General features: G+C 68.8%; 225 protein-coding genes, 3 tRNA genes and 3 pseudogenes (1 of these 231 cut by a window edge). 144 read left to right on the top strand and 87 right to left on the bottom strand.

Going from position 1 to position 202157, the window contains the following annotated elements; translation table 11 throughout:
• On the bottom strand, positions 1-190 hold the beginning of the coding sequence (gene rnd / locus ACTIEF_RS06380; RefSeq protein ID WP_439471279.1) for a ribonuclease D. Its footprint begins 959 nt before the window's first position; the window shows 190 of its 1149 coding nt (coding positions 1-190); the start codon lies at positions 188-190; the stop codon falls past the left edge of the window.
• 80 nt (positions 191-270) lie between these two features.
• On the opposite strand from rnd, the gene purM reads away from it, so the two are divergent.
• Positions 271-1308, top strand: coding sequence for a phosphoribosylformylglycinamidine cyclo-ligase (purM, locus tag ACTIEF_RS06385; RefSeq protein ID WP_439471280.1), 1038 nt, complete (start codon positions 271-273; stop codon positions 1306-1308).
• On the opposite strand, the gene ACTIEF_RS06390 is transcribed toward purM, so the two are convergent.
• On the bottom strand, positions 1305-1775 hold the full coding sequence (locus ACTIEF_RS06390; RefSeq protein WP_439471281.1) for a hypothetical protein: 471 nt from the start codon (positions 1773-1775) through the stop codon (positions 1305-1307). The genes purM and ACTIEF_RS06390 overlap by 4 nt on opposite strands.
• Before the next feature lie 126 nt (positions 1776-1901).
• On the opposite strand from ACTIEF_RS06390, the gene purN reads away from it, so the two are divergent.
• Both purN and ACTIEF_RS06400 read left to right on the top strand, forming a co-directional pair.
• Complete coding sequence (gene purN / locus ACTIEF_RS06395; RefSeq protein WP_439471282.1) at positions 1902-2498, top strand: phosphoribosylglycinamide formyltransferase; 597 nt, start codon at positions 1902-1904, stop codon at positions 2496-2498.
• Between the two features lie 80 nt (positions 2499-2578).
• A complete protein-coding gene (locus ACTIEF_RS06400; RefSeq protein WP_439471283.1) occupies positions 2579-4639 on the top strand; it encodes a M13 family metallopeptidase in 2061 nt (686 codons plus the stop codon).
• Between the two features lie 71 nt (positions 4640-4710).
• Here ACTIEF_RS06400 and ACTIEF_RS06405 read toward each other — a convergent pair whose 3' ends face one another.
• Complete coding sequence (locus tag ACTIEF_RS06405; protein ID WP_439471284.1) at positions 4711-4920, bottom strand: hypothetical protein; 210 nt, start codon at positions 4918-4920, stop codon at positions 4711-4713.
• A 108-nt stretch (positions 4921-5028) separates the two neighbouring features.
• Between ACTIEF_RS06405 and ACTIEF_RS06410 the strand changes: the two genes are divergently transcribed.
• Positions 5029-5520, top strand: a complete 492-nt coding sequence (locus ACTIEF_RS06410) for a hypothetical protein (protein ID WP_439471285.1) — start codon at positions 5029-5031, stop codon at positions 5518-5520.
• 61 nt (positions 5521-5581) lie between these two features.
• Here the strand turns inward: ACTIEF_RS06410 and ndk are convergent, their stop codons facing one another.
• From ndk to ACTIEF_RS06425, 3 genes are all read right to left on the bottom strand, one after another.
• A complete protein-coding gene (ndk, locus tag ACTIEF_RS06415; RefSeq protein ID WP_439471286.1) occupies positions 5582-6001 on the bottom strand; it encodes a nucleoside-diphosphate kinase in 420 nt (139 codons plus the stop codon).
• Between the two features lie 75 nt (positions 6002-6076).
• The gene (locus tag ACTIEF_RS06420) at positions 6077-6553 is read right to left on the bottom strand and encodes a type II toxin-antitoxin system VapC family toxin (protein WP_439471287.1); all 477 of its coding nucleotides are present in this window, start codon (positions 6551-6553) and stop codon (positions 6077-6079) included.
• Positions 6550-6840, bottom strand: a complete 291-nt coding sequence (locus ACTIEF_RS06425; RefSeq protein ID WP_439471288.1) for a type II toxin-antitoxin system Phd/YefM family antitoxin — start codon at positions 6838-6840, stop codon at positions 6550-6552. The genes ACTIEF_RS06420 and ACTIEF_RS06425 overlap by 4 nt, the downstream gene beginning before the upstream one ends.
• Before the next feature lie 46 nt (positions 6841-6886).
• On the opposite strand from ACTIEF_RS06425, the gene ACTIEF_RS06430 reads away from it, so the two are divergent.
• Both ACTIEF_RS06430 and ACTIEF_RS06435 read left to right on the top strand, forming a co-directional pair.
• A complete protein-coding gene (locus ACTIEF_RS06430) occupies positions 6887-8782 on the top strand; it encodes an ABC-F family ATP-binding cassette domain-containing protein (RefSeq protein ID WP_439471505.1) in 1896 nt (631 codons plus the stop codon).
• Complete coding sequence (locus tag ACTIEF_RS06435) at positions 8779-9039, top strand: DUF2164 domain-containing protein (RefSeq protein ID WP_439471289.1); 261 nt, start codon at positions 8779-8781, stop codon at positions 9037-9039. The genes ACTIEF_RS06430 and ACTIEF_RS06435 overlap by 4 nt, the downstream gene beginning before the upstream one ends.
• Positions 9040-9191: 152 nt before the next feature.
• On the opposite strand, the gene ACTIEF_RS06440 is transcribed toward ACTIEF_RS06435, so the two are convergent.
• The gene (locus tag ACTIEF_RS06440; RefSeq protein ID WP_439471290.1) at positions 9192-9890 is read right to left on the bottom strand and encodes an AIM24 family protein; all 699 of its coding nucleotides are present in this window, start codon (positions 9888-9890) and stop codon (positions 9192-9194) included.
• 113 nt (positions 9891-10003) lie between these two features.
• On the bottom strand, positions 10004-11581 hold the full coding sequence (locus ACTIEF_RS06445) for a cryptochrome/photolyase family protein (protein ID WP_439471506.1): 1578 nt from the start codon (positions 11579-11581) through the stop codon (positions 10004-10006).
• A gap of 93 nt (positions 11582-11674) precedes the next feature.
• On the opposite strand from ACTIEF_RS06445, the gene mutL reads away from it, so the two are divergent.
• Together mutL and ACTIEF_RS06455 are read left to right on the top strand one after the other, a co-directional pair.
• Entirely contained in the window at positions 11675-13567 is a 1893-nt protein-coding gene (mutL, locus tag ACTIEF_RS06450) for a DNA mismatch repair endonuclease MutL (RefSeq protein ID WP_439471291.1), read from the top strand.
• A 145-nt stretch (positions 13568-13712) separates the two neighbouring features.
• The gene (locus ACTIEF_RS06455) at positions 13713-15266 is read left to right on the top strand and encodes an AlbA family DNA-binding domain-containing protein (RefSeq protein WP_439471292.1); all 1554 of its coding nucleotides are present in this window, start codon (positions 13713-13715) and stop codon (positions 15264-15266) included.
• A gap of 62 nt (positions 15267-15328) precedes the next feature.
• Here the strand turns inward: ACTIEF_RS06455 and ACTIEF_RS06460 are convergent, their stop codons facing one another.
• A complete protein-coding gene (locus tag ACTIEF_RS06460; protein ID WP_439471293.1) occupies positions 15329-15859 on the bottom strand; it encodes a thioredoxin family protein in 531 nt (176 codons plus the stop codon).
• Positions 15860-16009: 150 nt separating this feature from the next.
• Between ACTIEF_RS06460 and ACTIEF_RS06465 the strand changes: the two genes are divergently transcribed.
• Together ACTIEF_RS06465 and ACTIEF_RS06470 are read left to right on the top strand one after the other, a co-directional pair.
• Complete coding sequence (locus ACTIEF_RS06465; protein WP_439471294.1) at positions 16010-16471, top strand: low molecular weight protein-tyrosine-phosphatase; 462 nt, start codon at positions 16010-16012, stop codon at positions 16469-16471.
• Between the two features lie 253 nt (positions 16472-16724).
• Positions 16725-17297, top strand: a complete 573-nt coding sequence (locus ACTIEF_RS06470; RefSeq protein ID WP_439471295.1) for a hypothetical protein — start codon at positions 16725-16727, stop codon at positions 17295-17297.
• A gap of 278 nt (positions 17298-17575) precedes the next feature.
• Here the strand turns inward: ACTIEF_RS06470 and ACTIEF_RS06475 are convergent, their stop codons facing one another.
• The 5 genes from ACTIEF_RS06475 to ACTIEF_RS06495 all read right to left on the bottom strand — a co-directional run bounded on the left by ACTIEF_RS06475 (position 17576) and on the right by ACTIEF_RS06495 (position 19491).
• Entirely contained in the window at positions 17576-17764 is a 189-nt protein-coding gene (locus ACTIEF_RS06475; protein ID WP_439471296.1) for a hypothetical protein, read from the bottom strand.
• Positions 17765-17799: 35 nt separating this feature from the next.
• Positions 17800-18084, bottom strand: coding sequence for a hypothetical protein (locus ACTIEF_RS06480; RefSeq protein ID WP_439471297.1), 285 nt, complete (start codon positions 18082-18084; stop codon positions 17800-17802).
• Positions 18085-18087: 3 nt separating this feature from the next.
• The gene (locus ACTIEF_RS06485; protein WP_439471298.1) at positions 18088-18312 is read right to left on the bottom strand and encodes a hypothetical protein; all 225 of its coding nucleotides are present in this window, start codon (positions 18310-18312) and stop codon (positions 18088-18090) included.
• Positions 18313-18379: 67 nt separating this feature from the next.
• A complete protein-coding gene (locus ACTIEF_RS06490) occupies positions 18380-18640 on the bottom strand; it encodes a hypothetical protein (RefSeq protein ID WP_439471299.1) in 261 nt (86 codons plus the stop codon).
• A 188-nt stretch (positions 18641-18828) separates the two neighbouring features.
• Complete coding sequence (locus ACTIEF_RS06495; protein ID WP_439471300.1) at positions 18829-19491, bottom strand: XRE family transcriptional regulator; 663 nt, start codon at positions 19489-19491, stop codon at positions 18829-18831.
• 63 nt (positions 19492-19554) lie between these two features.
• Between ACTIEF_RS06495 and ACTIEF_RS06500 the strand changes: the two genes are divergently transcribed.
• From ACTIEF_RS06500 to ACTIEF_RS06765, 54 genes and pseudogenes are all read left to right on the top strand, one after another.
• Entirely contained in the window at positions 19555-19848 is a 294-nt protein-coding gene (locus ACTIEF_RS06500) for a helix-turn-helix domain-containing protein (protein ID WP_439471301.1), read from the top strand.
• Positions 19849-19850: 2 nt separating this feature from the next.
• The gene (locus tag ACTIEF_RS06505; RefSeq protein WP_439471302.1) at positions 19851-20786 is read left to right on the top strand and encodes a ParB/RepB/Spo0J family partition protein; all 936 of its coding nucleotides are present in this window, start codon (positions 19851-19853) and stop codon (positions 20784-20786) included.
• Positions 20783-20998, top strand: coding sequence for a hypothetical protein (locus ACTIEF_RS06510; protein ID WP_439471303.1), 216 nt, complete (start codon positions 20783-20785; stop codon positions 20996-20998). Before ACTIEF_RS06505 ends, ACTIEF_RS06510 begins: the two co-directional genes overlap by 4 nt.
• Positions 20995-21471, top strand: coding sequence for a hypothetical protein (locus ACTIEF_RS06515; RefSeq protein ID WP_439471304.1), 477 nt, complete (start codon positions 20995-20997; stop codon positions 21469-21471). The genes ACTIEF_RS06510 and ACTIEF_RS06515 overlap by 4 nt, the downstream gene beginning before the upstream one ends.
• Positions 21468-23492: a transposase domain-containing protein gene (locus ACTIEF_RS06520; protein WP_439471305.1), complete on the top strand. Its 2025-nt coding sequence runs from the start codon at positions 21468-21470 to the stop codon at positions 23490-23492. The genes ACTIEF_RS06515 and ACTIEF_RS06520 overlap by 4 nt, the downstream gene beginning before the upstream one ends.
• 80 nt (positions 23493-23572) lie before the next feature.
• On the top strand, positions 23573-24580 hold the full coding sequence (locus ACTIEF_RS06525) for an AAA family ATPase (RefSeq protein ID WP_439471306.1): 1008 nt from the start codon (positions 23573-23575) through the stop codon (positions 24578-24580).
• Between the two features lie 11 nt (positions 24581-24591).
• On the top strand, positions 24592-24969 hold the full coding sequence (locus ACTIEF_RS06530; RefSeq protein ID WP_439471307.1) for a hypothetical protein: 378 nt from the start codon (positions 24592-24594) through the stop codon (positions 24967-24969).
• Entirely contained in the window at positions 24966-25094 is a 129-nt protein-coding gene (locus ACTIEF_RS06535) for a hypothetical protein (protein ID WP_439471308.1), read from the top strand. The genes ACTIEF_RS06530 and ACTIEF_RS06535 overlap by 4 nt, the downstream gene beginning before the upstream one ends.
• Positions 25087-25770, top strand: a complete 684-nt coding sequence (locus ACTIEF_RS06540; protein ID WP_439471309.1) for a DUF3164 family protein — start codon at positions 25087-25089, stop codon at positions 25768-25770. Before ACTIEF_RS06535 ends, ACTIEF_RS06540 begins: the two co-directional genes overlap by 8 nt.
• Positions 25767-25973: pseudogene (locus tag ACTIEF_RS06545) on the top strand (helix-turn-helix domain-containing protein); the annotation flags it as partial. The gene ACTIEF_RS06540 and the pseudogene ACTIEF_RS06545, both read left to right, overlap by 4 nt.
• Positions 25974-26149: 176 nt before the next feature.
• Positions 26150-26338, top strand: a complete 189-nt coding sequence (locus ACTIEF_RS06550) for a hypothetical protein (protein WP_439471310.1) — start codon at positions 26150-26152, stop codon at positions 26336-26338.
• The gene (locus ACTIEF_RS06555; RefSeq protein WP_439471311.1) at positions 26335-26667 is read left to right on the top strand and encodes a hypothetical protein; all 333 of its coding nucleotides are present in this window, start codon (positions 26335-26337) and stop codon (positions 26665-26667) included. The genes ACTIEF_RS06550 and ACTIEF_RS06555 overlap by 4 nt, the downstream gene beginning before the upstream one ends.
• A 1-nt stretch (position 26668) precedes the next feature.
• Complete coding sequence (locus ACTIEF_RS06560) at positions 26669-27352, top strand: hypothetical protein (protein WP_439471312.1); 684 nt, start codon at positions 26669-26671, stop codon at positions 27350-27352.
• The gene (locus ACTIEF_RS06565; RefSeq protein WP_439471313.1) at positions 27352-27642 is read left to right on the top strand and encodes a hypothetical protein; all 291 of its coding nucleotides are present in this window, start codon (positions 27352-27354) and stop codon (positions 27640-27642) included. Before ACTIEF_RS06560 ends, ACTIEF_RS06565 begins: the two co-directional genes overlap by 1 nt.
• The gene (locus tag ACTIEF_RS06570) at positions 27639-27950 is read left to right on the top strand and encodes a LexA family protein (protein ID WP_439471314.1); all 312 of its coding nucleotides are present in this window, start codon (positions 27639-27641) and stop codon (positions 27948-27950) included. Before ACTIEF_RS06565 ends, ACTIEF_RS06570 begins: the two co-directional genes overlap by 4 nt.
• A complete protein-coding gene (locus ACTIEF_RS06575) occupies positions 27947-28270 on the top strand; it encodes a hypothetical protein (protein ID WP_439471315.1) in 324 nt (107 codons plus the stop codon). The genes ACTIEF_RS06570 and ACTIEF_RS06575 overlap by 4 nt, the downstream gene beginning before the upstream one ends.
• A 196-nt stretch (positions 28271-28466) precedes the next feature.
• Positions 28467-29123 carry a gp16 family protein gene (locus ACTIEF_RS06580; protein WP_439471316.1) on the top strand — a complete coding sequence of 219 codons (657 nt, stop codon included), beginning with the start codon at positions 28467-28469 and terminating at the stop codon, positions 29121-29123.
• A gap of 3 nt (positions 29124-29126) precedes the next feature.
• The gene (locus ACTIEF_RS06585; protein ID WP_439471317.1) at positions 29127-29336 is read left to right on the top strand and encodes a hypothetical protein; all 210 of its coding nucleotides are present in this window, start codon (positions 29127-29129) and stop codon (positions 29334-29336) included.
• Position 29337: 1 nt separating this feature from the next.
• Positions 29338-29703, top strand: a complete 366-nt coding sequence (locus ACTIEF_RS06590; protein ID WP_439471318.1) for a helix-turn-helix domain-containing protein — start codon at positions 29338-29340, stop codon at positions 29701-29703.
• Positions 29704-29806: 103 nt separating this feature from the next.
• Complete coding sequence (locus tag ACTIEF_RS06595; RefSeq protein WP_439471319.1) at positions 29807-30421, top strand: hypothetical protein; 615 nt, start codon at positions 29807-29809, stop codon at positions 30419-30421.
• Complete coding sequence (locus tag ACTIEF_RS06600) at positions 30418-30726, top strand: hypothetical protein (protein WP_439471320.1); 309 nt, start codon at positions 30418-30420, stop codon at positions 30724-30726. Before ACTIEF_RS06595 ends, ACTIEF_RS06600 begins: the two co-directional genes overlap by 4 nt.
• Positions 30723-31256: a hypothetical protein gene (locus ACTIEF_RS06605; protein ID WP_439471321.1), complete on the top strand. Its 534-nt coding sequence runs from the start codon at positions 30723-30725 to the stop codon at positions 31254-31256. The genes ACTIEF_RS06600 and ACTIEF_RS06605 overlap by 4 nt, the downstream gene beginning before the upstream one ends.
• A gap of 43 nt (positions 31257-31299) precedes the next feature.
• A complete protein-coding gene (locus ACTIEF_RS06610) occupies positions 31300-31485 on the top strand; it encodes a hypothetical protein (RefSeq protein ID WP_439471322.1) in 186 nt (61 codons plus the stop codon).
• Positions 31485-31739, top strand: a complete 255-nt coding sequence (locus ACTIEF_RS06615) for a TraR/DksA C4-type zinc finger protein (protein ID WP_439471323.1) — start codon at positions 31485-31487, stop codon at positions 31737-31739. Before ACTIEF_RS06610 ends, ACTIEF_RS06615 begins: the two co-directional genes overlap by 1 nt.
• Positions 31736-32056 (top strand): hypothetical protein, encoded by a 321-nt coding sequence (locus ACTIEF_RS06620; RefSeq protein WP_439471324.1) that lies wholly within the window; start codon positions 31736-31738, stop codon positions 32054-32056. The genes ACTIEF_RS06615 and ACTIEF_RS06620 overlap by 4 nt, the downstream gene beginning before the upstream one ends.
• The gene (locus ACTIEF_RS06625) at positions 32053-32349 is read left to right on the top strand and encodes a VpaChn25_0724 family phage protein (RefSeq protein ID WP_439471325.1); all 297 of its coding nucleotides are present in this window, start codon (positions 32053-32055) and stop codon (positions 32347-32349) included. Before ACTIEF_RS06620 ends, ACTIEF_RS06625 begins: the two co-directional genes overlap by 4 nt.
• A gap of 1 nt (position 32350) precedes the next feature.
• The gene (locus ACTIEF_RS06630) at positions 32351-32911 is read left to right on the top strand and encodes a DUF3486 family protein (RefSeq protein ID WP_439471326.1); all 561 of its coding nucleotides are present in this window, start codon (positions 32351-32353) and stop codon (positions 32909-32911) included.
• Positions 32908-34569 (top strand): hypothetical protein, encoded by a 1662-nt coding sequence (locus ACTIEF_RS06635; RefSeq protein WP_439471327.1) that lies wholly within the window; start codon positions 32908-32910, stop codon positions 34567-34569. The genes ACTIEF_RS06630 and ACTIEF_RS06635 overlap by 4 nt, the downstream gene beginning before the upstream one ends.
• On the top strand, positions 34566-36230 hold the full coding sequence (locus ACTIEF_RS06640; RefSeq protein ID WP_439471328.1) for a DUF935 domain-containing protein: 1665 nt from the start codon (positions 34566-34568) through the stop codon (positions 36228-36230). Before ACTIEF_RS06635 ends, ACTIEF_RS06640 begins: the two co-directional genes overlap by 4 nt.
• Complete coding sequence (locus ACTIEF_RS06645; protein ID WP_439471329.1) at positions 36227-36721, top strand: hypothetical protein; 495 nt, start codon at positions 36227-36229, stop codon at positions 36719-36721. Before ACTIEF_RS06640 ends, ACTIEF_RS06645 begins: the two co-directional genes overlap by 4 nt.
• The gene (locus ACTIEF_RS06650; protein WP_439471330.1) at positions 36722-39697 is read left to right on the top strand and encodes a hypothetical protein; all 2976 of its coding nucleotides are present in this window, start codon (positions 36722-36724) and stop codon (positions 39695-39697) included.
• Positions 39698-39706: 9 nt separating this feature from the next.
• On the top strand, positions 39707-40951 hold the full coding sequence (locus ACTIEF_RS06655; RefSeq protein ID WP_439471331.1) for a phage minor head protein: 1245 nt from the start codon (positions 39707-39709) through the stop codon (positions 40949-40951).
• 108 nt (positions 40952-41059) lie between these two features.
• Entirely contained in the window at positions 41060-42118 is a 1059-nt protein-coding gene (locus ACTIEF_RS06660) for a phage protease (RefSeq protein WP_439471332.1), read from the top strand.
• Positions 42118-42576: a hypothetical protein gene (locus tag ACTIEF_RS06665; protein ID WP_439471333.1), complete on the top strand. Its 459-nt coding sequence runs from the start codon at positions 42118-42120 to the stop codon at positions 42574-42576. The genes ACTIEF_RS06660 and ACTIEF_RS06665 overlap by 1 nt, the downstream gene beginning before the upstream one ends.
• Before the next feature lie 12 nt (positions 42577-42588).
• Positions 42589-43470 (top strand): Mu-like prophage major head subunit gpT family protein, encoded by an 882-nt coding sequence (locus ACTIEF_RS06670; protein WP_439471334.1) that lies wholly within the window; start codon positions 42589-42591, stop codon positions 43468-43470.
• Positions 43471-43482: 12 nt separating this feature from the next.
• Positions 43483-44142, top strand: a complete 660-nt coding sequence (locus tag ACTIEF_RS06675; RefSeq protein WP_439471335.1) for a hypothetical protein — start codon at positions 43483-43485, stop codon at positions 44140-44142.
• Between the two features lie 65 nt (positions 44143-44207).
• The gene (locus tag ACTIEF_RS06680; protein WP_439471336.1) at positions 44208-44468 is read left to right on the top strand and encodes a hypothetical protein; all 261 of its coding nucleotides are present in this window, start codon (positions 44208-44210) and stop codon (positions 44466-44468) included.
• A gap of 128 nt (positions 44469-44596) precedes the next feature.
• Positions 44597-45031, top strand: coding sequence for a gp436 family protein (locus ACTIEF_RS06685; protein ID WP_439471337.1), 435 nt, complete (start codon positions 44597-44599; stop codon positions 45029-45031).
• Entirely contained in the window at positions 45031-45228 is a 198-nt protein-coding gene (locus ACTIEF_RS06690) for a hypothetical protein (protein ID WP_439471338.1), read from the top strand. The genes ACTIEF_RS06685 and ACTIEF_RS06690 overlap by 1 nt, the downstream gene beginning before the upstream one ends.
• Positions 45228-45719 carry a phage virion morphogenesis protein gene (locus tag ACTIEF_RS06695; RefSeq protein WP_439471339.1) on the top strand — a complete coding sequence of 164 codons (492 nt, stop codon included), beginning with the start codon at positions 45228-45230 and terminating at the stop codon, positions 45717-45719. The genes ACTIEF_RS06690 and ACTIEF_RS06695 overlap by 1 nt, the downstream gene beginning before the upstream one ends.
• Positions 45716-46360, top strand: a complete 645-nt coding sequence (locus ACTIEF_RS06700) for a phage protein Gp37 (protein WP_439471340.1) — start codon at positions 45716-45718, stop codon at positions 46358-46360. The genes ACTIEF_RS06695 and ACTIEF_RS06700 overlap by 4 nt, the downstream gene beginning before the upstream one ends.
• On the top strand, positions 46357-46536 hold the full coding sequence (locus tag ACTIEF_RS06705; RefSeq protein WP_439471341.1) for a DUF2635 domain-containing protein: 180 nt from the start codon (positions 46357-46359) through the stop codon (positions 46534-46536). Before ACTIEF_RS06700 ends, ACTIEF_RS06705 begins: the two co-directional genes overlap by 4 nt.
• Positions 46536-48002: a phage tail sheath subtilisin-like domain-containing protein gene (locus ACTIEF_RS06710; protein WP_439471342.1), complete on the top strand. Its 1467-nt coding sequence runs from the start codon at positions 46536-46538 to the stop codon at positions 48000-48002. Before ACTIEF_RS06705 ends, ACTIEF_RS06710 begins: the two co-directional genes overlap by 1 nt.
• A 14-nt stretch (positions 48003-48016) precedes the next feature.
• Entirely contained in the window at positions 48017-48379 is a 363-nt protein-coding gene (locus ACTIEF_RS06715) for a phage tail tube protein (protein ID WP_439471343.1), read from the top strand.
• On the top strand, positions 48379-48693 hold the full coding sequence (locus tag ACTIEF_RS06720) for a phage tail assembly protein (protein ID WP_439471344.1): 315 nt from the start codon (positions 48379-48381) through the stop codon (positions 48691-48693). The genes ACTIEF_RS06715 and ACTIEF_RS06720 overlap by 1 nt, the downstream gene beginning before the upstream one ends.
• A 93-nt stretch (positions 48694-48786) precedes the next feature.
• Positions 48787-50316 (top strand): tape measure protein, encoded by a 1530-nt coding sequence (locus ACTIEF_RS06725; RefSeq protein ID WP_439471345.1) that lies wholly within the window; start codon positions 48787-48789, stop codon positions 50314-50316.
• Complete coding sequence (locus tag ACTIEF_RS06730) at positions 50313-51512, top strand: DNA circularization protein (RefSeq protein WP_439471346.1); 1200 nt, start codon at positions 50313-50315, stop codon at positions 51510-51512. The genes ACTIEF_RS06725 and ACTIEF_RS06730 overlap by 4 nt, the downstream gene beginning before the upstream one ends.
• Positions 51505-52539 (top strand): phage baseplate assembly protein, encoded by a 1035-nt coding sequence (locus ACTIEF_RS06735; protein ID WP_439471347.1) that lies wholly within the window; start codon positions 51505-51507, stop codon positions 52537-52539. The genes ACTIEF_RS06730 and ACTIEF_RS06735 overlap by 8 nt, the downstream gene beginning before the upstream one ends.
• Positions 52536-53078 (top strand): phage baseplate assembly protein V, encoded by a 543-nt coding sequence (locus ACTIEF_RS06740; RefSeq protein ID WP_439471348.1) that lies wholly within the window; start codon positions 52536-52538, stop codon positions 53076-53078. The genes ACTIEF_RS06735 and ACTIEF_RS06740 overlap by 4 nt, the downstream gene beginning before the upstream one ends.
• Entirely contained in the window at positions 53075-53521 is a 447-nt protein-coding gene (locus ACTIEF_RS06745) for a phage GP46 family protein (protein ID WP_439471349.1), read from the top strand. The genes ACTIEF_RS06740 and ACTIEF_RS06745 overlap by 4 nt, the downstream gene beginning before the upstream one ends.
• Positions 53521-54579: a baseplate J/gp47 family protein gene (locus ACTIEF_RS06750; protein WP_439471350.1), complete on the top strand. Its 1059-nt coding sequence runs from the start codon at positions 53521-53523 to the stop codon at positions 54577-54579. Before ACTIEF_RS06745 ends, ACTIEF_RS06750 begins: the two co-directional genes overlap by 1 nt.
• Positions 54579-55172 (top strand): YmfQ family protein, encoded by a 594-nt coding sequence (locus ACTIEF_RS06755; protein ID WP_439471351.1) that lies wholly within the window; start codon positions 54579-54581, stop codon positions 55170-55172. Before ACTIEF_RS06750 ends, ACTIEF_RS06755 begins: the two co-directional genes overlap by 1 nt.
• 3 nt (positions 55173-55175) lie before the next feature.
• Positions 55176-55832 carry a phage tail protein gene (locus ACTIEF_RS06760; RefSeq protein WP_439471352.1) on the top strand — a complete coding sequence of 219 codons (657 nt, stop codon included), beginning with the start codon at positions 55176-55178 and terminating at the stop codon, positions 55830-55832.
• 64 nt (positions 55833-55896) lie between these two features.
• A complete protein-coding gene (locus ACTIEF_RS06765; RefSeq protein ID WP_439471353.1) occupies positions 55897-56424 on the top strand; it encodes a hypothetical protein in 528 nt (175 codons plus the stop codon).
• A 219-nt stretch (positions 56425-56643) separates the two neighbouring features.
• On the opposite strand, the gene rsmD is transcribed toward ACTIEF_RS06765, so the two are convergent.
• From rsmD to ACTIEF_RS06780, 3 genes are read right to left on the bottom strand one after another with little or no spacing between them, the layout of a single operon-like run.
• Entirely contained in the window at positions 56644-57222 is a 579-nt protein-coding gene (gene rsmD, locus ACTIEF_RS06770; protein WP_439471354.1) for a 16S rRNA (guanine(966)-N(2))-methyltransferase RsmD, read from the bottom strand.
• Entirely contained in the window at positions 57223-57636 is a 414-nt protein-coding gene (locus ACTIEF_RS06775; protein ID WP_439471355.1) for a GFA family protein, read from the bottom strand.
• Between the two features lie 3 nt (positions 57637-57639).
• Positions 57640-59160, bottom strand: coding sequence for a pseudouridine synthase (locus ACTIEF_RS06780; protein WP_439471356.1), 1521 nt, complete (start codon positions 59158-59160; stop codon positions 57640-57642).
• Here ACTIEF_RS06780 and tadA point away from each other — a divergent pair.
• Complete coding sequence (gene tadA / locus ACTIEF_RS06785) at positions 59149-59634, top strand: tRNA adenosine(34) deaminase TadA (protein ID WP_439471357.1); 486 nt, start codon at positions 59149-59151, stop codon at positions 59632-59634. The two genes, ACTIEF_RS06780 and tadA, sit on opposite strands and share 12 nt — an antisense overlap.
• Positions 59635-59669: 35 nt before the next feature.
• Complete coding sequence (locus tag ACTIEF_RS06790; RefSeq protein WP_439471358.1) at positions 59670-60074, top strand: MliC family protein; 405 nt, start codon at positions 59670-59672, stop codon at positions 60072-60074.
• 1 nt (position 60075) lies between these two features.
• Here the strand turns inward: ACTIEF_RS06790 and ACTIEF_RS06795 are convergent, their stop codons facing one another.
• Positions 60076-60348, bottom strand: coding sequence for a helix-turn-helix domain-containing protein (locus ACTIEF_RS06795; protein ID WP_439471507.1), 273 nt, complete (start codon positions 60346-60348; stop codon positions 60076-60078).
• Here ACTIEF_RS06795 and ACTIEF_RS06800 point away from each other — a divergent pair.
• A complete protein-coding gene (locus tag ACTIEF_RS06800; protein WP_439471514.1) occupies positions 60298-60465 on the top strand; it encodes a hypothetical protein in 168 nt (55 codons plus the stop codon). The two genes, ACTIEF_RS06795 and ACTIEF_RS06800, sit on opposite strands and share 51 nt — an antisense overlap.
• A gap of 1 nt (position 60466) precedes the next feature.
• Here ACTIEF_RS06800 and ACTIEF_RS06805 read toward each other — a convergent pair whose 3' ends face one another.
• On the bottom strand, positions 60467-61417 hold the full coding sequence (locus ACTIEF_RS06805) for a helix-turn-helix domain-containing protein (RefSeq protein WP_439471359.1): 951 nt from the start codon (positions 61415-61417) through the stop codon (positions 60467-60469).
• A gap of 156 nt (positions 61418-61573) precedes the next feature.
• On the opposite strand from ACTIEF_RS06805, the gene ACTIEF_RS06810 reads away from it, so the two are divergent.
• Complete coding sequence (locus ACTIEF_RS06810; RefSeq protein ID WP_439471360.1) at positions 61574-62380, top strand: DUF2306 domain-containing protein; 807 nt, start codon at positions 61574-61576, stop codon at positions 62378-62380.
• Positions 62381-62386: 6 nt separating this feature from the next.
• Here the strand turns inward: ACTIEF_RS06810 and aroB are convergent, their stop codons facing one another.
• Together aroB and ACTIEF_RS06820 are read right to left on the bottom strand one after the other, a co-directional pair.
• Complete coding sequence (gene aroB, locus ACTIEF_RS06815) at positions 62387-63502, bottom strand: 3-dehydroquinate synthase (RefSeq protein ID WP_439471361.1); 1116 nt, start codon at positions 63500-63502, stop codon at positions 62387-62389.
• Positions 63499-64056: a shikimate kinase gene (locus ACTIEF_RS06820; RefSeq protein ID WP_439471362.1), complete on the bottom strand. Its 558-nt coding sequence runs from the start codon at positions 64054-64056 to the stop codon at positions 63499-63501. Before ACTIEF_RS06820 ends, aroB begins: the two co-directional genes overlap by 4 nt.
• Before the next feature lie 110 nt (positions 64057-64166).
• Here ACTIEF_RS06820 and ACTIEF_RS06825 point away from each other — a divergent pair, with 110 nt between their 5' ends.
• From ACTIEF_RS06825 to ACTIEF_RS06840, 4 genes are all read left to right on the top strand, one after another.
• On the top strand, positions 64167-65066 hold the full coding sequence (locus ACTIEF_RS06825; protein WP_439471363.1) for a tyrosine recombinase: 900 nt from the start codon (positions 64167-64169) through the stop codon (positions 65064-65066).
• An 84-nt stretch (positions 65067-65150) separates the two neighbouring features.
• A complete protein-coding gene (locus ACTIEF_RS06830; protein ID WP_439471364.1) occupies positions 65151-66101 on the top strand; it encodes an acetyl-CoA carboxylase carboxyltransferase subunit alpha in 951 nt (316 codons plus the stop codon).
• A 90-nt stretch (positions 66102-66191) separates the two neighbouring features.
• Positions 66192-66770 (top strand): response regulator, encoded by a 579-nt coding sequence (locus ACTIEF_RS06835; RefSeq protein WP_439471365.1) that lies wholly within the window; start codon positions 66192-66194, stop codon positions 66768-66770.
• On the top strand, positions 66767-67237 hold the full coding sequence (locus tag ACTIEF_RS06840; RefSeq protein ID WP_439471366.1) for a chemotaxis protein CheE: 471 nt from the start codon (positions 66767-66769) through the stop codon (positions 67235-67237). The genes ACTIEF_RS06835 and ACTIEF_RS06840 overlap by 4 nt, the downstream gene beginning before the upstream one ends.
• A gap of 22 nt (positions 67238-67259) precedes the next feature.
• Here the strand turns inward: ACTIEF_RS06840 and ACTIEF_RS06845 are convergent, their stop codons facing one another.
• From ACTIEF_RS06845 to bla, 6 genes are all read right to left on the bottom strand, one after another.
• Entirely contained in the window at positions 67260-67532 is a 273-nt protein-coding gene (locus tag ACTIEF_RS06845) for a hypothetical protein (protein WP_439471367.1), read from the bottom strand.
• Between the two features lie 81 nt (positions 67533-67613).
• Positions 67614-69503: an ABCB family ABC transporter ATP-binding protein/permease gene (locus ACTIEF_RS06850; protein ID WP_439471508.1), complete on the bottom strand. Its 1890-nt coding sequence runs from the start codon at positions 69501-69503 to the stop codon at positions 67614-67616.
• A 44-nt stretch (positions 69504-69547) separates the two neighbouring features.
• Complete coding sequence (locus tag ACTIEF_RS06855; RefSeq protein WP_439471368.1) at positions 69548-70750, bottom strand: acyl-CoA dehydrogenase family protein; 1203 nt, start codon at positions 70748-70750, stop codon at positions 69548-69550.
• Between the two features lie 80 nt (positions 70751-70830).
• A complete protein-coding gene (locus ACTIEF_RS06860) occupies positions 70831-71136 on the bottom strand; it encodes an SCP2 sterol-binding domain-containing protein (protein ID WP_439471369.1) in 306 nt (101 codons plus the stop codon).
• 104 nt (positions 71137-71240) lie between these two features.
• Positions 71241-71804 (bottom strand): hypothetical protein, encoded by a 564-nt coding sequence (locus ACTIEF_RS06865; RefSeq protein ID WP_439471370.1) that lies wholly within the window; start codon positions 71802-71804, stop codon positions 71241-71243.
• Between the two features lie 68 nt (positions 71805-71872).
• Positions 71873-72826 (bottom strand): subclass B3 metallo-beta-lactamase, encoded by a 954-nt coding sequence (bla, locus tag ACTIEF_RS06870; protein ID WP_439471371.1) that lies wholly within the window; start codon positions 72824-72826, stop codon positions 71873-71875.
• Positions 72827-72932: 106 nt separating this feature from the next.
• Between bla and ACTIEF_RS06875 the strand changes: the two genes are divergently transcribed.
• Entirely contained in the window at positions 72933-73802 is an 870-nt protein-coding gene (locus tag ACTIEF_RS06875; protein WP_439471372.1) for a LysR substrate-binding domain-containing protein, read from the top strand.
• A gap of 116 nt (positions 73803-73918) precedes the next feature.
• Here ACTIEF_RS06875 and ACTIEF_RS06880 read toward each other — a convergent pair.
• A tRNA-Ser gene (locus tag ACTIEF_RS06880) sits at positions 73919-74010 on the bottom strand.
• A gap of 118 nt (positions 74011-74128) precedes the next feature.
• On the opposite strand from ACTIEF_RS06880, the gene ACTIEF_RS06885 reads away from it, so the two are divergent.
• Genes ACTIEF_RS06885 through ACTIEF_RS06900 form a run of 4 tightly spaced genes read left to right on the top strand, consistent with a single transcriptional unit; the run spans position 74129 to position 79024 of the window.
• Positions 74129-75694, top strand: a complete 1566-nt coding sequence (locus ACTIEF_RS06885; RefSeq protein ID WP_439471373.1) for an exopolysaccharide biosynthesis polyprenyl glycosylphosphotransferase — start codon at positions 74129-74131, stop codon at positions 75692-75694.
• The gene (locus ACTIEF_RS06890) at positions 75691-77151 is read left to right on the top strand and encodes a lipopolysaccharide biosynthesis protein (RefSeq protein WP_439471374.1); all 1461 of its coding nucleotides are present in this window, start codon (positions 75691-75693) and stop codon (positions 77149-77151) included. The genes ACTIEF_RS06885 and ACTIEF_RS06890 overlap by 4 nt, the downstream gene beginning before the upstream one ends.
• Positions 77148-78089 (top strand): glycosyltransferase family 2 protein, encoded by a 942-nt coding sequence (locus ACTIEF_RS06895; protein ID WP_439471375.1) that lies wholly within the window; start codon positions 77148-77150, stop codon positions 78087-78089. The genes ACTIEF_RS06890 and ACTIEF_RS06895 overlap by 4 nt, the downstream gene beginning before the upstream one ends.
• Positions 78089-79024, top strand: a complete 936-nt coding sequence (locus ACTIEF_RS06900; protein ID WP_439471376.1) for a glycosyltransferase family 2 protein — start codon at positions 78089-78091, stop codon at positions 79022-79024. Before ACTIEF_RS06895 ends, ACTIEF_RS06900 begins: the two co-directional genes overlap by 1 nt.
• On the opposite strand, the gene ACTIEF_RS06905 is transcribed toward ACTIEF_RS06900, so the two are convergent.
• Positions 79021-79722, bottom strand: a complete 702-nt coding sequence (locus tag ACTIEF_RS06905; RefSeq protein ID WP_439471377.1) for a hfsB — start codon at positions 79720-79722, stop codon at positions 79021-79023. The genes ACTIEF_RS06900 and ACTIEF_RS06905 overlap by 4 nt on opposite strands.
• Before the next feature lie 54 nt (positions 79723-79776).
• Complete coding sequence (locus tag ACTIEF_RS06910) at positions 79777-81222, bottom strand: GumC family protein (protein ID WP_439471378.1); 1446 nt, start codon at positions 81220-81222, stop codon at positions 79777-79779.
• Between the two features lie 122 nt (positions 81223-81344).
• Here ACTIEF_RS06910 and ACTIEF_RS06915 point away from each other — a divergent pair, with 122 nt between their 5' ends.
• Positions 81345-82109, top strand: a complete 765-nt coding sequence (locus tag ACTIEF_RS06915) for a polysaccharide biosynthesis/export family protein (RefSeq protein ID WP_439471379.1) — start codon at positions 81345-81347, stop codon at positions 82107-82109.
• Between the two features lie 267 nt (positions 82110-82376).
• On the opposite strand, the gene ACTIEF_RS06920 is transcribed toward ACTIEF_RS06915, so the two are convergent.
• The 5 genes from ACTIEF_RS06920 to ACTIEF_RS06940 form a co-directional block, all read right to left on the bottom strand.
• Entirely contained in the window at positions 82377-83042 is a 666-nt protein-coding gene (locus ACTIEF_RS06920; protein WP_439471380.1) for an OmpW/AlkL family protein, read from the bottom strand.
• 121 nt (positions 83043-83163) lie between these two features.
• Entirely contained in the window at positions 83164-84537 is a 1374-nt protein-coding gene (gene hemN, locus ACTIEF_RS06925; protein WP_439471381.1) for an oxygen-independent coproporphyrinogen III oxidase, read from the bottom strand.
• Complete coding sequence (gene cydX, locus ACTIEF_RS06930) at positions 84524-84670, bottom strand: cytochrome bd-I oxidase subunit CydX (protein WP_439471382.1); 147 nt, start codon at positions 84668-84670, stop codon at positions 84524-84526. Before cydX ends, hemN begins: the two co-directional genes overlap by 14 nt.
• Before the next feature lie 19 nt (positions 84671-84689).
• Entirely contained in the window at positions 84690-85838 is a 1149-nt protein-coding gene (gene cydB, locus ACTIEF_RS06935) for a cytochrome d ubiquinol oxidase subunit II (protein ID WP_439471383.1), read from the bottom strand.
• Between the two features lie 24 nt (positions 85839-85862).
• Positions 85863-87443 (bottom strand): cytochrome ubiquinol oxidase subunit I, encoded by a 1581-nt coding sequence (locus tag ACTIEF_RS06940; RefSeq protein WP_439471509.1) that lies wholly within the window; start codon positions 87441-87443, stop codon positions 85863-85865.
• A 201-nt stretch (positions 87444-87644) separates the two neighbouring features.
• On the opposite strand from ACTIEF_RS06940, the gene cydD reads away from it, so the two are divergent.
• Both cydD and ACTIEF_RS06950 read left to right on the top strand, forming a co-directional pair.
• Positions 87645-89249, top strand: coding sequence for a thiol reductant ABC exporter subunit CydD (gene cydD, locus ACTIEF_RS06945; RefSeq protein WP_439471384.1), 1605 nt, complete (start codon positions 87645-87647; stop codon positions 89247-89249).
• Positions 89246-90973, top strand: a complete 1728-nt coding sequence (locus ACTIEF_RS06950; RefSeq protein WP_439471385.1) for an ATP-binding cassette domain-containing protein — start codon at positions 89246-89248, stop codon at positions 90971-90973. Before cydD ends, ACTIEF_RS06950 begins: the two co-directional genes overlap by 4 nt.
• Here ACTIEF_RS06950 and ACTIEF_RS06955 read toward each other — a convergent pair.
• The 3 genes from ACTIEF_RS06955 to ACTIEF_RS06965 form a co-directional block, all read right to left on the bottom strand.
• Entirely contained in the window at positions 90887-91624 is a 738-nt protein-coding gene (locus ACTIEF_RS06955) for a cyclic nucleotide-binding domain-containing protein (RefSeq protein ID WP_439471386.1), read from the bottom strand. The genes ACTIEF_RS06950 and ACTIEF_RS06955 overlap by 87 nt on opposite strands.
• 102 nt (positions 91625-91726) lie before the next feature.
• Positions 91727-92032 (bottom strand): sel1 repeat family protein, encoded by a 306-nt coding sequence (locus ACTIEF_RS06960; protein WP_439471387.1) that lies wholly within the window; start codon positions 92030-92032, stop codon positions 91727-91729.
• 213 nt (positions 92033-92245) lie between these two features.
• Positions 92246-92968, bottom strand: a complete 723-nt coding sequence (locus ACTIEF_RS06965; protein ID WP_439471388.1) for a glutathione S-transferase family protein — start codon at positions 92966-92968, stop codon at positions 92246-92248.
• A gap of 160 nt (positions 92969-93128) precedes the next feature.
• Between ACTIEF_RS06965 and ACTIEF_RS06970 the strand changes: the two genes are divergently transcribed.
• The 5 genes from ACTIEF_RS06970 to ACTIEF_RS06990 all read left to right on the top strand — a co-directional run bounded on the left by ACTIEF_RS06970 (position 93129) and on the right by ACTIEF_RS06990 (position 99198).
• Positions 93129-93752 (top strand): RcnB family protein, encoded by a 624-nt coding sequence (locus ACTIEF_RS06970; RefSeq protein ID WP_439471389.1) that lies wholly within the window; start codon positions 93129-93131, stop codon positions 93750-93752.
• A gap of 167 nt (positions 93753-93919) precedes the next feature.
• On the top strand, positions 93920-94867 hold the full coding sequence (locus ACTIEF_RS06975) for an RcnB family protein (protein ID WP_439471390.1): 948 nt from the start codon (positions 93920-93922) through the stop codon (positions 94865-94867).
• Between the two features lie 123 nt (positions 94868-94990).
• Positions 94991-95374: a four helix bundle protein gene (locus ACTIEF_RS06980; RefSeq protein WP_439471391.1), complete on the top strand. Its 384-nt coding sequence runs from the start codon at positions 94991-94993 to the stop codon at positions 95372-95374.
• A 90-nt stretch (positions 95375-95464) separates the two neighbouring features.
• A complete protein-coding gene (locus tag ACTIEF_RS06985; protein WP_439471392.1) occupies positions 95465-97690 on the top strand; it encodes an RNA degradosome polyphosphate kinase in 2226 nt (741 codons plus the stop codon).
• Positions 97690-99198 (top strand): Ppx/GppA phosphatase family protein, encoded by a 1509-nt coding sequence (locus ACTIEF_RS06990; protein WP_439471393.1) that lies wholly within the window; start codon positions 97690-97692, stop codon positions 99196-99198. Before ACTIEF_RS06985 ends, ACTIEF_RS06990 begins: the two co-directional genes overlap by 1 nt.
• 7 nt (positions 99199-99205) lie before the next feature.
• Here ACTIEF_RS06990 and ACTIEF_RS06995 read toward each other — a convergent pair whose 3' ends face one another.
• A complete protein-coding gene (locus ACTIEF_RS06995; RefSeq protein WP_439471394.1) occupies positions 99206-99760 on the bottom strand; it encodes a hypothetical protein in 555 nt (184 codons plus the stop codon).
• 12 nt (positions 99761-99772) lie between these two features.
• On the bottom strand, positions 99773-100732 hold the full coding sequence (locus ACTIEF_RS07000; protein WP_439471395.1) for a M28 family peptidase: 960 nt from the start codon (positions 100730-100732) through the stop codon (positions 99773-99775).
• Between the two features lie 143 nt (positions 100733-100875).
• Between ACTIEF_RS07000 and ACTIEF_RS07005 the strand changes: the two genes are divergently transcribed.
• The 3 genes from ACTIEF_RS07005 to ACTIEF_RS07015 are packed head-to-tail and all read left to right on the top strand — an operon-like array spanning position 100876 to position 104317.
• Positions 100876-101481, top strand: coding sequence for a hypothetical protein (locus tag ACTIEF_RS07005; RefSeq protein ID WP_439471396.1), 606 nt, complete (start codon positions 100876-100878; stop codon positions 101479-101481).
• A gap of 56 nt (positions 101482-101537) precedes the next feature.
• Positions 101538-103877 (top strand): NAD-dependent DNA ligase LigA, encoded by a 2340-nt coding sequence (gene ligA, locus ACTIEF_RS07010; RefSeq protein ID WP_439471397.1) that lies wholly within the window; start codon positions 101538-101540, stop codon positions 103875-103877.
• 17 nt (positions 103878-103894) lie between these two features.
• Positions 103895-104317 (top strand): DUF2147 domain-containing protein, encoded by a 423-nt coding sequence (locus ACTIEF_RS07015; protein ID WP_439471398.1) that lies wholly within the window; start codon positions 103895-103897, stop codon positions 104315-104317.
• 46 nt (positions 104318-104363) lie between these two features.
• Here the strand turns inward: ACTIEF_RS07015 and ACTIEF_RS07020 are convergent, their stop codons facing one another.
• The 4 genes from ACTIEF_RS07020 to ACTIEF_RS07035 all read right to left on the bottom strand — a co-directional run bounded on the left by ACTIEF_RS07020 (position 104364) and on the right by ACTIEF_RS07035 (position 108684).
• Positions 104364-105353: an aldo/keto reductase gene (locus ACTIEF_RS07020; RefSeq protein ID WP_439471399.1), complete on the bottom strand. Its 990-nt coding sequence runs from the start codon at positions 105351-105353 to the stop codon at positions 104364-104366.
• Between the two features lie 75 nt (positions 105354-105428).
• The gene (locus tag ACTIEF_RS07025; protein ID WP_439471510.1) at positions 105429-107240 is read right to left on the bottom strand and encodes an aminopeptidase P family protein; all 1812 of its coding nucleotides are present in this window, start codon (positions 107238-107240) and stop codon (positions 105429-105431) included.
• Between the two features lie 34 nt (positions 107241-107274).
• Positions 107275-107757, bottom strand: a complete 483-nt coding sequence (locus ACTIEF_RS07030; protein ID WP_439471400.1) for a hypothetical protein — start codon at positions 107755-107757, stop codon at positions 107275-107277.
• Positions 107758-107814: 57 nt separating this feature from the next.
• Positions 107815-108684: a 50S ribosomal protein L11 methyltransferase gene (locus ACTIEF_RS07035; protein WP_439471401.1), complete on the bottom strand. Its 870-nt coding sequence runs from the start codon at positions 108682-108684 to the stop codon at positions 107815-107817.
• A 256-nt stretch (positions 108685-108940) separates the two neighbouring features.
• Here ACTIEF_RS07035 and ACTIEF_RS07040 point away from each other — a divergent pair, with 256 nt between their 5' ends.
• Positions 108941-109375 carry a hypothetical protein gene (locus tag ACTIEF_RS07040; RefSeq protein ID WP_439471402.1) on the top strand — a complete coding sequence of 145 codons (435 nt, stop codon included), beginning with the start codon at positions 108941-108943 and terminating at the stop codon, positions 109373-109375.
• A 68-nt stretch (positions 109376-109443) separates the two neighbouring features.
• On the opposite strand, the gene ACTIEF_RS07045 is transcribed toward ACTIEF_RS07040, so the two are convergent.
• The 3 genes from ACTIEF_RS07045 to ACTIEF_RS07055 all read right to left on the bottom strand — a co-directional run bounded on the left by ACTIEF_RS07045 (position 109444) and on the right by ACTIEF_RS07055 (position 111581).
• A complete protein-coding gene (locus ACTIEF_RS07045; RefSeq protein WP_439471403.1) occupies positions 109444-109653 on the bottom strand; it encodes a DUF3126 family protein in 210 nt (69 codons plus the stop codon).
• A gap of 433 nt (positions 109654-110086) precedes the next feature.
• A complete protein-coding gene (cysE, locus tag ACTIEF_RS07050; RefSeq protein ID WP_439471404.1) occupies positions 110087-110911 on the bottom strand; it encodes a serine O-acetyltransferase in 825 nt (274 codons plus the stop codon).
• Between the two features lie 19 nt (positions 110912-110930).
• Positions 110931-111581, bottom strand: coding sequence for an NUDIX domain-containing protein (locus ACTIEF_RS07055; RefSeq protein ID WP_439471405.1), 651 nt, complete (start codon positions 111579-111581; stop codon positions 110931-110933).
• Positions 111582-111626: 45 nt separating this feature from the next.
• Here ACTIEF_RS07055 and ACTIEF_RS07060 point away from each other — a divergent pair, with 45 nt between their 5' ends.
• A complete protein-coding gene (locus tag ACTIEF_RS07060; RefSeq protein ID WP_439471406.1) occupies positions 111627-112229 on the top strand; it encodes a nitroreductase family protein in 603 nt (200 codons plus the stop codon).
• Positions 112230-112360: 131 nt separating this feature from the next.
• Here the strand turns inward: ACTIEF_RS07060 and hutI are convergent, their stop codons facing one another.
• From hutI to ACTIEF_RS07075, 3 genes are read right to left on the bottom strand one after another with little or no spacing between them, the layout of a single operon-like run.
• Entirely contained in the window at positions 112361-113557 is a 1197-nt protein-coding gene (hutI, locus tag ACTIEF_RS07065) for an imidazolonepropionase (protein ID WP_439471407.1), read from the bottom strand.
• Positions 113554-114255: a histidine utilization repressor gene (gene hutC, locus ACTIEF_RS07070; protein ID WP_439471408.1), complete on the bottom strand. Its 702-nt coding sequence runs from the start codon at positions 114253-114255 to the stop codon at positions 113554-113556. Before hutC ends, hutI begins: the two co-directional genes overlap by 4 nt.
• Positions 114252-115625 (bottom strand): formimidoylglutamate deiminase, encoded by a 1374-nt coding sequence (locus ACTIEF_RS07075; RefSeq protein ID WP_439471409.1) that lies wholly within the window; start codon positions 115623-115625, stop codon positions 114252-114254. Before ACTIEF_RS07075 ends, hutC begins: the two co-directional genes overlap by 4 nt.
• A gap of 67 nt (positions 115626-115692) precedes the next feature.
• On the opposite strand from ACTIEF_RS07075, the gene hutG reads away from it, so the two are divergent.
• The 3 genes from hutG (at position 115693) to hutH (ending at position 119858) form a co-directional block, all read left to right on the top strand.
• A complete protein-coding gene (hutG, locus tag ACTIEF_RS07080) occupies positions 115693-116511 on the top strand; it encodes an N-formylglutamate deformylase (protein ID WP_439471410.1) in 819 nt (272 codons plus the stop codon).
• A gap of 2 nt (positions 116512-116513) precedes the next feature.
• Complete coding sequence (gene hutU, locus ACTIEF_RS07085; RefSeq protein ID WP_439471411.1) at positions 116514-118169, top strand: urocanate hydratase; 1656 nt, start codon at positions 116514-116516, stop codon at positions 118167-118169.
• A 159-nt stretch (positions 118170-118328) separates the two neighbouring features.
• Positions 118329-119858, top strand: a complete 1530-nt coding sequence (gene hutH / locus ACTIEF_RS07090) for a histidine ammonia-lyase (RefSeq protein WP_439471412.1) — start codon at positions 118329-118331, stop codon at positions 119856-119858.
• 593 nt (positions 119859-120451) lie between these two features.
• Here the strand turns inward: hutH and fni are convergent.
• Together fni and ACTIEF_RS07100 are read right to left on the bottom strand one after the other, a co-directional pair.
• Positions 120452-121474: a type 2 isopentenyl-diphosphate Delta-isomerase gene (fni, locus tag ACTIEF_RS07095; protein WP_439471413.1), complete on the bottom strand. Its 1023-nt coding sequence runs from the start codon at positions 121472-121474 to the stop codon at positions 120452-120454.
• Between the two features lie 17 nt (positions 121475-121491).
• The gene (locus ACTIEF_RS07100; RefSeq protein ID WP_439471414.1) at positions 121492-123333 is read right to left on the bottom strand and encodes a PPC domain-containing protein; all 1842 of its coding nucleotides are present in this window, start codon (positions 123331-123333) and stop codon (positions 121492-121494) included.
• Positions 123334-123433: 100 nt separating this feature from the next.
• Between ACTIEF_RS07100 and folD the strand changes: the two genes are divergently transcribed.
• The 5 genes from folD (at position 123434) to ACTIEF_RS07125 (ending at position 127386) form a co-directional block, all read left to right on the top strand.
• Complete coding sequence (gene folD / locus ACTIEF_RS07105; protein ID WP_439471415.1) at positions 123434-124357, top strand: bifunctional methylenetetrahydrofolate dehydrogenase/methenyltetrahydrofolate cyclohydrolase FolD; 924 nt, start codon at positions 123434-123436, stop codon at positions 124355-124357.
• 54 nt (positions 124358-124411) lie between these two features.
• Positions 124412-125074 carry a LemA family protein gene (locus tag ACTIEF_RS07110; RefSeq protein WP_439471416.1) on the top strand — a complete coding sequence of 221 codons (663 nt, stop codon included), beginning with the start codon at positions 124412-124414 and terminating at the stop codon, positions 125072-125074.
• On the top strand, positions 125071-125889 hold the full coding sequence (locus ACTIEF_RS07115; RefSeq protein WP_439471417.1) for a TPM domain-containing protein: 819 nt from the start codon (positions 125071-125073) through the stop codon (positions 125887-125889). Before ACTIEF_RS07110 ends, ACTIEF_RS07115 begins: the two co-directional genes overlap by 4 nt.
• Positions 125889-126575 (top strand): TPM domain-containing protein, encoded by a 687-nt coding sequence (locus ACTIEF_RS07120; protein ID WP_439471418.1) that lies wholly within the window; start codon positions 125889-125891, stop codon positions 126573-126575. The genes ACTIEF_RS07115 and ACTIEF_RS07120 overlap by 1 nt, the downstream gene beginning before the upstream one ends.
• 76 nt (positions 126576-126651) lie before the next feature.
• Entirely contained in the window at positions 126652-127386 is a 735-nt protein-coding gene (locus tag ACTIEF_RS07125) for an endonuclease/exonuclease/phosphatase family protein (protein ID WP_439471419.1), read from the top strand.
• Here the strand turns inward: ACTIEF_RS07125 and ACTIEF_RS07130 are convergent.
• Positions 127376-128824, bottom strand: coding sequence for a phospholipase D-like domain-containing protein (locus ACTIEF_RS07130; protein ID WP_439471420.1), 1449 nt, complete (start codon positions 128822-128824; stop codon positions 127376-127378). The genes ACTIEF_RS07125 and ACTIEF_RS07130 overlap by 11 nt on opposite strands.
• A 194-nt stretch (positions 128825-129018) precedes the next feature.
• On the opposite strand from ACTIEF_RS07130, the gene ACTIEF_RS07135 reads away from it, so the two are divergent.
• From ACTIEF_RS07135 to ACTIEF_RS07145, 3 genes are all read left to right on the top strand, one after another.
• Complete coding sequence (locus ACTIEF_RS07135; protein ID WP_439471421.1) at positions 129019-129207, top strand: hypothetical protein; 189 nt, start codon at positions 129019-129021, stop codon at positions 129205-129207.
• A 129-nt stretch (positions 129208-129336) separates the two neighbouring features.
• Entirely contained in the window at positions 129337-131892 is a 2556-nt protein-coding gene (locus ACTIEF_RS07140; protein ID WP_439471422.1) for a tipN, read from the top strand.
• 143 nt (positions 131893-132035) lie between these two features.
• Positions 132036-132611 (top strand): hypothetical protein, encoded by a 576-nt coding sequence (locus ACTIEF_RS07145; protein WP_439471423.1) that lies wholly within the window; start codon positions 132036-132038, stop codon positions 132609-132611.
• Positions 132612-132615: 4 nt separating this feature from the next.
• On the opposite strand, the gene ACTIEF_RS07150 is transcribed toward ACTIEF_RS07145, so the two are convergent.
• Positions 132616-133770 (bottom strand): MFS transporter, encoded by a 1155-nt coding sequence (locus ACTIEF_RS07150; protein WP_439471424.1) that lies wholly within the window; start codon positions 133768-133770, stop codon positions 132616-132618.
• 47 nt (positions 133771-133817) lie between these two features.
• Between ACTIEF_RS07150 and ACTIEF_RS07155 the strand changes: the two genes are divergently transcribed.
• Both ACTIEF_RS07155 and pip read left to right on the top strand, forming a co-directional pair.
• Positions 133818-134189 carry a DUF423 domain-containing protein gene (locus ACTIEF_RS07155; RefSeq protein WP_439471425.1) on the top strand — a complete coding sequence of 124 codons (372 nt, stop codon included), beginning with the start codon at positions 133818-133820 and terminating at the stop codon, positions 134187-134189.
• A gap of 30 nt (positions 134190-134219) precedes the next feature.
• The gene (gene pip, locus ACTIEF_RS07160; protein WP_439471426.1) at positions 134220-135194 is read left to right on the top strand and encodes a prolyl aminopeptidase; all 975 of its coding nucleotides are present in this window, start codon (positions 134220-134222) and stop codon (positions 135192-135194) included.
• 70 nt (positions 135195-135264) lie between these two features.
• Here the strand turns inward: pip and ACTIEF_RS07165 are convergent, their stop codons facing one another.
• From ACTIEF_RS07165 to ACTIEF_RS07200, 8 genes are all read right to left on the bottom strand, one after another.
• Positions 135265-135735, bottom strand: a complete 471-nt coding sequence (locus ACTIEF_RS07165; RefSeq protein ID WP_439471427.1) for a DUF6173 family protein — start codon at positions 135733-135735, stop codon at positions 135265-135267.
• 27 nt (positions 135736-135762) lie between these two features.
• Complete coding sequence (gene rodA / locus ACTIEF_RS07170; protein WP_439471428.1) at positions 135763-136926, bottom strand: rod shape-determining protein RodA; 1164 nt, start codon at positions 136924-136926, stop codon at positions 135763-135765.
• On the bottom strand, positions 136923-138944 hold the full coding sequence (mrdA, locus tag ACTIEF_RS07175; protein ID WP_439471429.1) for a penicillin-binding protein 2: 2022 nt from the start codon (positions 138942-138944) through the stop codon (positions 136923-136925). Before mrdA ends, rodA begins: the two co-directional genes overlap by 4 nt.
• Positions 138941-139459, bottom strand: coding sequence for a hypothetical protein (locus ACTIEF_RS07180; protein WP_439471430.1), 519 nt, complete (start codon positions 139457-139459; stop codon positions 138941-138943). The genes mrdA and ACTIEF_RS07180 overlap by 4 nt, the downstream gene beginning before the upstream one ends.
• Positions 139456-140577, bottom strand: a complete 1122-nt coding sequence (gene mreC / locus ACTIEF_RS07185) for a rod shape-determining protein MreC (RefSeq protein ID WP_439471431.1) — start codon at positions 140575-140577, stop codon at positions 139456-139458. Before mreC ends, ACTIEF_RS07180 begins: the two co-directional genes overlap by 4 nt.
• 137 nt (positions 140578-140714) lie before the next feature.
• The gene (locus tag ACTIEF_RS07190) at positions 140715-141755 is read right to left on the bottom strand and encodes a rod shape-determining protein (protein WP_439471432.1); all 1041 of its coding nucleotides are present in this window, start codon (positions 141753-141755) and stop codon (positions 140715-140717) included.
• A gap of 266 nt (positions 141756-142021) precedes the next feature.
• Positions 142022-142744 carry a TVP38/TMEM64 family protein gene (locus ACTIEF_RS07195; RefSeq protein ID WP_439471433.1) on the bottom strand — a complete coding sequence of 241 codons (723 nt, stop codon included), beginning with the start codon at positions 142742-142744 and terminating at the stop codon, positions 142022-142024.
• A gap of 41 nt (positions 142745-142785) precedes the next feature.
• Entirely contained in the window at positions 142786-145227 is a 2442-nt protein-coding gene (locus tag ACTIEF_RS07200; protein ID WP_439471434.1) for a GH92 family glycosyl hydrolase, read from the bottom strand.
• A gap of 156 nt (positions 145228-145383) precedes the next feature.
• On the opposite strand from ACTIEF_RS07200, the gene ACTIEF_RS07205 reads away from it, so the two are divergent.
• Positions 145384-146589, top strand: a complete 1206-nt coding sequence (locus ACTIEF_RS07205; protein WP_439471435.1) for a pyridoxal phosphate-dependent aminotransferase — start codon at positions 145384-145386, stop codon at positions 146587-146589.
• 33 nt (positions 146590-146622) lie between these two features.
• On the opposite strand, the gene fabG is transcribed toward ACTIEF_RS07205, so the two are convergent.
• Positions 146623-147363 carry a 3-oxoacyl-[acyl-carrier-protein] reductase gene (gene fabG, locus ACTIEF_RS07210; protein ID WP_439471436.1) on the bottom strand — a complete coding sequence of 247 codons (741 nt, stop codon included), beginning with the start codon at positions 147361-147363 and terminating at the stop codon, positions 146623-146625.
• Positions 147364-147433: 70 nt separating this feature from the next.
• Between fabG and ACTIEF_RS07215 the strand changes: the two genes are divergently transcribed.
• Positions 147434-148714, top strand: a complete 1281-nt coding sequence (locus tag ACTIEF_RS07215) for a serine hydrolase domain-containing protein (protein WP_439471437.1) — start codon at positions 147434-147436, stop codon at positions 148712-148714.
• 133 nt (positions 148715-148847) lie between these two features.
• Here ACTIEF_RS07215 and ACTIEF_RS07220 read toward each other — a convergent pair whose 3' ends face one another.
• From ACTIEF_RS07220 to ACTIEF_RS07250, 7 genes are all read right to left on the bottom strand, one after another.
• A complete protein-coding gene (locus tag ACTIEF_RS07220; protein ID WP_439471438.1) occupies positions 148848-149123 on the bottom strand; it encodes a hypothetical protein in 276 nt (91 codons plus the stop codon).
• Positions 149120-150064: an ACP S-malonyltransferase gene (gene fabD, locus ACTIEF_RS07225; RefSeq protein WP_376863412.1), complete on the bottom strand. Its 945-nt coding sequence runs from the start codon at positions 150062-150064 to the stop codon at positions 149120-149122. The genes ACTIEF_RS07220 and fabD overlap by 4 nt, the downstream gene beginning before the upstream one ends.
• A gap of 75 nt (positions 150065-150139) precedes the next feature.
• The gene (locus ACTIEF_RS07230; RefSeq protein ID WP_439471439.1) at positions 150140-150391 is read right to left on the bottom strand and encodes a hypothetical protein; all 252 of its coding nucleotides are present in this window, start codon (positions 150389-150391) and stop codon (positions 150140-150142) included.
• A gap of 145 nt (positions 150392-150536) precedes the next feature.
• A complete protein-coding gene (locus tag ACTIEF_RS07235; protein ID WP_439471440.1) occupies positions 150537-151967 on the bottom strand; it encodes a fibronectin type III domain-containing protein in 1431 nt (476 codons plus the stop codon).
• Between the two features lie 87 nt (positions 151968-152054).
• Positions 152055-153461: an FAD-binding oxidoreductase gene (locus ACTIEF_RS07240; RefSeq protein WP_439471441.1), complete on the bottom strand. Its 1407-nt coding sequence runs from the start codon at positions 153459-153461 to the stop codon at positions 152055-152057.
• 51 nt (positions 153462-153512) lie between these two features.
• On the bottom strand, positions 153513-154178 hold the full coding sequence (locus ACTIEF_RS07245; protein WP_439471442.1) for a hypothetical protein: 666 nt from the start codon (positions 154176-154178) through the stop codon (positions 153513-153515).
• Positions 154126-154338 (bottom strand): hypothetical protein, encoded by a 213-nt coding sequence (locus ACTIEF_RS07250; RefSeq protein ID WP_439471443.1) that lies wholly within the window; start codon positions 154336-154338, stop codon positions 154126-154128. The genes ACTIEF_RS07245 and ACTIEF_RS07250 overlap by 53 nt, the downstream gene beginning before the upstream one ends.
• A 46-nt stretch (positions 154339-154384) precedes the next feature.
• On the opposite strand from ACTIEF_RS07250, the gene ACTIEF_RS07255 reads away from it, so the two are divergent.
• The 4 genes from ACTIEF_RS07255 to ACTIEF_RS07270 all read left to right on the top strand — a co-directional run bounded on the left by ACTIEF_RS07255 (position 154385) and on the right by ACTIEF_RS07270 (position 156862).
• Positions 154385-154792 carry an NUDIX hydrolase gene (locus ACTIEF_RS07255; RefSeq protein WP_439471444.1) on the top strand — a complete coding sequence of 136 codons (408 nt, stop codon included), beginning with the start codon at positions 154385-154387 and terminating at the stop codon, positions 154790-154792.
• A 94-nt stretch (positions 154793-154886) separates the two neighbouring features.
• Entirely contained in the window at positions 154887-155888 is a 1002-nt protein-coding gene (locus ACTIEF_RS07260) for an SPFH domain-containing protein (RefSeq protein WP_439471445.1), read from the top strand.
• Positions 155889-155891: 3 nt separating this feature from the next.
• Positions 155892-156350: an NfeD family protein gene (locus ACTIEF_RS07265; protein WP_439471446.1), complete on the top strand. Its 459-nt coding sequence runs from the start codon at positions 155892-155894 to the stop codon at positions 156348-156350.
• Positions 156347-156862, top strand: a complete 516-nt coding sequence (locus ACTIEF_RS07270) for a hypothetical protein (protein ID WP_439471447.1) — start codon at positions 156347-156349, stop codon at positions 156860-156862. The genes ACTIEF_RS07265 and ACTIEF_RS07270 overlap by 4 nt, the downstream gene beginning before the upstream one ends.
• 5 nt (positions 156863-156867) lie before the next feature.
• Here the strand turns inward: ACTIEF_RS07270 and ACTIEF_RS07275 are convergent, their stop codons facing one another.
• Positions 156868-157098: an SDR family oxidoreductase gene (locus ACTIEF_RS07275; RefSeq protein WP_439471448.1), complete on the bottom strand. Its 231-nt coding sequence runs from the start codon at positions 157096-157098 to the stop codon at positions 156868-156870.
• Between the two features lie 37 nt (positions 157099-157135).
• A complete protein-coding gene (gene rnhA / locus ACTIEF_RS07280; RefSeq protein WP_439471449.1) occupies positions 157136-157582 on the bottom strand; it encodes a ribonuclease HI in 447 nt (148 codons plus the stop codon).
• A 106-nt stretch (positions 157583-157688) separates the two neighbouring features.
• Here rnhA and ACTIEF_RS07285 point away from each other — a divergent pair, with 106 nt between their 5' ends.
• The 4 genes from ACTIEF_RS07285 (at position 157689) to ACTIEF_RS07300 (ending at position 160449) form a co-directional block, all read left to right on the top strand.
• Positions 157689-157907: a twin-arginine translocase TatA/TatE family subunit gene (locus ACTIEF_RS07285; protein WP_439471450.1), complete on the top strand. Its 219-nt coding sequence runs from the start codon at positions 157689-157691 to the stop codon at positions 157905-157907.
• Between the two features lie 59 nt (positions 157908-157966).
• Positions 157967-158500, top strand: coding sequence for a Sec-independent protein translocase protein TatB (tatB, locus tag ACTIEF_RS07290; protein ID WP_439471451.1), 534 nt, complete (start codon positions 157967-157969; stop codon positions 158498-158500).
• Positions 158497-159390 carry a twin-arginine translocase subunit TatC gene (gene tatC, locus ACTIEF_RS07295; RefSeq protein ID WP_439471452.1) on the top strand — a complete coding sequence of 298 codons (894 nt, stop codon included), beginning with the start codon at positions 158497-158499 and terminating at the stop codon, positions 159388-159390. Before tatB ends, tatC begins: the two co-directional genes overlap by 4 nt.
• Positions 159391-159456: 66 nt before the next feature.
• On the top strand, positions 159457-160449 hold the full coding sequence (locus ACTIEF_RS07300) for a hypothetical protein (RefSeq protein WP_439471453.1): 993 nt from the start codon (positions 159457-159459) through the stop codon (positions 160447-160449).
• A gap of 24 nt (positions 160450-160473) precedes the next feature.
• Here the strand turns inward: ACTIEF_RS07300 and ACTIEF_RS07305 are convergent, their stop codons facing one another.
• From ACTIEF_RS07305 to ACTIEF_RS07315, 3 genes are all read right to left on the bottom strand, one after another.
• On the bottom strand, positions 160474-160821 hold the full coding sequence (locus ACTIEF_RS07305; protein WP_439471511.1) for a TonB family protein: 348 nt from the start codon (positions 160819-160821) through the stop codon (positions 160474-160476).
• Between the two features lie 117 nt (positions 160822-160938).
• Positions 160939-162348 carry a type I glutamate--ammonia ligase gene (gene glnA / locus ACTIEF_RS07310; protein ID WP_439471454.1) on the bottom strand — a complete coding sequence of 470 codons (1410 nt, stop codon included), beginning with the start codon at positions 162346-162348 and terminating at the stop codon, positions 160939-160941.
• A 76-nt stretch (positions 162349-162424) separates the two neighbouring features.
• Positions 162425-162763 (bottom strand): P-II family nitrogen regulator, encoded by a 339-nt coding sequence (locus ACTIEF_RS07315; RefSeq protein WP_141627033.1) that lies wholly within the window; start codon positions 162761-162763, stop codon positions 162425-162427.
• Positions 162764-162882: 119 nt separating this feature from the next.
• Here ACTIEF_RS07315 and ACTIEF_RS07320 point away from each other — a divergent pair, with 119 nt between their 5' ends.
• The 4 genes from ACTIEF_RS07320 (at position 162883) to ACTIEF_RS07335 (ending at position 166521) form a co-directional block, all read left to right on the top strand.
• Complete coding sequence (locus ACTIEF_RS07320; RefSeq protein ID WP_439471455.1) at positions 162883-163722, top strand: NAD(P)H-hydrate dehydratase; 840 nt, start codon at positions 162883-162885, stop codon at positions 163720-163722.
• A 54-nt stretch (positions 163723-163776) separates the two neighbouring features.
• Positions 163777-164547 (top strand): peroxide stress protein YaaA, encoded by a 771-nt coding sequence (yaaA, locus tag ACTIEF_RS07325; RefSeq protein ID WP_439471456.1) that lies wholly within the window; start codon positions 163777-163779, stop codon positions 164545-164547.
• Between the two features lie 65 nt (positions 164548-164612).
• On the top strand, positions 164613-165461 hold the full coding sequence (locus ACTIEF_RS07330; RefSeq protein WP_439471457.1) for a 3-hydroxybutyrate dehydrogenase: 849 nt from the start codon (positions 164613-164615) through the stop codon (positions 165459-165461).
• 19 nt (positions 165462-165480) lie between these two features.
• A complete protein-coding gene (locus ACTIEF_RS07335) occupies positions 165481-166521 on the top strand; it encodes a patatin-like phospholipase family protein (RefSeq protein ID WP_439471512.1) in 1041 nt (346 codons plus the stop codon).
• A 174-nt stretch (positions 166522-166695) separates the two neighbouring features.
• Here the strand turns inward: ACTIEF_RS07335 and ACTIEF_RS07340 are convergent, their stop codons facing one another.
• Positions 166696-167643, bottom strand: coding sequence for an L-threonylcarbamoyladenylate synthase (locus ACTIEF_RS07340; protein ID WP_439471458.1), 948 nt, complete (start codon positions 167641-167643; stop codon positions 166696-166698).
• Positions 167644-167847: 204 nt separating this feature from the next.
• Here ACTIEF_RS07340 and ACTIEF_RS07345 point away from each other — a divergent pair, with 204 nt between their 5' ends.
• A complete protein-coding gene (locus ACTIEF_RS07345) occupies positions 167848-169632 on the top strand; it encodes an acyl-CoA dehydrogenase (RefSeq protein WP_439471459.1) in 1785 nt (594 codons plus the stop codon).
• Between the two features lie 207 nt (positions 169633-169839).
• Complete coding sequence (locus ACTIEF_RS07350; RefSeq protein ID WP_439471460.1) at positions 169840-170550, top strand: hypothetical protein; 711 nt, start codon at positions 169840-169842, stop codon at positions 170548-170550.
• Positions 170551-170788: 238 nt separating this feature from the next.
• On the opposite strand, the gene ACTIEF_RS07355 is transcribed toward ACTIEF_RS07350, so the two are convergent.
• Positions 170789-171607 carry a trypsin-like serine peptidase gene (locus ACTIEF_RS07355; protein WP_439471461.1) on the bottom strand — a complete coding sequence of 273 codons (819 nt, stop codon included), beginning with the start codon at positions 171605-171607 and terminating at the stop codon, positions 170789-170791.
• Positions 171608-171693: 86 nt separating this feature from the next.
• Between ACTIEF_RS07355 and ACTIEF_RS07360 the strand changes: the two genes are divergently transcribed.
• Positions 171694-173880: a S9 family peptidase gene (locus ACTIEF_RS07360; protein ID WP_439471462.1), complete on the top strand. Its 2187-nt coding sequence runs from the start codon at positions 171694-171696 to the stop codon at positions 173878-173880.
• Between the two features lie 7 nt (positions 173881-173887).
• On the opposite strand, the gene ACTIEF_RS07365 is transcribed toward ACTIEF_RS07360, so the two are convergent.
• The gene (locus ACTIEF_RS07365; protein WP_439471463.1) at positions 173888-174355 is read right to left on the bottom strand and encodes a DUF1036 domain-containing protein; all 468 of its coding nucleotides are present in this window, start codon (positions 174353-174355) and stop codon (positions 173888-173890) included.
• Between the two features lie 75 nt (positions 174356-174430).
• Here ACTIEF_RS07365 and ACTIEF_RS07370 point away from each other — a divergent pair, with 75 nt between their 5' ends.
• The 3 genes from ACTIEF_RS07370 (at position 174431) to ACTIEF_RS07380 (ending at position 176765) form a co-directional block, all read left to right on the top strand.
• The gene (locus ACTIEF_RS07370) at positions 174431-174976 is read left to right on the top strand and encodes a GNAT family N-acetyltransferase (RefSeq protein WP_439471464.1); all 546 of its coding nucleotides are present in this window, start codon (positions 174431-174433) and stop codon (positions 174974-174976) included.
• A gap of 40 nt (positions 174977-175016) precedes the next feature.
• A complete protein-coding gene (locus ACTIEF_RS07375) occupies positions 175017-175343 on the top strand; it encodes a hypothetical protein (protein WP_439471465.1) in 327 nt (108 codons plus the stop codon).
• Between the two features lie 66 nt (positions 175344-175409).
• Positions 175410-176765, top strand: a complete 1356-nt coding sequence (locus tag ACTIEF_RS07380; RefSeq protein WP_439471466.1) for a hypothetical protein — start codon at positions 175410-175412, stop codon at positions 176763-176765.
• A gap of 47 nt (positions 176766-176812) precedes the next feature.
• On the opposite strand, the gene ACTIEF_RS07385 is transcribed toward ACTIEF_RS07380, so the two are convergent.
• A complete protein-coding gene (locus ACTIEF_RS07385; protein WP_439471467.1) occupies positions 176813-177268 on the bottom strand; it encodes a response regulator in 456 nt (151 codons plus the stop codon).
• 131 nt (positions 177269-177399) lie between these two features.
• Here ACTIEF_RS07385 and ACTIEF_RS07390 point away from each other — a divergent pair, with 131 nt between their 5' ends.
• Positions 177400-178002 (top strand): sensor histidine kinase, encoded by a 603-nt coding sequence (locus tag ACTIEF_RS07390; RefSeq protein ID WP_439471468.1) that lies wholly within the window; start codon positions 177400-177402, stop codon positions 178000-178002.
• Here ACTIEF_RS07390 and ACTIEF_RS07395 read toward each other — a convergent pair.
• The 5 genes from ACTIEF_RS07395 to ACTIEF_RS07415 form a co-directional block, all read right to left on the bottom strand.
• On the bottom strand, positions 177999-178271 hold the full coding sequence (locus tag ACTIEF_RS07395; RefSeq protein WP_439471469.1) for an NADAR domain-containing protein: 273 nt from the start codon (positions 178269-178271) through the stop codon (positions 177999-178001). The two genes, ACTIEF_RS07390 and ACTIEF_RS07395, sit on opposite strands and share 4 nt — an antisense overlap.
• A 330-nt stretch (positions 178272-178601) precedes the next feature.
• Entirely contained in the window at positions 178602-178994 is a 393-nt protein-coding gene (locus ACTIEF_RS07400; RefSeq protein WP_439471470.1) for a hypothetical protein, read from the bottom strand.
• 2 nt (positions 178995-178996) lie between these two features.
• A complete protein-coding gene (locus tag ACTIEF_RS07405) occupies positions 178997-179815 on the bottom strand; it encodes a TIGR02587 family membrane protein (protein WP_439471471.1) in 819 nt (272 codons plus the stop codon).
• Between the two features lie 2 nt (positions 179816-179817).
• On the bottom strand, positions 179818-181116 hold the full coding sequence (locus tag ACTIEF_RS07410; RefSeq protein WP_439471472.1) for a PQQ-dependent sugar dehydrogenase: 1299 nt from the start codon (positions 181114-181116) through the stop codon (positions 179818-179820).
• The gene (locus ACTIEF_RS07415; RefSeq protein WP_439471473.1) at positions 181113-181544 is read right to left on the bottom strand and encodes a DUF2231 domain-containing protein; all 432 of its coding nucleotides are present in this window, start codon (positions 181542-181544) and stop codon (positions 181113-181115) included. The genes ACTIEF_RS07410 and ACTIEF_RS07415 overlap by 4 nt, the downstream gene beginning before the upstream one ends.
• Positions 181545-181770: 226 nt before the next feature.
• On the opposite strand from ACTIEF_RS07415, the gene ACTIEF_RS07420 reads away from it, so the two are divergent.
• Positions 181771-182436, top strand: a complete 666-nt coding sequence (locus ACTIEF_RS07420) for a cytochrome c oxidase assembly protein (protein ID WP_439471474.1) — start codon at positions 181771-181773, stop codon at positions 182434-182436.
• Positions 182433-183143, top strand: a complete 711-nt coding sequence (locus tag ACTIEF_RS07425) for a cytochrome b (RefSeq protein ID WP_439471475.1) — start codon at positions 182433-182435, stop codon at positions 183141-183143. Before ACTIEF_RS07420 ends, ACTIEF_RS07425 begins: the two co-directional genes overlap by 4 nt.
• A 19-nt stretch (positions 183144-183162) precedes the next feature.
• Here ACTIEF_RS07425 and ACTIEF_RS07430 read toward each other — a convergent pair.
• A pseudogene (locus ACTIEF_RS07430) lies at positions 183163-183615 on the bottom strand (c-type cytochrome); the annotation flags it as partial.
• A 237-nt stretch (positions 183616-183852) separates the two neighbouring features.
• Between ACTIEF_RS07430 and ACTIEF_RS07435 the strand changes: the two are divergent.
• The 13 genes and pseudogenes from ACTIEF_RS07435 to ACTIEF_RS07495 all read left to right on the top strand — a co-directional run.
• Positions 183853-184203: a c-type cytochrome gene (locus tag ACTIEF_RS07435; RefSeq protein ID WP_439471476.1), complete on the top strand. Its 351-nt coding sequence runs from the start codon at positions 183853-183855 to the stop codon at positions 184201-184203.
• On the top strand, positions 184196-185152 hold the full coding sequence (gene coxB / locus ACTIEF_RS07440) for a cytochrome c oxidase subunit II (protein ID WP_439471477.1): 957 nt from the start codon (positions 184196-184198) through the stop codon (positions 185150-185152). The genes ACTIEF_RS07435 and coxB overlap by 8 nt, the downstream gene beginning before the upstream one ends.
• On the top strand, positions 185149-187701 hold the full coding sequence (locus tag ACTIEF_RS07445; protein ID WP_439471478.1) for a cbb3-type cytochrome c oxidase subunit I: 2553 nt from the start codon (positions 185149-185151) through the stop codon (positions 187699-187701). Before coxB ends, ACTIEF_RS07445 begins: the two co-directional genes overlap by 4 nt.
• Positions 187698-188003, top strand: coding sequence for a hypothetical protein (locus ACTIEF_RS07450; RefSeq protein ID WP_439471479.1), 306 nt, complete (start codon positions 187698-187700; stop codon positions 188001-188003). The genes ACTIEF_RS07445 and ACTIEF_RS07450 overlap by 4 nt, the downstream gene beginning before the upstream one ends.
• Positions 188004-188441: 438 nt before the next feature.
• Positions 188442-189332, top strand: a complete 891-nt coding sequence (locus ACTIEF_RS07455; RefSeq protein WP_439471480.1) for a hypothetical protein — start codon at positions 188442-188444, stop codon at positions 189330-189332.
• A 20-nt stretch (positions 189333-189352) separates the two neighbouring features.
• Positions 189353-190042 (top strand): hypothetical protein, encoded by a 690-nt coding sequence (locus ACTIEF_RS07460; RefSeq protein ID WP_439471481.1) that lies wholly within the window; start codon positions 189353-189355, stop codon positions 190040-190042.
• 25 nt (positions 190043-190067) lie between these two features.
• Positions 190068-191759, top strand: coding sequence for a hypothetical protein (locus ACTIEF_RS07465; protein WP_439471482.1), 1692 nt, complete (start codon positions 190068-190070; stop codon positions 191757-191759).
• A 50-nt stretch (positions 191760-191809) separates the two neighbouring features.
• Positions 191810-192991, top strand: coding sequence for an HlyD family secretion protein (locus ACTIEF_RS07470; protein ID WP_439471483.1), 1182 nt, complete (start codon positions 191810-191812; stop codon positions 192989-192991).
• Complete coding sequence (locus ACTIEF_RS07475; RefSeq protein WP_439471484.1) at positions 192988-195078, top strand: peptidase domain-containing ABC transporter; 2091 nt, start codon at positions 192988-192990, stop codon at positions 195076-195078. Before ACTIEF_RS07470 ends, ACTIEF_RS07475 begins: the two co-directional genes overlap by 4 nt.
• The gene (locus tag ACTIEF_RS07480; RefSeq protein ID WP_439471485.1) at positions 195071-195502 is read left to right on the top strand and encodes a toxin-activating lysine-acyltransferase; all 432 of its coding nucleotides are present in this window, start codon (positions 195071-195073) and stop codon (positions 195500-195502) included. Before ACTIEF_RS07475 ends, ACTIEF_RS07480 begins: the two co-directional genes overlap by 8 nt.
• Positions 195499-196947 (top strand): hypothetical protein, encoded by a 1449-nt coding sequence (locus ACTIEF_RS07485; protein ID WP_439471486.1) that lies wholly within the window; start codon positions 195499-195501, stop codon positions 196945-196947. Before ACTIEF_RS07480 ends, ACTIEF_RS07485 begins: the two co-directional genes overlap by 4 nt.
• Before the next feature lie 64 nt (positions 196948-197011).
• Positions 197012-197524 (top strand): hypothetical protein, encoded by a 513-nt coding sequence (locus ACTIEF_RS07490; RefSeq protein ID WP_439471487.1) that lies wholly within the window; start codon positions 197012-197014, stop codon positions 197522-197524.
• Positions 197525-197836: 312 nt separating this feature from the next.
• A pseudogene (locus ACTIEF_RS07495) lies at positions 197837-198007 on the top strand (hypothetical protein); the annotation flags it as partial.
• A gap of 181 nt (positions 198008-198188) precedes the next feature.
• On the opposite strand, the gene ACTIEF_RS07500 reads toward ACTIEF_RS07495, so the two are convergent.
• Positions 198189-198262, bottom strand: a tRNA-Gln gene (locus ACTIEF_RS07500).
• Between the two features lie 219 nt (positions 198263-198481).
• Between ACTIEF_RS07500 and ACTIEF_RS07505 the strand changes: the two genes are divergently transcribed.
• Positions 198482-198558, top strand: a tRNA-Pro gene (locus tag ACTIEF_RS07505).
• Between the two features lie 69 nt (positions 198559-198627).
• Here ACTIEF_RS07505 and ilvC read toward each other — a convergent pair.
• Positions 198628-199644 carry a ketol-acid reductoisomerase gene (gene ilvC, locus ACTIEF_RS07510; RefSeq protein ID WP_439471488.1) on the bottom strand — a complete coding sequence of 339 codons (1017 nt, stop codon included), beginning with the start codon at positions 199642-199644 and terminating at the stop codon, positions 198628-198630.
• Between ilvC and ACTIEF_RS07515 the strand changes: the two genes are divergently transcribed.
• From ACTIEF_RS07515 to ACTIEF_RS07530, 4 genes are all read left to right on the top strand, one after another.
• On the top strand, positions 199643-200185 hold the full coding sequence (locus ACTIEF_RS07515) for a DUF924 family protein (protein ID WP_439471489.1): 543 nt from the start codon (positions 199643-199645) through the stop codon (positions 200183-200185). The two genes, ilvC and ACTIEF_RS07515, sit on opposite strands and share 2 nt — an antisense overlap.
• 276 nt (positions 200186-200461) lie before the next feature.
• On the top strand, positions 200462-201307 hold the full coding sequence (locus ACTIEF_RS07520; protein WP_439471490.1) for a thymidylate synthase: 846 nt from the start codon (positions 200462-200464) through the stop codon (positions 201305-201307).
• On the top strand, positions 201304-201801 hold the full coding sequence (locus ACTIEF_RS07525) for a hypothetical protein (RefSeq protein WP_439471491.1): 498 nt from the start codon (positions 201304-201306) through the stop codon (positions 201799-201801). The genes ACTIEF_RS07520 and ACTIEF_RS07525 overlap by 4 nt, the downstream gene beginning before the upstream one ends.
• Positions 201798-202106: a phosphoribosyl-ATP pyrophosphohydrolase gene (locus tag ACTIEF_RS07530; RefSeq protein WP_439471492.1), complete on the top strand. Its 309-nt coding sequence runs from the start codon at positions 201798-201800 to the stop codon at positions 202104-202106. The genes ACTIEF_RS07525 and ACTIEF_RS07530 overlap by 4 nt, the downstream gene beginning before the upstream one ends.
• Positions 202107-202157: the final 51 nt, after the last annotated feature.

Here is a 202157-nt window from a genome sequence, read left to right on the forward strand (position 1 = left end):
GCTCCAGATCGAGCCCCTCGGCCAGAGGATCGATGATCGCGGCGTGCGTCGGCGAAGCGGCCTGGATCAGGCACAGCTTGGGCCAGTACGTCGTCTCCCGCATGAACTCGGTATCGACGGTGATAAACGGCTCGTTGGCCAGGCGCGCGCAAAATTCTTGCAGCGCCTCGGTGGTGGTGATCGGCGTCATTCGGATGCTATAGCCCCGCGCGCGCCCGTTGTGGCAAGAGCCGCGACATATTTCCGCCCACTGATTCAGGCCCGTGACCGATGAGCGACACTTCCGACAGCCTCAAGAACGGCCTGACCTACGCCGATGCGGGCGTCGATATCGACGCCGGCGAGATGCTGGTCGAGCATATCAAGCCCCTGGCCAAGTCCACCGCCCGCCCCGGTTCGGAGCCCTCGCTGGGCGGTTTCGGCGCCCTGTTCGACCTCAAGGCCGCCGGCTTTGAAGACCCGCTGATCGTCACCACCACGGATGGCGTCGGCACCAAGCTCAAGATCGCCATCGAGACCGGTCGCCACGACGGCGTCGGCGTCGATCTGGTCGCCATGTGCGTCAACGACCTGCTGGCCCAGGGCGCCGAGCCCCTGCTGTTCCTCGACTACTACGCCACAGGCAAGCTCGAGATCGACGCCGCCCGTCGCGTGGTCGCCGGCATCGCCGAAGGCTGCCGTCAGGCCGGTTGCGCCCTCGTCGGCGGCGAGACCGCTGAAATGCCGGGCATGTACACCGGCGGCGACTATGACCTCGCGGGCTTCAGCCTCGGCGCCGTCGAGCGCGGCCACGCCCTGCCCTACCTCGACCGCCAGCAGGCGGGCGACATCATCATCGGCATCGGCTCGTCCGGTCCGCACTCCAACGGCTATTCGCTGATCCGCAAGGTGGTCGAGAAGTCCGGCCTGTCGTGGGCCGACGACGCCCCCTTCGCCAAGGACCGCTCGCTGGCCCAGGCCCTGATGGAGCCGACCCGCATCTATGTGAAGCCGGTCCTGCCGCTGATGAAGGCCGGTCTGGTCAAGGGCGCAGCCCACATCACCGGCGGCGGCCTGATCGAAAACCCGCCGCGCTGCATCGCCGAAGGCCTGCAGGCCAACTTCGACTGGGACGCCTGGCCGGTGCCGCACGTCTTCCAGTGGCTGGGCGAGGTCGGCGGCATTTCGGATCACGAACTGCGCCGCACCTTCAACTGCGGCGTCGGCTTCATCCTGATCGTCTCGCCGGAAAACGCCGAGCCGGTTCTGGCCGCCCTGCTGAACGTCGGCGAAGTCGCCTTCGTCTGCGGCCAGCTCGAGGCTGCCTAAGCCCCTTCCGCGTCCAGGCTGGAATAGCTGACCCGCACGACGGCGGCGCGGCCCTGACTCTGACGCAGCGAGACCGTCACCCCCTGACGGCTCCAGATCAGCCGGTTCGAGCCCGCCACCGTCTCGGCGGTGAAGCCCGCCTGTTCCAGCGGCCGCTGGATCGCGCCCTTCACCGCGTCGAAGCCCGCGCCCCGGGCCTGCAGTTCGCAGGCGCGCAGCACTTCGCCGTCATCTTCGCCGTCATCGGCGGTCAGGCGCAGCAGATAGGCCTGCCGGTCGTCCGAACTGGCCAGATCGGTGACCGCCCCCTCCTCGCCCGTGACGGTGAAGCCCAGGAACTCGATGGCCGCCCGGTCGCTGTCGCCGTTCACGTACGGCAGGCAGAAGTCCATCACCACGTCGCGGGTCATCTGGTCGGACTGCATCGGCGCGGAGGCGAGCGCGGCGGCGATAAGGGCGGCGATCATCGTCAGTCTTTCCCCCGAAAACTCCGCCCACTCTTTCCGAGCGCGCGCGCCAACACAAGACGCCGCCTCGGTTGACCCGACTCTGGCGCGGCGGCAAAGGTCCGCCGTCTCCGCAAGGTCCCGCCCATGACCGCTTCCCCGCCCCGGCGCACCCGTGTCGCCGTCCTCATCTCCGGCGCCGGATCGAACATGGCCGCCCTGATCGAGGCCGCGCGCAAGCCGGACGCCCCCTTCGAAATCGCCCTGGTCCTGTCCAACCGTCCCACCGCGGGCGGCCTGGCCTTCGCCGAGCAGCAGGGCATCCCAACCGCCGTCGTCAATCACCGCCTGTTCGGCGACAATCGCGAGGCGCACGAACGCGCCATCGACGCCGTCCTGATGGAGCACAGCATCGATGTGGTGGCGCTGGCGGGATACATGCGGCTGCTGACGCCCTTCCTCGTGCGGCTCTGGGCGGCGCGGATGATCAACATCCACCCCAGCCTCCTGCCCAAATATCCGGGCCTCGACACCCATGCCCGCGCCATTGAAGCGGGTGACGCCGAGGCGGGCTGCACTGTCCATCTGGTCACAGAGGGCGTCGACGAAGGTCCCGTCCTCGACCAGGAGTTCGTGCCGGTCCTGCCCATGGACACCCCGGAAAGCCTGCAGAAGCGGGTTCTGGCCGCCGAGCACAAACTCTACCCGCGCGCCCTCACCGCCTTCTGCCGCGCCCTGCATTAGAATTTTGTAATCCGCGACAATTCAGCGCGACACCGGAGGGTGTTGGAGTCAGGTTGCCGCAGACTTCAACAGGGGCTCCCATGCTCAAGATCCGCCTCATGGCCTGCGCCGCCGGCGCCGTGCTCACCCTCGCCGCGACGGTCGCCTCCGCCCAGACCGCGCCGCCCATCGTCGAAATCCCGGCCCGCACCACGCCGCAGATCGGGACCTTCGGCCTCGACACCGCGGGCATGGACACCTCCGTCCGCCCCGGCGCGGACTTCAACCGGTACGCCAGCGGGACCTATCTGCGGAACACGCCGATCCCCGCCGACAAGACGTCCTACGGCGCCTTCCACATGCTGTACGACAACTCGCAGGAAGCCCTGCGCGGCCTGATCGAGGAAAGCGCCGCCAACCCGACCACCCCCGAGGCCCGTCAGGTCGGCGCCTTCTACGCCAGCTTCATGGACGAGGCGACGGTCAACCGGCTGGGCGCCACGCCGCTGCAGTCCGACCTCGCCGAGGTCCGCGCCGCCGACACCCACGCCAAGATGGCCGCCCTCATGGGCCGCACACAGTCCGGCTTCGGCTCCACCCTCTTCGGCATCTACATCGCCGAGGACCTCAAGGACCCGAACCAGAACAGCGCCTACATCGTCCAGAGCGGCATCGGCCTGCCTGACCGCGACTACTATCTGGAAGCCGGCTTCGCGCCCCAGCGCGCCGCCTACCAGACCTGGATCGTCAAGGCACTGACCCTGGCCGGCTGGGCCAATCCGGAACAGTCCGCCGCCGACATCATCGCCTTCGAGACCCGCATCGCCGAACAGCACTGGACGCAGGTCCAGAGCCGCGACATCGAGAAGGGCTATTCGCCCACCACCCTCGCCGACCTGAACCAGAACGCGCCCGGCTTCGACTGGACCGCCTGGGCCACGGCCGCGGGCATCCAGAACGCCCCGCGCATCGTCCGCTCGCAGGACAGCGCCTATCCGGGCATGGCCCGCGTCTTCGCCGAGACGCCCATCGCCACCCTGCAGGCGTGGGAAGCCTTCCACGTCATCGACCAGGCCGCGCCCTATCTGTCACAGGACTTCGTCGACGCCCGCTTCGACTTCTACGGCAAGGCCCTCAGCGGCCAACCCGAGAACCGTCCCCGCTGGAAGCGCGGCGTGTCGCTCGTTGACGGCTCGCTGGGCGAGGCGCTGGGCCGCGAATACGTCGCCCACTACTTCCCGGCGGAATCCAAGGCCCAGATGGAGGCGCTCGTCGCCAACCTGCGCGCGGCCATGACCGAACGTCTGCAACACCTCGACTGGATGAGCGACGCCACCCGCCAGCAAGCCCTCTACAAGATGAGCCGCTTCGGCGTGAAGATCGGCTACCCGGACCAGTGGCGCAGCTATGACGGCCTGCGTCTGGTCCCCGGCGACCTCTACGGCAACGTCGAGCGCTCCTCGGCCTTCGAATGGCAGTGGAGCCTCGGCAAGCTCACCCGCCCGGTCGATCCGCTGGAGTGGGGCATGACGCCCCAGACGGTGAACGCCTACTACAACCCGCCGCGCAACGAGATCGTCTTCCCGGCCGCCATCCTGCAGCCGCCCTTCTTCGATCCCAACGCCGATCCGGCGGTCAACTACGGCGGCATCGGCGCCGTCATCGGCCACGAGATCACCCACGGCTTCGACGACCAGGGCCGCAAGGTCGACGGCGACGGCGTGCTGCGCGACTGGTGGACCGCCGAGGACGCCGCCAAGTTCGAGGCCCGTGCGGCGGTTCTCGGCGCCCAGTACTCGGCCCTCGCTCCGCTGGTCGGCTCCAACGTCAACGGCGACCTGACCATGGGCGAGAACATCGCCGATCTGGGCGGCCTGCTGCTGGCGCTCGACGCCTATCACCGCAGCCTGAACGGCCAACCGGCCCCGGTCATCAACGGCCTGACCGGCGACCAGCGCGTCTTCCTCGGCTGGGCCCAGGTCTGGCGCGAGAACATCCGTGACGACGCCCTGCGTCAGCAGGTCACCATCGATCCGCACGCTCCGGCCCAGTACCGCGCCGCCGTGCCGCCGCGGAACATCGACGCCTGGTACGCCGCCTTCGGCGTCCAGCCCGGCGACGAACAGTACCTGGCCCCCGAGGCCCGCGCCCGCATCTGGTAAGGCGCATTCCAGACAGGACAACGGCCCCGGAGAGCGATCTCCGGGGCCGTTTCTGTTTCAGCCTTCAGGCTTTAGCGCGGACGACGCGGGGTCGTGGCCGCGCCCGCCGCGGCGCCGATGGCCGCGCCCGCGACCGTCGCGCCGGTGTTGCCGCCGATGGCCTGGCCGGCGACCGCGCCGCCGATGGCGCCGGTGGCCGCGCGTTGCTCCATGGTCGTGCCGCAGGCGGCCAGCATGGCCAGGGCGGCGACGGCGGGGGTCAGCTTCAGGATCGTTTTCATTGTTCTGTTCCTTTGGGGGAGAAAGACCCGGTGAAAACGGAGACCGCCCACGTCCGGTTCCGGACAGGGCTCAATCGACTGTTAGGCTTGGCCCTCCAGACTGGCGGCATGCCCCTGCGACCCCCCGACTTCCCTTTCTGGGCGCCCCTTGTCGGCGCGGCTGCCGGCGTCGCCTGGCTGGTCCCGCCCTATTGCGTGCTCACCATGATCGAGGGCTGGACGGCGGCCGAGCGGTCCGGGCAGATCGGCTGGGCGATCCTGAGCGTCCCCCTCACCCCGATCCTGTCCCTGTTCATCTGGAGCGGCCTGCTTCCCGCCATCGCCGTCCTGATGCTGCTCTGGGCGGCGGGCATGCTGGTCGGAAATCTGCTATTCGGCCACACCGACCGTCGGCTCGCCGGCGCGGCGCAGGGCGTGACGTTCGGCCTCCCGGCGATCATCGCCGCGGCGACCTACGGCGCCAAACTCAGCCCGGGCCTGATTTCAGAGCTGCCCCTGGGGTCTCCCCCCATCGCCTTCGCCGCCCTGACCATCTTCGCCGGCGCCATGGGCGGGTCGACGGTGGCGTCGATCGTCGCCGGCCGCCGAAAAGCGGCCTGAAACGAAAAACGGCCGGACCCCGAGGGATCCGGCCGCTTCCATCAACACCGAGGTGTCGAACTTAGCCGACGATCTGGTCGTCGGTGAAGAACTGGGCGATCTCGATCGCGGCGTTCTCCTGGCTGTCCGAGCCGTGGACCGAGTTTTCACCGATCGACAGGGCGAATTGCTTGCGGATGGTGCCTTCGGCGGCCTGTTCCGGGTTGGTGGCGCCCATGACTTCACGGTAGGCGGCGACGGCGTTCGGGCCTTCCAGCACCTGAACGACGACCGGCTCGGCGGTCATTTGCTCGACCAACTCACCGTAGAACGGGCGCTCGGCGTGCACTTCGTAGAATTTCTTGGCTTGGTCGGTCGACAGCTTGACGCGGCGTTGGGCCACGATGCGCAGGCCGGCGCCTTCGATCACGGCGTTGATCGCGCCGGTCAGGTTGCGGCGGGTGGCGTCCGGCTTGATGATCGAGAAGGTGCGTTCGGTCATGGGATGACTTCTGGTTTGGGAGATTGAAGGTCGCGGGCTTATAGACGCGCGCTCCCCGGTTTCCAACCCGCTCCCTCAGCAGGCGATCGCCTGCACATGTCCAAGGGCGGCGTAGTCCAGGATCGCCCTGTCCCGCGTGATGATCGGCACACTGAGCGCTCTGGCCGCGGCGATGATCAGGCGATCCGCGGGGTCTCCATGGATCGGTTCCGGCAGACGCCACGCGGCCAGCGCCATGTCCGACGTTATCTGGGCCAGTCTGACCCCGTGCATCCCCATCACACGGTCCAGCCAGGTATCGAGATCGGGCGCGAAGATCCGGCCCGTCGGACTGGTGCGATTCCGGGCCAGAAGGCCCAGCTCCCAGACCGAAACTATGGAGATCATCAGGCCCAGTTCGGCTTGGGCCCGCTCAATGGCCGCCACGGCCTCCGGCGTCAGCCTATGGCCCAGTTGCGCCCGGATGATGGCGTTCGTGTCCAGCAGGACCGCCCCGTCAGGCCGCCAGATCTGCTGGAGCTCCCGCAACCCGGAGCGGGCGCTGGCGCTCACAGCAGGCCGCGCGCCGGATCACAGCGCCCGTCACGCTGCGGATCATAGATCGGGCCGTCGATATCGACATCGGGCGGCAGGTTCACGCTGTCAGGTTGGGCGCCGATGAAACTGACGATGGCGGGCGGTTGCTCCGGGCCTTCCAGCACCGCGACCGCCTTGCCCCGTTTGGTGATGTGAACGCGCCGCAGATCGCCCGAATGCACCCGGTCCAGAAGCTCCAGGCACTTGGCCTTGAACTCCGTCGCCGTTATGACGACCTCGCCGCTCTCATGGTCATACGTCATGACTGGTCATCTTGAGATGACCAGTTCGAAAGTCAATCCTCCCCCCATGCTGCAGATCAACCGCCTGACCCTCAACGCCTGGGGCCGTTCGTTCCTCGACGACGCCTCCGTCAGCCTGCCGCCGGGCGCCAAGGTCGGTCTGGTCGGCCGCAACGGGATCGGCAAGTCGACCCTGTTCAAGGTCATCCTCGGCGAACTGGTCGCCGGCGGCGATGAAGTCTCCCTGCCCAAGACCGCCCGCATCGGCTCGGTCGATCAGGAGCACCCGGCCACGCCCGTTTCCGTGCTGGAGACGATTCTGGAGGCCGACGTCGAGCGCCACGACCTCCTCACCCGCCTCGAAACCGCCGAGCCGGAGGAGATGGGCGAGATCTGGGGCCGTCTGATCGAGATCGACGCCGACGCCGCCCCGGCCAAGGCGTCCGAAATCCTCGTCGGCCTGGGCTTCAGCCAGGAAGACATCCACCGCCCCATGGCTCACTTCTCGGGCGGCTGGCGGATGCGCGTGGCGCTGGCGGCGGCCCTGTTCGCCGAGCCGGACATGCTGCTGCTCGACGAACCGACCAACTATCTCGATCTGGAAGGCGCTCTGTGGCTTGAGGCCCGGCTGAAGAAATATCCGGCGACGGCCCTGATCATCTCGCACGACCGCGAGATGCTGAACGAGGTCTGCACCCACATCCTGCACCTGTCGAACCGCAAGCTGGACCTCTACACGGGCAATTACGACACCTTCGAAAAGACCCGGGCCGAGAAGCTGCGCCTGATGGCCGCGACCCAGTCCAAGCAGGAGGCCGAGCGCGCCCACCTCCAGAAATTCATCGACCGCTTCAAGGCCAAGGCGTCCAAGGCCACCCAGGCCCAGTCGCGCGTCAAGAAGCTGGAGAAGATGGAGCGGATCGAGCTGCCGCCCGAAGAGCGCGTCGCCCCCTTCGTCCTGCCCTCGCCCGAACGCCCCCTGCCCCCGCCCCTGATCCGGCTGGAGCGGGCCAATGTCGGCTATGAGCCAGGCAAGCCGATCCTGCGCAATCTCAACCTGCGCATGGACCTGGACGACCGCATCGGCCTGCTGGGCGTCAACGGCGCCGGCAAGTCGACCTTCGCCAAGCTCATCGCCAAGGCCCTGACGGTCGAGACCGGCGAGTTCCACCGCGACGGCAAGATGCGCGTGGGCTGGTTCCACCAGCACCAGATCGAGGCCATGGACCCGACCGACACCCCGCTGGAGATCATCCGCCGGGCCATGCCGGAAGCGTCCGAGTCCAGCCGCCGCTCGAAGCTGGCCCAGTTCGGCCTGCCCTTCCAGAAGCAGGAAACCACCGTCTCCAGCCTGTCCGGCGGCGAGCGCGCCCGCCTGCTGCTGAACCTGGTGGCGATGGACTCGCCCCACATCCTGATCCTCGACGAACCGACCAACCACCTGGACATCGACAGCCGCCGGGCCCTGCTCGACGCCCTGAACGAGTACACCGGCGCCGTCATCCTGATCACCCACGACCGCTCGCTGATGGAACTGGTCGCCGACCGTCTGTGGCTCGCCGCCGACGGCACGGTGACGCCGTTCGAGGGCGACATGGACGACTACGCCAAATTCGTCCTCGACCGCGCCAAACAGGCCGGAATGAAGCCGTCGCAGGTCAAGCATGAGCCGGCGGCCACGGAAGCCGCTCCGGTCGCTGCCCCCGCACCCAAGGCCCAGCAGAAGAAAGGCGGACCGTCGCCTTCGACGCTCAGGCATGCGGTTAAGAAGGCGGAAGAGCGGATGACCCAGCTCGCGGCCGACCTGTCGCGTCTCGACGACGACCTCGCCAACGCCGCCGCCAGCGATCCCAAGAAACTCGAAGGTCTTAGCCGCTCGCGCGCCAAGACCCAGGCCGACCTCGACGCCGCCGAGGCCGCCTGGATGGCCGCCGAGGAAGCCCTTGCCGAGGCGGTCGGATGAAAACCGTCGAGCCGATCAAATTCTCGAAGGAAGAGATGCGCGACATGGTCCGTCGCGTGCAGGACTATTTCGACGCCGAGCTCGATCAGGAGCTGTCAGCCCTGCCCGCCGAGATGCTGATCGAGTTCTTCGGCCGCGAGGTCGGCGCCTATTTCTACAATCGCGGCCTCCGCGACGCTCAGGCCGTCTTCACCGCCAAGGCCGAGGATGTCGCCGACCTGATCTACGGCCTCGAACAGAAGCCGGGCGGGCGGTAGTCGGGTCGTGTCCTCCCCATCGCAGATGTGGAGGGGGCCGCGAAGCGGTGGAGGGGCTCTCGCGGCGCCCCGCTTGAAAAGCCCCTCCGTCTCCTCACGAGGCTCGGAGCCACCTCCCCCTCGCCGTGCGATGGGGAGGAGACCCGCCTGTCCTACGACTGACCCTGCTGCATGTAGGTTTCCTCATACGGCTGGACCACGACCCAGCCCTCACCCTGGAACTTCATCTGGATGCTCTCGCCCGAGCCGCGTCCAACGAAGGTCTTCAGCGAGATGTCCGTCGCGATTTCCGGCTGCAGTCCGCCCGACCAGGCCACCGTCGCGTTCGGGTCGGTGAAGATCGGACCGGTCTGGGCGCTGACCTTGAGGATCAGCGGGTCATAGTGGCTGGTGATCGCCACGATGCCGCTGCCGCTCAGCTTCACATTGAACAGGCCGCCGGACATCATCCCGGCCACCCGCTTCATCATCGTGATCTGGTTGCTGACGCCGGTCTCCAGCGCCAGCACGTCATTGCCGTTGGCGAAGATGGTCTCGTTGTCCAGACGCAGCAGGGTGATCTTCTTGCCGGTGTCGGCCAGGTAGACGCGGCCCTGGCCCTCGACCTTCATCAGCACCATGCCCTCGCCGCTGACGGCCTTCTTCAGCAGGTTGCCGATGCCCTGCTCCATCAGGCCCTGACGGGTGAATTTCACCTGCCCCGTTCGCGCCACCATCGACCCGGCCTTGGCCCAGATCGAGCCGTTCAGCTTCACCTCCAGCAGGTACTGGCTTTCCAGCTCAAAGGCCTCGGGGCTGACGTCCTTCTCCCTATAGGCGGCGACGAACTCGGCGACGGTCTTCACGGGCATGGGGGGAAACCTCAGAAACGGGGGTTTTCGGAAGCCGCGAGGCTGGGCGGGTATCGGTCGCGGCGCAAGCCCGTTGACCGCCCGCCCTCGCCTTTTCCACCGACACGACGCCCCTATTCCGGGCCGTCCGTCGGCGGCGTCGCCCCCAGCACCAGCCGGGTCGCTTCCGCCTCGGCCAGCAGGGCCGCGCGTTTCGCTTCGCCGAAGCCGTCCAGCGTCCGGTAGGGCATGGCCAGCCGGATATTGTCGCGCAGCCGCGCCCGGTTCCGCTCCAGGAAGCCCCAGTACAGCCGGTTGAACGGGCAGGCGCCGTCACCGGACTTGCCCTTCACGTCATAGCAGCAGGCCCCGCAGTAGTCGCTCATCCGGTTGATATAGGCCCCCGACGCCGCATAGGGCTTGGACCCCACGATGCCGCCGTCGGCGAAGGTCGCCATGCCCCGCGTATTGGGCATCTCCACCCACTCATAGGCGTCGGCGTAGACGGTCATGTACCAGTCATCCACCGCGTCCGGATGCACCCCCAGCATCATCGCCAGATTGCCGGTGACCATCAGCCGCTGGATGTGGTGAGCGTAGGCGTTGTCGCGGCTGGTCGCGACCACGTCGGCCACGCAGGCCATGTCCGTCTCGCCCGACCAGAAGAACCACGGCAGGGCGCGGTCGGCGTCCAGGAAGTTCCGCTTCCCGTACTCCGGCGACTTCAGCCAGTAGACCCCGCGCACGAACTCGCGCCAGCCCAGGATCTGCCGGATGAACCCCTCCACCGCGTTCAGCGGCGCGCCCCCGGCGGCGTACACCGCCTCGGCCCGGCGGCAGACATCCAGCGGGTCCAGCAGACCCAGGTTGATCGCGGTCGAGATCAGCCCGTGCCACATCCACGGCTGCCCCTCCGCCATCGCATCCTGCCAGTCGCCGAACCCGGGCAGGATGCGCGCCAGAAAGTCCTCCAGCACGGCCTCGGCGTCCGCGACGGTCACCGGCCAGCCGAACCCGTCCAGCGTCCCGAAATGCTCGGGGAACAGCCGCTCCACGTCCGCCATGGCCTCGCGCGTCATCGCTGACGGCGGCGTCCTCAGCCGCTCCGGCGGCCGCACCCCCTTGGCCAGCTTGCGCCGGTTCTCCGTGTCATAGTTCCAGCGCCCGCCCTCAGGCTCCGTCCCGTCCATCAGCAGGCCGGTCTCGCGCCGCATCTCGCGATAGAAATACTCCATCCGCAGTTCGCGCTTGTCCGCCGCCCAGCGCCGGAACCGGTCATGCGAGCAGATGAACCGCCGGTCCTCGCGCACCTCGACCGGGACGCCCGCCGTCGCCGCGAACGCCGTCAGCGCCCGGGCCAACCGCGCCTCGCCGCATTCGGTCAGCACCACCCGCTCGAAGCCCCCGCCCTCCAGCGCCCGCGCCAGCTCCCCGACGATCGAGTGGCGGTTGTCCGGCGCGTCGATCCGCACATAGCGCACGCGCACCCCCCGCTCCTCCAGCCGCGCCGCATGGGCCCGCATGGCGGCGAAGGTCAGGGCGATCTTCTGCTTGTGATGCCGCACATAGGTGGCTTCCTCGCGCACCTCGGCCATCAGCACCACGTCCCGGGCGGCGTCCAGATCGCCCAGCCCCGCCAGTGCGTCCGACAGCTGGTCCCCCAGCACCAGCCTCAGGGTCGCGCCGCGCCGCGTCGGGTCGGGGTTGGTCATCGCCATGCCCTGTCTCTAGGCGCCTCCGCCCCCGGTCGCCAAGGCCCCGCGCCCCTTCTTCCCTTTCCCGAACCACGCCATACTTGCGAATCCATGCCCATCCGTCGCCTCCCCCCCGAGACCGTCAACCGCATCGCCGCCGGCGAGGTGGTCGAGCGCCCGGCCAGCGCCATCAAGGAGCTGGTCGAAAACGCGCTCGACGCGGGGGCCTCGCGCATCGAAATCCAGGCCGACGGCGGCGGTCTCTCCCGCATCCTGATCGCCGACGACGGCCACGGCATGGCTCCGGACCAGCTGGCCCTGTGCGTCGAGCGCCACGCCACGTCGAAGCTGGAGCCTGACGACGCCGGCGACGTGGACCTGCTGCGCATCCACACCCTCGGCTTCCGCGGCGAGGCCCTGCCCTCCATCGGCTCGGTCGCCCGCCTGACGATCACCAGCCGCTCCCGTGACGGCGGCGACGCCCACCAGATCACCGTCGAGGGCGGCGACCAGAAGCCGGTCGCCCCCGCCGGCTTCCCCGGCCCGCACGGCGCCCGCGTCGAGGTCCGCGACCTCTTCTACGCCACCCCCGCCCGCCTGAAATTCATGAAGTCCGAGCGCTCGGAGGCCATGGCCATCTCGGAGGAGATCAAGCGCCAGGCCATGGCCCACGAAGGCGTCGCCTTCACCCTCGACCTCGACGGCAGGACCACCCTGCGCCTTCCCGCCGAACACCCCGGCGACCACGGTCGCCTCAAGCGCCTCGCCGCCCTGCTGGGTCGTGATTTCGAGGCCAACGCCCTGCTGATCGATCAGGAGCGCGACGGCGTGCGTCTGTCCGGCTACGCGGGCCTGCCCACCTACAGCCGGGGCAACGCCGCCCACCAGTATCTGTTCGTCAACGGTCGCCCGGTGAAGGACCGGCTGCTGCAAGGCGCGCTGCGCGGCGCCTATGCCGACTTCCTCGCCCGCGATCGGCATCCGGCCGCCGTCCTCTTCCTCGACATCGACCCGCTCTATGTCGACGTGAACGTCCATCCGGCCAAGGCCGAGGTCCGCTTCCGCGACCCCGCCCTCGTGCGCGGCCTGATCGTCGGCGCCCTGCGCCACGCCCTCGCCGCCGCCGGCCACCGGGCCTCCACCACGGTCGCCGCCGACGCCCTGTCCGGCTTCCGGGCGCACGAGGGCGTCCCCGGTGGCGAGTGGCGAGGGGCGAGTGGCGAGCGCTTCAGCGACGCCGCCCGGGGCTGGTCCGGCTGGCAAGCCTGGGCTGCTCCGGCAACCGCCACCGCCCAGATACTCCCCGGCCTCAACGAGCGCTCCGCCCGGGTTGAACCCACCTACGACCCCGCTGCCGGCTTCGCCCCCGACGATCTCGCCACTCGCCACTCGCCACTCGCCACTGTTGGCGCAGCCGACATCGACCTCCCCCTCGGCGCCGCCCGCGCCCAGCTGCACGGCACCTATATCGTCGCCCAGACCCGCGACGGCCTGGTCGTCGTCGACCAGCACGCGGCCCACGAACGCCTCGTCTATGAGCGGATGAAGACCCAGATGGCCGAGGGCGCCGTCACCCGTCAGGCCCTGCTGGCGCCCGAGGTGGTCGAGCTCGATCCCGCCGAGGCCGAACGCGTCGCCGTCCGCGCCGAGGAACTGGCCGAGCTGGGCCTGATCGTCGAAGCCTTCGGCGCCGGCGCCGTCCTCGTCCGCGAGACCCCGGCCCTGCTGGGCGACACGGATGTCCAGGGCCTGATCCGCGACATCGCCGACGACCTCGCCGAACACGGCGCCGCCCTCTCCCTCAAGGAGCGCATGGCCGAGGTCTGCGGCACCATGGCCTGCCACGGCAGCGTCCGCGCCGGCCGGGTGCTGTCCGCGCCGGAGATGAACGCCCTGCTGCGCCAGATGGAGGCCACGCCTCACAGCGGCCAGTGCAACCACGGCCGCCCGACCTATGTGGAGCTGAAGCTGGGGGATCTGGAGAAGCTGTTCGGGCGGCGGTGAGGCGCCGCACCTTGTGCGGCCTCGAATCCGAACAGACGCACAGGGACGGCACTGAGAAACGCGGTCCACCCCACTTTGCATAACCGTGTGATTCCAGCCATTTTCGACGATTGACCTACAGTGGTCGCGTCTTTTGGGTGCAGAATTGTCCAAGCGGACCATTAGCGATGAGGAGATATCCCTCATCAAGGCCATGCTGGCTCGCGGCATGAAGAACAAGGACATTCAGTTCTTCTTCAACCGCCAAGACCGTGCCGTAAATTCAGGCCGCATCACTGATATCGGCAAAGGGACCTACAGCACGTCAGCGAACATCCCGGCCGCTGACGAAGCCACGGTTAATGCGTTCTTGGCTACGTTTTGCCCAAACGATGTAGCGTCGGGTGTTCTTGGAGATCGTGGCACCACATCAACGTCCCCAGTTTCCGTCGAGGCCATCACAGCACTCTTCAAGCTGGGAGACGATCAAATCTGGCGCCTCAAGGAGGGTGAGTCCGACACGACTGAGTGCAAGGCTGGATTTGGCCTGAAACACTCCCATCAGTGGGTGAAAGCCATCGCCGCGCTTTCCAACAATCGCGGCGGATATGTCTTTTTTGGCGTTGCTGACGGCGATCACAAAGGTGCGGCTGGTCAAGATCTTGGCTATGCCGTGGTTGGACTGGGCTCGGATGAATTCGCCAGAATCGACCCCGCTGAAATCACCAACAAGCTTCGATCTGTCCTAGATCCAACACCCCGGATTGAAATTGCTGCGCGCGAAATCGGCGGCACGCTCATTGGCGTCATCTATGTTGAGCAACATCCGAGCCGTCCAATCATCGCACAGAAGGCCGAAGGTGGAGACAAGATCAAGGAAGGCGACATTTTCTATCGATATCCCGGTCAATCGATACGGATCAAATATAGCGATCTTCGAGCCATGCTTGATCAGCGTGATCGGCAGGCTCGCTTGGATATCATGCCCATGGTCGAGCGACTTCTGGCGCTTGGACCACAACGAGCCATGATCGCGGATCTCGACGAGGGCGTATTGGCAACCGGCCAAGGCCGTATCGTCCTTGATTCCGATCTGATCGAACGGATCAACTTCATTCGAGAAGGTGCGTTTGACGAAGTGAATGGCGCACCGACGTTGAAACTGATCGGCGAAGTGGTGCCGTTCAATCAAGATGACATTCAAAGCCGCGGCGTGATCACGGATGACGTCGTACTTCGGAACTTCCTAGCCCAACAGACCGTGTCGTTGCCAAAGGAGTATATCCGATATGCCGTCGTTGGAGGTCATGCTGCTTGGCTCCCGATCGGCTACTTCGCGCGACGCGCCGGTCTCTCCTGTTCAGACGTAAGGACTCTCGTCACCTCTCTCCAGGGGCAGTCCGCACGCAAGAAAGCTCTGTTGAAACGGATCGATAAGGCGGACTCGGCCCGAGCCGATTTCCAAGGCTCTCCCAAGTCAATCGCAAGGAAGTTGGCTTCTGGAACGCTGACCGAGCCCACAGACGCGAAAAGCGCAGCAAGTATCGCTCAAGCAATCTGCGCCCTCCAAGAACCGCGAACTTTGACGCTGGAGGATCTCTTGGGGTTGCTGACGCGCTGCCTCGCCGCGATTGATGCCGAAGGGGGAGTTTCTGCCCTTAGCTATGTCCGCCGTGCGGCATGTCGGATTGACGAGATGTTCTTCCCTCTAAGCAACTAACGAACAGCAACATCTCGGCCTGACGATCAACTCTGCCGCCTGCACCGCCGCCCCTCGCGGGATCACACTCCCCGATCCGCCAGCATCGCCAGTTCCTCATAGATCGCGTCTCCGGAGCGGCTTTCGGCATTCCGCCAGCTGGTGGCGGTCGTGGGGTTCACCAGCGTCCCGTCGGCCGTCAGAACCAGCACATTGGGCAGTCCCGGCAGCTCGGGCAGGCCGAACCGGCGGGCGATGGCGAGGTTGTGGCCGTCGCCGGTGCGGGGCATGCCGATGTTGACGAACACCAGTTCGTACTTCCGCTCGATCAGGGCGGCGAACCGTTCGGTCTCCAGCCAGCCGGCCAGGGTGCGGCTGTCGCTGCACCAGTTGGCGCCCATGACCAGCAGGACCCGCTTGCCGGACGCCCGCGCGCGCTCCAGCGCCGCGTCGACGTCGCCCATCGCATTGTCGCTGACAATGTAGGAGCGCGCCTGCGGCCTGGGCGCTTCCGGCGGCGTCGGCGCGACCGCGGCCACGGGCGCAACAGGGGCGACCGGCCCGGACGTCGTGGCGCAACCGGCCAGGGCGCTCGCGACCGCGAGCAACGACACGAGCGTTCTCATTTTCGGCATCCCCCCGCCGGCCCATCGCCCGCGTCCGGCGCGTTTCTCCGACACTTTCGCGCCGCGCTCAACAGGGTTCGCCACCGCCCCCGGAACCGTTCAGACTGCACGGCTCCGTCCCGCCCTCAGGTCCTCCCCATGCCCTCCATCCTCTTCGTCTGCCTCGGCAACATCTGTCGCTCGCCGCTGGCCGAGGGCGCCCTGCGGGCCGAGGCCGACCGCCTGCGCCTCGATCTGATCGTCGACTCCGCCGGGACCGGGAACTGGCATGCGGGCGAGGCGCCGGATGAGCGGGCGCAGCGGACGGCGCTGCGGCATGGGGTGGACATCTCGGCCCTGCGCGCCCGTCAGGTGACCCGGGCCGACTTCCGCCGCTTCACCCACATCATCGCGCTGGACCACGAGAACCTGGCCAATCTGCGCAAGCTGGTCCCCGCCGATGCGACGGCCGAGCTCAGCCTCCTGCTCGACCACGTCCCCGACCGCGAGGGCCAGGCGGTGACCGATCCCTGGTTCGGCGACGAGGCCGGGTTCGAGATCACCTGGGACGAGGTCGCGGCGGCCGCGCGGGGGTTGGCCGCCAAGCTCCGCGCCCGCTGATTCCTTTCCGCTCATACCGGCGAAAGCCGGGACCCAGTGCTTTGGGTGATGGAAGGGTGCGCAAGCGAGTGCAGAACGCTGGTCCTGAAACGCCTGTGTCAGGCTGGACAGAACTGGGTCCCGGCTTTCGCCGGGATGAGCGGATGGTGGGCGCGCTCTAATCCCTAATCCCTACCCGCCCACACCCCACAAAAATCACCCCCACCCCACCCATACGACCAAATTTGACATACCGGCGTTTCATCATGTCGCCATGACCTATCCCTATCGCATCCGTTCACCCGAGGTCTGGGCCCAGGCCCGGGATGAGTATCTCAGCGGTCTGGACGCCGAGACCGTCTGCCGCCGTCATGAGCTCGGCCTCTCTGCCTTCCGCTCCCGCGCCCGCAAATACGGGTGGCGACGCCGGGATCAGCCGGGCGCGGCGCCCGGCGTTCAGGACGCCCTGATGATCTACGACGACCTGTCGATCTATGAGGAGGTTGAAACGGCGCGCCTGCGCTTCGTCCAGGCGCTGGAGCGCGGCAAGTCGATGGAGGCCGTCCGCTGGCGCCGCCTGTGGCAGGAGATGAAGGCCGAGTCCGACGCCATGGACGCCATCGCCTTCCCCGGCGAAATCTTCCCGGAGTTCCGTCTCTCTGCGAACGACCAACCGGAAGACGGCGAAACCGAGGAAGAGGTCCGCCTCCTGTCCGGGGATCCGGAAGCCCCGCTCGCCCCGCCCTTCCCAGACGCCGCTGAACCCGATGTGCGGGGACAGGAGGGGCTGGAGTGGCGGGATGATCCGGGATTAGGCGGGACGATGTGGGATGAAACCCAGTCCTGACGGGGGTTCGGACCAAATTTGGCGCGGCCGTGATCGCGCTTTCCTGTGTCTAGAGTGATGGCCGATTTAGACAGAGGTGGGACAGGATCGGCTGGAGTGGCGGGCGCGGCGGGCGGCGTCGCTCAAGGGCCGCTTAGGATGGACGTAAGCGCCTCTTAAGGCCGTCATTGCTGGGTTTGAGGGCGGCGCGGTTGTGATGGCGTCGGTCCCCGGCGGCGGCAACAACCCAGATCAGCCGGTGCTGATGGGTGTCTAAAGCGGGACTCGGTGGGGCCCACTTAGGCCGGATCGCGGAAATGCCCGCCGTCACGGGGTTTGAGGGCCGATCCGCAGCGGGCGGCGGGGGTCTTGTCCCGGCCGGAAGTGGGACCCTGTTTCACCGCTCGATCAAGACGCGCCACGGCCGTCGCCAGGCGCTGTTGCGTCAGCTGCAGGCGGCGGGTCTGGTCGGCTAGCGGGCTGGCCATGGAGACCGAACGCCCCGGGCGCCGCGTCGGTTCGATCAGGGGCGCGGCGCGGTCATGGCGAAGGGGGTCACGTCGTGGGGTTGGCACCAGAAGGTGACGCGGCCCGGACAGCCCATGCGCCGGCAGGCGGCGGTCCGGCCCCACAGGTCGAAGCGCGGCCCCTTCTCCTGGGCGATCCGCTTCAGATCGGCGCGGATGCGCAGGTCGCAGACGTCGCATTCGGTGAAGACCAGCCAACGGTTGGCGATGATGGCGCCCACAGAGCCGCCCGCGAGCCGCCAGTCTTCGGCGGTGTAACGATCAAGGTTCTTGCGGCCCATGGCTCACTGGACGGCGCCCGTTGCCCGGGCCTCGGCGCCCGCCTCGTGCAGGCGGTCGGTCAGGCCGGTGCGGAGCCGCGTGGTCGCGCCGGGATTGAGGGTTTCGATGGTGCGGAGGATGTCGGTGAAGCGGGCCTCGGCTTCCGGGCCGGTGGCGACCGGCAGGCCGAGGCCGGAGGCGAGGTCGCGCACGAGAGCGAGGGTTGCAACGGCGGCGTCATCGGTCATCGGGGCGGCTCCAATAGGATGGAAGTCCTATCGGCGCGCCGCCACGGCGGCAAGCGGTTTGTTCTCTTTACGTTCCGTCCGGCGACGAAGGCGCGGTAACCGGGCGGGCGACCAGGTCGCGGCCGTCCTGCCAGACCTCGACGCCGTTCACGACCCGGGGCGCGAAAGCCTCACCATCCCGCAAGGCAGTGGAAATCTCGACCAGGTCAACACCGGGGCGGCTTTGGCCGGCGCCCGCCGTCAGTAGGACCTGGACCACCCGCCCGATCTGAGCGTCGTCACTTCCAGAAGGCAGCGTGGCGCGCAATTCAGCGACATCCTCGGTCACGGCCCGCGCCTCATAAGTCACGCCGCCGAATGTCAGCCGCTGGGCGCTGCTCGGCCCCTCCCATGCTCGGTCTGTCTTCAGCTCGGCCGCCACAGCTGCAGCGAGGCGACTAACCGCCGGGTCCACTTGGGCTGGCGAAGATGCGGCCTGCGGAGAGCAGCCCGTCGCTGCGATCATCGCCGCCAGCGCTATGCCCTGGCCATAACGCTTCCAGCCCACAGCACCCTCCCGATGATCGTGACTTCATCCGCCGCATCGCCGGTCACCAGCTCGGCGGGGTAATGCTCGTTGTCGGAGAGGATTTCGATACCGTCCACACGGCGCCGCAGACGCTTGATCCGCAAATCCTCTCCGGTCCGGAAGGCGAAGATGCCATCACGCAGCCGGGTGTCTTTCAGGTTCGCGAGGACACGGGCGCCGTCCCGAATGGTGGACGACATCGAATCGCCTTCGGCGGTGAAGACCGCGAGCCCTTCAGTAGAGGTCACCCCGAGGTCCTGGAGCAGCCCGGTGTCAAAGGGCATCTCGCCGATCTGTTCGGCAGCTTCCGCGAAAGACGCGACCCCTGCCGCAAGGCGAACGTCGTAGATCGGCACCGTCACGAAGCCGCCCGCCGCAGCGTTAGGCGACCCCCGACCAGTCGCAAGCCAGATCAGGTCCGCCTTAACGGCTCGGGCGAGACGCACCGCCTCCTGAAGGCTCGGCTCAGCCCCTTGGAGAATGCGGCTCAGCTTCGACGTCGTGATGTCCGCGCGCTTGGCCAGGACCACCTGCTGCATCGGTCCCATGGCCTCACGAAGGCGTGCGTCAAAATTGGTCGTACCATCCCATTGCTGATGGTTATCGCTCATTGACGGTCCCACATTTGAGGATTAGCGTCCCAAAAATGGGATTTGCATCCCAAGGGAGAGATCGTGTCGGTTGCTGGGCTGCATAAAGAGACGCTGAAGGCGGAGATCAGAATCCGCTACGGCTCGCTCAGGGCGTTCGAGAAGGCCAAGAGCCTCGCGCCGGATTCCATGCGTGACGTGTTGCGCGGTCGCGCGTCCCGACACGCTGAAGCTGCCTTGGCGGCGGAGTTGGATAGGCCCGTTCACGAACTCTTCCCTGATCGGTATCGCGCCCCAGCTTCGGGCGACTCGTCCACAAACCGGGATAATACCCGCCGCGAGCCGACCGCGCACCGTCTATCGGAGCGGGTGTCCTAGACATGGCTTCGACCACCGCTCTCGCCTTCGTGGCGCCCGCGTCTGACATCGCGGCTCACACCCCCGAAATCGCCCGCTCCATCTTCAAGGTCCGGATGGACCTGGTTGACTGGACCGAGGGACTGCGCCCGCTCGATATGGGCTGGGTCGAAGCCCTTCAGGCGCTGATGACTCACGACGGCCAGCGCCGTCCCATCGAGCTGTACGAGAAAGCTGACGGTCGTTTCGGCATCATCGCCGGTCGGCACCGCTGGACCGCCGCTCAGGCCTTGGGCTGGCCGACGATCGAGGCCGACATCCTGTCGGCCAATGGGCTGGAACTCCGTGCGGCCGAGGTCAGCGAGAACCTTCACAAGCTGGATCTGTCGCCGCTGGATCGCGCCGCCTTCGTGGCCGAGCAGATCGCAATCGAGAAGGCTCGAGCAGGCCTCGCCGAGGACGCCAACCTGAAGTCTGTTGTCGCCACGGCGCGCTGGGCGGATCGCATCGGAGCCGAGGCGGACGATGCAAGTGCAAAGATTGCACTTGCATACGGCTTCACCGAGCAGGTGGCCGAAAAGGTCGGCCTGTCGCGCCGTGCGATCTACCTCGATCTAGAAATCCATCGGGGCATCCGCCCGGACGTGGCCGAACAAATCCGCGCCTTGCCGGTTGCCCAGAACGCCAGCCAACTGCGGGCGCTGGCCAAGCTGCCTGGGTTCGAGCAGCGCGAGGTCGCGAGCCTGATCGTGGCCGGGACCGCCAAGGGCGTCACCGATGCCCTGGGGACGCTGAAGCAGGCGCCGGTCAAGTCGGTCGAGCAGAAGGCCGTCAGCGCCATCCTGGGCAACTGGGGCCGTCTGTCGGCGCGGCAGCAGAAGGAGCTGCTGAAGACACTGGCCCTGCCCAAGGGCGTCAGCCTGACCATCGACGGCGAAGCGGTCGGGGGCGCGGAATGAGCAAGGTCCAGCTGGCCGACGGGATCACCGTGACCACCCAAGAGGATGACGTCTTCGTCGAGCTTCGGCTGGGCGGAAAGGTAATCGCCGTGGCGGGGATGACGCTGGATGCCGCCACCGACTTCGGGGCGGATTTTACAGCCGCTTGCGTGAAGGCGCTGGAAGCGCGGCTGGACCGCAACCCGGCTCCGAACCCGGGGGCAATGCATTGAGCAAGGCCCACAAACGTCAGCCCGCGCTGCACCCCGCGCAGATGGCCTTCACCTTCGACACGCCTACGCCCGAGGTGAGCGAAGGCGCCCTGTCCGATCTGGACCGCAAGGTCGCCTCGGCGGTCGCCGCGATGATGAAGCGCGACGGTCGGAGCCGGTTCGAGATCGCCGGTCAGGTCAGCGCCCTGCTGAACGACGACGTCACCAAATACATGCTGGACGCCTATTCGTCCGAGAGCCGCGACGGCCACAACATCAGCTTCGCCCGGCTGTTCGCGCTGGTCGTCGCCACGCAGGGCTTCGACGTGCTGGACGCCCTGGCGCGGATGATCGGCTGCTCGGTGATGGTCGGCGATGAAATCCGGCTGGCCGAGATCGGCCACCTGGAAGCCCAGAAGCGCGACGCCGAACGCCGGCTGAAGATGCTGAAGGCCACCGCCCAGCCCCTGAGCCGGGGGGAGCCCTCGCGATGACCGACGCCATGGGGGGAATGGGCGCCGCCGGAGCGCCGAAGGTGTGGTTCACCGCCGCCGAGTTGGCCGAGCTGCGCCTGCCGGGCCTGTCCAGCGCCAAGCGGAAGATCAACGAGCGGGCGCTGGCCGAGGGCTGGGCGCTGCGGACGGACGCCGCCGGGGTCCCGCTGCACCGGACCCGCGCGGGTCGGGGCGGACGGGCCACGGAGTACCATATCGGGGTGCTGCCGCCCTCGGCCTCGACCGAACTGGTCAAGCGCGGGATCAGCGGCCTGCGGGTCTCGATCCCGGCCAATGACGACGGCGGCCGGGTGGACGCCGACAAGGCGCGGCTGTGGAGCTGGTTCGACCAGCAGGCCGAGCCGGTTAAGGCCGAGGCCGCGCGGCGGCTGGCGATCCTGACCGGCGTCGAGGCTCTGGAGCAGACCGGCCTGACCCGGACGGCGGCGGTCGCCACGATGGCGGCGCGTCACGACCTGGGCGCGGCCACGGTCTGGGAATGGGCGCGGCTGATCGCGGGCGTCGAACAGCGCGACCGGCTGCCGGTGCTGGCGCCGCAGCGCAAGGGCGGCGGCAAGGAGGCCGTGGTCGATGACGAGGCCTGGCGCTTCCTGCTGTCGGACTATCTGCGGCCGGAGCGCCCGACCTTCGCCAGCTGTTACCATCGGTGCCTGCGGGAGTTCTGCGGTCCGCGCGGGCTGGAGCTGCCTCACCAGAAGACGCTGCAGCGGAAGCTGGAGCGGGAAGTTCCCGCCGCCGTCATCACCCTGAAGCGGCATGGGGCCGACGCCCTGCGCAACACCCTGCCGCCGCAGCAGCGGTCGGTCGCCGGGCTCCACGCGATGGAGCTGGTCAACATCGACGGCCACAAGGCCGACGTCTTCGTCCGCTGGCCCGACGGGAAGATCGCCCGCCCGATCCTGGTGGCGATCCAGGACATCTTCAGCCGGAAGATCCTGAGCTGGCGCGTCGCCGAGACCGAAGACCAGGTGATCACCCGTCTGGTCTTCGCCGACCTGTTCAAGGATTGGGGCATCCCCAAGGGCTGCCTGCTGGACAACGGCCGGGCTTTCGCCTCGAAGATGATCACCGGCGGCGCCAAGACCCGCTATCGCTTCGGCATCCGGCCCGACGACCCCACCGGCCTGCTGACGGCCCTGGACGTGAACGCCCACTGGGCGCTGCCCTATCGGGGCCAGTCCAAGCCCATCGAACGGGCGTGGCGCGACCTCTGCGACAACGTCGCGAAGCACCCGGCCTTCTCGGGCGCCTACGTCGGCAACAAGCCCGACGCCAAGCCGGAGAACTACGGCGAGCGCGCCATCGACCTGGACGTGTTCAAGCAGGTCCTGAAGCTCGGGATCGAGGCCCATAACGACCGCCCCAACCGTCAGACCGAAATGGCGCGCGGACGACTGAGCCTGAACGACGTCTTCAACGCCTCTTACGCCACCGCCGTGATCGGCAAGGCCACGCCGGAACAGCTGCGGATGGCGCTGCTGGCGTCGGCGGTTGTCAACACCGACCGCAAGAACGGCTCGGTGAAGACGCTGGGCAATATCTGGTGGTCGCCGGACATGAGCGCCCTGGCCGGCCGCAAGGTGATCCTGCGGTACGACCCGGACGACCTGAGCGCGCCGGTCCACGTCTACGGCCTGGACAGCCGCTATCTGGCCACCGCCGAGCTGCAGGGCCGGACGGCCTTCCTCGACCAGGCCGCCGCCAAGACCCGCGCGCGTCAGGAAGCCAATCTGAAGAAGGCCACGAAGGCCCAGGCGGCGGCGCTGCAGCTGCTCACGGCGGCCGAGCTGGCGGCGATGATGCCGGACGCGCCAGACCACGAAGACGAGGCACCGCGGCCCACCGTCATCCGCCCGGTGCGGGCGCGGGGGAACGCCCTGCTGAAGCCCGCGCCGGCTGTGGCCGTCGCGCCTGAGCCCACCCCTGAAACCGAAGACGTCACCGACAAGTGGGCGCGCGCGATGGAGCGCGCGTCCAGCCACCTGCGGGTCGTCGAATGAGATCGGGCGCGAGGGGTTGCCGCCCCTCGCGCCCGGAAGACCGGGGCCGAGGCCCCAGCTGTGAACGAGAGAGAGCTAACATGAACGTGGACCGCGAAGCCAGAGACTACACGGACGCCGACGTCGCCGACGTCCGGCAGCAGTTGCTGGAGCATCAGAAGGCCCAGGGCCTGTCGTGGGCGGAAATCTCCCGCAACATCGGTTCGGGACCCAGCGGCCAGGTGGCGAACAGCACCCTGAGCGCCTTCGCCAACGGCACCTATGCGGGCGGCGAGCCGGAGAAGGCCAGGAACGTCGCCTGGAAGGTGAACCGCTACCTGCAGGCCGAAGAGGCCCGGCGGAACGACGCGCTGCAGATGCCGGAGGTGCCCGGCTATGTGGCGACCCGGACCAGCCGCCTGATGATGGCCCAGGTGAAGTTCGCCCACATGGGCAATATTTCGGTGATGGTCGGCGAAGCCGGCATGGGCAAGACCGAGACTTTCAAGCGCTACAGCGCGCTCCAGCCAACCGCCTTCCACCTTCAGCTGAACCATACCACCCGGACGCCGGGGCCTATGCTGATCGCCTTGGCCAAGGCCACCGGCCGTCAGATCAAGGGCCGCGCGGCCGGGATGTCGGTGAAGTTCGACGACATCGTCGGTCGCCTGGCCGACCTGCGGGCCGTGTTGATCATCGACGAGGCCCAACACGCCAACGACGCCACCCTGGACCTGCTGCGGCAAATCCATGACGCCGCCGGATGCGGGCTGGTTCTGGCGGGCAACCGCACCGTCCTGGGCCGGGTCCAGACCGGGGTGCGGGAGGCCGAGTTCGCCGCCCTGCACAGCCGTGTCGGCTGGCCTCAGAGCTACGACCTTCCGTTCGCCGAGGACGTGGAGCTGCTGTGTGACGCCTGGGCCGTGCCTGCGGGCGCCAAGGAGCGCGAGTTCCTGCAGAAGGTCGGCCAACAGCCCGGAACGCTGCGGTCGGTCACCCAGACCCTGCTGATGGCCACCATCGCGGCCCGCCTCGACGACGAGGCCCGCACCTTCTCCCACATCAAGGCCGCCTGGACGCAACAGAAGCGCCAGCCGGTGGCCGTCTGAGGAGCCGCCCGATGACCTCCGTTCGCTACGCCCACGAAACCCCGCTGGAGCTGGTCGAGGCTGTCCTGAGGGACAACATCGACATGGACCGCTGGCAGCGCGCCGGGACCCTGACGCAGGCCGAGTGCGACCTGCTGACCCTTCGGTCGCGCGAGCGCCTGCAGCTGCTGCGCTCGATCCTCGCCGGTGAGGGCGAGGAGCCCGTCGAACTGACTGATGCGGGCGTCGCCGTGCTGACGGCGCTGAAGATCGGCGCGAACCCGGCGGCCCAGGAGCTGATCCGCCGGGCGCCGGGCCTGATGACCGCGCAGATGCTGGCCAACCATCCCGGCGTCACCCGGGGCCGCCGCTACGACAACTTCGTCGCCATCGACGGAGACCGGCCGTGATCGCCGGGCTGCAGCGCTGGCTGCGCTTCCTGCGGGACGCGTGGTGGCCCCCGGTCCCCGAGGTCCGCAGCCGCCGAACCGCCGCCCCTTCAAAATTCCAGATGAAAGCCAACCGCCATGACTGAACTGATCGACCCCGCCACCGCCCACCCCGTCCCGGCCCCTGCCGACCTGCCCGCAGGTCGGGAAGAGGTCGGCGGCAAGATCTACATGAAGAACGCCCAAGGTGGCCTGGACCCGGAAGAGAAGGTGAAGCCGACCGATCATCTGCAGGACCTGCTGGTCCGCACGATTGTCGCCCGCGCCCTGCCGCTGTCGGTCCAGATCGCCGAGTTCAAACAAGGCAGTTTCGACGATGTGGACGGCTACATCGAGCTGCTGGCCCAGCAGTACGGCACCAAGCCGCGCGGCAAGAAGGGCAACCTGACGCTGACGTCCTACGACGGCCTGCAGAAGGTGAACATCGCCGTGGCCGACAACGTCGTGTTCGGCCCCGAGCTGCAGATCGCCAAGCAGCTGTTCGACGAGGTCGTTCGTGAGGAAGCCGGCTCGTCCAGCGACTTTATCCGCGCGATCGTGACCCGGGCCTTCAACACCGACAAGGACGGCCTGGTGAACCGGGCCGAGCTGCTGAGCATCACCCGCGTCGAGCATGATGACCCGCGCTGGAACCGTGCCGTTCAGGCCATCCGCGAGTCCCAGCGCGTGATCGGGTCCAGGCGCTATGTCCGCGTCTTCACCCGGCCCTCGCTCGACGCCGGCTGGACCCCGGTCACCCTAGACGTGGCGGGGGCGAAATGACCGACGCCCTAGAACCCCGCCCGAACCGCCGTCAGCAGGCCAAGGCCCGGACACGGGCCAAGGTCATCGACGCAGCCCGCCGACTCTTCGTCGCCAAAGGCTACGCCGCCGCCACCATCCGGGACATCGCCCGGGAGGCCGGAATGTCAACCGGCGCGGTTTTCGCCAACTTCACCGACAAGGCCGACCTGTGGCGCGCGGTGAAGGGCAGCGAGCCTCCGGTCGAGACCTCGGTGACCCGCGCGGCTTCGGCCATGCTGACCGCGCTGCGGGACCTGCAGGCGGTGCGCCCGGTGAACTGGGACGACGCCGACGACGCGGCGACGTTCGAGGCCTGGACCAAGGCTGACGCCGCCGTGGCCCTAGCGGAGGGCCGGGAATGAGCGCCGCCCTGACGCCGTGGATGGACCTGTTCTGCGTCGCCTTCCTGGACGCCCTGGGGACCGGCCTGGCCTTCCTGGTCATCTTCCTGGTGATCGGTGGGCTCGGCTCCTGGCTGGACCGCTGGGCCGGCTTCCGCGCCGCCCTGCGGATCGCCCGCGCCCGTCGTGGGGAGCGCCGTCGTTGACCCCGACCATCTCCCCCGTTCAGGCCGACGCCCTGGTGCGCGGCGTGTCGCTGATCCGCCGCTATGACGTCCTGTCGGCGTTCGAGGCGGGCCTGCTGCAGGACTGCATCGAGCGGTATCGCCTCAAGGGCGACCGCACCGTCCTGACCGCCAACGAGTGGCGCGTGATCGAGGAGGCGATGGGCGCGCTGGACGCCGCCCACGCCGACCGTCTGCGCGCCATCAATGCCGCCGCACTCGCCGCGAAGTTCGAGCAAGAGGCCGAAGGCATTCGCGCCGATGCCATGGCCGCCCGCGCCCGGGCCAAGGGCAAAGAGGAGGCTGCCTGACATGACCGTCACCCTGACTGCCGACGTCTGCGCCCACGGCGTGATCGCCGCCGCTCAATACCTCGGCTATGACCCGATCAAGGCTGCCCAGGCGCAGCGCGGCCCGCTCCGCACTGCGGTCACGGCCGCCGCCGTCGCAGCCCAGCGCTTCAGTGGCCGCCCGAGGGGTGTGGTCGCCCGCATCTTCGACGTGCAGCCGAACTCCTTGGCGCGCTGCGAGCGGGTCAGCACCAAGGGCTTCGACCGGGCCTGTGAGCAGGCCGAGGCCGCGATGATGGCCGCAGCATCGGTGCAGCCCGCCGAAATCCTGCCGCCCGCCACCATCCGGGCGCCCGCCTGGGAAATCAACACGGTCGCCGGTCCTGCACCCGCGCCGGTCCTGGACATTCCGCCCGCTCCCAAGGTCGATCACATGGCGGCGATCCGGGAAGCCATGAAGCGGCGCGAAGGCGCGGCGCGCGCGCCCGTTCGGTCACAGTCGATGTGCGATTGGCCCAACAATTTGCCGGGGCAGGAAGCCGAGCCGCTGTGCCGTGAAACGCGCGTTCAAGGCCGCCTGTTCTGCCCGAAACACTGCCGCGCAGTCGGCCAGAAGGACACGCCCGTCGCGCTGAGCGCGCCCGAACTGCCCCGGTCGTACCGCGATCCCCGCGCCGAAAACGCCGTCGGTCGAGGCGCCCGCTGATGGCCCGCCGTAATCGCAAGTCGGGCGGATCGCGCCCCGCCGCGCGCTGGATCAAGTGGAATGATCATCTGGCCGTCGTCTTCGGTTTCGAAGCGCTGGCCGGTTGGACCGCGCCCTCGCAGGCGCGGGTGTCGCCGGGCCGGACCCGGATGACCTTCTCGGCCCGGTTCACCAACGCCGAGGGCGACGAAATGACGGCCCGCGTTCGCTGCGTACGCGACGGCCTCGGCGACTGGTTCGTCACGTCGTCCGAACTGGACCAGCGCTGGATGTTCGAGGGGGGCGAATGAGCAAGTCCCTGACCCACCAGCAGGCCCGGACCCTGAGCTTCATCCGCCGCTATCTGGCGGAGAACCCGGGTGTCGCCCCGTCCTTTCAGGAGATCGCGGATGAACTGGACCTGGCCAGCAAGTCCGCCGTCCATCGGCTTCTGGACGCCCTGCAAGAGCGCGGTCACATCCGCCGCGACCGCGCCCAGGCCCGCTCGATCGAACTGGTCTCGGCCGCCACGTCGTTCGACCTCACGGCGCTGTCCGACGCCGAGCTGAAGACGCTGGCGGGGCGGGTCTATTTCGAGCTGCAAGGGAGAGCCGCGTGAATCCGCTGCCTCGCGTCACATCGACCCACGGAAATCTTGTCATCGCTTGCCCCTGGTGCCGCGATGAAATGGACCACGCCACCGTCCGCCTCGGCGATCTTCAGGTCGCTTGGGAGGATGGCGACCCGACCTGGCCGGGCCGTTCTTCTGACGGTGAAGCCGAAGGCGCGGCCGTGGTCGACTGCCCCCGCTGCCTTCGCCCATCGATGCTCGCACTCGCCGGAAGCCTGACTGGCATCAAAGGCGAATCCCGGTGGCTGAAACTCGTGCCGGTGCGCACCGCCTCCGACCTGATCCTGATCCGTGGGAGCGCATCATGACCGTGCGCCAATCGCTGATCCATCACACGGCTGCCTGCCACGACTGCGGCGCGCGGTGTGATGCTCGCAATGCTCAGGCTTGGGCAACCAACCATGTGCGCCGCCATCCAGCCCACTTCGTCGAGGTTTCGCTGGGCTACGCCGTGAGCGACCGGCCCGTGAACGCGAAGCCCCATCCTGTTCCGGGGTATCGGCCATGAGCAAGAACCGCGCTGCCGTCGTGGCTGTCCAGATCGCCAAGCGCGACCTCGGCCTGGACGATGACACCTATCGCGATGTCCTGGAGCGGGTGACCGGGAAGCGGTCCTCGACCAGCTGCACCGACGCCCAGCTGCGGGCCGTGCTGGACGAGTTCAAGGCCAAGGGCTGGACGCCGAAGGTGATCACCGGCGGAAAGCCCGTGCAGGGTCGCAATCTGCGCGTCCACATCCGACCGGCCCCGGCGGACCATCCCTCGGCGAAGAAGGCGCGGGCGCTGTGGATCTCGCTCTGGAACCTGGGCGAGGTGCGGGAATCGTCTGACGCCGCCCTGGAAGCCTTCGCCCGGCGTCAGCTGGGGTGCGAGCGCCTGCAGTGGGCGGATCAGGCGCTGAGCTACAAGCTGATCGAGGCGCTGAAGGCCATGGCCGAACGGGCCGGATGGTCACAGCACATCTCGACCGTACTCTACACCGGCCCGCAGCGGCTGAAGATGCTGAAGGTCGGGCTGCTGAAGGCCCAGGCCGCGCGTCTGGGCCTGCCCGCGCCGGGGCCGGAGGTCCGCACCTGGACCGATGACCGCTTGCACGAGGAAATCCGCGAACACGGCAAGGCCATCCGCGCCGTCATCGAGGCCGCCGGGGACGCCGGGTGAACCATGGCCCTGGACCTGCTGACCCACGCCGAGCTGAAGGACGCGCAAGCGGACCTGTCGGCGGCGCGCGTCCGGCAGGCCGAGGCCCAGCGCCGGTTCCTGTTCGCGCCGCATGGCCAGCGGACCGTGCGCCTCAGCGCCCTGCAAGAGGCCGTTCAGGAGGCCCTGAAGGCCGAGCTGCGCGTCGCCCGCCTGTCGTCCGGGGAGGCGTGACGTGACCCCTCGTGAAGGCTCAATCTGGCCTGACGTCGTCGCCCTGATCGGCGAAGAACTGGCCGCGCAGATGTCCGCCGCCATGGGCGGAACGCGGCTGTATGTGCCGAAGTTCGCCGGCCCCAACCACCCGCTGACCCATGTGGTGGGCGACAAGGCCGCCGCCCTGATTGTCGCGGCGATGGCTGGCGAGTATCTGTTGCCCCCGATTGCGCTGGGGCGCGATGCGCGTATTGTCCAGCTCCGCGAGGGCGGCGAAACCATCGACGCCATCGCCTCGAAGGTGGGTTGCTCCCGCCGCACGGTCTTCAGCGTTCTGGAGATGGAACGGAAGATCAATCCGCCCCAACTCGATCTGTTCGGCTGACCTTCAGGTGCAGCGCTGCACCTGAACCCCGTGCCGTCCAAACCGTAGCTTGAGCCCCTAACGCAGCGGGGCGGCATATGGCTCCCCCGCGTCGGGGACCATCATGACCCTCAACATTCCACGCGATCGGCCCAAGCTGACGCGCCTTGAGCTTCACGCCGCCCTGGTCGGTCGCTTCGGCGCGGCCGAGGTGAAGCGTCTGGGCTGGGGCGACACCCTGATCATCGTGGGCGTACGCGGCTACTATCGCGACACCATGGGCGTGGTCGGCGAGAATGATCGCGGCCTGTACGATGACGCCCTGTTCCTGGTCGGCCCCAGCGAGTTCGAAGCCTTCAACGGCAACACCGATCCCAGCAAGTTCCGCCCCGGTCGCGGCGACGGCGCGGGCAAGGGCATGGCCAGCCTGAAGCCGGGCATCTGGCCCGCATTCCAGTTCGGAAAGCACAAGCAGCAATACGAGGCGCTGGTCCAGACGGCCGGCAAGGTCACCGTGGTGCGCGACGGCCTGGATGGCGCGTACGAGCGCACCGGCTACTTCGGCATCAACATCCACCGGGGCGGCAACACCACCACGTCCAGCGAGGGCTGCCAGACCATCCCGCCGGATCAGTGGCCCCGGTTCATCCAGCGCGCCACCCAGATCGGCAAGGCGGTCTTCGGCGCCCGGTTCCGCACCGAGCCCGTGACCTATGTCCTGCTGGACGGTCTGAAATGACCGACACCCGTCTGGTCCCGGCCCCGCCGCGCCTGCAGGAGATTACCTGGCTGTGGCGCCGGTGCTTCTCGTTCGGCCTCGCCGCCCTGATCCTGGTCCTGCTGGCCGGCATCATCTGGTCGCTGGGTCATCTGACGCTGGGCCAGGGGGCGGTGAACGCCCTGACCGGCATCGCCTTCGCCCTGATCGCCCTGCTGTTCGCCGACATGCTGGTCTACGTCGGCGGCGCCACCACCTATGAGCTGGTCCAGCTGGCCCAGGCGGCGAAGATCGACATCAGCCTCGGCAAGCGAGGCGGCCAATGATCCGCTTCCTGACCGTGACCTCCATCGGGCTGGCCCTGACCAGCGCCGTCGGCGTGGGCCTGATCCTGTCCAAGAACCGCGAGGAGACCGGCCTGCGGGCCACCCTGTCGGCCTTCCTGGACTGCGATGCGGCGGTGACCAATTCCGACCTGACGGCCTCGGCCGCCCGCTGTTCGGATGCGGTCGCCGCCGTCCACCGGACCGCCCGTCGCTCCGAACGCTGCGACGTCGCCCTGAATACCTCGGACGGCTTCTCGATCGACGCGGCCTGCAGCGCCCCGGTCAAGCAGGTCGTCGCCGAGCGCGACGCCCGCACCCGCGAGCGCAACGGCCTTCAGGCCACCCTCAACGACCTCCGGCGCGGCCAGGCCGCCGCCATCGCCAGCGCCGAGGCGCGCGGCAGAACCCAGACCCAAAGGACCGACCGTGCTGAACAAGACCTGGCTGACGCCCCGCGTACCGCTGCTGGCCTTGGCCGTTGCGACGCTGACTGCCTGCAACGGCTCGGCGGCGCGTCTACCGCTCGCTGACACCCCGGCGCCCAGCCCCGTCATCGAGACGCGGGAGGTGGTGGTGCGTCAGTGTCCCGCCGCCCTGGCGTCGCCGGTTCAGGCCCGGCCCGCGCCGGGCGCGGACGCCGTGGTCGAATACAACACCGCCGGTGGCCGCTGGCTGGCTGAGGTCATCGCCTGGGGCGCGGCGGGCTGGGCGACCCTGAACGACGCCCGCGCGGACTGTCCCGAGGTCGAGCCCGACTGATGGACGAGGCTGACCGCTCCCAGGCCTTCGCCGACCGCGAGGCTGAACGCATCCTGGCCGACGCCCGATCGCGCAACGCCGCCGCCGCCCTGAGCGGCGGTGTGCGTCCGGCGCTGCGCGTCTGTGTGGACTGTGACGATCCCATCGACGCCCGCCGTCTGGCCGCCGCCCCGGCGGCCATCCGCTGCACCCACTGTCAGGGCTGTGCCGAACAGCACGACACCCGCCGCCGTTCCGGAGTGATTTGGCCGTGAAAGAGTTGCTCCCCTACTTCAGCCTGGCCATCGCCGTGATCGCCTGCGCCCTGTCCGCCTGGACGGCGGTCAGGGCGGGCCGCTGGCGCAACAGTGAGGCCCATGCGGCGCTGCTGGGGCGGGTCGGATCGCTGGAGAGCTGGAAGACGCTCACCGACCAAAAGCTGACCGGCATCGAGAGCGACCTGAGTGAGCTGCCGACCGCCGCCGATCTGGCGCGGCTGGAGGGCGAGATCAAGCGCACCATCTCCATCGCAGAGCGCACCGAAAAGGCGGTGGATCGGCTTCACGGCTATCTGATGGAGCGCGGATCATGAGCTTCGTCGATCACTTCATGAAACATCTGCGCCTGACGATCCTGCGGGCATTGAACGACGCGCCCGGCTGTTCGGCCAATGCGTCGATCCTGAAGACCGTGGCCGAAAGCCTGGGCCTGCCCGCCACCCGCGACCAGATGCACACCGCCATCGACTGGCTGGCCGAGCAAGGGCTGGTGACCAAGGAGTCGGTTCTGAACCTGATCGTGGCCAAGCTCACCGAGCGTGGTCGCGATGTCGCCGAGGGTCGCGCGCGTGTCGAGGGCGTCGCTCGCCCCGGGCTGGGCGGCTGAGATGGGCCGCTCCAAGGTCGAGCGCCTGCCGGAGCCCATCCGGGCGCAACTGGAAGACTGGCTGCGGGACGCCATCGCCGGACGGCTGACGTTGGACGAGGTGATGCTGCGCTTCGACGCCCAGTTCGCCGACCAGCTGGGCGAGGACGCACCGTCGCGATCCGCCGTGCACCGCCACGCCCAGAAGTTCGAGGCCATCTCGGCCCGGATGAAGAAGTCGCGCGAGATCGCCGAAATGCTGGTCGCCGAGGCGGGACCACAGCTGGCGGACGGCAAGGGCTTCCAGGTGCTGGTCCAGGGCTTCCACTCGCTCGCCTTCGACCTGCTGGCCAATGTGGACGATGAGAAGCCCTTCGACCCGGAGAACCTGATGTTCTTCGCCCGGGCCATCCAGTCGGTCGCCTCGGCCCAGAAGACCGACGCGGACCGCGCGCTGAAGCTGAAGCTGGAGGCGAAGAAGGAAGCGGTCGCCGAGGTCGAGAAGGTCGCCAAGCAGGAGGGCCTGTCCAACGACACCCTGAACCGCATCCGCGCCGGCATCCTCGGGGTCGCCCCGAAATGACCGTAACCGCCGCCGACCTGGTCGATCGCGCCGGGAACCCGCGCGCCTCGCCTCGCACAGCGTCTGCGCCCATCGCCGACCTACTGCAGGTCGCGCCCGAGGACGCCGTCCTGCTGCCCTACCAGCAGCGGCTGCTGAACTGCACCGCCCAGGTCGTCGTCTACGAGAAGAGCCGCCGCATCGGCATCAGCTGGGCCGCCGCCGCCCAGGCGACCCTGATCTCGGCCGCCGACGAAAAGGCGGGCGGCGACGACTGCTTCTACATCGGTTTCGAGAAGGAGATGACGCGCGGCTTCATCGACGACTGCGCGTTCTGGGCCAAACACTATGGCGTCGCCGCCGGTGAGGCCGAGGAGTTCGTCTTCGTCGATAGCGACCCGACCGGTGACAAGTCGATCCAGGCGTTCCGCATCAAGTTCGCCTCCGGCTTCACCATCGTGGCCCTGACCTCAAAGCCCCGGAACCTGCGAAGCCGGCAGGGCTTCGTGATCCTGGACGAGGCGGCCTTCATGGATGACCTCGACGAGATGATGGCCGCCGCGCTGGCGCTGCTGGTCTGGGGCAGCCGCGTCTGGGTCATCTCTTCCCACCTGGGCGTGGACAATCCGTTCAACCAGCTGGTCGAGGAGTGCCGGGCCAAGAAGAAGCCCTATGCCCTGTTCCGGACGACCTTCAGCGATGCGATCGCCGACGGCCTCTATCGCCGCATCTGCCTGAAGCGCGGCATTCCCTGGACGCCGGAGGGCGAGGCCGAGTGGGAAGCGGAGATCCGCGCCAACTACGGCGAAAAGGGACCGCGTGAGCTGGATTGCGTCCCGGACCAGGGCTCCGGCGTCTGGCTGACCCGTTCGATGATCGAGGCTTGCGCGACCGCCGGCGGGCCGGACTGTCTGCTGAAGCTGTCGCTGCCGGTCGGCTGGGAGCAGCGGCCCAAGGACTTCCGGGAGAGCTATGTCAACGACTGGCTGGAGCAGCACGTTCGGCCCCACATCGAGCGGCTGGACAAGCGGCTGCGTCACGTCTTCGGCCAGGACTTCGCCATGACCGGCGACGCCTCGATCATCGCGCCGGGCGCCATGCAGAGGACCGGCGGTCTGGTCATCCCCTTCGCCATCGAGATGCGGCGGGTCCCCTACGCCCAGCAGAAGCAAATCCTGTTCTGGGTCGTTCACCGGCTCCCCCGGTTCTCGGGCGGCAAGCTGGACGCCCGGGGCAACGGCCAGCCGCTGGCCCAGGAGGCCAAGCAGGAGTTCGGCGCGTCACTGATCGAAGAGGTGATGCTGAGCAACGGCTGGTACCTGGAGAACATGCCGCCGCTGAAGGCGGACTTCGAAGACCAGACCGTCGCGATCCCGCGCCACCCCGACCTGATCGATGACATGCGTCAGGTCGAGCTGGTTCGAGGCATCCCCAAGGTCCCGGACGGCAAGCGCACCAAGGGCGAAGACGGCGAGCAGCGTCACGGCGACTTCGCGCCGGCCCTCGCCCTGTGCCGGGCGGCCAGCGAGGAGGATGTCATCACCTACGGCGGCTACGAGGGCATCCCCGGCCGCCATGCCGCCCAGCTGGCCAAAGACGCCAGCCGGAGCCAACCGGCCAGCCTTGAGCGGGCCTTTGCTGAAGACGATCAAGAGACGGGACGAGGCGGCGCATGGTGACCAAGGCGACTGGATTGGTCGATCAGTTCGGGCGGCCTGTCTCGACCCAGCTGCTGCGCGAGGAGCTGTCCGCCGCGACGGTGACCGGCGTGCGCTCCATCCTGAGCGGCCACCCGGAAGTCGGGATGGACCCGGTGAAGCTGGCCAGCATCCTGCGGGCGGCCGAGCGCGGCGACGCCACACGCTATCTCGAGCTGGCCGAGGCGATGGAGGAGAAGGACCTTCATTACCTGTCTGTCCTCGGCACGCGGAAGCGGGCCGTGGCGCAGCTGCCCATCACGATCGAGGCCGCCGATGACACGCCCGAGGCCGAGGCCGACGCCGAGCTGGTCCGCCAGTGGCTGAAGCGCGACACTCTTGAAGACGAGCTGTTCGACATCCTGGACGCCATCGGCAAGGGCTTCTCCGTGTCCGAGATCATCTGGGAGATGTCGGAGAGCCAATGGTGGCCCAAGCGCCTGATCTGGCGCAATCCGAACTGGTTCCAGTTCGACCGGATCGACGGGGAGACCCTGCGGCTGCGCGACGGCTCGGCCGAGGGCGCGGCCCTGGAGCCGTTCAAGTACCTGGTTCACATCCACAAGGCCAAGTCGGGCCTGCCGATCCGGGGAGGCCTGGCCCGCGCCATCGCGTGGATCTACCTGTTCAAGAACTACACCCTGAAGGATTGGATGGCGTTCGCCGAGATCTACGGCATCCCCTTCCGCGTGGGCCGGTACGACACCGGGGCCACGGACGCCGACCGTCGGGCGCTGCTGCGCGCCCTGTCGTCCATGGGGTCGGACGCTGCCGGCATCATCCCCAAGTCCACCGAGATCGAGTTCGTGGACGGCAAGCAGTCGGCCAGCGACGGCTCCCTGTTCAAGAACCAGGCCGAGTATTTCGACCAGCAGGAGTCGAAGGCCGTGCTGGGCCAGACCGCGACGACGGATGCGGTGGCGAGCGGCCTGGGCGGCGGTCTGGGCAACGTCCACAACAATGTGCGTGGCGACATCGAGCGCGCCGACGCCAAGCAGCTGGCCGCCACCCTGAACGTCGGGCTGATCCCGCCGATGGTCATGCTGAACCGGGGACCGAGGAAGGCCTATCCCCGGGCGGTGATCGGGCGCGAGGAAGCCGTCGATCTGAAGGCCATGGTCGAAGCCGCTGGTCCGTTGATCGATCGCGGCCTGCAGGTCCCGGCCGGCTGGGCGCGCAAGCTGCTGAGGGCGCCCGAGCCCAAGGCCGGTGAAGAGGTTCTGAAGCCGATCGCGCCCGCGCCCGCGCAAACGCCTCAGGAGCCCGCTGAGGGGGCACCTCCGCTGCCGTCACCCGCGACACCCCCGGAAAAGCCGTCCACGGCCCTCTTAGAGCCTCTTAAGCCGCAAGCGGATCGGAAGATCGCCCTGCATTCGGCGGGTCAGCCGAACGATGCGGACGCCATCGACCTGTTCATCGGGTCGCAGCTTGAGGCGTGGGAGGAGCTGGTCGAACCGGTGATCGGTCCGGTCGAGGCGATGCTGGCCGACGCCGCCGATCTGGCCGAGGCCAAGGATCGGCTGCTGGGCCTGATCGAGTCGGACCAGGCCGATGACCTGGTCCAGCTGCTGGCGCGCGGCGGCTTCTCGGCGCGCCTGGCCGGGGCCTCGGGCCAGCCGCTGGATGACCGGGTGTCCGAATGAGCAGCCCGGTCCTGCCCAACCTGCATGACCAGTTCGTCTTCACCCGGGGACGGGTCGCGGACTATCGCGCCGCCAACGGGGCCATCGTCTCGGCCGCCGTCGATGAACCGCGCTTTGACCATGACGTGAAGGGGAAGCTGCTGGGCCTGCTGGTCGAGGGCCGCCCCGACACGCGCCACCCGGACCGGCTGGCCAGCAAGCCGGGCGCCTGGGCGCAGGGCAAGGCCACGGTCCTGCATGAGTTCATCACCCCCGGCGGCAAGCTGCGACGCCGGGCCTGCTACATCGCCGCCAACCATCGCGAGACGGTGGACGGCTTCGTGAACACCAAGGGCTGGCACCGGCAGATCGCCGTCGTCGCGGGATACCTGAAGAACGAAGGCGGCGCGGTGCGCTGGCGCCGCGTCGATTGGACCCTCGGCGCGATCCTCGCCGTCGACGACGGCATCGCCCTGGGCGTCACCCCCGAAATTCTGCTGCTGGAGGGCTGAATGGCCGACATCGTCACACAGACCATCAATCAGGCCGGTGAGGCCACGGACATTCTGGACACCGACTGGCACGTGATGCAGCGCGGCGACGCGCCGGCGCAGAAGATCGCCCACGGGGCCGTGCGCCAGTCGGTCGCCGAACAGGTCGCCGCCGAGTTCCCGGAAAGCCATCTGGCCGAGGCGCTGGCGGCCGTGGCCGAAGCCGGTGAAAAGGCCGATGACGCGGCGGCCTGGGCGGGCGCGGCGTCCGATGACGCCGACGCGGCCGAGATCGCCCGGGGGCTGACGGTCGCGGCGTCCGAGCGGGCCATCATGGCCGCCGCGACCAGCCTGAGCTATCCGAACAGCGCGGCCACGGCGGTGCCGCGCGGCGTCACCTCGATCAACCTGACGGCCCCGGGCAACGGCTACACCAACGGGACGGATTTCGTCGGCGTCCTGACCGGCGGCGGCGGCTCGGCCGCACGATTCCTGTTCGACGTCGTCGGCGGGGCGGTGACCAATCTGCACGGACTGGAGCCGGGCTATGGCTTCACCGGCAATCCGACCGGGGCCAGTTTCGCGACGGCGGGCGCGGGCACGGGCGCGACCGTCGCGGCGGTGGCCAGCCATCTGGTGCCGTCGGGCAAGTTCTACTGGGCGGCCTCAGCCAACGGCGCGACCGAGTCGATGTACCAGAACAACGCCGGGGCGCCCCTGCTCGTCACGCCCGAGGTCAAGCGCCCCTATGCCGGTCAAATCCCGGCGACCGCCGCCGCCAGCTCTTCGGTCCTGTGGGACGTGACGCCGGAGTTTCCGGTCGTCGGGCTGGGCCAGAAGATCAGGGCCATCGCGCCCGGCAACAACGGCGCGGGTCAGCTGAAGATCGGCGCGCCCAACCTGTTCGGCGGCGTCCGCACCGATGTCATCCTGCCGACCGGCGAGCCCGTGCCGCAGAACCATATCCGGGCCAACTACCCCTTCGAGTTCACCCCGGCGGTGATCGGCGGGAACAATCGCCTGATCCTGACCTTCCCGCCGTATATCCCGGACGCCCAGAAACCGCGCCTGCAGTGGATGGGACCGCTGGGCTACAATCTCGGCTCGGCCGCCATCGTGGCCGGCAACACGATCACCGGCGAGGTGTCGGGCGTGACCGCCGTGGTCATCTCGGTTCCGGACGCCGAGGCCACCGGCGTTCCCTGGGACGGGACCCGCGCCGGGACCCTGTATGTTGAGACGCCTGCGGCCTTCATCGCGGGCGAGAACCTGCTGGTCGGCGGCGTGGTCAAGGCCAAGGCCACCGGCCCGGTCAGCCTGACGGCCGCCATGAGCGCGAGGATCGCTTCGCCCGGCCAGACCCTGCCGACCGGGCTTTACGGGCCGGAGTTTGACCTGCGGGTGCCGACGCCCAAGCTGTATGGCTCCCCCTCGATCAAGATCTACGCCAACGACGGCGTCACCGTGATCCTGCCCGCCGCCCAGATCCGGCTGTCCGACGACGTGACGATCCCGCTGGCGGCGAACTACTGGCTGGGGCTGGATCAACTGCGGCTGTCCCGCAGCAAGGTCTCCAACCAGATGAACCTGCTGAAGGGGCCGGACAACACCCTCAACACCGTCACCGAGGCGCTGAGCAGCCGACTGAACGACATGCCGCCCCGGCAGGCGCAAATCCTTCTGACCCGCGACACCCAGAAGCGCATCCATATCGCCAGCGCCAACCTGGCCTATGACGACGCGTCCAAGCGGATGAACCAGGACGTTCATCACACCCTGCTGGTCGATCTGGCCGAGGGGATGTCACAGACGGCATATTTCAAATCGGCGACGGCCTGGGCGGTCAACTCCGAATGGGCGGAGGTCGAGGGCCGCACGCTGCGCTACAGCGCCCTGAGTTCGGACGACATGGGCGCGGGCGTCTATGACACCCTGCAGCCGTCGATCATGGAGCCGGTCGGCTATTTCGGCCTGATCACCGAGAACCTGGGCGAGAACTTCGTCGGCGGGGCCTGGCCGGGCAAGACCCGGGGAACAGATATCGGCCTGGGCCACGGCAATGCTCGGCTGGTCTCGACGTCGATGCAGGCCGAGTGCTTCGTCGGCTTCGCCGGTCCCTGGACCTGGCAGGATGTGGCGGGGACCGCCGCGCCGGGCCGCAAGCGCGCCCGCGCCCTGACCCTGACCCAGACCTTCGACGCCCTGAGGCGCACCCAGACCGGGGTGGAGTGCATCGGACAGGTCACCTTCAGCCACATGCTGTCCTATCAGTGGGCAGGCTGGCGGCTGTATGCCCAGACCAAGTTCGGGGCGAGCATGGCCTATACCGACTATGGCCCCACCGTGATCGCCGAGGGCGCCACCATCACCGGCGCGACCTCGGGCGCCACCGCCAGGATCGCGGTCATCCCGGCCGCCGAGATCACCTCGGGAACCATCGCCGCCGGCACCGCCGCCGGGCGCTGGAATGTGACCGATGTCGTGGGCACCTTCGTGGCCGGCGAGACCCTGACGGTCGGCGGCGTGGCACGGGCCAAGGCGGGCGGTCCCGCCGGGCCGCGCATCGCCGTGCTGCAGAACTTCGGCCACATGCTGATCGCCACCACGGTCAACGAAGCCAAGGTCGCCGGATTGCCCGCCCAGGCCACCGGGTTCGAGCGGCCCAGCTCGGACGACCTGACCGGTCCCGGCGCGGGCAAGTACACCCAGCCGCACGGCCAGGGCTCGCGCGCCCAGTTCCGGCACACCAACGTCCCCGATGTCATCTATGAGCTGGTCAACGTCGACGGCGCCTGGGCCGAGGTCGCCAGTCCGATGACCCCGGACGGCTACCCTGCCGGACAGGGGCCGTTGAGCGGCTTCTGGGTGCAGGACCGCGAGGAAGGGGTCCGCAAGTTCTACAACAGCCCCTACACTGGCGCGCTCGGAGCCCAACCGTTCGACGGCATCAAGGAGTTCCGGGCGATCCGTCGCTTCCGGCGCGGCGCCCTGGTCTAGGGCGCCGCCATGGCCGTCGAGCTGAAGCCGCTGCCGCCCGTCGAGGCGATCAACTTCTTTCGCCGGAAGGGGCTGCTGCCGTCGTTCGCCTGGGAGGACGTCTGGCAGGAGGAACACGCCCGCGCCTTCACCGTGGCCAAGGCCATGCGGCGGGAAGTCCTGGAGGACATCCGGGCCGCCCTGGACCGCGCCCTGTCCGAAGGGCGGACGCTGGAGCAGTTCCGCGAGGAGCTGACGCCGATCCTGCAGGCGCGGGGTTGGTGGGGCGTCCAGGAGATGACGGACCCGCTGACCGGCGAGGCCGGGCCGGTCCAGCTGGGCTCACCGCGCAGGCTGCGGACCATCTTCGACGTCAACATGCGCAGCGCCTACTCGGCGGGCCGCTGGGAGCGCATCCAGCGGGTGGCGGCCGCCATGCCCTATCTCCGGTACTTCTGTGTCGGCGGTCCGGGCGGTGACGGGCGGAACCGCCCGCAACACCTCGCCTGGCACGGTACGATCCTGCCGGTGGGTCATCCGTGGTGGCGGACCCACTACACGCCGTGCGGCTGGCGGTGTCGTTGCGGCGTCCAGCAGTTGAACCTGCGGACGATCCAGCGTCGCGGCTGGACCGTGACCGAGGAGCCGATCCGGTTTCCGATGAAGCGGCACGTCAACCGCCGCACCGGCGAGGTCTCGATGATCGAGGAGGGCATCGATCCCGGCTTCAACTTCAATGTCGGGGAAGCCTATCTCGACGGCATCACCGCTCGGCCGCTGCCGGATGTCCCGGAGAGCGGCGGTGACGATCCGGTCGCGACCATGGCCCAGTCGCCCGCCCGGGAGGGCGAGCTGCTGGACGCCGGCACCGACATCGCGGACGCGGCCGCCGCCTTCCTGGCCGAGCTGGAGGCCGCGACCGGTCGCGTGTTCCAGGACGTGGCGGGCGACCGGCTGGCCATCGGTCCGGCCCTGTTCAAACGCCTGGACGGCAAGGCGCCGCGGTGGCCCGAGGTTCGGGTCCGCAGCCTGCAGCTGGTCGCCCGCGCCATTGCCGATCCGGACCAGATCAGGGAGGTCTGGCGCGAGGCCGAGGACGGTCGCCAGATGCTGGTCCGTCGCTATGTCGCCGCCTTCAGCACCCCCGACGGCCTGATCGATGTGATGGCCGAGTTCGGAACGGACGGCTGGCGCGTGCGCTCCTCGGCCGAGCCCGACTTCCACATCGTCGCCGTTCTGGGCGGACGGGTGGTCTACCGGCGTGAGTCGATCTAAGAGGGTTTTCAGCGGCCCCTGAAGCGACTGTCTCCGGTGCGAGCCTGCACCTGAAACCGCTCCCGGCGATCCGGCATGTTCCCGACCTACTCGGGGACCCAGCCGCTCTTGAAAACCAAGACCTCCACCTCTGCCCTTGCGTTCGGCGTCGCCTCCGAGTGCGTCACGCTGGCGGCCTCGGCTGACGGCGCGCCGCTCGACTGGGTGAAGCTGCTGCCCATGGGCCGCTTCGGCGGCGTGGACGGTCGTGGCGGCTATCTGATCGAGAACGTCGCCCACGCCGAGCAGATCGTCGCGGCCAGCAAGCCGCGCGCCGAGAGCCGCGACCCCGTCGTCGATTACGACCACCAGACGGATTACGCCGCCACGGACGGCGTCGGCGGCACCGCCCCGGCCTCGGGCTGGATCGTCGAGATGTCGGCCCGTGAGGACGGCATCTGGGGGCGCATTGACTGGACCGACAAGGCGAAGGCCGCCCTGGCCGCGCGGGAGTACCGCTACATCAGCCCGGTCTTCCCCCATTCGAAAACCACGGGACGCGTCATGGCGATCCTGCGGGCCGGCTTGACCAACAAGCCCAACCTGGAACTCGGCGCGCTGGCGTCCGAGGCCGAACCTGTCATTGGAGACACCGACTTGGACAAGACCAAGCTCGCCCAGAGCCTCGGCCTGGGCGACGATGCGACCGAGGAGCAAATCCACGGCGCGATCGACACCCTGAAGACCGGCAGCGCCGGCTTCGCCACCGTCGCCCAGGCGTCGGGCTGCGCGGTCACCGCCTCGGCGGCCGACGTGGTCACCGCCATCAACGCCAGCAAGGCCAAGACGGGTCAGGACGACGTCGTCGTCACCCTGCAGGCCGAGGTCAACCAGCTTAAGGCCGACGCGGCCCGGAAGGCCGCCGTCGAGGCGACTGACGCCGCGATCAAGGCCGGCAAGGTCACCCCGGCCGCCCGCGACACCTTCATCGCCCTGCACGCCTCGAACGCCGATCAGTTCAAGGCGATCGTCGATGCCGCCCCGGTCGTGCTCCAGCCGGGCGCCAAGCCCGACCAGGAGGTCCAGCCGACCAAGGGGCATCTGTCCGATTCCGAGAAGGCGGTGTGCGCCTCCATGGGCTGGGCCGAAGCCGACTTCCTGAAGGCGCGTGACGAGGAGGCCGCCTGATGGCCCTTACCAAACCCCGCAAGATCGAAGCCCTGGCGGGCGCCGGTCGCTTCCGCCTGGCCGTCGCCGCCGGTGTGACCATCATCCAGTCCGGTCTGGTCATCCTGGCCGCCGGCAACGCGCGTGCTGCCCGTGAAGGTCAGGGCGCGGACAACGCGGCCAAGGCCGCCGACGCCGCCACCTATGTCGCGGCGGGCGTGGCGCTGGAGACCGTCACCGGCGGCGCCGCGAACGGCGCGGTCACCGTCGAGGTCGATCGGAGCAGGCCTTACTGCTTCAAGAACTCGGCCGCAGGCGACGCCATCACCGCCGCCGACATCGGCCGCACCGCCTACATCGTCGATGACGAGACGGTGGCCAAGACCTCCCCCAACTCGACCCGCGCCAAGGCCGGGGCGATCGAAGACGTCACCGCCGAGGGCGTCTTCGTGTCCATCGGCAAGGCCGCCTGGGCCTAAGGAGCGAACCCGTTGCTGATCACCCGCACCAACCTTGAAGCCCTGCGCACGGGCTTCAAATCCGACTTCCAGCGCGGCATCGCCCTGGCGGCTCCGGTCGCCGACCCGCTGACGAGCGAGGTCACGTCTTCGACTCGGGTCGAGACCTACGGCTTCCTGGGCGACCTGCCGATCTTCCGCAAATGGGTCGGCGAGAAGCGCATCAAGTCGATCGAAGAGAAGAGCTACCAGCTCATCAACGACGACTTCGAAGCCACGCTCGGCATCCACAAGCACAAGATCGACGATGACAATCTCGGTCTGTACGGCCCCATCGTGCAGGGCTGGGGCCAGGACGCGGGTCAGCTGAAGGACTCGCTGGCGTTCACGGCTCTGGACCAGGGCCACGTCCGCCCGTGCTACGATGGTCAGAACTACTTCGACGATGAACACCCGACCTTCGGTGGCGTCGCCTCGAACATCTCGGGCGATGGTTCGAACGCGGCCTGGTATCTGGTCGATCTGTCCAAGCCGCTGAAGCCGGTGCTGTACCAGAAGCGCAAGGCCCCGACCTTCGCCATGGTCACCGACCCCGAGGACAGCCACGTCTTCAAGACCGGCGAGTTCCTGATGGGCTCGGAGGCGCGCGGCGGCGCGGGTTATACCCTGTGGCAGCTGGCGCACCGCTGCACCGGCGCCCTGAACGCCGCCAACTACCAAGCGGCCCAGGCTGCTATGGCGGCGCTGAAGAATGACGAGGGCGAGCCGCTGGGCCTGAAGGCCACCCACGTCGTTTACGGCGCCTCGAACGAGGCGGCGGCCAAGACGCTGTTCAAGGCCCAGAACCTGGCCGGCGGCGCGTCCAACATCCACTTCAACGCCGTCGAGCTGATCGAAGCTCGGCGCCTGCCCTAAGGCGCCGCGCCCATGACGGATCGCATTGTCCGCATCAAGTCGTCCCGGCAGGGTTACCGCCGGGGCGGCCAGGACTTCGGGTCCAGCTGGACCGAGGTGGACACGTCCGAGCTGACCCGCGACCAGCAGCGCGCCATCCTCGCCGATGGAGTGCTGACGATTGAGGGCCGCGAGGCGGACGGCTCCTGGACGCCGCTGACGGACGAAATCCGGGGCGGGCTCCTGTCGGTCGTTCAGGACGTGGACGGGTTCGAGGCTGAGGGCGAAGAGCGCGCCGTCGAGGTCGATCCCGCCATCCTGGCCAAGGCGGCCTCCTGGGATGACCTGCTGGCCCAGGTGTCGCTGTCGCGTCCCGATCTGGAAGCGCTGAACCTCTGGCCGGTCGATCACGTCGATGAACTGCTGTCGTCGCTGATCGAGGCGCAGGTTCAGTCCAAGGCGGTCGTCGCCGACCGTGACGCCTCGATCCTCACGCTCAAGGCCGACCTGGAGGAAGCCGATGCCCTGCTCGCTGCCGCCAACGCCGACATCGAGGCGCTGAAGGCCGGGACGGCTCAACCGAATACCACCCGCGACGTCCAACCGGACGGCGGGGACGCCGATCCGTCGCCGGCTGAACCCACCCCGAAGCCGAAGGCCAAGCCTCCGGCCAAGGAGTCGGCGGCCAAGTAAGGCCGCTGAGTAACCGGCGGCGGCGCCCGTCGCCGCCGGACATCCACCCTCTGTGAGACCCACCCGTGAAGCTCTTCCGAACCTTCCTTCTGGCGCTCTTCGTCAGCGCCGTCGCCTTCGCCTTCCCGCCGGTCCAGGCGGCTCTGCCCCAAGTCGTCGAGATCACCCAGACCGCCCTGATGGCTGTCGCGGGCGGCTCTTTGACGGTCTGGGCGCTGACCCATCTGCTGGCCAGCCTCGGCAACCCCGCCGTGGTCCAGCTGTCGGCCCTGCCGCGCTTCGCCGCGCCCCAGACCGGCACACCGCAGGCGACCGCCTTCGCCTGACGGCGACGGCTCGAATGAACTGAGACGGCGGGGCAGGTCCCTGTCCCGCCGTTTGCTTCCGGAGCCTCCGGCCTGCCCCTCGCGCGGGGCAGCCCCGAGCCCCCGGCTCAATCCCTGAAGGACCCGACGTGTACGCCACCCTCGACCACCTGAAGACGCTGTGCGGCGACGAGGAGCTGATCCAGCTCACCGATCGCGCCGACCCGCCGTCAGGCCAGATCGACGTCGTGGTGGTGACCGCCGCCCTGGGCGCGGCGACCAACGAGATCGACGGCTATGTGGCCGCCCAGTACGCCCTGCCGCTGGCCAGCACCCCGCCGCTGCTGCAGACCCTGGCCTGCGACATCGCCCGCTATCGCCTCTACACGACCGCCGCCACCGACCAGGTGCGCCAGCGCTATGAGGACGCGGTCAAGGCCCTGACCAACATCTCCAAGGGTGTGATCAAGCTGCCCGTCATCAGCGCCCCGGGCGGCCCGGCCGAGCCCGAGGGCCGCGACGACGTCATGGTCATCCAGAGCGAAGACCGCATCTTCAGCCGCTCCTCGATGAAGGGCTGGTGATGAAGCACTCGACGGAATGGCTTCTGTGGTCGGGCGGCGAAAATCCGGCTCCGCTCAAGGGCGTGGATGTGCGGTATCGAGACGGTTCGGAAGACTACGAGCAGTTGTCTGACGAGTTTGACTGGCTGCACAGCCCGCGTCGGTCAAATGCGGCCGACATCATCGCCTATCGCATCTCTCCGGTGAGGGGCTGCTGATGGTTCGCGAAGGCGTGACGATCAACGGCCTGATCGAGGCACAGGACCGGCTGAACCAGCTGTTCCGGCGCGGCCAGGACATGAGCCCGCTGATGGATCAGATCGGGGCCTATGGCGAGGAATCGAGCCGCTACCGGTTCGAGAGCCAGAAGGGTCCGGACGGCAAGACCTGGGAGAAGAGCGCCCGCGCCAAGGCCGAAGGCGGCCAGACCCTGCGGGACACCGGCCAGTATGAGGCCAGCATCACCTGGTCCGCCGGGTCGGACTTCGCCCAGTGGGGGACCAACTGGCCGTGGGCGCATGTGCACCAGGACGGCATGACGATCCGCGCCAAGGGCGACAAGCCGATGAAGTTCTTCGTCCCGGGCGTCGGCTTCCGCTCGGCCATGGAGGTCGAAATCCCGGCCCGCCCGGTCTTCGGCATCGACGCCGACGACAACACCGAGATCGCGGCCCTGATCCACGACTTCTTCCAGGAGCCGCTTCAATGACCGGCATCGCCGAGGTCGAGAACGCCATCATCGCGCGCCTGAAGGCGGCGGGTGAGGCCGGTGTGCTGGGCTACCGCTTCCGCACGGTCGAGAGCTATCCGGAGAATTTCGACCTGTACCTGAAGGAGAAGATCAAGGGCGACCGGGCCTATCCCGCCGCCTGGGTGGTCTTCGGCGGCTGGCGCAATCCGGTGGACCTGGGCGACGAGGTTCAGGTCGAGGCGGCCTTCGGCGTGGTCGTCGCGGCCAAGAGCCTGCGCAATGAGACCGCCCAGCGCCACGGCGGCGGACCGGCCAATGAGCCCGGCTCCTATCAGCTGCTGCAGGACGCGATCGGGCTGATCCAGGGCCATTCCCTGGGATTGGAGATCGGCGGCCTGCAGCTGATCCAGACCCAGCCCGTGCGCCCGAACCAGACCATCCTTGAGAACAAGCTGTCGGTCTTCGCTTCGGAGTTCCGGACGCGGATGACGGTCGCGCGGAACACCTTCGGTTCGCCCGCCCTGACCGACTTCTCGACCTTCAACGTCAACTGGGACCTGCCGCCGCTGGCCGAGCTGACGCCCGATCCGGAGACCGGCGCGCGTCTGCCGGCGGACGACGTCGTCGAAGCCACGGACCGTGTGGAGATGCCGTCTTGAGACAGATTTTCCTGAAGCCCGCCGCCGGGCTGCGCGTCCCCGATCCGGCCACCGGCGAGCCGCTGCCTGCCACGGGCGCCCGGGTCACCCCTTCCGCCTACTGGTCCCGCCGCCTGGCTGACGCCGACGTCCTGACCGCCACCCCGCCCAAAGCCCAAAAGGGACCGAAAGCCTGATGATCGACTTCAATCAGATCCCGCTCGATCTGCGGACGCCCGGCACGTTCATCGAGTTCGACGCCAGCCGCGCCACCTCGGGCGCGGGCCTGCAGCCGCAGCGCATCCTGGTCATCGGCCAGAAGACCAACGCCGGGACCGCCGCGACCGGCGTGGCCGTCCGCATCACCTCTACCGACCAGGCCATCGCCGAGTTCGGTCGCGGCTCGATGCTGGCGCGCATGTTCGCCACCTTCCTGAAGGCCAATCCGACCGCCGAGGTTTCGGGTCTGGCGCTGGCCGACAACGGCGCGGGCGTGGCGGCGGCCAAGACCATCACCGTCACCGGAACGGCGACCAAGTCCGGCGCCCTGCCGGTCTGGATCGGCGGCCAGCGCGTCCAGGTGGCCATCACCATCGGCGACGTCGCCGCCGACGTCGGCACCAAGATCGCGGCCGCCCTGCAGGCCGCGCCGGACCTGCCGGTCAGCGCCCAGGCCAACACCGCCGGCGTGGTCACCCTGACCGACCGTCACAAGGGCGAGCTGGGCAACGCCACCGACATCCGCTTCGCCTATCGCACCGAGGACGTGGTCCCGGCGGGCCTGACGCTGGTGGTCGCCTCCTCGGTGGCCGGCGCGGCCAACCCCGACGTCGCCGCCGCCTTCGCCGCCATCGGGGACAGCTGGTTCAACCACTTCGTCATTCCCTGGACGGACGCCGCCAACCTGGCCGTCGTCGAGGCCGAGCTGGCCGACCGCTGGGGGCCGCTGCGCATGATCGAGGGGCTGGCCCATACGGCGGCCGCCGGATCGTTCGCGACCCTGACCACCCTCGGCTCGGGCCGGAACAGCCCGCACGTCACCATCGGCGGCCTGAAGGGCTCGCCGACCCGGCCCGAGGTGATCGCGGCGGCCAGCGCCGGCGTCATCTCCTACTACGGCGCCATCGACCCGGCGCGGCCCTTCCAGACGCTGATCCTGCCGGACGTGCTGGCCCCGGCGGCGGCGGACCGCTTCAGCCGCCAGGAGCGCGACCTGCTGCTGCGCGACGGCATCTCGACCTTCACGGTCGCGGCGGACGGTTCGGTGATGCTGGAGCGCCCGATCACCACCTACCAGACCAATGGCTTCGGCCTGCCCGACGGCGCCTATCTGGACGTCAACACACCGCTGACCCTGGGCTATCTGCGCTGGAGCGCCCGGGCGCGCATCTCGACCAAGTATGGCCGGCACAAGCTGGGCGACGACGGGGTGCCGTACGGCCCCGGCCAGGCCGTGGTGACGCCCAAGACGATCCGGGCCGAGCTGGTCAGCCTGTACGGCGACTGGATCACCCTGGGGCTGGTCGAGGACATGGAGGCGTTCAAGGCCGACCTGATCGTCGAGCGCGATCCGAACGACCCCAACCGCCTGAACGCCCTGATCCCGCCCCGCCTCATCAACCAGCTGCGCGTCTTCGCCGGCAAGGTCCAGTTCCGGCTGTAAGGAGCCTCTAAACGATGTCTAAGCTGCTGGGCCGCGCGCTCATCAAATCCAACGGCAACACGCTGCAGACGCTGCCGGGGGCCAAGCTGGACCCGGGCGGCACGGTCCGCACGACCGTGGTCGGCGCTCATGATGTGCTGGGCTACACCGAGGCGCCCCGGCAATCGAAGCTGGAGTGCGAGATCGCTTACACCGCTCGCACGTCGCTGAAACAAATCATGGACTGGAACGACGTCACCATCGAGTTCCAGTGCGACACGGGCCAGACCTACGTGATCAGCCACGGCTGGTCCACCGAGCCCCCCACTATCACCGACAATGAGGGCAAGGCCCCGGTCGTGATTGAAGGCCGCGCGGCCGAGGAGATGATGAGCTGATGGCGATGGAAAACGTCACCCTGATCCCGCTGGTCAGTCCGATCACCCTGCTGATGCGCCCCGTAGGCGGCGGCGAAGAGCGGGAGGAGACCATCATCCAGCTGGAGCTTCACGAGTTCGAGGCTGGCGATCTGCGCGCCATCGACGGGCTGCCGGACACCCACAAGGGTTCGATGCTGCTCGCCCTGATGGCCAAGATGACCCGCCAGCCGGTGCGGGTCATCGAAAAGCTCAAGGGGCCTGACTTCAAAGCCCTCGCCGAGAAGGTCCAGGGTTTTTTGCCCGATGGCCTGACGGATGGCGGAACGGAGTAGCCAAGCTACTCGCCCTCGGCATTCAGCCCTCCGAGATCGATCGAATGAAGGCGGCCGATCTCATCTTCTGGCTCAAGCAGGCCGAACACATCCATGGCTCAGCTAAAACTTAAGGTCCTGATCGAGGCGGTCGATCGGCTCACCGCGCCGATCCGAAAGATCGCCCGGAGCCTGCGCGTTGAACTGCCCAGCGCCGCGCGCATCGGCGGTCAGGCCTTGAAAGGTCTTGCGGGACTGGCCGGAAAGGCGCTGACGGCAATGACCGGTCTGGCGGCCCTCAGCTGGGGAGGGCTGACGGGGGGCGCGATCCGAACCGGGGCGAAGTTCGAACAGTTCGCGGCGGTGCTGGAGACGCTGGAGGGCAACTCCGAAAAGGCCCGCGCGTCCATGCAGTGGGTCGAGGAGTTCGCCAAGACCACGCCCTATGAGCTGGACGAGGTGATGGAGGCCTTCGTCGCGCTGCGCAGCTACGGCATCGACCCCACCGACGGCACCCTTAAAACGCTCGGCAACACGGCCAGCGCCATGAACAAGGATCTGATGCAGGCGGTCGAGATGTTCGCCGACGCCCAGACCGGCGAGTTCGAGCGCCTGAAGGAGTTCGGGGTTCGCGGCTCGGCGGCGGGTGATCAGGTCCGCCTGACGTATCAGCGCGCCGGCAAGGAAGTCGTGGCGACCTCGAAGAAAAGCGGCGACGCCATCCGCCGCAACCTGCTCGGCATCTTCGATAGCCGTTTCGAAGGCGCGATGGAGAAGCAGTCCAAGACCTTCAACGGTCTCTGGTCGAACCTTATGGACATGCTGACCAGCTTCCAGCGGAAGGTGGCCGACGCGGGCCTGTTCGATTTCGTGAAGGGCGAGCTTCAGGGCCTGCTGGACCTGGTCACCACGGCGGCGGCCAACGGCAAGCTGGACGAGTGGGCCGCGCAGATCAGCGCCAGTCTGGTCGAACTGCTGGTCTCGCTGAAGAAACTGCTGACCGAGGTCAACTGGGTCGAGTTCACCAACGGGGTGATCAAAGCGGCGAACGGGTTCGCCAAGTTCATGCACTTCATCGGCGGTCTGGAGGGGCTGATCACCAACGGCGTGGGGGTGGCGATCGGCTGGGTGACCTCGCTCCTGCTGGGCTGTGCGGGCGCGATCGCGGCCTTCCTCGGCATCGCCGTCGCGCCGGTCGCGCTGGTCATCGCGGCGCTTGGTCTGGTCGCGCTGGCAGGCTGGTACCTTTTCCGGAACTGGGAGGATATCTGGGCTGCCCTGAAGGCGGGCTGGAAGGGCTTTGTCGACTGGCTGGGCGGCCTCGGCAAATGGCTGTCCGACGCCTTCAAGCTGGCCATCGCCATGGTGTGGGCTACCTTCCCAGCGTGGTTCCGGGCTGCGATCACCGGCGGTGGCATGATCATCAAGGCCGTGACCCACGCGGTGGGCGGCGGGGGCTCGGGTGGCGGCGGCAATCGCCCGACCGCGCCGCAGCCGAACATCCCCGGTCGGGGGGCAAATGGCGGACTGGCCGTCACCGTCACCACCCGGCATGAAGGTCCGCCGCGCGTCACCGCCCGGGCCACGGGCAACGCGGTCCAATCCCTGGTGACCGACAACCGACGCGGCGGGGGTGTGGATTGAGCTGGCGCGACCGACTGCGCGAGGGCTCGTTCCGGGGGGCGCTCTTCCACATCGAGGGGGCGGACCAGAGCGGCGGGCGTCGCCTGGCCGTGCATGAGTTCCCCCAGCGGGACGGCGCCATGGTCGAGGACCTGGGCCGTCGTCCGCACGGGTTCGACATCGACTGCCTAGTCATCGGCCCCAACTATGACCAGGCGCGCGACGCCCTGATCGCGGCGCTGGACGCCGCCGGGCCGGGCAGCCTGGTTCATCCGTATCGCGGGACCCTGACGCTGAGCGTCGAGTCGTGGCGCGCCCGCGAGAGCAAGGACGACGGCGGCGCCGCCTTCTTCAACATCACCTTCATCAGCGAAGGCGAGACCCGGCCGACCCAGACGGTCGATAGCGGTTCGGCGGTCGAGGCCGCCGCCGTCGCCGCCTCGGCCGAGGGGCAGGAGGGCCTGCAGGAACGGTTCTCGGTGGGCGGTCTGCCGGGCTTCGTGGCCGAGGGCGCCGCGGCGCGTCTGGGCGCCCTGTCGGACGGCCTGCAGGGGGCGATGGGGCGGCTGCGCAGCGCCCGCGAGGCGATGTCCAATATCGGCCTGAGGATCGCCAACCTGAGGTCGGGCGCGCTGACGCTGGTCAGGCAGGTCCCGAACATGGGGGCGGCGGTGGCCGGCCTGATCGCCGACATCCGCCTGCTGGCCGACACGCCCCGGGCGGCTTACCGCGAACTGCGCAACCTGATCGGCTTTTCGACCGGCGAGGCCGCGCCCGGCACCACCCCGGCCCGGATGGCCGAGCGGCGCAACGCCGACGCCCTGGACCGCCAGATCACCCTGACCGCCTCGGCCGAGGCCGCGAGGGCCGTGGCGGCGATGACGTTCGATTCCTATGACGACGCCCTGGAGGTGCGCGAGGATCTGATCGGGCGGATCGATGCGGCGGCCCTGGACTTCGCCGACGCCGGCGACGACGGCGCTTATCAGGCCCTGCGGGTGCTGGGTCTGGCCGTGGTGCGCGACATCACCGCCCGGGGCGGCAATCTGAGCCGGTTGTACGACTACAGCCCCGTCAGCACCGAACCCGTGCTGGTGACCGCCCAGCGCCTGTATGGCGACGCCCGGCGGGCCGAGGAGATCGTCGAGCGTAACCGCGTCGCCCATCCCGGCTTCGTGCCGGCAGGCCAGCGCCTTGAGGTGCTGAGCGATGTCTGAGCCCGAGCTGGTCACCCTGAAGGTCGGCGGCATGCTGTTCGAGGGCTGGACCACGGTCAATGTGTCGAAGGGGCTTCGCTTTCCGGCGGGCAGTTTCAGCCTGTCCTATGCCGAGCGGCCCTCGGCTGATGGCGCGCCGTTGAAGATCCGCACCGGCGAGGCCTGCGAGGTGCTGATCGGTGGCGAGCTGGTGATCACCGGCTGGATCGACACTGCTACGCCGGAGTTTGACGCCGAGAGCCGGCGCCTGACCGTCACGGGCCGCGACCGGACGGCCGATCTGGTGGATTGCGCCGCCCTGAACAGCCCGGGCAGTTGGGCCAACCGCACCCTGCTGCAGATCGCAAGTGATCTGGTCCAGCCCTTCGGCCTGACGGTCGTGGCTCGAACCGATGTGGGCGCGGCCTTCCGCCGGTTCAGCCTGCAGCAGGGCGAGACGGTGTGGGATGCGCTGGAGCGGATGGCGCGGTTCCGGGGATTTCTGGTCGTATCGACGCCGGCGGGACAGATCGAGTTTATCACCCCCGGCCGCCGGCGTGCCGGGTTCACCCTGCGCCAGTCCGACATGCTGTCCGCCTCGGCCGAGCATGACGTGGGCGACCGGTTCAGCCTGTATGTGGTCAAGGGCCAGTCGTCGGGGGACGACGAGAGCAACGGTCGCGCCGCCGCCGGGCCGAAGGCCGAGGTCACGGACCCGGCGATCAAACGCTATCGCCCGACCCTGATCCTGGCCGAGGAACAGGCTACCCTGGCGTCCCTGCAGGCGCGAGCTGGCTGGGAGGCCAATGTTCGTGCTGCCGCTGGGCGGCGGGTCGTGGCCGAGGTGCAAGGCTGGCGTGATCCGGACGGTGCGCTTTGGAGCGGCGATCTGATCGTGCCGACCGACGCGCCGTGGCTGGGTATCGACGGCGATATCCTGATCGCCGACGTCTCGTTCGAGCTGGGCGAAAGCGGCTCGACCACCAGCCTGACCCTGTCGCCGCCGGACGCCTATCGCCCCGAGCCTTCGACGGAGGCGGAACAGTGAGGCGCGCTGACTGGATGCGGCTGTCCGGGCCGCTGATGACCCGAATCCAGATGATGGTGGCGCGGGTCACGGTGACGCGCGTGGATGACGGGACGGGTCTGCAGACGGTGCAGGCCGAAGGGCTGGCTGACGAGGTGTTGGAAGGCGAGCGCTTCCAGAACTACGGCTTCACCTCGCGACCGCATCCGGGGGCCGAGGGCGTGGCGATGTTCCCCGGCGGTCTGAGGTCGCATCCGCTGATCATCGCCGTCGATAATCGCGAGTACCGGACGCGGGAGCTGAAAGAGGGCGAGGTCGAGATCTATGACGACCAGGGCCAGTCCGTGCTGCTGTCGCGCGACGGCATTCGCATCGTCACGGCGAAGTCGATCCAGATCGAGGCGGCCCAGGGCTTCAAGGTCACGGCGCCTGACATCGAGCTGATTGGCAATGTGGTGGTGGGCGGCGCTGCCGGCGAAGGCAAGGCCATCGCCCGCCATGATGATCCGGTCACGGCGGGCAAGGTGGTGGCCACCGCGACCAAGGCGAGGGCCAAATGACCGATCTGGCCCTGATCTGGAGCGATGAGGCGTTCGCCGCCGATCTGGCGCTGCTGGACGGCGATCTGGCCAAGGACGGCGGGCTGAAGACCGCCGTGATCCTGTCGCTGTTCACCGACGCCCGGGCGCGTCCGGACGATGTGTTGCCGCAGGAGGGCGCGGACCGGCGCGGCTGGTGGCCCGACGCCCTGGGCGCGGACGAAGACCGCATGGGCTCGCGCCTGTGGCTGCTGGCCCGCGAGAAGTTGACGCCCGACACGGTGGCCCGGGCTCGGGAATACGCCGAGGAGGCCCTGATGTGGCTGGTCCGCGACGGCGTGGCCCGCGAGCTGGTGGTGACAGTCGAGGTGGTCGGCCCGGCTGCGCTGGGCCTGCATATCCTAATCGGTCGGGGGGACGGCCCGGACCGCGAACGCTTCGACTTCGTCTGGAAAGGCCTCTGATGGCGATTCAACGACCCTCTTTGAGCCAGCTGATCAGCCGCGCCCAGGACGACCTGAACGCCCGCCTGCCCGGTGCGGACAGCCGACTGCGCCAGTCGGTGCTGGACGCCCTGGCCAAGGTCAACGCCGGGGCCGTGCATGGGCTGTATGGCTACATCGACCAGCTATCGCGCCAGATCCTGCCGGACACGGCGACCGGACAATATCTGGAGGACCACGCCAGCAGTCGTCGCGTCGATCGAAAGCCCGCGACCACGGCGGCCGGGGTGGCGACGGCCACCGGCGTCAATGGCTCGGTGATCCCGGCCGGGACCGTGCTGCAGCGCCCGGGCGGGCGCGAATATTTGACCCAGGGCGATTCAATCATCGCCGATGGCATCGCCACCATCCCGCTTGCCGCCACCACGCCGGGCATCGGCGGCGTCGCCGCAGTGGGGGTCAAGCTGGCCTTCGTCTCGCCCATCGCCGGGGTGGCCGCCAATGTCGTGGTGGCGGGCGCTGGCCTGACCGGCGGTGCGGATGCCGAGACCGACGACCTGTTGCGCGCGAGGCTGCTGGAGCGACTGCGTCAGACGCCTGAGGGCGGCGCCCCGCATGACTATGTCCGCTGGGCTAAAGAGGTCCCCGAGGTGACGCGGGCCTGGCCCTACAAGGGCTGGATGGGCGCCGGGACCGTGGGCGTGGCCTTCATGATGGACGGGCGCCCAAATCCGATCCCCACCGAGGACGATGTCGAGGCCGTGCAAGCCTATATGGAGCTCAAGGCGCCCGCGCCGGGCGAGACCGTCGTGTTCGCCCCGATCCCCGAGCCGCTGAACCTGACGATTACGGGCCTTCAGCCCAACGATGCGGCGACCCGCGCCGCCATCGAGGCCGAGATCGACGACCTGCTGTTCCGCGAGGCCCAGCCGAACGGCACGATCCTGCTGACCCACATCCGCGAGGCCATCTCGACCGCCGCCGGTGAGCGCGACCACGTCCTGGCCTCGCCCACGGCCAACTTCACCCCGCCCGCCGGCCGCATCGTCGTGCGCGGCGTCATCACCTGGCCGGTCTGATGGCGACGCCGGAAGACTATCTGGCCCAGCTGAAGACCTTGCTGCCCCAGGGCGTCGCCTGGCCGCAGGAGTCGGGGACGGTGCTGGACGCCTTGCTGGGCGCGTGGGCCGAGGAGCTGGCCCGCGCCGACGCCATGGGCGCGCAGCTGCTGGTCGAGGCCGACCCCCGGATCGTGGACCAGATGCTGGGCGACTGGGAGCGGGCCTATGGACTGCCGGACGGCTGTGTGGTTGCCGATCCGACCATCGCCGGCCGACGTCTGGCCGTGCACCAGAAGGTGGCCAGCCTGGGCGGCCAGTCCAAGGGCTATTTCGTCGGGGTGGCGGCCCTGCTGGGCTATGACGCCGAGGTCGAGAGCTTCCGCCCCAGCCGCCTGCCGTTCCGCGTGCCGCAGGAAATCCTCGGTCGCCCCTGGGCCTTCGCCTGGCGGGTGGCGATCTACGGGCCGACCGTGCTGACCGACGCGCCGGTCTACGCCTCGGCGGACCTGGAATGCGTGATCAGCCGCGCCTCGCCCGCCTATTCGACCGTGAGCTTCGACTGGGCGCCCGAGCCCGTCCCGACCTTCTACTGCGACTTCAGGAACGACTGAGCCATGCACCGCATCGACACCGACGGCAACGACAACGGCCTGTTCCGGGAAGGCAACCCCCAGATCGGCCAGGGCGGCACGATCTTGGACGCCCCGTTCCTCAACGCCGTGCAGGAGGAAATCTGCGGCGTCATCGAGGGCGCGGGCATCGACCTGGAGAAGGATGACCACGGCCAGCTGCTGGCCGCCATCGAGACCCGGATCAGCGCGATGATGTCCGAGGCCATGGCCGCCGCGCGAGGCGTCGGCTTCGTCCGCCAGTGGCCGAGCGTCGTGGCGCCGGCCGGCTATCTGGAATGCGACGGCGCGGTCTACCTGCGGGCTGACCATGCCGACCTGTTCGCGGTCATCGGCACCACCTTCAACACCGGCACTGAGACCGGCCTGCAGTTCCGGGTTCCGGACCTGCGCGGTGAGTTCGTCCGGAGCTGGGACCATGGCCGGGGCGTGGACGCCGGCCGCGCCCTCGGCAGCTGGCAGGCCGACGAGTTCAAGGCCCACACCCACGCGATCCCCGCCCGCGACAACGCCAACTCGGGCGACGGGGCGGTCGAGGATGCCGAGAACATCGGCTCGAACCGCAACACCCCGACCGGCTCCACCGGTGGCTCCGAGACCCGCCCCCGCAACGTGGCGCTGATGTTCGTGATCAGGCGCTGAGGGGGCTTCTAGAGGGCGATTAGGGCCGGTTCTTACATTCGCGCCAGCTTTGCCTAATTGGTTGATGGACGCGATCCTGCGTCTTCCTAGATCGGGGCTTTCGATGCGCGTGTCAGCACAGGGCTTTTCCACCTACGCCAACCTTAATGACGTCAAGGCTGGCGACGTTGTGATGTCTGAGTGGCCAGACGGCACCCCGGCCCTCGGGGTCATCGCGCAAGAGCGGAACGACCTGCTGGTGGTGTTCCTGTGGTCCAAGGGCCAGCACACCAGCCATTTTCCCGTGATCTACGGCGCCAATGTGCTGCTGCCGCACTTCGGGCGCATCGCGGCCGACATCGTTTTCGAGCCTGAGGCCGAGGCCGCCCCGTTCGCCATGCCTGAACGGAAGACCAGCCGGGGCCTCTATGTGACGCGCGACGGTGGGGTGCTCGCAGGAGCCAATGTGGACCTGTTCGGTGGGGACCGGTTCGGCTTCATCGATCTGAACACCGGGAAGGTCACGGAAGACGCGGCGGGCGCTGGCAGGATGTCCAGCTGGCGGATCGGTCTACGCCAAGAGGGGCGGAAGGAGCCGTTCTGGCTGGATTAGTGCTCCAGACGGTCCTGTCCCAAACTCCAGCCGCTTTTGTCGCGCTTCACCCGAAGGCGAGCCCGCCCCGTCAGACCCCGCCCCACGAGAAAATGTGCACAATGTGCACTCCATTTTTTCCGGAGTGCACATTTCGGAGCAGGCCCGCCCCTCGAAACGGGCGGCGCGGCGTCAGCGGGGCCGCGAAGGCCGCCCGCCCGGCGGTCCGTGAGCCTGAACTCAGCCCTCTGACGGCGCCTTCACCCTCAGGAACAGCACCCGCGCCGCGCCATAGTCGCGGGCGTCCAGCCGCTCATAGCCGGGCGTCTCGATCTCCGGCTCGTCCGAGCCCCGCTCGAACACCACCGTGGCGCCGGGCTTCAGCCAGGCGCCTTCCAGCAGCCGGGCCAGGGTCTGTTCGCCCAAGCCCTTGCGGTAGGGCGGGTCGAGGAAGGCGATGTCGAAGGCCTCGCCGTCCGAGCCCGGGCGGACGCCCAGGTCGGTGGCGCTGCGCCGGTGCACCCGCGTCCGGCCCATCAGGCCCCAGGCGTCGGCGTTCTCGCGGATGGCGCCGCGCGCCTCGTCCTCGATCTCGACGAACAGGGCGAAGGCGGCGCCCCGGCTGATGGCCTCATAGCCCAGCGCCCCGGACCCGGCGTACAGGTCGATGACCCTCGCCCCCTCCAGCGGCTCGGCCCAGGCGGCGTGTTCCAGCACGTTGAAGATGGCCTGGCGCGCCCGGTCCGAGGTCGGACGGGTGTTCTGGCCCTCTGGCGTGGTGATGGCCCGGCCCTTCAGGCTTCCGGCGACGATCCGCATTCAGTCCTCGCCGCCCGCGTACATCGCCTCGACCTCGGCGCCGGTCAGCCGGGGCCGGTCCCCGGCGAAGGCGTAGTTGCCGGGCTTGGAGTCCACATAGATCTCGTCCTCGAAGGCGAAGGCGCCCGGATCATCGAACGCCTGCACCGAGACCATGGTCATCCCGCCCGCCTTCAGCCGCCAGAACAGGCCCGAGCCGCAGGTCGGGCAGAACTGCCGCTCGGCCCAGTCCGACGAGTCATAGGTGGCCAGCGGGCCGGAGACCTCGACGCTGTCGCCGCAGTTGGCGCTCAGCGAGACCCCGCCGGAGATGCGGCGGCAGCTCTCACAGTGGCAGGCGTGCATGCCGCCCACGGGCGTGGCGGTGAAGGTCACCGCCCCGCACAGGCACCGACCGGACAGGCGCTCGCTCATGGCCTAGCCCCGCGAGCCGCCGCGCGGACCGCCGCGACCGCCGCCACCCGGCTTGCCGCCGAAGCCGCCGCCCGAAGGCCGCGATCCGCCGGGACGGGCCGCGCCGCCACCGGCGGGCTTGCCGAAGCCGCGGCCGCCCGACGGCTTGTCTCCGAAGGCCGGCTTGCCGCCGGTCTTCCCCCCCGGCTTGCGGGCGCCGCCCGCCGGCTTGCGCCGGTCGTCGATGAACTGGTCGTCGCGCGGCGTGAAGGCGCGCCTGGGCCGCTCGCCCCGCTCGTCGTCTTCCGTCCGGGCCGGAGCCGTCCGCTCGCGCGGCTTGAAGGTCTTGGTGTGCTCGAACTTGGGCTTGGCCCTGGCCCAGCCTTCCTTCTTCGGGGCGCGACGACCGGTGTCGCCGCCCTCCTCCGCCGCCGCCTCGGCGGCGCGGACGCGGCTCGGCTTGCGCGACGGGTCCGACATGGCCGAACCCGAGTTGCCCTTCACGATCGGCGCCGAGGTGCGGCGGCCGGGGATCGGCGCGGGCGTGCTGACCGTGTTGCCGGTCGGCAGGTTCTCGGGCCGGATATGCTCGGCCAGCAGTTCGCGGATCACCCGCGGGCCGACCTCTTCCACCGAACCCACCGGCAGGGTGCCCAGCTGGAACGGGCCATAGGCCAGACGGATCAGGCGGTTCACGGTCAGGCCAATGCTCTCCAGCACCTTGCGGACCTCGCGGTTCTTGCCCTCGGTGATCGAGACGCTGATCCACAGATTGGCCGACGACTTCTCGCCCTCGGCCTTCTCCTTGGCCTTGTCCAGGGTCGCCTCAATCGGGCCGTAGCGGACGCCATCGACGGTCACCCCTTCCTTCAGCTTGTCCAGCTCGGCCTGGGTCACCCGGCCCCGGGCGCGGGCCCGGTACTGGCGCACCAGCTCGGTCGAGGGCAACTCCAGCGCCCGGCTCAGCTCGCCGTCGTTGGTCAGGATCAGCAGACCTTCGGTGTTCAGGTCGAGGCGGCCGACCGAGATCACCCGCGGCAGGCCGCTGGGCAGGGCGTCGAAGACCGTCGGACGGCCCTGCGGGTCGCCGTGCGAGGTCACCAGCCCGGCGGGCTTGTGATAGCGCCAGACGCGCGTCGCCTGGGCCGCGCCGATGGGCTTGCCGTTGACCGTGATCACGTCGTCGCGGGTCACCAGGGTCGCGGGCGTGTCCAGGATCTTGCCGTTCACCGCCACCTGGCCCAGGCCGATCAGGCGCTCGACCTCACGGCGCGAGGCGATTCCCGCCCGGGCCATGGCCTTGGCGATGCGCTCGCTGCGCTTGGGGGCCTCGTCAGCCGCGGCAGGCTTGGCGCCGGGCTTCGCGCCGAACCTGCCGGCGGGCTTGTCGCTGCGCGGGCCTTTGGCGAAGGGCTTGCCGCCCTTGGGGCCGCGCTCGTCATCCGCGCCTTCGACGCGTTTGACATAGGGTTTGCGGGGGCCGTCGCGGTCGCCGTCTTGACGCGGGCGCGGCTTCTTGTCGTTGTCTCGGGGATGGAAGGCCATGATGAGCGGTTCATGCGCATGGCCTTGGCCTGCGCGCAAGCGGCGGCGGACGCGGGAGAGACTCCGGTCGGCTGCGTGATCGTCGACGAAAGCACCGGCGAGGTGGTGTCGGAGGGCATGAACGGCCCCATCGGCGCCCATGATCCCACCGCCCACGCCGAGATCGTCGCCATGCGCGCCGCCGCCCAAAAGCTCGGTAACTACAGGCTCACAGGCCTGACCCTCTATGTGACGCTTGAACCCTGCGCCATGTGCGCCGGGGCCATCAGCCATGCCCGGATCGGCCGGGTCGTCTGGGGCGCGGACGACGCCAAGGGCGGCGCCGTCGCCCACGGCCCCCGCTTCTTCGACCAGCCCACCTGCCACTGGCGTCCCAGGGTCGAGGGCGGTGTTCTGGCCCCCGAGGGCGGTGACCTGCTTCGCTCCTTCTTCCGCGCCCGCCGCAAAGGAACGGCGGACAAGGCCGCGCGTTGATCCGCCGACCCCGTAACGGCAAGGCTTGTTCCCGCATGAAGACGCTGATCGCCCCGGCCCTCACCGTCCTCCTGCTCGCGGCCTGCGGCCCCAATCCGAGTGAGGCCCCGACCGACGGCGATTCGGTCCGCCAGCGCGCCGAGGAGGCCCAGACCGCCCGCCGCCGCACCGGCGCCGAGCTTCAGGACCGCGCCCTCAACCGGGTCATCCGCACCAGCTACATCTGCACCGACGGCCAGCGCCTGACCGTCGACTTCGACAACCCCCGCCAGATGGCCACCGTCCGCAACTCCAACGGCGAGGCCGTGGACCTCTTCCTCCAGCGGGGCGGCGACGGCATCTGGTACCGGGCCTCGGGCCATGAGCTGCGCGGCAAGGGCGTCATGGCCACCTGGACCGCCGATGGCCTGCCCCCCACCGACTGCCGCGCGGTGGACTAGCTCAGTCCCGCGCCTGCGCCCGCCAGGCGCGCGGTGTCATCCCGGTCTCGTCCCGGAAGGCCCGGTTGAACGGCCCGACCGAGGCGAAGCCGCAGTCCAGCGCGACATTGAGGATGGAGACCTCCCCTTCAGGCGAGCGTAGCCTCCGCTTGGCGTCTTCGACCCGGTAATGGTTGATCAGCCGGTTGAAATTCGGAAAGCCGGTGGCCGCGCTGATGCAGCGATGGCCACCGTCCGCAACTCCAACGGCGAGGCCGTGGACCTCTTCCTCCAGCGGGGCGGCGACGGCATCTGGTACCGGGCCTCGGGCCATGAGCTGCGCGGCAAGGGCGTCATGGCCACCTGGACCGCCGATGGCCTGCCCCCCACCGACTGCCGCGCGGTGGACTAGCTCAGTCCCGCGCCTGCGCCCGCCAGGCGCGCGGTGTCATCCCGGTCTCGTCCCGGAAGGCCCGGTTGAACGGCCCGACCGAGGCGAAGCCGCAGTCCAGCGCGACATTGAGGATGGAGACCTCCCCTTCAGGCGAGCGTAGCCTCCGCTTGGCGTCTTCGACCCGGTAATGGTTGATCAGCCGGTTGAAATTCGGAAAGCCGGTGGCCGCGCTGATGCAGCGGGACAGCCGGTGCTCCGGCTCTCCCAGCCGGGCGGCGACGTCGCCGATCTTCAGGTCCGGCTCCAGATGGGCGGCCTGGCTCTCCAGCAGGGCCGTCAGGCGGGCCGCCAGCTGTACGTCTTCCCCCGTCGCGGCCCGCTTCTCCGCCGGCGGCGGCGCGGCCGTCCGCAGCGGATGACGGATGCGAAACGTCGTCGCGGCCAGCCCGCCGATCAGGCCGACCACCGCGCAGACCACTTCCACCGGCCCCGGCGCCACGCGCACGCCAAGAACGGACACGCAGACCAGCAGGGTGAAGACGACCGTGAAGACCACCCGGAACCGCCGCTCGCTCCGCGACAGGTCACAGCCCCGCCGCTGGAACGGCTCGATGAAAGTCAGCAGCAGGGCCGCCGACCCGGTCAAGGCGTACAGATTGTCGGCGAACCCGCCGACGCCTCCGGCGCCCGACGTCAGCTGGCTCACCGCCCCCATCGCGGTCAGGACCAGGACGACTCCCAGCGGCCAGGCGACGTCGCGAGGCGCGGGATCGAACAGCGCGCGCGCCAGCAGCCATCCCCATCCGCAGGCCGAAACCCCGAACACCGCGAAGGCCGTTGAGGCAGGCCCCTCCAGCAGCCTCGCCAGGATGTAGGCGACGAAGGACAGGCCGGCGACCACGGCATAGAGGCCCAGTCGACCCGGCGGCCCGAAGCGACGGGCGTCTTCCCTGAAGGCGATGACCGTCAACGGCGATCTCCCAATCCCGCCCCCGTCCTCTCCCGAACCCGGCCTCCTGTCCACCCTGCCTGATCCGGAAACTCTGGCCGAATTCCAAATCGGCGAGACCGCTCCCCTGTCCCCGGGCGATCCCGGACCGATCACTGACCGAGCTCCGGAGCCTCCATGTCGTCCTCGTCCGCTGCCCTGCCCGCCCGCCTGCTCCGCTGGTCCGGCGCGGGCTGGTTCTCTGTCGCCGCCATCGGCCAGCTCGCCTTCGTCGGCTTCATCCTGGCCTTCTACGGCGTCCGGACCGTCACCGGCCGGTTCGCCGCCTGGAACGACAAGCCCCTCATCAAGGGCTACATCGGCGGCGACGACATCGGCAACGCGGTCTTCGCCGCCCACGTCCTGCTCGCCGCCGTCCTGACGCTGGCGGGTCTGATGCAGCTGATCCCCGACCTGCGCCGCAACCGCCCCCGCCTGCACCGCTGGACCGGGCGGCTGTTCCTCACCCTCGCGGCGGTCATGGCCCTCAGCGGAGTCTGGCTGACCGTCGTGCGTCAGAGCTGGCTGTCGTCCATCTCCGGCGTCGCCATCCTTCTGGACGCCGTCCTGATCCTGATCTTCGGCGCCATGGCACTGCGAAGGGCGCTGCAGCGACGGTTCGAGGTCCACCGGGTCTGGGCGATGCGGACCTTCATGGTGGTCAGCGGGGTCTGGTTCCTGCGCATAGGCCTGATGGGCTGGATCCTGGTCAATCGCGGCCCCGTCGGCATGACCGACACCATGTCCGGCCCCGCCGACATCGTCATGGCCTTCGGCAGCTACCTGATCCCGCTGGCCGTGCTGGAGCTCTACCTCGCCGCCACCCGCAGCCGCCACGCCGCACTCAAGGTGCTTGCGGCTCTGTTGGTCAGCGCGGCGGCGCTGTTCACCGCTGTCGGCGTATTCGGAACCGTAGCCCTGATGTGGGGGCCGTACCTCTGGTGAGCGGGCTCAGGCGCCCTCGGCCTTGAGGAAGGCGGTTAGAGCCGCGCGGTCCACGTTCTTGTCCGTGAAGGCATCGCCGATGGCGCGGGCCAGGATCAGGGTCAGGCGACCGCCCTCGGCCTTCTTGTCACCCGCCATCCGCTTGATCAGGGCGTCCGCCTTGAAGGTCCCGACCTCGGCCAGCCGGACCGGCAGGCCCGCCGCCGCCGTCACCGCCTCGACCCGGTCGGCGTCCGCCTGCGGGCACAGCCCCTGCGCCGCCGAGTAGCGGAAGGCCATGGCGCAGCCCAGCCCCACAGCCTCGCCATGGGTCAGCTTGTCCTCGTTAAAGCCCAGTTCGGCCTCAATGGCGTGGCCGAAGGTGTGGCCGAGGTTCAGCAGGGCGCGCTTGCCCGCCTCCTTCTCGTCCTCGCCGACGATGGCGCTCTTTATCTCGACCGAGCGGACCACGGCCCGCTGCAGCGCCGCCGGATCGCCCTGCGCCCCCGCCGCGCCCCCCGAACCCGAAGTGTCGGCCAGCCAGTCGAAGAAGGCCGCGTCGCAGATAAGGCCATGCTTCAGCACCTCGGCCCAGCCCGAGCGCAGCTGCCGCTCCGGCAGGGTGCCCAGCACATCGATGTCGGCCAGCACCAGCCGGGGCTGGTGGAAGGCGCCGATCAGGTTCTTGCCGCGCGGAGTGTCGATTGCCGTCTTTCCGCCGACCGAGCTGTCGACCTGGGCCAGCAGGGTGGTCGGGACCTGCACGAAGTCGATGCCGCGCATGTAGAGGGCCGCCGCCAGACCGGCCAGGTCGCCGACCACGCCGCCGCCCAGGGCCACGACCACGTCGCTGCGGTCCAGCCCGAAGGCCAGCATCCGGTCCAGCACCCGCTCCAGCTCACCGAAGGATTTGGAGCCCTCGCCCGCCGGAACGGCCAGCAGCCGGGCGCGGACGCCCGCCTGCTCCAGCGCTTCCAGCACCGCCGGGCCGTGGATCGTCGCCACCGTCTCGTCGGTGACCACGACCGTGCGCCCCTTGGCCAGCGGCGCGATCCGCGCGCCCAGGTCGCCCAGCAGGCCACGTCCCACGAAGACATCATAGGGGCGGAAGTCCCCGCCCGAGACCGGAACCGTCGTCGTCACGCCTTCGCCTCCATGGCCCCGTGCGCCTCAAGCGCCGCCACAATCGCATCCACGGCCTGGGCGTGCGCGCCACCGGCCACATCCACCGCCAGATCCGCCTCGCCGTAGACCGGGTAGCGGGCCTCGGCCAGCGTCCGCAGGGTCTCCAGCGGGTCCTTGCCGCGCAGCAGGGGGCGGGTGTCGCGCCGCTGCACCCGCTGGGCGATGACCTCCAGATCAGCCCGCATCCACACGGTCACGGCGTGGCTCTTCATCAGCGCCCGGGTCTCAAGGTTCAGCATGGCCCCGCCGCCGGTGGCCAGCACCAGACGCGGCCCCTCCAGCAGGCGGCGCATGACCCGCGCCTCTCCGGCCCGGAACTCGCCCTCGCCCATGCTGGAGAAGATCTCGGACACGGTCATGCCGGCGGCCGACTCGATCTCTTCATCGCCGTCGGCGAAGGCGAGGCCCAGTCGCCGGGCCAGCCGCCGTCCCACCGTCGATTTCCCCACGCCCATCAGTCCGACCAGCGCTATGGTGCGCTTATGGACGGGAATCGGCTCGGAATCGGTCATCGGCCGCCTCGCGAAAGCGGGCGGCGGTCGAACGGCGGGGAGGATGGGCGCAGGCACGTCATGGTCGCCTCCACCTGTACACGAACCCGCGCCGTGGCGAAGGGGGCCAGATGAGCAGCTCCCAGATCGAAGCCTTCCTCGAGATGATGGCGGTCGAGCGCGACGCCTCGCCCCACACTCTCTCGGCCTATGCCCGCGATCTGGCCGACGCCGAGGGCGGGGTCGACGGCGGGCTGATGGCCGCGGACGAGACGGCGGTCGAGGCCTGGTACGCTGCGCTGGCGACGCGGGGCCTGTCCCCGGCCACCCAGTCGCGCCGTCGGGCCGCTGTGCGCCAATTCTACCGCTTCGCCCTGGGCGAGGGCTGGCGGCAGGACGATCCCTCGCGGCGTCTGGATGCGCCCAAACAGGGCCGCCCCCTGCCCCACACCCTGACGCGCGAGGAGATCGAGGCCCTGCTGGAGGCCGCCGCCGCCCGCGACGGCGCGTCCGGGGTTCGTATGGTGGCGCTGGTCGAGTTGGCCTACGCCTCGGGCCTGCGGGTGTCCGAACTGCTGGCGCTGAAGGTTGAGGCCGTGCGGCGCGATCCGGCCTGGCTGATCGTGCGCGGCAAGGGCGGCAAGGAGCGACTGGCCCCGCTGAACGCCTCGGCGCGCGAGGCGGTGAAAGCCTGGCTGGAGGCGCGCGACGCCGCCCGCAAGCCTGAAGCGCCCGACAGCCCGTGGCTCTTCCCCTCCCCCGTCGGCAAGGCCGCCCTGACGCCCCGCCGCTTCGCCCAGATGCTGGATCAGGCGGCCGTAGACGCCGGGATCGACCCGTCGCGGGTCAGCCCCCACGTCCTGCGCCACGCCTTCGCGACTCACCTGCTGGAGGGCGGCGCCGACCTGCGCATCGTCCAGACCCTGCTGGGCCACGCCGACATCTCGACCACCCAGATCTACACCCACGTCGCCACCGACCGGCTCAGCCGGATGGTGCAGGAGAAGCATCCCTTGGCGCGTGATGACTGAACTCCGCTTGCTCCCCGGCGTTGACCTGACTAGGTTCCGCCGCCTTCCGATGCGCCAGATGGCGCGCCAGTTCCGGACGCCTTGATGGCCACGCACTACCTCGAATTCGAAAAGCCGATCGCCGATCTGGAGGCGAAGATCGAGGAGCTCTCGCTGCTCGCCTCGACCGCGGGCTCGTTCGATTCCGAGATCGACGGCCTCAAGAAGAAGGCCGACCAACTCCGCAAGAAGATCTATGGCGGGCTCGATCCGTGGATGAAGACCCAGGTCGCGCGCCACCCGCAGCGGCCCCACTTCGTCGACTATGTCGAAGGCCTGCTAACCGACTTCGTCGAGCTGAAGGGCGACCGTCAGTTCGGCGACGACCAGGCCATTCTGGGCGGCCTCGCCCGCCTGCGCGGTCGTCCGGTCGTGGTCATGGGCCACGAGAAGGGCCACGACACCCAGACCCGCATCACCCACAATTTCGGCATGGCTCGCCCCGAGGGCTACCGCAAGGCGGTCCGTCTGATGGACCTGGCCGAGCAGTACGGCCTGCCGGTCCTGTCGTTCGTCGACACCGCCGGCGCCTATCCGGGGCTCGGGGCGGAAGAGCGGGGCCAGGCCGAGGCCATCGCCCGTTCGACCGAGCGCGGCCTGACGCTGGGCGTGCCCTCCATCGCCACCATCACCGGTGAAGGCGGTTCGGGCGGGGCCATCGCCATCGCCGCGGCCAGCCGCGTGCTGATGCTGGAGCACTCGATCTACTCGGTCATCTCGCCGGAAGGCGCGGCAGGCATCCTGTGGCGCGACGGCAGCCGGGCCAAGGACGCCGCCATGGCCATGAAGATCACCGCCCCCGACCTGATGGAGCTCAAGATCGTCGACCGGATCATCGGCGAACCGCTGGGCGGCGCCCATACGGACCGCGACGCCGCCATCAAGGCGGTCGGCGACGTGCTGATCGAGGAACTGGACACCATGGCCGGCCTGTCGGCGGACGAACTGCGCAGGGCGCGCGCCGAACGTTTCTACGCCATCGGACGCCTCGGTTAACGCGCGCGTTAACCTTCTGCATACCGACGACTGCCAAGCATCTTCCCGCCGGGCGAGTTTGAGTCGCGCTCGGGATGGGGGAGCGTGACAATGAGCGGGCTGGAGGGTTTGCGCGACAGCGCGGTCATCAATCTCACCGGCGCCGTGACCATGGTCGTGGACGATTCGCCCTTCGGCCTGGACATCACCGCCAGCGCCCTGCTCGGCTTCGGCATCAAGACCCGCTACGCCTGCCACAGCGCCGCCGAGGCGATCGATATCCTCAAGGATCACCCGATCGACCTGCTGGTGGTCGATACCGAGATGCCCGAGATGGACGGCTATGAGCTGGTCCGTTGGCTACGCCGGTCGGGGCTGGATCCGAACGCCTTCGCGCCCGTCATCATGACCGCCACCCACGTGCGCCGGTCGCGCGTGACCGAGGCCCGGGACTGCGGCGCCAACTTCGTCATCACCAAGCCGTTCAGCGCCGCCAGCCTGCTGGAGCGGATCGTCTTCGTCGCCCGCGACACCCGCCCCTTCCTTGAAGTCGGCGACTATTTCGGCCCCGACCGCCGCTTCCGGGAAGGCAAGGCGCCGGGCGCGGAACGGCGGGCCGATGTCCTGCGCAAGATGAAGCACGCCGCCGACAAGGCCGCCGCGGCCACCGGCGCGGAGCAGGCCGGATGACCGTCATCACCCACGCCCGGCGCAAGTCGCGGCTGTCGAAGATCATCGATGAGGCGGGCGGCGTCAGCATTGGCGCGGCCCTGACCCAGGCGAAGGCTAATCTGGAGGCTTTGAAGCCCCGCAGCGCCGCCGAGGTCGCCGACCGCATCGCCGACCTGGCCGCCATCCAACCGCCCGCGAGCCCCGACCAGACGATGACGGCGCTGGGACAGGCCTATCGCGCCGCCAACGGCGTGATCGACGGCGCCGGCCCCTTCGGCATGGACGATATCCGCGCCGTGGCCATCGGCCTGTGCGACCTGATCGACGCCGCGACGCCAGAGCGTCCGTTCGACTGGCGCGTCCTGCCGGTCTACGCCCAGTCGCTGCAACTGCTGCTGGCCCTGCCCGACGACGCCGAGGGCCGCCTCAAGGTGCGCGAGAGCCTCGAGAAAATGGTCGACCGGAAGCTGGGCCAGCCAGGCTGACCCCGCCTCCGGTCTCCAGCGCTTATTCGTAGATCGTCAGATCGCCGCGACAAACCCCGGCCCGCTCCTGCAGCATATAAGCGCTGCCGGTCCCGACCATCTGATGCACGGCCGCCTGACCATGGAAGCAGGTCCCGGTCTCGTACCCGACCACGGTCGTGTAGGTGGCGTCGCTGAAGTACGTATAGTTATAGAACGGCACGTCCAGCATGGCGGCGCTGGGGCTGGCGATAGCCGAGACCGCCAGGGCGGCGGCGACCGCGGCAGCGGCCTTGATCGAAATGCGTCTCGTCATTTTACCCTCCAGGATTTGCAACCTTGGGGATTTTGATCAATCTCACCTCAACCTCAAGTCACGAGAAGTTGCAACGCGAGGTCAGGCCTCCAGCCCGGCCTTCACTCGCGCGCCGCGGGTCTGCTTGCGCCAGAGGGCCGCGTATTCCCCACCCTGACGCGCCACCAGCTCATGGTGGGCGCCGCGCTCCACGATGCGTCCGGCCTTGAGGACTAGGATCTGGTCGGCGTCAGCTATGGTCGAGAGGCGGTGGGCCACGACCAGGGTCGTGCGCCCGGTCCGGGCCTTGCGCAGGGTCTTCTGGATGGCGGCCTCGGTGCGGCTGTCCAGGGCGCTGGTGGCCTCGTCGAGGATCAGGATGCAGGGATCAGCCAGCAGGGCGCGGGCGATGCCGACGCGCTGGCGCTCGCCACCCGACAGCTTCAGCCCGCGCTCGCCCACGACGGTGTTCAGCCCGTCCGGCAGTTGGCCGATGAAATCCGCCAGCTCCGCCGCCTCGGCCGCCGCCCAGATCGCCGCATCATCCGCATCGGGACGGGCGAAGCCGATGTTGGCGCGCAGGGTGTCGTTGAACAGGGCCACATCCTGCGGGACCAGGGCAACCGCCGCGCGCAGGCTCTCCTGCGTCACCGCACGCACATCGACGCCGTCGATCAGCACCTGCCCTTCCTGCGGGTCGAGCAGGCGCAGGGCCAGTTTGACGATGGTCGACTTGCCCGAGCCGGACGGACCGACCAGGGCCGTCGTCGTGCCGGGGGCGGCGTGGAAGCTGACGTTCTCCAGCCCGTTTGCGCGGGCGTCGTGGCGGAATCCTACGCGCTCGAAGCTCAGGGCCGCGCCGTTCATGCCGGGGAGCCGGACCAGCGGCGTCGCATCGGCGGCGTCGGCCACTTGCGGCGCCTGACGGGTGACCTTCAGCATCTCCTCCATGTCGATGAAGGACTGGCGGATTTCGCGATAGGCGAAGCCCAGGATGTTCAGCGGCGCATAGAGGCTGATCATGATCAGGACGGCGGCGGTGACGTCGCCCGGCCCCATGCGCCCCGCGGCCGCCTCGAACCCGGCCATGACCGCCATGATGCCGAGGCCGACGTTCATGATCACCGCCTGGATGATGTTCAGCAGGGCCAGCGAGCTGTTCGCCTTGAGCGCGGCGCGGGTATAGTCGCCCAGCGCGGCGTCATAGCTGCGCGCGGCCCGCGCCTCGGCTCCGAAGGACTTGACCGTCTCATAGTTCAGCAGGGCGTCCACCGAGACCCCCGCCGCCTGGGTGTCCGCCGCGTTCATCAGGCGGCGATGCTCGATCCGCCAGTTGGACAGCGCGAAGGTCGAGATGGCGTAGATGGCCACCACCAGCACGGCGATGGCGCCGAAGCGCCAGTCATACTTGCCCGCCAGCACGCCCGCCGCCAGCACCAGTTCCACGCCGGTCGGCACAAGGTTGAAAGCGAGGATGCGCAGCAGGAAGTCCACCGCGCGTGAGCCGCGATCCATCGTCCGCGACAGGGAGCCTGAGCGCTTGGTCTGGTGGAAGTCCAGCGACAGGCTGAGCGCGTGGGCGAAGGTCTCGGTGGCTGCGGTGCGCTGCGCTGCCGAGCGGACGGGGGCGAACACCACGTCCGAGACGTTGGGCGCGATGGCCGAGAGCAGGCGCACGATGGCCCAGCCGACAGCGAAGGCGGCGAAGCCCCAGCCGACGGCCACCGCCGCGCCCTGCCCCGCCGCCAGATGATTGACCGCCGCGCCGAGCACCAGCGGCGCGATCACGCCCAACCCCTTGCCCGCAAGCGTCATGCCGATGGCCGCGACCAGGCGCAGTTTCAGCTGCGGCGCATTGGACCGGCCGACCAGCCGGAGCAGGTCGGCCAGGGCCTTGAGGGTCGGCGGCCCGTCGGTGGGAGGCGTCAGCCCGGCTTGCGCCGCCTTGGCTTCCGATCCCTGCCGTCGCCCGGCCCCGCGTTCACCTCTCATCGCCATGCCCGCCATATGGCCCGGTCCGGGGCCGGGCGGAAGGGTCAGCGTCCGCCGTGCTTGGCGTATTCCAGCTTGGCGATGGTGCGGTTGTGGACTTCATCCGGACCGTCAGCCAGACGCAGGGTGCGAACGCCCGCGTACAGCTCCGCCAGCGGGAAGTCGCCCGACACGCCCGCGCCGCCGAAGGCCTGGATGGCGTCGTCGATGATCTTCAGGGCCATGCGCGGCGCGGCGACCTTGATCTGGGCGATCTCGGACTTGGCGTTCTTGGCGCCGGCCTGATCGATCATCCACGCAGCCTTCAGCACCGACAGGCGGCACATTTCGATGTTGATGCGCGCCTCAGCGACGCGCTGCTCCCAGACCGAGTGCTCGGCGATCTTCTTCTTGAAGGCCGTGCGGCTCAGCAGGCGTTCGACCATCAGGTCCAGCGCGCGTTCGGCGGCGCCGATGGTGCGCATGCAGTGGTGGATACGGCCCGGCCCGAGGCGGCCTTGCGCGATCTCGAAGCCACGTCCCTCGCCCGCGATCAGGTTCTCGACCGGCACCCGGACGTTGTCGAGGACGACCTCGGCGTGGCCGATCGGGCGCTCGTCATAGCCGAACACCGACAGCATGCGCTCGACGCGGAAACCGGGCGTGTCGGTCGGGACGAGGATCTGCGACTGCTGCTGGTGGGTGGCCGCGCCGGTGTCGGTCTTGCCCATGACGATGGTGATGGCGACGTTCGGGTGCGCCATGTTGGTCGACCACCATTTGCGGCCGTTGATCACATAGTGGTCGCCGTCGCGCTCGATTCGGGTCTCGATATTGGTGGCGTCCGACGAGGCCACCGCCGGTTCGGTCATCAGGAAGGCCGAGCGGATGTCGCCGTTCATCAGCGGCTTGAGCCATTGCGCCTGCTGTTCGGCGTTGCCGTACATGTGCAGGACTTCCATGTTGCCGGTGTCCGGGGCGTTGCAGTTGAACACCTCGGCCGTCCACAGGTGGCGGCCCATGATCTCGGCCAGCGGAGCGTATTCGAGATTGGTCAGGCCCGCGCCGTGATCGCCCGGCAGGAACATGTTCCACAGGCCCGCTTCCTTGGCCTGGGCCTTCATCTCTTCCATGGCCTTGGGCTGGACCGTGTGGTCGGCCTTCACCTCGGCCCAGTATTCCGCCGAGCGGGGCAGCACCTTCTCGTCCATGAAGCGCTGCACGCGCTCCTGCCAGTGCAGTCCCTTGTCGCTGTGACGGAAATCCATGGTCGTCCTCCTCAGGTACGAAAACGGCGCGGCCCTCTTCCGGGACCGCGCCGCCAACAATCAGTCGTTCGTCTTCAAGATCAGCGCTTCAGCAGCGCCGGCAGCTTCTGGGCGATCATCATGTCGCCAGCGATCTTCAGCTTACCCTGCATGAAGGCCATCATGCCGTCGAGCTTGCCTTCCGAGAGGGCGATGAAATCGTCCCAGCTCATCGAGACAGTGGCGTCGGCGGGCTTGTCTTCGTTGGTGACGGTGTTCGGCGTCGAGGCGCCGTCGATGAAGATCTTGCCGGCGTCGCCCAGGTCGAGCTTCACGGTCTTGCCCAGACCGGAGTTGTCGCCAACGGCGCCGCGGATGTGTTCGGTGACTTGAGCCAGATCGACCATGTGGGTCTCTCCATAAGGGACGGTTGAGCTTCCGACCTAGACCTCCCCGACGCGGCTGCCAAGATCACGCCGGGTCAAGTTCCCGCCATCTGCTTGCAAAGATGTCAGTAGAAGGCGCTATCCCGGTCCAGATCGGCTCCGGTCATGGGCGCGCCAGCACGGCCCTGCGCCGCCTGTTCGGCCTGGATCCGGTCCAGCCTCGCCTGCCGCGCGCGACGCTCCGCCGCATAGTCGGGGCCGGGCGCATCAAAGCCGAACTGGCCGCCGGACCGGGTCACCTCGGCCTGGTCCTGAGTCGGGCGCGCGGCGGCGCCGTCGCTGCGCCAGGCGGTCGCCCGAGGCTCGGGCAAGGGCGGCAGGGGTTCGACCCAGGCGGTCTCATATCCCGCATCATAGACGTCCGCCGGTTCGGCCGGGGCGATGGCGACATGGGTATAGCCATCGACCAGATCGCCGACCTCCATGGCGCCGCCCGGCTCGACCGTCGGCTCGACCGGCGCGACCACTTCCACCGCCATCCGATCCGCGCCGACCGGGGTCGGCCCCGGCAGAGGCGTGCGCAGGGCCAGCAGACCCAGCCCCGCCACGGCGATCACCCCCACGGGCGCGATCACCATCCAGGGACGGAAGCCGGAGCGCGCGGGCGACGGAACAGGATCAAGGCTCATGGCGCGGCTCCGGGAACGGCTTCCGGGGAAAGACGCGAACCGGCTTTTGGTTCGCGCCACTCCGGTTATCAGTCACGGCCCTGCCGTTCACGCTCCAGCCGACGCTCGAACAGGACCTCGTACTTGTCCGCATAGGCGCGGCAGGCTGTCGGATCGATGAACGGGTTTGGCGTCACGCCTTGCCGCAGTTGGGCCATGTGGGTGTCGCCGCCGGACTGGCTGGGGTGGGCGGTCAGCAGGATGTCGCAGGGCATGGCGCGCAGGCTGGCGAAGGTGGCGCGGAAGCCGTCCACCAGCGCCCGGTTGGCCGGATCACTGAACCGATAACCGTCCGCCCCGATCGGGTTCAGGCTGGAGCCGAAGACCACATCCTTGCAGTCGCCGCCCTCGCAGGACCGCCAGCTCCAGCTCATGCTGCCCGGCGTATGGCCTGGGGTGGCGCGGGCGGTGATCGCCACGTCACCCAGTTGCAGCACCTCGCCGTCGCGCAGGGCGCGCACCCGTTCGACCGGCGGGAAGGCTTCCAGCGACGCCGCCTGCGGATCATCGGCGCCGCTGCGGCCCCGCCGCAGGACCGCCGCCGCCGCAGGACTGGCCACCACGGTCGCGCCGGTATCGCGGGCCAGGGCCGCCAGGCCGCCGGAGTGGTCGTAGTGGGGCTCGGTGCTGAGGATGTATTTGACGTCCTCGATGCGGAAGCCGAGGCGGCGGATGTTGTCCTCGATGGCCGGGACCGCCTGCGGCAAGGCCCCATCGACCAGAACCAGCCCCTCCGAGGTCGAGATCAACACCACGGTCAGACCGCCAAAGCCCACAAAGTAGGTATTGCCGTGAATGCGGGTCGGAACCTCCACCGCCAGCCACTGCTGCGCATATTCCGGCGCGATGGGCTGCAGCAGGGGATCATGCGCCGGATCGGGGCGGGCCTGGGCGGCGGGCGGCTGTTGCTGGGGTTCCGCCTGGGCGCAGCCCGCCGTCAGGGCCAGAAGGGCGGCGGAAAGAATGCCGGAAACGCGTCTCATCACTCACTCCTCGATGGGGGGGACGCGGCGGAGAATGCGGACGACGGCAACAACGCACAAAGCATCATATCTGGACAAAGCCATGAACTGACCTCATGCCTTGGTCATGGATCGCGCCCAGCTCCCCCTCAACGCCCTGCGCGCCTTCGAGGCCGCCGCCCGGCACCTGAACTTCACCCGCGCCGCCATCGAACTATGCGTCAGCCAGGGCGCGGTCAGCCATCAGGTGGCCCAGCTGGAGCGCCGTCTGGGCGTCACCCTGTTCCGCCGCCTGCCGCGCGGACTGGCCCTGACCGACGAGGGGCAGGCGCTGGTGCCGGTGCTGGCCGACGCCTTCGACCGCGTGGGCGCGACGCTGGATCGCTATGCAGGCGGACGGCTGCAGGAGGTGCTGACGGTCGGAGTGGTCGGCGCCTTCGCGGGCGGCTGGCTGCTGCCACGACTGGAGGCGTTCAACCGCGAGCATCCACACATCGACCTGCGCCTGATGACCAACAACAACCGGGTCGATCTGGCGGGCGAGGGTCTGGACTTCGCCATCCGCTACGGCGACGGGGCGTGGCACGGAGCCCATGCCGAGCCGATCCTTGAGGCCCCGCTGACGCCGCTGTGCGCCCCGGCGATGGCGGCGCGTCTGGGTGGTCCGGCGGCCCTGACCGGCGAGATGCTGCTACGCTCGTATCGCGCCGACGAATGGACCCGCTGGTTCGAGGCGGCGGGCGCACCCTGCCCGGCCCTGCGCGGACCAGTCTTCGACAGTTCGGTGCTGATGACCGCCGCGGCCGCGCAAGGGCTGGGCGTCGCTCTGGCCCCCGCCGCCATGTTCACCCGCGATCTGGCCGCCGAACGCCTGATGCGGCCATTCGACATCGAGGTGACGCTGGGCGGCTACTGGCTGACCCGATTGAACTCCCGCCCGGACAATGCCGCTATGACGGCGTTCAGGGACTGGCTGCGGCGAGAGGCGGCGGACTGAACGTCGAATTCGAGCCCGGCCGGAAGTTCCCCCCAGAGGCGCCCGAATCCGGCGTCTTCATTCCCGCGCGGCGGCCTAATGGCCCAGAGGCCGGATCGGCGATGTCGGGAGGGTTCTGGCGGAGACGGAGGGATTCGAACCCTCGGTACCCCTTACAGGGTACGACGATTTAGCAAACCGTTGCCTTCAGCCACTCGGCCACGTCTCCGGCAGGCGGCGTGCTTAGCCGAGCAATCGGAGCGGCGCAACGGGTGATCGCGTCTCGATGTTAACGGGACGGTCAGTCGGGTTGTGCATGATGCGCCAGAACACTTCTTCCGGGCCTGATGACCGACGCCGCCAACCGCCTTTCCAGCCCTGCCGTCCCGTCGCGCCGCGCGGCGGTCGCACGGGCGTCGGCGGCGCGTCCGGCGGAGGCCGCGGCCCCGGCGGCCAAGGGCGCGGCGCGGCGCGGGCCGTTCCGGCCCGAGGTCTGGCTGAACGCGCGCCAGCGGCACGCCTCGCGGCTCGCCGCCCACTATTTCCGCGCCTTTGACGTGCTGGCGGTCATCGCCCTGACCCTGATCTGCGCCCGCCTGGCCTCGCCCGACGATCTGATCCACATCGAGATTTCGCGCGCCGCGCCCTTCGTCCTGGGCGCCGTGACCGTACTGAGCCTGCTGCGCTCACTGGGTCGCTACCGATTCTCGCGGCGTCAGAAGACCTCGACCCATCTGCTGTCTGTCGCCGCCGTCTGCGCGCTAGGCGCCGTGGTGGCCTTTATCACCGGCGCCCTGCTGCGCCCGGGCGTCGCCGCCCAGTGGCAGGCCTGGAGCCTGTGGGCGAGCCTGACCCTCGCGGCGCTGGTGGGTCTGCATGCCGTCTGGTGCAGCCTTGTCGACCGCTGGCGCGCCTCGGGCGCCCTGACGCCGAACATCGTGCTGGTCGGCGCCACCCGCCACGCCGAGGCCCTGATCCGCGAGGCGCTGAAGCGGCGCGATCTGAATGTGCTCGGCATCTTCGACGACCGGCTGGCCCGCAGCCCCAAGACCGTCGAGGGCGTGCCGGTACTGGGCGCCGCCAATGACCTGCTGACCCACAAGATGACGCCCTATGTGGACCGCATCGTCCTGGCCATCGATCCCAAGGCTGAGGCCCGGGTGCGCGAGCTGACCTCGCGGCTCAGCACCCTGCCCAATGAGGTCACCCTGCTGGTCGAGCCGAACGGGGATCGCGAGATGGCGGCGGCGCTGGACCGTCTGGCCGCCGCGCCCCTGGCCGACATCCAGGGCGCCGTCGATCCGGATCGTCGCGCCTTCAACAAGCGGATGCAGGATCTGATCATTGGTCTGGTGGCCCTGATCGGCCTGGCCCCGGTCATGGCCCTGATCGCCGTCGCCATCCGTCTGGACAGCCCCGGCCCGGTCTTCTTCCGCCAGCGGCGCCATGGCTTCAATCAGGAAGAGATCGTCGTCTGGAAATTCCGCTCCATGCGTCAGGAGACCGCCGACGCCACCGCCAGCCGTCAGGTCACCCATGACGACGACCGCGTCACCAAGGTCGGAAAGTTCATTCGCAAGACCAGTCTGGATGAACTGCCGCAACTGCTGAACGTCATCACCGGCGAGATGTCGCTGGTCGGGCCGCGCCCCCACGCCATCGGTATGAAGACCGGTCACGTCGAAAGCGCCCGTCTGGTCGCTGAATACGCGCATCGCCATCGCATGAAGCCCGGCATGACCGGCTGGGCCGCCGTCAACGGCTCGCGCGGCCCGCTGCATACCGCGCAGGACGTCCGCCGCCGGGTCCAGCTCGACATCGACTACGTCGAGCGCCAGAGCCTGTGGATGGATCTGTGGATCATCGGCGTGACCATTCCTGTCCTGCTGGGCGACCGCGCGGCCATCCGGTGAGCCACAAGATGTTCTGGAAGGGCGTGTGGGGTTACCTCCCCGCCAATATCGTGCAGGGCGTGGTCGGCTTCCTGACCATCGTCCTGTTCACCCGCCTGCTCAGCCCCGAGGACTTCGGGCGTTACGCCCTGGCCTTCTCGGTCATGACCCTGGCCCATGTGGCGGTGTTCAGCTGGCTCGAGGCCTCCATGGCCCGGTTCTGGGCGGCGGAGAGCGGCGTCTCGCTGAAGGGCCATTTCGCCAGCCTGTACCGCACCGCCTTCGCGTTGAGCGCCGTCTTCCTGATCGTCATCGCCCTGGGGCTGTGGCTCTGGCCGATGGACCTGTTGTTCAAGACCGCGCTCGCCGTCGGTCTGGCCGGTGCGCCCGCCCGCTGCCTGCTGAAGCTGGGACAGGAGCGATTCCGCGCCGCCGGAGAGGTCGGCAAGGCCGCCGGGTTCGACATGGCCGTGTCCATCGGTGGACTGGTCATCGGCGTCGGCTTCGCGCTCGCGGGCGCGGGCGGCGCGGCGCCCCTGCTGGGCCTCGGCCTCGCCCCCCTACTGGCCCTGCCCTTCGTCCTGCCGGGCGAGCTGAAACAGGCGCGCGAGGGCCGGTTCGAGCCGGAGCGGATGCGGACCTATGCGATGTACGGCTACCCCATCGCCATGTCGCTGGCCCTGACGGTGGTGCTGTCGTCGACGGACCGCTTCCTGCTGGCCGCCTTCATGGATGAGGCCGCCGTCGGCGCCTATCACGCGGGCTATTCGATCGCGAACCGGACGCTGGACGTGCTGTTCCTGTGGCTGGGCTCGGCGGGTCAGCCCGCCCTGGTCATGGCGCTGGAACGCGGCGGCAAGGCGGAACTGGGGCGCGCGGCGCGCGAGCAATTGTCCACCTTCCTGCTGGTCGGCCTGCCCGCCGCCGCGGGCGTGGCCTTGGTCGCCGTTCCCCTGTCCGAGGTGCTGATCGGCGAAGACCTGCGCGTCGCCGCCGCCTCCATCACCCCGTGGATCGCCCTGTCGGCCCTGCTCTACGGCCTGACGGCCTACTATTTCGGTCAGGCCTTCACCCTCGGCCGCAAGACCAAGAACCTCCTGGCCGCCATGGCCATTCCGGCGGGTGCCAATGTGATCCTGAACCTGATCCTGGTGCCCCGCTACGGCGTCATGGGCGCCGCCTGGGCGACCGCCGCCAGCTTCGGCCTGGGCCTGCTGGCCACCATGGCGCTGGGCCGCCGGGTCCTGCCCCTGCCGGTGCCGTGGGAAAGCCTGATGCGCTGCGGCGTCGCCACCGCCATCATGGCCGTCGCCGTCTCGGTCGTGCCGCCGCTGGACGGGATCGTCGAACTGATCCTCGACGCGAGCGTGGGCGTGATCGTCTATGCTGCCGTCGCCCTGACCATCAACGCCGCCGGGGTCCGAGACGTGGCCCTGCGCCTGCTGGAGCGCCGCCGCGCCGGGAAGGCCGCCGCATGACCGCCCTCAAGGCAAAAGTCACCGACAACGCCGTCTGGAAAATCGCCAAGCCCGCCGTCTCGGTGCTGATCCCCTTCCTGCGCGACGATCCGTCGGACCTGCTGCAGTTGCTGGACGAGGAAGCCGCCTCGGTCGATGGCGCGGCGGAGATCATCGTGCTGGACGACGGCACCGGCGACGCCGACCTGACCGCCCGTCTGGTCAAGCAGGTGAAGGCCATGGCCCTGCCCGTGCGCCTGATCACCCTGCCCGCCAATGAGGGCCGCGCCATCGGTCGTAACCGGCTGGCCTCAGCCGCGCGCGGCGGCAGCCTGCTGTTCCTCGACAGCGACATGCGCCCGGACCATCGCCGCTTCCTGCGCGACTGGGCCGAACTCGTGGCCAAGGAAGACCCGGCCGTGGCCTTCGGCGGCTTCTCCCTGCTGCAGGCGCCGACCGACGCGAAGTATAAGGTCCACCGCTCCATGGCCGCCAAGTCCGAGTGCGTGCCCTATACCGTGCGGGCCGAACAGCCCGAGAAATACGTCTACACCTCCAACCTGCTGGTCCGCCGCGACGTGTTCGAGGCCGAGGCCTTCGACAGCGGCTTCACCGGCTGGGGCTGGGAGGATGTGGAGTGGGCGATGCGCGTCTCGCGCCGGTTCCGCGTCGTGCACCTCGACAACGCCGCCACCCACATGGGCCTCGATACCGTCGATGCCCTGGCCCGCAAATATGAGCAGTCGGCGCCGAACTTCGCCCGCATGGCCGAGCGCCATCCGGAGATCGTCGCCGCCTATCCCAGCTACAAGGCCGCGAAGCTGCTGAAGAAAATCCCCGGCCTGCCCGCCCTGCGCGGCCTGATGCGCAAGGCGGCGGGGGCCGAGGCCCTGCCGGTCGCCGCCCGCGCTTTCTCCCTGCGCCTGTATCGCGCGGCCCTGTATGCGGACGCGGTGTGATGGGCGACGTCGCCGTCATCATCCCGACCCTGAGACGGCCCGACAGCCTGACCCGCGCCCTGCGCTCGGTCTTCGCCCAGAGCGGCGTCACCGACCGGATCGCGGCGGTGATCGTGGTCGACAACGACCCCCTCGGCTCGGCAAGCTCAACCATTGACTCCCTGCGCCCGGAAAGCCCGTGGCCGCTGGTCTATGTGTCCGAACCCACCCCCGGCGTGGCCCGCGCCCGCAACGCCGGACTGGCCGCCACCGACGCGCCCCTGATCGCCTTCCTTGACGACGATGAAGCCGCCTCCACCGGCTGGCTGGCCGCCCTGCTGGCCGCGCAGGTCCAGACGGGCGCCGACGCCGTCTTCGGCCCGATCACCGGTCGCGCGCCGGAGGCCAGGGACTGGCTGAAGCCCTATCTGGAGCGTTTCTTCGGGCGGGAGGGCCCGGCCGAGACCGGCCTGCTGGATCAGCCTTGGGGCTGCGGCAACTCCCTGCTGGTGCGGGCCACCGCCCTGCCCGGCGACGCGCCGTTCAGCGCCTCGGCGGATCACACCGGCGGCGAGGACGACATGCTGTTCGCGGCGCTCGAGGCCCGGGGTGGTCGCTTCGGCTGGGCGGCGGAGGCCTGGGTCGAGGAGTTCGCCCCCGCCCACCGCGCCACGCTGGAGTACGCCCTGACCCGCGCCTTCGCATATGGCCAAGGCCCCAGCCAGACCGCCGCCGCCGCGCGGAATTGGCCAGGCGTGATCCGCTGGATGATCATCGGCGCCGGACAGGCCGCCGTCTTCGGCGCCGCCTCCCTGGCCCTGACTGCGATCGCCAGCCCGAAGCGCGCGCAGATGTACGACCGTACGGCGCGGGGCATCGGCAAACTGTTCTGGATGAAGGGCTTCGAGCCCCGGTTCTACGGCGCCGCCGAGGTCGCGCGGCTGAACCGCAGCTAGCCTGTCAGACGCCGCAGGAAACCGGGCGGGTTGTAGGTCGAGCGGTTAACCACCACGCCGGCGATCCGGCCGCCCACGGCCTCGATCTCGTCGCGCAAGATCACCGGATCGGTCGTCGAGGTGCTGCCCGCCGCCACCACCAGCACCGTCGCATCGACATAGGGCGCCAGGGTGATGGCTGTGTCGCTGCGGTCGGCGGCGGGAGAATCGATCACCACCGTATCGGCGTGAGCGCGCAGGGCGTCCCAGTAGCGGGCGTCGCCCAGGGCCTCGGCGCGCTGGCCCGAGCGCAGATGCTCGCCCGCGAACCGCGTGCCCCACAGCCGTCCGCCCAGGAAGGGCCGCGCCGTGATCAGGCGGGCCGGATGCACCGGCTTGCCGTCGCGGTCGGTGACGCGCGGCGTGATGGCGAAGAACAGCGAACCGTCGGGCGTGGCCATCGCGGCCTTGCCGGGACGACCGAAGCGATCCGGCTCGGCGGCCATGGCCTCGACCTGCCCCTGCTGGGCCAGATCAGCGTCGACCAGCCAGACCGGACGGCGGGCGCGGACAGCGGCCAGACGGGCGTACTCACGAGCGACGGTGGAGACGCCCTCGCCCGAGTTGGCGGCGGCGATCTGCACCACGCGCCCACGATGAGCCGGCGCCGGTCCCAGCGCCGCCCACAGGGCCGCCATTTCGGACGTCAGATCGACCATCGAATCGTTACACGCCTGTCCTCGGCCTGAACGCTACCACGACGGGGATCACGCTCATCGTCCCTTCACCGGCGCGACGGCCAGAACCGGCATCTCCAGCGTGCGACCCGCGGACGCGGGGGTAGTGAAGCCGCGGCGGGTGAAGACGCGCAGCAGGCCGATGCATAGGGCGGTGAAGCCCGCGAACAGGAAGACGGCGCCGAGCAGCGGGACCTTCAGGCTCTTGCCCTTGGTCGGGGCCTCGGCGCGGGCGATGACGGTGACATTGTCGGCCCCGGCGGCCACCAGGGCGCTGTCGGCGCGGGCCTCGGTCTCGCGCTGCTGGAACTCACGCACCTTGGCGGTCAGCACCTCGCGATTGCCGGCCAGGGTCGAGTTGGTCGATTCCAGCTGGGTCAGGTGGGCCTGCCGCTGACGCAGGGTGGTCAGCTGCCCCTCCAGCACCGAGAGGCGGGCGGCCAGGGCGTCGCGGTCGGCGGCGGCGTTGATCCGGGTGGTCTCGATCTCGGTGAAGATGGTGCTGGGCCCGGTGCGAACCTCCTTGGCCCCCACCGTCGTGCCGGTCGCCACATAGGCCTGCAGCTGGGCGATGCGCTGGTCGATGTCGCGCACCGGCTGGGCGTCCTCGGTATAGCGGGCCAGCAGGTTCTCGCGCTCGGTGCGCAGGGTCAGGATCTGGTCCTGGGCCGAGATGTTCAGGTCCTGCTGCAGCACCACCTCGGCGGGCTGCTGGGCCAGCTGGGCCTCCAGCGTACGCAGGCGTTGGGTGGCCTGGTTCAGCTGCGCCCGTACCGACAGGGTCTCGGCGAAGGTGGTTTGATAGGTCGCCGCCAACGTCGCCTTGGCCGTGGCGAAATCGCCGATGTCGTTGGACTGCAGGAAGGCTTCATAGGCGCCGTCAGCGTCGGTCAGTTCGGTCTCGAACGCCTCGCGCTGGGCGGTGAAGGCCGGACTGGCGCGGTCGCGGAAGACGGCGCGGCGCTGGATCAGATACTGGTCGACCACGGCGTTCAGGATGCGCGCGGCGCGCTCGGGATCGCCGGCTTCGTAGGAGACCGAGATAATCGCGCTGGCCGGAGTGGTGCCGACGCCCAGACCGGCGTCCAGCGCCTTCAGGGCGGCCATTTCCCTCTCGGAGGCCGTGCCCTTGGCGCCCGGTCCCAGGATGACGTCGGCGCCCAGCGCCCGCACCGTGGCCCGCTTGACCTCGAGGCTGCCCAGAATATGCGCTTCGGCCTGCGCCACCGCCGACGCTTCCAGCGGCTGGGCCGTCCGGTCCGTCACGCCCACGCGCGGCTGGTACACATACTCCTGCCCTGCCCCCGCATAGACGGTCGAGGTGGCGGTGTAGGTCTTCTTCAGGGTCAACACCGCCGCCGTACCGATGGCGAAGATGGCCAGGAAGATCACGATCATCAGCAACAGCTCGCGGAACAGCAGGCCGACGATGTCAGCGAAGCCGTAGCGCGGCCGGACTGTCGTGTAGGCCGTCGTACGCATGCGAACGGGGTGATTCCATCAAACGGGACTGTAGACGCCAGCCTTCGCCCACCCGCGTTAACCATGGGTTACCCATAAGCCCTCACGGTGGCTCCAACGCCGTTTTCGAGAGCGATTCCGTCATGTCCATCGACCGCCGCCTGATGCTTATGGGCCTGCTCGGCGCGAGCGGCGCCCTGGCGGCGTGCGGCGGGGTCTCCGGCGGCAATGACGGGCGGATGCCCCTGCCCGCCTCTTCCGGCGCGGGCGGGCGGGTCGAGCGGGTCAGCCGCACCTCCTTCCCCGAGATCGGCTTCTCCGACTGGTCGGACGACGAGCCGGAATACGTCCTCTATCCGGGCGACGAGATCGAGATCGCCACCCCGACCGCCACCGAACTGACCCGCACCCAGCGGATCGGGCCGGACGGCCGGGTCTCCCTGCCTCTGGTCGGCCAGCTGATGGCCGCCGACCGCACCATCGCCGAACTGGAGGCCGACGCCTCCACGGCCTACGCCAGCCAGCTGCGTCGGCCTATGGTCGAGGTCACGCTGAAGACGGCCGGACCGATCCGCGTCTGGGTCGGCGGCGAGGTGCGCACCCCCGGCATGATCGAGATGACCGGCGATCTGGACGCCTATCAGGCCGTCATCCAGGCGGGCGACTTCCTGCCCGGCGCCAAGCAGGGAGAGGTCGCCCTGATCCGTCGCGGGCGCAGCGGCGTGCGCATGCTGCGCGCGGTGGACCTGCGCCCTCGGCGTGGCGAAGTCGTGGCCCTGCGTCGCGGCGACATCATCTACGTCCCGCGCACCGAACTGGCCGAGGTCGCCAACTGGGTCACCCAGTTCCGCAACGCCCTGCCCATCGGCTTCACCTACGCCCTCGGCGGCCAGTACCAGAACTTCTGACCCGGCCCGGAATCGCAAAACCGGCGCCCCCGTCTGGCGGGACCACCGGTCTCTGCAGGAATGCGGATCGTCGGGACGCTTACTTCTGGTTCGACCAGAGGCTGACGCCCCCGACGACGATGATGAAGGTTCCGAAGGCCGCAACGATGGCGACCAGGAAGGGAATGGCGGAATCGGGCATGGGTGGTTCTCCTTGCCCGGCACCTTCCGCCCCTCCCGCCGCCGCGGCCTTGATCGACATCAAAACCGCGGTCGTCAGGGACGATTTCAGAACTTGCGGCTGACGCCCAGCGAGACGACCCAGGGGTCCAGCGCCACATCGCTGCGCAGCGCGCCGTCATTCACGCTGGCGTCGGTCTCGAACCAGATCTTCTTGACGTCGACGTTCAGGCTCCACGGCCCTTGCAGGCCGATGTCGGCACCCGCCTGCAGGGCGTAGCCGAAGCCGTCATCCAGATCGACCGTGAAGCCGTTCTTGTCCTCGCCGCTGTAGAACAGCATGTAGTTCACACCCGCGCCGACATAGGGGCTGACGCGACCTTCGGTGAGCGGACGGTACTGCAGGGTCACCACCGGCGGCAGGACCCAGGTCTCGTGCACGGCGACGTCGGTCGAGCCGCCCTTGGCGCGGATCTCGTGCTGGGTCGTGCCGAGGATGGCCTCGACCGCGAAGTGATCGGTCAGGAAGTAGGTGAAGCCCAGGGTCGGCATGATGCTGTCGCCCACATCGACGTTCAGGCCGCTGGCGGCGCCGGCGCTGGTCACGATGGCGTCGTCGGCGCCCGAGAACACGTCGGTCACCCGTCCGGTGACGAGCCAGTCGCCCTTTTTCGGCATTTCCCAGGCGGTGGCGGTCTGGGCCATGGCCGGGGCGGCGAAGGCGGCCGCCGCGGCGGCGGCGAGGATCAGGGTCCTGAAGTTCATCTTTCTCATCCCCGACGCCCGGGCCGCCTCATGCGGCCTCATCCGAACGTCGTGAGCGAGGGATGCGCCGGGTCGGGGGCGCCAACATTGATCCAGCGCAAACCCAGGCGGGGTGGGACAATCGGTCCAATCAGACGACCTTCGAATGGCGTTGGGCGATGCCCGCCGCCAGCGGATCGAAGGCCGCGCAGACGGCCCGCACGAAGGGCCTGCCCTGCGCCGTGACGGTCACCCGCCCCTCCTCCACCTCGACCAGCCCGTCAGCCACGAACCCGGCCAGGATGGCGCCGGCGCCCGCCACCTCATTCATGTCGCGTCCATGTCGGGCGACCAGGGCGGGCACATCGACGGTGAAGTCACACATCAGCCGCTCGATGATGTCGCCGACCAGCGCCGCCGAGGGCGTCAGGGCGACGCCGCGCGCGACCGGCAGCTGTCCCGCCTCGACCGCCGCGCGCCATTCGCGCTCGACGGTCAGGTTCTGCGCGAAGCCCTGCGGCGCCCTGCTGATGGCCGAGGCCCCCAGCCCGATCAGCACCGGCGCGGCGTCCGACGTATAGCCCTGGAAGTTGCGACGCAGGCGCCCGGCCCGCAACGCCGCCGCCAGCCCGTCCGTCGGCAGGGCGAAATGATCCAGCCCGATGGCCTTCCAGCCCTTGCCGGTCAGATAGCGCGCCGCCGCCCGGCTCTGTGCGAAACGGGTCTCGGCATTGGGCAGATCGGCTTCCCTGATCAGCTTCTGGTGCGGCTTCATCCACGGCACGTGGGCGTAGCCGAACAGGGCCAGTCGGTCGGGCCGCAGCGCCGTCACCTGCCCCAGGGTGGTCACCACATGTTCGATGGTCTGCAGCGGCAGGCCGTACATCAGGTCGAGGTTGATCGAGGTCACCCCCTGCTCGCGCAGGGCCTCGACGGCGCGCTGGATCGTCTCGAACCGTTCGGGACGGTTCACCGCCGCCTGCACCACCGGCGACAGGTCCTGCACGCCCAGGCTGGCGCGGCTGAGCCCGATCCGGCCCGCCGCCTCGATCCACTCCTGCGTCAGGACTTCCGGGTCCAGTTCGGCGGCCACTTCGAAACAGTCGCCGAGGTCGAACCGTTGCGCCAGACCCGCGAAAAGCCGCTCCACCTCGCTGGGCGGCAACATATTGGGCGTCCCTCCGCCCAGATGGATCGAGCCGACCCGCACCTGACCCGCCGAGGCGACGACCAGATCGGCCTCGCGCAGCAGAAGGTCGACGTAGCTGGAGATCACGCTCTCGCGGTTCACCGCCCGGGTGTTGCAGCCGCAGTACCAGCACAGCCGCTTGCAGAACGGGATGTGGATGTAGAGCGAGACCGCCTGCCCGGACGGAGCGGCCTTCAGCCACTCCGCCCACTGGGCCCCGCCGACGGACGGCGTGAACTGCGCCGCCGTCGGATAGGAGGTGTAGCGCGGCGCGTGAACGTCATATCGCTCGATCAGCTCGCGCGGGGTCAGACCTGTCGGACTAGAGGGGAACATCGCCCTCTTTCTCGGCATCGACGGACAGACCGACGTCACCTTCATCGAACAGGTGGAACTCGTGCCACAGGCCGTTCAGGACGCCGAAGCCGACGGCCAGGCCCAGACCGAGGATCCAGGAGAAATACCACATCGTTTGAGGCTCCCGTGGCTTAGTAGAGGTTGGGGTTGGTCTTGAGCGCCGCCGTCGAGCTGCGGCCCCACAGCACCCGGTAGACCCAGGCAGTGTAGATCAGGACCAGCGGCAGGAAGATCGCCGTAACGATCAGCATGATGAACAGGGTCAGGTGGCTGGACGAGGCGTTCCAGACGGTCAGGCTGGACTGCGGATTGATCGAGCTGGGCAGGATGAAGGGGAACATCGACAGGCCGACCGTCGAGATGATGCCCACCCCCGACAGCGAGGAGCCGCCGAAGGCCAGGGGCGCGGACCGACGCCACATTCCGATCAGCCCCGCCAGGGCGCCGACGAAGCCCAGCACCGGGGCGATGATCATCCACGGATAGCGGCTGTAGTTGTCCAGCCAGGCGCCCGGCGCGGCCTCGACCGTCGTACGCAGCGGGTTGGAGAAGCCGTTGGGGTCCAGCGCCCCGGTGATGCGGAAGCCGATGTCGCCGAAGGCCACGAACAGCCCGCCGACCGCGAACAGGACCAGCGCCAGCACCCCGGCGATGGTGCCGTACAGGCGGGCGCGGTCCAGCACCGGGCCCTTCTCGGCCTTCACCGACAGCCAGGCGGCGCCGTGCAGCACCAGCATGGCCACCGACAGCAGGCCGGCGATCAGGCTGAACGGGGTGAACAGGCCCAGCAGATGGCCCTCGTAGAAGGAGCGCAGATCGGCATCAAGGCGGAAGGGCGCGCCCAGCAGGACGTTGCCGACGGCCACGCCGAAGACCAGCGCCGGAACGAAGCCGCTGACGAACAGGCCCCAGTCCCAGAACGTCCGCCACGTCTTGGAGGGGCGCTTGGAGCGATACTTGAACGACACCGGCCGCAGGATGAGGGCCGACAACACCAGGAACATGGCCAGGTAGAAGCCGGAGAAGCTGACGGCGTAGACGAAGGGCCAGGCGGCGAAGATCGCGCCGCCGCCGAGGATGAACCACACCTGGTTGCCTTCCCAGGTGGCGCCGACGGTGTTGATCACCATGCGGCGCTCTTCATCGGTCTTTGCGACGAAGGGCAGAAGGGCGCCGACGCCGAGGTCGAAACCGTCGGTCAGGGCGAAGGCGATCAGCAGCACGCCGAGCAGGCCCCACCAGATCAGGCGCAGGGTGGCGAAGTCGAGAGGAAGTTCCATGATGGGCTGTCCTGAATGTCGGGGTCAGGCCACGGTCGGCGCGGGGGCGCGCTCACCGGGTTGTTCGGAATCGGCCTCGCCGAACATCTCCTGTTCGTGGAACGGTCCCTTCTTGATGGCGTGGAGGATCAGTTTCACCTCGACGACGGCCAGGGCGCCGTACAGCAGGGTGAAGCCGACGATGGTCGCCCACAGTTGCGGCACGGTCAGGCTGGAGGCGCCGAGGAAGGTCGGCAGCACGCCTTCCACCGCCCACGGCTGGCGACCGAACTCGGCCAGGATCCAGCCGAACTCGATGGCGATCCACGGCAGCGGCAGGGCCAGCACCGCCAGACGCAGGAACCACTTCGTATGGTGCTTCCGCATGGTGCACAGGACGAAGGCCGTGCCGAACAGGGCGACCATGAACATGCCGATCCCGGCCATGATGCGGAAGCTCCAGAACAGGACCGGCACATTCGGCACCGTCTCCCAGGCGGTCTGGTGGATCAGCTCGGGCGAAGCCTGACGCGGGTCCGCCACGTGGCGTTTCAGCAGCAGGCCGTAGCCCAGGTCGCGGCGGTGCAGTTCGAACTCGCCGCGCGCCACCGGATCGGCCGGATTGGCCTTCACCCGCTCCAGCGCGTCATAGGCTTTGACGCCGGACTCGATGCGGGTCTCCGCGGTGGCGACCAGTTCGAAGATGCCCTCCACCGGCTTGTCGATGGTGCGGGTGGCGATCAGGCCCATGACCCACGGCACGTGGACGCCGTAGTGGGTCTCGCGGTCCTTCATGCTGGGGATGCCGACCAGGGTCAGGCCGGCGGGCGCGGGCTCGGTGCGCCACATGGCCTCCAGCGCGGCCAGCTTCATTTTCTGGTTGTCGGTCAGGGCGTAGCCGGACTGGTCGCCCAGCACGACGACAGAGAGAGACGCGGCCAGGCCGAAGGCGGCGGCCACGGTCATCGACCGCTTGGCGAAGCCGACATGCTTGTTGCGCAGCAGGTAGAAGGCCGAGACGCCCAGCACGAAGACGGCGGCGCAGACATAGCCGGCGCTGACCGTGTGCACGAATTTGGCCTGGGCCACCGGGTTGAACAGCACGGCCATGAAGTCGGTGACTTCCATGCGCATGGTGTCCGGATTGAACTCGGCGCCGACCGGGTTCTGCATCCAGCCGTTGGCGATCAGGATCCACAGGGCCGACAGATTGGTGCCCAGCGCCACCATGAAGGTGACGAACAGGTGTGCCGACGGCTTCAGCTTGTCCCAGCCGAAGAACATCAGCCCGACGAAGGTCGCCTCGAGGAAGAAGGCCATCAGGCCCTCGATCGCCAGAGGGGCGCCGAAGATGTCGCCGACGTAGTGGCTGTAGTAGGCCCAGTTCATGCCGAACTGGAACTCCATGGTGATGCCGGTGGCGACGCCCAGGACGAAGTTGATGCCGAACAGGGCGCCCCAGAACTTGGTGATGGTCCGCCAGATCGGCCGACGGGTCATCACATAGATCGACTCCATGATGACCAGCATGAACGACAGGCCCAGCGTCAGGGGCACGAAGAGGAAGTGATAAAGGGCTGTCAGTGCGAACTGCAGTCTGGACAGGTCGACGACCGCTAGGTCGATCATGGCGATGCTCCGAGACGTCGACCTGGAATGACCGACGGTTTCAGCGCGCCTTAGGTTTCACCGCGGGCGCGCACCTTGATCTCGATCAAAGCGCCCGGACGGGCTCCAACTTAAGTGGACCCATTGTCCTTGGACATTTCGCCCAAGCGGCGCTTTGTCCCGTGGCTTCAGGCCGCGACAGGGCGTTGGAGTCGCCCCATGACCGCCGCCCCGATCACCTCCGAAACGCCCGCCGCCTGGCTGAAGGCGGCGGGGCGGCCCCGGCGTCGCCTCGCCATGGCGGCGGGGGTTCTGACCATCGCCGACGTGGTCCCGGCCATTGGCTTCGCCGCCGGTCTGGCCATGGCCGTCTCCAGCTTCGACCCCGCGCCCGCCGCGGCCCTGCCGTGGCTGGGTCTGGCCGCCGCCAGCCTGGTCGTGCGCGGCCTGATCTCCCACGGCAGCGTCGTGATCGGCGCCCGGGCGGCGCGGGCGGTCAAGGCTGACGTGCGCGCCCCAGTCCTGACCGACCTGCTGGGCCGGGGCCGCCGCTCGGATCGCGGCCTCACCGCCGCCGTCGAGGGCGTCAGCGCGCTGGACGGCTACTTCGCCCGCTTCATGCCCCTGCGCCTCGCCGCCGGGGCCTCGCCCCTGCTGATCATCGCGGCGGCGGCGGTGGCCAGCCCGGTCGCGGCGGGCATCCTGCTGTTCACCCTCCTGCCCTTCATCCTTGGCATGGCGCTGGCCGGCACGGCGGCGGCGCGCGAGAGCCGCAAGCATTTCGAAGCGCTGGAGCGGCTGTCGGGCCTGTTCATCGACCGCATCCGCGCCTTGCCCGCCCTGCTCGCCTTCGGCGCCGAGGCGCGCACCACCGCCGAGATCGCCCGCGCCTCCGATGAACTGGAGACCCGCACCGCCCGGGTCATGCGCACAGCCTTCCTGTCCTCTGCTGTGCTGGAGTTCTTCTCGGCGCTGGCGGTGGCCCTGATCGCCATCTACTGCGGCTTCAACCTGCTGCGGCTACTGCCCTTCCCGGTTCCGGAGACGCTGGACCTGCCGCGCGCCTTTTTCGTGCTGGCGCTCGCGCCCGAGGTCTATGTGCCCCTGCGCAGGCTGGCCGCCGCCTATCACGACGAACAGGCCGCCGAGGCCGCCGCGCCCTCCCTGGCCGTCAGCCCGCCCGCCCCCACGGTCCGCGTCCGCCTCGCCGACGGTCCGCCAACCATCCGCTTCCGCGATGTCGCCATCGCCTATGATGGACGCCCGCCGGTGCTTCAGAGCTTCAACCTAGACGTCCGCCCGGGCCAGATGGTGGCGCTGGTGGGGGCCAGCGGGGCCGGAAAGTCGAGCCTGCTGCACCTCCTGCTCGGCCTCGCGCCGCTCAGCGCGGGCGAGATCGAGGTCGGCGGCCTGCGCCTCGGCCCCGGCGACAACATCGCCGCCGACATCGCCTGGACCAGCCAGAGTCCGGTCGTTCTGCCCGGCACGCTCGCCCAGAACATCGCGCTGGCTGACCCCAGCGCCTGCGCGGGCCGCCTGCGCATGGCGGCCGATCAGGCCGGTCTGACCAGCGCGCTGGATCGCCCCATCGACGAGCGTGGCGGCGGCCTCTCCGGCGGCGAGCGGCGCCGGCTGGGCCTCGCCCGCGCCATGCTGAAGCGCGCCCCCATCCTACTGCTGGACGAACCGACCGCCCACCTCGACGCCGCCTCGGAAGAGGCCATGCTCAGCGTCATCCGCGAGGCCGCGCGCGGCCGGACGACCCTGATCGCCACCCACTCCGCCACCGTGGCGGCCCTCGCCGACCGGGTGGTGCGCCTGTGACCCGCGGAACCGCCCTCACCGACATGATCACCGCCCAGCGCCGGTCTCAGGCCGCGCGCCTGCGACTCGCCGCCGTCGGTGGTGTCGTGGTCTCGGTCGCCGCCGTCTGCCTGCTGGGCCTGTCCGGCTGGTTCATCACCGGCGCGGCCCTCGCCGGGGTCGCGGGGGCCGCCGCCGTCCAGAGCTTCAACTATATGATGCCCAGCGCGATCATCCGCCTGCTGGCCATCCTGCGCACCGGCGCCCGCTACATCGAGAGGGTGGCCGGGCATGAGGCCGCCCTGAAGGCGCTGGCCAAGCTCCGTCCGCAGTTGTTCGGCCTGATCGCCAGAGGTTCGCCCTCCAGCGCCCTGGCCCTGTCCTCCGGCGAGGTCTCGGCCCGGCTGGTGCAGGACGTCGACGCCGTCCAGACCGTCTTCGTCCGGCGCTCCATGCCGTGGAGCCTCGGCGCGGGCGTGGCCTCGGCCCTCCTGCTGACCGGGCTGGCCTCCCCGCTCGCCGCCCTTGTGCTGGCCGTCGCCATGGCCGTGACCGGGCTCGGGGCGGTGGTCCTCGCCCGTCGCCTCGCCGATCCGGCGGGCGCGGCGGTGCAGGTGGCCGTCGGCGCCTTCAAGGACCGGCTGTCGACGCTCGAGGCCGCCGCGCCGGAGCTCAAGGCCTACGCCCTGACCGACTGGGCGCGGGACGAGGCCATGACTGCCGCCGACGCCTGCGATGAGGCCCAGGTCGCCCTCGCCCGCGCCGGAGGCTGGCTGGCCGCTTGGCAGGCCGTCGCCACGGCGGGCGTGGTCGTCGGCGTCGGCGTCGTGACCGCCGGAGCCCCCGCTCCGATGGTCGCCCTGGCCCTGCTGGCCGCCGTCATGGGCATGGAGTCCGCCGCGGGCCTGTTCGCGGCCCTGCATCAGAACGGCGCCGCCGCCGAGGCCCTGAACCGGCTCGAAGCCCTGTCCTCCGACGAAGCCTCCACCGCCAGCCGGACGCCCACCTCGGCCGTCCTGGACTGGCCCATCCTCGGCGCGCCCCTGTCGCCGTCGTCGCGCCTGTGCCTGATCGGCGCCTCGGGCGCGGGCAAGACGACGCTGGTCGAGCGGCTGATCGGCCTGCGCGACGCCCGCCCCGGCGAGATGCGGATCGGGGACATCGACGCCGGCGACATCGCTCCAGCCGACCGCCGTCCCCTGTTCGCCTATGCGGCCCAGGACGTGCGCCTGCTGGACGGCTCGATCCGCCAGAACCTGTTGCTGGCCGGTCCCGCCGATGATGACGCCCTGTGGGCCGCGCTGGAGGACGCCGCGCTGGCCGACCGCGTCCGCGCTGAACCACTGGGGCTGGATGCGCCGGTCGGACCGAACGGCGAGCGCCTGTCGGGCGGCGAGCGGCGGCGGCTGGGTCTGGCCCGCGCCTATCTGCGCGCCGCGCCCTGGCTGGTGCTGGACGAGCCAACCGAGGGGCTGGACCCCGACACCGAGGCGAAGGTGCTGCGCGCCCTCGACGCCCGGCTGACCGCGCATGGTCAGGGCCTGATCCTGATCAGCCACCAGTCCCGGCACCGGGCCCTGTGCGACCAGGTGATGAAGGTGGACGGGATGGAGGCCGACGGCGGCGTGCGCCTGTCGATCCCGGCCAGCGGCGCCCGCTCAGACCTCGCCGTCGGCGACCGCGCGCAACTGTTCCGGCGCCTCGATCTTGAGTTCGTTCAGCGACAGCATCCGGATCAGGCCTGAGGTCTTCAGCTTGGTCAGCTCGCGGCTGACCGTCTCGATGGTCAGACCCAGATAGTCGGCGATCTCCATCCGCGTCATCGGCAGCCGCACATGATTCTTCTGCGAGGGACGCAGCGGATCCAGCGTCGGCAGGTCCAAGAGGAAGCTGGCGATCCGCTCGCGCGCCGTCTTGCGGCCCAGCAGCAGGATCTGGTTCTGGGCGGCGGCCAGTTCGTGGGTCGCGCGGTTCAGAAGGGCGGCTTCCAGCGCCGGCTTCTCCCGCGCCAGGGCGCGGTAGTCGCGCTTGCGGAAGCGGCACAGGGTCGTGTCTTCGATGGCCTCGACCGAGAAGGCGTAGTCCTCGCCCGTGGCCAGGCCGACGAAGTCCCCGGCGAACAGGAAGCCCGTGATCTGGCGGCGGCCGTCCGGCAGCAGCTTGTAGCTCCGGACGGAGCCCGAGGTGATGTTGAACAGATGCTGGGCGGGTTCGCCCTCTCCGACAAGGGACTCGCCGCCCTTCAGCGCGACCCGTTCGGCGATCTCGTCCAGACTGGCCAGATCGGCCCGGTCCAGACCGCCGCAAACGCTGAACGCGCGGGCGCCACAGGTCGAGCAATGGGACTCCTGTCGCCGCCGGGCGCAGTCGTTGGGCAGGGAGCGGAGTTCAAGCATTCGGCCTCGCGATGCGGCGAGGATAGGCGATGCGGCGCCGAGGGCAAATGCCGGTCGTCAGGGCGCAACGCCGCATGACCGACCGGCCCTTCCCGCGAGGCGTCAGGCGGCCAGCTTCACCACGCCGGCGTCGATGTAGCGACGGGCGGCCTTCTGGGCTTCGCTGATCTCCTCGCGCTCCATCTCCTGGCTCATCTCGCGGCGATAGACGCGTGCTTCGATGCTGCCCTTCATGGCGGCGAGGTTGAAGATCATGTGGGCCGAGACGCGGTCCATGGGGCAGCCGTTCTGGCCCGTGGAATACATCATGCCCAGACGGAACAGGTCGTCCCCGTTCATGTCCGCGGTCGGCAACGGCAGAGCGCCGTCCTCCACCATCATTTCGGGCGCCGTTTCTTGCGCGATCATCACCGTGTCTCCGGTTCAAGGGCCGTTCTGGCCCCGTCCTGTGACCCGAGTGAAATACCCGCGGTTTGAACACAGAGTTAACAGCGAGGGCATCCCAAGGCCTTTTCAGCGAAATCGGAGCCACTTTCTGCGCCGCGTAAAGACCTCTGAAATCTCTCGATAATCCCTGATTCAGAGGCCCTAACGACTCGTCACCGGAACCCTTACACAGGGTTACCGCGCGCGCTGGCCGAACAGCACCTTGCGGGCCGCCTCGGCGTCCTTGCCGGACGCCGCCAGGTTTTTGCGCAGCTCATCACCCAGCGCCCTGCCCCGCTGAACCGCCGGGCGTTCGCCCACGCGGGCCAGCCAGGCCTTCAGGTTCGGGAACTCGTCGATGTTCTGCCCCTGATGCTCCGGCAGGATCCACGGCCAGGCCGCCATGTCGGCGATGGAATAGGCGCCGGCGAGGTATTCCCGGTCCGCCAGACGGCGGTCCAGCACGCCGTACAGCCGGTGCGTCTCGTCCGTATAGCGCCGCACCCCATAGGCGATCTGGCGCTGGTCGCGGATCAGGGTCGGAGCGTACTGGCGGAAGTGGTGCGTCTGCCCGGCCATCGGCCCCAGCCCGCCCACCTGCCAGAACAGCCACTGATCCACCTCGGCCTTGCCGCGCAGGTCGTGCGGATAGAACTGGCCCGATTTGGCCCCGAGATACTGCAGGATCGCCCCGGATTCGAAGATCGACAGCGGCATGCCGTCCGGCCCGTCCGGATCGACGATGGCGGGCATGCGCCCATTGGGGCTGATCTTCTGGAAGGCCGGTGCGAACTGCTCGCCCACGCCGATGTTCACCGGCTTCAGCTCATAGGGCAGTCCCATCTCCTCCAGCGCGATGGACACCTTCCATCCATTGGGCGTGGGCCAGTACCAGAGTTCGATCGGACGGGCGGTCATGTCAGCTCCTGTGTCGGTTACGGTCGAGGTGGGCGCCCGGCCTCGCGCGCGCAACGGGCAAGCTGACAACCCTATTCAGCGACAGTTCATCGGCCGGGGCCGAACGTCCACCCATGTTCAACGGACCAGCCCCCGCTCAGGTCCGGCATGGAGAATGAGGATGAACCGTTTCACCAAGGCCGCCGTCATCGGCGTCGCGCTGGCGACCACGGCCGCCCCGCTGGCCGCCCAGGCGCAAAGCCGCGGCGACCGTCAGGAACGCCGGGAAGAGCGTCGGGACGACCGCCGCGACTATCGTCAGGACCGTCGCGACGATCGGCAGGACTTCCGCCGCGAGCGCCGCGATGACCGCCGCGACTGGCGTCAGGGCGAATACGACAACCGTCGGGACTATCGTCAGGATCGCCGGGACGACCGCCGCGACTATCGCGCCGAGCGCCGCGACGACCGTCGGGACTATCGCCAGGACCGTCGCTGGGATCGCAACAATCGCGACTGGTGGCGCGGCCGTGACGACTTCCGCGACTATCGCGGCGCCCGCAACGGCTACTGGTATGCGCCCAGCTACGGCTACTACCGGGTCGAGCCCCGCTACTACGGCTATCGCTGGCAGCGTGGCGGCTACCTGCCGTCGTCCTACCGCGGCTACTATGTGCGCGATCCGTACGTCTACGGCCTGCGCCCGGCCCCGCGTGGCTATCGCTACGTCCACGCCGGCAGCGACATCGTGCTGATCGCCGTCGCCAGCGGCCTGATCGCCAGCGTTCTGCACGACGTCTTCTAGATCCCCGAAGCGCATCGCCTGAACGACGCCCCGTGGCTCCGGCCGCGGGGCGTCTTTCATGACCGAAGCTTAACGTGACGACGCTGTTCGTTCAGTCACCGTTCAGCAACAAAACGCGACCGTGGGAACAAGCCGCCTGACAGGGGCGTGCGGAGAAACAAACGAGAATGAAACGCTCACTTATGGTCGCCGTGGCCATCACGGCCCTGACGGCGCCGCTGGTCGCGCCGGTTGTCGCCGCGGCCCAGGACCAGAGCCGCCGGGACGAGAACGGCGAACGGCCCAGCCGTCCGCAACGGCCTGATCGCGGCGAACGGCCCGAACGCCCTCAACAGGCTGAACGCCCGCAACAGCCGCGTCCGGAGCGTCCTGATCGTCCGGACCGCCCCCAGCAGCCGCGCCCGGATCGTCCGAACGGCGGCTGGAACGGCGACCGCCCGGATCGGCCCGGTCAGCCGGGACGTCCTGACCGTCCGCAGCAACCTCGTCCTGATCGTCCCGACCGGCCTGATCGTCCGGACCGGCCCCAGCAGCCGCGCCCGGATCGTCCGAATGGCGGTTGGAACGGAGACCGCCCGGATCGGCCTGGCCAACCCGGACGTCCGGATCGCCCAGGACGTCCTGACGGCCCCAACCGCCCGGATCGCCCGGATCGCCCCGACCGTCCGAACGGCGGCTGGGACCGTGATCGGGACCGCGACCGCCCCAACGGCGGGGGGTGGAACCGGGGTCGCGACCGCGACCGGGATCGTGACGAGTTCCGTCGTCGCTTCGACGGCGACCAGTGGCGGCGCGACTGGAACCGGCGCAATGGCCGTGACTGGTGGCGCAATGACCGCCGCTGGCGCGACTATCGCGGCGTCCGCATCGGCTTCTATTTCGCGCCCGGTTACGGCTACTACAGCGTGCCGCGCTCGTACTGGAACCAGCGCTGGTACGTCGGCGACTATCTCCCGTCGATCTTCTGGCGCTACCGGCTGGACGACTGGCGCACCTACGGCCTGGGCTATCCGCCCGTCGGCACGCGGTGGGTCCTGGTCGACAACCAGATCTATCTGATCGACGAGTTCGACGGCTACATCATCGACGTCATCTACGACGCCTGGGCCTGGTGACAACCTGAGCCTTGCGACGCCGGCGGCTTTCGAGCCGCCGGCGTTTGCGTGAGTGGCTAGTGGCTAGTGGCTAGTGGAAAAGTGACTTAAGGTTGCGCTCCTCATCAACCAGGGTCGCTAGCAGTGACGGAGCCGGTCTCCCACTATCGCAAACTAAAAGTCTGGGTCCGCGCGCTTGATTGGACGGAGCAGATTTACCGAGCGACCGCTCACTGGCCCCGCGACGAGCGCTTCGGCCTGATTAGCCAGATCAGGCGATCATCCGTATCGGTCGCATCGAACATCGCGGAAGGCGCAGCGCGAAGGACCACGGGCGAGTTCATCCGGTTTGTCGGCATAGCGCAGGGCTCGCTCGCGGAAGCCGAAACCCAGCTGCTTCTCGCCAGTCGCCTCGGCTACCTCCCGAACGCGCAGGCCGGAGCCCTTCTGGGCGCTTCAGACGAGATCAGCCGGATGCTGGCGGCGCTCGCTGTGTCGCTGAGACAGCGCAAGACCTCCAGCCACTAGCCACTAGTCACTAGTCACTCGCCTTCCTCCCCACAAACTGTCACGCCCCAACGGTTGCAGCGAGCCTCGCACCGCGTCAGAACCGGTGACATGAGCGACACGGCGATCAGCGACACCACCACAGGCGAGGAAGTCCCCTCCTCCCGCGCTCCGCAACTGCATCTGTCAGAAGAGCTGATGGCCTCGCCGACGCGGTTCTTCAACCGCGAGACCTCGTGGCTGGCTTTCAACGGGCGTGTGTTGGAAGAGGCTGCCAATCCCGCCCACCCGCTGTTGGAGCGCCTGCGCTTCCTGTCGATCTCGGCCAACAACCTGGATGAGTTCTTCATGACCCGCGTGGCGGGCCTGAAGGGTCAGGTGCGCGAACGGGTCCGCGTCGTCTCGCCGGACGGCCTGACGCCTGCCGAGGCGCTCGAGGAGGTCAATGTCGCCGCCGGCGGCCTGATGGCCGAGCAGCAGCGCCGCTGGCGCAAGCTGCGTCGCGAACTGGCCGTGGCGGGCATCGAGGTCGTCGACGCCGCCCGCATCACCAAGACCGAGCGCGACCGGCTCGAGCCCGAGTTCCTCAACCAGCTCTTCGCCGTGCTGACGCCGATGGCGATCGACCCGGCGCACCCCTTCCCCTTCCTGCCCAACCTCGGCTTCTCGCTGGCGCTCAAGCTGCGCCGCCAGTCGGACCGCCGGATGCTCTACGCCCTGGTGCCGGTGCCGACGCAGGTGAAGCGCTTCTGGCCGCTGGCCACCGACGGCCGCTCCACCCCGGGCCGCAAGCGGTTCGTGACGCTGGAGAGCCTCCTGATGCTCTTCATCGACCACCTGTTCCCGGGCTGTGACGTGCTGGAGCGCGGCGTCTTCCGCCTGATCCGCGACAGCGACATCGAGATCGAGGAAGAGGCCGAGGATCTGGTCATGGAGTTCGAGGAAGCGCTGAAGCAGCGCCGCCTCGGCTCGGTGGTGCGCATCAAGATCGAAGCGTCCATGCCGGACGACCTGCGCACCTTCATCACCGACGAACTGGCCGCCGCGCCTCAGGACACGGTTCTGGTCGACGGCATGCTGGGCCTTGCCCAGGTGTCCGAGCTGATCCCCGGCGGCCACCCTGACCTGAAGTTCAAGGGCTATGAGCCCCGCTACCCCGAGCGGGTCCGCGACAACGGCGGCGACATCTTCGCGGCCGTCCGCGAGAAGGACATGCTGATCCACCACCCGTTCGAGAGCTTCGACGTGGTGGTCCAGTTCCTGCGTCAGGCCGCGCGCGACCCCAATGTGCTGGCGATCAAGCAGACCCTGTACCGCACCTCCAAGGACAGCCCCATCGTCGCCGCCCTCATCGAGGCGGCCGAGAACGGCAAGAACGTCACCGCCCTGGTCGAGCTGAAGGCCCGCTTCGACGAGGAAGCCAACCTGAAATGGGCCCGCGCCATGGAGCGGGCGGGCGTCCACGTCGTCTTCGGCTTCGTCGAGTACAAGACCCACGCCAAGGTCAGCGTCGTCGTGCGCCGCGAGGGCGACGGGCTGAAGACCTACTGCCACTTCGGCACCGGCAACTACCACCCGGTCACGGCCAAGGTTTACACCGACCTCAGCCTGTTCAGCAGTGATCCCGTCCTGGCCCGCGACGCCTCGCGGGTGTTCAACTACATCACCGGCTACGCACAGCCGGACGAGCTGGAGGCGCTGGTCGTCTCGCCGCTCAACATGAAAAAAACCCTGATCGACCTCATCTCCAAGGAGATGTCGGCGGCGGCCCAGGGCAAGCCCGCGGCCATCTGGGCCAAGATGAACGCCCTGGTCGATCCCGAGATCATCGACGCCCTGTACCGCGCCAGCCAGTGGGGCGTACGCATCGAGCTGGTCATCCGGGGCATCTGCTGCCTGCGCCCCGGCGTCGAGGGCCTTAGCGAGAACATCCGGGTCAAATCCATCGTCGGCCGCTTCCTCGAGCACAGCCGGATCGTGGCCTTCGCCAATGGTCGCGACCTGCCCAATGACAAGGCCAAGGTCTATATCTCTTCCGCCGACTGGATGCCGCGCAATCTGGATCGCCGCGTCGAGCTGATGACCCCGGTGCGCAACGCCACCGTCCACGATCAGGTGCTGGACCAGATCATGGTCGCCAATCTCAAGGACGACGCCCAGAGCTGGGTTCTGTCCCCGGACGGCGGCTATACACGCGTCACCCCCGCCGACCCCGAACGGCCTTTCTCGGCGCACAAATACTTCATGACCAACCCCAGCCTGTCGGGCCGCGGACGCAAGGTGAAGACCCTGCCCGGCCACCTCAGCTACGTCCGCCCCGAGCGGAAGAAGCGTTGATGCCCGAAGCCATGCTGTCCGCCATCGGCGTCCCCCGGGACGTCGCGGCCATTGATATCGGCTCAAACTCGGTGCGCCTGGTGCTGTACCGGCTGGAAGGCCGCGCCATCTGGACCGTGTTCAACGAAAAGGTCCTCGCCGGTCTGGGCCGCGATCTGGCCGCCACCGGCAAGCTGTCGGTCGAGGGCTCGGCCCAGGCCCTGATCGCGCTGAAGCGTTTCGCCGCCGTCATCGACGGGGTGAAGCCCGCCCACACCTTCGTCGCCGCCACCGCCGCCGTGCGCGAAGCCGCCGACGGCCAGGCCTTCTGCGACACGGTCGCCGCCGAGACCGGGCTGAAGATCCGCATCCTCTCCGGCGAGGAAGAGGCCCGCTACGCCGCGCTGGGCGTGCTGGCGGGCATTCCGGACGCCCGGGGCGTGGTCGGCGACCTCGGCGGCTCCAGCCTTGAGCTGATCCGGCTGGCCGACGGTCAGGTGGAGCGCGGGATCACCCTGCCGCTCGGTCCCTTCGCCGTGGTCGATCCCAAGGGTTTCGATCCCGACCGCCACCGCGCCGCCATCGCCAAGCGCCTGAAGCCCGCCGCCGACTTCACCGCCGACACCCTCTACGCGGTGGGCGGCGCCTGGCGGACCCTGGCGCAGGTGCACATGGACGTCAGCGGCTACCCCCTGCACGTCGTCCACCAGTATCGCCTCAGCGCCGCCGAGGCCCGCGACACCGCCCGCCTGATCGCCCGCCAGTCCAAGGCCTCGCTGGAGAAATGGCCCGGCCTCTCGAAGAAACGCGCCGAGACCCTGCCCCACGCCGCTCTCGTCCTCGAAGGCCTGATCGACCGGCTCGGGCTGAAGTCCATCGTCCTGTCGGCCTGGGGCGTGCGCGAGGGCCTGCTGTACGAGGCGCTGGACGCCGACACCGTCGTCGACGATCCCCTGCTGGCTGGCTCCTCGGCTCTGGGCGCGCGTCAGGGCATCTCGCCCACCCTGCCCGCCGCCCTGCGCGCCTGGATCGAGCCCGTGCTGGCCGCGCTGCCGACCTCGTTCGAGCGCGAGCGGGACGCCGTTCTGGCCGACGCCGCCTGTCGCCTGGCCGACCTCGGCGCCCGATTGCATCCGGATCACCGCGTCGAACTGGCCTTCGATCAGGTGCTGCGCGCGCCGGTTCCGGGCCAGACCCACGCCGAGCGCGCCTGGCTGGCCTGCGCCGTCAACGCCCGCTACGGCGGCCCCACCGCCACGCCCGAGCCCGCCACCGTCTCGCGCCTGCTGACCGAGGAACAGCGTCAGGGCGCCCGCGCGGTCGGCCTGGCCATCCGTCTGGCCTGCGACCTGTCCGGCCGTTCGCCCCAGCTGCTGGTCAACGCCCGCGCAACAGTGAAGGACGGCCTGCTCCAGCTCTCCGCCGCCGACGGCTACGCCGACGTCCTGTTGGGCGAGCAGACCCGCCGCCGCGGCAAGGCGCTGTCAGAGGCGATGGGATTGAAGCTTCAGATCGACGGGCGGGACTGAATCCCCGTCAGTCGCCCATCCACCAGCGCAGGCGCACCGCCTGCGCGGCGTTGTCCCCGACCTTCAGCGAACCGGTCAGCACCACGCCCTCGTCGCCGAGGTTGCGACGCGCCGTGGCCAGCGCGCCCTGATCCAGACGCCCGCTGAACATCACCACGCCCAGCTCCGGCGAGCGGCCCTCGAAGCGAATTTCCGCGTCATTGACGCTGTAGGAGGTTGGCAGCACCCGCACGGTGACGCTGTGCGCCTCGCCGAGCTCGGTCTGGACCATCGGGCTGCTCGTATCGTCGAACTGCAGCATGACGGGCGCGAAAGTCCCGGAGCGCTGCCCGGCCTTCCAGCTTTCAAACTCGGCCGCCTGACCGACGAAGACATGGTCGAACGACCACTTGCCCACCCGCGCCGGATCCATCGGCATATAATAGCCGGACAGGTCGCCCGAGGCGGTGTGGGTGAAGGCCGGCGGCGGCGGCGCGGCGGTGCGCGAGCCCCCGCCGTTGTCGCACGAGGCCAGGGTCAGGGCGGTCAGACCCGCGAGGGCCAGAAGGGAAAGCTTGCGCATCAGTTCAGACTGCTACCGGTTCAGCGCGCGGTCCAGCGCCCGGAACGAGGCGATCGACAGCGCGGTCGCGCTGGTGAACACCGAAGGCGTGATCCGCTCGAAATCGTCTGACGGACGGTGATAGTCGGGGTGGAAATTCACCCCCAGATACAGGAACGGAACCTGGGCGTGGTAGAAGGGCGCGTGGTCCGAGGCCTCGACCCAGTTGTCCTCGCCGGTGTCCTGAGGCGTGTCCTTTCCGAAGGCCAATGCCACCGCGCCATCGGCCGGAATGCCTTCCAGGATCGGGCGGAAGGTCGGGTTCTGATAGGTGCCGGTGACCCACAGCTTGCCGTCGGTCTCGGCGCGGGCGGTCATGTCGAAATTCAGGTTCATGGCGATCGAGGCCAACGGCACTGGCGGCGCCTCGACGAAATGCTTGGCGCCCAGCAGGCCGTGCTCTTCGCCGTCCAGCGCCACGAAGATCACGCTGTGCTCCGGCGCCTGACGCTTCAGGTCCGCCGCCAGCGCCAGCATGGTCGCCACGCCAGAGGCGTTGTCGTCCGCGCCGTTGAAGACCAGACCGTCATGAGTGCCGACGTGGTCGTAGTGGGCGGTGACCACGATGTATTTGTCCGTCACCCGGGTCCCCGGGATCACGCCGATGATATTGATGCCGTTGTAGACCTTGGGCCCCGTCCGGGTGCGGCCCGTGGCCTCCCACGGCTGCAGGCGACCCACGGCCGGAGCGGCGACGCCCAACGCTTCCAGGCGGCCGACGATGTAGTTGCGCGCCATCTCGCCGCCCGCCGAGCCGGTGTCGCGACCGCCCATCTCGTCCGAGGCCAGGATGCGCACGTCTTCCAGCAGTTGCGCCTGGAAGGCCGGGACCGCCGGGGCGGGCGGCGCCACCGGGGCGCTGGTGGTGGCGCAGGCGGCGAGCAGCAGGCTCGCGGCGACGGAGGTCAAAGCCAGACGGCGGATCGGAAGCATGGAATCTCCTCTTTCGCCGCGACGCTAGCAGGCCTTTGCGGTCACGTCAGATTACAGGGTCTTCATGTAGGCTTGAACCGTTCCCGACCCCGGATAACAGTCCGCTTGAGAGCGGCCCGTCCAAGAGCCGCCGGGAGGACAAGATGATCACACGCACCCTGACGGCGCTGGCCGTCGGCTCCGCTCTGGCCCTGGCCGCCGTCCCCGCCGCCGCGCAGGAGGCTGCGGCCGCCGCCCCGCGTCAGGGCGGCTCCATGCTCGACAAGGCGGTCAACACCGTCCACGTCAGCAGCTGGAACGTCTACGGCGCCAACCAGACGCACGAGATCGTCACCTCCACCGTCCAGGGCGGCCACGCCCTGCGGGTCAACATCACCGCCGCCGGGGGCAACACCTGGGACGTGGGCGCCGGCTCGGTCTCGACCAAGCCGGTCAAGGCGGGCGACGTCCTGCTGCTGGCCGTCTGGATGCGCGTCGAACGCGCGCCGGAGGGCCGCGAGACCGGTCAGGCCATCATCCGCCTGCAGGGCAATGCCGATCCCTATCCGGAAGTGGTCAGCACGCCTGTCGCCCCGACCGGCGAATGGAAGCTCTATTTCGCCAACGCCGTCGCCGACCGTGACTGGGCTCCGGGCGCGCTCGGCGCCACGGTCCAGTTGGCGGGCGCCAGTCAGACCATCGACCTGGGTCCGGTCTTCATCTTCGACATGGGCGCGGACTACGACCGCTCCACCCTGCCGACGAACTGACAGCAGCGGGGGAACCGCCCGTTGCGGGCGGCGCTCGACTTGGGCAGACGGTAGCCATGGCCGAGCGAATCCCGACGACCGACATTCCCGTAGATCAGCTGGACCTCGCCGCCGCCGAGGTCGAGCTGGCGCGCCTGACCGCCGAACTGACCCGCCATGACGCCCTCTACCACGCCGAGGACGCGCCGGAGATCAGCGACGCCGACTACGACGCCCTCAAGCGTCGCGCGCTGGACATCGAGGACCGCTTCCCCGACCTGACCACGGCCTCCTCCCCGTCGCAGATCGTCGGCGGCCCGGTCTCCAGCCAGTTCGCCGAGGTCCGCCACGGCGTGCCCATGCTGTCGCTGGACAACGCCTTCGCGCCCGAGGACGTGACCGATTTCGAAGCCCGCATCCGCCGGTTCCTCAGCCTGCCCGCGGACGAGCACATCGCCTTCGTCGCCGAACCCAAGATCGACGGCCTCAGCGCCAGCCTGCGCTATGAACACGGCAAGCTGGTCCGCGGCGCCACGCGCGGCGACGGCAAGACCGGTGAGGACGTCACCGCCAACCTGCTGACCATCGCCGACATCCCCCAGACCCTCAGCGGCTTCGGCTGGCCCGACGTTATCGAGGTGCGCGGCGAGGTCTACGCCCCCAACGACGAGTTCGACGCCTTCAACACCGCCGCCGAAGAGGCCGGCCAGCGCACCTACGCCAATCCGCGCAATTTCGCCGCCGGCTCCCTGCGCCAGAAGGACCCGACGATCACGGCCAAACGGCCCCTGCGCTTCTTCGCCTACGCCTGGGGTGAGAAGTCCGCCGACTTCGCCGACACCCAGGCCCACGCGCTCGACGCGCTCAAGTCCTGGGGCTTCAAGGTCAATCCGCGCTCGGCCCGGGTCGAGGATGCGGCGGGCCTGATCGCCCTCTACGACGGCCTCCAGACCGACCGCGCCAACCTCGGCTATGACATCGACGGCGTCGTCTACAAGGTCGACCGTCTGGACTGGCAGGCGCGCCTCGGCTTCATCGCCCGCACGCCCCGCTGGGCCATCGCCCACAAATTCCCGGCACAGCAGGCCCAGACCGTCCTTGAAGGCATCGACATCCAGGTCGGCCGCACCGGCTCCCTGACCCCGGTCGCCCGCCTGCACCCGGTCACCGTCGGCGGCGTCGTGGTCCGCAACGCCACCCTGCACAATGAGGATGAGATCGCCCGCAAGGACGTGCGCATCGGCGACACCGTCGTCCTCCAGCGCGCGGGCGACGTCATCCCCCAGATCGTCAGCGTGGTGCTGGACAAGCGTCCCGCTGACGCCGCCCCCTACGTCTTCCCGACCCATTGCCCGGTCTGCGGCTCAGAAGCCGAACGGCCTGAGGGCGAGGTCCGTCGCCGCTGCACCGGCGGCCTGATCTGCGACGCCCAACTGGTCGAACGGCTGAAGCATTTCGTCGGCCGCCGCGCCTTCGACATTGAGGGCCTCGGCGAGAAGCAGCTTATCGCCTTCCACGAACGCGGCTGGCTGCATCAGCCCGCCGACATCTTCCGCCTCGCCCGCGACGAGGAGAGGCTGGCCGCCCTGCGCAACGAGGACGGCTATGGCGAGACCAGCGTCCGCAATCTGGTCGAGGGCATCGACGCCCGCCGCGTCATCGCGCTGGACCGGCTGATCTTCGCGCTCGGCATTCGCGACATCGGCGAACAGACCTCCATTCTGCTCGCCCGCCACTTCGGCTCATGGACCGCCTTCCACGCCGCCTGCCTTAAGGCGTCACGGGGCATCCCCTCCGCCGACTGGACTCAACTGGCTGAAGGGCACGGCGTCTCCGAACGCACCCTGTCCGTCCTCGCCGCCGCCACGCCGCCCGCCGCCGATCCCTGGCCCGAGGCGCCGCTGGACCAGAAGCTGTCCCTCGCCTTCCCCGGCGTCGCCTCACCCGCCCGCCGCGCCCTCGCCCTGTTGGCCCCCGACTGGCCCGCCATCGTCCGTCTGGCGCAGATCGCGCGCGACGAAGGGCCTTCGATGACCCTGGGCGAGATCGCCGGCATCTCCGGCGTCGGCCCGGTCGCCGCCCGCGCCCTGGCCCAGTTTTTCCACGAGCCGCACAACCGCGCCGTGGTCGATGCGCTCATCGAACAGCTCGACACGGTCGAGGACGCCGAACGGCCCCAGACCGACACCGCCGTCGCGGGCAAGACCGTGGTCTTCACCGGCGCCCTGGAACGCTTCACCCGCGACGAGGCCAAGGCCCGCGCCGAAAGCCTCGGAGCCAAGGTCTCCGGCTCGGTTTCGAAGAAGACCGACTACCTCGTCGCCGGTCCCGGCGCGGGGTCCAAGATGGCCGATGCGCAGAAGCACGGCGTTGTGATTTTGACTGAAGACGAATGGCTGGCCTTGATCGGCAGCTGATCCTTCTGGAGTTCTCCATGCGTACCGCCCTCCTCGCCGCCGTCTTCACGGCCACCGCCGCCTTCGCCGCCCCCGCCTTCGCGGGCGATCCGACCGGCCTGTGGCAGACCCCCACCAACGGCGGTCAGGTCCGCATCACCCGCTGCGGCCAAGCCCTGTGCGGCACGCTGGTGACCTCCGACCATATCCGCAGCAATCCGGCGGCGCAGGACGAGCACAACTCGGACCGCAATCTGCGCACCCGCACCCTGCGCAACCTGCCCATGCTGCGCGGCTTCACCGGCGGCCCGACCGAATGGACCGGCGGCAGCGTCTACAACCCCGCCGACGGCCGCACCTATCGCGGCACCATAACCATGCAGGGCGACAACACCCTTCGCCTGCGCGGCTGCGTCGTCGCCCCCCTGTGCCGCACCCAGACCTGGACCCGCATCCAGTAGAACGAGAAGACCGGGCCGGATCACTCCGACCCGGCCCCGATCTGTCCTAGCGGTTCAGCGACGAGCGCGCCGCCTCGGCGTAGCGATGCCCCTGCGCGGCGCCCTTGGGGAAGACCGCCTCGATCCGCGACAGGTCCTCGGGCGTCAGCGCAATCTCCGCCGCCGCGATATTGTCCTCCAGCGTCGGAATGCGGCGGGTGCCGGGGATCGGGACCAGATGCTCGCCCTGCGCCAGCACCCAGGCCAAGGCCAGTTGGGCGGCGGTCACGCCCTTGTCCGCCGCGATGCCCTTCACGGCTTCCACGAGGTCGAGATTCTTCTGGAAATTCTCGCCCATGAAGCGCGGGTTGGAGCGACGGAAATCGCCCGGTTCCAGATCGTCGATGGACTTGATGTCCCCGGACAGGAAGCCCCGGCCCAGCGGACTGTAGGGCACGAAACCGATGCCCAGCGCCTCGCAGGTGGCGAACAGTTCGTCCTCCGGCTCGCGGCTCCACAGCGAGTATTCGGTCTGCAGGGCGGTGATCGGATGTTCAGCGTGGCCGCGGCGCAGGGTCTCCGGCGAAGCTTCCGACAGGCCGAGGAAGCGCACCTTGCCTTCCTTCACCAGTTCGCCCATCGCCCCCACCGTCTCCTCGATCGGCGTGTTCGGATCGACCCGGTGCAGATAGTACAGATCGACGTGGTCCATCCCCAGCCGCTGCATGCTGCCCTCGATGGCGCGGCGCACATTGGCCGGGCTGCCGTCCACCGCCAGCGCCGTCCGGTCCGCGTTCCAGCCGATGCCAAACTTGGTGGCGACGAAGGCCTTGTCGCGCCGGTCCTTCAGCGCCGTCCCGACCTGCACCTCATTGGTGTGGGGGCCGTACATCTCGGCGGTGTCGAAGAAGGTCAGGCCCAGGTCGAGCGCGCGGTGGATCACCGCCGTCGCCTGCGCCTCATCCGAAGGCGTCCCATAGAAGGACGCCATTCCCATACAGCCCAGGCCGATGGCCGAAACCTCAGGGCCCGAGCGGCCCAGCGTGCGCGTCTTCATCGGCATGTCTCCAGTCTGTAAGGAAGCCGGCGGGCGCTCCCGCCGGGCTTCTCAACTGGGCGCCGAATGCGTCGGCTACAAGGGCGCGCAGGCCGTCTCCAGCCAGGCTTTCGCCGCGCCGTCCATCAGCGGGCCGACCTTGGCCCAGACCTCTGCGTGATAGGCGTCGACATAGGCGCGCTCGTCGGCGGTCAGCAGATCGACGTCGATCAGCTTCTTGTCCAGCGGCGACAGGGTCAGTTGCTCGAAGCCATGCATCGGCCGCTCGCCGCCGGGGATCGGCTCGGGCGCCGTGACCACCTGCAGGGTCTCGATGCGGATGCCCCAGTGGCCCTCGCGATAGTAGCCGGGCTCGTTGGACAGGATCATGCCGGTCAGCAGCGGCTGGGTGTTCACCGCCTTGGCGATCCGCTGCGGCCCCTCGTGGACGCCCAGATACGAGCCGACGCCGTGGCCCGTGCCGTGGTCATAGTCGAAGCCCTGCATCCACAGCGGATAGCGCGCCATCGCATCCAGTTGGTGCCCCGTCGTCCCCGCCGGGAAGCGCACCACGGCCATGGCGATATGGCCCTTCAGCACCAGGGTGAACATGCGGCGTTGATCCGCCGTCGGTTCGCCCACCGCCATGGTCCGGGTCACATCCGTGGTGCCGTCCAAATACTGGCCGCCGCCGTCCACCAGCAGCAGCGAGCCCTTCTCGATCCGGCGGATGGTGCGCGTCACCGGCTTGTAGTGCGGCAGCGCCCCGTTCGGCCCGGCGCCCGCGATAGTGTCGAAGCTCAGGTCCTTCAGCGCCCCCGTCTCCTCGCGGAAGCGCTCCAGCGTCTCGGCCACCTCGCGCTCGTCCGGCAGGGTCTCCTGCGCGGTCGTATCGACCCAGTGCAGGAACCGGCTCAGGGCCGCGCCGTCGCGGATGTGGGCCTGACGCGAGCCCTCGATCTCGACCGCATTCTTCTGCGCGCGCGGCAGGGTGCAGGGATCCATCCCGCGCACCACGGTCGCGCCCGCCGCCTCCAGCCGGTCGAAATACCAGGCAGACGATTGCCCCGGATCGACCAGCACCTTGTGCCCCGCCAAGGCGTCCAGCGCGGCGTCCAGCGCCTCGGGGGCCTCCAGCGTCACCGCATCGCCCAGCCAGCCGGGCAGTTCGTTGGTCACCTTGCGCGGGTCCATGAACAGCTGCGCCGTCCCGTCCGTCTTCACGATGGCCTGAGACAGCGGCAGCGGCGTGCGGATCACGTCCCCGCCGCGAATGTTGAACAACCAGGCGATGGACGACGGCGCGGTCAGCACCGTCGCATCCGCCCCGGCCCTGGCCACGGCCTGACCGATGCGGGCGCGCTTCGCGGCGCTGCTCTCGCCGGCGTATTTGTCGTCGTGCGGCACGACCGGCGCCATCGGCTGTTCGGGACGCTCGTCGCCCCAGGCCTGATCGACCGGATTGACCTCGACCGGCCGCAGCTCGGCCCCGGCCTTGGCCGCGGCCCTCTTCAGGGTCGCCAGCGCATCAGGGCTGTGCAGCCGCGGATCATAGCCGATCACCGCCCCCTTGGGCGCGCGCTCCAGATACGCAGGCACGCCGCCTTCGACCAGATCAAGGATCTCGAACTGCGCCGCGTCGACTTGCGCGCGCACCTGAACAGTGTAGCGGCCGTCGGCGAACACCGCCGCCCGGTCCGTCAGCACCACGCCCGCGCCCGCCGAGCCGGTGAAGCCGCTCACCCACGCCAGCCGGTCATTGGCGGCGGGCAGATATTCGTTCTGATGCTCGTCCTCGTGCGGGACCAGCATGCCGTCGAGGCCCTGCTCGGCCATCTTGGCCCGCACGCGCGGGAGGTGCTTCGCCCCGAAGGACGGATCGGTGGTTTCGTCATAGGTCTGGCGCATGGGCGGAGGCATAGCACCGCCTTGCGCGCCGGTTCTAGTTCTGAGGCGCCGTCGGGCTGATCACCGCCGGAGCGCCCGGCGCCGTCACCGGCGCGGGGCTTTCGATCACCACCGGCTGAGCCGCCCTCGCCTCGGCGGCGCGGGCTTCGGCATCCGCGCGAGCGGCCTCGGCGGACGAGCGGGCGGCGTCGGCGCGGGCGATGTCGACGCTGGCCTGAGCGCCCGCCACCTGACCGGCGATGGCGGCCTGATCCGCGCGCGCCTGCGCCGCCGCCGCATCGGCCTGGGCCTCCAGCAGGGCCTCGTCGGTCACCGGCGTCGGCCCGCGCGAGAACAGGATCCACAGCACGGCGATCAGCACCAGTCCGCCCAGCACGCCGGCCACCCACCAGCCGGTGTTGGACTCGCGCACCACGACGGTCTCCACCGTCTCGGCGGCGGGTCCGCGCGTGACGACGGTTTCCCGCACGACGGTGTCGCCGGGTCTCATGGGCTCAAGATTGGGATCGTAGGTCACGGGCCTTCCTCCGGATATTTCCGGCGAAACGGCCCCGACCCGGCCCGCGTTCCGTCGTTAACCCACCCGACGCAGAACCAGAGCGCTCCAGGCGTCTCGGTGGATGCGGCGCTCAAGCACGAAGCCGCGCGACAGATAGGCCGCCGTCACCCGGCGCTCCTGGGTGCGCAGCAGGCCCGACAGGATGGCCACGCCGTTCAGCTTCAGCGCTTCCTTGATGTCCTGCGACAGGCTCACCAGCGGCGGGGCCAGAATGTTGGCGAAGACCAGATCGTACGGCCCCTGACTGCGCACCTTGCGGTCGTTCAGGCCCGAGGCGTGCACGAAGCGGGCGCTGGCCTGGTTGATCTCGGCGTTCTCGTTGGCGATCCGCACCGACGGCGCGTCGATATCGGTGCCGACGGCGACGCGCGATCCGGTCTTGGCCGCGGCGATGGCCAGCACGCCCGTGCCGCAGCCGACGTCCAGCACCCGCTCGAAGCTTTCGCGCTTGAGCAGTTCGTCAAAGGCCAGAAGGCAGCCCACGGTCGTGCCGTGGTGGCCGGTGCCGAAGGCCGCGCCCGCGTCGATCTTCAGATTGACCTTGTTGACCGGCACCCGGCCCTGATCGTGCGCCCCATAGACGAAGAAACGCCCCGCCTCGACCGGCGGCAGGCCCGACAGCGACATGGCCAGCCAGTCGGCGTCGGCCAGCTTCTCCATTATGACCGTCAGGCCCTCGTGGGCCGACAGGGTCGCCTCGATGCCCTCGGCCTCCTCATCGGTGGTCGGGAAGGCGTCGATGCGCCAGATGCCCTTGTCCTCGTCTTCCTCGAGGATCGAATAGGTCGCGCCTTCCAGCAGGACGTTCTCGTCCAGCGCCGAGGCGGCGGTTTCTGCAACAGCACGGGGGCCCCGCGCGATAATCTGAACAGCGGACTCGGACATTTCTCAAACGCCGCTATGATCACGAATCGAGACACGCGCTGGCGTGCGCTCCATCGCCAGCAATCGCAACATCCGAGGGGTCGGGGAATTCATGGCCAAAGCACCGTCTAAGTCGAGTACCGCCAAACCGGCAGCGTCCGCTGCTTCCAAGCCCAAACCGGCCGCGAAGTCGAGTGCCGCGAAGCCCGCCGCCGCAAAACCCGCCGCCAAGGCTGCTGCTCCCAAGCCGGCCGCCAAGGCTCCGGCCAAGCCCGCCGTGAAGGTTTCGGCCCCCGCCAAGGCCGCTGCGCCGAAGGCCGCGGCGACCAAGGCTCCGGCCAAGGCTGCCGCGAAGCCCGCCGCCAAACCGGCCGCCAAGGCCGCTGCCGCGCCCAAGGCTGCGAAGGCTGCCGCCCCGAAGGCCGCGCCGAAGCCCGCCGCCGCCCCCAAGACCGCCAAGCCGGCTGCGAAGCCGGCCGCCAAGGCCGCCACTCCGAAGGCTGCCGCTCCGAAGGCCGCCGCTGCGCCGAAGGCCGCTCCGGCGTCCAAGCCCGCCGCTGCTCCGGTCGCCCCGGCTCCGACGCCCGCGCCGACCCCGGCTCCGGCCGCCGCCGCTCCGGCTGCTGCGCCCGCCGCCGCCCCGGCGCCCAAGCCCGCCGAGAAGGGCTTCTTCGCCAAGCTGCTGGACGGCATCTTCGGCAAGTCCAACTGATCGCGCTGAAATGACGAAGGCCCCGGGGATCTCTCCCCGGGGCCTTTTTCATGTCGCTGTTCGGCGGCCTATTCCGGCAGGTCTTCCGCCAGGATGGCCATTTCGAACATGAAGCTGCCCGCCTCATCCTCGTCCTCGAACACCACGCCGATGAACTCGTCGCCGACATAGACCTCGGCCGAGTCGGCCGGCTTGCCGCGCGGCTTCACGATGATGCCGCCGGTGTTGAAGGTGCGCTTCAGGTGCGTCTCGACGCGCTTCATGTCGTGGGCGTTCATGGGAGGTCCTCGGTGTCCTGGAATTTGGCGCGGACCCTAGAGAAAGGGGGGCGTCAGGGGAAGCCTTCAGGCCTCAGTGACCAGAAGGGAGCTGTTCGTAACGAACTCCAGCCCATCACCCTCAAGATATAACCCGGCCGTATGCCCATGAGGGAGGAGTTCAACGCGAGCTGTTTCCGAATCTCTTGTCGTGATCGCCCTAACTGTCAGCGACACTGCCCTGACGTTCACCGGGTCAGCAGCGTGGCTCCCGGCAAGTATGCCGTCCCGAGCCTGCGGCGCCTCATAACTCCAGATGAACCGATCACCGACATCTACGGATTTCTGATTATTCGGGACAGCCAAGACAACCGTGCGACCGCCCCGGTCCTTCGTCACCATCTGGACGAAGACTTCTGTCCCATCACGGTTCAATGACGCCCCCACCGCCGCCTCAGATCACAAAATCATACACGATGTCGGCCAGCGTATGGTCCATGGTCCGGGCCGGGGTCGCCTCGGTCGGGCAGTTGACCAGCCGCGCCGGAACGCCCGCCACGGTACAGCCCGCCGGCACCGGCTTCAGCACCACCGAGCCTGAGGCCACCTTGGCGTAGTCGCCGACAGTGATGTTGCCCAGCACCTTGGCCCCGGCGCCCAGCAGGACGCCCTTGCCGATCTTGGGGTGGCGGTCGCCACGGTCCGCGCCGGTGCCGCCCAGGGTCACGCCGTGCAGCATGGAGACCTCGTCTCCGACCACCGCCGTTTCGCCGATGACGATGCCGGTGCCGTGGTCGAAGAACAGGCCCGCGCCCAGCTTCGCCGCCGGATGGATGTCGATCTGGAACAGCTCCGACATCCGGCTTTGCAGGTGGAAGGCCAGGGTGTCGCGGCCCTGCGTCCACAGCCAATGGCTCACCCGGTGCGCCTGCAGCGCCTGGAAGCCTTTGAAATACAGGAACGGTTGCAGCAACGAGCGGATCGCCGGATCGCGCTCGGCCACGGCCTGAAGGTCGGCCTCGGCGGCGGCGACAATGGCCGGGTCGCTGGCGAAGGCGTCGCGGCAGACCTCGCGGATCGACATGGCGCCCAGTTCGGCGTCGCCCATCTTGCGCGCGATCTGGAAGCTGAGCGCCGAGGCGAAGTCGCCGTGCGACAGCACCACCGCATTCATTTGCGAGGCCAGATGCGGCTCCTCGCGCGCCGCCTCTTCCGCCGCATTGCGCAGCAGGGTCCAGGCGTCCGGTTCGGCGGCGACCACTTCGAGCTTGGGCATCATGGGCTCCATCAGGCGGCGATCATACGCTGGCCAGCATGGCCTCCGCCAGTTCGGGCGGCAGTTCACCCTCTCGCGCCATATGATAGGCCCTAAGCACTGTCGCGAGGGTAAACATGTCCCGGATCGACCCGCGCCCGATCTCGCGCAGCAGATCGCCGAACGGCACGCGGATCACGCGGATGATCTCGGTCTCGTCCGGCGCCACCGGCACCTCGGTGAAGTCCCAGGCCAGCCAGGCCATGGCCCGCTCGTCGGTGATCGAGTTCGACATCTCGGCGCGATAGGCCAGCTGCCATTGCGCCGCCGCCAGACCGGCCTCCTCGGCCAGTTCCCGCTTCGCCCCCTCCAGCGGGTCCTCGCCATAGGGGGCGCCGCCCTCGGGCATCTCCCACGACCAGTTCATCAGGGCGAAGCGCTGCTGGCCCACCAGGGTCACCGTCCCGTCCGCATGCAGGGGCAACACGCCCACCGACATGTTCTGCGGCCGCATGACCATATAGTCGGCCTTGTGCCCCGTCGGCGCGGTCGCGTCGTGCCGGGTCAGCTTCATCCATGGGCTCTCGAAGAAGACGCTGTGGCCCGCATCCTTCCACGGCGGCGGGCGGTCGCTTCCATCGTCCCACAGCGGGGTCGGGCGGTCCTTGTCGAAGGCGTCACGGGAGTCGGTCATGGTCCGGGTATGGCGCACTGCCGCTCGGACGACTAGCTACACCTCATGACAGACACCGATCTGGGCGCAGCCCTGCCCCTCCCCGTCGCCTCCGCCGACTTCCAGGACCGGCTGGCCCGCCGTCGCTCGGCCCCGGCCCAGAGCCTGACCGGCCCCGGCCCATCGCGCGAGGAAATCGAGCGCATCCTCCTGCTCGGCGCCCGCACCCCGGACCACGGCAAGCTCTTCCCCTGGCGCTTCGTGGTCATGGGCCCGCAGAGCCGCGCCGATTTGGCCGAGAAGCTGCTGCCGCTCGCCGACGGCCAGCCCGGCCCCGACAAGGCCCGCAAGGTGCTGAGCAAGCTCACCGCCCCGCCCCTGACCATCCTGGTCATCTGCTCGCCGGTCGACAGCCAGAAGGTCCCGGTCTGGGAGCAGCACCTGTCCGCCGGCGCCGTCTGCATGAACCTCGAACACGCCGCCAACGCGCTCGGCTATTCGGCCAGCTGGATCACCGACTGGTACAGCTATAACGCCGCCGCCATGGCCCTGTACGGCGTCCAGCCGGGCGAACAGGTCGCGGGCTTCATCCACATCGGCACGTTGGCGGAGGCCCCGCTGGAGCGCCCGCGCCCGAATCTGGCCGAGCGGACCCAGTACCTGCCTTAGAGCAGCAGTTCGCGGACCTGCAGGATGGTGGCCACGGCGAACAGCAGGGTCACCACCACCGTGGCGACGATCAGCAGGTCTTCAGTGCGGTCGCGGGGCTTGCGCATCCGCGCAGCCTGCGGAGATTCGCGTTATCCGACCATGCCGTTCACATAGCGGCTGTGCAGCAGCGGCTTGCCCAGCCAGTAGCAGAGCTCGGCCGGGCGGCTGATGTCCCAGACGGCCAGATCCGCTGCCTTGCCGACCTCGATCGTGCCGACGCCGGTCAGGCCCAGCGCCTTGGCCGCCACCCGCGTCGCCCCGGCCAGCGCCTCCTCCGGCGTCAGGCGGAACTGGACGCAGGCCAGGTTCAGCGCCGCCGTCATCGAGGCCACCGGAGAGGTGCCGGGATTGCAGTCCGTCGCCACCGCCATTTCCACCCCGTGCCGACGGAACAGGGCCACCGGCGGCAGGGTCGTCTCGCGCAGCATCAGGAAGGCGCCCGGCAGCAGCACGGCGACCACCCCCGCTTCCGCCATCGCCTTCACGCCCGTCTCGGTCGTGTGCTCCACATGGTCCGCCGACAGGGCGTCATACTTCGCCGCCAGCGCCGCCCCGCCGCCGTCCGACAACTGGTCGGCGTGCAGCTTGACCGGCAGGCCCAGCGCCTTCGCCTTCTCGAACAGGCGCGACACTTCTTCGGTGGTGAAGGCGATCGGCTCGCAATAGGCGTCGACCATGTCGACCAGCCCCTGCGCATGGGCCTCCGGCAAGATTCCGTCGATGGCCAGATCGACATAGGCGCCGCGATCCGCCTTCAGCTCTGGCGGCACGGCGTGAAGGCCCAGATAGCTGGTCCGCACCCGCACCCCCGCCTCGCGCCCGATCCGCCGCGCCACGCGCAGCATGGCCAGCTCGCTCTCCCGATCCAGCCCGTAGCCGGACTTGATCTCCACCGTCGTCACGCCCGTGGCCTTCAGCCCCTCCAGCCGCGACAGGGCCGACGCGTAGAGTTCGTCCTCCGACGCCGCCCGCGTGGCCTTCACCGAGGAGACGATGCCGCCTTCGGCCCGCGCTATCTCCTCATAGGTCGCCCCGCCCAGCCGCTGCTCGAACTCGCCCGACCGGTCGCCGCCGAACACCAGATGCGTATGGCAGTCGATCAGACCCGGCGTGACCCAGCGCCCGTCCAGCCGCTCGACCGCGTCCGCCGCCGGCGCCTCCGCCTCCGGCCCGACCCAGGCGATCTTCCCGTCGCGGATCAGGATGGCGGCGTCCTCCATGGCTCCGTAAGGCGCACCGGGAACCATGGTCGCCACATGGCAGTCGGTCAGTAGAAGGGTGCTCATCGGACCTCCAGCCGCGCGGGAGAGAAGCGGGCGACCAGATCATAGGCCTGCCCGGGAAAGGTCTGCCACGCCCAGGTCACGCCCCGGCCGTCGGCCCAGGTCCGGCGCTCCAGCTTCAGACAGGCCTCGCCCACCGCCAGATCCAGCCTCAGGGCCGTCTCCCGGTCCGCCGCCACCGCCGCGATCCGGTGTTCGGCCTCGGTCCACGGCGCCCGCTTCAGAAGCCAGCCGCCCGGCGACACCGTCTCGAAATCCTCACCCGCCGCCTCCGGCGTCGCCTCCAGCCCGATCAGGCGCCGTTCCAGCGCGAACGGCGCGCCATCGGCCCGGTGCAGGCAGGCCACCGCCACCACCCGCTCGCCCAGCCAGGCCTCATCGGCCGTCGTCGCCCGTTCGGACCGCTCCAGCCGCTCATAGCCATAGGCCATGCCGCGCGCCGCGATCTCGGCGGCGATGTCGGGAATGTCCAGCACGGCGGAATGCACGGGCGGCCGCGCCACCACGGATCCCGCCCGGCGCCGCCGCACGATCAGCCCGCGCGCCGACAGGTCCGTCAGCGCCTTGGACACCGTCATCCGCGCGCAGCCGTATTCCGCCTGCAGTTCGGCCTCCGTCGGCACCCGAGCGCCGGGCTGCCACTCGCCCGACAGGATGCGCCGTTCGATGTCCGCGCCGATCCGGCGATGCAGCGAACTCATCCGCCCAGCACGGCGTCCAGCGCCCGGCGATAGCGCGCCTCGATGGCGTCGCGACCCACATGGCGACCGTTCTCGACCACCGCCCGCCCCCGCCGCCAGACCGTGCGGATCGCCCGCTTCGGCCCGGCGAACACCAGACTGTCCAGCAGGGCGTCGTCGCTCCGGCCCGCATAGGCCAGGTCATCCGTCTCCAGCGAGACGAAGTCCGCCGCCTGCCCGACCGCGATCCCGGTCGTCCCTTGGGTCGCCTGCGCCCCGCCCGCCAGCGCGCGCCTGTACAGGGTCCCGCCGGTCGAGGCTTCCTTGTCCGCCAGCACCGCCCGCCCGCGCCGCGTCAGCCGCTGGCTGTACTCCAGCGCCCGCAACTCGCCCCCCGCGTCGATCAGCACGTTCGAGTCGGTCCCGACCCCGAAGGTCCCGCCCTGGGCGAAGAAGTCCACCGCCGGGAAGACGCCGTCGCCCAGATTGGCTTCGGTCACCGGGCACAGGCCCGCCACGGCGCCGCTCCGCGCCATCCGCGTCGTCTCGTCCGCCGTCAGATGGGTCGCGTGGATCAGGCACCAGCGCCGGTCCAGCCCGACATTGTCCAGCAGCCACTGCACCGGCCGCGCGCCGGACCAGCCTAGGCAGTCCTGCACTTCCTTCGTCTGCTCCGCCGCATGGATGTGCACCGGCCCGCCGCCCGCCATCGGGACCACGGCCGCGATCTCCTCCGGTGTCACCGCCCGCAGGCTGTGCGGCGCCACGCCGACCACGGCATCCGGCAGGCTGGAGGCGATCCTCCGGCTTTCATCCATCAGCTTGGAGAAGCCGTCGATGTTATTGATAAAGCGGCGCTGTCCGTGCGCGGGCGGCGTCCCGCCGAAGCCCGCATGGGCATAGAAGACCGGTAGCAGGGTCAGGGCGATCCCCGTCTGGTCCGCCGCCGCTGCGATCCGTCCCGCCAGCTCGCCCCGGTCCGCATAGGCCTGCCCGTCCGGGTCATTGTGCAGATAGTGGAACTCCCCCACCCGGGTGAAGCCGCCTTCCAGCATCTCGGCAAACGCCAGCGCCGTGATCGCCTCGATCTCCTCCGGCCCGCCCCGGTCGAGGAAGCGATACATCAGCGCTCGCCACGACCAGAAGTCGTCGCCCTCGTTCGGCCCGCGCTCTTCCGTCAGCCCGGCCATGGCCCGCTGGAAGGCATGGCTGTGCACGTTCGACAGGCCCGGCAGGACCACGCCCAGATCGGCCTCGCCCGGAGCCTGAACCGCATCGGTCTCCACCGCCGAGACCGCCCCGTCGGCGACAGTGATCCTCACATTCCCGGCCCAGCCCTCCGGCAGCAGGGCGCGAGAGAAAAACAGGCTGTGGGCGGCGACTTCCGGCACTGGACAACTCTCCATCGACCCGAATATGTCTATACATAATCGAGACCCTGACAAGACGGAGGCGAGCATGAGCGACTGGCTGACGGTGACGCCCGGCGATGCGCCCCTGATCGTCGCCTTCCCCCACACCGGCACGGATATCCCGGGGGCCATCGAGGCCCGGATGGTCGACCCCTGGCGCGCCCGCAAGGACGCCGACTGGTGGATCGACCGCCTCTACGCCTTCGCCGGCGAGCTCGGCGCCACGACCGTCCGCACCGCCATTTCGCGCAGCGTCATCGACGTGAACCGCGATCCCTCGGGCCAGTCCCTCTACCCCGGCATGACCACCACGGGCCTGTGCCCCACCGAGACCTTCGACGGCGAGCCGCTCTACAAGCCCGGCCAGGAGCCCGATGCGGTCGAAATCGAGGCGCGCCGCACCGAGTTCTTCGATCCCTACCACGCCGCCCTGATGGCCCAGATCGAGCGCCTCTCGGCCAACGGCCCCGTCGTCCTCTACGACGCCCACTCCATCCGCTCGCACGTCCCGCGCCTGTTCGACGGCCAGCTGCCGCAGTTCAATATCGGCGACAACGGCGGCGTCACCTGCGATCCGGCCCTGACCGCCGCCGTCGAGGCCGCCTGCATCGCCTCGGGCGACAGCCATGTCGTCAACGGTCGCTTCAAGGGCGGCTGGACCACCCGGCATTATGGCCAGCCCGCCAAGGGAACCCATGCGATCCAGATGGAACTCGCTTGCCGCGGCTATGTCGACGAGCCCGCCGTCATCGACGCATCGAGCTGGCCCACCCCGTTCGACGCCGCCCGCGCCGCCCCCCTCACGCGCACCCTGCGCGACGTCCTCACCGCCGCCCGCGACTTCGCGATCAGCCAGCGAGCCTGACCATGACCTCCAACACCCGCATCGTCCGCTCGCCGCGCGGTCTCGAGATGACCGCCAAGACCTGGGCCGCCGAGGCCGCCCTGCGCATGATGATGAACAACCTCGATCCCGAGGTCGCCGAGCGCCCTGAAGACCTCGTCGTCTATGGCGGCATCGGCAAGGCGGCCCGCAACTGGCAGGCTTTCGACACCATCGTCGAACAACTCCGCGCGCTCGAGGCCGACCAGACCCTGCTGGTCCAGTCGGGCAAGCCGGTCGGCGTCTTCCGCACCCATGCCGACGCCCCGCGCGTCCTGATCGCCAACTCCAACCTGGTCCCGAAATGGGCGACCTGGGACCACTTCAACGAGCTCGATAGGAAGGGTCTGGCCATGTACGGCCAGATGACCGCCGGCTCGTGGATCTACATCGGCACTCAGGGCATCGTTCAGGGCACCTATGAGACCTTCATGGAGGCCGGTCGCCAGCACTACGGCGGCGACTGGTCGGGCAAGTGGATCCTGACCGCCGGCCTCGGCGGCATGGGCGGCGCCCAGACGCTGGCGGCGACCATGGCGGGCGCCTCCTGCCTCGCTATCGAATGCCAGCGCAGCCGCATCGAGATGCGTCTCCGGACGCGCTACCTCGACGTCATGGCCGAAACGCTGGATGAAGCGCTGGCCCTGATGGAAGACGCCAAATCGACCGGAAAAGCCATATCCGTCGGCCTGTTGGGCAACGCGGCTGAAGTCCTGCCTGAACTGGTCAAGCGCGGTGTGCGCCCCGATCTGGTCACCGACCAGACCAGCGCCCACGACCTCGTCAACGGCTACCTGCCCATCGGCTGGACCGTCGCCGAGTGGGAGGACAAACGCCAGTCCGACCCCGCCGCCGTCGAGGCCGCCGCCCGCCAGTCCTGCGCCGTCCACGTCCAGGCCATGCTCGATTTCGAGGCCATGGGCATCCCGGTCACCGACTACGGCAACAACATCCGTCAGGTGGCCTTCGACGCGGGCGTCGCCAACGCCTTCGACTTCCCCGGCTTCGTTCCGGCCTACATCCGCCCCCTCTTCTGCCGCGGCGTCGGCCCCTTCCGCTGGGCCTCCCTGACCGGCGATCCGGAAGACATCCGCAAGACCGACGCGGCGATGAAAAAGCTCTTCCCGGACAACGCGGGCCTGCACCGCTGGCTCGACATGGCCGGCGAGCGCATCGCCTTCCAGGGCCTGCCCGCCCGCATCTGCTGGATCGGTCTGGGCGACCGCCACCGCGCCGGCCTGATGTTCAATGACATGGTCGCCTCGGGCGAGCTCTCGGGCCCCATCGTCATCGGCCGCGACCATCTCGACTCCGGCTCGGTCGCCAGCCCCAACCGCGAGACCGAGGCCATGATGGACGGCTCCGACGCCGTCTCCGACTGGCCCCTGCTCAACGCCCTGCTCAACACCGCCTCGGGCGCCAGCTGGGTGTCGCTCCACCACGGCGGCGGCGTCGGCATGGGCTACAGCCAGCACTCGGGCGTCGTCATCGTCGCCGACGGCACGCCGGAAGCCGCCGCCCGCCTCGAACGCGTCCTCTGGAACGACCCCGCCACCGGCGTCATGCGCCACGCCGACGCGGGCTACGAGATCGCCAAACAGGCCGCCCGCGAACATGGCCTGAACCTGCCCTCCCTCTAGAGCCCTCCCCCTCGAGGGGGGAGGGTTGGGTGGGGGTGGTCGCACACTCTTTCCCGCTTCTTACAAAAGGCTCCGTCGCCTCGCGCGCCAGACCTTCAACTGACTGCCACCACCCCATCCCCGGCCCTTCCCCCTTGAGGGGAAGGGAGAAGGATCGAGATGACCCACATCACCATCGGCCAATCCCCGCTCACCCTGCCGCAACTCCGCGCCGTGCTCGAAGGCCCGGTCACGGTCAGCCTGACCGACACAGCCTGGGCGAACGTCGAAAAGGGCGCGGCCGTCGTCGCCGCCATCCTTGCCGAGGGCCGCACCGTCTATGGGATCAACACCGGCTTCGGCCTGCTGGCGAACACCAGCATCGCGCCGGAAGACCTTGAAACCCTTCAGAAGAACCTCGTCCTCAGCCACGCCTGCGGCGTCGGCGCCCCGCTGTCCGACGCGGTCACCCGCCTGCTGCTGGTGCTGAAGATCGCCAGCCTGTCAAAGGGTGCTTCGGGCGTCCGTCGCGGCACGCTGGAGGCCCTGATCGCGCTGGTGAACGCCGACATCCTGCCGTCCATCCCGTCCAAGGGCTCGGTCGGCGCCTCGGGCGATCTGGCGCCGCTGGCCCATATGTCCTGCGTCCTGATCGGCGTCGGCGAGGCCCGCCACAACGGCGAAGTCCTGTCCGCCGAGGCCGCCATGGCCCGCGTCGGCCTCAAGCCCGTCGTGCTCGGCCCCAAGGAGGGCCTGGCCCTGCTCAACGGCACCCAGTGCTCGACCGCCCTGGCGCTGGCGGGCCTGTTCGCCGCCGAGGCCTGCTTCGCCGCGGGCGTCGCCGCCGGCGCCCTGTCGGTTGATGCGCTCAAGGGCTCGGACGCCCCGTTCGATCCGCGCATCCACGCCCTGCGCGGTCAGCCGGGCCAGATCGACGTCGCCGCCCGCCTGCGCGCCCTGATCGCCGGCTCGGCCATCCGCGACAGCCACCGCCACGACTGCGCCAAGGTGCAGGACCCCTACTCCCTGCGCTGCCAGCCCCAGGTCATGGGCGCCACCCTCGACGTGCTGCGCAACGCCGCCGCCATGCTGGTGCGCGAGGCCAATGCCGTGACCGACAATCCGCTGGTCTTCATCGACGACGGGGATGTCATCTCGGGCGGCAACTTCCACGCTGAACCTGTTGCTTATGCTGCAGATCAGATCGCCATGGCCCTGTGCGAAATCGGCAACATCTCCGAGCGCCGCACCGCCATCCTGGTCGATCCGAAGATGAGCGAACTGCCCGCCTTCCTGGTCAAGGAAAGCGGCCTGAACTCCGGCTTCATGATCGCCCAGGTGACCGCCGCCGCCCTCGTGGCCGAGAACCGCATGGTCGCCCACCCCTGCGTCATCGACACCGTGCCGACCAGCGCCAACCAGGAAGACCACGTCTCCATGGCCACCCACGGCGCCCGCCGCCTGCTCGACATGGCCGAGAACACCGCCACCGTCGTCGGCATCGAACTGCTGGCCGCCGCGCAGGGCTTGGACTTCCACCGCCCTCTGACCTCTTCGCCCGATCTGGAGCAGGTCTGGAGCATCGTCCGCGAAGCCGCCGAGCCCTACGTCTCCGACAAATACTTCGCCCCGGACATAGCGCGGGCCACGGCGACGGTGCGCGCGGGCCGGTATCGCGTGTTCGCCGCGGACCTGCTTCCGTCGGCGTAGTTTCATTCCCCTCTCCCTCTGGGAGAGGGCTTAAGGCCTTTGAGAGGGAAGCGATCAGGGTGAGGGCCGTCCGCCAGCATTCGGCGTAAGCCGCAACTCCTTGTCATCCCGGCCGACGCGAAGCGGAGAGCCGGGACGGGACGGCCCAATTGTCTCCCCCCGCCCGGAAGCCGCGCCAGCGGTTATCCGGGCGACGGCTGGCGGCGCGCTCCGGCGGGCAAGATCAAGCGTGTGGCTACGCGTCTTCCGGCTCAGCCCTGCGGGCTGTCCGGAAGGGGGAAACAGAGACACCACCACCGTCCCGGCTCTCCGCTTCGCTACGGCCGGGATGACAAGCTCGGACCCTACGACCAAATTTGACGCATCGGCATGTCAGACTGTGATCCGGTCTTTGACATCGCGGTCCGTGACGCTCCCTTTGGGTTGAGCACAGGCTGAATGCCCCGCCGCACCGAAACCCTCGCCGAGCCCCCGTCGCCCGGCTCCCGGCCTTATGCCCGACGCTCTCCGTCACGGTTGAAACGCCCCTCAGCCACCCCGTCTCACGCGAAAATGCGCACCATGTGCACTCGCTTTTTTTCCGAGTGCACTTTTCAGGCTTCCAGCGGCGCCCGCGCCAGCGCCGTCAGGTTCGCCGAGCCGGTGCAGAAGCACACCGTCCGCATCTGCCGGATCACCGTCTGGAAATGCGCCACCACCGCCTCGGTCGAGACCATGGCGGCGTCCAGCACCCCCGCCGCCTGACCGACCATGTCGGCCCCCAGCCGGATCGCCCTGGCCGCATCCACCCCGTCGCGGATGCCGCCCGAGCCGATGATCAAGGTCCGGGGACAGGCCGCCCGCGCCTCGGCGATGGCTCGCGCCGTCGGAATGCCCCAGTCGGCGAAGGCGGCGGCGTGGCGCTTGTCCGCCTCCGCCCCGGCCCGCTCGCCCTCGACCAGCGCCCAGTTCGAGCCGCCCGCCCCGGCCACGTCCAGCGCCGCCACGCCCATCTCGGCCAGCCGCTTGCAGGTCGCCGCCGACAGGCCCGCGCCGGTCTCCTTGACCACCACGGGGAAGTCCGCCGCCCGGATCAGCGCTTCCAGCGCCGCGCCCACGCCCCACCAGTCCCGATCGCCCTCGGGCTGACAGGCCTCCTGCAGCGGGTTCAGGTGCACGATCAGGGCGTCGGCGGCCACCATGTCCACGATCCGCCGCGCCTCGTCGGGGCCGACCCCCCGGGTCAACTGGGCCGCGCCGATATTGGCCAGGATCGGGGTGTCGGGCGCCTTCAGCCTCAGGGCCATGTCCAGCCCCGGCGTGCCCGCTTCCGCCTCAAGCGCCGCCCGCTGCGAGCCGACCGCCAGGGCGATGCCCAGCGACTGGGCGGCCTCCGCCAGCCGGGCGTTGATCGCCTCGGCCCGCGCCGGTCCTCCGGTCATCGAGCTGATCAGCAGCGGCGCCTTCAGCCTTCGCCCCAGGAAGTCGGCGCCCAGGTCGATCTTGCCGTAGTCGAGATCCGGCAGGGCCTCATGGACGAAACGCACCGCATCCAGTCCGCTGTCCCGCCCGTGCCGTGCCTTGCCCGACAGGATGACGTCCAGATGCTGGTCCTTGCGAGCGACGATATCGGTCATCAACGGCTCCGAAGCCGTCAGGGCTTCTTCTCGACGATCAGGGCGTAGGACCCCGTCTGGCCCTGTTGGAACGTCCCGGCGCGGATTTCGTACACGCCGTCCTCCGGCGCGGTCCATTCCAGCTTGGCGTGGGTGTCCGACAGGCCGTCGTCGTCCGACGCCAGACCCTCGAAGCTCTCCTCCTCGCCCTCGCCCGGCCGACCGATGGTCAGGTAGCTGTCGACTTCGTTGGAGACCATCAGGATGATCAGCTTCTCGTCTTCCTTCACCGTCACGCGGTAGGCGTCATAGAAGCTGTTGTCGTCGGCGGTGGCGTCGCTCTCGGTCAGCACCCCATGCGCGGTCGTGCCGATCAGCAGGCTGCCCGGCCGCGGCTGCGGGCCCCGGTCCTGCAGTTCCAGCGAGTACAGGCCCTTGCCGTCCGACCCCAGCGGCGAGGCGCGCAGCACATAGCGGCCGTCGGTCGGCAGGGTGAAGTTCAGGCGCGAGTCCGTCCCCTCGCCCAGGCCGTCGTCGTCCTGCGCCAGCGGGCTGAACTCACCCTCGGCATTGCCGATCTGCAGATAGGTGTCGAAGTCGCCCGAGCGCATGATGGCCCGGACGCGCTGGCCCTCGCGGCCCTCGAAGACGAAGGCGTCATATCCGCGGTCGTCGTTGTCGCGGGAGTCGGCCTCGCCGATCTCGCCTTCCAGCGTCGTGCCGAAGGCCAGCGGCTGGGGCGGCTTGTCAGGCGCCACCTCGGTGATCGACAGGCTGTAACGGCCCCGCGAGTCCGAGAAGGCCCGCGCCTCGATAACGTAGGCGCCGGTCTTGGGCAGGGTGAAGACCAGACGCGAGTTGGTCCCCTCCGGCCCGCCGTCGTCGTCCGTCGCCAGGCTGACCTGGTTCTCGTCGAACAGCTCGATGAAGGTGTCGAAGGCGCTCGAGGTCATGTCGATGCGGACCCGCTGGCCCTCGCGCCCGCTGAAGCGGTAGGCGTCGGCCCGCACCTCATTGGCGCTCAGCCCGTCGCTGTCGGTCAGCTCGCCGCGCACCGTGTCGCCGATCCGGATTCCCTGCGCCGGGATCGGCGCCGGGCCTTCGGACAGGGTCAGGCTGTAGGCGCCGCTCGCCTCGGTGTTCAGCGGCACGGCCCGGATCACATAGGCGCCGGTCTCCGGCAGGGTGAAGACCAGCCGCGAGTTCAGCCCGGCCTCCGCGCCGTCGTCATTCATGGCCAGTTGGGTGAAGACCCCGTCCACGGTCCGGCCGATCACCACCGTCGGGTCGAAGGCGTCGCTGTCCAGCGCCAGCTGGATCCGGTCGCCCTGACGCCCGCTGAAGGTCCAGGCCTGATAGCGGCCGCCGTCGTCGGTCTCCGGGTCGCCGTCGCCGATGTCGCCCTGCACCGTCTGCCCCAGGGTGATGGCGCCCGGTTCTGGCGGAGCCTTGGCCGGCTCCCGCTCGGTCAGGCTCAGGGTATAGGCGCCGCCCTCGATCCCCGACAGGGTGCGGGCGCGCAGGATGTAGACGCCGTCCGCCGGGGCGGTGAAGCGCAGGCGCGAGTGGGTGCCCTCGCCCAGGCCGTCGTCGTCGCTGGCGATCGGATCGCCATCCTCGGCCTCGGTCCGGACCTCCAGATAGGCGTCGAACATGTCGGCGCGCAGGATGGCCTCGAACCGCTGGCCCGCGGTCGCGGTCACGGCGTAGCGGTCATAGCGATAGGCGTCTTCCGGGGCCGTGGCGTCGCCGTCGGCGATCTCGCCCTCGATCTGGTCCCCCACCGCCAGGGGCTGCGCCTCCTGCGCGAAAGCGGGCCCCGCGACGGCGGCGACGAGCGCCAGACTGCTGACGGCGGCTAGAATGGTCGATCGGCGCATACGCGTATCCCCTGGGAGTCGGTGACGATCATAGACGCCGAACCCGCCCCTCTGTAAATCGCGCGCACCGCACGATTCCTGACTATTGGAGCCGAGACCCATGACGGCCGACCCCGCCCGCGCGACCCTGATTGACGGCAAGGCCTTCGCGGCCGGTCTGGTGGATCGCGTCGCCGCCGCCTCCGCCCGCCTCGAAAGCGCCCATGGCGTGAAGCCGGGACTGGCGGTCGTCATCGTCGGCGAGGACCCCGCCAGCCAGATCTATGTCCGGAACAAGGGCGAGACGACCCAGCGGGCCGGCATGCGCTCCGACACCCACCGGCTGCCCGACACGACGACTCAGGCCGAGCTTCTGGCCCTGATCGCCGACCTGAACGCCGACGCGGGCATCCACGGCATCCTCGTCCAGTTGCCCCTGCCAGGCCACATCGACAGCAGCGCCGTGCTGGACGCCATCGACCCGGACAAGGACGTCGACGGCTTCCACGTGGTCAACGCCGGCCGTCTGGCCGTCGGCCTGCCGGGCCTCGTGCCCTGCACCCCGCTGGGCTGCATCATGCTGCTGCGCGCCGAGCTGGGCGACCTGACCGGGCTGAACGCCGTGGTCGTCGGCCGTTCCAACATCGTCGGCAAGCCGATGGCCCAGCTTCTGCTGGCCGAGAGCTGCACCGTCACCATCGCCCACTCGCGCACGAAGGATTTGCCCGCCCTGTGCCGCACCGCCGACATCGTCGTCGCCGCCGTGGGCCGTCCGGAGATGGTGCGCGGCGACTGGATCAAGCCGGGAGCCACCGTCATCGACGTCGGCATCAACCGCGTCCCGTCCAAGGACCCGGTCAAGGCCGCCGAGGGCAAGACCCGCGTGGTCGGCGATGTCGCCTTCGACGAGGCCGCCGCCGTGGCCGGTCGCATCACCCCGGTGCCCGGCGGCGTGGGTCCCATGACCATCGCCTGCCTGCTGGCCAACACCTATACCGCCGCCTGCCGCAGCATAGGTGTGGACGCCGAGTCGCTGGACGCTTGAACCGGAACGAGTCCGGCCCAATAGTCTTTCTCAACGCAGTCTGAGGAGACGCCAGTGATCCGGATTTCGCCCCGTGTAGCGGCTGTCGCCGCCGTGGTCGTTCTCGCCCCCGCCGTCACTGGCTGCGGCATCAACGCCATCCCGACCAAGGAAGAGGCGGCCAAGGCCCGCTGGGCCGACGTCCAGTCGCAGTATCAGCGCCGCGCCGACCTGATCCCCAATCTGGTCGCCACCGTTCAGGGCGCGGCGGTGCAGGAACGCACCACCCTGACCCAGGTCATCGAGGCCCGCGCCCGCGCCACCAGCGTCCAGGTCACGCCCGAGACCCTGAACGACCCGCAGGCCTTCCAGCGCTTCCAGGCCGCGCAGGGCGAGCTCTCGCATGCCCTTTCCCGCCTGCTGATGGTCACCGAGAACTATCCGCAGCTGCAGTCGAACCAGAATTTCCTCGCCCTCCAGTCCCAGCTGGAAGGCACAGAGAACCGGATCGCGGTCGCCCGGCGCGACTACAATGAGGCCGTTCGCGACTACAACACCTCGCTGCGCACCTTCCCGACCGTGCTCTGGGCCAAGACCATCCACGGCGGCTCGCAGCCGATGCAGACCTTCACCGCCACCGAGGCCGCCCAGTCGGCGCCCAATGTGAACTTCGACGCCCTGAACCCCGCCGCCTCTGCGCCGTCGGCGGCGCCGGGCTCCGCTCCGCCGGCCCAGTGAACCTTCGTCTCGCAGAGGGCTGGGCCTCACGCACGGCCGCGCTGGTCGCGGTCCTGCTGGCCGCCGTCTGGCTGGCCGCGACACCCGCCCTCGCGCAGAACGCTCCGCAGTTCCCGGCCCTGACCGGGCGGGTCGTCGACCGCGCCAATCTGCTCTCGCCTCAGGCCGAGGCGGCCCTGACCACCAAGCTGGAGGCGCTGGAGCGCGACACCACCGACCAGGTGGTCGTGGTCACCGTGCCCGACCTTCAGGGCCATCCCATCGAGGACTACGGCTACCAGCTGGGCCGTGCCTGGGGCATCGGCCAGTCGGCCAGCAACAACGGCGTCCTGCTGATCATCGCCCGCGACGAGCGCAAGGTGCGCATCGAGGTCGGCTACGGCCTCGAACCCGTCCTGACCGACGCCCTGTCAGCGGTGATCATCCACGACGCCATCCTGCCGCCCCTGCGTGAAGGCTTCTACGACCGGGGCGTCACCGCGGGGGTGGACGCCATCGACGCCCAGCTGCGGCTTGATCCCACCGAGGCCCGCGCCCGCGCGGCCGCGGCGGAGCGTCCGCAGTCCAACCTGCCCATCGGTCCGGCGGTGCTGATCGCGGTCGTCTTCCTGTTCCTGCTGCTCGGCCTGATCGGAAGCGCCTCGCGGCGCGGTCGTCGCCATCGCAGCAGCGGCCTGGGTCCCATCCTGATCTGGGCCGCCAGTGAGGCCATGCGCAACAGCGGTCGCGGCGGCGGAGGCTGGGGCGGTGGTGGAGGCGGCGGCTTCGGCGGCGGCGGCAGCTTCGGCGGTGGAGGCGCTTCGGGCGGATGGTGATGAAAGCAGACCCTGACGCCCACGCCCGCATCGCGGCGGCCATCGCCGACGCCGAACGGACCACCTCGGGCGAGATATTCTGTGTCCTGGCCCGGCAGGTCTCGTCCTATCGGGACGTCTCCTTCGGCTGGGCCGCGGCCGCGGCGCTGATCCTGCCGCTCGGCCTGATCCCGCTCGGCTTCGAGCCTGACTGGGTCCCCGGCCTGACCGACAGCTGGGAGGCCGCTCATCTGGCCGCCCGCGACGCCACCATCGGCCATGCGGTGACCGCCTACGCCCTGATCCAGGCGGCGATCTTCCTGACCGTCTTCCTGGTCACCTCCCTGCCCGGTGTGCGCCGCTGGGTCACCCCGCGCAGCGTCCGCCGCGCCCGCGTGCACAAGGCGGCCATGCAGCAGTTCCTCGCCCACGGCCTGCATGTGACCGAGGCCCGCACCGGCGTCCTGCTATTCGCCTCCCTGTCCGACCATCAGATCGAGGTCATCGCTGACGAGGGCATCCACTCGAAAGTCGACCAGACCGTCTGGGCCGAGGCCGTCGCCGCCCTGATCCGGGGCCTGAAGCGCCGCGATCCCGCCGCCGGCTTCGAAGCCGCCATCGCCCAGTGCGGCGGCGTTCTGGCCGAACATTTCCCGCCGTCGTCACGCGATCGCAACGAGATCGAGGACAAGCTGGTTATTATCTGACGCGCGCCCCGCCGCCTTGCCGTCCCATTCAGGGGCGAAAGGCCCGGACCGCCCGCCAAGGCCAGTTCGGAATTCCATGCCCCGCCTGATGACCTACAATGTGCACCGCTGCGTCGGTGCGGACCGCAAGCTGGACGTCAGCCGGATCGCGGGCGTGATCGCCGACTACGAGCCCGACATCGTCTGCCTGCAGGAGCTGGACGTCGGCCGCGCCCGCACCGGCTTCGTCGATCAGGCCAGCACGATCGCTGACCAGCTGGCCATGAGCTACCACTTCCACCCGGCCATGCGGGTCGAGGCCGAGCTGTATGGCGACGCCATCCTGACCCATCTGCCCGAACGCCTGATCCGCTCCGCCGCCCTGCCCACGGTGCGCGGGATTCCGGGGCTGGAGCCGCGCGGCGCCCTGTGGGTCGCCATCGATATCGACGGCGTCACCCTGAATGTCGTCAACACCCATCTGGGGCTGGTCCCGCGCGAGCAGCGGCTGCAGGCGGCGGCGCTTGTCGGCGACCAGTGGCTGGGCCACCCCGACTGCGTCGGCCCCACCCTGCTGACCGGCGACTTCAACGCGACCTCCCTGACCCGCCCCTATCAGACCCTGGTGCGCAAGCTGGCGGACTGCCAACGCACGCTGGGGCTCAAGCCGTCGGTGAAGACCTTCCCGTCCAGCTTCCCGGCCATCCGCATCGACCACTGCTTCACCAGCCCTGAGGTCGTGGTCACGGCGGTGTCGGCCCCCTTCTCGCCCCTGGCCCGCATGGCCTCGGATCATCTGCCCCTGATCGTCGACTTCGAGATCAGGTCTTAGGCGGCAGGCGGCGGTGCGAGGTCGCGCGCCGCTTCCACGGCCGGAAGGCGTCACGCACCGAGGTTGGGTCTCCCAGCTGGAACTCGGCGATCACCTGCTCGACCCGCGACGGCGGCGTCGCGCCCAGCGCCTGCATCCGCCCGGTGTCGAACTGCTGCACCGCCTGCCCGACCGAGCCGGTCAGGGCCTCCGCCGCCGCGAAGGCCTCGCTGTCCACGCCGATCCAGTGCCCCAGAGTGTGGTGACGGAAGTCCCGGATACGTTCACGCCCCGCCTCCGTCCCCGGCTCCACCGCCACGTCGCACTCGGTGTCAAAGCCCATGGACCGGTTGTTCAGGTTCGATGATCCGATACGCAGCACCGTGTCGTCATAGATCGACATCTTGGCGTGAACGATGATCCGCTCCCCCTCAGCCGTATGCGGCGCGAAGGCGAAGAAGCGGTTGTTGCGATCCGCCTGCTCCAGCCGGAACAGGACCTCGGAACGGGCCGTGTCCATCGTCAGGCGGTCGAACCAGCTCGGGCTGCCGCCCGTGGTGACCAGCACCACCTCCGGCCCGTCCCACTCCGCCAGCCGCTCGGCCAGCGCCGCCGCGATCACCGGCGAGGTGAAATACTGGTTCTCCAGATAGATCAGCTTCTTCGCCCTGCGGATGGCGTCCAGGTGCAGAGCCTCGTTCTCGCGCACCTCGGTGCGCTGGCCCCAGTCCGGCTCGGTGCGGGCGATGGCGAAGGGCGTGTTGGTCAGGTCAGGCTCGACGTTGTCCGGCCACGGATCGCCGGGCGCCTCGTCGACGATGGTCCGCTCGTCCGTCGCCAGCCGCCAGCGCTCGCGGGCCAGATCGCCCAGGGCCTTCGCCGCCGGACCGTCCACCACGCACATCACCTCATGTCGCGCGGGCGCGATCAGCCCCGAGGGCATGCAGCGACGCGGATCGCCGTCGAGATGCTCGCTGGAGTCCCAACGATCCACAGAAATGTCGCCCCCGCCGCAGAAGGCCACGGCGTCGTCGATGATCACCACCTTCTGGTGATGACAAGCGCCCGGGGCAGGCGGCGGATCAAGCCGGAACTCGACCATCCGCTTGCGGAACCACTGCTGCGCCCGCTGCGGGAAGAAGCCCTGCGAGGCGGCGATGACCAGCGGCGACTTCCAGATCAGCAGCCGTACATCCAGCTCGGGCCGGGATTTCACCAGCATCCGCAGCAGGTGGCCGATCTCATCCGTCGGCCCGGCGTTGGCGATGTCGGGATGCAGCCGCGTGCGGGGATCAAACTGCCAGCCCAGCAGGACGACGGACCGCTGCGCCTTGTCCAGCGCCGACCGCAGCGCCGAGAAATAGGCGGCGTTCTCCATCAGCACCGCGAAACGGTTCGCTGTCTCCACGCGCCAGCAATTCCGGCCCGGCGCGAATAGTTTCTCGTCGTGGTCTTCCATGCCGTTACGCCTGACCGATTCGCATGACGGCGGCATGCGCCTCCCCCGTCAGGAGACGCGCGCCCCGCCTTTCCGTTCCCATGCGGCGCTGTGCAGGGTCAATGGTGACGGTTTGTTCACGTCAGACAGATTGTTTCGCGAAAGGTTTCGGCGCATAACGTCGTCGTTCATTCGGGACAGGGGAGAGGTCGGCGATGCAAGCGCTGATCGAAATGATCGCCAGCTTCGTCGCCATGCTCGCCGTTGCGGCCCTGTCGCAATTCGGCCTGGACCTCAGCACGCCTCAAAAGCCCGAACGCGAAATCCACCGCGTCCGTGATTGCGGCGGAACCTCCCCCTCGGGCGTCATGATCGCCTCGGGTGACCACAAGCAAGAGTGCTGAAGCTCACCGGAATCGTCCGGGCTCGCCTTTGCTCTACGCCATTGACCCGTTAGGGTTCCTGAACCGCCGGGGGGCCTTGTCTTCCGACGGGCGTAAGCCTGATGCCGTTCGAGACGAGATCGCCGCCTTATGAAGCCCCCCCGCCAACGGCCGCCGCTGAACCTGTCCGACCCCGCGCCGGAGCCCGTGGTCGACCCGACCGCGACCCCGGTCGAGGCGGAGGCCGAGGCTGAGCCGACGCCGCCGCCCGCCAAGGCCGAGCGCCCGATGTCGGAGCGCCGTCGTCGCCGTCTGGCCGAGGAACAGCGTCTGGCCGCCGAGCGCGCCGCCGCCGAGGCTGAAGCCGCCGAACGCCCCGTCATCGAACCCTTTAAACTGCCCGACCCGGCCCCCGCCGAGGTCCGCGCCGATGTTCGCGCCCTGGCCGAAAGCGTCGACGCGCCGCCCGCGCCTGTGTCGCCCCCGCCCGCCCCGGCTCCGATCACCACGACCCGGCGTCGCGAAACACCGCAGCCGTCGGGCCGTCACGCCTATCTCGTCGCCGGCGTCGCCGCGGCCCTGTGGATCGGCGGCGTCGCCGCCTGGGCCGCCTTCGAGATCGGCTCGGGCTCGGTGGACCTCGAGCCGCTGCGCATCGCCGTCTACGCCCTGATCGCCCTGGCCCCCGCCGGCCTGGCCATCATGCTGGCCCACGCCGTGCGTCAGGGCGCCGGTCTGGCCGCCGAGACCAAGCGCGCCCGCGACCTCTCCGAGGCCCTGCTGGCCCCGACCGCCCTCGCCGCCCAGCAGACCGGCGAGGTGCTGCAGACCCTGCGCATGGACATCGACCAGGCCTCTCTGGCCGCCGAACGCGCGCGCAACGACATGGCCCTCCTGCGCGAGGCTTTGGCGCAGGAGACCAGCCGCCTGAACGAGGCCGCCGAGGTCGCCAGCCGCACCGCCCGCCGCCTGACCGAGCAACTCGGCGGGGAGCGCGACCAGATGCAGACGCTGGGCGCCGCGCTGGACAAACAGGCCACCGGCGTTCTGGACGCCGTCGAGCGTCAGTCCCGCATGGTGGTGGACGCCTCCGACCTGGCCCAGACCCAGCTGCGTGAGGCCGAAGCCGCCCTGGCCGCCCGCGCCGCCGATCTGGCCGCCGCCGCCGGCGAGGCCCAGGACGCCGCCCGCGTCGCCGCCGACGACCTGGCCCGCCAGACCCTGCGTCTCGAGAACGCCGGCTCCGGCGTCGCCGAACAGATCCAGTCGGTCGAGGAAGGCCTCGGCCAGCAGCGTGCCGCCCTGGTCACCGCCGCCTACGCCCTGCGCACCGATCAGGAGGACTTCTCCGCCCAGGTCGAGAGCCAGCGCGCGCAACTCATTGAGCAACTGTCTGCCGCCCGCACCGCCGCCGGAGAACTGGGCGAGACCTCGAACCGGACGACCGAGACGGTCAAGGATCTGGTCGAGGCCGCCACCGACCAGTTCAAGGCGCTGGTCGAGATGTCCCAGCGAGAGGCAGACGGGTTCGACGCCGCCACCAAGGTAGCGCTGGACCGCTTCGAGGCGCTCGCCGCCGAAGCTCGCGACGCCCTGGTCGAGGAGACCCGCCGGGCGCTCGCCGCCCTGCAGGCCACGGCCGAGGATTCCCGCATCGCCGCCAGCGAAGCCGCCGATCAGGCCCAGTTGCGCGCCGACCGCCTGGGCGAGGCCATGTTCGAGGCCGCCCAGAAGGCCGACGCCGCCGCCGAAACCCGCATCGACAGCGCCCGCCGCATCGTGGCCGAGAGCGGCCTGCTGGTCGATCAGGCCGGCGAGCGCGCCATCGAGAAGCTGGAGCTCACCGTCGAGCGCATGGACGCCGCCCTCGCCCGCATTGACGAGGCCATCGGTGATCTGGACGACCGCGCCGGTCGCCTGCCCGAGGAGGCCCGCAAACGGGTCGAGGAGGTGCGCAACACCGTCGAGGAAGGCCTCGCCGCCCTGTCCGCCGCCTCGCAGAAGGCCGCCGCCGACACCGAGGCGCTGGACGCCGGCTTCCAGGAGCGGGTGCGCCGCAACTACGACATGCTGACCGAGGCCGTGCGCCTGATGGGCGTGGTTTCGGGCGAGACCCCGACCACCCGTCGTCGCGAGCCCGCCGCCCCGCCGCCCGAGCCGGTGCGCCAGCCGCCCCGAGCCGACGACAAGGGCTTCGGCCTGCGCGGCCGCCTGAAGCTGGAGCCGACGCCGGGAACCACGCCCCCGGCCGGCGCCCTCGACTGGTCTGATCTGGTCGATGACGGTCTGGGCGAGGCCCCGCTGGACCTCGACACCCCTGTCATGCCCACGCCGGGCGGCGCGACGGACCTGGACTCTCTCGGCCAGCGGATCGTCACCGCCATCCGCCGCATGGGCGTCGACCCCAACGCCCTGCTGCCCCGCTCGCGGGTCGAGGAAGCGGCGCACGCCCTGACTGACCGGGATCCGGACCGCGCCCGCCAGATTGTCCGCCGCGTGGCCCCGGCCGCCGTGCGCAGCGTTTCGCGTCGTGTGCTGACGGATCCCGATCTGCGCGCCGACGCCGAAGCCTATGTCCGCGCCTTCGGTCGTGATCTGGCCGCCCAGGCGGCGGGCGGCGACGGCCCGGCGGTGCTGGGGCGGCTAACCTCGGACGGCGGCCGCGCCTTCATGCTGCTGGACGCCGCCATCGGCGACCTGGCCTGACCCTCAGAGCTCACCCACCATGTCCTTCAGGTCGAAAACCGGCGTTTTCAGCTTGACGCCGAAGGCCCTATGGCGACACCGTTCCCCCGCGTCACGTAACTGTCACGAAGTAGTTCCGATCCATGGCTGAGCTTGATCAGACAATGACGGACACCCGACCGGGGATAGTGATCTGCGCGTGGGACGCCGGTGAATCCGGCTGGGACCCGGTCGAGGACCTGTCCGGCGAGCCCTGGAACCCCAACGGCGCGCGCACCGTGCCGGTGCCGTCAGCCTCGCCCGAGGCGCTGGCCTCCACCCTCTCCGCCCATCTGAGCGACCGCCGCTGCCGCGCCCTGCTGCTGGTGGGCCGCACCCGCAGCCATGAAGGCTTCCGCCTGCAGATGCGGGCCGAGAACCGCTCGCTGGACGGCGCGGCCCGTCGTGATGGCGTCGGCCCCAGTGTCGCCCGCGCCACCGCCCCCGTGGCCGAGATGGTCCGTGCACTGAAGGAGGCCGGTCTGGCCGCCGACGCGACCTCGGAAGCTGAAGACGATGCGGGCAGCTATCTGCTCTACAGCGTCCTCTCCAGCCTGCCGGACGGGGCCGACACCCCCGCCGTGGGCCTGCTTCGCGCGCCGGAGAAAGAGTCCGACGACGCCGTCCAGCGCGCCGTGAAGACCGCGGCCCAGGCCATGGCCCGGCATCTGGCGCCCCTGCCCCGCTCCCGCGCGATCTGACGGCTCAGGCCAAGCGACGCCTCAACGGCAGGGCAGCCAACAGCCCCGCCGCCGACATCACCGCCATCGCCGCATAACCGCCCGCGCCGAACCGGTCGTAGAGCGGCCCCGACGCCGCCGTGGCGATGCCGATCAGCACGCCCGCCGACAGCACCGAGCTGAGCGTCTGCGCCGCCGTCTGGCTGTCGCGCGGGGCCAGCTTCTCGACGATCTGCACCCCGGCGAGGAAGGTCGCGGCGAAGGTCAGGGCGTGCAGCGCCTGCAGGGGCCACAGCAGCCACAGCGGCGGGGCGAAGGCCATGGCGGTCCAGCGCACGATGGCCGCCGCCGCCCCGATCACCAGCAGGCTCCACGGCCCGATCCCGACCCGACGCCGCCAGGGCTCGACCAGCCACATCAGGGCCACCTCGACCACGACGCCGAAGGCCCAGAGCTGGCCGGTGACCGCCTCGCTGATCCCCTGCGCCTTCCACAGCAGGGCGGAAAAGCCGTACTGGAAGGCGTGCGCCGCCTGCACCGCGCCCACGGCGAAGATGGCGGTCATGAAGACGGGATCGCCGACCAGCCGCCCCAGTCCCCTGAACCGGTCCACCCCCTTCAGCGGGGCGCCGTCCGCCACCGGCTCGCGCGGCAGCACCAGAGCCGCCAGCGCCGCGATCCCCAGCCCCATCGCGGTGATCCAGACCACGATCACATCAACGGGCGCCCTCAGCAGCGCTGCGCCCATGGCGACATTGACCGCCACGAAGGCCGCCGAGCCGCAGCCGCGCGGCAGGGCGAAGGTGAAGCCGTCCCGCGCCGCCAGCCTCAGGGTCAGCACGTCGCTGAGCGGGATCAGGGCCGCCGCCGCTGTCGCCCCAATAAACCAGCACAGGGCCTGCAGAGCGAACAGATCGGTCAGCCCGGCCCCGCCGTAGCCCAGCGCCATGACCAGCCCCAGCAGGGCGATCGGCGCGCGCCGGGTCCGGAATCCGTCCGCCCAGACCGCCAGCAGCGGCCCCGTCACGATCCGTCCCAGCATGGGCGTCGCCAACAGCACGCCGATCTGCGCCCCTGTCAGCCCCTGCGCCCTGAACCACAGCCCGGCGAACGGCAGGCTCACGCCGCTGGCGCCGAAGAGCAACACATACTGCAGGCCCATCCGGGCGGCGGAATTCATGGCGCCAGATAGCAGACGCGACGGGTTCTGTCGGCTAGCGTGAGTACATGGCAGTGAATCGCAATCTGGCCGCCTTCGCGGCGGTGAACGGGGCAATGGCGGTGGCGCTGGGGGCGTTCGCCGCCCACGGCGCGGGTCCGCAGATCAAGACCCTTCTGACCACGGGCGCCCAGTATCAGCTGACCCACGCCCTGCTGGCCGTAGCCTGCGCCCTCTGGCCCGGATATCCGCGACTGGTGCATTTCGCGGGCTGGCTGGCATCGGTCGGCGGCCTGATCTTCTCGCTGTCGCTGGCGTTCCTGGGCTTCCTCAGCCTTCCGGCGCTGGGGATGGTCACGCCCATGGGCGGCGTCCTGATGATCGCCGCTTGGCTTTTGCTCGTCCTTGCCGCATTGCGGACCAACAGCTCAAACGCCTGATCCGGGCGCGCAGAAAGACCTGATTTCAGTATGGCCTTCCCTCAGCCCGACGCCCCGCGTCGTGACCTCTTCCCCGAGGTCGAAGCCTATGCCTCCGGCTATCTGAAGACCGACAGCATTCATGAGGTCTGGTACGAGGAATCCGGCAATCCGCAGGGTCTGCCGGTCATCGTCCTGCACGGCGGCCCCGGCGGCGCTGTGAACCCGGGCATGCGCCGCTACTTCGATCCGAAGAAGTACCGCATCGTCATGTTCGACCAGCGCGGCTGCGGCAACAGCCGCCCCCACGCCTCGCTGGAAGACAACACCACCTGGACCCTGATCGAGGACATCGAGCGCCTGCGTGAGCTGCTCGGCATCGACAAATGGGCGGTGTTCGGCGGCAGCTGGGGCTCCACCCTGTCGCTGGCCTACGCCATCACCCACCCGGAACGCTGCACCGCCCTGTTGCTGCGCGGCATCTTCCTGCTGACCAAGCCGGAGCTCCACTGGTTCTACCAGGATGGCGCCTCGCACATGTTCCCGGACGCCTGGGAGCGCTTCGTGGCCCCCATCCCGGAAGCCGAGCGCGGCGACCTCATGGGCGCCTACTACAAGCGGCTGATCGGCGACGACAAGGCCGAGCGCGAGCGCTGCGCCATCGCCTGGTCCAGCTGGGAAGGCGAGACCGTCAGCGTCCAGGGCCCCGACGCCCGCCCCGACAAGTTCGCCGAGCCCGAGTTCGCGGTCGCCTTCGCCCGCATCGAGAACTGGTACTTCACCAACGGCGGCTTCTTCCCCGAGGAAGGCTGGCTGCTGAAGAACGTCCACCGCATCCGCCACATCCCGTGCTGGATCGCCCAGGGGCGCTTCGACGTGGTGACCCCCATGACCAGCGCCTGGGCCCTGCATCGCGCCTGGCCGGAAGCCAGGCTCGACGTCATCGGCGACGCCGGCCACGCCTCGAGCGAGCCCGGCATCATCGACAGCCTGGTCCGCGCGACGGATTGGGCCGCTTCGCTCTGAGAAGGAATTAGGGCGTAGGAATTAGGGCTTGGGAAACGGGGCGATCGCCTAATTCCTAAGCCCTAAGCCCTCACTTGGGATTGGTCTTCTCCACCAGCTCCGACAGCTGGAAGCCGATCCGCTTCGCCTCGCGCTCCTCGGGCTTCTTGCGGGCGTCCAGCAGGACGTTGATCTGGGCGTAGTGCTGGATCAGGCGCACCGGCTTGCCCTCGTTGTTCCGTCCAAGAAACAGGATGAAGTCCGGCCCCCAGAAGCCGACATCCTCGATCTGCATCACCCCGTCGCCCGGCAGGCCGACGATGCGCGCGGCGATCTCCTCGTCCTTGTCGAGGCCCTTCTCATAGTCCTCGATCAGCTTGGACAGGCGGACGAAGGCCCACTCGGCCGGGTTCTCACGCATTCGCACGCCCTGGGTCAGGGCGGCGGCCTGCTCCGGCGTGGCGTTGGACAGGACGGGCTCGGGACAGGGCTTGTCGCCACAGTCCGAGAACATCGACGGCGGGGCGACGACGGGGGCGTCGGGTGTGGGCGCATCTGACATGCCCCCAATCTAGGGGCTGCCGTCCGCCTAGAACAGGCTGTTGCCCTTCGGGAGCTCCGCGTAACGGTGCACCCGCGTCGACAGGACCAGGCCGAAGCCGATCATCACCGTCATCATCGACGAGCCGCCATAGGACAGCAGCGGCATGGGCACGCCCACGACCGGCGCCATCCCCATCACCATCGCGCCGTTGATCAGCACGAACAGGGCGAAGAAGGCCGTCATACCCGCCGCCGAGATGCGGCCGAAATGGCTGTGCGCCAGCGAGGCGATGCGCAGGGCGATCAGGATCACTGCCACATAGCAGACGATCAGGGTGAAGGAGCCGAGGAAGCCGAACTCCTCGGACACGGTCGAGAAGATGAAGTCGGTGTGTCGCTCGGGCAGGAACTCCAGCTGGCTCTGACTGCCCAGCCCATAGCCCTTGCCCAGCAGGCCGCCCGAGCCCAGCGCGATCTTGGATTGGATGATGTTGTAGCCCGTGCCCGACGGGTCAGCCTCCGGATTCAGGAAGGTCAGCACCCGGTTGCGCTGATAGTCGTGCATGCCGAACATCACGAACGGCGGAATGATGGCGATCGCGGCGGCGATGCCCGCGGCGATGATCCGCCAGCTCAGCCCCGCCAGGAACATGATAACGGCCCCGGTCAGCCCGAGGATCATGGCCGAACCCAGGTCAGGCTGTTTGGCGATAAGGATGAAGGGAACGCCGATCATGCCCACCGGGAAGATCAGCTTCCACGACCAGCGCGCCTCCTGAGCGGTGTGGCTGTGGTACCAGCGGGCCAGGGCCAGCACGAGGCCGAGCTTCATGAACTCGGCGGGCTGGATGCGGGTGAAGCCCAGGTTCAGCCAGTTCTTCGCGCCCGCGCCCGCCGGTTCATAGCCCAGCGGCGTGAACTCGATCATCAGCACAAGGATCAACAGCACGCCATACATCGGGTAGGCCGCGCGGAACCACCATTTGGGGTGGACCATCGCCAGCCCCAGCATGACGACCAGAAGGCCGCCGAAGCGGATCAGGTGGTTGATCGCCCACGGGCTCCAACTGCTGCCCGCGATCGAATAGAGCATGGCGGCGCCGACGCCGGCGATCACGCAGATCAGGCCGATCAGGCGCCAGTCCAGCTCGGCGATCTTGGTCGTCAGCCGGTCGCGTTCGCCGGGACGGGTCAGGGCCGAGGCGGTCATTGGGGCGGCTCCAGCGTCTCGGGCGGCGGCGCGGTCTCGACGGGAGCGGCGGTGACATCGACCGGCGCCTCGGGCCCCTCGGCGGCGCCCAGCGCGCCCGCGTCGTGCGAGCCCGGATCCTCGGTCTCGGCGAAGCCGGCCTGTTCGATGCGCTGACGGATTTCCGGGTCCTTCAGCAGGGCGACGCGCATCACCTCACGGGCGCGCGGGGCGCCCGCCGTACCGCCGCCCATGCCGCCGTGCTGCACGATCACCGACACGGCGTAGCGGGGATTGTCGATCGGCGCATAGGCGATGAACAGGTTGTGGTCCTTCTCGGCCCACGGACGCCCTGCCCCCTTGCGCGAGCCTGAGCCGTAGTTGCGGGCCTGCGCCGTACCGGTCTTGCCGGCCATGCGCACCGCGCCCAGCCCCAGCTGGCTGTTGCGGAAGCCGGTGCCGCCGACGTCCGTCACCCGGTTCATGCCGTCACGCAGCACCGCCAGCATCGCCGGATCATACGGCAGGTCGCGCACGTCGCCGGACGGCGGCTGTTCGACCCCGCCCACGGACTTGATCAGCCGGGGCATGACCGCCTTGCGTCCGTTGGCCAGACGCGAGGTGTAGACCGCCAGTTGCAGGGCATTCACCGTCAGGGCGCCCTGACCGATGCCGTAGCTGGGCGTCTCGCCCGGATACCATTTGCCGTCCCCGCGCACCGGGTTCTCGCGTCGCCATTTCCGGTCGGGCACCAGCCCGGCCTTCTGGCCGTCGATGCCGATGTCGAAGGTCTGGCCGAAGCCCATGGTGCGAGCCACCTCAGCGATGGCGTCCGGCCCCATCTCGACCGCCAGCGTCATGAAGTAGACGTTGCAGGAGTTCTTGATCGCGTCCCGCATGTCCTGCGAGCCGTGGGTGGCGTGACAGGCGAAGCGGCGGCCCAGATAGAAGCCGCCGTTGCAGAAGATCCGGCGATCCGGATTGGCCCCGCGCATCAGCGCCGCCAGCCCCGTCACCGGCTTGAACGTCGAACCGGGCGCGAACACCCCGGTGATCGCCTTGTCCAGCAGCGGACGACGCTCATAGTCCGCCCAGGCGCGATAGATCCGCGACGGAACCCCGCCGACGAACAGGTTCGGATCGAACGACGGCGCCGAGACCATGCACAGGATGTCGCCGTTGCGGACGTCCATCACCACGCAGGAGCCCGCTTCCTCGCCGAACACCTCCAGCGCGCGGTTCTGGATGTCAGAGTCCAGCGTCAGGACCACGTCCTTGCCCGGCACCGCCGGACGCGAACCGCCGATGTCCTCGGCCACCACGCGACCGCGCGCGTCCACCTCGACCCGGTTGCCCCCGGCCTCGCCGCGCAGATCGGTGTCGAACGCCTTCTCCACGCCCTGACGCCCGATGCGGAAGCCCGGGTTGAACAGGATTTCCGGCACCTTGGCCCCAGTGTCCCGGATCGCCTTGATGTCGCGGTCGTTCGGCTTGGCCACATAGCCGACGACGTGGGCGAACGACCCGCCGAACGGGTAGTAGCGGGCCTCGTTCATGTCGGCCATCACGCCGGGCAGTTCGTTGGCGTACAGGTTGACCCGGGCGAACTCCTCCCAGCTCAGATCGCTCTTGACCGGCACCGGGCTGAAGCGGGGCGCGGCGTTGACCTCACGGATGATCTGCCGACGACGCTCCAGCGTGTCGGGCAGCAGGCGACCCAGCAGGTCCAGCGTCTGGTCCAGGTCCTTCGTCTCGTCCCGCACGACCAGCACGCGGAAGCTGGGCCGATTGCCGGCGATGACGGCGCCGTTCCGGTCGAGCACCCGGCCGCGCGGCGGCGGCACCAGACGGAAGTTGAACTGGTTCTGGCTGGCCAGGGTCGCGTACTGGTGCGCCTGGAACACCTGCAACTGGGCCAGGCGGCCGCCCAGCGCCAGCCCGCCCAGGGTGGTCAGGCCGCCCAGCACGAAGGTGCGGCGCAGGAACGAGCCCTGCCGCTCGTTCGGGTCCGAGAAGAAGATGGACGGTTCCGAGCTCACCTGAACCTCACATCACCGTCCTCGAACCGCTCGATCATGCGATCAGCGAACGGGAACAGCAGCAGGGTCGGGAACACCTGCCCCAGCAGCGACAGGATGGAGGGCGCATTGCCCGCCTTCAGGCCCACGATCAGATAGGCCAGCAGGAAGGCCACGCCGCAGCAGGCCGCGTACCAGACGAACAGCACCGCCGTCTCCTGACCGATCAGGAAGGCGCGCGAGCCCAGAACGACCGCATAGATGCCCAACAGGGACAGGGCCCAGACGCCCAGCGGACCGTACCAGAAGATGTCGAGGAACAGCCCCAGCGCCATCAGGACGACGGGGGCGATGATCGAAGGGCGGATCAGCGGCCAGGCGAAGGCCAGCACCATCGGGATCACCGGCTCGGGCAGGCTGAAGCCGAACAGTTCAACCGGGGTCGCCAGAACGATGGTGGCGGCGATCGTGATCAGCGCCGGAATGAAGATCCACTGCGTCGGCCCCACGACACGGACCGCGACGGGACGTCTCATTCGGTCCCTCCGGGCGCCGGAGCGGCGGGTTGGGCCGGCGGAGGCGCGGCGGTGGGACGGGGTTGAGCCGGGCGAGGTTGCGCCGGACGCGGCTGGGTCGGGGTCTGCGGCGCCGGGGCCGGGGCCGGCTGGGCCGCGCGCTGGGCCGCGCGCTGGGCGGCCGCGGCGGCGTCACGGCGGGCCTGCGCGTCGCGGATCGCGGCGGCCTGGGCCTCGGTCGCTTCCGGCAGGGTCGCCAGACCCGCCAGCGGCGGCGCGTTCAGGTCATTGCCCCCGACCAACTGGCCGAAGTCCTCGAACAGCAGGATCTTCACATAGTCGATGGCGCCGCGGTCGCTGAACAGCTTCACCCGCCACGACCCGTCGATGCCCTTGGCCGCCACCCCGATCGGCACGCCGCGCGGGAAGCCCCCGCCGTCGCCCGAGGTCAGGATGCGGTCGCCCGGCTGCACCGAGCCGACGCCGCGCACGAACTCCAGACGCGGATTGCCCGAGCCGTCGCCGGTCAGGATGGCGCGGGCGTCGGTGCGGTCCACCAGCACCGGGGTGCGGCTGGCCACGTCGGTCAGCAGCAGCATGCGGCTGACATTGCCCGAGGTCCCGACCACGCGGCCGACCAGACCGTGCTCATTGATCACCGGGTTGCCGATCTTCACTCCCTGCCCCACGCCGATGTCCAGCAGGCGGGCGTTGGAGAAGGGACCGCGCGAATCTGACACCGAGCGCGCCGTCTTCATCGGCACGTCGGGCTGCGGCTGCAGGCCCAGCATGGTCTCATAGCGGGCGTTGATGTTCTTCAGGGCGATGGCCTGGTCGCGCCACGGTTCCAGCTCGGCCAGCTCGCGCTTCAGGCGGCGGTTCTCGGACACGGCGAAGAAGTAGCCGCCGACATAGTCGCTGACATGACCGAACCAGCGCACCGGGGCGGCGAAGACGCCGCCGACCGGACCGGCCACCGTCTCCACGCCCGCGCGGGCGGGCTGGTAAGGCGAGGCCTGGGCCCGGCCGTCACTGACGATCAGCAGGACGGCGCCCAGAATGCACGCGCCAGCGGCGACCGCGGCCGTCCAGACCAGCGGCACCTTGATGTTCTCGAACGGTCCGTCGCGAAACGCCACGGCGCGCCTTCCTCAGAATAGGGAATCGGTGGGACGCCCCCGCCGATGTGCCGAGCCTATCGCAAAAACCGGGCCAGATGGGAACCGGCGGTATCCCTGTAATGACAGGGATTTGAGGTCATTTCCGTGACCGGCCCTTAAAGGGCCGAGTCCAGGACGCCCTTCATCCAGCGCGGATGCTCGAGCACGCGGCCGCAGCCGATGGCCACGCACGACAGCGGGTCATCGGCAACCGAGACCGGCAGGCCGGTGTGATCGCGGATTTCAGCGTCCAGACCGCGCAGCAGCGCGCCGCCGCCGGTCAGCATGATGCCCTTGTCAGCGATGTCCGCGGCCAGCTCCGGCGGCGTGGCTTCCAGCGCCACCTTCACGGCTTCCACGATCTGCGAGACCGGCTCGGCCAGGGCTTCAGCAGCCTGACGCTCCGAAATGCGAACCTCGCGCGGCACGCCCTGCATCAGGTCGCGGCCCTTCACGTCGATCGACAGGCCTTCGCCGTCGGCCGGGATACGGGCGGTGCCGATGTCCTTCTTGATGCGCTCGGCGGTCGTCTCACCGATCAGCAGATTATGGTTGCGACGCATGTAGCTGATGATGCTGTCGTCCATCTTGTCGCCGCCGACGCGGACCGAACGCGAATAGACGATGCCCGAAAGCGACAGCACGGCCACCTCGGTCGTGCCGCCGCCGATGTCGACGACCATCGAGCCGGTCGGCTCGTGGATCGGCAGGCCGGCGCCGATCGCGGCGGCCATCGGCTCGTCGATCAGGCCGACGCGGCGAGCGCCGGCGTTCAGGCAGCTGTCGTTGATCGCGCGGCGTTCTACGGCGGTGGCGCCCGACGGCACGCAGACGATGATCTTCGGGTTCACGAAGCCGCGGCGGTTATGCACCTTGCGGATGAAGTGCTTGATCATCTCCTCGGCGACTTCGAAGTCGGCGATGACGCCGTCACGCATGGGGCGGATGGCTTCCATGTGACCGGGGGTCCGCCCCAGCATCTGCTTGGCCTCGATGCCGACGGCATGGACGATCTTCCGTCCACCGACATTCCTCAGCGCGACCACGGAGGGCTCGTTCAGAACGATGCCCTTGCCCTTCATGTAGATCAGGGTGTTGGCGGTGCCGAGATCGATGGCGATGTCATTCGAGATCGAGCCGAATACGTGGGAGAACATGGGCCTGGGATACCGTTCGTTCGGGCCTGGAGGGCGTGCGTTTTAACTCGATCCGTTTCGGCGACGCCCCGGCTGCGCATATCCCCATACACGCCGCCTCCTGATCGTCTTCGCCTGACCGACCGATGGCCCGTTTGCCCGTGTGCGCGGGCGATTACAAGCCCCGTCAACGTTGCGTGGTCCCGGAACGGGGACAGGCTGTTCACGATAGTGTCAGTCAGCCCTTCCCCCGCCCGGCGTTCGCTCACGCGCGGCGTGGGTGAACGTCAGTCATCGGCGGCTCCGGCCGCCTTCTCGCGCCGCTTCACGAACTCGCGCACGGCCAGCATCAGGCCCAGCCAGACCACCGCCACCCCGGCCAGGATCAGCGAGGTCCAGACCCCGTCGCCCGACGCCGCCGACACCACCGCCCCGCCAAAGAAGGCGACCAGCGCGGTCTTGGGCAGGACGCCGAGCGCGCACCCGGCCAGATAGGTCCAGAAATTCGCCCGCGTCGCCCCGAAGGCCATGTTGACCACGATGAAGGGCGCCGACGGCACATTGCGGATCATGAAGCTGGCGTAGAAGGCGTTGCGCCCCACGAACCGCTTCAGCCGGTCCAGCGTCCGGCTGTCCATCCGGTCGATCAGCCGCGCGGTCGGCCCGCGTCCCAGCCAGTAGGTCACCCCCGCCGACGCCACGGTCGCCACCCAGCTGTACCAGAAGCCCAGCGACGGCCCGAAGGCGACCACGCAGGCGGCGATCAGAATGAACTGCGGCGCCCCGAAAAAGGCCGAGACCACGAACAGCACCACCGTCGCCGCGAAGGCCCAGGGACTGCCTGCATAGCCCTGCAGCCAGGCTTCCAGCTTGGCCTCCGTCGCCAGCCCCAACTGCGTCTTGCCCAGCGCCAGCAGCCCAAGCGTCGCCCCCAGCAACAGCACGGTCGCCAGCACCACCTTCCAGCGGCGGGCCTCCATGTTGAGGATGAAGTCTAGGATGCGGCGCATGGCAGGGAATTAGCAGGCGACTGGGGCCGGGGCGAGAGCCCTCACCCCGCTGGACACGTTCCCGACGGCGTCGCCCCTTCTCCCTGCCCCCAGTGCGTACGCTCAGCCTTGTCCGTCAGGCGCAGGTCGATCCGGCCGCCCGCCTTCAGCTGATCCCAGTCCAGCCACACACGGTCGAAGGCCTGACCGTTCCAGCGCGCGCCGGAGACGTATTGCACGCCCTCCCCGCTCGCGCCCGGCGCATTGATGCGCAGGGTGCGGCCCTCGCCCAGATCGATCTCGACCTGATCGAAGCGCGGCGTTCCGACCAGCATCTGTCCCGTGCCCGGCATCCCGGGATACAGGCCCACCGCGCCGAACAGATACCAGGCCGACATCGTCCCCAGATCATCGTTGCCGGTCACCCCGTTCGGCGCATTGGTGAACAGGGTCTGGGCCGCGCGGACCACCGCCGCCGTCCGGTCGGGCCGACCCAGCAGGGTGTAGATCCACGGCGTATGCATGGTCGGCTCGTTGTTCGGATTGTACCGATGCTGGCCGTAGTAGGCGTAGGGCCCCGCCACCCACTCAGCGCGGGCGCTCATGGGGTCGGCCGATATCTTGTCGAAGGCGAAGAAGCGATCCAGCCGGGCCAGCGCCCGTTCGCGGCCGCCCATGGCCTCGGTCAGGCCCGCCACATCCTGCGGGACCAGCCACTGGTACTGCCAGGCCGTGCCCTCGTGGAAGCCGTAGTGGGAGGTCGGGTCATAGGCGCCCGCCGGAGGCGTGAACCAGTCGCCGTCTTCCATGCGCGGACGCGGGAAGCCGGTGAAGTCGCTCTCGCCATCCGCCACGGACGCGTCCCAGACGTTTCGCCAGTACCCGCCCCGACGGCGCAGGATCGCCGCGTCCGCCGTCTGGCCCAGCGCCTCGCCCATGATGGACAAAGAACAATCCCCGAGCGCGTACTCCATCGTCGCCGACCCGGCGTGGTGCGGATCGGAATCCATCCCCTTGGACGGATGCGCCCGGTCGAACTGGATGTAACCGTCCGCCAGATAGTGCGGATTGCCCGCCCGACCGTCGTGGCGCGAGTTCAGCGGCGGATTGCCGAAGGCGTTGCGGCGCAGAGCCGCCCAGGCCTGCTGCTCCCGCCCCTCCAGCGCCCCGAACCGCCACAGGTCGACCATGAAGGGCGTCACCGGATCGCCGGTCATCACATTGGTCTCGAAACTGGCGTAGCCCCAGCGCGGCAACCAGCCGCCCTGCTCATCGATGGCCAGCACCGAGCGGGCGATGTCCCGCGCCCGTTCCGGTTTCAGTATGGCCAGCAACTGGTTCTGGGACCGGTAGGTGTCCCACAGCGAAAAATACTCGTGATAGGTCCAGCCGTCGGCGCGGTGGATGACGTCGTCATAGCCGCGATAGCGCCCGTCGGCGTCGCTGCCGGTCATCGGCTGCAGCAGGGCGTGATACAGGGCCGTGTAGAAGACGGCGCGGTCATCGACGCTCCCGCCCCGGATCCGCACCGAACCCAGTTCGCGCGCCCAGTCCGCCTCGGCCTGCGCCCGCATGGCGTCAAAGCCCAGCAGCTGCCCGTTTCGCTTGCCCTCGGCGTCCAGATTGCCCCGCGCCCCCGCCTGATCGACGTGCGAGATGGCGCTGACCGCCGTCACCGCCTGTCCGCCGGACAGATCAAACGTCACCCAGGCGCCGTTCCGGGGATCGTGCTCGCTCTCCATGCTGAAGCGCGCGCCCGCCGTCCCCCCAGCCTGCCCCCAGACGCCGAAGCCGGTGAAGGGGCGGTCGAACTCGATGCGGAACCAGGTCGAATACTGGTGACCGCCGCAGAAGCTCATGGTCGTCACCTTGCCCTCGACGGCACGGTCGCCGACGACGCGGATCTGGCTGCCGATGACGCGATGGCGCTCATTGGCCTGGCTGACATTGATCAGGACGTGGCCCTGCGTCTGGCCCGCCGCGAAGGTGTAGCGCTCGGCCGCCGCCCGGGTCAGGGCCGTGGCCTCCACGTCGATGCCGCCGTAGTCGGTCAGCCGGACGCGATAGTAGCCCGCGTGCCCCACCTCGCCCTCATGGGTGTAGCGGGCCGCATAGGCCTTGTGGTCGAAGCTGTTGGCCTTGGTGGTGTCGAAGGTCCCGCCCGGCGCGATGGAGCCGGTGACCGGCAGCACCGACACCTGCCCGCCCTGCTCCCAGCAGCCCGCGCCCGAGATGAAGGACCGGCCGAAGCCCCGGATCGTCTCATCGTCATAGCGATAGCCTGCATAGTGCGAGCCGATGGGGCTGACCTGAATCAGGCCGAAGGGGGCCGAGGCTCCGGGGAAGGTGTTCCCCTCGTCCCGCGTGCCGATGAAGGTGTTCACCGTCTGCGGCAGGGGCCGTTCCGTCCGCGCGGGCGCCGCCATCGCGGGCTGCATCAGCCCCAACCACGCCACGGCCGCCGCCACCGCCTGTCCGAACCGGACCGCGTTCCGCCCCCCCATCGCTTCCTCCCCGAAGCTTGATTTGTTGATCCGGTTCTAGGCGGAGGTGATGCGGCCGGGAAGCACCCGTGTTGAAAGCAAGGAACCGTAGCGTCTCGTCATTTGATCCCCCCTTCGCATCTGCGTAATGAAGGCCGCCGTTCCTCGGGAGTCGTCATGTCCAGCCTGCAGTCCTCCGCCCTCGCCCGCGTCAAGCCGTCGGCCACCCTCGCGGTGACCGCCCAGGCCCGACAGCTGAAAGCCGAGGGTCGCGACGTGATCGGCCTGGGCGCCGGCGAGCCGGACTTCGATACCCCTGAGAACATCAAACAGGCCGCCATCGACGCCATCACGCGCGGCGAGACGAAATACACCGACGCCGACGGCATGCCGCAGCTGAAGGCCGCCATCTCGGCCAAGTTCAAGCGCGAGAACGGCCTCGACTATTCGACCGCCCAGATCCACGTCGCCCCGGGCGGCAAGCCGGTCATCTTCAACGCCCTGGTCGCCACCCTGAACCCGGGTGACGAGGTCATCGTCCCCGCCCCCTACTGGGTCTCCTATCCAGACATGGTCCTGCTGGCGGGCGGCGAGCCGGTCACCGTCGTCGGTGAGGAGAAGGACGGCTTCAAGCTGCGCCCCGAGGTGCTCGAGGCCGCCATCACGCCCAAGACCAGGTGGCTGATCCTCAACAGCCCGTCGAACCCGACCGGCGCCGCCTACACCCGCGCCGAGTTGGAAGGCCTCGCCGACGTCCTGCGTCGTCACCCGCAGGTCTGGGTGCTGACTGACGACATGTACGAGCATCTGGTCTACGGCGACTTCGAATACACGACCATCGCCCAGGTCGCGCCGGACCTCTATGAGCGCACCCTGACGGTCAACGGCGTGTCCAAGGCCTACGCCATGACCGGCTGGCGCATCGGCTACGCCGGCGGTCCCAAGCCCCTGATCGACCTGATGCGCAAGGTGGCCAGCCAGACCACCTCCAACCCGACCAGCATCAGCCAGTGGGCCGCCGTCGAGGCCCTGAACGGCCCGCAGGACTTCATGGCCGAACGCCGCGCCGCCTTCGAGAAGCGCCGTGATATGGTCGTCTCGATGCTGAACCAGACGGCGGGCGTCACCTGCGCCACGCCCGAGGGCGCCTTCTACGTCTATCCGTCCATCGCCGGCCTGATCGGCAAGACGACCGAGACCGGCGTGGTCATCGACGGCGACTCCACCTTCGCCGCGGAACTGCTGACCGCCGAGGGCGTCGCGGTCGTCCAGGGCGAAGCCTTCGGCCTGAGCCCCTATTTCCGCATCAGCTACGCGACGAGCGAGAGCGTGCTGGAAGAAGCCTGCACCCGCATCCAGCGCTTCGCGGCGTCGCTAAAGTAGTCCCTTCTCCCCTCGGGGGAGAAGGCCGCGATATCAGATCATCGCCATGCCGCCGTTCACGTGCAGGGTCTGGCCCGTCACGTAAGCCGCTTCGTCCGACGACAGATAAACCGCCGCCGCCGCGATCTCGTCGCCCGTGCCCAGGCGGCCCGCCGGAATATTCTTCAGGATGGTCTCGCGCTGGGCGTCGTTCAGCACGTCCGTCATCGGCGAGGCGATGAAGCCGGGGGCGATGCAGTTCACGGTGATGCCGCGCGAGCCGACTTCCTGGGCCAGCGACTTGGAGAAGCCGATCATGCCCGCCTTGGAGGCCGCATAGTTGGTCTGGCCGGGGTTGCCGGTGACGCCGACCACGGAGGTCACGCCGATGATGCGGCCCGAGCGGCGTTTCATCATCCCCTTCATCGCGGCGCGCGACAGGCGGAAATAGCTTTCCAGGTTCACCTTGATGACCTGTTCGAAATCCTCGTCCTTCATCCGCATCAGCAGGCCGTCCTTGGTGATGCCCGCGTTGGCGATCAGGATATCCAGTGGCGAACCGGCGGCCTCCTCGGCGCGACCGATCAGGCCGTCGACCGACTCTGCGTCCGACAGGTTGGCGGCGGCCGCAAAGGCACGCTCGCCCAGTTCCTTCGCCAGGTCCTGCAGCACCGCCTCGCGGGTGCCGGACAGGATCACCGTCGCGCCTTGCGCGTGCAGGGCGCGGGCCACCGCGCCGCCGATGCCGCCGGTCGCGCCGGTCACCAGCGCCGTCTTGCCAGTCAGGTTGAACATTTTGATAGCTCCGCCATTTCGTGGGAGGGGTCTAACCGAGCCCGCGTCATATCTCCAGAAGGAACGCCCGATGGACCGAAACCGCCTCACCGCCAGCCGCCGCACCCTGCTTCTGGGCGTCGGAGCGCTCGGGTTGAGCGGCTGCGCGACCTTCGGCGGCGGCGGATCGGCCCCGACGATTCGCGGTCTGGATCGCCTGCCCCGCAGCCAGACGGTGCTGAATCGCTTCGTCATCGAGCGGAAACTGCCCGGCGTGTCGGTCGGCGTCCGCACGCCCGACGGGGATGATGTCTTCCTGCAGGCGGGGGTGCTGGCCTTCAACACCTTCGACCGGGTCACGCCCGACAGCCTGTTCCGCATCTTCTCCATGACCAAGCCGATCACCGGGACGGCGGCGGCCCTGCTGATCGAGGACGGCAAGCTGACGCTGGACACCGCGGTGGCCGACATCGTGCCCGAGTTCGCCAATCTGAAGGTCGCGACCAACCCCGAGCGCGGCCTTGACGGTCGTCCGGCCCGCGAGGTCATGACCATCCGCCACCTGCTGACCCACACCAGCGGGCTGAGCTACTCCATCGCAGGCGACGGCCCGATCCCCCGAGCCTATCGCGAGGCCGGCCTGACGCCCGGCGCCCCCGGCGGCGACACTAATCAGGTTCGCGACCTCGACGAACTGGTCCGCAAGCTGGGCGATCTGCCCCTGACCAATGAGCCGGGCGCCGCCTATCACTACAGCCTGTCGCTCGACGTCCTGGGCCTCGTCATCCAGCGCGTCTCGGGCATGGCCTTCCCAGACTTCATCCAGCGCCGCATCCTCAATCCGGTCGGCATGAGCGACACCGTCTGGCGCCTGCGCGACGGCGACGCCGCCCGCCTGATGCAGGTCTATGGCTTCAGCCGCGACGGACGCACCCCACCCGCGCCGATCCCGGGCCTCTCGGCGGAGGACTACGCCCGTCCGGTCACCCTGTACTCCGGCGGCGGCGGGCTGATCTCCTCGACCCGCGACTATCTCGACTTCCTGTCCATGCTGCTGAACGACGGCCGCGCGGGCAGGGTGCGGGTGATGAAGGCCGAGACCGCCCGCCTGATCCGCTCGGACATCCTCCCCGCCGACCTGACCGCCGAGGGCGGCGGCTACGGCTTCGGCGGCTGGGTCGCCCGTCCCGGCCACCCGCGTCAGGGCGAGTTCGGCTGGAGCGGCGCCGCGGGCACCCAGGGCTGGATCGACCCGGAAAAGGGCTTCGCCGCCACCCTGATGATCCAGGCCATGCCCTATCGCGTCGTCGACATCCTGTCGGAGCTTCGCCCAGCGCTGGACGCCGATCTGGGGATCACGAGAACAACTTGAGCCCGATCCTCATCCGTCACCCTCGGGCTTGACCCGAGGGCCGGATCGTCCGGTGCTCGGTCGTCAAAGACCCGGCCCGCTCCCGCCTCTGATCCTCGGGTCAAGCCCGAGGATGACGGGAACGGTGGCCGCCTCAGGCCTTCCCGAACACGCCCCACATCAGGGTCAGCATCAACGGCGCCCACGACAGGCCCAGCAGGACCCACGCCTCGCGCGCATCGCGGCGCCAGTAGCGGTAGGCCCCGCCCGCCACGGCCGCCAGCATGGCCAGCGCCGTCAGCGCGCCCATCAGGTCAAAGCCGCCGCGCGCCGACAGGATCAGCGTCACCCCGACATAGATCACCGGCGGGATCGCCAGCGCGACCCAGCCCGCGACCGTCAGCCAGAAGAGCGCCGCCGTCTTTGTCAAAGCGACTTGGCGAAGGCTTCCAGCTCTTCGGGCGTGTTCAGCGACAGGCTCTCGGCGTCCGGCGCGATGCGCTTGGCCATGCCGGTCAGAACCTTGCCCGAGCCGATCTCGGCGAAACGGGTCACGCCGCCTTCGGTGGCCATCCACTCCATCGACTCACGCCAGCGGACACGGCCGGTGACCTGCTCGACCAGCAGGCGGCGGATGACTTCCGGATCGCTTTCCGGGCGGGCCAGCACATTGGCCACCACCGGCACGATCGGGGCGACGATGGTCGCGGTCGCTAGGGCGGCGGCCATCTCGTCGGCGGCGGGCTGCATCAAGGGGCAGTGGAAGGGCGCCGAGACGTTCAGCGGGATCGCCCGCGCGCCCAGTTCCTTGGCCTTCTCGATGGCGCGGTCCACGGCGGCCTTCTCGCCCGAGATGACGATGTTGCCGGCGTTGTTGTCATTGGCGACCACGCAGACGCCGACTTCCGAACCGGCCTTGGCGGCTTCCTCGGCCAGAGCCAGATCGGTCTTCGGACCGATCAGCGAGGCCATGGCGCCCTGCCCCACCGGCACGGCGCGCTGCATGGCCTGACCGCGCAGCTTCAGCAGGCGGGCGGTGTCGGCCAGCGAGATCGAGCCGGCGGCGCACAGGGCCGAATACTCACCCAGCGAGTGACCGGCCACGAAGGCGGCGCGGTCCACGCCGACGCCGAACTCGACCTTCAGCACGCGGGCGGCGGCGGCCGAGACGGCCATCAGGGCCGGCTGGGCGTTCTCCGTCAGGGTCAGTTGGTCTTCCGGCCCCTCGCGCATCAGCACGGACAGCTTCTGGCCCAGCGCCTCGTCCACCTCGTTGAAGACATCACGGGCCGAGGCGAAGGCGTCGGCCAGCGCCGCGCCCATGCCGACCGACTGGCTGCCTTGGCCGGGGAACAGGAGGGCGAGGGTCATGGGTGGGCTCCGAAGCCGTGAATCAAGGCCGCAGCGATAGGCCGGGCGTGACGCAGGGGCAAGCGGAAGCGGGCCTCAGCCCCAGAGGTGGATGGCGTCCGGGGCGTCCCGCGTCTCGACCGGGGCGGCCTCGCCCGCATAGCTGATCCGGCTTTCACGTCCGCCGCAGACGCAGCGGAACCGCTGCGAGGTCCCCGCCGTCGGCCAGTCCCGGGTCGTCGAGCCGAACAGCGTCCGCGCATCCAGCAGGGCCACATGCACGCAGCCCGGCGACAGGCAACGCACGACCATCCGCCCGCGCGACATATCCAACTGAGTTTCGGCCATGATTCCTCCCGGACCTCGACGCTAGCCGCATCGGTCGGTGATTCACAACGCTAAACGTTCTATCTTTGTTCTTGTATCCACAGCCATTATCGGACCAACGTGATGCGAAAAAGGGCGAAGCCATCCGGCCTCGCGCCCTTCCCGATCAGTCCTTGATCTCGGCCGTGCAGGGCCGGTCGTCCGGGCCCGCGGCGCCGTCGCAGCGACGCAGGGCCAGAAGTGTCTCTTCCGTCTCCGTCAGCCTGTTCAGCCCGTCCTCGCCCCGCGTCAGGGTGAAGGCGTCGTACAGGCGACCGGTGGCGGTGAAGGCGCGGAACGACAGGCGGTCGGCGTCCACGTCGATCAGTTGGTACAGTTCGGTATTCTCGGCCGCGCGCACCGGCTGGCTGTCGGCGCGGTCGTTCAGGCCGTACATCTTCGAGCCCGTCACCGAAACCACATAGACCGGTCCCTGCGGACGGCCCGCGTCGCTGTTGGCGCGCGAAGCCTCGGCGCCGAGCGGATCGGAGACCCGGCCGTAGCAGTGGTCATGGCCCTGCAGCACCAGATCGATGCGGCGGGCGTCAAAGATCGGCTTCCAGGCCGCCTTCAGCTCTTCAGTGTCCTCCGGCCGGGCGCAGGTGTAGAGCGGCTGGTGGAACAGGGCGATGTTCCAGCGCGCGGTGCTGGAGGCCAGAGTCTGGTCCAGCCAGCGGGTCTGGCTTTCCAGCCCGCCCAGATCGAGCGCCGCCGTCCCGTCCAGCACGATGAAGCGGACGCCCTGGTAGTCGACGAAATAGCTGGTCTGCTCGACGCCCTGAGCGCCGTTCTCCGGCAGGGCGAACTGCAGCGCCCAGTGCGGCCCCAGCACGCGCGATTCCGTCCCGTCGGCCAGAATGTGGTCGACATATTCGTGGTTGCCGGACGCCGGGATCTGCGGAGCCATGGCGAAGGCGCGACCGCCCGCCTCGGTCCACTCGCCCCATTCGTCGTCATGCACCTTGGTCTCGCGCTGGGCCACCAGATCGCCGGCATGGACCACCAGCGCCGCCGGTCCGGCCTCGCGCAGGGCCGAGCGGATCACCCGCGAGCCGATCTCCAGAATGTCGTTCTGGGTGTCCCCCAGATAGATGAAGCGGAACGGCTGGAAGCTCTCGGCGGCGGTCTGGAACGGCAGCCATTCGCTCCAGCCGTCGGCGGCGCGGACGCGATAGACGTAGCGGGTCGCCGGGGTCAGCCCCTCGAACCGCACCTGATGATAGCGGGCCTCGCCGTTCTCATTGCTGATCGAGGCCGTCGTCCCGGCCACGGTGCGGGCGGTGAAGCCCAGCAGCGGGCCGTCGATCTCGACCGCGATCTGGGCCTCGGCGGTCGCCTGGCGGGTGTCGGTGCGCCAGGCCACGCCCGCGCCCCGCGCCGCGTCGGCGGCGGGCGTCAGCACGATCCGGTCGGCCCAGCCCTTGGCGGCCCAGCGGCCGTTCGGCGCATGGGCGGGCGGCGGCAACGGATCGGGATCCGGCGGCGCCGCCACCTGCGCCATCGACGGCGCGGCGGCGAACAGCAGGGCGCCCATGAGGGCGGCGGCTGACAGCTTCATTGGCGTATCCCCGACTCAATCCTGCGCCGGGGTTAGGCGTCTATTGCGACGGTTTTGTCCGGGTCCGGAGACCCTGCGACAAAACGGCTAGAACAGCACCGCCGGGTTCATGATGCGCAGCGGATCGATCGCCGCCCGCACCGCCTGCATGGTCGCGACCTCCAGCGGCGACTTGTAGCGCCGCGCCTCCTCGGTCTTCAGCCGCCCCAGTCCGTGCTCGGCCGAGATGGAGCCGTTGTAGCGGGCGACCACATCGTGGACGACCTCCGAGCCCTTCATCCAGCGTCCGATGAAGGCGGCGTGCTCCACGCCCGGCGGGCACAGGATGTCGTAGTGCATGTTTCCGTCGCCGACGTGGCCGAAGGCGCTGATCCGCGCCCCCGGTTCGAACCGCTCCACCGCCGCCGAGGCCTCGTCGAGGAAGTCGGCGATGCGCGAGACCGGCACCGAGACGTCATGCTTCCAGCCGCCGCCCTCGGGCTTCTGGGCCGCCGACTGTTCCTCGCGCACCTTCCAGAAGGCGGCGCGCTGGGCGTCGTTCTGGGCGATGGCGGCGTCGATGATCAGTCCGGCCTCGAAAGCGTCGCCCAGCAGCCGTTCCAGCGCCGCCTCCGCCGCGCCCGGCTCACCCGACGCCAGTTCGATCAGCACATACCAGGGCGGCGTCGAGTCCAGGGGCTCGCGCGTGTCGGGGATGTGCTTCAGGGCGAACTCGACCCCGATCCGCTTCATCAGCTCGAACGCCTCGACGCCCCCGCCCGTCTCGGCCTTGGCCCGGGCCAGCAGTTCGATGGCCGCATGGGCGCTCTCCAGCCCCACCACCGCCGTCGCCCGCGAGCGCATGATCGGGAACAGCTTCAGCGTCGCCGCCGTCACTACCCCCAGCGTCCCCTCGGCGCCGATCAGAAGCTGCTTCAGGTCATAGCCGGTGTTGTCCTTCCTGAGCCGCTTCAGCCCGTGGAAGATTTCCCCGTTCGGCATGACCGCCTCGAGGCCCAGCACCAGGTCGCGCATCATGCCGTAGCGCACCACCTGGGTGCCGCCCGCATTGGTCGAGATCACCCCGCCGATGGTCGCCGTCCCCTCGGCCGCGAGGCTCAGCGGGAAGCGCCGCCCCGCGGCTTCCGCCGCCTGTTGCGCCTCCAGCAGGGTCACGCCCGCCTCGACCGTCATGGCGTCATCCAGCGGCGTCACATCGCGCACCGCCCGCAGCTTGCGCGTCGACAGCAGCACCTCGCCGAACGGGATCTGCCCGCCCACCAGACCGGTGTCCCCGCCCTGCGGCACGATCGCCACCCGATGCTGCGCGCAGATCGTCACCAGCCGCGCGACCTCCTCGGTCGAGCGCGGCGTCAGCATCAGGGGCGTATTCCCCTTCCACCGGTTCCGCCACTCCGTCAGCCAGGGCGCGATGTCGGACGGGTCATCGGTCCACCCGCCATTACCGGCGGCGGCCTTGAGGGCGGCGAGAGCTTCAGGCGACGGGGAGGTCATGGCCTGTTGTGGCAAGGGTTGCGGGGGAGCGCCAGATCAATCCGCGTGCGTTCAGTACGTAACGACCCGGCTCATACGACCTTGATGAAACCAGATCAGGCTCGACCGTTCCGAAGCGCCCGACGGGGTCTCGCCCCCCTGTCGCCCGGTAATGAGGAAACCGTAACGGCCCGACGATGCGCACCGACCCATGATGGATTTAACTCCGTCGAACTGATCCAACTCCGCTTGTACGCGCGCACGGTCATCTGCCGAAACATCGCCGAAGGCGCCGCTGATCTCGTCGAGCGTCACAACATGCGGTCGGCCACCAGTTCGCAACCCGAAGGTATGGCGCTGATCTCCACAGTTGAAGGCATAGCGCATCTCGGTTGAACTCGGCGCCACAGGATGCGCGTCCTCGGACAGGGTTTGCACCTGCGCCAGATAGGCCTGCAGTTCATCCCCCTGCTCCGACCGGACGGTCTGCGCGGTCGGAGCGCAGGCCGCGACCAACAAGACCAAACTCGTCAGCATCAGGCCTCGGCGTCCGAGCATCTCAGGATCCTCCACAGCCCCCTCGGCAGGCGGCAAATCCTTGCCCGCCTTCATCTCATCGACGGTCAGGTTCTTGTACTTGTCGCGGTCGGCGTAGGCAAAGTCCCGAGCCCCTCCGGCGGTGTCCTCAACGGTCGGTCGACCAGTGCTCCACGCCCCAGCCCAGAGCGTGTTGATCACCGTCGTCGGCGACCAGTCGGGCCTTCAGCTCATCCGACAGCAGCCGGTCGCCCAACAGGGCGCGACTGAAGGCGAGCAGGTCTTCGGCGTTCGAATAGACCCCGCCGCCGAATAGCTCACCGTCGGATCGATGAACATCGGCCGGTCCATGGTCCCGCAAGTTAAGCTTTTGACACCTCCGCGGCCTGAAGCGGTATTGAAACCGGATGCCTTCTTCCCTCCCCGTCCCCGCCGTCGGCGTCGTCTGTCTGCGCGACGAAACCGTCCTGCTGATCCGTCGGGGCAAGCCGCCGCGCATGGGCGAGTGGAGCCTGCCCGGCGGTCGTATCGAGCCGGGCGAGCGCGCCATCGATGCGGCCCTGCGCGAACTACTGGAAGAAACCGGCGTCACCGCCCGGATCACCGGCCTGCTGGATGTCGTGGACGGCATCTTCCCAGAAGCGGACCGCCACTATGTCCTGATCGACTACGCCGCCGACTGGGTGTCGGGCGAGCCGGTCGCGGGCGATGACGCGCTGGAGGCCCGCTTCGTGCCGCTGGATCAGGTCGAGGCCCTGATCGACTGGTCCGAAACGCGGCGGATCATCGCACTGGCGGCCGCCAGAGACCGCTGAACGGCGAAGATTACGCGGTTGTCATCCGCCCCCGTCCGGTTTCGGTGGCGCGCGCCCGATGGCCTGATACCCTGACGGGAATTGGGAGGCTTTGATGGACTTTTCCGTACTTTTCTTCGTGGCGCTGGTCGTTCTGGCGTTCGTTCTGCTGTTCAGCGTGGTCAAGATCGTGCCGCAGGGCCGTGAGTTCACGGTCGAACGCTTCGGCAAATACACCCGCACCCTGTCCCCGGGCATCAGCATCCTGACCCCGTTCGTCGAGCGCATCGGTCGCCGCATGAACATGATGGAGCAGGTGCTGGACGTCCCGACCCAGGAAGTCATCACCAAGGACAACGCCGTGGTGAAGGTCGACGGCATCGTCTTCATCCAGGTCATGGACGCCGCCCGCGCCGCCTATCGCGTGGACAACCTGCCCTACGCCATCGCCCAGCTCTGCATGACCAACCTGCGGACCGTCGTCGGCTCGATGGAACTGGACGAGGTCCTGTCCCAGCGCGACTCGATCAACACCCGCCTGCTGCAGGTGATCGACTCGGCCACCGAGCCGTGGGGCGTGAAGGCCAACCGCATCGAGATCAAGGACCTGTCGCCGCCGTCCGACATCACCAACGCCATGGCGCGTCAGATGAAGGCCGAGCGCGAACGTCGCGCCGTCGTCACCGAGGCGGACGGCGAGAAGCAGGCCGCCATCACCCGCGCCGAGGGCGCCAAGCAGTCGGCCATTCTGGAAGCCGAAGGCCGCCGCGAAGCCGCCTTCCGCGACGCCGAGGCCCGCGAACGCGAAGCCGAGGCCGAGGCCCGCGCCACCGAGATGGTGTCCAACGCCATCGCCGCCGGCGACGTGAACGCCATCAACTACTTCGTCGCCCAGAAGTATGTCGAAGCCTTCGCCGAACTGGCCCGCAGCCCGCAGCAGAAGACGGTCATCGTCCCGTCCGAGATGGGCGCCCTGGTCGGCACCATCGCCGGCATCGGCCAGCTGGTCGGCCTGGCGCAGGATCAGCAGCAGCAGGCCCGTCCGGCCGCCGCCCCCGCCGCGCCGCGCCCGCCCGCGCCGCCGCGCCCGCCCCGTCCCTCCGTTCCGAGGACCTGATCCATGGACACGCTGATCGAGTTCCATAGCGCCCAGCCGTTCTGGATCTGGCTGGCGCTCGGCGTGATCCTGCTGGCCATCGAGGCGGCCTTCTCGACCGAATGGCTGCTGTGGCCCGCCGTCGCCGCGGGCGTGGTGGCGGTCCTCACCGCCATCGGCCTGCCGCTCGGCTTCTGGGGCGAGGTGGCCCTGTTCGGCGTCCTGACGGGCGCCTCGACCCTGCTGTCGCGCCGCCTGATCCAGAGGGTCAACCCGTCCGACTTCCCCGACATCAACGCCCGCGAGGGTCGTCTGGTCGGTCAGCGGGCGCAGGTGGTCCAGGCCTTCGTCGACGGTCGCGGCCGGGTCTTCGTCTCGGGCGCCGAATGGTCCGCCGAGATCGACGGCGCCGCGCCCCCGGCTGGTGAAAGCGTCATCGTCCAGAGCATCGACGGGCCGCTGCTCAAGGTCCGCGCCGCGTGATCGGCGCCCTGGCGGCGCTCCTGCTGTGGTCGGCTCCGGCAGTTCCGCCGCAGGAGCCGCCGCCGTCCGTCGCCGCCGTTTCGGCCGACCAGGCTCTCCTCGCCGCCTTCGATCCACTGCACAGCCATGTCTGGCGCGGCGCCTCGATCACCGATCCCGGCGTCGTTGACGAGATCACCTTCGAACGCACCGCCGGCGGCCATGCCATCCGCAGCGTCCACACCGTCAACGGCGGCGTCTACACCGGCGAAACCCTGATCACCTTCGACCGCCCCAGCGGCCAGCTGATCAGCTTTTACTCTACCAACGGCGGCTTCTACACGACCGGGACCGTCAAGGTCCTCGGCCCCGGCCAGTTCGAGTTCCAGCAGGTGGTCCATGGCCTGGACGGCGTCACCGAGGTGCGCGCCCAGACCACCCTGACCGACGACGTCTACCGCATCCGCAGCCAGCACCTGATCAACGGCCAGTGGGTGGAGACGGGCGGCTTCGACTACCGCTCCGTTCCCTAGGAGCCTCAGGCCGAGGTCGCCCCCTGCCCGCCGTCGATGCGGTAGTAGGCGCCGGTGATGAAGCTGGCCTTGTCCGAGCTCAGGAACAGCATCAGGTCGGCGATCTCGTCCGCCGTGGCGTAGCGGTTCATCGGGACGCTGGCCTTGAACTTCTCTTCGGCCGCCGCGACGTCGTCCGGCGAGGCGTTCCTGGCGATGTCGTGCACCATGGCCGTGTCGACGCCCGACGGCGCCAAACCCCGCCCCGGATCGCCAGAAAAGAGCGCCGAAATCTCAGCGCTGGTCCATGGCCTCGGCGCACCCGCGATTCGCCAGACCGTCGGCCCGCTCGTTCAGCGCATGCCCCGCGTGGCCCTTCACCCAGTGCCATTTGACCTCATGCCGCGACCGGGCCGCGTCCAGCCGCTTCCACAGGTCGTCATTCTTGACCGGCTTCTTGTCGGCGGTCTTCCAGCCCCGCGCCTTCCAGCCCCGGATCCATTCGGTGATGCCCTGCATCACATATTTGCTGTCGGTGTGCAGATCGACGCGGCACGGGCGGTTCAGCGCTTCGAGCGCCATGATCGCCCCCATCAGCTCCATCCGGTTGTTGGTCGTGTTGAGCTCGCCGCCCCACAATTCCTTCTCGCGCCCCTCGCCCGCCTGCAGGATCGCGCCCCAGCCGCCAGGGCCCGGATTGCCCTTGCAGGCGCCGTCGGTGTGGATGATGACGTGACTCATTCGCGCGCTGTATCAGGTTCGCTTGGCGTCGCGCCACTGAACGGCCTATATGCGGCGTGAATATACACACCGGGTCGCGCATCGACCCGACTGAGGAGATGTCGCCGTGGGTTCTTTCAGCATCTGGCACTGGGCCATCGTCGCCGTCGTCGTGCTGGTTGTCTTTGGCGGTCGCGGCAAGCTGTCGGCCATCATGGGTGACGCCGCCAAGGGCGTGAAAGCCTTCCGCGACGGCCTCAAGGACACCGACGAGAACAAGCCCGCCGACGACCGCGCCGGCGCCCTGCCGCGCACCGACGCGGAAAAAGAAGACCTGAAGTCGTAATCGCGCGCTCGCGCCGGAGAGACTGACGGATGGGTGGTCTGGGCCCCGGCATCGGGGGCATGGAATATATTGTCATCGCCATCGTGGCCCTCATCGTCGTGGGGCCCGAGCGGCTGCCCGCGATGTTGAACAAGCTGGGCAAGCTGGTCGCCAAGGCCCGCAACATGGCCAATGAGTTCCGGCACAGCTTCGACGAAATGGCGCGTCAGTCCGAACTGGACGAGCTCCGCAAGGAGGTCGAGGCCCTGCGCCACGGCCAGACCAATATGATGCCCTTGGGCGCCGAGGCAGAGGCGACCTTCAAGAGCATCAGCGACGACCTGAACCGCCCGCTCGACGCCCCCTCGCCCGCCCCGGCCCTGACCGCTCCCGACGAATGGCCCGACGCCGCCCCGGTGATGGAGCCGCTCGAAGCCGAGCCGGAACCGGCGCCCGCGCCCAAGCCCCGTCGCAAGCCTGCCGCCAAGGCCGCTGACGGCGCCCCAGCCAAGACCGCTGCGCCCCGCAAGACCGCGTCGGAAGCGACCGCCAAATCCACCACCAAAGCTCCGGCCAAGCCGAAGGCGATCCGCAAGAAGGCGGTCGAGCAGTGACGCATACCGACCAGGACGAAGCCGACATCGAGGCGTCGCGCGCGCCGTTGATGGATCACCTGATCGAGTTGCGCGGGCGAATGATCGTCTGCGTGGTCGCCTTCATTCTCGCCTTCATCGGCTGTTTCTACGTCTCCGCCGATATCCAGATCTTCCTGATCAAGCCCTTCCAGGCGGCCTACGCCCTGCACGCCGCGGCCCAGGCCGCCGGCCAGCACGGCGGCAATCCGTTCGAGCTGATCGCAGTCACCGCGGGCTTCCATCACCTGCCGCCGGGCGCCCAGACCGATCTGGTGCTGCAGGCGACCGGTCCGCTGGAACAGCTCTTCACCAAGATGAAGGTCGCCGGCTTCGGCGCTGTCGTGGTCGTCTTCCCGGTTCTGGCCTGGCAGCTTTACAAATTCGTCGCCCCCGGGCTCTACCGCAACGAAAAGGGCGCCTTCCTGCCCTTCCTGTTCGTGGCTCCGCTCCTGTTCCTGGTCGGCGCCGCGCTCGTCTACTTCGTCATGCTGCCGTTCGTGATGTGGTTCTCGCTGAGCCAGCAGATCGCGGCGGACGGCATCACGGTCGAGCTGAACACCAAGATTTCCGAATACCTCAGCCTCGTCACCTCACTGATCCTCGCCTTCGGCCTCTGCTTCCAGCTTCCAGTCGTCACGACCCTTCTGGGCATGGCGGGCATCATCAGTTCGAAGATGATGGCCGAGGTCCGCCGCTACGCCATTGTCGCCGTGGTGGTGCTGGCCGCCGTCGTCACCCCGCCGGACCCCATCAGCCAGCTGATGCTCGCCGTGCCGCTGGTGCTGCTCTACGAAATCTCGATCTGGTGCGTCCGCCTGATCGAACTGCGCCGCAAGAAGGCCGACGAGGCCGAGGGCCTGCCCGCCTGATCGCACGCCGTTAGGCCGACCGTAACGCCCTGCCCCTCACCCTGCGGGTGAAACGGGAGCGTGGACGTGGGCCTTATCGACCTTTCCAACCAGATCATCGGGCGCGGCGAGGTCACCTCCGCCGACATCATGGCCCTGCGCCAGAACATCTTCGGCGACATCACGGTCACCCGCGAGGAGGCCGAGGCCCTGTTCCTCATCGATGAGGGGACCGAGCGCCGCGTCGCCGAATGGCGCGACCTCTTCCTCGAGGCCCTGACCGACTGGCTGATCCGCCAGCAGGCGCCGCGCGGCTATGTCACCGATGAACAGGCGGACTGGCTGATCGCCCGCATCGAGGCCGCCAGGCGCGCCCGCGACGGCACGGAGATCGAACTGGTCGTCCGCGTGCTCGAACAGGCCGACGCCGCCCCTGCGTCCCTCGCCGCCTTCGGCCTGCAACTGGTCACCCGGTCCGTGGTCGAGAACGACGGCGTCATCTCCGCCGCCGAGGTCGAGCGCCTGCGCCGCCTGATGTTCGCCCCCACCGGCCCGGGCCGCATGGCGATCTCGCGCGAGGAGGCCGAGGTCCTGTTCGATCTGAACGACGCCACGCGCGGCGCGGCCAACGATCCCTCATGGACCGACTTCTTCATGCGCGCCGTGGCCAACGCCGTCACCGCCGCCGCCGGCTGGGCCGCCCCGGGCCGCGAGGAGGCCCTGCGCCGCGAGCGCTGGCTGGCCGACCCCGAGGACGGCATCTCTGAGGCCTTCACGCGTGAGCACGGCCCCCTGCCTACCGGGCGGCTGGGGCTCAGCACGTGGGTCGCGCAAGCCTTCGCCTGGGCCCTGCGCGAGCCCTCCGCCGACGGCCTCTACGCCGCCCGCGTGGAAGAGAACGCCCACGCCGCCTCCACCGCCGCCCCGGTCAATGCCGAGGAAGCCCGCTGGCTGATCGACCGCATCGGCCGCGACGGCGACTTCGACGACAACGAACGCGCCCTCATCGCATTCCTGCGAGAGCTTGCTCCGTCCACGGACGAAGCGCTCCAGCCGTTGATTGATCGGCTGGCGGCGTAGGGCCAATCCGTACCGGAGAGGGCGTCAGGGGTCCGGAACGACCCTGACCGTGAAGGCGATCTGTCCCTCGCTCTCCTGACCATCAGTGAGCAGAGGTTTGATCCGTGCTTCACCCGCGGCGGCCAGGGCGTGGGGGCCAAGCTGACCGGACTGGGAACTGTCGGACAGCACTTCACATCCTTCCAGCCGCCCATCCAACGTCGTCTTGCACCTCAAGACGACACGTCCATGCACCTGTCGTGGGAGACGACTGGTGTTGACCTGCGGCGGGCGAACCCAGACGGGCGCTGGAAGAACGGGGCTAACAGACTCCGTGGTCGCCGGTGACGGAGCCGTTGCGTCCTGAAAAGCCACAGCGGCAAGGATGACCATCAGCACGCGGCGCACTCCTGAATTCGGGAGCCATGACCTAACCTGACGCCCCTCAAACGAAAAGAGCGCCCGACGATCTCTCGTCCGGCGCCCTCCTCGATCAGCCCCCGCTGTCGATCAGCAGCTGTAGTACATGTCGAATTCGACCGGGTGCGGGTGCAGTTGCAGCCGCGCGACTTCTTCCTTCTTCAGCTCGATGTAGCTGTCGATGAAGTCGTCATCCATCACGCCGCCCTTCTTCAGGAAGGCGCGGTCAGCGTCCAGGCTGTCCAGGGCTTCCTGCAGCGAGCCGCAGACTTCCGGGATGTTGCCGCGCTCTTCCGGCGGCAGGTCGTACAGGTTCTTGTCGGCGGCGGCGCCCGGATCGATCCGGTTCTCGATGCCGTCCAGGCCCGCCATCAGCAGGGCGACGAAGGTCAGATAGGGGTTGCCCATCGGATCCGGGAAGCGGGCTTCGATGCGCTTGGCCTTCGGCGAGTTGACCCACGGAATACGGATCGAGGCCGAGCGGTTGCGCGACGAATAGGCCAGCTTGACCGGGGCTTCGTAGCCGGGAACCAGACGCTTGTAGCTGTTGGTGGTCGAGTTCGAGAAGGCGTTGATGGCCTTGGCGTGCTTGATGATGCCGCCGATGTACCAGAGGCAGAGGTCCGACAGACCGGCGTATTTGTCGCCGGCGAACAGCGGCTGGCCGTCCTTCCAGATCGACTGGTGCACGTGCATGCCCGAGCCGTTGTCGCCGAAGGTCGGCTTGGCCATGAAGGTCGCCGACTTGCCGTACGAGGCGGCCACGTTGTGGATCACGTACTTATAAAGCTGCAGGCGGTCGGCCATGGTCAGCAGGTCGCTGAACTTCAGGCCCAGTTCGTGCTGCGCCGGGGCGACTTCGTGGTGGTGCTTCTCGGGCTGCATGCCCAGGTCGCGCATGACGCCCAGCATTTCGCCGCGCAGGTCCTGGGCGCTGTCGACCGGGTTCACCGGGAAGTAGCCGCCCTTGTGCGTCGGACGGTGGCCCATGTTGCCTTCCGAGTACTCGGCGCCGGTGTTAGCCGGCAGCTCGGTCGAGTCATAGGTGTAGCCGGTGTCGTGCGGGGCGGTGGACCAGCGCACGTCGTCGAAGATGAAGAACTCGGCTTCCGGGCCGAAGAACACCGTGTCGCCCACGCCCGAGGACTGAACGTAAGCCAGCGCCTTCTTGGCCATCGAGCGGCTGTCGCGGTTGTAGGCCTCGCCGGTGTCCGGGTTCAGCACGTCGCAGAACAGGAACAGGGTGGTCTGCTGGTAGAACGGGTCGATCCAGTAGCCGTTCAGGTCCGGCTTCAGCAGCATGTCGGACTCGTTGATGGCCTTCCAGCCGGCGATCGACGAGCCGTCGAACATCGTGCCTTCTTCGAGGAATTCCTCGTCGACCAGGTCGATGTCGAAGGTGACGTGTTGCATCCGACCCTTGGTGTCGGTGAAGCGGAGATCGACGTAGCGAACGTCCTTCTCCTTGATCTCTTTGAGGATCTTGCCCGCGGCGCTCATTCTTCGAGGTCCTGTTTCTTATGGGGAGGTTGGTCTGGACGACCGCATCGGGAGATACGGCCGGTAGTCCGGGTGATCAGACCGCTTGCGCGCCCGTCTCACCGGTTCGGATGCGAATGACGTCCAGGACGTCAGACACGAAAATCTTGCCGTCGCCGATCTTACCAGTGCGGGCGGCGGTCTGGATGGCCTCGATCACGGAGGGGGCCAGGTCGTCCGGCACCACCACCTCGATCTTGATCTTGGGCAGGAAGTCGATGACGTACTCGGCGCCGCGATAGAGTTCCGAATGCCCCTTCTGACGCCCATAGCCCTTGGCCTCGAGCACGGTCATCCCCTGGACGCCCGCGTCCTGCAGGGCCTCTTTCACTTCATCCAGCTTGAAGGGCTTGATGACGGCTTCAATCTTTTTCATCGGCGTTCCCGGGCGGGCCATCAGTGCCTCGCGCTCGGGCACCAAAGGGACATTGCATTGCACAATAAGGCAAGTGTTTTTCCACCGGTGTCGCCGTCCGTGAACGGAGGAGAGCCGAAGTGACCACACCCCAGTCCGCCGCCGCGCTGCCCGACTGGCGTCCCACCCTGCCCTGGCCGGGTGTCGAGGCCCACAAACACGCGCGCGGACGGCTCGGCGTCGTCTCCGGTCGGGCCACCCAGACCGGGGCCGCGCGGCTGGCCGCCCGGGCCGGTCTGCGCATCGGGGCGGGCGTGGTGCGAATCCTCTGCCCGCCCGACGCCGCCTCGGTCATCGCCCCGGCCATCGAGGCGGTCATGCTGACCGCCTTCACCTCCGACGAGGCGCTCAAAGCGCTGGCCCAGGGCATGGACGCCGTGGTCATCGGCCCCGCCGCCGGGGTCAATGACGCCACCTCCGCCAACGTCCGGGCCCTGGCCGAGACCGGCGCGGCCCTGATCGTCGACGCCGACGGCCTGACCGTGTTCGAGCCCTGGCCGGAGGAGCTGTTCGGCTTGCTGGACCGCGACGACGTCCTGACCCCGCATGAGGGCGAGTTCAAACGCCTCTTCCCCGGCCTGCTCGACAAGGGGCGCGAAGCCGCCGCGCGTGCGGCCGCGAAACGGGCGGGCGCCGTCGTTGTGCTCAAGGGGCCCGCCACCCTCATCGCCGCCCCGGACGGTCGGCTGGCGACCAACGACAACGGCGTGCCCTGGCTGGCCACCGCCGGCAGCGGCGACGTGCTGGCGGGCATGATCGGCGGCCTGATCGCCCAGCGGATGAACAGTTTCGACGCCGCCCGCGCCGCCGTCTGGATGCACGCCGAGGCCGCCCGCCTGTTCGGCCCCGGCCTGATCGCCGAGGACCTGCCCGAGCAACTGCCCGCCGTCCTGTCAGCCCTGTATGCACAGCGCAGCTGAGCCGCGACCCCGCGCCCGGTTCAAATCGTCACCGAACGGGCCTAACAGGGCGCCATGTTGATCGTCCTCTCCCCGGCCAAGCGGCTGGACTTCACCGAAGCCGACCCGGCCCTGCCCGCCTCGGAGCGCCGCTTCCTGGAGGACACCGCCTCCCTGTCGAAGACCGCGCGGGCCCGCACCGTGGCCGAGTTGCGCAGCCTGATGAGCATTTCGGACGATCTGGCCCGCCTGAACCGCGAGCGCTTCCAGGCCTTCCAGCCCGACTCGCTGGACGGGGTGCAGGCCGCCTTCGCCTTCGCCGGTGATGTCTATGAGGGGCTTCAGGCCCGCACGCTGGACGCCGCCGGTCTGGACTACGCCCAGTCGCACCTGCGCATCCTGTCGGGCCTCTACGGCCTGCTGCGCCCGCTGGACCGCATCCAGCCCTATCGTCTGGAGATGGGCACGCGGCTGAAGACCCGGCGCGGGTCCAGCCTGTACGACTTCTGGGGCGACCGCATTTCGAAATGCCTGAACGCCGACGCCGACGGGCAGGACGACCCCACCCTCGTGAACCTGGCCAGCCAGGAATATTTCGGCGCCGTCGACGCCCGCGCGCTAAAGCTGCCGGTCGTCACGCCGAACTTCTACGAGGACAAGGACGGCGACCGCCGCATCATCTCCTTCTTCGCCAAGCGCGCCCGCGGGACCATGGCCCGCTACGCCATCGACGAACGCATCGAGTCGGCCGAAGACCTCAAGAGCTTCGACCGCGACGGCTACCGTTTCGACGCCGCCGCCTCGACGGAGACCGAGTGGATATTCACCAGATCGGGAAATACTTGAGCCCCCCTGTCGCCATGTCGTAAGACCGCGGGTAGAGTCGCAAAGACCTTCCAAGGGGAAACAGCATGTTCCAGTGGCCCAAGCGCGGTGAGACGGCCTCGAAAGAGGGCGAACCCTTCCGCGACATCGGCGATCTGAAGGGTCAGGTCGCGGTGATCTCGGGCTCGACCTCGGGCATCGGTCTGGCGCTCGCGCGCGCCGTGGCCAGCCGGGGGGGCGATGTGGTCCTGAACGGTCTGGGCGACCCCGCCGAGATCGAACGCACCCGCGCCGAGATGGAGGCCTCCTGCGGCGTCCGCGTCCGCTACCACGCCGCCAACATGACACGCGGCGACGAAGTGGCCGACATGGTCGCCTTCGCCAGGCACGACCTCGGCCGCGTCGACATTCTGGTCAACAACGCCGGCATCCAGCACGTCGAGGCCGTCGAGAAATTCCCCGCCGACAAGTGGGAGCAGATCATCGCCATCAACCTGTCGTCGACCTTCTATGCGACGCGGGCGGCGATCCCGATCATGAAGGCCCAGGGTCGCGGCCGGATCGTCAACATCGCCTCGGCCCACGGTCTGGTCGCCAGCCCGTTCAAGTCGGCCTATGTCGCCGCCAAGCACGGCGTCATCGGCTTCACCAAGACCGTCGCGCTGGAGCTGGCGCAGGACAACATCACCTGCAACGCGATCTGCCCCGGCTTCGTCGAAACCCCCATCGTCTCCAAGCAGATCGACGACCAGGCCCGCACCCGCGGCATGTCCAAGGAGCAGGTGCTGAAGGATGTCATCCTCGGCTCCCAGCCGACCAAGAAGTTCGTCACCACGGACCAGTTGGCCGGCATGTTCCTCTATCTGGTTAGTGACCTGGGCGCCTCGGCCAACGGGGCCAGCTTCTCCATCGACGGCGGCTGGACCGCCCAATAGCGCCCGAAGGAGGCCGGCCCTGACCCCACGAGAGCCCGCCTCCCGCCCGACCATCTGCCTCGCCCTGCAGGGCGGCGGCGCCCACGGCGCCTTCCAGTGGGGCGTGCTCGACCGCCTGCTTGAGGACGGCCGCCTCGACGTCCGCGCCGTCACCGCCGCCTCGGCCGGGGCCATGAACGGCGCCGCCCTGATCTCGGGCCTTGAGGCCGGCGGCCCCGACGCCGCCCGCGCCCAGCTCGACAAGCTCTGGCGGGAGGTCAACCAGTCCGGCGGCCGCAACGTCTTCGGCGACAGCGCGATCTGGAGCCAGGCCCTGACGCCCGGCTGGCTGAAGGACACCGGCCTCTGGCGCACGGGCGAGAACCTCGCCCTGTCGATGAGCCCCTATCAGTTCAATCCCTTCAACCTGAATCCGCTGAAGCGGGTGCTCGACAACGCCGTCGATTTCGACGCCGTCCGCGCCTCAGGCATCCGCTTCTTCGTCTCGGCCACGGCGGTGAAACAGGGCCGCGCCCACGTCTTCCGCACGCCCGAGATCACCCCGGACGTCCTGCTGGCCTCCTCCTGCCTGCCGCACCTCTTCCAAGCGGTCGAGATCGAGGGCGAGCCGTACTGGGACGGCGGCTATCTGGCCAATCCGGCGCTCTGGCCCCTGATCCATCCCGACACGCCCGACGACATCCTGATCCTGCCGCTCAACCCCTTCGTCCGGGACGAGACGCCCCATGCCGCGGGCGAGATCATGGATCGGCTGAACGAGATCGTCTTCAACGCCCCGCTCGTCTCCGAACTGCGCGCCTTCGCCCTGCTCCAGTCCCTGATCGCCGACGGCCAGCTGAAGGCGGGCGGCCGCCACCGCGTCCAGGCCATCCGCATGCACGCCATCGAAAGCGACCGCTGGCTCGGCGACCTCTCGCTGGGCTCGAAATTCGATACGGAGTGGACCTTCCTCAACCGCCTGAAAGGCTATGGACGCGAAGCCGCCGAGGACTGGCTGTCGCAGTGTTTCGACGCGGTCGGCGAGCGGTCCAGCGTCGATGTGAAGGCGCGGTTCCTCTAACCCCCGCTATCGTCATCCCGCGGTGCGCCTCAGTTGCACCTACTTCACCGGCGCCTCGCTGGTTCGCCGGATCCATATCATCGATCACGCCCGCCGGGAGGGCGCCTACAGTTGCCGGTCCTTCATCCGGAGCGATCCCTCGAAAGCGTGAGGGACTGGGAGGACGATGGCCAGTTACCCGATATGCCCCGCCGCCCGGCTCAGCCGGTCGTTGATCGCCTCGCCCAGCCCGGTCTTCGGGATCGGGGACACCGCGATGCCCGCCGGCTTCTCCCGGTCCGCCTCCCTCAGCCGCCGGAACAGGTTCGCCGCCGCCTCGCGCAGGTCGCCGGTCGGGCTCAGGCTCCAGCGGGCGTCGCCCACGCCGGGGCCGAAACCCAGCAGCAGTTCGCCCTTGTGCAGGGTCGTCACATTGATCCTCACCGGCGCGTCCGGCGCATAGTGCAGCGTCAGCCGACCGGGCGAGCGATGCCCCTCGCCGCCCGCATGGAGCGGCCCCACCACGGCCTCCAGCTCCGCGCGCGTCACTGAGCCGGGGCGCAGCAGGCTGACCCTGCCGTCCAGCACCGAGACGACCGTGCTCTCCACCCCCACGGCGCACGGGCCGCCGTCCACGCCCTCGGCGGCGGCGAAGCCGGTCTCGTCCATGGCGTCCTGGAAGGTGGTCGGGCTGGGCCGTCCCGAGCGATTGGCCGACGGCGCCACCACCGCCCCGCCGAACAGGGCCAGCACCGCCCGCGCCTTCGCATGGCCCGGTACGCGCACGGCCACGCTGTCCAGCCCGGCCCGCGCCAGATCGCAGACCGCCTCGCGGTCCCGCACCGGCGCGACGATCGTTAGCGGCCCCGGCCAGAAGGCCTCGGCCAACTTGCGGGCGTTGTCGTCGAACAGGGCGATCCGCTCAGCCGCCGCCGCATCGGACACATGTGAAATCAGAGGGTTGAAGCGCGGCCTTCCCTTGGCTTCGAAGATCGCCGCCACGGCCTTGGCGTTCGAGGCGTCGGCGCCCAGCCCATAGACCGTCTCGGTAGGCAGCAGGATCAGCTTGCCGTCCGCCAGCGCCCGGGCGGCGGCTTCCTCGGCGCCCTTCTCCCGATCCGTCCTGCCGTCCGATCCGTCCACGCGCCTGAAACCCTCATACTGAAGTCGCGGCCATGTGCGCCTCCGGACACCGGAAGCGCAACCCTTGGACCTGAACGGCGCCGCCCTTCCCTTCCGTCGCGGCACACCGCCACAGTGTCCCCGCCCTGAGTCCCGGCCTCTTGCACAGAGGCCGTCGCCGGGGCCAGAACCACTCGTATCGTACGCCAGCCGCCCGGACCTCCGATGACCTACCGCGCCCCGATCCGCGATCTCGCCTTCGCCCTGCAAGCCGTCGCCGGCATTGACCAGGTCGCCGCCACCGGCGCCTTCCCCGACTATGACGCCGACCTGATGGGCGCCGTGCTCGAGGCCGCGGGCCAGTTCTCCGAAGAGGTGCTCGCCCCGCTCAACCGCGTCGGCGACCAGAAGGGCTCGGTCTGCAAGGACGGCAACGTCACCCCCGCACCCGGCTTCTCGGACGCCTATCGCCAGTTCGCCGCCGGCGGCTGGACCAGCCTGACCGCCCAGACGCATTCGGGCGGCCAGCAGCTGCCCAAGGCGCTGGAGCTGGCGGCCTATGAGACCGTACACGCCGCCAACATGGCCTTCGGCCTCTGCCCCATGCTGTCGCTGGCCTCCATCGAGGCGCTGGAGGCCGTCGGCACGCCGGAGCAACAGAGCAAATACCTTACCAAACTGGTCTCCGGCGAATGGACCGGGGCCATGGTCCTGACCGAGCCGGGCGCGGGTTCGGACCTCGGCGCCCTGACCGCCACCGCCGTCCCCAAAGGCGACGGGACCTACAAGCTGTCGGGCCAGAAGATCTTCATCACCTGGGGCGACCACGACGCGACGGACAACATCGTCCATCTGGTCCTCGCCCGCCTGCCCGACTCCCCGCCGGGACCGAAGGGCATCAGCCTGTTCCTGGCGTCCAAGTATCACGTAAACGCCGACGGCTCGCTGGGCGAACGCAACAGCTTCTATCCCGTCAGCGTCGAGCACAAGCTGGGCATCCACGGCTCGCCGACCTGCGTCATGGCCTATGAGGACGCCACCGCCGAACTGGTCGGCCAGCCCAATCAGGGCCTCGCCCATATGTTCGTCATGATGAACGCCGCCCGCCTCGCCGTCGGCGTCGAGGGCGTCGGCATCGCCGAGCGCGCCTACCAGCACGCCCTCGCCTACGCCCAGGAGCGCAAGCAGGGCCGCAGCGTCTGGACCGGCGTCGCCAACAGCCCCATCGTCGACCACCCCGACGTGCGCCGCACCCTGTCGGTGATGAAGGCCAAGATCGCCGCCGCCCGCGCCATCTGCCTGTCGACCGGCGTCGCCGCCGACCTGGCCCGCCACGCCGCCACCGAGGACGAGCGCCGCCAGTGGAAGGGCCGCGAGGACCTGTTCACCCCCATCGCCAAGGCCTGGTCCACCGACGTCGGCTGCGAGGTCGCCTCGCAGGGCGTTCAGGTCCACGGCGGCATGGGCTTCATCGAGGAGACCGGCGCGGCCCAATACTACCGCGACGCCCGCATCACCCCGATCTACGAGGGCACCAACGGCATCCAGGCCATGGACCTGGTCGGCCGCAAGCTGTCGCAGGACGGCGGCGCCTCGGCCAAGGCCCTGATCGCCGACTTCAAGACCACCCTGACCGCGCTGGGCAAGCTCTACACCGGCAAGCCGGTCGAGCGTTTCGCCAACGCCATCGAGGCGGTCGAGGACGCCACCCTGTGGATTCTCGACGCCAAGCAGGACCCCGCCCGCGCCGCCGACGTCCTGACCGCCGCCGACGCCTATCTGAAGCTGCTGGGCGACGTCACCGGCGGCTGGATGCTGGCCAAGGGCGCGCTGGCCGCCAAGGCCCAGCTCGACACCGGCGAGGGCGACACGGTCTGGCTGGAGGGCAAGATCGCGCTCTACGAAATCTACGCCGCCAACGTCCTCGGCCACGTCTCCAGCCGCCTCGCTGCGGTCGGTCAGGGCGGCGCCCTGCTGGAGCGGATGAGCGTGGACGTGCTGGCGGGCTGAGGCTCGAACGCTCACCTCCCCATCGCCCCTTCAAGGCGATGGGGAGGACAGATCGCGCCAGCGATCAGGAGGGGGCGGCGCAGGCGCCTGCCGTTGGCCCTCGAACACCTGTGTCCGCGCCACCTCCGGCCCCGACGGAGCCGCCTCACCTGATCGACGCTGACGCGCCGATCTGTCCTCTCCATTCGCTTGACGGCGAACGGAGAGGTGAGCGAGCCCCATACGACCAATCCTGACGTATCGACGTTCTACGCTGTCCCCATGACCCAGGGACACATGCACCGCTCCGACCCCACGTGGGACGCCGCCCGCGAGGCCTATCTCGCGGGCGAGGCCGCAGAGACCGTCTGCGAACGCTTCCACCTGAACCTCAACACCTTCCGCGCCCGCTCCCGGAAGCACAAATGGCGGCGCTGCGACCAGCCTGATCCCCAGCCGCACGAACAGGTCGCCACCGAGGACCTGCCCCTTCCCGACATGGAAGAGACCTTCCGCATCGCCTCGGCGCGCGTCACCCACGCGGTGAAACAGGGCCGCATCGAGGAGGCGCTGAAGTGGGGCCGGATCATGAACCTGGCCCTGCGCGACCGCGAGGTCCGCTCCCGGCTCGAGGTCCGCGCCGCCGAGATCGAGCGCCGCATGCAGCTGAAAGGCGCCGTCAGCGCCATGCGGGGCGTGCGCGAGACCATCTCCGACTATCACCAGACCGTCCGCGACGATCTGGACGCCCGCGAAGCCGCCATCGCCGCCCGCGAGGCCGCGCGTGTCGTCCCCGCGGAACCCAAGCCTCCGAGCACGCCGACCTTACCCGGATTACACCCTTCACACCCACTTTACGTCCCGCCCCCGCTCCCCGACGCCAGCCCCCTCTTCACCTACCGCCGCTGGCATCAGCGAGAGGGGGAAGTCCGACGATGAAGGACCTCGACGGCCCGAAAATTGCGCACGGCTCACCTCCCCATCGCCCCATCAAGGCGATGGGGAGGACAGATCGCGCAGCAATCAGGAGGGGGCGGCGCAGGTGGTCAGGGAGTGGCCGCCGACACCGGTGTTCGAGGTTCCTCCGGCCTCGACGGAGCCACCCTCTCCTGATCGACGCTCACGCGTCGATCTGTCCTCTCCATTCGCCTTCGCGAACGGAGAGGTGAACGGTGAGCTACGGCTCCACCGCATCCATCAGCGCGATCGCCTCGCGCACATATTCCGCATGGGCCACGATCCCGATCCCGACCGTCTCGCCGCCGACGCGCATCTCCTGCACCAGCACCCCGGCGATGAAGGGATGCTCCGGCTCCACCGTGCCGGGCAGCTTGCGCGCCGCCGGGGTCCAGAACACCGGCCCGCCCGAGTTGCCGGGGAAGACCGCGAAATCCAGCAGGAAGGTCGGAAAGGCCCGGATCGGGGTCAGCGGCCAGGATGCCACCCGACCGGTCCTCAGGATCGGGAACCCCGCCGTATTGGCCGAATAGCCGTGCGGATAGCCCAGGGTCATCAGTTCATCGCCCGGCCCCACCTCCCAGGCGTCCAGCGCATAGGAGTTGGCCAGCCAGCCCAGCGGGATGGCGGCCTCGGCGAACTCCGGCGGGGCGGTCACGGCCATCACCGCGATGTCCCGCTCGGGGTGTTTGGTCCACAGAGGGTCGCCGTCATCCTCGCGGATGCGCAGCGGGCGCGGCGCGAACCGCCAGCCGCCGTCCGTGGTCTCCACGCGCCAGCCGATCCGCGCCTCGGACGACGGCATGCCGTTCAGCACATGGGCGGCGGTGACCAGCACCGTGCGGGGATGTCCGTCCGGGGTCGGGGCGTCGATCAGGAAGGCCGTGCCGACCTTGCGCTCGGTCTCGTTGATCGGCTGGTCCAGCTGCACCGTCGCCCGGATCAGGCTGACCGTCAGGTCCCAGGCGGGCGCGGCCTGCACCACCTCGGCCACCGGCGGCGGGGCGGGAGCTTCGGGCGGGACCTGAAGGTCAAACATGGGGGCTCTTCAGTCTGGGACGTTTGTTCATTTGACGGCGCGGGGCCGGGGCGCACAAGGTCCGCCATCATTTCGGGGAGTCTGCCATGAATCGCCGCGACCTGCTGACCACCGCCTCCGCCGCTCTCGCCGCGAGCGCCCTCCCCACCCTGGCGAACGCCAAAACCTCCTCCGGAGCCTCGATGCCCAACGCGCCTGTCCCGCCCGTCGCCAAGAAGATCCCCGTCACCATCGAACAGCTCGGCCGCACCCGGACCGACGACTATCAGTGGATGAAGGACGACAACTGGCAGCAGGTCCTGCGCGATCCGTCGATCATCAAGGCCGATGTGAAGGATCACCTGAACGCCGAGAACGCCTATCGCGAGGCGATGATGGCCTCCACCGAGCCGCTCCAGCTGGAGCTGTTCGAGGAGATGAAGGGCCGCATCAAGGAGGATGACAGCTCCGTTCCGCTGCCCGACGGCCCGTGGGAGTATTACACCCGCTTCGAGACCGGCCAACAGCACCCGCTCTACTGCCGCCGCCCCAGGGGTCAAACGACCGGCGAGGTTGTCCTGCTCGACGCCAACGCCCTCGCCGAGGGCAAGGCCTACTCCTCGGTCGGCGAGACCGAACACAGCCGCGACCATGCGCTGTTCGCCTATTCCGAGGACGCCCAGGGCTCCGAGGTCTACCGCATCTTCATCAAGGACATCGCGTCGGGCCAGTTCCTCGGCGACCCGATTGAAAGCGCCATGGGCGGCGCCACCTTCTCGGCCGACGGTCAGTGGGTCTTCTGGATCAACCGCGACGACAACGGCCGGTCTGACAAGGTCCTGAAACGCCCGACCCGCGGCGGGGAGATCACCACCGTCTACGAGGAGCCGGACGACGGCATGTACATGGGGCTGGACCTCAGCTCGGACGACAAATTCATCCTCATCACCTCGGCCAACGGTGAGCAGTCGGAATGGCGCTATGTGCCCGCTGACCAGCCCGAAGCCACGCCCACGGTCATAGAGCCCCGCCGCGAGGCCGTGCGCTATGACGCCGACCACTGGGGCGACCGCTGGGTCATCCGCACCGACGCGGACGGCGCCGTGGACTTCAAGATCGTCACCGCCCCGACCGACGCGCCGGGCCGCGCCAACTGGACCGATCTGGTGCCCTTCACCGAAGGCCGCCTGATCGAGAGCATCCTCCCCTATTCCGGCCACCTGGCCCGGGTCGAGCGTTTCGACGCCAACACCCGCATCGTCATCCGCACCCGCGCGGGCGAAGAGCACGCCATCGCGGTCGATGAGCCCGCCTATGTGCTGGGCCTGCAGGGGACCTATGAATACGACTCGCCGATGACGCGGTATGCCTACACCTCGCCCTCCACCCCGGCGCAGGTGTTCGACTACAACATGGCCACCCGCGAGCGGACCCTGCGCAAGACGCAGGAGGTCCCGTCCGGCCACAACATCGACGACTATGTGGTCGAGCGGCTGAACGCTCCGGCCAGCGACGGCGCGCTGGTTCCCGTCACCATCCTGCGCCGCAAGTCGACTCCGGTGGACGGCTCGGCGCCGGTCCTGCTGTACGGCTACGGCTCCTATGGCATTCCGATGGGCGCGGGCTTCAACACCAACCGCCTGTCGCTGGTGGATCGCGGCTTCATCTACGCCATCGCCCACATTCGCGGCGGTTCGGACAAGGGCTGGGGCTGGTTCCTGGCCGCGCGCCGGATGACGAAGAAGAACACCTTCACCGACTTCATCGCCGCCGCCGAACACCTTATCGAGAAGAACTACGCCCGCGCGGGCAACATCGTCACCCACGGCGGCTCGGCCGGCGGCCTGCTGATGGGCGCGATCAACAACATGCGCCCGGACCTCTGGGCCGGGGTCATCGGCGACGTGCCCTTCGTGGACGTGATCAACACCATGTCCGATGTCAGCCTGCCGCTGACACCCGGCGAATGGCCTGAGTGGGGCGACCCGATCACCGATCCGGCCGCCTACGACTACATGATGAGCTACAGCCCCTACGATCAGGTCGAGCCCAAGGCCTATCCGGCGGTGCTGGCCACCGGCGGCCTGTCGGACCCGCGCGTCACCTACTGGGAGCCGGAAAAGTGGGTCGCCAAGCTGCGACCGGCCACCACCTCGGGCAAGCCGGTCCTGCTCAAGATCAACATGACCGCCGGTCACTTCAGCTCGTCGGGCCGGTTCGACTATCTGAAGGACATCGCCGTGGTCTACGCCTTCGCCATCTGGTCGATCCAGAAGGGGTGGGAGCAGGCCTGACCGGGTCCTACGGATCCAGGCTCCAGGTCCAGACCCCGGGGGACTCGGCGTGGAAGGCGCTGAAACTCCTCAGTTCCTGGTGGCTGCCGCAGGTGGACGAGCCGGTCGAATAGAAGGTGTACGGGCCCGGGTACTCGACGCACAGGGTATGACTGCCCTGCCAGTTGCGGCCCGACCCGTCGGTGGCGTCGGCGTAGAAGTAGAAGTTGGCGTTGTCGGTGGTGACCAGATCGCGGCAGGCGCCGTCGGCGACGTCGTACCAGCCCCGGTTCATGAACCGGGTCTCGCCGACCTGGACATAGGAGACGGCCACGGTCGCCGAGCGGCCGCTGCGGTTGCACACCTTCAGGTCGATGGTCGGGCGACCGCCGCTCTCGCCGGGCTTGTAGACCTGGCCGGGCTTGGACTGGGCCGAGGCGATGGACGGCGCCGTCGCCGCCATCGCGGCGGCGAGAATGAGATGGATGGCTTTCATGACGGGCTCCCCCTTCGCGACTGTCAGCCGACGCTAACAAAGAGAACCACGTTCCGTCACTGATCAAGACTGACGATGAAAACAATAACTTCCCTGCGCGACACCCGCCCCGAGGACCTGCCCGCCATCACCGCCATCTATGCGGACGAGGTCCTTCACGGCACGGCGACCTTCGAGCTCGATCCGCCGGACGAGGCGGAGATGGCCTCGCGCCTGCAGGCGGTGCTGGCGCTGGACCTGCCGTGGCTGACCGCCGAAATCGACGGACAGGTCGTCGGCTACGCCTACCTCGCCCCGTTCCGCCTGCGCCCGGCCTACCGCTACTGTGTCGAGCTGTCGGTCTATATCGCGCCCGAGGCCCGGGGCCGGGGCGTCGGCCGCGCCCTCATGGAGGCCCTGATTGCTCGCGCCCGCGCCATGGGCCTGCGTCATCTCATCGGCGTCATCGGCGACAGCGCCAATGCGGGCTCCATCGCCCTGCACAAGGCCACCGGCTTCCGCGAGGCCGGGGTCTGGCGCGAGACCGGCTGGAAGTTCGAACGCTGGATTGACGTCGTCCTCATGCAACTCGACCTGACCCCGGACGGTCGCCCGCCCGAACGCGACGGCCTGCGGCTGTGACGCCGTTGCGGACCGTCCCTCAAGCGCCTAGGTCTGCCGTATGGTGATCCTGCGGACAGTGCTGATGCTGTGCGGCGCCCTCGCGGTGCTGCTGCTCGGCGCCCTGCCCGCTTCGGCGGGCCCGGCGGGTCCGCCCTGCCATGAAACCTCCGGCCAGATGCACCACGGCGACGCCCCGGCCCAGCAACAGGGACCGACCAAGGCGCTCAAGGTCATGGCCTGCTGCGTCATGTGCGTGGCCGCGCCCGCCGTCCCGCCGGTCCAGCCTTCCTCGGCGCCGACCGCCGCCGGCGACCACCATCCCCTGCCCGCCGCCCGCCTGACCGGCCGCGGCCCCGCCCCCGACCACGGCCCTCCGCGCGCCTGATCCCGCAAGACCTTGCACGCGCCGATCTCCCGGCGCCCGATCAGACACGCATTCAAGGAGCCAACCATGGCCCGCATCCTCGCGCCCCTCGCCGGCGCATCCCTGCTCGCGCTCGCCCTCCCGGCCGCCGCCCAGCAGCACGACCATCAGTCCGCCCCGGTCCCAGCCCAGGCCCGGCCCCAGACGCCGCCCCCAGCCGATCCCCACGCCGGGCACGACATGTCCGGGATGGATCACTCGGCCCTGGGCCACGTCATGACCGGAACCCTCGGTCCGTGGCCCATGACCCGCGAAGCCTCCGGCACGGCCTGGCAGCCCGACGCCGCCCGGCACGGCGGCGTCCACTGGGGCTCGGGCGACTGGAGCTTCATGGGCCATGCCCAGCTGAACCTGGTCTACGACCGCCAGAACGGCCCGCGCGGCGACTCGAAGACCTTCGTCAGCGGCATGATCATGGGCTCGGCCCGGCGCGACTTCATCGACGGCTCGACCCTCAACCTGCGAGCCATGGTCAGCCCCGACCCCTTCATGGGCAAGGAAGGCTTCCCCCTGCTCCTCGCCGCCGGCGAGACCGCCGACGGGGTCACGCCTCTGGTCGACCGCCAGCACCCGCACGAGCTGGTGATGGAGCTCTCGGCCAGCTACGCCAAGCCGCTGACCGACAAGGACACGGTCTTCGCCTACATCGGCTATCCGGGCGAACCCGCCTTCGGCCCGCCCGCTTTCATGCACCGCATGAGCGCCATGGACAGCCCCGAGGCGCCGATCACCCACCACTGGCTGGACTCGACCCACATCGTCTTCGGCGTCGCCACCCTCGGCTGGGTCCACGACCGGGTGAAGCTGGAAGCCTCCTCCTTCACCGGGCGCGAGCCGGACCAGAACCGCTACGACTTCGACCCGCCGGAGTTCGACAGCTGGGCGGTGCGCGGGACCTGGAACCCGACCGACAACTGGTCGCTGCAGGCCTCCTACGCCGACGTCACAGGGCCGGAACAGCTCGAGCCGGAAGAGAACGACCGCAAGCTCTCGGCCAGCGCCATCCATACCCGCCGCCTCGGCGCGGAAGGCTGGTGGTCCACGACCCTCGCCTGGGGTCGCAAGATCAACGACCACGACGAGAGCAAGGACGGCTGGATGCTGGAGGGCGCGATCAGCCCCGACGACCGCTGGACCGTCTTCGCCCGCGCCGAGCGGATCGAGACCGACGAACTGGTCCCCGGCGTCGGCGGCGGTCACGGCGATCTCCACACCGTCGCCAAGGCCTCGGTCGGCGCGGTCCACGACTGGCGGCTGTCAGACAACGTCCGCTTCGGCCTGGGCGCCCTCTATACGGTGAACCAGGTCCCCGGCCCGCTCGAGCCCCTCTACGGCGGCGATCCGGACGGCGGCATGCTCTTCATGCGTATGAAGGTGCAGTAGCGCTCAAGGCCTTCTCCCTCCCCGTCCGGGGGAGGGAGAGGCTGAGCTCAATGCGGCGCGATGTCGTCCGGCGGCGTCGTCAGCCACGGGGCCAGTCGGAACCGGCGCGGGGTCTCGCCGACCGTGCGGTGCAGGATGAACTGGCGGGCGAAGCCGACCACCGCCCGGATAGTCTGCTCGTCGAACGGCTTGGACACCGCGCCCAGGGCGCCGGCGAAGCCGTCGGGAATCTGTTCGGGATTGGCGGTCAGGAAGACCACGGCGGCGCCGTACTCGCCGACAATTCGCTGTGCGATCTGCGGACCGGTCATCCCGTCCAGCAGGTTGACGTCGATCAGCGCCAGGTCGGGCCGCTCGCGCTCGGCGATGGCGAAGGCGCCCGCCTTGTCCATGGCGCAGCCGATGACGTCGCAGCCGGATTCGCCCAGCACGAGCTCCAGCTCCATCGCCAGTAAAGCCTGGTCTTCTACGATCATGACCCGAAGGTCAGGCAGGTCGGACAAGCCACTTCCCCCAACGCTAACCAGACGCATTTACACTACCAATGTCCGCCAGCGGACACTCCAACGCTCCATTGGCTATTTGGTTCAGTGTGGAGTAAGAATTCCCGGCATTTTCAATCGTTGGGGGAACGATGGCCGCGGCAGCGGAAGACCGGATCGTCGAGCTTCAGAAGCGGATGCTCGGCGGATATCAGCTCCTCCAGACCCTGGTGGGGATTCGCCTGCGCAGCGTCACGGATCCCGAGAGCGTTCGCCACCTGACCTGGCTCAGCGACGTCACCGCGGCGATGGAGCTGATCAGCCGGCGTATGACCAACGACGGCCCGCTGGATTTCGCTGGCTACCTCGACGACGTCGCCGCCTTCTGGAGCCGCGCCTGCGAGGGCCGGGCCGTGCGCATCGACGTGCGCGGTCAGGCCACCCTCCTGCCCGACAGCCATCTCTTGCCCATGGCCATCATCACCCATGAGCTGATCTCCAACGCCCTCCGCCACGCCTTCCCCGGCGACCGCCGCGGCTCCATCGCCGTCGCCTTCTCGCGCGCGGTGGGCGGGGTGAGCCTGGTCGTCCGCGACTCAGGCATCGGCGCTGACGCCATCGAGCCCGGCGAAGGCCTGTCGCTGGTCCAAGGCCTGGTCGATCACCTCGGCGGCTCCATGAGCATCGAGACTGCCCCCGACGCCGGCGTCGGCGTCCGCATCCGCCTCCCGCTGGAAGCCGCGCTGGCGCATTAGGCCGTCAACGTCGTCCTGACCCGCATAAGGGCCTCGCCCAGCCAGTTGATCCCCTGCCGGTTGGCGGGATCGACGATTTGTGGATCGTCCCAGGCCAGCCCCACGCCCCAGACCGGATCATAGTGCGCGCGCTCGACCAGGGTCAGGTCACCCGTAGCCAGCAGATATGTCCGCAGGTTCTCCGCCTGGCCGAACTTGGCAAGGTTGCCGCGAAAGACGATCTCGCGGGCCTGGGGATCCCAGGCATCGGCCGCGAATCGCCAGCCCACATCCCGCAGCCGTCGGTGGCAGAAGCCCGAGCGTATCGCCCAGATAGAGGATGATCGCCCGCATCTGGGACAGGGCGAAACTCGCCGTCTCGTCCACCAGCACCGGCGGTCCCATGAAGGGGATTGGCATTGTTCCAACCGGTCCTTCCATGAGGGCGGATATCCGATCGTCGCCCGCCTCATCCCAATCCTTGTCCGCGAAGGCAAGGACGGCGCGGACGAACTCTCCCCGGAACGGCGCCGACCAGTAGTAGAGGGTGTAGGGGGAAATAAAGGGTTCCGGGGGGACTTGATTGATCAACGCGCGCCAGAAGGCGTCCGTTCAGCGGGTCAGGGCTCGGACCAGCCGGCCACCGAGACCGAGGCCGACCGGGGATCGCGGTCAAACTGCAGCCAGGCGGTCGCGCGCCCCCTGCCCGGCACATAGTCCACGGTCGCGGTCGACGGCGCTCCGGCGGCCAGTCGGCCCACGACATCCACCGACGCCGCCGTATCGGCCCCCTCGTTGAAGATCTCGACCTCCGCCCTGAAGCCGGTCGCCACCGGGGTGATATCAACAATCCGGGCGTGAAGCTCCGGCGGGCTGGCGGGCTGCAGGGCCTCCCACAGGACGACCGCGATGACGCCGAGGGTCACGAAAGCGCCCAGCCCCGCCATGACCCACTGCAGAAGCGGGCGATCAGAAGATTGGACGGCTGTCTTGCGGGTTGAATGGGGGGCCATGATCACACCAGAAGGCGGGCCGCCGCCGCGCCGATGGCGGCGGGGAAGCCCAGGACGATGACATTCTGGACCACGCCGGGGAGCCAATGACCGTCAACCCGACCGAACACGAACAGAATGAACAGACTGACCGCCAGGGCGATGGCGTAGCCCGGAAGGGTGAAGTGGAAGAACGCCCTCACCGGGTGATCCGCCTCCTCCTGCCCGGCGAAGCCCGCGCGAAACACGATGAGGTGGAGCAGGACAATCGACAGCGCGATCAAGCCGAGCGCATGCAGCGGCGTCGCCTTGTAGGCGATCAGGACCATCTCCTCGGTCGGCGCGACATTGAGACCGAGAAACAGGGCGCCGGCGGCCATGAGAAAGAGCTCGCCCACATAGGACGCCTCCTCTTCATCCGTTTCGCCACTTCCCGTTCCCGCGAGTTGGCGGCGCGCCAACAGGGCGCCCATTGCCCCCGGGATCGCCTGCAGCATCACCATGCCCACCGCCCCCTGGGGCACGGCGTCCCAGCGCGCGACCCCGAACAGGCTCAGCAGTGCAGCGGCGGTGATGAACCCGACGGCCAGGGCGACCGCCGTGTCCAGACCGTCGTTCACCAGCCCGCGCTGTCGCGAGAACCCGGCGTAATGCGCCAGGCCGAACAACAGGGGCAGGCCGGCGACAATGAAGACCAGCAGCCGCCATCGGTCCATGGAGACGCCCTGCAGCCACATCTCCATGGTCATCAAAAGAGGGATGCTGAACAGCAGGGCCCCGCCGAACGCGCGACCGAGATCGTTGAGGTAGCGGGTGCTCCCCGATCCTGTCGCCGTCGCCATCATCAACCTGACGGGGCGACCCGCCACACGGTGTTGGACAGGTCATCGGCGATCAGAAGAATCCGGCGTTGCGGATCGAAGGTCACGCCCACCGGGCGCCCCCGCGCCTTGCCGTCGGCAAGGAAGCCCGTGACAAAGTCGACCGGCCGGCCCACCGGTCGTCCGTTGCTGAAGGCGACCCAGCTGACCTTGTAGCCGGACAAATCCTGACGGTTCCAACTGCCGTGCTCGCCGATGAAGGCGCCTTGGCTGAAGCGGCCTCCGAACCCGCCGTTTGTCGCGAAACTCAGCCCCAGCGCCGCCACGTGGGAGCCCAGTGCATAGTCCGGCGCGATGGCGCGTGCGACCAGATCGGGCCGCGCCGGACGCACGCGTGGATCGACATTCCGGCCCCAGTAGCTGTAGGGCCAGCCGTAGAAGGCGCCGTCGCGAACCGAGGTCAGATAATCGGGCACCAGCTCGGGTCCGAGTTCGTCGCGCTCATTGACGACGGCCCATAGCTGACTGGAGGTCGGCTCGATGGCCAGAGCCGTCGGATTGCGGATGCCCGTCGCGATCGTGCGGCGCGCTCCGGTCCGACGGTCGATCTCCCAGACCACCGCCCGCTCCTCCTCGACCGACATGCCCCGTTCGCCGACGTTGCTGTTCGAGCCGATGCCCACATAAAGCTTCGAGCCGTCGGCGCTGGCGGTCAGGGACTTGGTCCAATGGTGGTTTACCTCGGCGGGCAGGCGCGTCAGAACCTCGCCCGGCGTGGCGATCCGGGTCTGTCCCTCCTGGTAGGGGAAGCGCAACAGGGCGTCCTGGTTGGCGACGTACAGATTGCCGTCCACGAAGGCGAGGCCGTAGGGCGCATCCAGGTTTTCGATGAAGACTGTGCGCAGCTCGGGCGTACCGTCGCCGTCAGCGTCCCTGAGCAGGGTGATGCGATTGCCGCCCTCTACCTTCGACTTGCCTCCGGCCTTGATGACCCCGGCGATCACATCCTTGGGCCGCAGCTTGGGCGCGTTACCGCCCGAACCCTCGGCGACGAGAATATCGCCATTGGGCAGAACCAGCATCTGGCGCGGGATCTTCAGATCGGTCGCCATGGCCGTGATGGTGAAGCCCTGTGGCACGGTAGGCAGCTGGCCCTCCCAGCCCGTCGGCGAGGCGATCCTCATGGGCGGGATCAGGGTCTCGTTCCGATCCGGCAGTTGCGGATTGGGACCAGTCTGGTCGAGGTCTTCGGCCGGGCGCCCGCAGGCGGCCACGGCGACCGCGAGGCTCAGGGCCGAGGTGGCGAGCAGACGGCGCATCATCGGCCTCCCTCCCGGATGGCTTGCGAGGTTCCGACCCAGGCGGCGATCAGGGCCAGCAGCGTGGCGACGATGGACATCACCAGCCCCGGCGCGCCCACCGAACTCCAGCCGTCGCGGCTGTGCTGCAGCGAGTTCAGGAAGCCGATGATGAAGGTGATCGCGAGTACACCGGCCAGAACCAGCGCCGACGTCCGCTCCGGCGTCCGCCATTGCAGGACCAGACTGACTGCGGACCCTGCCAGCAGAATACCGGTGAAGACCTCCGCCCCCGCGATCAGCCACGCCGAGAAATTCGTCCACTGGATCACTGCTGTTCGCAGATAGGCGATGTCGCTGATCATCCCTCCGAAAAACAGGGCTGCCGGGAATCCGAGCAATATGGAGCGGGTGATCTGCAGCGGCCGTGCGGCCGGTCCGGTCAGGGGCATGCGGGGGTGGGTCCTGTTCAGCCAGTGGATAGGCCAACTCGCCGGACGCCGTTTCGTTGCCACAATGCGGGACGGGTCGGGGAACCCCAGGCCGGTCCGTCCCTTCTCAACGCTGACGCTGAACGGGGACACTGCCATCATTGGATCACTGAACACGGCTGAAGGGGCCCCGACATGGTTACCCTACTGTGGCCCCGCGCCGACGCCGGGGGACTGGCGCTGGAATATGGATCCGGTGCTGCTCGCGGGACTGGTCGTCATGGGACTGGTCGTTCTCTGGCATTGCCGGGGTCGTGAGCGGGCGCTGGGCTTGACCGCGACCGCCGTGCTGGCCGTGGTCTTTGTCTCTCCCCTCTGTGCGATCAGCTCGGCCCTGTTCTCCATCCGGACGGTCCATCACGTCCTGCTGGTGGCCGTCGCGGCTCCCTTGATCGCCTGGACGATACCGTCCCGCCGCCCGGGCGCGTTGACCTTGGCGACGGCGGCGCAGGCCGTGATCCTCTGGGGCTGGCATGCACCCGTCGCCTATGGCGCCGCCCTGTCCAGCGATGCGGTCTACTGGCTGATGCAGGCCAGCCTCCTGGGGTCGTCGGTGTGGTTCTGGATGGGTGTACGGCGGGCCTCGGCGCCATCGGCGGTCGGTCATCTGCTGGTCGCCATGGTCGCCATGGGCCTGCTGGGCGCCCTGCTGACCTTCGCCGATCAGGCGCTCTACGCGCCCCACCTGATGACGACGCAGGCTTGGGGTCGCACGCCACTGGCGGACCAGCAGACGGCGGGACTGATCATGTGGGCGCCGGCGGCGGCGCTGTACCTCGCGGCGGCCCTGATCCTCCTCGGACGCTGGATCGGGCCGGACCGTCCCGTCGTCCGCGCGGACGTGTCCGCGTGATCGATCGGCTGATCGTCAATGTGCTGGAGTGGGCGGCGGGCCACCACGACGAGGGGCGCTATTCGCCCGTGGCCATCGTCTTCCACTGGACCATGGCGGCGCTGGTCAGCTTCCAGCTGTTCTGGGGCTGGTGGATGGGCCAGCTTCCGGTCGGCGGCGACAAGGTCGCGGCGCACAGTCTGCACTACGCCATCGGGGTGCTGATGCTAGTGCTGGCCATGGGGCGCGGCGGGTGGCGGCTGATGGCTCCCGGCCCGATCAATGACGCCGACAAGCCGGGCTGGGAGACCAATGCCGCCACCGTGACCCACTATCTGTTCTATACCTGCCTGTTCGGCCTGCCCCTGAGCGGCTGGGCCATGGTCTCGGCGACCGAGCGGGAGCAGGACCTGACCCTGCTGGGTCTAACCGCGTGGCCGCTGATGCCCCTCCAAGAGTTGGACAACGTCACCCGCTGGCGGATCGAGGCCGTCACCGAATGGATGCACTGGGGGCTGGTGATCACCCTGCTGCTGCTCATCCCGCTGCACATCGGCGCGGCGCTGAAGCATCAGATCATTGACCGGGACGACGTACTCCACGGGATGCTTCCGGTCGTGCCGCAGCCGAAGCGGCGGCGGACGCACTGGCAACGTCGCTATCGGGCGGTGGAGCAGCGGGTGCGCGCTCTAGCCAGGCGGCGATTTGGGCTATCTCGGCGTTCGTGAGGTTTTTGACCGCCTCGGTCATCACCCCGCGGGGGTCGTTGCGCCGCCTCCGCTCCTTCCACCGATGCAGCTGATCGACCGTATAGGCGGCGGGCTGGGCCGAGATCGCCGGGTTGCCGAAGCCTACGCCTTGCCCGTCCGCGCCATGGCAGGCGGCGCAGGAGGGCACCCCGCGACTGACGTCGCCTTGCAGATAGATCGCAGGCGCCGGTCCCGCAGGACCACGCCGCGCCGGAGGCGGCATGGCCGCGTAGAACTGCGCCACCGCGCGCCGGTCGCCGGCGTCCAGCCAGCGGGCGACCTGTTTCATCACCCCGTCCTGACGAACGTTTCCGGCATAGTCCTCCATCTGCTTCTGCAGATAGCCGGCGTCCAGACCGGCCAGTCGCGGTACGCTGACGCCGTCGCCCGCGCCGTCCAGACCATGACAGCTGAAGCAGGCGTTGGCCGGCCCGCCCTCCCCGCCGCCCATGGCGATGATCTGGCCGGTCTCGGTGAAAGCCGCCCCCGTCTCGTTAGAGGGAGGCGCGCAGGCCGCGAGCGGCAACAGCAGGATCAGCGAGGCGAAGCGCACCCGAACCGAACACCGGCCTGCCCGCACGGTTCCGCTCGCCGGGAACCTTGACCATGGGCGCGGGTTAGCTCCCGCGAGGACGAGGGGTGCGATGACGGCTTTGAACAAACCGCAGGGACCGATGTGAGGTGGAGCGTGTTGGCGCTGGCCGCCCTGCTGTGCGGCTGCGCGGACAAGAGCGAGCCGCCGCGCGCCATCATGGGCGCCGACGCGGATCGCGGGCTGGCGGTCATGGATCGGGTCGGTTGCACCGCCTGTCACGCCACGCCAGGCGTCGATTGGCCCAGGGGACTGGCGGGGCCATCCCTGCACGGGTTCGCCGACAGCCCCATGATCGCCGGCCAGTTTCCCAACCGCCCCGACGTCCTCATCCGTTTCATCAAGGACGCGCCGTCGATGGCGTCCGCGACCGCCATGCCCGCCATGCCCCTGACCGACGCCGAGGCCCGCGACGTGGCCGCCTACCTGTACACGCTTCATGACTAGAGCCGCCGCCGACGGGACCGCCGCGTGGCCGCCGCCCGCCCTCAATCCGGCCGGACCGTTCGCCGAGCCGTTGAACACCCTGTCCTGGGTGCTGTTCGCCATGGGCGGAGCCGTCCTGCTGGTCGTGGTGGTCGCGTTGGCCATCGCCCTGTTCGGGCCCCGTCGCTGGCGCGAGCAGTTGGGCGGTCAGAAACTGGTCTGGATCGGCGGGTTCGCCTTCCCGGTTGTCGTCCTGACCGCCCTGCTGATCTATGGCCTCGGCCTGACCAGTCATCTGACGCAGGAGCCCGGTCCGAACGAGATGCGTGTGCGCGTGACCGGCGAGATGTGGTGGTGGCGGGTCGCCTATCTGGACGGCCAGGGTCGCGAAGCCTTCCAGGACGCCAACGAACTGCACATCCCGACCGGTCAGCCCGTCGTGATCGAGCTGGACTCAGCCGACGTCATTCACAGCTTCTGGGTCCCACGGCTGTCAGGCAAGATCGATATGATCCCTGGCCGGCGCAATCTGATCCGCATCCAGGCCGATGAACCCGGCGCCTACGGCGGCCAGTGCGCCGAATACTGCGGCGGCCCGCACGCCCTGATGGGCTTCGTCGTCGTGGCGCATGAACCCGCCGCCTTCGAGGCCTGGCGCACCCGGCAGTCCGCGCCCTCGCCCGCTGCCCTGCAAACCACCGCCGGCTCCGCCGTCTTTGCTCGCGCAGGCTGCGGCGCCTGTCACACGGTGGCGGGGACGGCCTTCAACGGTCAGGCCGGACCGGACCTCAGCCACGTTGGATCACGCCGCACCTTGGGCGCGGGCATCCTGCCCAACAACCAGGGCACGATGGCGGGCTGGATTTCAGACAGCCAGTCGATCAAGCCCGGCAACAGCATGCCGGCCTATCCGGTGCTGACGGGCGAGGAACTGCGCGAGGTCTCCGGCTGGCTCGAGAGCCTGAAGTGAGCCGTCAGTTCGAGAAGGAAACGGGCTTCGACACCGCCCTCTACGACCGCCTCCCGACGACGGGACAACGACCGGACGGCGAGTTGGAAGAGCTGGAGCGCATCTGGTGCCGCCCGAAGGGCTGGCAGTGGATCACCGCCATCAACAACAATTTCGTCGGCGTCTATTACGTCGGCGCGGCCATGCTCTTCTTCGTCCTGGCGGGCATTCTCGCGGTCCTGATGCGGACCCAGCTGGCCGTGCCCATGGCGGGCATCCTCCCGGCCGAGACCTACAACCAGATCTTCACCGTGCACGGCACGATGATGATGTTCCTGTTTGCCGTCCCGGCCGTCGAGGCCTTGGCGGTGCTGTTGCTGCCCCAGATGCTGGGCGCGCGCGACCTGCCCTTCCCCCGTCTCAGCGCCTACGCCTTCTGGGCTTATCTGATCGGCGGCCTGGCCTTCTTCTGCTCCCTGTTCTTTGGCCTCGCGCCGAACGGCGGCTGGTTCATGTACCCGCCGCTCAGTTCGACCGCCTTCTCGCCCGGCATCAATGCCGACTTCTGGCTACTGGGCATCGGCTTCATCGAGATCTCCGCCATCGCCGGCGCTATCGAGATCATCGTCGGCGTGCTGCGCAACCGCGCGCCCGGCATGACCCTGGACAAGTTGCCGATCTTCGCCTGGGCCATGCTGATCTTCGCCGGGATGATCATCATCGCCTTCCCGTCGGTCATTCTGGCGACCACCCTGATGGAACTGGAACGGGTCTTCGGCTGGCCCTTCTTCGATCCGCTCAAGGGCGGCGACCCGATGCTGTGGCAGCACCTGTTCTGGTTCTTCGGCCACCCCGAGGTCTACATCATCTTCCTGCCCGCCGCCGGAGCCATGTCCACCATGATCCCGGCCATCGCGCGGACGCCCTTGCTGGGGCACAACGCGGTCGTGCTGGCCATGCTCGCCACCGGCTTCATCAGCTTCGGCGTGTGGGCGCACCACATGTTCACCACCGGCATGCCAACCATCTCGACCAGCTATTTCTCGGCGGCCTCCATGGCGGTGTCGGTGCCCGCAGGCGTTCAGGTCTTCGCCTGGATCGGCACCATCGCCGCGGGGAAGATGCGGTTCACCACGGCGGGTCTGTTCGTCACAGGAGCCATCGTCACCTTCGTCATGGGCGGGCTGACCGGCGTCATGGTCGCCATGGTGCCGTTCGACTGGCAGGCCCACGACAGCTACTTCATCGTCGCCCACCTGCACTATGTGCTGATCGGCGGGATGGTCTTCCCCTTCTTCGCCGCCATCTACTACTGGCTTCCCATGTCCTCGACCCGCCCGCTCAGCGAGCGGATGGGCAAATGGGTGTTCTGGCTGATGTTCACAGGCATGCACGTGACCTTCCTGCCCATGCACCTCAGCGGACTGATGGCCATGCCGCGCCGGGTCTTCACCTACCTGCCGGGGCGCGGACTGGAGCTTCCCAATCTGATTTCCAGCATCGGCACGGCGATCACCGCCATCGGCGTGCTGCTGTGGATCATCGACATGGCGCGCAACTTCCGCCCCTTCGGCGACAAGGACGCAGGAAACATCCATGATGCTGCTGGACTGGAGTGGCTGCCGACGGGCCTCTACTCGGTCCGCTCGGTGCCGGTCGTGAAGAGCCTGTATCCGTTGTGGGAACAGAAGAACCTCGCTCGTGACGTCGAGGCAGGCCGCTACTTCCTGCCCAATGCCCCCACCGGCGAACGCGAGACCCTCGTCACCTCCACCCTGAACGCCGAGCCGCAATACCTGCAGCGTATGCCGTCGCCGTCGGCGTGGCATGTCTGGGCCGCCGTGTTCACGGCGGGCCTCTTTCTTCTGCTGACCGTACAGGCCTATGTCGCCTCGGCGGTCAGCGGGGTGCTGGCGGTCTGGTGCATCATGCGCTGGTGCTGGATGCTGGACCGCCCCCGCATCACCGAGACGGTGGACATCGGCGGCGGCGTCCGCGTTCCGACCTATCTGAGCGGCCCGTCCAGCCACGGCTGGTGGGCCATGGTCATCACCCTGATCGTCGCCGGCATGATCGCCCTGCTGGCGGGCTTCAGCTACGTCTTCCTGTGGAGCCGCAATCCGCAGGACTGGATCGCACCGCCGCCCATGACCAGCCTGGTCCTGACCCTCTGCGGCAACCTCGCGGGCGCGGTGCTGGCGGGACTGTCTTGCAAGGCGCTATCCCTGGACCGGACGCGCAGTCCGCTCATCGCCACCCTGTTGATGGGGCTGGCTGCGACCGCGCTCGGCGGGGCGTGGTGGACGGACCTGACCGGCTGGATCGACGCGGGGCTGAAGGCCTCGGCCACGGGTCAGGGCGCCACGGTCTTCGCCCTGCTGTCCTGGCATGGCTTCTTCATGGGCATCGTCGCCCTGATGGCCCTCTATGCGCTGCTGCGACTGCTGTTCGGCCACGTCGAGGCGCGGCGCCCCTCGACCTTCCAGCTGATCGCCCTGTTCCTGGCCTATTCCGCCGGCCAAGGCGCGTTCTCCGCGGCCCTCACCACTCTGTTCCCCGGCCCGTCATGAAGACGTGGGTCTGGATGCTGGGTGGGCTGATCGTGTGGGCGATCCATTTCGTGGGCGTCTACCTGATCTCCAGCGTCGCGGACGTGGTCGCCACGGCCGATGACGCCCGCTGGCGGATGGCGGCGCTGGCCTTCAGCGGCCTCTGCGTCCTGGCTTCGGCCCTCGTGCTGCAGCGCGCCGTGAGACGATGCTCCAGCGCCAAAGGCGCGTCCATGTTCAAGGATCAAACGGCCGCCTTCGCCGCCGGCGTCACTATCGTGGCCATCGTCTGGCAGGCGTTGCCGACGCTGATCGGTCATTGACTCCCCAAAAGACGACCCGCCTGCAACGGGAGCGCCGCGAGGTGATTTTCAGTCTCCTTTCCAGTGGGACCGGACGCGCCGGGACGCCTTCTCCATCACGCAGTTCGCCGTCCCCCCAAAGTCCCGCTTCTCGCGCCGGACTTCGCCATGGCGGTTGCAGGTTAAACTTCCTACAGGCTGGAACAGCCCCCCGAACGTGTGCATCGGTCGTTTGCACGTTAAAGTGATAGAGCCGTAAGCCACGGAGATCGCCGTTACCCGGAACAGCGTTAGTTGCGATTTCCCAGTGACTTGCGACGCAGGCCAACTGCTCTGTGAATTTTTCGCGTAAGGCGGGAACCCGCGTCCACACCACATCTCCAGCGCGGGTTTGGTTGACGCGTTTCAAGGCCTGATGCTCGCTACCTCTTCGCTGGCTGTGAGCCTAGGGAGGATGCGATGCGGGAACTGAGCGAAGACGCGATGCGCCAGGTCGCGGGCGGTTGGCAGAGCTGGTACGATCCCAGCGAGCCGACCACCCTGCCTGGGATCACCGTGACCGGAAATCGTGGGTACTGGAGCTCAAGCTGGGCCCAGTTGGTCTATTTCTACGGCTATGGCGGCACGCCGACCAACGGCCAGGTTTCGGGGGGCGGCGGCTGGTCGCCGCCGGGGGTCCCGACCCCGCCCGACTGTCAGCAAACCCAGACCGAATACGACGCCGCCGCGACGGCTGACCCGGCCGCCCAGGCGATCGCGGACACATTCGCCGATGCGATCGAGGAGCATTCGGACCGGATGCGTGCGATCCCGGACGGCCTTCAGCTGCTCATTCCGGGCACCAACACCGTCCTGACCACGGGCGCGGAACTGAAGTCGCTGTGGTCGCGTGTGGACTTCACGGTCCTCGGCGGCACCCCGCCGCCGGGATACGGCGGTTTCACCCAGGCGAACGGCGGCAACCCGCAGTTCGAAGTCTTCCTCGGCCCGCTGCAGGGCTATATGGCCAATAACGCGAGCCAGGCTTGGTACTTCTTCCATGAACTGATCCACGCCACTCCGGCGGGTCAGGCCGTCGCCCAGGAAGCCTTCAACCAGTACAATGCCCGCGTCGCCAGCGATCCCACCTACACGAGTTCATGGGAGAACTCGGAGTATTTCCATCTCAATGAGCTGAACGCCAACACCATGGCGGCGGACCTGGCGATGCTCTTCGGCATTGATCTGCGCAGCGGCTATCCGGACATCAACGGCTATCTGCAGACGCCCTTCACCATCACCGGCGTTCCCGGCAACCAGCTGACGCCGGATACGGCGGGCGGCGGGCCCGGCGGGACCTGCTCCGCCTGATGCGCAGGGGCACGCACCCGATGCGACGTCTCGCCGCCGGATGGGGCGCAGCCCTGCTCGTGACGGCTCTCACAGCCTGCACCGGGGCGGCGTCCGCGAAGGCGCAAGGGCATCCCCCGACGAGTCCACAACAGGACCCGGTCCGGTTCGCCGCGCCTGCGCTCCACACCTCGGAGCCCATCACGCCGGAATGGGGCGTCGCGTCCGGTCGGGAGGTTCCGTTCGCCGAGGTCGAAACGCTTTGGGGAGACCTGCGCCTCGCCCGCCTGAAGGACGGACGTTATCTCGCCTGGGACTACACCTTCGAGCCAGGGGCGGCCGGACGCACATCGGCCATCACGGGCTTGCGGGATGTCCGTCTCGGCTCCTCAACCGCCGAGGTTGGTCTCGAGATCACCCCGGCGTCGCCCCGCTCTCCGGGCGTGTCGCTGGGGACCTGCGATGTGGCCGATGTCGCCCCCTTGGCCACGCCCGGCGTCGCAGGCCGGTTCATCGCCCTTTGTCGACGGCCGCCCGGCGAGGGGACGGACATCAAGGTGTTCGCGCCCGGAGGCGGCGCAGGGACCTTGATCGCGAGATCTCCGCAGGCGCTCGCCCGCATCAGCACCGGATCGGACCTTCATGGAACGGTCGGCTTCCTCTATCTGCTCTCGGAACCCGGAACCCACGGCGAGATCACCCTGACGCGCTACCTGTGGCGGGCGCGGTGAAAGACGGAACAGGTCGACGCAATCCATGATCCCGGCCGCCCCGTCGGGCGTCAGCGCGTCCGGGGCGCCCGCCCGCCGTCACCTTCTGGCCCTTGAACTCTCGACGTTCGCCATCGCGGGCCCTGCGGCGCTCACGGTGCTTGCGGGATCGCCAGGGCGCCTCGTGTTCGCCCTGGCGCTCTTCCTGGCGCTGCCGGTGACCCTTCTTCAGGTCTTGCGCGAGGTTCACGCCTATTTCGCTCGCCCACGGTCTCTTCCCGAAGCGACCGGGAAGGGTCCGACCTGTGTCGTCTGTGTTCCGGTGATCCTGAGGACTCCACCCGACGCTGACAGTCTCTCCGCATTTATCCAGCGCAACGCGGAGGCGCTCCGCCGGGCCGCATCGCCGCTGGTGTTCCTGGTCGACGGCCCTCCGTCGTCACAACGCGACCATCTCCTTGATCCGGCCATCCAGGCGCGCGTCCTCGCACGCATCGGGGATCCGCAAGAGGCGTCGGTCAGGCCCACGGTGCTGTGGCGAAACCGGCAACGCACGGCGAGCGGAGACGAGTGGGCCGGGTGGGAGCGCAAGCGCGGCAAGGTGCATCGCTTTCTGGAGATGAACGCGGGCCAGGCCGTGGCGGACTTCATCCGTCTGGGCGCACCCGCCACCCCGATCGCCACGCCCTATGTCTTCGTCGCGGACATCGACACCACCCTTCTCCCCGGAGCGCTTGAGCGGCTTGTCGCCAAGGCCCGTCATCCGGAGAACGACGCGGCCATTCTGACCCCGCGGATCCTGACCCCGCTTGCTGAGCGACGCGGCCGGTTCACCGCGATGATGGGCGGGAGGCTGGCCGCCGACGAAGGCCCCATGCCGCAAGCGTCCTTAAGACAGGATCGGCTGGGCTCGGACCTGTTCTTTGGAAAAGGCCTGATCCACGGTCCCCGTTTCCTAGAGCGCCTCGGGGACCGCCTCCCGGACGGGATCATCCTGAGCCACGACCACATCGAGGGCATGATGGCGGGTTCCGCCCTTGCGTCGGACGTCGCCGTACTGGAATCCCAACCTCAGACAATGAGCGCATGGCTTCACCGCCAGCACCGGTGGATCCGAGGCGACGCGCAGAATCTCGCCTTCGTCCTTCCGCGGGTCTGGCAGGCGCGGCCCCCGCGTGGCGCGGGCCTGGATGCGCTGGACCGGCTGGAACTGGTCTTCAACTGCCTTGGGCATTTCAAGCCCGCTGCGGTGCTCCTGATGATCGCGGACCTCGTCTGGACTGCGCCGACCGCGCCGGTGATCTGGTCCGCACCCCTTCTGCTCCTGTGGTCCGGTCTGGCGATCACGGTGCTGGATCTCGCGCGGCCACGACCGCCCCGGCGCTCCCGCACCCTGGCTCTGGACGTCGCTTTCCAGCAGCTGCGAGCCGCGCTCGGCCAGTTGAGCTTCCTGCCTCAGTCCGCCGTTGTGGCGGTCCACGGCCTGATCATCGGCCTCTGGCGACTGCTGAGCGCCACCGACCGCGGCCTGGAATGGCCGGCCGGGGGCGGACGGCGCACAGGCCGGTGGTCGGCCGTCGGCCTCCTGGTCGGCGCAGCGATACTCGCCGGCGCCGTGAGCCGACAGGGCGAGGTCGCGACGGCCACGGGGCTTCTCGCGATCTGGACGCTTTCACCGTTCATCTGGGACCCTCCTCCCCCTCCCCCAGCGCAAGAGGAACCGCGATGCCGGACCTGAATTTTCGGCGCGAGGCCATTGAGGCGGCCCAGTGGAGACGCGGTTATCCGGTGGACGTCGTGGGCGTACCCGGTCTCGTGCTGAGCGCCTTCCTGGTGTTCGTGCTGGTCGCGACCGGAGTGTTCCTCGGCGCCATGACCTATTCCCGCAAGGAAACGGTGCCCGGCTTTCTCGCGCCGCCTGAGGGCTCCGCGCGCATCGTCGCGCCCCGCCCGGGCTATGTGCACGCGGCACATGTGAAGGACGGAGACGCCGTCGAGGCCGACCAACTCCTGTTCACGATCATTTCCGAGCAGCCCACCCCGGATGGCGGGACCGTCGCCGCCCGGCTCAATGACGCCAACATCACCCAGTTGCGGGCGGCCGAGGAGGCGCTCCGGCTTCGACAGAGCGCGGCTCTCAACAGTCAGCGCGACGCAATCTTCCGGCGGGACGGTCTGCGAGCGGAGATCCGCCGACTGCGGTCCGACCTGCGTCTCCAGGAGGAGCGGGTCGCCCTTTCGGCGGAATCCGAGGCGGCGGCGGCGGCTCTGAATGAGCGCGGTCTCATGTCGGCGGTGGCGTATCGCCAACGGCAGGAAGCCACGCTCGCCGCCCGGCAGACCCTGTCGAGCATTCAGCAGCAGATCGAAACCACAGAGGTGCGCCTATCGCAGATCGCGGTGGAGGTTGAACAGACGCGCCTGGGCGCGGCGCAGGCGGAGGCGGATACGGCGGCCGAACGGGGACGCCTGCTGGAGCGCACAACCTCGATTGACGCGGAACGGGCGGGTCTGATCGCGGCGACCCGGGCCGGGCGGGTCGTGGCCACGCAGGCCAGGCTGGGGGATGCCGTGACCGCCGGTCAGACGCTCGCCGTCATCGTTCCACGGGACAGGGGTCTTGAGGTGGTGTTGTGGGCTCCGTCGCGCGCCGTCGGCTTTATCCGGCCCGGGGCGCCGGTTCGGCTCATGTATGACGCCTTCCCCTACCAACGGTTCGGCGCCGCGGGTGGACGCGTCATCAGTATCGACGCCTATCCCAGCGAGCCCCCCGCCAGCTTCGGCGGGGCCGCTTCGCCCGAGCCGCTCTACCGCATCCGCGTGCGCCCCGACGCCCAGTCTGTGACCGCCTATGGGCGGCGATGGCTCATCCCGGCGGGCGGACGCGTTCAGGCCGATCTCGTTCTGGAGCAGCGATCCCTGATCGGCTGGCTGCTGGAGCCGATCACTGCGACGGCGGCGCGACGTTGACCCGTGTCGTTCTGCAAACCGAGGCGTCTGAATGCGGCCTCGCCTGCCTTGTCGCGGCCGCAGGCCGTCATGGCCATGCCCTGACCCTGGCCGAGGCTCGCGCCCGTTATCCGGTCTCGTCGCGTGGCATGACCCTGGCCCAGATCCGCGATGTGGGGGCCAGTCTGGGACTCGTCGGCCGGGCGGTGGAGTGTGACATCGATGAACTCCAGCGGCTGACCCGGCCGAGCATCCTGCATTGGGGGTTCAACCACTTCGTCGTGCTGGACCGGGTGTCCCGACGCGGCGTCACGGTCATGGATCCCGCCGTCGGATTGATCCGGTTGAGCATGGCGGAGGTCTCGCGGCGCTTCACCGGCATGGCCCTTGAGTTGCGCGCGGCGCCGGACTTCAAACGCCGCAAGGAACGCAGTCCGCTACGGTTGAGCAGCCTCTTCCGGGTGACGCCCGCCTTCATCGGCGGAATCGGGCAGGCGCTCGCCCTGAGCCTTCTGATGCAGGTCTTTGTCCTGGCGAGCCCGCTCTACATGCAGACGGCGATCGACCAGGCGGCGCTCAAGGGCGATATCGGATTGCTCGGTGTGCTGGCGCTCGGCTTCGGTCTGTTCGCCGTGTTCAATGTGGTCGCCGAGGCGCTTCGCGGGCTCGCCTTCCAGAAGCTCACGGCCATCCTCGGATGGGATATGACCAGCCGGCTCTACCGCCATCTGCTGCGGCTGCCGCTGCCCTGGTTCCAGCGTCGCCGCGTCGCCGACACCTTCACCCGCTTCGAGTCGATCGCCCCGGTCCGGCAACTTCTGGCGAACGGGCTGGCGGCGTCCCTCATCGACGGCCTGCTGGCGCTGGTCACGCTCTGCATGATGTTGCTGTTCGCGCCCGTCCTGGCCGGGGTCGTCGTCGCCGGCTTCGTCGTCTACGCTCTCGTCAGACTCGCCAGCATTCCCCTGAGCATGCGTTTGGGCGCCGAGGCGTTGATGGCGGACGTGGCCGAACAGGGCAAGCGGCTGGAGACGATACGCGCGATCCAGACCATCAAGGTGATGGGCGGCGAACCTGAGCGCGAGGGGGACTGGTCGAACCTTTACGCCGAGACCGTCAAACGCAACCAGGCGGCGGCGCATGCGTCCATCGGCTTCCGCAGCCTCCAGTCCCTGACAGACGCGATCGTCAATGTCGTGGTGATCTATCTGGGGGTCACCGCCATCATCCAGGGCCGGATGACGATTGGCGTCCTGTACGCCTTCATGGCGTATCGGGGCAGCTTCACATCCAGCATCACCCAGGCCTTTGAACTTCTGGTTCAATGGAAGATGCTGGACCTGCACAGTGAACGCATCGCCGACATCGCGCTCACCGACCGCGAAGCCGGGATCGACCGGGCGGTCGAGGGACTGCCTCCGGTCGAGGGGCGAGTAGAGCTGCGCAATGTCTCGTTCGCCTACTCCCCCCACGATCCGCCTGTGCTTCAGAATGTCGGGCTCGTGGTCGAGCCGGGAGAGTTTGTCGCCATCATAGGCCCATCAGGCGGCGGCAAATCGACCCTGCTCAAGCTCGTGACCGGGCTCTATCCCGTGTCCTACGGCGATATCCTTCTCGATGGTCGGTCTCTCGAGACGTGGGGCCCCCGGGCCGTTCGGCGCGCGCTCGGCGTCGTCATGCAGGATGACGAACTTCTCTCCGGCTCGATCAGCCAGAATGTCTCCTTCTTCGACGAGCAGGTCGATGTGCCGCGCATCTGGGAAACCCTGCGGATCGCCGGCATCGAGGAAGAGGTCGCTCGCATGCCGATGGGTCTGGACACCTTCGTCGGCGACGCCGGGCGCATGTTGAGCGGGGGCCAGAAACAGCGCGTGCTCCTCGCGCGCGCCCTCTACCGCCGACCGAAGATCCTCGTCCTCGACGAGGCGACCAGCCACCTCGACGTCCATCGCGAGAAGTCGGTGACAGAGGCGCTCAAGGGCCTGGCCATGACCCGGATCATCGTCGCCCATCGCCCGGAAACCGTCGCCGGCGCTGATCGGGTGCTTTCCCTCGTCAACGGCCGCCTGGTCCCCGCGAATGTCAAAGGCCTGACCCCTCATGTCTGACACCCTCAATGAGGCATCCACGCCGACCCCCGCGGCGGAACTGGGCGACGCGGTGATGCTGCTGGCCGCGACGGATCGCCGACGGCTCAGCCTCGGATCGGTCATGGTCTGGGTCTGGCCCGCCATCCGCTTGCGCCAGATCCATTTCCTGCGCGACGCCGAGGGCCGCGTTCTCGGCTATTGCACCTGGGCTTTCCTGCGCCCTGAAACCGCCGACCTCCTGTTCGGCGAAGCTGGCGAGGCGCCGGACCTGGACGACTGGAACGCCGGACCGGACCTCTGGCTGATCGACGTAGTCGCGCCTTTCGGACAGGTGCGGTCGCTTCTGCGCGACGCCCGGCTGCGGCTGGTCGCGACCGCTTCCAGCGTGCATGCCCGACGCGGCGCGCGCCGCTTCCACCGTACCCTGGGAGCGCCCCGATGACGAACACCGCTGTCCAGCGCCTGCTGACCGTGCTCGGCGCGTCGGCCGCGCCCCTGACCCGGATCGCGCCGAGCGTCGCAGCGCCTTTTCCCGTTCGAACCTGGAGGGCGCCGGAGGTCGTCTGGCTCAACCGGCGATGGCTCGCCGAGAAGGGGGTTCTGGACGGCGCAGAGGATGAGGGGGCGCTGAAGATCTGGTTGGCGGACCGCTATGCGGTCACGGTGATGGGCGGCGTCGAACCAGAGACCTGCTTCAGCCCCGCGCCCGCGCGCGTGATGTGGGCGGACCGCTACGGCGACACGTGGGGTTCATCGCACGGCGGCAGCGGCCGCTGCGGCATGCTGCATGACGGCTTGAATGCGAAGGGGGTCGGTCGGACGCCGCTCGTGGCGCCCGATGTCGACTGGTACCACTCCCATGGGTTCATGTGGCTGGAGGAGGCCATCCGCGAGGCCATCTGCTCGGAGGTCGTCGATCAGACCTTCCCATTCGGCGCCACGCCGACCCTCGCCGTGATCGACACTGGGGACCGGATCCACTGGGGCGATGGCAACCTCGGCGAACGGCGCGCCGTGCTGGTGCGGCCCAACGCCTTCCGCCTGGGCCATTTGCTGCGCAGCGTGTTTTTCGGCGGAGGCGGCCAAGGAAGTCCCCAGCTTGTTGATGAAGCCCGCGTCCGGGCGCTGGTCGCCCACCTGGACGGCGGCACGCCGGACGGGCTGTCGGGCTTGCTCGTTCTCTCGGCGCGCCATTTGGGAACCCAGATCGGTTTCGCCGCGGCCAGCCGCCTGTGGCCAGGACCGGTCCACGCTTCCAACCTCACCCTCTCGGGCGCCATCCTGGATTTTGGATCATTCCGCAGCCTGCCGGACTGGTCTGATGCGAGGGCGACAGAGAAGGAGCCTTCCAGCCGGCAGGATATGGAGCAACTTCGTCTGGCCCTGTCCGCCGCAGCCCGCGCCGCGACCAAGCGCGGCGTGGTGGTGCGCCCGGAAGACCTCCACGCCCCGGCGAGCCTCGGCTTTGAAGCCGGTTTCGAGCGCTATTTCCGCGACCGTCTGGATCCGAAAGGTCTCTCGAACCGCCCCGTCTGGAGCGATCTGATGACCGCCCTGCGCCGCGCCTATGAAGGCTTCCGCTCCGCGCTCGCGCACGATCTCTCTGATCAGAATGGGCCCGTGGCGGCGCTTGGCCTGAGCCCGAATGCCGACCTCGACAAGCGTTTCAGCGTGCTCGCTGCGTCCCTCGGCGACACGGACGCGCGACATCTGATCCGGCTTGGCCAGCGTCTCCAGTCCCCCGCCCTGCTCGTCCGCGAAAGCCTGCTCGCCGAGACCCAGGCCCTGCTGGAGACCCAACCGAACAAGGCGATCGGCGCCTTCATCGACGACCGCGTTCGGACTGCACTCCCGCTCCCCGATCTCACCTTCTCGCCGGCGGTCTGAAGCGCCGGTCGCTCCGCCGACCTTCACCACCATGGACGAGGCCCGGGCGTGGTTCGCGCCCTTGATGGACACCATCTTCGACAAGATCGATGCGGCCACCGCCTTTCTGCCCGACCTGACTTACGTCGGAACCCGCGATGGCGGACGCAGGACGCCGAATCCAAACGTCTTGATGGAGCATGGATGGGCGCTGAAGTCGTTGATATGGAGGGCGATGATGCCGGTCATGAACACCGCCTTCGGCCATCCCGATGAGCATCCGCTCCCGTTCGATCCGCAGCATCTCGCGCGCGCTATCCTGCTCCACTGCCCTGCCGACGCAGACAAGGAGACGAAAGCCAGGATCAGGGACGAGCTTGCCAACAGCCCGCGTCTGGCGCTTCGCGATATCCTGAACGACGAGACGCTCAAGGCGGCGCACCGACCGCCGGCACCTGCCGAACCTCATCCTGACGACCTGGCGCTGGTCGCCAGATTTCGGGTCCTGCTCCCGCCGCCGCTTCGCCCCGAGAGCTTCCAAGGGCTTCTCGCCGACGCCTTGCCCGATCGCTACGGCAACACCCTGATCAACGCCTAGCTTGCGACACAGGGCCGGACACCCGAGAGTTTCAACGCCGTGGAGCGTCTCCGCTCCACGGGCGCCCGAGGCATGGGCGCCCTGGAGTTCACGCCGTCGCGCGGACCGCAGGCCAGGACCTCTCAGAGGATCCAGATCGAACGGCTCGTCGCCCTCGCCTACGAGGTATTGACGCACCAGAACGATCTGGACTCGTCGTTCGTCAGAAATCACCGATGCGGTCCGTGAGGTTCCCGACTCTCTGGAGCGCGGCGACTGCCCCCGGTTCTTGCGACTTCGGACGGTGAGCCCTGGACGCCTCCAGGTCGCGGCTTGGACAGTGGTGTCCAGCGCGCTCGCGACGATGCTGAGAAAGCCGCTCGCCAGAGCGGCGGCGCGGGGGCGACAGCGGGTCTGGAGGGTCTACGCTTCCATGACCTGCGCGGCACGGCGGCGACCAACTACATCTCGGCCGGCGTGACGCTCGACGATGTTGCCACCATCCTCGGCTGGGAGCTCCAGCGCGTGAAGGAGGTCTCACGCCGCTACGTCACCGGCGAAGCGATCGGACTGGGCATGATCGCGCGGCTTCAGGAGACCCAGAACAGAACGCCAACTGTAAAACCCAGTGTAAAACCCACCACCGTGAGGCGGGGTCGAAAGGGCTCAAATGCAGTGAGGGCGGTGGCTGGGGAACTAGGACTCGAACCTAGAATGACGGTACCAAAAACCGTAGTGTTACCATTACACCATTCCCCAGCAAGGTCCGGCGCGCCCCGCCCTGCGGCGAGGAGGCGGTCAGATACGCCGGGGCGAAGCGGGACGCAAGAGGCTTTTCGCAGCTTATTTCACAGCCCTTTTCAGAGGCGTTCCGAGCGAGCGGCGGTCGGCGATCAGCGGGTCGCAAACTATTTTCCAGGAGGCGTTTTCTGCGCTTGCGGGCGCAAAAACGCGTCGCTATAAGCCCCCTCCTCAAGTCGGAGTGTGGCTCAGCCTGGTAGAGCACTGCGTTCGGGACGCAGGGGTCGGAGGTTCGAATCCTCTCACTCCGACCATTCTTTCCAAGGGTTTCCCGAGACCCTGGAAGCGAGCGAAAGAGCCTCCCTCGGGGGGCTCTTTTCGTTTCAGCCCCCCGCTTTCGCAGCCACCGCCGCCAGATGCGCGCCGACGCCTTCGATAGTGCGTTCGCCCAGGGCCTTGCGCCGGGCCAGCAATTCCGGGGAGCCGGCGTCGTAGTCGGCCATCAGCTTTCGCACGAAGGCGCCCGACTGCACTTCATCCAGCACCTCATCCATCGCCGCCCTCGAGGCGTCGCCGATGATGCGCGGCCCGGTCAGATAGGCGCCGTATTCGGCCGTGTTGGAGATTCGCCCGAACGCTCCGGCGATTCCCTTCTCGAACATCAAATCAGTAACCAGCTTCAGCTCGTAGAAGCATTCGAACCACGCCACCTCGGGCGGATAGCCCGCGTTGACCAGCTTCATGAAGGCCCCATCGACCAGTTCGGCCACGCCGCCGCACAACACGACCTGCTCGCCGAACAGGTCGCTTTCGCACTCGTCCTTCATCGTGGTCTCGAGAATGCCCTTGCGGCCGCAGCCCAGCGCCGCCGCATAGGACAGTCCCAGGGCGTGGGCGCCGCCGGTGAAGTCCTGCTGCACCCCGAACAGGCAGAAGACCCCCTCCCCGGCCTCGTACAGGTCGCGGATGCGCGGCCCGATCCCCTTGGGCGAGGCCAGAATCACATCGAGGTCGGCGCGCGGCTTCACCAGCTCGAACCGCACCGACAGGCCGTGGGCGAAGATCAGGGCCGCGCCGGGCCGGATATTGGGCTCCAGCTCATCGCGCCACAGATCGCGGTGGGCCTCGTCCGAGACCATGACGGCGACCACACCGGCCCCCGCTGTAGCCTCGCCCGCCGTCAGGACGGTGAAGCCGTCCGCCTCGGCCTTCACCCGCGTCGCCGAAGTCGCCTTCAGCCCGATGACGATGTCCGCCACCCCCGAGTCGCGCAGGTTCAGCGCATGGGTCCGCCCCTGACTGCCGTAGCCGATGACGGCGACGCGCTTGCCGCGGATGATCGAAAGGTCGCAGTCGGCGTCGTGGTAGGCGGGAAGCGGATTGGGTAGGGTCTGGGTCATGAGCACAGACCTACAGCCTTCCGACGTCATCGGCTTCTGGAAAGAGGCCGGCCCGAGCAAGTGGTTCGCCAAGGATGACGCCTTCGACGACGTCTTCCGCCAGCGCTTCGCCCACGGCCACATGATGGCGGCGCGGCGTGAGCTGGATCACTGGGCTGAGACGCCGGAGGGTTCGCTGGCCCTGCTGATCCTGCTGGATCAGTTCCCGCGCAACACCTTCCGCGGCACGGCGCACCAGTTCGCCACCGATCCGCTGGCCCGCCATTTCGCCGAACAGGCGGTCGCGCGCGGCCATCATCTGGCGTTCGAGACCGATCTGCGGAACTTCCTCCTGCTGCCGTTCGAGCATTCGGAGCGGCTGGAGGATCAGGACCGGTATCTAGCGCTGATCGGCGACGACGCGGACCTGATCAAATGGGGCCACATCCACCGCGACATCATTGTGCGCTTCGGCCGCTTCCCGCACCGGAATGCGTGCCTGGGGCGCGAGACGACGGCGGAGGAGCGGGCGTTCCTGGATGGGGGCGGGTTCGGGGGGTAACCACCCTCTCCCGATGGGAGAGGGCTTGAGCGCACGGCGGCGCAGCCGTCGTCCTTGCGCGAAAGGGTGAGGGTCGACTTTCAGCATTCGGGCGATGAGCCGCGTCCCTATCCCGCGCGGCGGCTCACGCCGACTGACACAGCCGACCCTCATCCGACGGGGCTCCGCCCCGCCACCTTCTCCCATCGGGAGAAGGACAAGGCTCCACAGCCCGCACATCAAAGTGTCCACCGGACGCGTTGGGGATTCGCGAATCAGCGTCCACCTTCTCCCCCCATGAGCGCCGCCTTTGACCTGATCGATGTACCCGCCGCCCCGGCCGATCACCCGGAGCATCAGTACCTCAACCTGCTGCGCGACATTCTCGAGAACGGCGCGCGTCGGGATGACCGCACCGGCACCGGGACGCTGGGCGTGTTCGGCCGCCAGATGCGGTTCGACCTGTCGAAGGGCTTCCCGGTTCTGACGACCAAGAAGCTGCACCTGCGTTCGATCATCGTCGAGCTGCTGTGGTTCCTGCGCGGCGAGACCAATATCGGCTGGCTGAAGGAAAACGGCGTCAGCATCTGGGACGAATGGGCCAACGCCGAGGGCGAGCTGGGCCCGGTCTACGGCAAGCAGTGGCGTTCGTGGGCCGCCCCGGACGGTCGCGTCATCGACCAGATCGAGAAACTGGTCCACGGCCTGAAGACCAATCCGAACGGCCGCCGCCACATCGTTTCGGCCTGGAACCCCGCCGACGTCGACGACATGGCGCTTCCGCCCTGTCACTGCCTGTTCCAGTTCTTCGTCGCCGACGGCAAGCTGAGCTGCCAGCTCTACCAGCGCTCGGCCGACGTTTTCCTGGGCGTCCCGTTCAACATCGCCAGCTATGCCCTGCTGACGATCATGATGGCGCAGGTCTGCGGGCTGGAGCCGGGCGAGTTCGTCCACACCTTCGGCGACGCCCACCTGTATCTGAACCACATTGAACAGGCTCACCTCCAGCTCAGCCGCGAGCCCCTGCCCCTGCCGACCATGACCGTCACGCCCCGGGACGACCTGTTCGCCTACCGGCTGGAGGACTTCGTGCTGGACGGCTACCAGCCCTGGCCGCACATCAAGGCGCCGGTCGCGGTTTGAGCATAATTTTTAATGACGTCGACGCACTTGCTGATTGGTTGAGAACGCGCCGTGCTTGCGGGCATGTGCTGATTGATGGCCTGACCGGGGCTGGCAAAAGCTGGCTTACAAAAGCTCTCGCCCAGCGACTTCAAATCAATACCCTAGAGGTCGATGAACTCGTTCAGCGGCCCCTCGGAGAGAGTTCTCGATATATCGACCTAATCGATTTTGTGGCTTTGGGAGCCGCTCTTAAAACCGAAGGGCCGAAAATCATTGACGCCATTACTGGGCTTGATGTCGCGGAGGCTATCCCGATCAGTGTGACCACGCATATCTACGTCCAACGCCATGATCGACATGGAGAATGGATTGATGGAGAGGTCGGGCTGGGCAACGAGTTAGCAGCGCTGACCCCTTCCAGCGCTCTTCAGCACTGCTTGGCAAATTATCATCAGCGCCGTCTGCCTCATGAAATCTGTGACGCCGTGTTCGTGCGTCGGGACGAACAATGAATCTCTCTGATCTTTCCGCCTCCGTCCTGCGCATCTCCGACATCTACGCCCGCGAGCACGGCATCGACCGGGACAAGGCGGCGTCCGGCGACTGGGCGCTACTGAAGGTGCAGGAGGAGCTGGGAGAACTGGTCGCCGAGCACCTGCGGACCACTGGCCGCGCGCGGGGCGCCGCCGACGCCGAAAAGCTGGGCGACGAGGCGGCGGACGTGCTGGGCATGCTGTTGATCTACTGCCGGGCCGCGAACATCGACATCGAGGCGGCGATGCAGCGCAAGTGGCTGCACTGGCTTGAAGCGCGCTAGGTCCAATCGACATTCAGGGGATTCACTTGCGGCCTGATGCGTGATTCATGG

It is taken from the genome of Brevundimonas sp. (genome assembly GCF_051858995.1).
Classification (GTDB): Bacteria; Pseudomonadota; Alphaproteobacteria; order Caulobacterales; family Caulobacteraceae; genus Brevundimonas.

Excerpts from the sequence above, each read along its gene's own strand:
- ACTIEF_RS06580 (WP_439471316.1), top strand. The coding sequence starts at position 28,467 with ATGAGCAAGAACCGCGCTGCCGTCGTGGCTGTCCAGATCGCCAAGCGC.
- fni (WP_439471413.1), bottom strand. The coding sequence starts at position 121,474 with ATGACCGATATCGTCGCTCGCAAGGACCAGCATCTGGACGTCATCCTG.
- ACTIEF_RS06725 (WP_439471345.1), top strand. The coding sequence starts at position 48,787 with ATGGCTCAGCTAAAACTTAAGGTCCTGATCGAGGCGGTCGATCGGCTC.
- ACTIEF_RS07455 (WP_439471480.1), top strand. The coding sequence starts at position 188,442 with ATGCGGGAACTGAGCGAAGACGCGATGCGCCAGGTCGCGGGCGGTTGG.
- ACTIEF_RS06410 (WP_439471285.1), top strand. The coding sequence starts at position 5,029 with ATGCCCCTGCGACCCCCCGACTTCCCTTTCTGGGCGCCCCTTGTCGGC.
- ACTIEF_RS06400 (WP_439471283.1), top strand. The coding sequence starts at position 2,579 with ATGCTCAAGATCCGCCTCATGGCCTGCGCCGCCGGCGCCGTGCTCACC.
- ACTIEF_RS06840 (WP_439471366.1), top strand. The coding sequence starts at position 66,767 with ATGACCGTCATCACCCACGCCCGGCGCAAGTCGCGGCTGTCGAAGATC.
- ACTIEF_RS07120 (WP_439471418.1), top strand. The coding sequence starts at position 125,889 with ATGAAAGCAGACCCTGACGCCCACGCCCGCATCGCGGCGGCCATCGCC.
- ilvC (WP_439471488.1), bottom strand. The coding sequence starts at position 199,644 with ATGACCCAGACCCTACCCAATCCGCTTCCCGCCTACCACGACGCCGAC.
- ACTIEF_RS07200 (WP_439471434.1), bottom strand. The coding sequence starts at position 145,227 with ATGGGGGGGCGGAACGCGGTCCGGTTCGGACAGGCGGTGGCGGCGGCC.
- ACTIEF_RS07330 (WP_439471457.1), top strand. The coding sequence starts at position 164,613 with ATGTTCCAGTGGCCCAAGCGCGGTGAGACGGCCTCGAAAGAGGGCGAA.
- ACTIEF_RS06885 (WP_439471373.1), top strand. The coding sequence starts at position 74,129 with ATGACCGACGCCGCCAACCGCCTTTCCAGCCCTGCCGTCCCGTCGCGC.
- ndk (WP_439471286.1), bottom strand. The coding sequence starts at position 6,001 with ATGACCGAACGCACCTTCTCGATCATCAAGCCGGACGCCACCCGCCGC.
- ACTIEF_RS07345 (WP_439471459.1), top strand. The coding sequence starts at position 167,848 with ATGACCTACCGCGCCCCGATCCGCGATCTCGCCTTCGCCCTGCAAGCC.
- ACTIEF_RS06790 (WP_439471358.1), top strand. The coding sequence starts at position 59,670 with ATGAAGACGCTGATCGCCCCGGCCCTCACCGTCCTCCTGCTCGCGGCC.
- ACTIEF_RS07195 (WP_439471433.1), bottom strand. The coding sequence starts at position 142,744 with ATGCGCCGCATCCTAGACTTCATCCTCAACATGGAGGCCCGCCGCTGG.
- ACTIEF_RS06905 (WP_439471377.1), bottom strand. The coding sequence starts at position 79,722 with ATGGTCGATCTGACGTCCGAAATGGCGGCCCTGTGGGCGGCGCTGGGA.
- ACTIEF_RS07410 (WP_439471472.1), bottom strand. The coding sequence starts at position 181,116 with ATGATGCGCCGTCTGCTCGCCACCTCGGCCCTGAGCCTCGCGGTCGCC.
- ACTIEF_RS07215 (WP_439471437.1), top strand. The coding sequence starts at position 147,434 with ATGGACCGAAACCGCCTCACCGCCAGCCGCCGCACCCTGCTTCTGGGC.
- ACTIEF_RS06430 (WP_439471505.1), top strand. The coding sequence starts at position 6,887 with ATGCTGCAGATCAACCGCCTGACCCTCAACGCCTGGGGCCGTTCGTTC.
- ACTIEF_RS07005 (WP_439471396.1), top strand. The coding sequence starts at position 100,876 with ATGATCACACGCACCCTGACGGCGCTGGCCGTCGGCTCCGCTCTGGCC.
- glnA (WP_439471454.1), bottom strand. The coding sequence starts at position 162,348 with ATGAGCGCCGCGGGCAAGATCCTCAAAGAGATCAAGGAGAAGGACGTT.
- ACTIEF_RS06570 (WP_439471314.1), top strand. The coding sequence starts at position 27,639 with ATGAGCAAGTCCCTGACCCACCAGCAGGCCCGGACCCTGAGCTTCATC.
- ACTIEF_RS07035 (WP_439471401.1), bottom strand. The coding sequence starts at position 108,684 with ATGTCCGAGTCCGCTGTTCAGATTATCGCGCGGGGCCCCCGTGCTGTT.
- ACTIEF_RS07015 (WP_439471398.1), top strand. The coding sequence starts at position 103,895 with ATGCGTACCGCCCTCCTCGCCGCCGTCTTCACGGCCACCGCCGCCTTC.
- mutL (WP_439471291.1), top strand. The coding sequence starts at position 11,675 with ATGCCCATCCGTCGCCTCCCCCCCGAGACCGTCAACCGCATCGCCGCC.
- ACTIEF_RS06695 (WP_439471339.1), top strand. The coding sequence starts at position 45,228 with ATGGTTCGCGAAGGCGTGACGATCAACGGCCTGATCGAGGCACAGGAC.
- ACTIEF_RS06625 (WP_439471325.1), top strand. The coding sequence starts at position 32,053 with ATGAGCTTCGTCGATCACTTCATGAAACATCTGCGCCTGACGATCCTG.
- ACTIEF_RS07025 (WP_439471510.1), bottom strand. The coding sequence starts at position 107,240 with ATGCGCCAGACCTATGACGAAACCACCGATCCGTCCTTCGGGGCGAAG.
- ACTIEF_RS07190 (WP_439471432.1), bottom strand. The coding sequence starts at position 141,755 with ATGTTCTCCCACGTATTCGGCTCGATCTCGAATGACATCGCCATCGAT.
- ACTIEF_RS07205 (WP_439471435.1), top strand. The coding sequence starts at position 145,384 with ATGTCCAGCCTGCAGTCCTCCGCCCTCGCCCGCGTCAAGCCGTCGGCC.
- ACTIEF_RS06405 (WP_439471284.1), bottom strand. The coding sequence starts at position 4,920 with ATGAAAACGATCCTGAAGCTGACCCCCGCCGTCGCCGCCCTGGCCATG.
- ACTIEF_RS06745 (WP_439471349.1), top strand. The coding sequence starts at position 53,075 with ATGACCGATCTGGCCCTGATCTGGAGCGATGAGGCGTTCGCCGCCGAT.
- ACTIEF_RS06505 (WP_439471302.1), top strand. The coding sequence starts at position 19,851 with ATGGCTTCGACCACCGCTCTCGCCTTCGTGGCGCCCGCGTCTGACATC.
- ACTIEF_RS07530 (WP_439471492.1), top strand. The coding sequence starts at position 201,798 with ATGAATCTCTCTGATCTTTCCGCCTCCGTCCTGCGCATCTCCGACATC.
- hutC (WP_439471408.1), bottom strand. The coding sequence starts at position 114,255 with ATGAGTTCGCTGCATCGCCGGATCGGCGCGGACATCGAACGGCGCATC.
- ACTIEF_RS06855 (WP_439471368.1), bottom strand. The coding sequence starts at position 70,750 with ATGGATTTCCGTCACAGCGACAAGGGACTGCACTGGCAGGAGCGCGTG.
- ACTIEF_RS07135 (WP_439471421.1), top strand. The coding sequence starts at position 129,019 with ATGCAAGCGCTGATCGAAATGATCGCCAGCTTCGTCGCCATGCTCGCC.
- ACTIEF_RS06635 (WP_439471327.1), top strand. The coding sequence starts at position 32,908 with ATGACCGTAACCGCCGCCGACCTGGTCGATCGCGCCGGGAACCCGCGC.
- ACTIEF_RS07465 (WP_439471482.1), top strand. The coding sequence starts at position 190,068 with ATGATCCCGGCCGCCCCGTCGGGCGTCAGCGCGTCCGGGGCGCCCGCC.
- ACTIEF_RS06990 (WP_439471393.1), top strand. The coding sequence starts at position 97,690 with ATGCCCGAAGCCATGCTGTCCGCCATCGGCGTCCCCCGGGACGTCGCG.
- ACTIEF_RS06650 (WP_439471330.1), top strand. The coding sequence starts at position 36,722 with ATGGCCGACATCGTCACACAGACCATCAATCAGGCCGGTGAGGCCACG.
- ACTIEF_RS06435 (WP_439471289.1), top strand. The coding sequence starts at position 8,779 with ATGAAAACCGTCGAGCCGATCAAATTCTCGAAGGAAGAGATGCGCGAC.
- ACTIEF_RS06440 (WP_439471290.1), bottom strand. The coding sequence starts at position 9,890 with ATGCCCGTGAAGACCGTCGCCGAGTTCGTCGCCGCCTATAGGGAGAAG.
- ACTIEF_RS07365 (WP_439471463.1), bottom strand. The coding sequence starts at position 174,355 with ATGAAAGCCATCCATCTCATTCTCGCCGCCGCGATGGCGGCGACGGCG.
- ACTIEF_RS07490 (WP_439471487.1), top strand. The coding sequence starts at position 197,012 with ATGGACACCATCTTCGACAAGATCGATGCGGCCACCGCCTTTCTGCCC.
- ACTIEF_RS06875 (WP_439471372.1), top strand. The coding sequence starts at position 72,933 with ATGGATCGCGCCCAGCTCCCCCTCAACGCCCTGCGCGCCTTCGAGGCC.
- ACTIEF_RS07055 (WP_439471405.1), bottom strand. The coding sequence starts at position 111,581 with ATGACCGACTCCCGTGACGCCTTCGACAAGGACCGCCCGACCCCGCTG.
- ACTIEF_RS07400 (WP_439471470.1), bottom strand. The coding sequence starts at position 178,994 with ATGGCCCCCCATTCAACCCGCAAGACAGCCGTCCAATCTTCTGATCGC.
- ACTIEF_RS06525 (WP_439471306.1), top strand. The coding sequence starts at position 23,573 with ATGAACGTGGACCGCGAAGCCAGAGACTACACGGACGCCGACGTCGCC.
- ACTIEF_RS06585 (WP_439471317.1), top strand. The coding sequence starts at position 29,127 with ATGGCCCTGGACCTGCTGACCCACGCCGAGCTGAAGGACGCGCAAGCG.
- ACTIEF_RS07405 (WP_439471471.1), bottom strand. The coding sequence starts at position 179,815 with ATGGCGACGGCGACAGGATCGGGGAGCACCCGCTACCTCAACGATCTC.
- ACTIEF_RS07045 (WP_439471403.1), bottom strand. The coding sequence starts at position 109,653 with ATGAACGCCCACGACATGAAGCGCGTCGAGACGCACCTGAAGCGCACC.
- ACTIEF_RS07125 (WP_439471419.1), top strand. The coding sequence starts at position 126,652 with ATGCCCCGCCTGATGACCTACAATGTGCACCGCTGCGTCGGTGCGGAC.
- ACTIEF_RS06715 (WP_439471343.1), top strand. The coding sequence starts at position 48,017 with ATGTCTAAGCTGCTGGGCCGCGCGCTCATCAAATCCAACGGCAACACG.
- rnhA (WP_439471449.1), bottom strand. The coding sequence starts at position 157,582 with ATGAGTCACGTCATCATCCACACCGACGGCGCCTGCAAGGGCAATCCG.
- hutI (WP_439471407.1), bottom strand. The coding sequence starts at position 113,557 with ATGAGCACCCTTCTACTGACCGACTGCCATGTGGCGACCATGGTTCCC.
- ACTIEF_RS06850 (WP_439471508.1), bottom strand. The coding sequence starts at position 69,503 with ATGAGAGGTGAACGCGGGGCCGGGCGACGGCAGGGATCGGAAGCCAAG.
- pip (WP_439471426.1), top strand. The coding sequence starts at position 134,220 with ATGGCCTTCCCTCAGCCCGACGCCCCGCGTCGTGACCTCTTCCCCGAG.
- ACTIEF_RS06985 (WP_439471392.1), top strand. The coding sequence starts at position 95,465 with ATGAGCGACACGGCGATCAGCGACACCACCACAGGCGAGGAAGTCCCC.
- ACTIEF_RS07370 (WP_439471464.1), top strand. The coding sequence starts at position 174,431 with ATGAAAACAATAACTTCCCTGCGCGACACCCGCCCCGAGGACCTGCCC.
- ACTIEF_RS06495 (WP_439471300.1), bottom strand. The coding sequence starts at position 19,491 with ATGAGCGATAACCATCAGCAATGGGATGGTACGACCAATTTTGACGCA.
- ACTIEF_RS07235 (WP_439471440.1), bottom strand. The coding sequence starts at position 151,967 with ATGAAGCTGTCAGCCGCCGCCCTCATGGGCGCCCTGCTGTTCGCCGCC.
- ACTIEF_RS06895 (WP_439471375.1), top strand. The coding sequence starts at position 77,148 with ATGACCGCCCTCAAGGCAAAAGTCACCGACAACGCCGTCTGGAAAATC.
- hutH (WP_439471412.1), top strand. The coding sequence starts at position 118,329 with ATGACCCACATCACCATCGGCCAATCCCCGCTCACCCTGCCGCAACTC.
- ACTIEF_RS07060 (WP_439471406.1), top strand. The coding sequence starts at position 111,627 with ATGACAGACACCGATCTGGGCGCAGCCCTGCCCCTCCCCGTCGCCTCC.
- ACTIEF_RS07380 (WP_439471466.1), top strand. The coding sequence starts at position 175,410 with ATGGCCCGCATCCTCGCGCCCCTCGCCGGCGCATCCCTGCTCGCGCTC.
- ACTIEF_RS06565 (WP_439471313.1), top strand. The coding sequence starts at position 27,352 with ATGGCCCGCCGTAATCGCAAGTCGGGCGGATCGCGCCCCGCCGCGCGC.
- ACTIEF_RS06995 (WP_439471394.1), bottom strand. The coding sequence starts at position 99,760 with ATGCGCAAGCTTTCCCTTCTGGCCCTCGCGGGTCTGACCGCCCTGACC.
- ACTIEF_RS06390 (WP_439471281.1), bottom strand. The coding sequence starts at position 1,775 with ATGATCGCCGCCCTTATCGCCGCCGCGCTCGCCTCCGCGCCGATGCAG.
- ACTIEF_RS06825 (WP_439471363.1), top strand. The coding sequence starts at position 64,167 with ATGAGCAGCTCCCAGATCGAAGCCTTCCTCGAGATGATGGCGGTCGAG.
- fabG (WP_439471436.1), bottom strand. The coding sequence starts at position 147,363 with ATGTTCAACCTGACTGGCAAGACGGCGCTGGTGACCGGCGCGACCGGC.
- ACTIEF_RS07375 (WP_439471465.1), top strand. The coding sequence starts at position 175,017 with ATGGTGATCCTGCGGACAGTGCTGATGCTGTGCGGCGCCCTCGCGGTG.
- ACTIEF_RS07420 (WP_439471474.1), top strand. The coding sequence starts at position 181,771 with ATGGATCCGGTGCTGCTCGCGGGACTGGTCGTCATGGGACTGGTCGTT.
- ACTIEF_RS06735 (WP_439471347.1), top strand. The coding sequence starts at position 51,505 with ATGTCTGAGCCCGAGCTGGTCACCCTGAAGGTCGGCGGCATGCTGTTC.
- ACTIEF_RS06520 (WP_439471305.1), top strand. The coding sequence starts at position 21,468 with ATGACCGACGCCATGGGGGGAATGGGCGCCGCCGGAGCGCCGAAGGTG.
- ACTIEF_RS06920 (WP_439471380.1), bottom strand. The coding sequence starts at position 83,042 with ATGAGAAAGATGAACTTCAGGACCCTGATCCTCGCCGCCGCCGCGGCG.
- ACTIEF_RS07155 (WP_439471425.1), top strand. The coding sequence starts at position 133,818 with ATGGCAGTGAATCGCAATCTGGCCGCCTTCGCGGCGGTGAACGGGGCA.
- purN (WP_439471282.1), top strand. The coding sequence starts at position 1,902 with ATGACCGCTTCCCCGCCCCGGCGCACCCGTGTCGCCGTCCTCATCTCC.
- purM (WP_439471280.1), top strand. The coding sequence starts at position 271 with ATGAGCGACACTTCCGACAGCCTCAAGAACGGCCTGACCTACGCCGAT.
- folD (WP_439471415.1), top strand. The coding sequence starts at position 123,434 with ATGACGGCCGACCCCGCCCGCGCGACCCTGATTGACGGCAAGGCCTTC.
- ACTIEF_RS06910 (WP_439471378.1), bottom strand. The coding sequence starts at position 81,222 with ATGCGTACGACGGCCTACACGACAGTCCGGCCGCGCTACGGCTTCGCT.
- ACTIEF_RS06675 (WP_439471335.1), top strand. The coding sequence starts at position 43,483 with ATGACGGATCGCATTGTCCGCATCAAGTCGTCCCGGCAGGGTTACCGC.
- ACTIEF_RS06810 (WP_439471360.1), top strand. The coding sequence starts at position 61,574 with ATGTCGTCCTCGTCCGCTGCCCTGCCCGCCCGCCTGCTCCGCTGGTCC.
- ACTIEF_RS06835 (WP_439471365.1), top strand. The coding sequence starts at position 66,192 with ATGAGCGGGCTGGAGGGTTTGCGCGACAGCGCGGTCATCAATCTCACC.
- tadA (WP_439471357.1), top strand. The coding sequence starts at position 59,149 with ATGGAAGGCCATGATGAGCGGTTCATGCGCATGGCCTTGGCCTGCGCG.
- cydD (WP_439471384.1), top strand. The coding sequence starts at position 87,645 with ATGACCGCCGCCCCGATCACCTCCGAAACGCCCGCCGCCTGGCTGAAG.
- ACTIEF_RS07480 (WP_439471485.1), top strand. The coding sequence starts at position 195,071 with ATGTCTGACACCCTCAATGAGGCATCCACGCCGACCCCCGCGGCGGAA.
- tatB (WP_439471451.1), top strand. The coding sequence starts at position 157,967 with ATGGAATATATTGTCATCGCCATCGTGGCCCTCATCGTCGTGGGGCCC.
- ACTIEF_RS07265 (WP_439471446.1), top strand. The coding sequence starts at position 155,892 with ATGGACACGCTGATCGAGTTCCATAGCGCCCAGCCGTTCTGGATCTGG.
- yaaA (WP_439471456.1), top strand. The coding sequence starts at position 163,777 with ATGTTGATCGTCCTCTCCCCGGCCAAGCGGCTGGACTTCACCGAAGCC.
- rsmD (WP_439471354.1), bottom strand. The coding sequence starts at position 57,222 with ATGCGGATCGTCGCCGGAAGCCTGAAGGGCCGGGCCATCACCACGCCA.
- ACTIEF_RS06820 (WP_439471362.1), bottom strand. The coding sequence starts at position 64,056 with ATGACCGATTCCGAGCCGATTCCCGTCCATAAGCGCACCATAGCGCTG.
- ACTIEF_RS07520 (WP_439471490.1), top strand. The coding sequence starts at position 200,462 with ATGAGCGCCGCCTTTGACCTGATCGATGTACCCGCCGCCCCGGCCGAT.
- ACTIEF_RS07515 (WP_439471489.1), top strand. The coding sequence starts at position 199,643 with ATGAGCACAGACCTACAGCCTTCCGACGTCATCGGCTTCTGGAAAGAG.
- ACTIEF_RS07260 (WP_439471445.1), top strand. The coding sequence starts at position 154,887 with ATGGACTTTTCCGTACTTTTCTTCGTGGCGCTGGTCGTTCTGGCGTTC.
- cysE (WP_439471404.1), bottom strand. The coding sequence starts at position 110,911 with ATGATGCCCAAGCTCGAAGTGGTCGCCGCCGAACCGGACGCCTGGACC.
- ACTIEF_RS06540 (WP_439471309.1), top strand. The coding sequence starts at position 25,087 with ATGACTGAACTGATCGACCCCGCCACCGCCCACCCCGTCCCGGCCCCT.
- ACTIEF_RS06425 (WP_439471288.1), bottom strand. The coding sequence starts at position 6,840 with ATGACGTATGACCATGAGAGCGGCGAGGTCGTCATAACGGCGACGGAG.
- ACTIEF_RS07140 (WP_439471422.1), top strand. The coding sequence starts at position 129,337 with ATGAAGCCCCCCCGCCAACGGCCGCCGCTGAACCTGTCCGACCCCGCG.
- ACTIEF_RS06445 (WP_439471506.1), bottom strand. The coding sequence starts at position 11,581 with ATGACCAACCCCGACCCGACGCGGCGCGGCGCGACCCTGAGGCTGGTG.
- ACTIEF_RS07150 (WP_439471424.1), bottom strand. The coding sequence starts at position 133,770 with ATGAATTCCGCCGCCCGGATGGGCCTGCAGTATGTGTTGCTCTTCGGC.
- ACTIEF_RS06960 (WP_439471387.1), bottom strand. The coding sequence starts at position 92,032 with ATGATCGCGCAAGAAACGGCGCCCGAAATGATGGTGGAGGACGGCGCT.
- ACTIEF_RS06915 (WP_439471379.1), top strand. The coding sequence starts at position 81,345 with ATGTCCATCGACCGCCGCCTGATGCTTATGGGCCTGCTCGGCGCGAGC.
- ACTIEF_RS07360 (WP_439471462.1), top strand. The coding sequence starts at position 171,694 with ATGAATCGCCGCGACCTGCTGACCACCGCCTCCGCCGCTCTCGCCGCG.
- ACTIEF_RS06760 (WP_439471352.1), top strand. The coding sequence starts at position 55,176 with ATGCACCGCATCGACACCGACGGCAACGACAACGGCCTGTTCCGGGAA.
- ACTIEF_RS07315 (WP_141627033.1), bottom strand. The coding sequence starts at position 162,763 with ATGAAAAAGATTGAAGCCGTCATCAAGCCCTTCAAGCTGGATGAAGTG.
- ACTIEF_RS06595 (WP_439471319.1), top strand. The coding sequence starts at position 29,807 with ATGACCCTCAACATTCCACGCGATCGGCCCAAGCTGACGCGCCTTGAG.
- ACTIEF_RS06630 (WP_439471326.1), top strand. The coding sequence starts at position 32,351 with ATGGGCCGCTCCAAGGTCGAGCGCCTGCCGGAGCCCATCCGGGCGCAA.
- ACTIEF_RS06465 (WP_439471294.1), top strand. The coding sequence starts at position 16,010 with ATGCCCTCCATCCTCTTCGTCTGCCTCGGCAACATCTGTCGCTCGCCG.
- ACTIEF_RS07000 (WP_439471395.1), bottom strand. The coding sequence starts at position 100,732 with ATGCTTCCGATCCGCCGTCTGGCTTTGACCTCCGTCGCCGCGAGCCTG.
- ACTIEF_RS06975 (WP_439471390.1), top strand. The coding sequence starts at position 93,920 with ATGAAACGCTCACTTATGGTCGCCGTGGCCATCACGGCCCTGACGGCG.
- ACTIEF_RS06485 (WP_439471298.1), bottom strand. The coding sequence starts at position 18,312 with ATGACCGATGACGCCGCCGTTGCAACCCTCGCTCTCGTGCGCGACCTC.
- ACTIEF_RS06510 (WP_439471303.1), top strand. The coding sequence starts at position 20,783 with ATGAGCAAGGTCCAGCTGGCCGACGGGATCACCGTGACCACCCAAGAG.
- ACTIEF_RS06755 (WP_439471351.1), top strand. The coding sequence starts at position 54,579 with ATGGCGACGCCGGAAGACTATCTGGCCCAGCTGAAGACCTTGCTGCCC.
- ligA (WP_439471397.1), top strand. The coding sequence starts at position 101,538 with ATGGCCGAGCGAATCCCGACGACCGACATTCCCGTAGATCAGCTGGAC.
- ACTIEF_RS07390 (WP_439471468.1), top strand. The coding sequence starts at position 177,400 with ATGGCCGCGGCAGCGGAAGACCGGATCGTCGAGCTTCAGAAGCGGATG.
- ACTIEF_RS06750 (WP_439471350.1), top strand. The coding sequence starts at position 53,521 with ATGGCGATTCAACGACCCTCTTTGAGCCAGCTGATCAGCCGCGCCCAG.
- hemN (WP_439471381.1), bottom strand. The coding sequence starts at position 84,537 with ATGTTCCCCTCTAGTCCGACAGGTCTGACCCCGCGCGAGCTGATCGAG.
- ACTIEF_RS06700 (WP_439471340.1), top strand. The coding sequence starts at position 45,716 with ATGACCGGCATCGCCGAGGTCGAGAACGCCATCATCGCGCGCCTGAAG.
- ACTIEF_RS07230 (WP_439471439.1), bottom strand. The coding sequence starts at position 150,391 with ATGGCCGAAACTCAGTTGGATATGTCGCGCGGGCGGATGGTCGTGCGT.
- ACTIEF_RS06865 (WP_439471370.1), bottom strand. The coding sequence starts at position 71,804 with ATGAGCCTTGATCCTGTTCCGTCGCCCGCGCGCTCCGGCTTCCGTCCC.
- ACTIEF_RS06765 (WP_439471353.1), top strand. The coding sequence starts at position 55,897 with ATGGACGCGATCCTGCGTCTTCCTAGATCGGGGCTTTCGATGCGCGTG.
- ACTIEF_RS07240 (WP_439471441.1), bottom strand. The coding sequence starts at position 153,461 with ATGACCTCCCCGTCGCCTGAAGCTCTCGCCGCCCTCAAGGCCGCCGCC.
- ACTIEF_RS07255 (WP_439471444.1), top strand. The coding sequence starts at position 154,385 with ATGCCTTCTTCCCTCCCCGTCCCCGCCGTCGGCGTCGTCTGTCTGCGC.
- ACTIEF_RS07130 (WP_439471420.1), bottom strand. The coding sequence starts at position 128,824 with ATGGAAGACCACGACGAGAAACTATTCGCGCCGGGCCGGAATTGCTGG.
- ACTIEF_RS06645 (WP_439471329.1), top strand. The coding sequence starts at position 36,227 with ATGAGCAGCCCGGTCCTGCCCAACCTGCATGACCAGTTCGTCTTCACC.
- ACTIEF_RS06550 (WP_439471310.1), top strand. The coding sequence starts at position 26,150 with ATGAGCGCCGCCCTGACGCCGTGGATGGACCTGTTCTGCGTCGCCTTC.
- ACTIEF_RS07305 (WP_439471511.1), bottom strand. The coding sequence starts at position 160,821 with ATGGTCATCCTTGCCGCTGTGGCTTTTCAGGACGCAACGGCTCCGTCA.
- ACTIEF_RS06720 (WP_439471344.1), top strand. The coding sequence starts at position 48,379 with ATGGCGATGGAAAACGTCACCCTGATCCCGCTGGTCAGTCCGATCACC.
- ACTIEF_RS06955 (WP_439471386.1), bottom strand. The coding sequence starts at position 91,624 with ATGCTTGAACTCCGCTCCCTGCCCAACGACTGCGCCCGGCGGCGACAG.
- coxB (WP_439471477.1), top strand. The coding sequence starts at position 184,196 with ATGACTAGAGCCGCCGCCGACGGGACCGCCGCGTGGCCGCCGCCCGCC.
- ACTIEF_RS07165 (WP_439471427.1), bottom strand. The coding sequence starts at position 135,735 with ATGTCAGATGCGCCCACACCCGACGCCCCCGTCGTCGCCCCGCCGTCG.
- ACTIEF_RS07485 (WP_439471486.1), top strand. The coding sequence starts at position 195,499 with ATGACGAACACCGCTGTCCAGCGCCTGCTGACCGTGCTCGGCGCGTCG.
- ACTIEF_RS07355 (WP_439471461.1), bottom strand. The coding sequence starts at position 171,607 with ATGTTTGACCTTCAGGTCCCGCCCGAAGCTCCCGCCCCGCCGCCGGTG.
- ACTIEF_RS06860 (WP_439471369.1), bottom strand. The coding sequence starts at position 71,136 with ATGGTCGATCTGGCTCAAGTCACCGAACACATCCGCGGCGCCGTTGGC.
- ACTIEF_RS07415 (WP_439471473.1), bottom strand. The coding sequence starts at position 181,544 with ATGCCCCTGACCGGACCGGCCGCACGGCCGCTGCAGATCACCCGCTCC.
- ACTIEF_RS06665 (WP_439471333.1), top strand. The coding sequence starts at position 42,118 with ATGGCCCTTACCAAACCCCGCAAGATCGAAGCCCTGGCGGGCGCCGGT.
- fabD (WP_376863412.1), bottom strand. The coding sequence starts at position 150,064 with ATGACCCTCGCCCTCCTGTTCCCCGGCCAAGGCAGCCAGTCGGTCGGC.
- ACTIEF_RS06475 (WP_439471296.1), bottom strand. The coding sequence starts at position 17,764 with ATGGCCAGCCCGCTAGCCGACCAGACCCGCCGCCTGCAGCTGACGCAA.
- cydX (WP_439471382.1), bottom strand. The coding sequence starts at position 84,670 with ATGTGGTATTTCTCCTGGATCCTCGGTCTGGGCCTGGCCGTCGGCTTC.
- ACTIEF_RS06775 (WP_439471355.1), bottom strand. The coding sequence starts at position 57,636 with ATGAGCGAGCGCCTGTCCGGTCGGTGCCTGTGCGGGGCGGTGACCTTC.
- ACTIEF_RS06830 (WP_439471364.1), top strand. The coding sequence starts at position 65,151 with ATGGCCACGCACTACCTCGAATTCGAAAAGCCGATCGCCGATCTGGAG.
- rodA (WP_439471428.1), bottom strand. The coding sequence starts at position 136,926 with ATGACCGCCTCGGCCCTGACCCGTCCCGGCGAACGCGACCGGCTGACG.
- ACTIEF_RS07180 (WP_439471430.1), bottom strand. The coding sequence starts at position 139,459 with ATGAGACGTCCCGTCGCGGTCCGTGTCGTGGGGCCGACGCAGTGGATC.
- ACTIEF_RS07145 (WP_439471423.1), top strand. The coding sequence starts at position 132,036 with ATGACGGACACCCGACCGGGGATAGTGATCTGCGCGTGGGACGCCGGT.
- ACTIEF_RS06965 (WP_439471388.1), bottom strand. The coding sequence starts at position 92,968 with ATGACCGCCCGTCCGATCGAACTCTGGTACTGGCCCACGCCCAATGGA.
- bla (WP_439471371.1), bottom strand. The coding sequence starts at position 72,826 with ATGAGACGCGTTTCCGGCATTCTTTCCGCCGCCCTTCTGGCCCTGACG.
- ACTIEF_RS06780 (WP_439471356.1), bottom strand. The coding sequence starts at position 59,160 with ATGGCCTTCCATCCCCGAGACAACGACAAGAAGCCGCGCCCGCGTCAA.
- ACTIEF_RS07100 (WP_439471414.1), bottom strand. The coding sequence starts at position 123,333 with ATGCGCCGATCGACCATTCTAGCCGCCGTCAGCAGTCTGGCGCTCGTC.
- ACTIEF_RS07020 (WP_439471399.1), bottom strand. The coding sequence starts at position 105,353 with ATGAAGACGCGCACGCTGGGCCGCTCGGGCCCTGAGGTTTCGGCCATC.
- ACTIEF_RS06530 (WP_439471307.1), top strand. The coding sequence starts at position 24,592 with ATGACCTCCGTTCGCTACGCCCACGAAACCCCGCTGGAGCTGGTCGAG.
- ACTIEF_RS06970 (WP_439471389.1), top strand. The coding sequence starts at position 93,129 with ATGAACCGTTTCACCAAGGCCGCCGTCATCGGCGTCGCGCTGGCGACC.
- ACTIEF_RS06690 (WP_439471338.1), top strand. The coding sequence starts at position 45,031 with ATGAAGCACTCGACGGAATGGCTTCTGTGGTCGGGCGGCGAAAATCCG.
- ACTIEF_RS06800 (WP_439471514.1), top strand. The coding sequence starts at position 60,298 with ATGGCCACCGTCCGCAACTCCAACGGCGAGGCCGTGGACCTCTTCCTC.
- ACTIEF_RS06710 (WP_439471342.1), top strand. The coding sequence starts at position 46,536 with ATGATCGACTTCAATCAGATCCCGCTCGATCTGCGGACGCCCGGCACG.
- ACTIEF_RS06480 (WP_439471297.1), bottom strand. The coding sequence starts at position 18,084 with ATGGGCCGCAAGAACCTTGATCGTTACACCGCCGAAGACTGGCGGCTC.
- ACTIEF_RS06900 (WP_439471376.1), top strand. The coding sequence starts at position 78,089 with ATGGGCGACGTCGCCGTCATCATCCCGACCCTGAGACGGCCCGACAGC.
- ACTIEF_RS07450 (WP_439471479.1), top strand. The coding sequence starts at position 187,698 with ATGAAGACGTGGGTCTGGATGCTGGGTGGGCTGATCGTGTGGGCGATC.
- ACTIEF_RS06560 (WP_439471312.1), top strand. The coding sequence starts at position 26,669 with ATGACCGTCACCCTGACTGCCGACGTCTGCGCCCACGGCGTGATCGCC.
- ACTIEF_RS06845 (WP_439471367.1), bottom strand. The coding sequence starts at position 67,532 with ATGACGAGACGCATTTCGATCAAGGCCGCTGCCGCGGTCGCCGCCGCC.
- hutG (WP_439471410.1), top strand. The coding sequence starts at position 115,693 with ATGAGCGACTGGCTGACGGTGACGCCCGGCGATGCGCCCCTGATCGTC.
- ACTIEF_RS06600 (WP_439471320.1), top strand. The coding sequence starts at position 30,418 with ATGACCGACACCCGTCTGGTCCCGGCCCCGCCGCGCCTGCAGGAGATT.
- ACTIEF_RS07460 (WP_439471481.1), top strand. The coding sequence starts at position 189,353 with ATGCGACGTCTCGCCGCCGGATGGGGCGCAGCCCTGCTCGTGACGGCT.
- ACTIEF_RS06470 (WP_439471295.1), top strand. The coding sequence starts at position 16,725 with ATGACCTATCCCTATCGCATCCGTTCACCCGAGGTCTGGGCCCAGGCC.
- hutU (WP_439471411.1), top strand. The coding sequence starts at position 116,514 with ATGACCTCCAACACCCGCATCGTCCGCTCGCCGCGCGGTCTCGAGATG.
- cydB (WP_439471383.1), bottom strand. The coding sequence starts at position 85,838 with ATGGAACTTCCTCTCGACTTCGCCACCCTGCGCCTGATCTGGTGGGGC.
- ACTIEF_RS06615 (WP_439471323.1), top strand. The coding sequence starts at position 31,485 with ATGGACGAGGCTGACCGCTCCCAGGCCTTCGCCGACCGCGAGGCTGAA.
- ACTIEF_RS06605 (WP_439471321.1), top strand. The coding sequence starts at position 30,723 with ATGATCCGCTTCCTGACCGTGACCTCCATCGGGCTGGCCCTGACCAGC.
- ACTIEF_RS06655 (WP_439471331.1), top strand. The coding sequence starts at position 39,707 with ATGGCCGTCGAGCTGAAGCCGCTGCCGCCCGTCGAGGCGATCAACTTC.